We start from the raw sequence: 229,573 nt of genomic DNA, 5'->3' as shown, positions 1-229,573 counted from the left end.
GTTGATATTCCAAAACATATTTATGTTGAATGACACCATAAACGATATTAGTCATCAAACGTTTATCGGCATCAGACATGTCGGAATTCTTCAAAATGTTGTTGATTTCAATATTTGAATAAGCTTTATTTTTAAAAACTCTAGTTAGTGCTTCTACGGCGAGTTCGCGAGGATTATTTTTCATCAATTACTTGTTGTCCTTTTTCTAGATTTTTACCTAAACCATTCATATAGTTGGCAATATCCATGACTTTTTTACCAGCTGGTTGAATCTTTTTGATAGAAACGCCTTGGCCGTCACCTGCAACGATAACTAATCTCTTCTTACCAAGGTCAGCAACAGTTCCTACTGCTTGATGGGAATTCAATTCAACAACTTCAGTCTTATAAAGCTTTGTTCTTTGACCGTCTAACATCGTCCAAGCTCCTGGATCAGGACTTAAAGCACGAATTTGGTTAAAGACTGTTTCAGCAGGTTGCGTGAAGTCGATATGTTCTTGTTCTTTTGAAATGTTAGGTGAAAAGACAACCTTGTCAGGATCTTGTTTGATAGGATTGATATCGCCACTTAAAATCTTAGGGATTGTATCCAATAAAAGTTCACGACCAACGATTGCCATTTTTTCAAACAAACTACCATTGTCATCGTCTTTTTCAATTGGCAACTTCTCTTGACTAATAATGTCACCAGCATCCATCCCTTTGACCATGTACATGATAGTAATACCGGTCTCCTTGTCGCCGTTTAGGAGTGACCATTGAATTGGTGCACCGCCACGATATTTTGGCAAGAGTGAACCGTGAACGTTGATAGCAGCAACTTTAGCTGATTCCAAAAAACTAGTTGGCAAAAATTGACCATAAGCCGCTGTAATAATCAAATCAGCGTGTAATGCTTTTAATTCTTCAACTTCAGGACTTTTTGGCAATTTAGCAGGTTGGAAAAGTTTGATATTTTCACTTTCAGCTACTAACTTAACTGGACTCTTTTGAAGTTTTTGCTTTCTACCAACTGGTTTGTCAGGTTGAGTAACTGCGGCGATTACGTCGTACCCTTCTTTTAATAATCCCCTTAGAACTGTTGCAGAAAATTCTGGTGTTCCTAAAAATATAATCTTCGTCATTAAATCATCCTCATTAATCAATGTGTTGTGGTTCATTATCGATTGCAATCGTAAAACCTTTTTTAGCATCCGCTTGAGTTTCATTCAAGATTTCGAGCAATCGTTCGTGCAATTTTGGCTCATGTTTATATTTTACAATAATTTGATAATAATATTTGTTTTGTTTCCGAGAAATCATCGTTGGACTTGGTCCCAACAAAATTGCATCCTTTGATAAAGCCGTTTGAAGCTGTTTTTTCAACCAATAGGCTTGCTTTAAAGTTTGACCTTCATCTTGATTGGCAACGCTGATCAAGGTCGTAAAATAATATGGCGTGTAATTAGATTGATGCCGTAAGTACATTTCTTGTTTGAAGAACGTCTCATAGTCTTGTTTGGCAGCATCTTTTATCGCATAGTGATCGGGATTGAAGGTCTGAATTACTACATGACCAGTTTTTTGGGCCCGACCAGCTCGACCACTGACTTGAGTTAACAATTGAAAGGTCCTTTCACTAGCCCGATAATCAGACAAGCTCAACGTCGTATCGGCATTGATTACGCCAACCAAAGTAACGTCAGGGAAATCCAATCCTTTAGCAATCATCTGCGTTCCCAACAAAATATCAGCCTTATGCTGGCCAAACTGTTGCAAAATTTTTGCGTGAGCGTCCTTTCTTCTAGTCGTATCAACATCCATTCGCAAAACTCTAGCCTGTGGAAAAAGGTCATTTAACTGTTGTTCAATATTTTGCGTACCAGTACCGTAAAAGCCGATCTTTTTACTGTGGCAATTAGGACACATATTGGGAACAGATTCCTCATGTCCACAATAATGACATTTCATCCTTCTTAAATCTTTGTGATAAGTCAACGAGACATCGCAATTAGGACATTTCAAAACAAAACCACATTCACGACACATCATAAACGATGAATATCCACGTCGATTCAACAAGATAATTGCTTGATCATGATTGTCCAAAGTTTCTTGAATACTAGTTTGCAAGACCGGTGAAAAGTCGCCTTTGACTGCTGAATTCTCAGAATCACGCATGTCCACGATTTGAACGTGGGGCAAGGTTTGATTGTTGATTCTTTTTTTCATCCTTATCAAGTGATAAACGCCCTTCTCAGCTCGAGCTCTTGACTCTAGTGACGGAGTAGCGCTACCCAAGACAACCGGACATTTATTGACCTTAGCCCGCCATAACGCTACGTCACGAGCATGGTATCTTGGATTGTCGTCTTGCTTATAACTAGCTTCGTGTTCCTCATCGATAATTATTAAGCCAATTTTATCTAGCGGTGCAAAAACAGCACTTCTTGCTCCGACAACGACTTTTACTTCGTGATTTTCAATTCTCGTCCATTCATCGTATCGCTCGCCATTAGACAATCCAGAATGTAACACCGCTACTTGATCACCAAAACGACCCACGACTCGGTTGACCATTTGTGGCGTCAGAGAAATTTCTGGGACTAGCATCAAAGCCGTTTTGTCTTGTTGCAAAGCTTTTTCAATCGTCTGCAAATAGACTTCCGTCTTACCACTGCCAGTTACACCTTCAATCAAAAAGGTTTGAGCCGATTCTTCTGTAATAGCTTGAGAAATTTCATCCACGGCCACTTGTTGCTCCGAGGTCAAAGCCAATTTAGTCGTCTGTTCTGGTGTGATACCAACTGGTTTACGCAATTTCGTAACTTCAGTCGTTTTTAGCAAACCATTTTTTTCAGCTGTTTTGATAGCTGATCTGGAGATGCCGTAATCTTTTTCCAAAACATTGTATTCAATTGGCAATTCTTGTAAATGATCAGCCAAAAAAGCTAATAATTTAATTTGTGAAGAAGCATTTGCCCGCAATTTACTCTTAGCTTCATGTAATTGAATAACATTCAAATCCGTCGTAACAGCTTGTCGTTTTACTTGAACGGCTTTATTTTTAACAACATATTGAATATCGACTTTGTTGTTTTTACGTAATTTATTAATAAGACGAATCGTTTGATCATCAAGCGAACTAGTAATTTCTAAACTATCTTGATTGGATAATAATGCTTGAACTTCAGGGTCGTCTTTTACAATTGGAATTACGAATTGCTGATATTTAGCACGCATCACGCTAGGCAACATTGTTTGTAGACAAGAGATTTGGAAAGAATACGTTTGATCAGCTAACCAATACGATAATTTCAGCATTTCATCTGATAAAACGGGTTTCAAATCTATCACTCGAGTGATGGGTTTTAATTTGCCTTGGAAGTCGCTTTTATCCTTTACCTTCATGACAAAACCTTGGATTTTTCTCTTGCCACGTCCAAAAGGAACTTCAACGCGCATTCCGGCAACGACTACTTCAGCTAAACTATCAGGAATTTCATATTCAAATGGTCGATTCGTTTGCATTGTCGGTACATCAACGATTATCTCTGCTACTGACATAAAAACCACCTATTTTTCCTCAAGAATAAAAAAGCCCTCACTAATTCGCAAATCAGTGAAGGAATAATCTTATTAGTTTTCTTCTTTTTTCTCTTCTTCAACCTTTTCAGCTTCTTTTTCAAGAAGAATTGAATTAGGATCGATTTCGATTTTATCATCAGCAATTTCTTCAAATGCACGACCAACAGTTCTTGGTGATTCATAATGGCTCAATAGTTCAACGTCACCATTTTCCAATTCGTGAGCACGTTTGGCAGCTAGAACTGCTAGTGAATAACGAGAGTCAACTCGATCTAAAAGTTTATCAATTGATGGATAAATAATCATAAATTATCAATCTCCTATTATTTTTTTGTATTGGTCAATTACGCGTGGCACTCTTAAGTGTTCACTCTTAATTATACCTTCAATTTTTTCGACTGCATTAGGTATTTTATCATTTACGACGGCATAGTCATAGCTAGTCATCATTTGAATTTCTTTTTTGGCTTTTTCCATACGCTTGTCGATGGTCTTCTCATCATCAGTACCACGGTGAGTAATACGGTCTCTCAAGCTAGTCAAGTCGGGTGGTGTCAAGAAAATAAATACGCCATCAGGCATCTTTTCGCGAACTTGCATAGCACCATTGACTTCAATTTCTAGTAACACATCAATTCCGGCATCAAGCTTTTGATTGACATACTTTAAAGGAGTTCCGTAATAATGGTCAACGTACTTAGCGTATTCAAGCATGCCACCATTTTCTATTTCCTTTTCAAATTCTTCATTTGTTCGGAAATAATAATCGACTCCATCGACTTCTCCAGGACGCATTTGACGCGTTGTCATCGAAACTGAATAATCAAATTTAATTGATGAATTCTTCAACATGGCTTTTCTAACAGTTCCTTTACCAACTCCAGATGGACCTGATAAAACGATTAACATTCCCCTTGACATAATTAAACTATCCCTACTATCTATTTTAATATTGATATCTATAATGCAATAAATTTGCATGTTTTTCAAGACTTTGAGCCACGTCAAGATAAAAATTTCTTAAGAAATATAAAAATAAAGTTGCTCTTTCGAACGCTTGTTCGTATAATGAAAGTACAAACAAGCGTTCGGGGGTTTAAAAAATGCAAGCAAGACAATTACACAATCGTTTCACTACAAATCTAATCAACAACACCACTAGCTTTATTAATAATAATTTCGATTTTAATCTCAAATACGGAACAAAGAATCAACTAAAACAAATGCCTTTAATGCAATTACAGCTTTTTGCAGAACAAAGTTTCCAAAAAAATTATTCTGTCGTTATTACAATGTTAAACGACAATCAACTTCATGGCAAATTTATTTCACAAGTTAATCAAAATAAATACGTTTTCAAGGTCAACAACGACCTCTTTAGCATTGTCACTCTAAACAATCTGAAGTCTATTAATTTAATCTAAACGTTTTTGTTCACCTTGAGCTAATTCCAACAATTCTTTAGCATGCTCTCTAGTTAGATCAGTCACCTTAGTTCCAGCCAGCATCAAGGATATCGCTTCAATTCTTTGTAGATCGTCAAGCAACGAAACTTGAGTTTCAGTTTTGTCTTTGACGGTCTCTTTTTTTATCTCAAATTGAAGATCGCTCATGGCTGCTACTTGAGGTAAATGCGTGATACAAAGAACTTGTAGAAATTGTGAAACTTTATAAATTTTGTCACCAATTGCTTGAGCTACACGACCACTGACACCAGTATCAATTTCATCAAAGACAATTGTCTCTACATTCATCTTCTCGGCAATGATAGCTTCAAATGCCAAAATAACACGCGACAACTCACCACCAGATGCAACTTTGACTAATGGTTTAAAATCTTCACCTAGATTAGTCTTCAAATCAAATTGAATCTGGTCGATTCCTTTATTGGACAAATTATTGTCATCCAAAGAACTGAATGAAACACCGAATCTAGCATTTGGCATGTAAAGGTCTTTTAGTTGATGATTAATAGATTTTTCTAAAAATGTTGCCGTTTGATGACGTTTTTTAGACAAGTCCTTAGCTAAATCAAGTAATTTATTTTGTAATTGCTGAATTTCTTTTTCCAGATTGGCTTCAGTTTCATCATCAATATCAATCTCTGAAAGTTCTTGATGAGCTTTTTTGCCAAATTCAATCACTTCGTCCAAAGTTGGACCGTACTTCTTTTTTAAATTATCTAAAGTGATCAAGCGTTTTTGAATATTGTCCAAACGATTCTCATCAAAGTCCAAATTCTCTAATTGGTCAGCAATCGTCGCTGCATTGTCTTGCAACTGGTAATAAGCTCCATTGACAGAATCATATAACTCTTTATACGACTTGTCATAGTCCATGATATCTTCCAATTGGTCTCTAACATTTCCTAAAGCATCAACGACACCAACATTGTTCTCCGACAGACCTCGATAACTCTCTTGCAACGCTGAACTGATCTTCTCAAAATTAGACAACTGATTCTTTTCGTCTTCTAATTTATCATCTTCTCCAGCTTCAACTTTGGCACTATCGATATCTTCGATTTGAAATTTCAACATATCGATTCTTTGAACTAAGTTTTGAGAATTTTTTTGAATCGTTCGCAAGCGACTGCGTTTATCCTGATATTCATTAAAAAGCTGTTGATAAGCCAACAAATCTTTTTGAAAATCGTCATCGGAAAATCGATCCAAGATATTAATATGGTTATCTTCATCAAGCAATTCTTGTTGTTGGTTTTGACCATGGATTTCGACTAAGAATTTACCAACTTGTCGTAAAACATTTGTTTTTACCAATTCATTATTGATTCGACAAACATTACGTCCCTTACGATTGATTTCGCGCTTGATGATCAACTGGTTATCTTCATGATTGATGCCGTATTCGTCCAAAATAGCAAAAAGAGGACTACTTGATTTTACTTCAAATAGTCCTTGCACTTTCAGTTGTTCTTGACCAGTTCTAATAAAATCAATTGAAGACCTGCTTCCAACTAACAATCCCAAGGCATCGATAATAATTGACTTACCGGCACCAGTCTCACCAGTCAAGGCGGTCATACCATGATGAAAATCAATTTGTAATTTATTAATAATTGCAAAATTGTTGATTATAAGTTTTTTAAGCATAATTTCACCTATTTGTTTAGATTTGAGTATGCTGCTTCCATGGTTTTCTCTACTGAAACAGTGTCCAAAATTTCACCATCTTGTGCTTCTTTAGGCTTTTGAATGTGCATCAAAAATTCAATATTACCTTCGCCACCCTTGATTGGCGAAAAGTCCAATCCAGAAACGATAAAGCCAGTATTTTTAGCAAAATTAATAATCTTCTCTAGTACCATTTGATGAACCTTGTGATCCCTGACGATACCGTGCTTTCCTACATTTTCTGGACCAGCTTCAAACTGAGGTTTAATTAAGCAAACTGCATCGGCACCAGGCAAAATAATATTAAACATTGGTGGCAAAATTAATTCCAAAGAAATAAATGAGACATCAGTCATCGCAAATTGTGGCAAACCTTCGTGAAAGTCTTCTGGTTTGCTGTAACGGAAATTAACTCGTTCCATAACGACAACACGTTCGTCCTTACGCAATTTCCAGGCTAATTGATTGTAACCAACATCCAAGGCATAAACTTTAGTAGCACCATTTTGCAAAGCTACATCAGTAAAGCCACCAGTTGATGAACCAATATCCAAGCAGATACGATCAGACAAGTCGATATCAAATGACTTCAAAGCCTTCTCCAACTTGTAGCCACCACGGCTGACATACTTGGAGTGAGCATTTTTAGCCAAATGAAAAACTGTATCTGGATCGACTTTTTCACCTGGTTTATCAAAACGTAAATTATCTTGGTTGTAAACTTCTCCAGCCATGACTGAACGTTTCGCCTGTTCACGAGATTCGAATAAATTTTGTTCAACTAATAAAACATCAATTCTTTTTTTTGCCAATATTTGTCACCTATTCTTTAAAATAATCCAAAAAGCTTACTAGTAAGTTTTTATCGAATTTGTCTTCCTTTAAAACTGCATTGAAAGCTTCCTTAACCAACTCATTCAACTTAGTTTCGGTTGCCTTCTTACCAATCAAGTTAGGAAAAGTATTCTTGTCGGCATCTTCGTCATCGCCACAGTCATCTAAGTCGTCTTTCAACTGAAAAGCTAGACCAACATCTTGAGCATACAAAACTAAATTCTTAGACAACTCATGATCAGCACAAAAGGCTCCCATGGTAATAGCTGCCATCAATAAGTCGGCTGTCTTTTCCTTGTGCAAAGTTGTCAATTCACTTTCTGACAGAACTTTATCTTCCATAGTTATGTCAGTCATTTGACCGGCAACCATACCCATCGGACCAGCATTGTGCGAAAGGATTCTCACTGCAGCCATTCTTTTGTCAGTATTTAAACTAGATTTGGCAATCCAATAAAAGGCTTGCGTTAACAAACCATCCCCGGCTAAAACTGCTGGGCCAACACCGAATTTCTTATGGTTAGATAATTTGCCACGACGATAATCACTATCATCCATTTCTGGCAAATCATCGTGAATCAAGGAATAAGTATGTACTAATTCGATAGCACCAGCGATATCAAAATACTTTGGTAAGTCCTTTAATTTAACTCCAGATGAATAAGCGACTGCCAAAAATAGCATTGGACGAACCCGTTTGCCACCAGCATTGACAGAATAGAGCATGGCCTGTTTTAAAGTTTCTTGTTTGATTTCAGAGTTTAGTCGATCATTTAAAAATTGATTAAAATCTGGTAAAACTTGTTCACAAAAATCAGAAAACTTTTTAATTTCCATAACTACTCGTCCTTACTTTGATCATTTTTCATATTAACTTCTTGACCGTCTTTAGTCATGATCTTAGTAACTGTTTCTTCAGCATCACTGAGGGTCTTTTCGAGTTCTTTACTCAAAGTAACACCCTTTTTGAATTTTTCCATGGCTTCTTCCAATGGAACATTCCCAGTTTCAAGGTTTTTGACGATTTCTTCTAGATCCGCCAAATTTTCTTCAAATGTTTTCTTTTCTTCAGCCATTATTATCCTCGCTTATTTCTTTGGTTATTAATTTAACATTACCATCTCTAACTCTCAAATTCACCGTTTGATCAACTTGATAATCAGATGCTTTAGTCAATACCCTGCCTTTTTGATTCGTTGGAATAGCGAATCCACGACTCAAAGTCTTTAAAGGACTCAATGAATCTAAAGTAGCTACTTGACTATTAAATACATTACGATTTTTATTAATGATTTTATTGATATTGTTGATCAAAATTTGATACTGACGGTTGACTTGATTGTTATAACTATAAATTTGATCACGGGGCGAAACCCTAACTAATCGATTAGCATATTGGATCAATTCAGTCTTTGAACGATTTAACGAATTAGCCAAGTTTTGCGACAATCTATTTTCTAGACCATCGACCTTTTGGAGATATACCTCATAGATTCGTTCCGGATGCTGCAAAAATACGTTCTGAGACAAATTTTGGACCCGGTCTTGGTATTGAGCAATCAAGTTGTTTTGAGCGCTATAAAGTCTTGTATGCAAGTCTTGTAAATGTTGCAACGTTTCACTCAAAACAGGAGTCGCTAATTCAGCCGCTGCCGTTGGAGTCGCTGCTCGTAAATCGGCAACTAAATCAGCAATCGTCGTATCCGTTTCATGTCCCACTGAACTGATTACTGGTATTTGGCTTTGAACGATTGCTTGCGCCACGATTTCTTCATTAAAAGGCCACAAATCTTCAATTGAACCACCACCGCGACCAATAATGATCGTATCAAAGTTACCATCTTCATTGATGCGTCTCAATTGCTCAACAATCGTTTCTGCTGCTCCATCACCTTGAACTTGAGCTGGGTACAAAACTAGTTGAACGATTGGGAATCTTCTAGCAACGGTAGTCATAATATCATGGATAACCGCACCAGATTCACTAGTAACCACCGCAATTCGCTTAGGGAACTGAGGAATTGGCTTTTTGGGCAAATCAAAGACACCTTGTTGCGAAAGCTTTTTCTTCAATTGCTCAAAAGCTACGTACAAAGCTCCCAATCCGGCAGGCTCCATCGTATCGACATATATTTGATAAGAACCAGCTGGTTCATATAAAGAGATTCGACCTTGAACGAGAACCTTCATACCTTCTTCAGGTTTAAATTTAACTTTTTCAAAATTACTTTTAAACATTATCGCTGAAATCTTAGCTTTGTCATCTTTTAAAGAAAAATACTGATGAGCTGGTCTCAAACGAAAATTAGAAATTTCCCCCATCAAATAGACGTGTCCCAAATAAGGGTCCACGTCAAATTTTCTCTTCAAATATTGGCTTAAAGCGGTAACTGTTAAATATTGCTCATTATCCATTTGCCCTGCCTTCGGCTAATTCAATCACTTGGTCTACCAAGGCCGTGATTGTCATTGGACCAACACCACCGGGAACTGGAGTCATCATAGCAGCCTTTTGTTTGACGTCATCAAAATCGACATCCCCACAAAGCTTGCCATTTTCATCACGATCCATTCCAACATCAACGACGATTGCTTGGTCTTTGACATATTCTTTAGTGATAAATTTGGCTTTTCCAATGGCTACAACTAGCACATCAGCCTTACTTGTTATTTCTTTTAGGTTCTTAGTATGCGAATGAGTGATCGTTACAGTGGCATTACGATCCAACATCAAAGCAGCTGTTGGTTTTCCAACAATATTGCTACGACCAACGATAACGACGTTTTTACCGTCTAAGTCAACGTTGTAATGGTCAAGCATCATCAAAATTCCTGAAGCAGTTGCTGGTTTAGTTAAAGGTGTTCCGATCCAAAGATTTCCAACACTGATAGGAGTGAATCCATCAACATCTTTTCTTGGATCAATAGCTTCAATAACCTTATCCTCATCGATATGATCAGGAACCGGCAATTGAACGATAAATCCATCAACTTTTTCGTCATGATTCAATTCATCGATTTTTTGCAAAAGTTCATCTTCTGTTACAGTTGCATCGAAATGAATCAATTGAAAATCGATTCCAAGTTTTTCGGCACGGCGTTTCTTGTTGCGAACATAGACAGCACTAGCTGAATTGTCACCGACTAAAATAACGGCCAATCCAGGAGTTACGCCTTTCTTCTTTAATTCTTCAACTCGCTTAGTCATTGTTTCATCCAAAGCTTGTGCTACTTTTTTACCTTCTAATAATTTCATACTAATCACCATAAAAAGGCTGATAAATTTATCAGCCTTTACCCTTCTACAAAATTAGATAAAATTCCATTTATGAAGGACTTTGAGTCCTTATCGCCAAAGTCGCCAGCCATTTGAATTGCTTCATCAATAGCTACCTTCCTTGGTACTTCCAAACTGTTTTCCATTTCAAATAACCCAACGCGTAAAATTGCACGATCAATTCTGGACAAACGTTGAACTGTCCATTTATTCTTCAAATATTTAGCAATTTTTTCATCAAGTTCTTCTTGATGTTCATTTGTTCCTGAAACCAAGAATGTCAAATAATCTGGCACTGCTTCAGTCGTCAAATCACATAGTTGCATGGTAGATGCGATAGCGTCTTCTGGAGTGTCCTTAGTAGTTTCAATGGAAAATAGTGATTGAACTGCGAGTTCTCTGATCTTATGTCTACTTATCACTAGTTTTATTCCTTTTTATCCGTTGTTACACGTTCGATATCGCCTGTTTCTTTCTTAGCGATTAATCCGACAACATGTACGTTAATTTCACTTAAGTCTAAATCGGTCATGAATTCGAGTTGTTCAATGGCTGATTTTTGGATCTCTAAGGATACTTTAGGGATCGATACGCCATATTCTAAATAAACATAGACATCAGCAGACACTTGATTATCTGCAAACGACACATCAACTCCCTTACCATGGTTGATTCTACCAAAGAGTGAATCGATTCGGCTTGAAATAGTGCCACGCATTTCGTAAACACCCTCAACCTGGTTTGTAGCAATTCCTAAAAGGATCTCAATAACTTGATGTGATATTTCAACATTGCCGTTTATTTTTCCACTATCTTGTTGTAGAGAAACATATTTTTGTTCAGCCATAAACTTATCTCCATAATCAATTATTAATTAGGCACGTGAAATGTAAGTACCGTCTTGTGTGTTAATTGTTAGCATATCGCCTTCGTTAACGAAGAATGGTACTTGCACAACAACACCTGTTTCCATTGTAGCTGGTTTTGAACCACCTGATTGTGTATCACCCTTGATTGAAGCTTCTGTTTCAACAACCTTTAGGTCAACTGTATTAGGCAATTCAACTCCAAGTGTTTCGCCACCATACATTACAACGCTGACTTCCATGTTTTCTTTCAAATACTTCAATTCGTCTCTGATTTCATCGCCTGGAAGTGATAGTTGTTCATAAGTTGTTGTATCCATGAACACGTAGTTATCGCCTTCAGCGTAAAGATATTGCATCTTCTTGTTTTCGATGTTGGCTTTTTCAACTTTAGCAGTTGATCTGAAAGTCATTTCTTGAACAGCACCTGTTCTCAAGTTCTTTAACTTTGAACGTACGAAAGCACTACCCTTACCTGGCTTAACGTGTTGGAATTCGATAACACGCCAGATACCATCTTTTACTTCAATTGTTAAACCGTTTTTAAAATCATTTACTGAAATTGACATTTGTTTCTCCCTTGATTCGTAAAATTTTACCGATAAAGCACCATACAATATCTTACCAATATTTCGGTGTTAATGGCAATAACTCATACTTATTATATAAAAAAAAGAGGAACATTGTCCTCTTTTTTCATCAATATATTAATATACTGAAACTTTTCTTCTGTCTTTGCCAAGTCTTTCGTACTTAACAACGCCATCTGTAAGTGCGAACAATGTGTCATCGCCACTGCGACCAACATTAGCACCTGGGTGAATCTTTGTACCACGTTGTCTGTAAATAATTGAGCCAGCTGTGATAGCTTGGCCATCAGCACGCTTAGCACCTAGTCTACGACCAGCAGAGTCACGGCCGTTACTTGTTGATCCACCACCCTTGTGGTGAGAGAAAAATTGTAAATTCATCTTAAGCATGAAGTTTACCTCCTAATCAAGATCTATTTTATTTTTTTGTACTGAAACTTCAATGTTTTTGGCGTAACTTCCTTCGACGTCTTTAAGAGTCCAAAACAAGTTATCCAATAACAAGGCAGTATCGTGTGATATTGCTTCGTCAAATTGACAACCTAGATGGCCGCCATTTACCTCATCCATGACCACTTGAGGCTTAGCCCCAGTGAGTTTTTCCAGATTATTGATCGTACCGATCGTCACCGCTGAAACAGCAGCACAGACTAAATCTTGACCATAAGGTCCCGAATCAGCATGTCCTTTGATTAGAAAAGAATCGATCTGTTTATCTGAGTTCTGGTGAAAACTAGCTTTAATCATGATTAAGCCTTGATACTATCGATAAGTACCTTTGTATATGGTTGACGGTGACCTGTCTTTGTATGTGAATGCTTCTTAGGTTTGTACTTGTAAGTAACAACTTTCTTTTCCTTACCTTGCTTTTCAACCTTACCAGAAACACTAGCGCCTTCAACTACAGGGCTACCAACTTTAACAGTCTTGCCATCAGAAACTAAGATTACATCATCAAATGTAACTGCGTCTCCTTCTTTGACATCAAGCTTTTCAACATAAATTGAAGAGTTTTCTTCAACTTTATATTGCTTACCACCAGTTTTAATAATTGCGTACATAAACGTACACTCCCTTCTAAGACTCGCCAACTAGGTGCACTAAGCTTAAACCTAATTTTGAGCGGTTGTAGATGCAATAGTGATTGCAACTTATAAAATATAGCAAATTTCACTTGCTTTTTCAACTATTCTCAGGATTTTTTTTATTTTTCAGAGGAATGTTTTGCAAGCTGAAATAAATCATCAGTATAAATCCAAATAAATTGATCAATAGAAAACTAAGATTCAACCAACCATAATGAGAATGAATTTCAATAATACTCTTACCCGGATTAGTCTTGAGCTGAACCGTATTTTGAGCCGATTTCTTTGGCGTCACGGTTTCATTGTTGATTTGAATTTGATAATTAGACGAATATTGAATTGGTATGTCGATTTTTGTCGTTTGCGGATTGATGTACTGAACCCAGTAATCAGCCCCCTTAGTATAGTAAGAGATTCTTTCTGGTTTACCATCGATCAAAAATTTATTGTTCGAATTTTGGGCGGCATCGTGATAATTCAAGGCAAATTTTTCGTAGTCAATAGAATCGGCCATTTTAAGCGTCTGTTCAGACGTATTAGTTTTCACTTGACTGTAATTGACATAGCCTAGCCCACCAATTGAAACAAGCAAGATCAATAATCTTAATACCGCGGGACTTTCCTGAAAGACTAGTAAAATCATTCGACACAAAACCATAATTAAAAAGAAATCAAAAATACTTTGAAAGGCAAAAATCAAACGACTGATATCTATTTGGAAAAGTCTTGGTTGGAGTATCAATAAACACACGATTGGAATCATTTCTAAAATAATGACTTTGTATGCAAAAGAACTCTGCAAAAAAATCATCAAAATTAGTAACAATAATAACCCACTCATTGCTATTAACAAATACCACTGCATTTGTGGCAATTGTAATTTAGTAAACCAGCCTAGATAATCGAAGTTTTTCATCGGATCTTGTTGCCACTTTGAATTTAATCTCATAAAGATTGGACCAATAAAACCAATCGTCGTTAATATCCCTAGAATAATCACTTTAAGGGAATTAATCGATATACTTCGCAGATACTTCCACGAATGACTAACACGACAAAATGGCATTAAAATAAATGCCACAATCAAAGTCATTGCCACAGCCACAGCCAAATACGGCGACGTCCAAACTATTAACGCCTCGCCCCAGAGCAAATACTTCCAAGATCGATTAGTAAAGAACTGATGAGCTCCAAAATAAACCATTGGTATAAATATCAAAGCTAAGTAATTTTCTAGCCTCTGATTGAAAAAGACTAGAAAAAGTCGATTTAGCGAAAAAGTATAACTGATAGCAAACAAAAGTGCTTCAAACGTGTCCTTGTGAAATTTATTCATGAAAAAATACGCACTGACAAGAGTGAAAAAGGTGATTATTGTCAGATAGACACTAAACCCATAAGCTATGTTAAATTGTACGAACAACCACCCGGTCAATATCGTCAGCCATGGACTGAACAGATTAATTTGACTACCGGAATGATTCCAAAAGTCAAAATTGATTGGCGAAACAAACACATTAGAAAGGCTTTTTAAATGTGCAATATTAAACGTCATCGTTTCTCCAAAGCTAGCTTTATTAAAGAACAGTACAGTATAAAAAATGCTTAGAACTAAAAATATTAGACCTAAAATGATCTTTTTCCATGAACGATTGGACATCACGGAGAACCCCTTTATTAAATAATGACATTATTATACTAAAAAAGGACTGTGCTTAAACACAATCCCCAATCAATTTCTATTTTTCTAAGCAACTGTCATAAACAAGCGTCCTAAAACGATGAAGAAGAAAACAGCTACAAAAACTAACTTTCCCCGTTTGAAATCCATCTTCGTCAAGAGTCTTGTTATTAAAATGAGGGCAACGATTAGACCAATTCCGATCAGAATACCCATCATATTACTAATAATTGCTTGTTGAGTTAAAAATGCAGCTAAAACATCTATTAGAATGAAAGCAATCGTTACAAAAAATGCAAACTTTCTTTTCAAAATTCGTCCACCTCTAAAATCTTGGCATCACAAAAAATGCCTAATGTTTAAGCACAACGACTTTATTGTAAAGTTAAAGGTTATTGTTTGCAAGAATATTTTTTTATTCTTATCTACAAACGTTTATTTGTCAGCATTTATTTTTTTATAGTAAATATGATTGCCAAGGTAAATCTTTAGGAATTCTACGACTAATAACCGAAACACTCTTCAAGTCATCAGGGTCTAATTCTAACACCAAACGGTCATCATCAAATAAAGGCCATTCATACTTAATTGCTTCATCGTAAGGCTTACCCTCATTGATGAACTCAAACAAAAGATTCAAGAAATGCCGTTGATTTTTACGATAATCGATATTTAATTCTTCAACTGGCGTATTTAAATACTGCAATATGCCACCGTGTTGCCCATCTGCTACTTTGACATAGTTGCAGTAGACTTCAGCATCATTTTCTTGTGCTAGCAATTCAGCCAAACGTCTAGCTGGCAAAGTATACATAGCATCCCCAAGCATTTGAACGAAATCATTTTTCGAATACTGGTCATTTAATAGCGCAGTCCTCAACGCTTCAACATTCTTGTCGAACAAATCAGGAAAAACGTCATTTTCCAAATGATTGATATTCATGGACTTATAATTTTCTAACTCGTTACTTCCAGCCGAGATAATCGTCTTAAAATTGGTTCTCTTAACTCTGCGTAGCAACTGTTCTTGCCAGTTTGAAGAAATCAAATCATCATCGATCACAGGACCAAACCAGTTCGTTGCCACATGTTTATCTAATAAATGCTCTTGAACAATTTGCAAGCCATCATCGGTTAAATTAAATAGATCTTTTGTTGATTTGATTTCACTATCACGGCAGATCATTTCGGTTACTTTCTTAGCTGTTGCCATATCACGAATTGTTTGTACGCCACCAGAAAATAAAATAACCTTTTGAATTCGATCCAATACAGTCGCATTAGATGCCATCAAAGCTGAAATCGACTTAGCTCCAGCTGAAATGCCGACTAACGTAACATTTTTGACGTCGCCACCAAAACTTGCAGCATTGTCCAAGACCCATTGAATTGCCATCAACTGATCTGACAAGCCGACGTTAACATCTCCACCTTCAACTTTGCCCCAGCCAAACAAACCTAAACGATAATTTGGCACTACATGGACAACTGACTGGTGATCTAGCCACGACATCTGTTTAGTATAATTTCCTCCCTTTAAAAAGCCACCGCCATAAAACTCGATGACAATCGGGTACTTTCCTTCTACATCAGGGGTACAAATATCAAGATTCAAACAATTCTCGCCAAAATTAATTTTACTATTTTGGTTCAATGCATCTTTTTGCATCGGTTGCACACCATGATGCACTGCATAATGAACTTTATCAATTTCATTTGGTCCAAATTTTGACATAGAAAATTCTTCAGCGCGTTTAAATCGACGACCATATCCAAACGGAACTCCTAAGAAATCAAGATGTTCATGATCCATAATTCCGTGATATGTCCCTGTGGTAGTTTTCATAATCTTCTTCATAAAAAATAGACCCCCAATGAACAATATATCAATTTAATTATCATTCTAAACTAATATCAGTATTGTACAAGAATTTCATGTAACCATTTTTACAAGAAAGTTATATGAAATTATTCACGATTTTCCTTGTTTACTTAAATAACCTTGTATATAATTTCAAAGATATGTTTTTAAGGGAGAGATATAAATGGTATTAACAGATGCACAAAAACGTGCTAACGAAAAATGGCACAGAAATCATCGTGAACGCGCAAATTATATCGCCATGCGCTCATCAGCACGTAGTTTTATTAGAAAAAAGTCAACTCTTGAAGACCTCGAAGAACTGCAAAATATCATCGAAAACCGTCGTAAAGAATTAGTTGAACCCTAAATAATCATTTTTAAAAAATGTATACCTTTACATTTGAAAAATAAAATTATTTTTACTGAAATAAGACTTATTTTTATGTCAATTGTAATAATTCTGATATAATTCGTAATAGATAAGGGAGAAGGAAGCCTTATCTGTCGTGTTCTGTCCAGATGCTGATGACATTAAAAGCTGCATTATTTTCGGAGATGACAATCATGAAATTGATAGTATGGATCAAATCATTATTTAAAGCCGAAAGAACTGAGGTTTCTACACAAGATCGTGAGGTATTGTGTGAATTAGAGGCCGAAAACAAGCCTTTTATCTATGGAAAGTAATGTCAATCAGTAAATTATTTATAGGGATGGTTCACTTAAACGTTTAAGTGAACCTTTTATTTTGCCCAAATTAAGAATTTTTTTAATTTATATCAAAAATTAGATTGACATAAAGCAAGTGCTTTATCTATAATAATAAATGTGCTGTCACAGTGGCTCAGTTGGATAGAGCAACGGTCTTCTAAACCGTAGGTCGTGAGTTCGAATCTCACCTGTGACATACCGTTAAATCGCTAGAGTAATCTGGCGATTTTTTTGTTGTCTGCAAGTAAATTTTTAATTAAAAAATTTCACATTTAATATTGCATAATCAAATCCTTTTCTCTATAATAGTACGAGTGATGTCACAGTGGCTCAGTTGGATAGAGCAACGGTCTTCTAAACCGTAGGTCGTGAGTTCGAATCTCACCTGTGACATTTTTTCTATCTTAGAATTAAAATAACTCATGATCGTCTAATTTGACGGCATGAGTTATTTTTTTATCCCTTAAAAAGACAAAAAATAAGACCCTTTCCAAATTACAAGGAAAAGGTCTCTTTTAGTTATCGTTGAGGATAGATTGCAACTTTCGTTGCTAGTTAAATATAACATCTCTTCATACGCATATCTACGATTTAGAACAAGTGTAAACTAACTGTATTCTAAATCTAACATTTGTAAAATTTTATGCGCTCATTCTCAACAATTTATTCATAGCTTCTTCAATTGACTTACCGCATGCAGAAACCCGAGTGTTTTTCTTATCAAATACGGTAAACAATTGACGCTTAGTATCAAGTGTTACTTTATATCTCATATTGCTTACCTCCTATCATTTGATTACTCATCATACTCGCTTTTAAAAAAAAATCAATAGAAACAAACTATTTTATTTTTTATTTAGAGAATAGTTCGGTCAGATATTTTTTGTTTCTCATGATATTTAGACTAAATTTATCAATTCTAAATCTTAAGCAATATTTTAGTTAAACCTAATTAATTTTTTCTTTTAACTAGTCTATTAAGTATTTGTCATAAAAATGTAATATTAGCATCTCTTTCTGGCATAAAAAATCAACATTTCCTAATAATAAGAAAATGGTCTATCCTTTATCGTCAAATCTGATAATTCTTTAACAATGTTCGGAATTAAGCTCATTTTGGGATATTTTCTTCTAAATTGTTTCATAAAAACAAAAAAGCCCGACCAATCCGGTCAGACTTTAAATTTTAGAAGAATAATTCTTTACATGCATTACTGATGGCAATTTTGACGTGCTCATAAGTCAAACCACCTTGAATATAAATAATATATGGTGGTCTCATTGGTCCATCAGCTGAAAATTCAACACTAGCGCCAGAGACAAACGTTCCGGCAGCCATAACGACTTGATCCTCATAACCAGACATCGCACTAGGTTCTGGAGAAACATTTGAATCGATTGGTGAAAATTGTTGGACGAGTTTGGCAAAATGAACCATCTTATCAGGATCATTGAATTCGATTGTTTGAATCAAGTCAGTTCGATCATCATTCCATTTAGGAGAAACGTTCAGACCGAGTTTTTCAAAAATAGCTGCTTCAAAAATAGCACCTTTGATAGCATTGCCGGTTACTCTTGGAGCTAAGAAAAAGCCTTGGAACATCTCTGACTGACGATCGATCGTAGCACCTTCTGAGGCACCAATACCAGGAGCGGTTAAACGATAGCTGGCTAATTCTACTAAATCCTTTTTACCAACGATGTAGCCTCCGACCTTTGCTAGACCACCACCAGCATTTTTAATCAATGAACCGGCCATCAAATCGGCTCCAACTTCTGTTGGTTCGATAGTTTCTGAAAATTCACCATAACAGTTGTCGACAAAGATTATCGCATCACTGACAGTTTTTATCTGCTTGATGATTTCAGCAATTTCTTTAACCGTCAAGCTCTTACGAGTCGAATAGCCACGAGATCTTTGAATGGCAATGACCTTAGGATTTTGTTCCTCGATTTTTTGCTTCATCAAGTCAAAATCAACTTTATCTCCGTCCATTTTGACAGAATCAAAACCAATTTGATAGTCGATCAAAGAACCACGCTTGTTACCAGCAATTCCGATGACTTCTTGCATCGTATCATAAGGTTCCCCAGTCACGTATAAAAGGTTGTCTCCAGGACGTAGCATGCCAAACAAGGCCGTTGCTAAAGTATGCGTTCCAGAAACAAATTGCGGACGAACCAAAGCAGCTTCTGTTTTGAAGACATCCGCATAAACTGCTTCTAGTTGGTCTCGTCCACGATCATCATCCCCGTAACCTGTCGTTCCTAACAAACTACTCTCATCGATATTTTCTTCTCGAAAAGCAGCTAAAACTTTGTTTTGATTGTCCAAAACTTGTTCGTCTATTTCTGCTAATTTTGGTGCAATTTGTTGGTCAACTTCTTTGATGACCTCTTTTAATTTATCTGGAAATGCAGCATTCCATTTAGTCATTTTACCCCTCCATAAAATTAACGATATTTTTTTCAATTATTTCTTGATAATTGTTATCATCACTAATATTATACCAATCCACATCCATTTGATTACGGAAATACGTAAATTGACGCTTAGCAAAATGACGTGAGTTCTTTTTGATCTCTGATAGACAAGTTTCTAAATCAGCCGTACCGTCAAAATAGGGATATAACTCCTTGTAGCCAATTCCTTTGCTAGCTTGGGGGAATTCATCACGATGGTCATAAACGTACTTAGCTTCGTCAATTAAGCCATTCTGAGCCATCATATCGACACGCTGGTTGATTCGTCCATATAATTTCTGGCGTTCATCCGTTAATCCTACCAAATAAAAATCAGCCCACTTTTCACCATTGTTTTGTTCTGTGATTGATTTACCAGTCGTTTTCATGACTTCAATTGCCCTGATCAAGCGACGTGAATTATCGATGTCAATTTTTTCGAAAGCTTTTGGATCAATTGTTTGTAACATCTTTTGCAATTGATCAATGCCACCAGCTTGTTCGATCGTCATCAATTGTTTACGCAAACTTGGATCACTGTCAGATTTGCCACCCAAATTCAAGTTGTTGACCAAAGAACTCAAATAAAAACCTGTCCCACCAACGACTAAAGGTAATTTCTGTTCTTTAGATAAATCGGTGATAATTTGACGAGCTTTTTGTTGGAAATCTTTGACCGTATAACGTTCACTAGCATCACAAATATCTACTAAGTGATGTGGAACAGCCTGTAATTCTTCTGGAGTATCCTTGGCTGTTCCGATATCAAGCTTCTTATAGATTTGCATCGAATCACCCGAAATGATCTCACCATTGAATTTTTGGGCCAATTTTAACCCTAAGGCACTCTTGCCAACGGCGGTTGGTCCTACTATTGCAACTACTTTTATCAAAAAATTACCTCTCTTAGACAGTCTTTTATAGATATTTTAAAGGAAATACGCCATAATGAGAATTAAAGACAGGAGGAATGTATTATGGCAAAAAATCAAAAACACTTACGTTTTGTTAAAGGCTTCCTTGTTGGTTCACTAACAACAGCTACAGCAGTTTATGGAGCATTGCATGCTTTCAAGAAGAAGGTTATCGAACCAGAAAACCAAGAAAACGAACGTATTGAAGCTAACCGCAGACGTGCTAACCGTAAGAGCTTACAAGCACACCAAGGCTAAACTTAAAAACATTATACTAAAAAATGCTGTGTCAGATTTTTTCTGCACAGCATTTTTTTATATTTTTGTGGTCTTCTTTGTTTTTCCTTCCCAATCAGAAAAACGGTCTTCTAACCATTTAACATCGGTAAAGCCCCACTTCTTTTGCAGTTTAAGAGCTGCACGCACACACATATTCTTGTTATCTCCATAAAGATAAACAGGAAGATCAGGTCTTAGTTCGCCTTCATTGTACTTTAATTGCGTATATGGAAGACTTCTAGCACCCAAGATGTGTTTGGCATCAAAAGCATTTTTCTCTCTTAAATCAACAATTTGAGCTTTTCTCATCGTTTCCTCAAAGGTCTTTTGATCAATTGCACCGTGCATTTGTCTACCTTTGAACCAAAAGTAGAGCCATGAACCAACCCAATAAATCAAAAAGCCGATTACAATAACGTATAAAACGGCATTCAAAACTTGCATTAATACAAACTCCTAATCAACTTTAATCAATGAAGCAGCACCGATAACACCAGCACCATTACCAAGACTAGCTAGTCTTAGTTCAGTTGAATCCTTGATTGTAGCAAATTCGTTTTTACGCATAGCTTTATCAACTTTGTTGAGTAAGAAATCACCAGCAGCTGAAACGCCACCACCGATAACAACAAACTTAGGATTCAAGGTATTAGCAATGTTACCTAGAACAAATCCAAGTGAGTCACAAACATAATCGACAACCATCATAGCTAAGTCATCATCTTTCTTAGCTAGATCGAATACATCCTTAGCAGAGATATCTTGACCATCATCAAGCATAGCCTTCAATTCTGAACTTCCAGCATATTCTGATGCACGGTCTCTAGCAACACGTACGATACCAGTAGCTGAAGCGATTGTTTCTAGACAACCTTTCTTACCACAAGTACACATGAAGCCATTAGGATCAACTGTTACGTGACCAATTTCACCGGCAGCACCGTTTTGTCCTTGAATCAACTTACCGTTAGCAATGATACCACCACCAACACCTGTTCCAAGTGTTACAAAGACAACATCGTCAGCATTGTTACCAGCACCTTGCCATCTTTCACCAAGAGCAGCAACGTTAGCATCATTTTCAATGACAACTGGTAGGCCAGTTCCCTTTTCAATATCACGTACTGGATAAACTTCATTAGTCCAGTTAAGGTTAAAAGCACCTTTGATTGTGCCCTTTTCATGATTGATTGTACCAGGTGAACCTAATCCGATACCGTCGAATTGGTCAACACTCATATCATACATATCGATATGATGATTAATTGAATCAATAATGTCAGGAATAATCAATTGTCCATCAGATAGAATATTTGTTTCAATACTCCATTTTTGTTGAATCTCACCTTTATCAGTAAGAATAGCAAATTTAATTGTTGTACCACCAAGGTCAACACCGATTAACTTTTTGTCTGTCACTTTGATCTGTCCTTTTCTTCTTCTTTTCTATGCTCCCGTTTTAAGACCAATTGAGCACTAATAAAAGTCTTTTTGTCGATCAATCCATCTTTGTACAACCGTTTAACCTCAATAAACATCAATTCGATGTCCCACAATCTTTTGCCAAGGTGGACAAAGGTACCGAAGCGCTTGAGTAACTGCTGTACATCATAGAGGGTCGTAAAGCTCATCTTATTATCCATAAACGATCATACCCTTTGCATACATATAATAAGAAATTGCAACAACTACTACTATTGCTAAAATCCGAAAAATCATCTTTGGACGAGAAATGTTTGGCAATCCCAAAGCATATCCCAAAAGCAGTCCCCCAACGGCACCACCAATGTGTCCCCAGATATCAATTCCCGACATGGTTAGATCCATCAGTAAATTAATGACGATCAAACCTAGAAAACTCTTCCCTAATTCTGTCAAAAAACGATTTTCACGATAAATTATTGCTAATGACAAGAATGCGGCGAACATTCCGAATAATGAAGTACTAGCTCCTGCAGAAATGGCATTATTAGCGCCAAAAGCAAAACTAGCTAAATTACCCATAATTCCACTCAGCATGTAAACTATCAAAAACCGCCAATGGCCTATCATCGGTTCAAGTATTTGACCGACATATAATAGTGTAAACCCATTCATCAGAATATGGAAGATACCAATGTGTAAAAATATTGGTGTTATTAAGCGCCACCATTGACCTTCTTGTACTAAATAATTAGTTTTGGCTCCAAAATGAATCAAAGTTAATAAATTCTGTGAACCACCACTGATTGTTTCTAGCAAGAAAACTGCAACGGTTATTGCTAATAAAGACCAAGTTACGTAGGCGTTAGCGCGCCGATTGATTATCTGCATTTTGTTCATCCTTTGCAACGATGATCTTATCGATTTGCTTATCGAGCACATAAACTGGCCAAAGTGGTGCTTGATAATATTGGCTAGTCAATGCTAAGGAAATGGTCTTCGTTGGAAATTTGGCTAGATATCTGTCAAAAGAGCCCGATCCAAATCCCAAACGATTCTTATCTTGGGAGTAAGCTAATCCAGGAACAATCAAAAGATCAGGTGGATTCATCACGTTATTTTCATAATCTTTAGGTTCTCTGACGCCAAAAGCTGACTCAACTAATTCAGTATCTTGAGTGTACTTAACAAAAGACATTGAATAGTCAGAAAAAGTCTTTGGAATATACACTTCTTTTCCCATTTCAAAACATTGATTGATAATTGGAAAAGTTGGAATTTCATCGTTAGTACTCATAGTAATTCCAACTGAAGGTGCATTTTGAAAATCTAAATCATTAAATAATTGAAAATAAAGGTTGTTGATTTCTTTTTGAGCCTTATCAGACTTCATAAAATCGCTCACAAGATCAATTTGCTTTTTTCTGAAACTTACTTTATCCAATTAATGATCACTCCTTAGAAAAAAAAACAACAGGGATTTTAACCTGTTGTTTATTTTGTTTCACGATGCAATGTAACAGTACGTTCGCGTGGACAATATTTCTTAAGTTCAAGACGATCGGGATTGTTACGTTTGCTCTTGCTTGTTAGATATGTACGTTCATGGCATGAAGTACATTCCATTGTTATATTAACTCTCATCTTTGGAACATCCTTTCATAAATACTTAACTAAATTCAACTAATTAAATATATCATTTTTTCCGGTATTTTAAAAGGTTAAATTCAGATTATTTCTGACCCGTCATTTTATAATAGTCGGTATAAATTTGTTTTGCAAGTAATTGTGGATAACTTCCGCTTTCACTAGTTAAATTAGGGAAGACAATTGCCATTGCAATATTTGGATCTTCATAAGGTCCAAAACTGACCAAACTAGTAGTAATTGTTTCTGGAGGATCAGAAGAAGGATTATCAGGGTTGTAGTAGAATGACTGAGCTGTACCAGTCTTAGCGGCTACTGCCGGTGAAAGATCCTTTAGACGTGTAGCAGTTGTCCAATAACCACTACCGTGAACAGCTGCATACATACCTTTTTTAACGACATTTAATTCATCCTCTGTTACGCCGACCTTATTCAAAACTGAAGGCTTAGTAACTGAAGTCAAAGCACCCTTAGTTCCGTCGTCTTTAGTCTTTTGAATTGATTGAACAACGTAAGGTTTCAGACGATAACCACCGTTAGCAATGGTTGAAATATATTGAGCCATTTCAATCAATGTATAAGCATCGTAGTTTCCGTAGGACAAATCCAGTGCAGAACCAGTCTTCAACTTGCCATCACTATTGTGAGTAGCACCTTCGATACCAGTCGTTTCACCAGAAATATCGATCCCGGTCTTGACACCTAAACCAAATTGATTGAAGTAGCCACGTAACTTATCAAAAATATCATCATTCATCGAAATAGATTTATTTGGCACGTAGGAAGCATGAGCCTCTTTCAAAGCCAAATTCATCATGTAAATATTGGATGAAAATTGTAGAGCTTGAATAGCACTCAAACTACTGAAAGTTCCAGCTGGATAAACTGATTTCTTAACTGGCGTACCAGGTAAATAAATTGGATTATCAGCTTGAGTATTATTGCTTGGAGAGATGACGCCATCCATCATCGCACCTAAAACAGTAGCCCCTTTGACAGCAGACCCCATTACGAAAGTACGGTTGATTACACCCAAAGCATCTTCAGATGTTTTACCAGTTTGTGGATTGTTACGAATCCCAGCCATTGCCAAAATAGCACCAGTCTTAGGATTCATTGCTACTACATAAGCACCATCAGAATATTGCGTGATCCCAGCAGCTTGTGCAGCACTGTATTGTTCTTCAAGAGCAGCTTGAACCTTCTTTTGGAACTTGGAATCGATTGTCAAATTAAGATTGCCACCCTTTTGACCTTTGTACAAAGTTGTACTCTTCTTAATTTGATTGTTCGAACCAATTTGAACTTGTTTTTGACTCTTAGTACCAGAAAGGATCGATTCATAACTCTTTTCCAAATAACTAGTACCTACACGGTCATTTCGTGAATATCCACTAGCAAGCATCGTATTCAATTCATCGTCTGGAATACCTTGTTGTTCAGTCGATACGCCACCAATGATACTGGCAATTGATTTACCTTGTGGATAATCACGTTCCCAATTACTACCAATACTTACCCCTGGTAGTTCTGTTAAATGCTCACTAACTTGAGCGATTTCTTTAGCACTCAAATTCTTGTCTTTCAAAAAGACAGTCGAAAGCGAATATGCAGAACTCATTGTTTTGAATAAAGAAGCACGTTGCGTATCTTTATCATTCAAATGAATACCCTGTTTTTCAACATATTTAACTTCGTTAGCATAAACTTTATTGCTAGACAAAGCATCCCCATTACTATCGACACGATATGATTTTGGCATTTGTTTAATAACTTGCTTCGATTTATTTGGAGCTGCCAAAATATAATCAGCTTTATCACGACTAGTTAAATTGCTTGGTTCAACAGTAATATATTTAGTCAATCTGTTGACAATCGTGTAAATATCAGACGAACTAACACTACCACTCTTCGTATAAGTGATGGCATTGTGCGTTGAATTACCAACCAAAAGTCTACCTTTTGAATCATAGATCATTCCACGTGGTACACTGCCTGTCATTACTGTCTTATCTGTTCGATCAACTTCAGCTTCAAACTTGCCACCATAAACGATTTGCAAATAAGCAAGCTGTGCGACCAACATTGCGAATAGCACAAAGACAATAAAAAAAAGCAGGTTTAGACGAAATGGAATAGTAGACTTCGCTTGACTACCTGTTCTTTTCTTTATTATATCCAGTATTCTTCTCATATTCATCCTTCAAAAAACGAACAATTATTCATTCGATTTAAAAATATACTTAGGCCCATCGAGGTCTGGATCATACTCTACTAATAAGTCATATCTGGCAAAAAACCAAGTATCACTGTCAGTAATGTAGTAGATCACACCATCGACTACAGTACTGGCTACAGGATCAACTGGCTTTTCTTTGCGCATAGCAATTGAAAAACCATCATGAACCATAGTCTTTCCATAGACCTTACCATAAAAATGTACACCATCACCGGGTACTAAATCCAACTCTTCTTCAAACCATTTGACTGCTTCATCCGTTAGCTTAATTTCCATTACGTCCACCTCAATTTTTTTCTAAGATAAACATATCAGAAAACGTATTCATTAAGCAACTTCAACGGCTTTTACAGTAACTTCATAACTACCTACAGGTGTTTCAACAGTAACTACGTCACCTGTATGCTTACCTAACAAAGCCTTAGCAATTGGTGAATCATTTGAAATCTTGCCACTGTCAGGATCTGATTCGGCAGCACCAACGATTGTATAAACGTCAGGTTCTTCACCATCTTCTTGAACAGTAACTTTCTTACCGATTGAAACTTCATCATGAGCTACATCATCAGCATCGATAACGTTAGCATATTGAAGCATTTCAATAATTTGAGAAATTCTTGATTCGACTACACTTTGTTCATCTTTTGCAGATGTGTATTCTGAATTTTCTGAAAGGTCACCGAAACTTCTAGCAATCTTGATACGATTGATAACTTCTGGACGTTTAACCTTCTTTAAATTTTCTAATTCTTCTTCCAGCTTCTTCTTACCTTCAGCTGTCATAGGATAACTTCTGTCTGCCATTGTTATATCTTCCTTTTTAAAATCATTATTTGTGATAATTTCAAAATGTCATCTAACCTGTAATGATTAGATGACATTTATTATCTGTAATTATACATTATTGATTAAGAGCTGCACTCTTTTTCTCATGTTCTGCTAATGTATGTGAATAATATACCTTACCAGTCTTCAAGTCTGCAACAAAGTATAAGTAATTTTCATCCCTATCACTAGGATTCAAAGTAGCTTCGATTGCTTGCACACTAGGTGTATTGAATGGCCCTGGTCCATAACCTGAATTCTTATACAAGTTATATGGAGAGTCGACTTTGACATCTTTATTAGTCAAATGAGTCTTGTGAGTATTCAAAGCATACATGACTGAGATATCTGATTGGATCGGCATATCAATAGCGATACGGTTAAAGAATACGCCGGAAATCTTCTTACGATCCTTTTCAGTAACACCTTCACGTTCGATCAATGATGCTAAAGTAAGAACTTGTTGAACCGTTAAGCCCTTTTCTTTGATAGTTTCAAAGTAAGGCTTCATGATCTCATTATCTTTTTCAACCATTTGGTTAACTAATTCTTTTAAAGTTTCACCTTTGTAAAGACCATAAGTAGCTGGGAACAAATAACCTTCAAGATGATATCTAACGTTCTTCTTAGCCATTGATGAATCTAACAATTGAGGATACTTCTTTTGAAGTTCTTTCAAATAAGATTCATCTTTCATCAATTTCAAGAAGTCTTTCTTCTTAAACTTAGTTGATTTTTGAATCTGATCACCAATCTGGTCTATTGTAACACCTTCACGGACTAGCACAGTATTCGAAGCTGTTCCAGTTGGTTCGGCACTACCACCCTTTTGCAATTGTTTGACCACGTGATTCATGTCCATTGATTGCTTGAAAGTGTAATATCCCGCTTGAAAATCAGTATAGTTTTGAGCTTTAACGTAGAAATTAAAGACTGTCGCACTCTTGATAACCTTATCTTTTTCAAGAGTCTTAGCAATTTGTTTACTAGAAGAACCTATTGGGATTTTAACAACAATATCTTCTTTACTATTTGCATTATATGGTTGTAATGAACTATTCACATAATTGAAGCCAATGATAGCAACGACGACTGCCAAAACCGCAATCACACCGACAATCCAATACGCAATATGATTGGCAACGGAACGTTCTTCGGCGCGAGTTTTGATTTTGTCATCCGACTCATGCTTCAATGCTTCTTTTTTTTCATCCTTTTGGCTCAAGACACAGCCTCCCGAGTTAATTTATTAGAATTATACCATTAGTTCGGTAATAATTTTATCTAATTTCCACATTAAATTTTTGAACTAGACTGTCCTTGACTAACGTAAAGGCTTTCTCTACTTCTTCATCAGTCAAAGTATCATTAGGATTCAAGAATACTAAATGATAACCGAGTGATTTGTGGTTGGCCTTGATATTCTTACCTTCGTAAACATCAAAGATATTAACATCTTTTAGATACTTGCCACCATTACTAAAGATATCAGAGATGATTTGACCATTTTCAACATCTTTTTCTACTAGAATAGCTAAGTCACGACTGATTGCTGGGTACTTAGGTGCACTAGTTGCTTTAACATTTCTAGTATTCAAATCAAATAGAGCATCGATATTCAATTCAAAAACAAATGTGTCATTGACATTGTGTGCTTTTTGATAATTTGGATGCAATTTACCAATAACACCGACCATTTGACCATTAGCTAAAATCTTAGCTGTTTGTCCAGGATGAAGATTGCCATAATCAGCTGTTGCAACAAATGAAAATTGAGCATCAGCATTTACATATGACAGCAACTCTTCCACGATTCCCTTAACATAATAGAAATCTACTGGTTTAGCATTGGTATTCCATGCATCCTCAATGACATTACCACTGATAGCACCAGAAATAAATGGTAATTCTTTTGGACGATCATTTCCAGTCTCTCGGTCAAATACTCGTGCTTGTTCAAATAATTGAAGATCATCATTTTTTCTAGCTTGGTTATAAGCAATATCTCTAACTAAGCCTGGAATCAAGCTGTTACGTAAGTATTCGTGGTCTTCAGTCATTGGGTGTAGCAATTTAGTATATTCCGAATTCAAAATATTGAAATCGTCGACTTCTTGTTTGTTCAACAATGAATAGTTGATAACTTCATCCAACCCACTTGCCAACAATGCGTCACGTAATTTATTGCTCAATTCACGTTTGGCACTGTAGCCACCGCGAGTTTCCATTCCGGCAGGCAAAGTATTTGGTAAGTTTTCATAACCATAAATTCGGTTTACTTCTTCAACTAAGTCAGCTTCAATTTCCATATCCCAACGACGTGTAGGAATTGTAACAGTTACCTCATCGCCTGACAACTCACTGGTAAAGCCCAGACGGTCGAAGATTTGGATGATTTCATCACTCGAAAGTTCTAGTCCCATCAAGTGGTTAATGTGCTTGATACTACCTTTGATAACGGTAGGTTCAGCTTTGGTATAGTTACCGATAATTTCCTTAGAAATTTCTTTAGCATCACTAATTTGGTCGATCAATTGAGTGACACGAACTAGAGCTTCACTAACGATTCCATTGTCAACGCCTTTTTCAAAACGGTTTGAGGCATCGTCGCGCAGGTCATGTCTTTGAGCAGCTTTTCTAACAAAGGGTCCATCAAAGACACCAGCTTCTACCAAGACGTTTGTAGTATTTTCATCAACAGCAGCATTAGTACCATTAACAATACCAGCTAAGCCAAGTACTTTTTCGCCAGATGCAATTACTAAGTCATTATGATTTAGAGACTTTTCAGTGTCGGCCAAAATTAGTTTGTCACCATCTTTAGCAAGTTTAACGGTTAGATTCTTTTGTGGCAACTTATCCAAATCATAAACTTGAACTGGTTGACCATATTCGATCATCACATAGTTTGCAGCATCGACAACACTGTTGACTGGTCTGATATTTTGATTCCAAAGTCTTCTTTGCATCCAAAGTGGACTCTTGGAAACCTTGATATCTTTTAATTCACGAAGCAAATAATCTGGAACTAAGTCTTTTTCTTCAACTGTTGCAGTCACATCAGTCAAATCTTTAACTTTATCTTGATTTAATTCTGGCTTAGTAAATTTAGGCTTTTCATCGTAAGTTGCACCGATTTCCCAAGCAGCACCACGCATACCTAAAGTATCGGCACGGTTAGGAGTAATATCGATATCGACCATTTCGTCTTTAAGACCTAATAGATCATAAACGTCTTGACCTGGTGTTTGTGGTTCGTCAAAGACGTAAATGCCATTTTCAAATTCTTTTGGCATGTATTGAGCAGGAACACCAACTTCATCAAGTCCACAGATCATACCATTGGATTCTTGTCCACGAAGTTTACCACGCTTGATACGTACGCCATTTGGCAAATGAGCACCATGCAAAGCTACGATTACGTATTGATCAGCAGCTACATTTGGAGCACCACAGACGATTTGAATTTCTTCTTCTTCACCAACATCAACTTGGCAAAGCTTCAAATGATCTGAGTCTGGATGTGGCTTGACACTAGTAATGTGTCCGACAACCAAATTAGTCAATTCTTCACCGAGTTTGACTGGACCAGATTCGATACCAGTTAGAGAAACCTTGTTAGCAATTTCTTCAACTGTGTGGTCGACTGGAATGTATTCTTTTAGCCAATTAACAGAAATTTTCATTATCTTAATTTACTCCTTTGAATTGTTCTAGGAATCTAACGTCGTTGAGATAGAAATCACGAATGTCGTTAACTCCGTATTTAAGCATGGCAAAACGTTCTGGTCCAAGACCAAAAGCCATACCACTGTATTCGTTAGGGTCAATGCCTGACATCTTCAAAACGTTCGGATGAGTTAGACCAGCACCTAATACTTCGATCCAGCCAGTATACTTACAAATACGGCAGCCTGTACCACCACAATTGAAACAAGAAACGTCAACTTCAACTGATGGTTCGGTGAATGGGAAGTAACTTGGACGGAAACGGATCTCACGATCAGGACCGAAGACGTGACGACATAATGCATCAAGTGTTCCCTTCAAGTCAGCCATACTGATGTTTTTATCAACAACTAAACCTTCGATTTGGTGGAATTGATGTGAGTGAGTAGCATCATCATCATCACGACGGTAAACAACACCTGGTGAGATCATCTTTAAAGGACCCTTAGTAAAGTCATGAGCTTCCATGTCACGACCTTCTTGGGCTGAAGTTTGAGTTCTCATCAACAATTCATCTGACAAATAGAAAGTATCTTGCATATCACGAGCCGGGTGATCCTTAGGGATATTCAATCTTTCAAAGTTATAGTGGTCTTCTTCAACTTCATAGCCACCGGCAACTTCATAGCCTAAACCAATGAAGAATTGTTCGATGTCTTCAATCGTTTGGTTCAAAATATGTTTAGTTCCTTGAACCTTTTTTGTAGCTGGCAAAGTAACATCGATTGTTTCTTCTTCAAGTTTTTTGGCAACTAGTTTTTGATTAAGTTCAGCCATCTTTTCTTCGATAGCAGCTTGGATATCTTTTTTAACATTATTAGCTAAAGTTCCGATTTCTGGACGTTGTTCAGCTGGAACGTCTTTCATACCACGCAAGGCTTTAGTGATTGGACCTTTTTTACCTAACAAGTTAACTCGTAAATCATTTAATTCTTGAAGCTTTTGCGCACGTTTAGCTTCATCGATACCATTTTCTCTTAAATTCTTTAACGTATCATTTAATGACATTTTTTTCCTCCTTGGTGATAAAACTGATTCTGGAATTTTTAAATGTATCCACATAAAAAAGTCCCCATCCCAAATAAGGGACGAGGACTCGCGGTACCACCCTAGTTCATGTTAAACATGCACTCAAGTAGTTATATAGTAACTAACTAAAAACTCAGAAAGTGAATTCGCTGTTTTATTTATCAAGCCTATCTCAGTTAACGGCTCTTCCTGTTATAAACGCCACAGTTACTATTTTTCGTCAAAGTTCAAATATTATTTATACAAATGATTATACAAAAATTAAAAAGTTTCGCAAGTTTATAATGTTTGCAAACCGTACATCAAAACACCGGCTGCAACCGCTACGTTAAGGGATTCAGCTTTTCCGAGAATTGGGATATAAATATTTTCATCGGTAGCATTCAAGACGTTTTGGCTGACACCGTGAGCTTCATTACCCATAATCAAAGCAAATTGGTCTTGTTTTTCTAATTGTGTGTATGGTTTAGCTTGAGCATTTACTTCTGATCCATAAATCGTTAAACCAGATTCCTTAGCTAAATTGATAGCCTTGTCGATATCCATGCGATAGATTGGCAAATGGAATTGACTACCTTGCATTGAACGTTGAACCTTTGGTTGATAAAAGTCAGCAGTATCCATACTTGTGATCACACCATCATATCCAGCTGCGTCGGCTGTTCTAACAATTGTTCCCACGTTACCAGGATCTTGGACATCATCCATCATGACCCATTTACCAGAAAATTCAGTCAAATCGTCACTGTTTTGGACTTTGATGACTGCAAAGATTCCTTGAGGAGTTTTTGTTTCTGATAAGTCTTTAGCTACGTCTTCAGAAATAGTTACAGCAATTTCATGATACTTTTTAACGAGACGGTCTTCTTGATACTTTTCGGTTACCAATAATTTAACAAAGTCTTGTTCATATTGGTCAGCTTCTCTAACTAAGTGGAAGCCTTCAATCATGTATGTACCAGTCTTACGAATGTTTTTAGTTGCAGACAACTTCTTCAGTTGTTTAATTTCGTCATTTTTCTTCGATTCGATATACTTCATATAATCCATCCCTCTTGTTCTATAATATAGATATTAACACATTCAAAGATTTGAGGTGATACGTGTGAAACATCTTTCCATTAATGTCGACGGACTCGTTCAAGGCGTAGGCTTTCGTTATTCAACTTTTCAAGTAGCTCAAGAGCTTGGCGTCAACGGAACCGTACAAAACGAAATCGACGGATCTGTTTCGATTGAAGCCGAAGCAGATCAAAAAATCCTATATATTTTTTTAAATCGAGTTAAATCTTCGCCTTCACCCTTTGGAAAAGTTACCAAAATGGACTATACTTTTTCTGACGACTTACAACATTACACAAAATTCACTGTGATTGGTTGAAACGTCAAATGAGTTAACGTATATTACTTTGTATACGATTAAAAGGGTGGTTTATTTAAGTGAATAAAAAATACGTCAAATATTTATCAGTACTGTCTTTAGTTTTAGTACTGACGCTAGTTTTGACGGGGTGTGCACAAGGTACAACTAACCTTCACGCTCCAACTAGTGGGCCATATGGTTTCATTTACAAATGGCTAGGGATTCCGTTCCAAAATTTGATCTTGAAGACCGCACAAGCAGTTGGTGGTACGAACGCTTATGCTTGGGGTATCATGATCATTTCTTTCGTAGTTCGTTTGATTTTGGTTCCTTTATCATTGAACCAACAATATAAATCAACGACTCAACAAGAAAAAATGCGTGCTATTCAACCACAATTGAAGTTGATTCAAGAAGCACAAAAGAAAGCCAAAGGTCCTGATGCACAACAAAAGATCAGTAGCTTGATGATGCAAGTTTATAAAGCTAACAACTTGAGTTTAACTGGTGGTATGGGTTGTTTGCCATTACTTCTACAAATGCCTATCTTGATTGGTATTTATCAGGCCGTGCAATATTCTAAAAATATTGGTGCTGCTACCTTCCTTTCAATTCCACTTGGAAAGCCAAGTTTGATCATTGCTATCGTTGCTACTGTGTTCTACTTGGTTCAAGGTTGGATGTCACTTCAAATCGTTCCACAAGAACAAAGAAAACAAATGCAAACTATGTTGTTGATGAGTCCAATGATGACTTTCTTCATTTCAATGATCTCAACAGCAGCGCTTGCTCTTTACTTCTTAGTCGGTGGTGTCGTTGTCGTTATTCAACAAATCATTACTAACTATGTGGTTACGCCTAAGATCAGAAAGAAGACTGATGAAGAATTAGCCAAGAACCCAGTCAAAGTTGTTGTAACTAAAGAAATGCTTGACGAAATGCTACAAGCAGATGGCACAGGTACAACAAGTAGTACTACTACAGCCAATACTTCTGAACAAAAAGCTGAAGCTAATGAAATTCATAAAAATATTCGTGAATTGAATAAAGGCAAACAAAATCGCAACAAGAGATAAAAAATAAGGCTCTTTGTCAAATCGTATTGATGAATGATTTTGAGCTCATTGAGCATCCTCACCGAGGATGCTCTTTTTCTATGCACAAATCAGTTTTATTCTCTTAATAAAGTGTTCAAGATTTCTAAAGCCATAGGAATTTCTTTTTAGTTTCTTTATCTTTCCAATGGTGCCCTCTAGAGGGCCATTGGAGTATGGCAATAAGCAACTATTTTTTACATAATTTTTATTTTTTCGTAACGTTGTAATGGCTGTATCCATTGCGGTCCCATTTCTTTTATATCCAGAAATAGTTTCCTGAAGTAAGTCTATGTCGTGATACCTTATCGATCTTTGAATACTCTGGTAAGTATCATAGGCCTTCTTGAAAATTGGTATTTCATCAGTAGCTATATCGATGGCATTTTGGATAGTCATGAATTCATTTATACCGACAATAAATTTTATATGGGTATCGTCTACATCTTCCTCTGGAAGATGGTATAGACGCCAATCAGATTTCATTGCTTTGTATATACGAGATTTTTTATCAGGCAATTTTTTTAAAGAATTGATACGTACTTGATCTAGGGCTCTACTACAAAGTTGAACTATATGAAACCTATCTACGACAATGCGAGCGTTTGGGAATATACGATGAACGACTAATTGATAATTGGCATTTAAATCGATTGATACAGTTTTTACAGCTTGTCGTTCTGATAAGCTGTAACTGTTTATAAAATGTTCGGTTATTGTTTTAGACAGCCTGTTATGTATCAATTCGACCAATCTATGTGTATCCGCATCGATAGCGATAAATGTAAAAATATTTTTTACGGATCGAAACTCATCAAAACAAAGATTCTCTGGCAAATGCACACATCTAGTAGGAATTTTGGTATTACTATATAGAATTCTACTTACAGTATTGGCTGAAATGCCAATGATTTTAGCTATTGATGACAGAGTGAATGATTCTTTAGCCATGGAAAAGATTCTATTCTTGATCTGTTTGGTCATAGTATGATTTTTAATCAGTAGATCACTGTGAGCACCGCAGGTGCTTCCACAGTTCCTACACAAAAATCGTTGCTTTTTTAGTACTAGGTGGTACTCGATACCACTAAAGCTAGCTAATCTTGCATTAGTAGTTCTTTTACCGTTTTTAACTAGTGTATTCATTCCACATTGAGGACATCTATGTAGAGAATAGGAAAGTTCAGCATTCACTATTTTAATGTGTTTTATAACGCCACGTTTTTTTATCTTGGCATCCTTTACTGAAACATTTTTTATATTATTGTCTTTTATGTCTAGTGCACATAGTATAGAATTGTCTTGGGATATCATTGTTCACTCCTGTTTGATTTGGTTTGGTCGCTTAAATCTTAACACGAGAACAGTGATGTTCTTTTTTTATTTCAAAGAGTATAAAAAAACTGGTATTGATTGTTCATCAATACCAGAAAGTTTAGAACCAAAAATAAGTAAAACTCTTTAAATGAGTTTTACTTATTTTTTTATTCTAGATAACTTGTGCTAACCCATTCGTTTGTAGCAACACGACGATAGGTTGTTCCATTGACATCTTTAGTTTGATCAGTATACCAAGCGGTATGATTTGCTAACGCCCGATTTCTGATTTTGGTCATCTGATTGTTGTTAAAAGCAACTAGTGGAACGTAACTGCCATTTTTGTTGTTAACTTTGATTGTTGAATTTGGATTGATAGCTTCTTGGGTAGCGGCATTAATTCCATAAGCACTGCCAGTCGTCTTCAAATTGTTGTAATAATACCCAATCATATCGTAAAGCAAATTCATACTGTAACCCCAGTTACTAAAATATCCCGTTGGATCACTGTGATTCGTTTCATGATATGTCAGACTGACTTGATTGTGTGAAACAATAGTCTCCCAAGGCTTGTCGGGTATATTGTATTGCAATAACTTACTAGCTGTGTAATAAGCATCATTAGCAATCGAACGAGCAAATGAATCGTAATCATGAGTTCGACACAATTCTACTTGGATAAATTTACCATTTGCAGTAGGACCGGCACCCCAAACGCCATAGTCCGTATTATGAATATTGATAATTTCATTATTATCGACAAAGGCATGTACATAAGCTTCAATTCTAGGCCAATTATCATTAAAGAAATGCACTTCATCTTCAGCTGTTGCATTATTGTCAGCTGTCTCGTGAATTACGACCCCTTCTGGTTTGCCGACGCCATTTTCATAAGGGAACCATTCACTAAAAGTTCCCTCTCGATTTTGAATCGCAGCTGGTTTGATCTGGTTGCTAATAATATAGTCGTTGACTGTTTGTGCAAAAGCATCTTGAGTTGTCCCCATCAATAGAAAAGCCAAAAAGCTCACTGCTAAAACAGCTATCCCTAATTTTTTCTTCATTTTTCTATCCCCTTATAAGCTTTAAATTACTAGTAAAAGTGTTTCATTACAAGCACTGTAACAATAATTTAATATAGAGAATATTTTTGGTATTACGGAAAAAAAGACAGTATTAAATCAGCTCCAAAAAGCTGTTCTAATACTGTCTTTTATTTTTCAGTTTCATTTTCTTTTTCGGTCTGTTCTTCTTCAGGTTTAACTTGCACTAATGGCAATTCAATCTTAAAAACAGTTCCAGAACCAACGACACTTTCAACCTCTAAGCTACCATGATAGATTTCTATCAGACGTTTAGCGATAGAAAGCCCTAAACCGTTTCCTCCACGTTTTCTAGAGCGAGCCTTGTCAACTCTATAAAAACGATTGAAAATGCGTTTCAGGTCGTTTTTTGCGATTCCTAGCCCATAATCTTGGACTACTACCTCTAACAAAGCAGAGTTAGTTGAGGCAGCAAAATTAATTTCTTTGCGGTCAGCTGAATATTTGAAAGCATTATCCAGCAAAATTACCAATACTTGCTCCAAGTGATTACGATAGATCTTAACTTCACTACCCTCACGGATATCGTCATCAAAATTGATCACAAAATCTGGATGCAGCATTTTGAAGTCGTTTGCTACTTGAGTAAACAAAGGCTTAACTTTGGTCGTCTGCTCCAAATATGCACTGTCGATCTGTTCAACACGTGTAAGATCTAGCATCTCTTGAATCAAAGATTGCATACGTTTTAATTCTTGCAAAGAAGAATTGATTGAATCGTTCAATACTTCAGGGTCATCTTTACCCCAGCGTTGCAACATGCTCAAATGGCCTTCCAACACAGCAACGGGCGTTCTTAGTTCGTGTGAAACATCTTCCACGAATTCCTTTTGCTGATTAGTATAAGCCTGCATGCGGTCAAGCATCTTGTTGATATTAACAGTCAAATCATAAATTTCATCATTTCTCTTACGCAATTTAATACGAGAATCTGAATCTGGTTTCTTATTCAAATCATCGATTGTTTGATTGATTTTTTTCAAATCGTTCAAAACTAACGTAACAGCATAAAATGACAAAACGATTCCCAAAAGAAAGACTACTACTCCACCAATGAATAGTTTGAGAGTAAAATTATTGATTTCATTGACTGAATCAACAGTTTGAACAGTTCTCATCGCTAAGACACTGACAAAAATGTATGCTAACAAAATTACAATGGAAATCAATGCAGTCCATTTAAATCTAATCGAAATTCTCATCGACGCATCACGTACCCTTTACCACGGACAGTAGAGATGTAACTAGGTGCACCGAGGCGATCGATTTTATTACGAAGGTATTTGATATAAACATCCACAACGTTAGTTTCAGTTGATGAACCTGTTCCCCAAACACGTTCTAGTAAGTCATCACGACTCAAGACCGTGCCGACGTTTTCCATCAAAGCACTCAACAAATCGTATTCACGGCGAGTCAAATCGATTACTTCACCATTACGCTTCAATGTTTGAGTCGTCTTATCAATTACCAAATTCTTATATTTAAGCACTTGATCATTATTTCTCGTTACATCGATATCTAAATCAATTCGTCGTAACAATGCTCGAATGCGAGCTAGTAATTCTTCAATTGCAAATGGCTTAACGATATAATCATCAGCCCCGTGGTCTAATCCAGATACACGGTCAATTATCGAATCACGTGCTGTCATCATAATAATTGGTGTGTTCTTTTCTTGACGAATACGACGGCAAACTTCGATACCATTCAATTCAGGAAGCATCAAATCTAGAAGAATCAAATCCCAATCTTCAGATAAAGCTGCGTCCAGTCCGGTTCTACCATCACGTTCAACAGTCACTTCGTAATTCTCATGTTGAAGTTCGAGTTGAACGAATTTTGCCATATTCTCTTCGTCTTCAATAACAAGTATTTTAGCCATACGTATCTCCTATACATAAAATATTAAATTATCTTTAATTATAGCTTAATCATTAATTAAAATGTGTCACGCTTTTGGCAATGCATTAATGATTTTAACATATAGCAAAAATTAAAAGAAGACAAGCTTTTATTTTATTTTTTTTAAAACATAAAAAAAGAGGCGATTTCTCGCCCCGATTTTAATATCAACTTATAATTATTGCTCTTCGTACCAAGTATAGTGGAATGTACCTGGTTTGTCGTTTCTCTCATAAGTATGAGCACCGAAGTAATCTCTTTGAGCTTGTGTCAAGTTAGCTGGCAATGTTTCTGAACGATATTGATCGTAGTATGAAATAGCAGCCATGAAGCCTGAAACAGGAACTCCTGCTTGAACAGCGAAGCTAACAACATCACGAACATCTGATTGATATTCTTTAACGATACCCTTGAAGTAATCGTCTAATAGCAAGTTATCTAGTTTTGGTTCTTCATCGTAAGCATCAGTGATCTTTTGTAGGAATTGAGCACGAATGATACATCCAGCACGCCAGATTTGTGCAATCTTACCGTAGTTAAGATCCCAATCGTAGTGATCTGAAGCAGCCTTCATTTGAGCGAATCCTTGAGCATAACTGATAATCTTACTGAAGTACAAAGCCTTGCGGATCTTGGCTACTAAGTCGTCAACATCTTTAACAACTGGTTTTGTTTCAGGAGCAGGTAGGACTTTGCTTGCTTTAACACGTTCGTCTTTGTATGCAGAAACGTAACGTGAGTAAACTGACTCAGTGATCAATGATTGTGGAACACCTAATTCAAGAGCACTTTGTGAACTCCACTTACCAGTACCCTTGTTACCAGCTTTATCCATGATCTTATTAACGATATAGTCGTCTGTTCCTTCGTCATCTTTTCTAGTCAAGATTTGTGAAGTAATGTCGATCAAGTAACTTGAAAGTTCACCCTTATTCCAGTCTTGGAATACTTCAGCAATCTTTTCAACATCATTGTTGAATAAGTGCTTCAATAAGTTGTAACTTTCAGCGATAAGTTCCATGTCACCGTATTCGATACCATTGTGAACCATCTTTACATAGTGACCAGCACCATTTGGTCCAATATATGTAACACAAGGTGCGCCATCTTCATCAGCTTTAGCAGAAATTTGTTCCAAAATAGGAGCAACTAAGTCATAAGCTTCCTTTTGACCACCTGGCATCAATGAAGGACCATGCAAGGCACCAAGTTCACCACCGGAAACACCCATACCGATGAAGTTGATTCCAGATTTATCCAAACGTTCATTACGTTCCATAGTATCTTCGAAGAATGTGTTACCACCATCGATCAAGACATCACCCTTGTCCAACAAAGGCAATAGTTGTTTGATGACAGCATCAGTACCAGCACCAGCTTTAACCATCATCATAATACGACGTGGTTTTTCTAGTGAGTCAACGAAATCCTCAATTGTATAACTTGGTACCAATTTCTTTTCTGGATGTTCTTCAACAACCGCCTTAGTCTTTGAACCTGTACGATTGTAGATTGCTACTTCATATCCACGACTTTCAATGTTTAGGGCAAGATTCTTACCCATAACAGCCATACCGATAACACCAATTTGTGGTTTTGCCATTATAATAACTACCTCCGATTTTTGTTCTCATACTTATAGTAACAAAAAAATAAAAAAGGAGTATATAATTACTCCTTATCATCATTATTATTAAATAAATTTTTTAATTTGGCAAATTCTGGGTTAACGTGTTCTTCCTCTTTTTGACTCTTAAAGTCTTCTTCAGAAATAACTTCCCAGTTTTTACCTGAAGGCATAATATTTTCTTCTTCTTCCTTCTTAGTCAAAACTTTTGAAGGAATACTCAATAAAATATTATCGATCACTGATTCATAAACGTTAATAGTTGGATTTTCATCATCCACGGGTATAACAACATTGTATTGTTCCAATTCTTCCTCATCGGCTACACTGTCAACGTTGTAAGCCTCATTAACTCGAATATCAACTGGCAATTCTACTGGCAATAAACTACGAGTTGAAGGAACAGTCAATGTAGTCTTGATTTTTACATCAGAAATAACTAATCCGTTATCATTGAATAATTGACCTTTGACGAAAACCTTGTCAGCGTCTAAAACTTCTTTTGAACGTGTAGTTAATTCCTTAGTTAAATCGAGTTCTTCCTCAAATTCAAACGGTTTGTCTTTGTAACGACGAACGTCTTGAACATCCCAATTTAGCATTAATTTACCCCTTTCATATAAGGCATTTTTCCAAAATCTTGTGCTTGCTTACTCTGGAGCTGAAATATTTGGTCAGCTCTGACTTCTAATTCTAAAGTTTGTGCTTCTTTTTTGCCAACTTTAGTAATTAAATTTAAATCTTTCTTGTGTTGATTCAAAAATTTACGTCCATTTTCATTAAATCCTAATACTCGTAAGTACGGATTTTCATAAACACTCTCAACTTCTGTGGGTTTAATATTCATCAAAACATAAATCATCAGACGTCTTAACCGAGCTCTGGTATAACGCTTTGACTTTACTCGATTCAAGAAGTCTTCAAAGTTTTCACTGACCGTAATTTCTTTTTTCAACTTATATTCTAGTCCTTCGACCATCTGATAGATTGATTGAAGTTCTGAAATATCGGAGTTTATGACTTGATAACGCAAATATGGATAAAAGTCATCCCACGTGTAGGTTTGATTTTTATTTATCATTTGATCAGTTAATTTCGGCACCGCAATAGATACTGATGCGCCTAATTTCAAATCTTTTCTAACACTAGTAGCACTGAAGCCGCTTTTTCTCAAAATCGTTTGAAAACTGATTGGATAATGAAACTTTTCTATTTGCTGAACATAATTTAACCCCAGCATTTGATTAGGCAGATCAGTGATATCAATGCCTAAACTCTGGTAATACGAAGTTAAATTCGTGGCTGAACTTTGTCGATAATCTTGTTCAAACTTATCATTTGCAACTAAAATTTCATTAGCCATTTTAGCAAAATCGAGCTTTTTTTCAGTTCCAAACACTAACGTATCGATTTTTAATAAATTCAATAACTCCATAGCACCTTGAGCAAATAATTCTGCCGGTTGGACAGCAAAAGCCAGTGGCAATTCGATAACTAAATCGACGCCTAGATCAACCGCCAATTTAGCTCGGTCCCACTTATCTAAAACAGCAAAATCACCCCGCTGGACAAAATTGCCTGACATCACGGCAATCAAGACATCAGGGTGATATTTTTGTTTGATCGTATCGATGAAAATTTTATGACCATTGTGAAACGGATTGAATTCGGCCACTACACCATAAATTTTTGTCATAGAAACCTCTATTTTTCGGCAGCGAAGAACCAACGAGTTGAATCATCTTTAACTTCTGAAGTACCGAATTCGGCACTGACTGAAACGTTCTTGAAGCCTATGTCTTTTAAGATGGCCACGAATGTTTCGATTGGATAAGTTCTCTCTTTGTGCAATTCAGTATTAACCGAATAGCCTTTGATCTTCTCATCCCAATTAAAGAAAGTTAATTCATGTTCAATGCTGTGTGGATATTCACCTTCAAAACTGTTCCACATAAACGCAGAATCTTCAGTTCGATGATTGAACATATATCCAGGAAAGACTTCATCCATTTGATAAAGTGAATGTGCATCAAACAAATACTTGCCACCTTCATTTAAGTGCTGTAAAGCTTGATTGAAAGCAATTGCTAACTCATCTTCATCTTGTAGATAACAGATTGAATCATCAAAACAAGTAATCACGTCATACTTGTCAAAATCATACAGATCCATCATATTGCTAGGAACAAACGGAATTTTCTTGTTAGCCTTTTGAGCTTTTTGTTCGGCAATCTTTAACATTTGTTCTGAAATATCAGTTCCTGTAACTTGAAACTTATCAGCTAACAAAATCGTTAAATCACCAGTCCCACAAGCTACATCCAACAATTTTTTATTGTCGCCAGCAACTTGCTTTTCGACATACTGTGCCCACTTGCTGTACAACGAATCATCCATCAATTCACTGTAGACACTGGCAAAAGAATTGTAGATCATTATTCAGTTACCAAACCAGAAATATCAACTTCTGGAGCATCTGACCATAGTTTTTCTAAGTTATAGAAATCACGCTTTTCAGATGTGAAGACGTGAATAACGATGTCATGCAAGTCGATCAAAACCCATTCAGAATTACGGTTTCCTTCAACGTGACCAATTTCAATGTTATTTTCGCCTGCTTTGTCCAAAACAGATTGCACGATAGCATCAACTTGACGTTGTGAACCGGCATCCATGATTACAAAGTAGTCAGCCATAATACTTACTTCGCTGATATTTAGAACTTTGATATCATTAGCGTGCTTTTCATCGGCTGCTTTCACAGCGATTTCCATCATTTTTTTTGAGTCCAAATTATAATTCTCCTTTTTTGATCCAGTAATTGTAACTAACAAAAGTTGCTGGATAAATTTCTCTATTTGTATCAACTAAATGTTGAATTGAATGTTTTAATTCAAAAGTTACGGCACTATCGAGGGATTTTTCAGCATATTTTCTTGCTTCATCGATACCGGGAAAATCTCGACCTGGTTCAATAAAATCACCTACAAAGACAGCTTTGTCTACTTGAGTCATGTTCGTAGAACCCACGGTATGTCTTCTAATGGCGTTTAAAACATCCTCGTCATAAATACCCAATTCATCCTTAATAATTTCAGCACCGACGATTCCGTGCCAAATAGCATTATTAGCATGTAACAATTCTGGGTCTAAATGTTTTTTATTAATTTCAGTAATAAATTCTTCATCGCTTCGTTCTTTAGCGTAGTCATGCAATAATCCAGCTAAACCAGCTCGATCTACATCACCACCAAATTCAGCGGCTAGAGCACGTGAGGTTTTTTCAACTCGCAAACAATGATTATAACGAAAATCACTCAAGGTGTCTTCCATTCTGTTCAAAATGTCTGCTCGTTTCAAACCACTCTTAATGCCTTCGTAATTAAATTCACTCACGATAAAGCCCCCTATCTTTGATATACCAAGCTACATCATCAGGAACTAAGTATTTAATCGATTGTCCCTGTTTGACTTTTTCTCGAATCATACTCGAACTAATTTCCATTTCGGGAGTATTTACCCAAAGTATAGGATACTTTGATTTTTCCTCAAAGCCTTTTCGACAAACTCCTACAAAATGCACCATCTTGATCAGTTCATCGATGTGAGACCATTTCGGTAAATTCTCTACCATGTCTCCACCTATTATAAAGTAATACTCAGTATTCGGATTTAAGTCTTTGAGCAATTTGATTGTTTCAAAAGTATAACTAACTCCGCCACGACGAATATCGGTCAAGTCCAAATCAAAATGCATATTGTCACGAATGGCCAATTTGATCATTTCGATTCGATCATCGCTTTTAATATCAGGAATAGTCTTCTTGACGCCACGATGAGGTGGAATCTTATCAGGCAAGAACAAAACTTTGTCCAAGCACAATTGTTCATAAACTTGTTCCGCTATCACCAAATGTCCTAGATGAATCGGATTAAAAGTACCACCCAAAATTCCGACGTGTCGTTTTGGCAAATTACTATGAAATTCTAATTTTTCTTTAGTTAATAATTGTTTTTGAGTATTCATAATTAATCACTTAAATTACATTTTCTCTAATTCAATTGAATATTTACGATTCTTGATTTTTGAAGCTTTCTTATAGAAAACCATCTTGGAACCAATTGTTTGGATGTGAACGATATCTGCATCGAATTCGCTCAAGGCATCGATTAGATCCTGTGGCTCAACCATCGTATTTTGAAGCAAAGAAACTTTAATAAGTTCGTTCTTTTCGATCAAAATGTCCAATTGTTTAAGCAAGTTTTCAGTAATACCATCGCGACCTACTTGAATAACTGGTTTCATAGTTGCTGCTTGGCTTCTTAAATAGCGGTTCTTTTTTCCTTTAATTATCATTAAATTCTCCTTAAATTATCGCGTTACGGATTGATACGTGAACACCATCTGGGACATAGGCTTTGACCTTAGTTCCAGCCGGAATCGTGACCCAACCTAAACCATAAATCACGATATCTGATTTTTCATGTGCTGAAAAGATTTGACTCTTGAATTTAGGGAATTCTTTGATATCAGTTGGTGGCGTCAAAATATCACCGAGATGTTTTTCATAAAATTCATCGGCATTAACCGTCTTTGTTCTATGCAATGGCAATCCTTGGTTGACGTAGAAAGTCACGTTAGTTCTCTCATTCAAAAAGTCCAAACGAGCTAAGCCAGCCACAAAGATTGTTTGTCCATCACGTAATTGGAAAGTTGCAGGACGTAATGGCTTCTTAGGTGTCACTGTCTTCAAATCTTTGGCATTCAAGAAGTGAGCCAATTGATAACGATGGATAATTCCGGGTGTATCAATTAGTGAGTGACCATCATCCAAAGGAATATCAATTCGATCCAAAGTAGTTCCTGGGAAACGAGAAGTTGTGATCAAATCTTTGATATCAGAATTAGAGCTAATAATACGGTTGATCAAGGTTGACTTACCGGTATTAGTAGTTCCGACAACATAGACATCCTTACCATCACGATATTTTTCAATCATTTCCATCAACTTATCAATGTTGATTCCTTTGACAGCTGAAACCATAATTTGGTCAACTGATTTAATACCGTTTTCTTTACTCTTTTGTTGCAACCAGTTCAAAAGACGATTTTGATTAACTGAAGCTGGCAATAAGTCGACTTTATTACCAACCATCAAAATCTTTTTATCACCGACGAAACGTTGCAATCCGGGGATCACACTACCTTCATAATCGAAAATATCGACTACGTTAACTACTAAAGCGTCTTTTGAAGAAATTGAGTCCAACAACTTCAAAAAGTCGTCATCAGACACATCAACGTCAGTAATTTCATTGTAGTTACGAAGTCTGAAACATCTCTTGCAGAGTAATTCTTTTGAATCATCTTCGGTATATTTTTTCAAAGTAGAAGCTTGAACAAAACCTGGTTTGTCCTTGTCTTCTGTTTGAAGTTTTGCACCACAACCTATGCAGTACAATTCATTATCTTCTGTCATTTAATGAATCCTTCCAGTATAAATTCTTATCACGTTTTTGCATTGCTTTTAAGATAGGACGTTCAAAAAATCTATTAATGCGGGTTTTCTTGGCATCTGTCTCGACTAAGGGTTTGACTAGGACGGTCTTTAAGTTAGCCATGTTGCCTGCTAAAACATCGGTCATCACTTGATCACCAACGAATAAAACGTTTTTAGGATTGATGTTCTCTTCTTTGATGTGTTTCATAATTACGAATGGCAAAGGCTTTACTGCCCGAGCTACGATACTAACGGGTAGGTCTTTGACGGCTTTTTCCACACGTTCATAACTATTATTGGAAACAATCATCACTTCAATATTATTTTGGGCCATTTGATTCAGCCATTTGCGCAATGATAAATCATACTCGTTACTATTCCATGGCAAAAGAGTATTATCCAAATCTGTCATGATTTTAGTAATATGTAATTCTTGAAGATCTTCTACAGTCAGATCAGTGATTTTATCGAGCATAATATAGGGTTTAAACATAATTTAATCCTCGTCTTCGAATTAGTAAAAAAACGTAATTTGGGGTTATCCAAATTACGTTTTTAAAATTAAGCTAAAGCTTTCTTAGCTGTATCTACTAAACTTGTAAATGCTTTTGGATCTTCAATAGCAATTTGGGCCAACATCTTACGGTTAATGTCAACGTTAGCTAATTTCAAACCATGCATTAATTTGCTGTAACTGATTTCGTTCATTCTTGCAGCAGCATTGATTCTAGCAATCCATAACTTACGGAAATCGCGCTTAACTTGGCGACGATCACGGAATGCATAACGGTATGAAACCATGATTTGAGTATGAGCTGCTTTAAAGGTAATGTGTTTTGAACCACGATATCCCTTAGCTAATTTTAAAACTTTCTTACGACGTTTGCGAGTTACTGTTCCACCTTTTACACGTGGCATAATGACTCCTCCTTTTGATTATAAAAAATAATTAATTAGTATGTTGCGAGCATGCGTTTCATACGTTTCAAATCACTTGAGCTTACCATACCTGGTTTAGCTAATTGACGACGTTGCTTCTTAGTCTTACCGTGGAAACGGTGACTTGTATATGCATGGCTTCTCTTCCAACCACCATTAGCAGTGATCTTGAATCTTTTTGCTGATGCGCGGTGTGTCTTTTGTTTAGGCATTGAAAATCCCTCCACTATTTCTTCTTTTTGTTATCTTTTGAGTTAATTGGATCAAGCATTAAGAACATACTACGACCGTCCATTTTTGGCTTAGTTGTTACAGTAGCAACATCCTTAGTCTTATCAGCGACGCGGTCCAAGACTTCCTTACCTATCTCTTTATGAGTAATTGCTCTACCCTTAAAGCGAAGAGAAACTTTGACCTTATCACCCTTAGCCAAAAACTTACGAGCATTATTAAGCTTTGTATTAAAGTCGTTTTCTTCAATAGTAGGGCTTAAACGTACTTCCTTAAGACTAACAGTTTTTTGTTTTTTACGTGCTTCACGATCTTTCTTTTGTAGATCGAACTTATATTTACCATAATCCATAATTCTGGCAACAGGTGGTTTAGCACCTGGTGACATTAGAACTAGGTCCATATTAGCAGCTTCGGCTAAACGTTGTGCTTCAGCCTTTGGTTTAACACCAACTTGATCCCCATTTTCAGAAATCAATCGTACTTCTTTTGCACGTATTTGATCATTTATTAATAAATCTCTTGCTATGAGTAGTCACCTCCGGAGTAATTTGGCCCACAAAAAAAGCGGGCTGCACAAGCATGCCCACTATATTATTTACGCAATCGTATTAACCTAGAGGCGAATGCATAGGTGAGAAGCGGGCGCTTCTGCTTAATCTCAACAGTTATTAACTATACCATAATATCTGCAAGTGTCAATAAAACTTGTAAAAATAATATAATTAATCTGTTTTTCAACTTTTTAAATGTAACACAATTAATCTAGAACAGCAACGATTTTACCTTCGGTTTGATGATTCTTGATCAAGAACAAGCCATCGGGAATCTCTTCAAAACTGATTTCTTTAGTTATCAATGGATCAACAATTCCCTCAGCTACTAGTTTGACCAGCGATTCAGCCATAGTTGCTAAATCATCTAGCTGACTAATACTGCCGCCATTGTGTGCTCCACCTAAGTTAACACTTAATACGCTTTGACATTTGGCAGATAAATCATAATGGGACAAATCTGGTGTATTCAAGATATCCACCACTGCACCGTTATAGGCTAGTCTTGATAAATCCTTTTGCACTTCATCTCCACCAACTAAATTGATTATCAAATCTACTCCGACACCATTGGTTATCTTTTCTAACTCTTTAGTAGTGTCTTGTTTCTTATAGTCGATTACAAAATCTGCACCAATCTTTTTAGCAAAGGCAACCTTCTTAGTCGAAACGGTTGTAATCACTGTTAGATCTAAATATTTGGCCAGTTGAACGGCGATACTACCTACTCCGCCGGCTCCAGCATGAATCAAAACATTTTGTTTGCCAGTTAAATTCATTTTTCGAAATAATGCAGCATAAGCGGTTAATCCTGAACAAAGAATCGCTGCTGCCGATTGATAGGAAACCTTGTCGGGAATCCTAGCTACGACATTGTACTTAGCTTTAGCATATTCAGCATAAACGCCATCTTGATTTAAGTCGCTATGAAAGAATACTCTTTGACCGATTTCGAAATGTTTAGGATTATCGCTACCTACTTCGACAACTTCCCCAACTGCGTCCAATCCTAAAACATGTGGATCATTCCAACTAGCCGGATGATTTTCAATTAATTTGTAGTCGACTGGGTTTAAGCCAACAGATTTTACTTTGATCAAAACTTCATCACTATTAATAGTAGGTTTAGTTACTTGTGTGATTTTGGCATCGTTAATATTAGTCTTGTCATGGGCAATTGTTAAAGCTTTCATTTTTCCTCCAAAAAAAAATGTAAATCCACAATGTGAATTTACATTTTGCTTTATTAATTAGTCTTTGTCAGATTTGTCAGTAACATCTTTACGACTGTAGTTAGCAATATCAGCAACTACTGAACTGACGAACATCTTAGCATTTTCTGAAGCTGAATCATCTTCACCATATTTTCTTACTGAAACTGTGGCGTTCTTAGATTCTTCATCACCAATAACAACTGTATATGGAATCTTCATTGTTTGGGCATCACGGATCTTGTAACCCATCTTTTCATCACGATCATCAAGTTCAGCACGGATGTTCTTAGCACGTAATTCTGAAAGAACTTCGTTAGCATAGTCTGCGTGAAGTTTGTTGTTAACAGGAATGATACGTACTTGTGTTGGAGCTAACCATGTTGGGAAAGCACCCTTGTACATTTCAATTAGGTAAGCGATAAATCTTTCCATAGTTGAAACGATACCACGGTGAATCATAACTGGTCTGTGATCTTCACCATCTGAACCAACATATGTTAGTTGGAACTTCTCTGGTTGCATGAAGTCTAGTTGAATAGTTGATAGTGTTTCTTCGTTTCCAAGAGCTGTCTTTGTTTGAACATCAAGCTTTGGACCGTAGAAAGCAGCTTCACCTTCAGCTTCGTAGTACTTCAAGCCAAGGTCATCCATAGCAGCTTTAAGCATTGATTGTGATCTGTTCCACATTTCATCGTCATCGAAGTACTTTTCAGTATTAGCTGGATCACGATAACTTAGACGGAATGTGTAGTCTGTGATATCGAAGTCTTTATAAACTTCAACCATCAATTGTAGTGTACGTTTGAATTCTTCTTGGATTTGGTCAAGAGCAACGAATGTGTGACCATCATTTAGAGTCATTTCACGAACACGTTGTAGTCCTGACAAAGCACCTGATTTTTCATATCTATGCATCATACCAAGTTCAGCGATACGAAGTGGTAAATCTCTGTATGAACGGTTGTGGTGGTTGTAAATTTGGATATGTGAAGGACAGTTCATAGGACGTAATTCAAGCATTTCGCCATCACCCATGTCCATTGGTGGGAACATGTCTTCACGGTAGTGTTCCCAGTGACCTGAAGTCTTATAAGCATTCAAGTTCATAAGGATTGGTGTATAAACGTGTTGGTAACCCCAAGCAACTTCCTTGTCGATGATATATCTTTCTATAACACGACGAATTGTTGCACCATTTGGCATCCAGTATGGAAGACCAGCACCGACTTCTGGATCAACGAAGAACAAGTCAAGGTCACGGCCGATTGTTCTGTGGTCACGTTCTTTGATTTCAGCACGACGTTTGAGGTCAGCTTTTAGTCCATCTTCTTTATAGAAGGCTGTACCATAAATTCTTTGTAGCATTGGGTTACTTGACTTACCTTGCCAATAAGCACCGGCAACTGAAAGTAATTCGAAGTGTTTCAAAGCTTTAAGATTTGTAAGTACGGCATCATAACCAAAGTCAACGAAACCATCTAATGTGTATACAGGAATTTGAACTGATTCGATTGCATCAACCAATGATGACTTGTATGGATCGTCTTTGAACATTTCAACTAGTTCTTTCTTGTCCATCATTGATCTTTCAATCTTATCGTTGTTCTTGATGATTTTATTCATCAATGCTGCGATTTCTGGTAATTCATCAACACTGATTTGACCATCGGCACTATCAGTATCTACGAAGAAGCCATCATCATTTGAGTGTTTTTCACCGAAGTGAAGATCTTTCTTGAAACTCTTAGCAGCAGCACTGAATACCAATGCAGCAGTATTTCTCAATACCTTTTGAGCATCTGCTTTATCTTCTGCTGAGATAATTTCGATTTTACCATCTTGTTTCAATGGACGTTCTAGGTCTACTAGGACATCATTGATTTTACCGGCAACAGCTTTTTTGCCTAGAGATGTGCTGATTGATTTAGCAACGTCTAAGGTTGTTGTGCCTTCGTCAAACTCCTTAACTGAATCATCTGGGAATGTTAACTTGATTTTTGACATAGACTATTTCCTCCTAAGTATTAGATAACAAAAAAATACGTCCCTGAAGTACACTCATATCTTAAGATATGTGCATACTTCAGGGACGTATTCTCTACGCGGTTCCACCCACTTTAAAACTGTACAACAAATAACAGTTTTCTCTCATTTGGTTATAAAGTAACCGACCATTATACAATTTTATGTGAAAGTGGTAACTCCAGTAATGGGTAAGCTTCCAGTAATCGCACCCTCCCTGAATTAGAACCGAAGTGTTATCTTTCATGGCTTTATTGAAACATTTATTTTTCAGAAATGCAAGCTATTTTTCAAATCTTCTGTTAGGACCTGTCACGATTACTTCTCTAGAGAGGTATCTGACTCGCTCCATGATACGCTTTGCTTTGACTGGTTCTTCTTCGCCACGTTGGTTGATGGCAAGGTGTTTTTCCAATTCTTTCATTGAGAAATTAGATGAGAAAAAGGTTGGTAAGTTCTCTTGCATACGGTATTGCAAAATAACACCTAAAACTTCATCCCTGATCCAACTAGACATTGAGTCTGCCCCAATATCATCTAACATCAAGATCTCAGCACCTTTGATTTTATTCACTTTAGCCAAGACGCTATTAGTTCCAATTGAATTCTTCATTTCAACGGCAAAGGTCGGAAAATGCATCATCGTCGTATGAACATCATTTTTAAATAATTCATTGGCGATTGCACCTAACAAATAAGTTTTGCCAACACCAAAATCTCCTGCTAAGTACAACCCTGGCACAAATCCGTCATGATTCAAATAGTTGTCGATGAAGTCTAAAGCTTTGCCGAGCGCATCTTGGCGACCACTGCCACCATAATCGTCCAACTTAGCATTTCTAATATCAGATGGCATATCCATCAAAACAAATCCCGTTTCATATTGATTGCGTTTTTCTTTGTTCTTAGTTCTTTCATTGGGATAATAAGCTACTTCAATATTGTGATTATTGACGATCAATTTAGGATAATAGCCTTTAGACAATTCGCTGGCATGATTCTTATTATTATAAAATTCATAAATACTAGCAGCACTCGTGGAAAGAGCGTTGGGATTAATTGAATCGCTATTTTCCTTGAGAAACTTCTGTACGTCAGGATCTTTTAAGGCACCATTAAGTAAACGGCGGTAATCCTCCGTTAAATTTTTTGAATTTAAATATTCTGCCAGTCTGTTTCCTAAATTTTCCATGTTATTTATCCTTATTTCTTAATCGTTTTAATCTATCCTGCAACTGAACCCCATTATCTTGTTGTTTATTTGTAGGAATTTTAGCTTTAACTTTAGACCAATCGGTTGCTTGTTCGACTTTACGGTTTTTATTGTTATAACGCCGTTTGCCACGAGGACGATTTTGGAAATCAGTAATTCGTTGCAGTGCTTGCTCTGGCGTTTTAACACCGTTTTGTGTCCAGTCATTTGCCACAGTCTCTAAAAATGGTGTCGATAAAACTGATGAGCTTTGTAAAATATAATAAACCATAATATTTATAACAGAAGATGGCAAATATGCCTTCATTGCCATATCTCGCAAAGCATTTGCCTCAACTTTACCAACAAAGCCACCACTCTTTTGCTTTTGAGCAGCCAAAAAGTCCGCTGGAGTTAATTTCTTAGCTTGTTGCAAAATCAATTGATCTGAACGATTAAAGTTATGTGTCTCATCGTCTTTAGTTTCAACCATTTCTGGTTGTTGACGTGCAGATATATTAGCGTTCTTCTCGAATCGGTCCTGAATAGACTTTTTCAAGCGATCGGGATCAATTTTATTATTGACGATATCGCAAGTTTTACCGATAAATTCAATAATCGTCATTTCATCGATACCATAAAATGCATGTAAATTGATTATTAAATCTTGATTTTCCAATAAATTATCTGGACTGATCTTAAATGACTGCTCGATTCGATCAGAAATCAGTTCCCAATCAAGCGGTTGAATGTCATTCTCATTCAAAGCTGGCTTCTGCTTCTTAGTCTTCGAGAATTCACTTCGAATATTTTCAACATCAGTCGGCGTATTGATCAAATCATCATTGTTTAATTTGAAAACTTCCAAAAAGTCTTTGGTGATCTCATCGGAATTTTGCAAAATCATCTCCGAATGACTATATTTATCAGCCAATAAACGATATCTTTTATCACCAATTTGTTCATATAGAAAAATACTCAACAAATCATCTCTAAAAAAGTCATCTGGTGATAGAGGTTCAAACAATTGATAGACATAGTAAGGTCCTATATCATCTTTTTTTCTAAAAGTTCGGATCAATCCCAAAGCTTCACACTTGATTCGTGCTTCATAAAATCTCTTGATATCAATTCCCAATAAACTGAACAATTCAGCATGTGGCTTACGCTGCGTGATCAATTCTTTATTAGGTAATTTTTCCCACAACAAAAGATACAGACTGAAAGATTCTGTACCCAAAATTGGTAAATATAAATCTGTCAAAACGTGACGGTCTTCATCATTGAGATGACCGTTAGGCAGGCACCAATATCCCACTAAAGGCGTAAACTTATCGGATGCATTATTAGACACAAGCCCACCTCTTATTTCTTATCAATTTTTTTGCCGTTCGCCATCATTTCCTGAACTTCTTTCATGAAACTATTCATATCTTTAAATTCACGATAAACGCTGGCAAAACGAATATAAGTGACATCGTCAACTTTGGCTAAAATTTTCATGACGTGTTCACCAATCAATTGTGAGCGTACTTCACTCTCACCAGTTGATCTAATTTCATTTTCAACTTTATCAACGATTCCATTCATTTGATCCATCGTAACCGGACGTTTTTCGGCTGCACGTACGATTCCTCGCAATAACTTCTCACGACTGAATTCTTCACGATTACCATTTTTCTTAATTACTAATAATGGTGCCTTTTCTAGTCTTTCAAATGTTGTAAATCTAGTGCCGCAAAACTCGCATTCACGACGTCTTCTAATAGCACGACCTTCATCACTAGGACGACTGTCGATTACTTTTGATGAATCATGATGACAATGTGGACAAATCAAAATTCTAACCTCTTTTCCAAATCAAAGTTGCGATATCAACTTATCGAACTCATCTGCTAAATGCGTCAAATCGCCTGAATTATCAATCACAAAATCAGCTCGATCTCTTTTCTCTGACATCGACATTTGTGAATTGATACGATCTAGGGCAACTTCCTTGGTCAAATTATTTCTATTCATTAAACGTTTTAACTGTACTTTTTCATTAACATAAATAGTTATTATACCGTCAAAATACGGTTGATATCCACCTTCAAACAATAAAGGAATCTCAAAAATAGAAATAGTCTGCTCATCTGATGCTTTAGTATCGGCGATTATTTTTAAAATTCTTTTCTTGATCAAAGGTCGAGTGATATTATTCAAATTTTGTAGCTGCTCACTGTCTGAAAAAACAATTCCCGCTAATTTTTGGCGATTTAATGTCTGGTCAGAATTCAATACCTCTTGACCAAATTTTTCAACTATTTGTTTTAATCCGACACTGCCCACTTCAACGACTTGACGCGCAATTTGGTCAGCATCATAAACTTTGCAGCCATAAGTTTTAAAAAAATCTAGGATGGTTGACTTTCCAGCCGCAATTCCACCAGTTAATCCGTATATTTTACTCATTTGATTACTTGACACTTCGGACAAAAATGCGTACCACGACCACCAACTTTGATTTTTTCGATCTCAGTCTCGCATCTTGGACAAGGTGTCCCCTCTTTACCATAAACTTTCAAACTATTTTGCATATTACCTTTGTGACCGTTGGCGTCAATGTATGAACGAACCGTTGAACCACCAGCTTGAATGGCTTGTCTCATCTCTTCATTGGACGCTTCAATAATCTTTTGAATGTCTTTATCAGTCAGATGATTAGCCGACGTTTCTGGATGAATCTTCACCTTCCACAAAACCTCATCAACATAAATATTTCCCAAACCACTCATCACTGATTGATCCAACAGAACGGTCTTGATATCTTTACGATGACGTATAATTCTAGGCTTCAAATTTTCAAAAGTAAAGTCTTTTGATAAAGGCTCCGGTCCAAGCTTTTGAATCGACTTGTTATTGCTTAAATCATCAGTATTCCACAACTGCATTCGGCCAAATTTTCGAACATCATTATAAATCAATTTTTCGCCATTATCTAATGTAAAGATTGCATGAGAATGCTTATCAATGGCACTAGGATCGTTAGAGATCTTATAACGTCCTTCCATTCTTAAATGACTGATAATTGTATAGCCATTATCCAAATGTATCAATAAGAACTTAGCACGACGTCCAATATCAGTGACTGTTGCTCCGGTTACGAATTCGACGAACTGGTCGACATCCCCAGTAATCAAATTTTGATAACGGATTTCGACATGAGTTATTTTTCTACCTTTGACCTGATCAATCAAGCCACGTCTGACTGTTTCTACTTCTGGCATTTCTGGCATTTTATCACCTATTTCGCTTCATACCAAGTTTTGCCGTGAGCAGTTTCCACTTTCAAAGGAACATCGAGTTTGACTGCTGAATCCATCACACTTGGCACTAATTTTTCAAGGGTTGCAATTTCTGATTTCGGTGCTTCAAAAATCATTTCATCGTGTACTTGCAACAAAAGGTTAGCTTGCAATTTTTCTTTTTCTAGCATCTTTTGCATATTGATCATCGCTACTTTAATAATATCTGCCGCACTACCTTGAATTGGCGTATTCATCGCTGTTCTTTGAGCAAAGTTTCTAATATTAAAATTACGAGAATGAATATCTGGCAAATAACGACGACGATGCATGATTGTTTCAACATAACCATTTTCACGAGCATATTTGACAATATCGTCCATATACTTCTTTACTCCAGGATACTGTTCAAAATATGAGGCAATAAATTCAGCAGCTTTTTTACGACTGATACCGATGTTTTGCGATAAGCCGTAGTCACTGATTCCGTAAACGATACCGAAATTAGTAGCTTTAGCTTGGCGACGCATATTAGGTGTCACTTCATCAGTACTATCAAGTCCAAAGATTCTCATAGCTGTGTGAGCGTGGATATCATAATCTTCATTGAAGGCTTCTTGCATGTGCTCGTCACCAGAAATGTGTGCTAAAACACGCAACTCAACTTGTGAATAATCGGCTGAAAAGATTTCCCAGTCCGGATGTTTTGGTACAAAGGCCTTTCTAATTTGTTTTCCTTCATCGATTCGAATTGGAATATTTTGCAAATTAGGTTCAATTGATGATAAACGTCCTGTTTGTGTCAAAGTCTGCAAGTAAATCGTGTGAATCTTATTGTCCGGTTGAACAAATTTTTGTAAACCAACGACATAAGTTGATTGAATTTTTGAAATTTGACGATAATCGAGAACTTTTTGAACTACAGGTGATTTATCTTTTAATTTCTCCAAGACATCTACTGAAGTTGAATAGCCAGTCTTCGTCTTTTTAATAACTGGTAATTTCAAATCTTCAAACAAGACGACTCCTAATTGTTTAGGCGAATTGATGTTGAATTCCTTACCTGCTTCTTGATAAATTTCTTGTTCAATTTTAGCCAAACGTGTAGCAAAGGCATTTTCCATCTCTTTTAATTTAGAAACTTCGACCGTAATACCCTTGATTTCCATTTCCGCTAAAACATTCGACAGTGGTAATTCAATCTCATCGTACAAACTATCTTGATCGTTATCTTTTAGTTCAGCCATCATTTTGTCTTTTAGAGTATTGATGACTTGGGCTTTTTGAGCTAAGAAGTTCAATAAGACGTTATCATCTTCTGGAACTGCTTTTTTGACCCCTTTGCCATAAAATTCTTCTTCAGTTGGTAAATTAATATCATAATTTTTGGCAACTAAACCAATATCTTGCTTGTTATCGTTGGTATCCAACAAATAAGCTACTAACAACATATCGAACGTGACGCCACTTAATTGACAGCCGTAACGAGTCAATTGTGCAATCGTTGCTTTATTATCGAATAAATACTTCTCTTTGGAGCTGTCAGCCAACCAATCCTTCAATTGAGCATTTTCTAAGATTGAAAAGTCAGTCGTACCGTAATAGTTTTCGCCGTCAGAAATCAATAGACCAATAATCGGTGAAGTATGATAATTTTCGCCAAAACCTTCCACGACCAAGGTATGAACTTTGTCGTTATTAACGATTTTTTCAACTGCTTTATCATTTAATTCCAACACTTTTATATCGGCCAATTTTTCAGCGGCATCTTCTTGAGGGACATCCATTCTACTCAAGAAAGTCTTGAAATTCATCTTTTGATAAAATTGCATCAATTGTTCTTGATTGTCGCCACGATATTCAAGGTCTGTCAATTGCAATTCGACCGGTGCCTCTAGGTCAATCGTAGCTAACTTCTTGCTCAAGAAAGCTTTGTCCTTATCATTGATCAAATGTTCTTTTAACTTGCTCTTCTTCATTTCATCAACGTGTTCGTAAATACCTTCTACGCTGCCATATTGAGTGAGCAACTTGATAGCAGTCTTTTCACCGACTTTTTCTACCCCAGGATAGTGATCAGAATTATCCCCCATTAGACCCTTCATATCGATGATCTGCTTAGGTGTAATGCCCAATTTTTCTTGAACATGTTCTGGCGTATAGCTTTCTGTTTCGGTTACGCCTTTGACATTGACTTTAACAGTTACTTTGTCAGTAGCCAATTGCGTCAAATCACGGTCACCGGTAATAATCGTCACGTCCATACCATCCAATTCAGCTTTGTGCGACATAGTTCCGATAATATCGTCAGCTTCATAATCAGGCAATTCATAAGTTTTGATGCCACGATAGTTCAACATCTCTTGAATCAAAGGCAGCTGTTCCATTAACTCTTGAGGAGTCTTGGCCCGAGTTCCTTTGTACTCGTCAAACATCTTAGTTCTAAAAGTCGTTTTACCAGCATCAAAAGCCACCAAGGCATGAGTTGGTTTTTCATCCTTTAGAATTAGTTCCAACATGTTATTAAAGGCATACAAGGCATTTGTGTGGATACCCTCGCCATTGACAAATTTATCTAAGACATTGTGCATCGCAAAAAATGCCCGAAACGAAACACTGTTTCCATCTATTAAAAGTAATTTTTTATTTTTTGACATATATTCTCCAATAAAACCGAAATTAACTATCTCTATTTTAACAAATCACGAGTTGTTGTAACAGTTTACTCAAGACTTAAAAAGCCCCGATTATACATCAAGGCCTGTTAAATCAATTATTCTTCTTTTCATATTTAAAGTAAACATAAATGATTGTTAATAAAATCGACAATGATAAAGCCGTCAACACAGCAAAATCAATCTTAGTACCGATAACTGTACTCAAAACTTCTCCCTTAGTATTCAAAGCTACCGCTGAAATAACGACCGACAAAACATTAGTCCCCAGCGATCCTGCATACTGTTGCATCATACTAAACAGCGAATTTTGATCAGATTTCTTTGGTCCAGACACTTGCATACTACCGTCAGATAACGAAGTCCCAAAACCAAAGTTAAAGCCAATTCGGATAATTAAATAAATCCAAGTGATGCTCAACAAAGTTAAATCTGAACCTTTGACTAAGAACAATGTTGTTCCTAAAGTAATCAAAATCCCACTCAATATCAATGGCAAAGTAGCACCCTTTTTATCATAAAGATGTCCTGCAATTGGTCCCACTACTGCACCTAATAAAGACCCCGGCAACAGCATCAAACCGGCTTGAGCTGAGTCAGCTTTCAAAACCGTTTGTGCAAAGATTGGTAGCAAAAACGATAAACCAATATTCAAAAACTGCAAACCAAAATAGCCATATAATCTTAGACGTAATACAGGAATCTTTAAAATGGAAAAATCAATCAACTGACGCTGACTCTTGTTGTTATACCAAACAAAAACACCAAAAATTATTAAGGAGGTTAGTACTCCCATTAAAAATTGGCTAGAACTCCATCCGTGAGCACCTGCTTGATCGAAGGTAAACAAAATAGCCGAAAAAATAATTGCTAAACCAGCAACGCTCAAATAATCAAAGGAAATTCCTTTTGTTCCAATTGCTTTGCCACGAATGGTGAACCAACCCAGAACAAACAATAGAATTATTAATGGTAAAATCCCCACAAAAATTTCTCGCCATGTCCAAATCCGGTTAATAATTCCGCCATAAGTTGGACCCAAGGCAGGTGCTAGCGAAATAACTACCCCCGCTAAGCCCGTGTATAAGCCTAATTGTGAAGAAGGAATCTCCATAAAAATCAAGTTAAACATTAATGGTGTCGATAATCCGGTTGCGATTGCTTGTAATAATCTTCCACCCATTAAGACAGGAAAATTAGGCGCCATAAAACAGATAATTGAGCCTATTAGACACAATGAGGCCGCAAAGATAAAAATTTTCAAAGGATTGAATTTTTTCAAAACATAAGCGGTCGTACTCATTACTATTGTTGTTAACAGCAAATATCCAGTTGTTAACCACTGAACCGTACTTAATGAAACGTTTAAATCTTTAGTTAATGTGGGAAAAGTAACATTCATCGATGTTTCGATTAAGATTCCTGTGAATGTCAATAAACCGACTGCAAGAATGGATAGTTTTACCCGTGTAGATACAGAATCTTTCACATTAATACCCCTCAACTGTAAAAAAAGCCATGACAATATGCTCTGTCATAGCTTTTTTGCTTTTATTTTCTTATTTATTATAAACAAGAAATTAGATTTTTTCTAGTAATGAAAAATACTATCTTTTAAAAATCAATAAACCTTAACGCCCTTTTTATAAACACCTTTATCAACTTGTTGGACTGCTTTAACATCAGCTAGTGGATCGTGATCAAGTACTAGAAAGTCAGCAATCTTGCCTTCTTGAATGGAACCATACTTGTCATCGATTCTCAACAAATGAGCACTATTTTTAGTAGCGGCTAATAAGACTTCAACGTTGCTGGCTCCGACTTTAGTCAACAATTCCAATTCCTTTGGTGTATCGGCAAAACGATTAAATGGAGTCCCCGCATCGGTACCAAAAGCCAATTTGACGCCAGCCTTATTGACGACTTTCATGCGAGCATAAAATTTATCCAAAAATCCTCTGGCTTTATCAACCATGTATGATGGCAACTTGCCTTCACCATAAGTTGGGATAGTGTAACTAGCTATGACGGTTGGAGTTAGATAAATGCCTTTTTCTTTGATCAAGTCAATATCATCGTCTGAAATCAAACAACCGTGTTCTACTGAATCGACACCAGCGATAATGGCATTGTGAATCCCTTGAGTGCCTTCAGCGTGTGCAGCAACGGTCATATGCTTTGTATGAGCTTCAGCGACGGCGGTCTTTAATTCATCGACTGAAAATTCAGTGTCATCGATTTGATCAGTTGCGGACATGACACCACCAGTTGCCATAACTTTAATATTTTTGGCGCCTAATTTAAATTGACGACGAACCGCATGACGCATCTCATCTGATGAATCGACTAAATGACCCCAAGTAGTTTCTCCGTCAATGCCTTCGGTAAAGTCAGCGTGTCCACCAGTGATACACATTGGACGTCCTGAAGGAACGATCTCGGTGCCACCAAGTTGCCCTTCTTCTTGCAAACGACGCAATTTAATATCCACATCAAAAGCACAGCCACAGTCTCTAACGTAAGTTACGCCAGCTTTTAAGGCTTCTTTTAAATTATTCAAAGCAGTAAAGGTAACTTCAGCTTCGGACAAGTATTCCAATTTATTAGTAATTGGATTCATCATCAAATGAACGTGAGAATTGATCAACCCTGGCATGACGTACTTACCTTTTAAATCAACAACTTTTTCACAGTCTGGCGCATCTTTGAAACCTAATTTAACAATTTCTCCAGATTCGCTATCAACAATAAACCAAGCATCCTTTTGGATTTCTGGTTTCAAACCATCAAATAAATCAAAATTTTTATATAAAGTTTGCATAATCATATGCCTCCTGAACTTTATTGCCTTGAGTTTATGTTCTATGATTTTAATTGTCAAAATAATCAAATTATTTTATTCATAATTGTACTTTTTGTAACATGAGTAGTTTTTTAATTGATTTATTACTCAAATGAACATAAATTTTGCAGTAAGAATTTAAATAAAAATTCTTGCAGGAGGAAATAATATGACCTATTTACTTTCATTTACCATAATTATGGTTTTCTTGTTGATTGGTGAATGGGTATCAGCTGCCACAAAAGCTTTTGTTCCTTCGATTTTTATTACAGCCGTACTCTTTACCATCGGCTACTGGACGATTCTTCCTAAGAACGTCGTTCCACAAGCCTCGTATACCACCCAATTTGTCGGCGTCGCCATGTCATTGTTGCTAGTCCAAATGGGAACACTGATGAATTTAAAAGAATTATTCAAACAATGGAAAGCTGTCTGCATCGCTTTACTTGGTGTCGTTGGAACTTTGGCTTTGACCTTATCCATCGGCTCATTGTTTTTCAATTGGAAAACAGTTGTAGCTGCCGTCCCCCCATTGACAGGTGGTATCGTTGCCGCCTTATTGCTGACTAATGGTTTAAAAGCTGCTGGAATCACTACTTTAGTAGCTTTGCCAGTTTCAATGTTCATCATGCATTCAATGATTGGTTATCCATTGACTTCAGTCCTTTTACGAAAAGAAGGTCTTCGCTTAACCAAAATCTATCGAAAACAAAAGGATGATCCAAACTCTGAAGCTGTCAAAATTGTTCAGCAACACCAATCTTCAGAAAAGCAACAAAAATTATTGATCAATTTACCTACTAGATACCAAAGTCCAATTTTTATTATTGCTAGAGTCGCATTAATAGCACTTTTGGCAAATTGGGTTGGAATTTTAACTCACAATGTCATTAATGCCAACGTAATTTGTCTAGTCTTTGGTGTCATCGCCCATCAAGTAGGATTCTTGGAAACTGATGCCTTAAATAAAGCTAAAGTCTTCAACTGGTTGATGTATGGCTTACTAGCTTACATCTTCTCGCAACTAAGCCTAACTACTCCACAAATTATCGGAAAAATCATTTTACAAATTGTTGTTTTGATTCTATTAGGGATTTTGGGAATGTTCATTGCCTCATTTATTCTAGCTAAACCTTTTGGAATGAGTCGTGAAATGGCCTTTGCTTGTTCATTAACCGCACTCTTTGGCTTCCCAGCCGATTTTATTTTGACTACAGAAGTTTGCCACACGATTGCAAAAGATCCCGATGAAGAAGCATATTTAACTGAAAAGATTCTACCTAAAATGTTAGTTGGTGGCTTTGCGACCGTATCCGTTGCTTCAGTCATCATCGCCTCGGTCTTCTTAAAATTACTCTAAAAAAAATCCTCCAATTCGATTTTGAATTGAAGGATTTTTTTATTATTGTTGATTAGGATTTAAAGTACTTAGCAATTGTTCATAAGCTGTTTCATACTTTTGAACATCGCCGGCACCCATGAATATCATTACTGTATTGTGATATTCCAATAATGGTGACATGTCATCAAGTGTTAGAACATTACCACCCTTATGAATCTTGTTACCGAGATCTTTACTTGTAATATCACCGTGTGCTTCACGAATTGAACCGAAGATATTAGTCAAGTAAACTTCATCTGCCAAATCTAGTGACTTAGCAAAATCATCCATCAAGGCCAAAGTTCTTGTATAAGTATGTGGTTGGAAGACCGCAATGATCTTCTTATCTGGATATTTTTGTCTAGCAGCATCAATAGTTGCTTTGATTTCTTGTGGGTGGTGAGCATAGTCATCAATGATAACTTGATCAGCAACTTTCTTTTCGCTGAAACGTCTCTTAACTCCACTGAAAGTTTGTAGTTCACGGTTGATCAAAGCATGGTCAAGTTTTTCCATATGACCAACACCAATAACAGCCAATGAATTCAAGACATTGTGTTCACCGAATAGTGGAACTTGGAAGTTACCAATGTTTTCACCATCGATAGAAACATCAAATGATGAACCTTTAACGGTACGTTTGATGTTTGTGGCACGAATGTAATCTGATTCATCCAAACCGTAAGTATAAATTGGTGTATCGGCTTTGATTGATTTGGCATGCTTGTCTTCACCCCAAATGAAAATACCTTTCTTAGTCTTTCTAGCTTCAGACTCAAAAGCATCAACAACATCATTGATACCACCGAAGAAGTAATCTGGGTGGTCAAAGTCGATGTTAGTGATAATTAAGTAATCTGGTGAGTAAGCTAAGAAATGACGACGATATTCATCAGCTTCGAAAACAAAGAACTTAGCATCTTTGATTCCTTTACCAGTACCGTCACCGATTAAGTAAGAAGTTTTAGCAATACCACTCAAAGTATGTGCTAATAAACCAGTAGTACTTGTCTTACCGTGAGAACCGGCAATACCGATGGAAGTATATTCTGAAACTAATTTACCAACTAATTCTGGATATGTAATTACTGGTAAATGCATATCATTAGCTTTTTTAATTTCTACTTGATCATCGTTAAAAGCGTTTCCTTTAACTATTGTCAAACCTTCATGAATGTTTTCTTCATCAAAAGGCAAAATCTTGATTCCAGCTTGTTCAAGTCCACGTTGTGTGAATGTATATTTATCAATATCTGATCCTTGAACTTCATATCCGAGGTCTTTGAGAATAAGTGCTAGAGCACTCATCCCTGTTCCTTTAATTCCAACAAAATGATAGACTGTATTTTCCATAATAGCTCCTAATCTAATCGAACAAATTCTTTGCTGCTTCAAAATCAAATGCTTGTCCGGCTTTACCGTCATCAAGCACTAAAATTCCACGTTTTTGTGGTGCATTAGGAATGCCCAATTCTCGAGCAGAACAAATCATTCCAAAACTATCTACGCCACGTAATTCACCAGGCCAAATTTCGGCACCAGTAGGCATTACAGCACCAGGCAAAGCAACAACGACTAATTGTCCTTGATCGATGTTTGGTGCACCACAAACGATTTGAACTGGCTTATCGAAGCCAACATCAGTTTGAGTAATGTGTAAATGGTCTGAATCAGGATGTTCTTTGATTGCATCGACATGTCCGATCACAAATTTTGGACTATTGTCAGCTTCCAACTTATCAGAAAAACCTGCTTGTTCAAGGGCATCGTTTAAGACTGCCACTTGTTTTTCATCGAGAAAGACTTGACCGGATTCGTTTTGAATTCCGAGTTTTTCTCCAAGACCAAAGAAATTAAAACCAATTGCTTGGTCATTTTCTTCGTTAAAAATTCGTACTACGTTATCTTTTTGAGTAGTGTTTTGAGTTGCAACATCTTCTTGTGTTTCAACAATCAAAACATCCCCTAAAACATCTGGATTATAAAAGCTTAATAGCAAGTTTTTTCCCTCACTTGATTAATTATTTGTTAACTACACTGTTAATAAAGGTCTCAACTTCTTCTTTAGTTTTTCGATCTTTATTTACTAGTCTACCAATTTCTTTGCTATTTTCAATAATAACAAAGCTAGGAATGCCCATAATTCCTAATTCTTGAGCAATTTCCATGTTATTATCACGGTTGAAACTGATCCAATTAAAATCTGAGTATTCTTTTTCTAGTTCTGGAAGCTTTGGTTCGATAAATTTGCAATCTGGGCACCAGTCAGCGTGGAAAAATAAGATATGCTTACCTTCCTTAGTTACTTCGTGCCAATCTTTTACGCCATAGTCTTCAAATGTTTTCATATTATTCACCTCATAAATAAGATACTTTTTATTTGTTAAACGGTCAATTAAGTGCTCTTGAGTCCAAGAATGATATATAATAGTGGTAATATATCAGTAAATCGAAATCAAGGAGTGATTTTTATGAGTAAAAAAGGTATCGGTTCATTAATCGTTGCTGGTACTGTATTGGCCGCCGGAGCAGCTGCAACAGTCTTAGTAAAACACCATCTAGATAGCGAAAAAATTATTGACAAAGTTAAGTCCGTTTTGGGCGAAGATAGCAAAGTCATCGGTTCATGGGTCGAACCATTCTACCAAAGAGTAGATGTTAACGGTCGTGCCACTTGGGGGATCGTTGGTGGCGTAACAACAATGGATGACTTCGACGTCGCCCAATATCACTTCATCGCTGATGCTTTGACCGGCGAATTGCTTAACATCAAAAAGGTTCAATAAACAAAAAGTATAATAAATTAAATTTTAGAAATGGGCTTTCAGGTAATTGATCCTGAAGCCTTTTTTTGAGAACTTTTCTTCATATTCAGTTTCGATATTGTTTTGATTGAGTGCTTCATCGTTATGCAAGTCCAATGATATTTCATCAAACTTCATGCCATAATTATTCATACTGATCAAAGAATATTCGAACAAACCTTGATTATCAGTCTTGAAGCGCAAATTGCCATCATCTTTTAAAATGTATTGGTATTGCTTTAAAAACGACTTATAAGTTAAACGACGCTTTTCGTGACGAGTCTTTGGCCATGGATCAGAGAAATTCAAGTAAACTCCAGATACTTCATTTTCAGTAAAGTATTCTGATAAATCAGCACCATTAGCTAATAATAATTGCAAGTTGGGTAACTTTAACTCAACTTGCTTTTTTAGTAGCAAGGCAATGGCGCCTTCTTGAACTTCCATTCCAATATAGTTGTTTTGAGGATTTTGTTTGGCTAATTCGGTAATGAATCTGCCTTTACCAGAACCTACTTCGATAAACAAAGGCTGTTCTTTTTCAAAACGAGTTTGCCATTTACCAGGCATGTTTTCTGGTTGAATGGAAATTAGGTCTAAGTTGTCATTGATCATATCCTTAGCCCAAGGTTTGTTTCTTAAACGCATAAATAATTACTCCATTAATCTAAATATTTTTTTAATTGTCTTGGCATGTAGAAATAGTTGACGAAGAACAAGACCGCTAAACCAGCCACGATAATAATCAAACTATTGATACTGAACCCAAACTTATATAATACTGCTAATGCACTGATAATCCACTGAATCAATAAAATAAAGGTACTTAATTTAGTAAAATCATTGATTTTAGTCTTACCGTCAATAGGATAAAGTCGTTGCATTAAGTTTTGCATAACTTCTTTAAAGTAAGGTTTCAATTGGAACCCAACTAGATAAATAAATAACATCTCTACTACTAATGAGATATAGAAGCTATCGATCAAAGCCAACATGATAGCTTGAATGATCGTCAAACGCAAGAACAATCCGATATACTCATTATTTCTGACAAAACCTCTAGCAAACAAATACAAATAAGTATTGCCACTAACTGGTTTAATGGGTTTATATAAGCCATCTAACCACTTACGACGTTTGATTTTACTATTAACGCCAGGTACATCAGTAAACAAGTTATAGAAACGTTTGATACGAAACATTCTTTGATTCTCAGTTTCAATCGCATACTTCCATTGCAATTGTCCACTAGTTTCAAGCGTTTTTGTGCGAGCATTTAGATAGAAATAATAAACGACTCCCACAATTATCATCAACCAGCTGAAGAAATAAGTTGATACGATCAATGAGACTAATAACAACAAATTTGAAACTAAGCGCATACTAGTACTGCCGAATTTAGCTTGACCGTACAATTCCATCAAGTTGACATTTAAAAAGCCTAATTTATAAATTATTAAGCCAATTGCCACAACGACAATATCTAAAATCTTCATCCCACCTGCTCGAGAAGCAAAGGCCGACAATAAGAAATTGACTAATATTAAAGTCACAATTGGTACGAAGACACTGTAATTCTTCGCTGCTTTAAAATACTTATAAAATTCTTTTTCTTTAACTAACAAAAAAGTACTATCTGGATCTTCCAATAAAGTTGCGATTCCACCTACTTGAACTGCCAAAAATAATAATAAAATCACGATTGGCTTTCCCAAGATGATTGGTCCACTGATAGTTCCTAATAAATTAGAATACCAAAAACCTAAAGCTCCAATCAAAACGATGAACGCTAACACAAAATTATCGTTAAAAATCAATCTGAGATATTTGAATTGATTAAGTTGATGTCTTCTTAATCGTTCATTCCAAAGCTTTAACATTAGAGATCCTCGTTTGACATCTTGAGATAAATATCATCAAGGTTAGAATCTTTTTGCATGTTAAATTTAGCCTTCAATTGATCCAAAGTACCATCAGCACGTACTTGTCCGTGATTGATCAAAACGAATTTGTCCGCATAATTTTGCACAGTAGCTAATACGTGAGTTGACATCAAAACTGAGCACCCTGCTTTTTTCTTGGCTTCAACAATATTCAATAAGTCATTAACCGCCAATGGATCAAGTCCGGTAAATGGTTCGTCAATGATAAATAAACTAGCATCGGTCATAAAGGCACAGACGATCATAACCTTTTGTTTCATACCCTTAGAGAAATTCTGTGGGAACCAATCTAATTTGTTATCCAAACGAAAAGTCTTCAACAATTTATTCGCATTTTCCCAAGTTTTATCTCGATCAAGGTCATAGGCCATAATCGTCAAATCGATATGCTCTCTTAAAGTCAATTCAGGATAAAGAATTGGCATTTCTGGCACATAAGCAATTTTTTTACGATACTTTTCGACATCGTCATGCAAACTAATACCATCGATCAAAATTTGTCCACCACGTGGATTCAACAAGCCGATGATATGTTTGATAGTTGTTGATTTACCAGCACCATTCAAACCAATCAAGCCAACGACTTGCCCACTTTCAACGGTGAAAGTTTCTTTTTTCAATACTGATACTTGACCGTACCCTCCGGTCAGTTCTTTTACTTCTAAAGTCATGGATTAAACCACCTGTTATCTGTTTTTAGTAACGTTAATATGATAGCATTATAGTAAATCTAATGCTGTTTTTTGAAAGGAGATTTTTACATGGATGATTGCGTCTTTTGCAAAATAATTAACGGAGATATTCCCAGTACAACAATCTATGAGGATGATGATATCAAGGCTTTCTTTGATATTTCTCAAGTTACGCCTGGTCACACACTCGTAGTTCCTAAAAAACATGTCAAAGACATTTTTGCCTATGACGAAGATTTGGCAGAACGTGTTTTCAAGAAGATTCCTATGATTGCCCGTGCTATCAAAGCTTCTAATCCTAAGATCATTGGGATGAACATTTGCCAAAATAATGGTGAGATTGCTTACCAAAGCGTTATGCACTCACACATCCATTTGGTACCTCGTTACTCTAAAGACGATGACTTCTCAATGCATTGGGGAGACAACACTGGTCTAGCAAGCAACGAAGAACTCCAAAAACGTGCTGATAATATCAAACAACACTTGGAGGCTTAACAATGAAATTCTTTACTGGATTTATGATTGGAACTGTTTCAGGAATTGCCGTGGGACTATTTCAATCAAAAGATGCCACACCTAGTGTTAATGATACCAAGATATTTAAGAATATAAAAGATTTTAAAGATATATTAGCTGATTTACAGAAAAACGCTGCTGTGGTACCAGAAGTAATGTCTGGAATTCAAAAAGATATCACCGATTACTCAACTAGCATCAAGCCTGATGTAGACGAATTGCAAAGTTCAATCGCTGAAATGAAAGCAAACCTCGCTAACTTCAAGCAAAATTAGTTCAAATTATGAATTTTTTGTGATTTTTTCAATAAATGGCAAACTATTCTCGAAGTTTTATGGTAGTCTTTTCAATTGTAGACATATTAATTAAGGATGTGTAAAGATGAATAAACGTTTAACTAAATGGATCTTAGCTATTGCTGGTCTATTTATGATAACAGTTGTTGCTGGATGTTCTGGTAACAAGACTGTTGCTACTCTTAAGGGTGGAAGAATTACCCAAGAAGAATACTACAAGGAAATGAAGAGTTCTTCATCAGGTAAACAAACTCTCCAAACTATGATCATCACTAAAGCTCTTGAAGATCAATATGGTAAGGATGTTTCCACAAAACAAGTTAACAAAGAATACAACAAGTACAAGAGTCAATATGGTTCATCATTCAGCTCAATTCTTCAACAAAACGGTATGACAACTGCCCAATTCAAGAAGAATATCCGTACTAACCTTCTTACAAAAGTTGCTTTGAAGAAGAACAAGACTGTTACAAACAAAGATCTTAAGAAAGAATGGAAGAGCTACCAACCTAAGATTCAAGTTGCTCAAATCCTAGTAAGTAAAGAAGACACTGCTAAAGAAGTTATTACAAAACTTCAAAATGGCGAAGACTTCTCAAAACTTGCTAAAGAATACTCAACAGACTCAGCTACAAAGAACAAGGGTGGTAAGTTAGCTGCCTTCGATAATGATAGTACAAGTGTTGATACTGACTTTAAGACAGCTGCATACAAGCTAGACAAAGTTGGCGATTACACAGATACACCAGTTAAGACAAGTTACGGCTACAGTGTCATCAAGCTTCTTAAGAAACCTGCTAAGGGTAAGATGAGCGATCACACTGCTGAACTTAAATCTAAGCTATATGCTTCATGGCTACAAGATTCAACTGTTATGCAAAAGGTTGTTTCAAAGGTCTTGAAGAAGGCTGATGTTTCTATTAAAGATAGTGACTTGAAGGATGTTCTTTCAGGATATGTTTCATCATCATCTTCATCAAAGAAATAATTTAAAAAAATAAAAATAACGTTGGATGATTTCCGACGTTATTTTTTTATTTTCCAAACAAATTGGTTATTATTAAAAATGAAAGCAACCAATAAGGGAGGAGTTCATATGGACTATCAATCAATTAATGATCCTTTAGTATATCGACGAATTCTTTTGACGATTGACGAGGATGACAATGAATCGACTATTAAAGCTTTTAGATTTGCCGTTACCCTAGCACACGACTATGGTGCTTACTTAGGTATCGTTTCCGTGCTGGAAAATGAAGATATCAATATCTTTGATTCTTTAACACCAGCAAAATTAAAAGAAAAACGTGAAGAATTAGAAGCAGCCGTTAATCACTATGTGAAATTAGCAGAAAAAATTGGTCTCAAAAAAGTTGAGCCCTTAGTTTATGAAGACGGTGATATCGATGACGTTATTATTGACCGTGTTATCCCCGACTTCAATCCTGACTTAATCGTAACCGGTGCTGACATGATCGATCCTCGTTCTAAAATTACTGCCAGTGTTGGTTCTCGCCTCGCTAAAAAAGCTCCTGTATCCGTAATTGTTGTCCGCTAAAAAAATGCCCGCTTAGATATCAAATATCTAAACGAGCATTTTTTATTTAACTAACTATGTTTATAAAATGAACGATTATCGAGTCCAAAGACACGTTCAGAGAATTTACCATTCTCAGTCTTGTCCAAGGCTTTCGTGATCATATTGATTGAAGCATCCATCATATCAATATTGTGCAATACTTCAGCTTCCAACAATTTAGGACGTTCTGGCGAACCATATTCTAATAAGCCATGGTGTGACAGAATCATGTGTCTCAATAAAATCATGTCTTCACTATCTAGACTAATATCCAAATCGGTCGCCGCTTTAACGATTTCTTCGTCTACGATCGTGATATGTCCTAGCATGTTACCTTCAAAAGTATATTCAATATCTAAACTACCGGACAATTCGATGATCTTACCGAAATCATGGAGGCATGCTCCGGCAAGTAAAAGTGCTCGATTGATCTGTGGATATTGATCAGAGATACTCTCTGCCATTCTCACCATACTCAAAGTGTGATATGCCAACCCTCCTTGAAAATCATGGTGATTGCTCTTGGCAGCAGCACTAGTGAAGAATCGATCATGATATTTCTTGAATAAATATCTAACGATTCGATTCCAAGCTCCATTAGTAATTTGCAAAAAGACGTCGTCGAATTCATTTTCCATATCGCTTTGTTTCATAGGTGCTGTTTGAACGAATTGCGACATATCAACAGTATTTGGGTCCAATAACCCCAGACGTGTGATATTTACTTGTGGCTTGCCTTGATAGACATCACGACGGCCTTCTAGTTGTACAACTGCTCCAACGTGAAACCTCTTTGCATCTTCTTCACTAGCATCCCAATATTTACCAGGAATTTGTCCTGACTTATCTTCGAATACTAACGATAAAAAGTTCTTGCCATTCTTTGCTAAACGAAAATCCGAACGCTTGATAATTACCTCCAAGCTCATATTCTCGCCTTTATTAAAATCTATAATATGCTTAGGCACTAATATTCCCCCCCAAAGTCAAAATGTGTTCTTGTGGAATTGCTGTTGGTTCATTGGCAGTAACGTAAATTACTTGGTTGCTCTTGGAAATTTCTTGAATCAACTTAAAAACATTTTCTTTTCTAGAAACGTCAAAATCGACAAACGCGTCATCGATCAAAATCGGTAATTTGATCAAGTCTGAAATTTCAGTCACAAATGCCAATCTCAAAGCCAAATACAGCTGAATTGTTGTAGCTTTTGACAACTCGCGAACGTCAAAACTAATTTTATTCTTACTCAAAACTGTTAAATTCTTTTGATCAAAGTTGATTTTTGAATAATTGTCATTAGTCAACAAAGCAAAATATTCAGCTGCCCTTTCGAGCATTTTTGGATATCGATTTTCTGTCGCAACATTTAACATGTTTCTGATCCAATCGCTAGCAAGTTTCTTTGATAGCCATTCATCGTAATTTTCCAAAATATCCTGTTTATTTTGAGCCAACGCTAAGACGACTCGTTGATAATGACTGTTGTCGTAAATTTGTTGCATTTGTTCTTTTAAGGAACCAATTTGACGATTCAAATCATTGTTTTTGTCAGTCAAAGCAGCCGTTTCTTTGGTAACAGTAGCTAATTTCTCAATCAAGGACTGATGCGTTGGATAAGCTTGCAAGGCTTCTAAGTCTCGGCCCAAGAAGTCTTTGTCTTGTTTGATCTGATTAGTTATCTTTTGGTTTTGCACTTGTTGCGTATGCATTCTCATAAATTCATCCATGTTGACTGCTTGATACTTTTGCAAGACTGCAAAGATTTCATTATTCAATTCACGCAAGCGTTGATCTCTTTGTTCATCCATTTGCTTAGTTGCAGCTTGGCTCTTCTGTTCCAAATCAGCCTTAGCCTTGATGGCATCCAAATGTGCAAAATATTTTTCTATTTGTTCATTATAATTATCATCTTTATAAGAATTATCCAAAACGTCTAGTTCAATCAGAATCTTACGCCATTTATTTAAATCGATCTCAATACCTTTGATTCCATCGATCAAACCTTTTTGAGTACCGTGGAAATTATCCAAAGCAATTACTGTACCTTGTAAACCAATAATATTCTCACGTGATACATTAACGTAGCCCTTTTGCTTAATAAAAGGTAAATTGTTCAAATCTGGTTGGCTACTAGCTTGATTTTGATACCAGTACCAGACGCCACTAGCAATTGCCGCAATAATCAAAATTATCTTGAGCGGATTGCCGACTACCAAAGCCAAAATAACTGCAACGATACAGATCAATAAAAATATATTGTTGTTATTGTTTTCTGTTGGTGTCATCTGGTCAATCTCTTCACCTGTCAAAGGCAACATGTCCTCTGAAAGTTCAGGATGATTTTTGAATAATTGGTCCACTTGCGTATCCACACGCAACAATTTGGTATTCATATCATCCCTATGAAATTGTAGGTTTTGCAATTCAAATTTCTGATTACGAATATAATCTAAACGAGTTTGATTTTGGTGATAATTTTTTAAAATTTGCTTTTCAACATTGTCTAGATTAGAGACCTTACTCGTTGTGGCGGTATCTTTTAAGGTACTCAATTCCTGATTAGCCTTTAAAACTGTTTCCCAATCAGCATTACTAATGTTTGCTACTTCGTGTTTAGGATCATTTTGTTGCTGCAATTGGTCGAAACGATACCATTTCTTATCTAAATTACGTAAATCATTTTCAGATTCAGTAGCTTTTTTTAAAGAAATCGCATTGTCATCAAAATCTTTTTGCGTTTGTTCTAATTGTTGTTTTACTCGTTGATAAGCTACTTGTTGATTCTCAATCTCTGACTTCTCTTCTAAGAGTTCCTTATGCTTTTTTAAATTCACGACTAAAGGCTGCTTTTGCCCTCTAGGCTTATAAAGATCATCAGCAGCATGCGAAAGCTTATCGGCTACCTTCAACCATTCTTTACTACCAACAGCCCCAATCGACATGACTTCAGTTTCTAATTGCTGTTCATTCAAACTATAAATCGACAAGATATTTTTATCATCGAAGACGTGAGTATTTTCAAAATCCTCTTTAGTAAAATTACCAACGATTTGTTTGAGCGATTCATCAGGAAGTAATTGATCATCATGAAAAACTGTCAGTTCCCCATCACCTTTACCGTCAATTCGGCGAACTGTCCAGTGACTTTGATCTGGTGCTAAAAATAGCAATTCGCCACCATAGCGATTACCGTTCTTAGGCTTGTATTGTAAATATTTATTATCTCCTCGAGCCGTTGCAAATCCAAAGAGGATACTCTGGATAAAGTTCAGGAGAGTGGTTTTCCCGGCTTCGTTGAAACCAAAAATAACTTGATAATCTGAAACAAAGTTAAATTCTTGGTCGATCCACTTACCGAAACCGTATATGCTTGCTTTAACTAATTTCACGATTATTCTCCAGTATATTTTTGATTAATTGTGTTCTTTACTAATTCGGTAATATTTTGTAAAAATTCACGATCATTGATATGGTCTCGAATAATACTTTCAGCATACAGTTTACTATCTAAATCTTTAATTTTATCTAAATCTAACGTTTGATTTTGGGCTTGTTTCCAATATTTTTGATCAATTTGCGACAGTTGGGGATTGTCATTGAACTTCAAAACAATCTTATACAAAATACTTGGCGTCTCGACCTCAGCAAAATGATGTTGCAATTCATTGCGCTTGATAGTTCTAATGACGTCATCAGACAAATTTTGGGCATTATTGATCGTCAAAGTTAATAAGGTATCAGGTTGATTCAAACTGTCAGTAATTTTAGTTATTAAACTATCAACTGAGTCATTTTTAACGTTCAATGTTACTTTATCCCACGTATAAACGCTACTCTTAACGAATTTTAACTTAGTCAAGTGGTCTTCAACCGTTACGATATAAAAGCCCTTAGGAGTAGTCTCATTTTGATTGCGACCTTGAATGTCACCAGGATAGACGATAGCCGGACTATCGCATAAAACTTCTCGTTTATGGATATGACCTAAGGCCCAATAGTCATAGCCCTTTTGAATCAAATCATTGATTTGAAACGGTGCATAATTGTCATCGCCCACGCCAGCATGCAAGATACCAATTTGATAATCGAAATCGCCACGACTAGGGTAACTTTTGACGACCGCTTGGTTGATATGTTGTTGATAATAGCTAAAACCAGTGATGCCGACTTTTACCCCATCACTAGTAGTCAAAGTTTCGGTCGAGACATCTTGTTCAAAAATATGGACATTTTCAGGAAAGTTAACCACAGCAAAATTATTACGATAATAATCATGATTACCGTAAATCAAATAGACCGCGATATCAGCTTGATTCAGCTTTTCAAACTCATCGCGTAAAAACATTTGTGCTTTAAGGGAACTGTCGGTGTCGTCAAAAATATCACCCGCCAAAATCACAAAATCCACTTCTTCTGTCAAAGCTGTGTCAAAGAGATTTCTGGCAGCCTGATAAGTTGAATCTTGCAATTTCTTTTGCAATTCCTTAGAAAAATCGTTGATCCCCACAAATGGCGTATCTAAATGTAAATCTGCCGCATGTAAAAACTTCATTTTAACTCCCTCTGTAAAAGAAAAGGACTTGAGCAAAATACTTAAGCCCTAAGTCCTTGTTATTTATCTTGATAAATTTCTGCGATAGGCTTTGAAATAATCTTATTCAATTCATCCATCATAGAATTCATCTTTTGCTCTTTTTCCATTAAGTTTTGGATTTCACTGTAATTTGAAAGTTGGTCTGTAAGTTCACGCATTGCCTTAATGTCGTCGTCTGTAATTTCTTGACCTTGCATTTGTTTTTGTTGTAATTCAAATTGTTTGTTTTGAACTTTATCAAAAAGTTTGTATGCCAAGTCATTAGCCTTAACAGCTTCAAAAGCAAGCTTTAATTCAGCAACTTCTGTTGTCTTTCTTAAGTCTTGTTCAAGTTGATTGGCGCTATCGTAAATGTTCATATAGTCCTCCTATTGACCAAAAAAGTTCTTAATATCATTGTACCATTCTGTGGCTTTATTTTTAATGTTATTTACTCCATCTTGAATGGATTTTGAAATATCATTGTCATCGTCATCCGTATCAGTTGCATTAGCTAAAGTCGTTGCGTCCTTGACTCCAAAACTAGTTTGCTTAGTCTCTGGCAGGATACTTGACATCTCGTTCTTGAATAAGGTTGACATGCCATTTTCATTAGCTGAAGTTAGGAAATGATTTTGATCAGATTTATCAAATCCCATCCAACTAGCAACTACGACATCTGGTGTATAACCTATCATCCATTGATCCTTAGTCCCAGCATAACCCCAAGATTGTGGTACTTCGGTTGAACCAGTTTTACCAGCAATTTGATAGCCTGAAGGTTTAGCATACTTACCAGTACCCTCGTTATAAACTCCCAACATCATACTAGTCATCTCTTTAGCAGTACTCTTACTAATAATTTGTTTAGTAGAAGAATTACTATTATCGACCACTACAGTACCAGTTGAATCAACGATTTTAGTAATAAAGTGCGTGCTGGCAAGCTTTCCTTCATTGGCAAAAGCTGTATAGGCTCTAGCCATTTGCAATGGAGAAACACCATATTCCAGACCACCTAGTGCCAAAGCCAAGTTTTGATCAGACTTATGTACCTTGATACCAAAGTTTTCGACAGAATCGACACCTTTTTTGACACCAATTTTATCTAGCAACGCTACAGCAGGCACATTTTCACTCTGATAAAGTGCCTTGTACATTGGAATCGTGTCAGAATAAATTCCATCAGCATTAGTTGGAGAATATTTATTCTTACCAAAACTAGTGATTTGGTTAGGTAATTCTGAATCATAGCTATAGCCATTTTCAATTGCCGGTGTATAAACTGCTAATGGCTTAATCGTCGAACCTGGCTGACGTGCCAATTGAGTAGCTCGGTTCCACCCTCTAAAGGTATGTTCACCACGTCCACCAATAACTGCCAAGACGCCACCATTCTTAGGATCAACTGCGACTGAGGCTCCTTGAACCTTTGTCCCGTCAGCTGCATTAGCCGGGAACAAGTAATTATTATCAAACGTCTTTTGCATTGAAGACTGCATTTCTTGATCTAAAGTCGTATAGATTTTGTACCCCTTATTCAAAATATCGTCTTCTTTGAGACCATACTTATTAACCGCTTCAGCGATAACAGCATCAAAGAAGTAAGGATACTTGTAAGAACTGCTGACTTCGTAGTTATCATTCAGATTAATGGAAGTATTCTTATAATAACTAGCCTGTGAAGCAGACAATTTATTATTATCAACCATCAACCCTAAAACTAAATTACGTCGAGCCAGTGAGTTTTTCATACTATCAATTGGGTTATAATAATTAGGTGCTTTCAAAATAGCGGCCAGAACAGCCCCTTCAGCAGGATTTAGCTCTGATGCATTCTTACCGAAATACTTTTCAGAAGCATCTTGAACACCCCAAACACCATTACCAAAATAAGCATTATTCAAATACATCGTTAAAATTTGTTTCTTTGAATACACTCGATTTATTTCAATTGAAAGGAATAATTCCTCACCTTTTCTGGATAAAGTCTGCTTTTGGGTTAACAAAGAATTCTTTGCCAATTGCTGAGTTAAAGTACTACCACCACCAGTGATACCGTGATGAATGACGTAACCTATCGCAGCTCGAATATAACCCTTGATACTGAAACCTGGATTAGTCCAAAAAGTTCGATCCTCTGTCGAAATAACCGCATTTTGAATATTCTTAGAAATTTTATCGTAACTAACGTAAGTCCCTTTGCTAGCGTATAATTGACCCGCATCGTCACCATCTTTATCGATGATAGTTGTTTTTGTCTGCAAAGAAGACTGTAGATCTGATACATTGGAAGTTTTAGCTTTGTAAGTCCAGTATCCACTCAAAACCAAAATCATGATCATAACGACCAAGATTATCCAACGAGTAATTTGGAATCTCTTCCAATATTTCTTTATAAAAGACCACGCAACTAGTAATTTGGGTTTAAACCATTCCCAAAAACCATTGTTTTTATTCATTATCAAATACCTCTATATAAGAACAAATTTTATCACATATTGAGAGTGTTTTTTTAATTTGTCTTAAATCTTTAAGGAGCTAATCATCTTATGTATCAAAAAATCATAACTTATCATCAACAAAAATATGAGACTTTAACCATCCGTGAACTTCTAAAAAAGTGGCTGATTCCTAAGAAATGGCAACACTTTTTTCGTATTCAACAAGACGTTTTAATCAATGGAACTTACCATTCTTTTAATACGATTGTTCGAGATCTAGATGAAATAACTTTAAATTTTAATTTTTCACCCCGATCAGAACAACATTATTTGCCTGGCAATGACTCTGTCGACGTTGTTTATGAAGACGATGATATAATTGTCGTCAACAAAAAAGCTGGTAAAAAGACTCATCCAAACATCAAAACTGAAAATGACTCTTTGATGAATGATGTAGAAACTTATTTAACTAATGGTCATCCCTATATGGTCCATCGAATCGACATGGAAACTTCTGGCTTAGTATTAATCTCCAAAACGCCATACCTAGTCCCCATCTTTAATCGTCAACTTACCACTAAAACCTTGCATCGTGAGTACCTAGCCCTAGTCAAGTTAGACAAAGAAATCCCCGATTCTGGTACGATTGATCTGCCGATTGGTCAAGACCCTCAAGATGTCCGCAAAAAAATCATTAGTCCCACTGGTTTAGATTCAGTGACAAAGTTTAAAGTCATCCAAAAAAACGATAATTATGCTTTATTACAACTGAATTTATTGACTGGTCGCACTCATCAGTTAAGAATCCACTTGGCTAGTCAAGGTTGGCCCATTGTTAACGATCCACTCTATAATCCGCATAAAAAGACTGGGAATTTATTATTATTTGCTCATAAATTGGTTTTTCAACAACCTTTTAGTGAAAAATTCCAAATTATTTCAGCAAAATTATCAAAAAATATGTATAATCTAATATGTGCTTATTTAAAGCAACCAAAAAGCTCACCTAATCCCGACAATTAGGTGAGCTCTTCTTTTATGTTCAGAAAGAAGTTTTAGGAGTGATTTTTATGGACTCTTTCTGAGAAGGCTGCAACTATAACACTGACATAACTAATTTAATAATCGCCCCGACAGCAATCAATAAAATATACGTTACTGAGAATTTACTTACAGCTTTAATTACCAAAGGATAAGTTTTTGTTTTTACTTGTTCCTTTAGATAAGGACGAAAATCGTCCCAAATGTTTGGATAAAGTAGCACGATCAACAGTGTAATGTAAGGCACTACTTTCGTCAAAGCTAAGATGGGCACTAACAGAAAGGCTATTGCCCAACTAGCTTTAAACAAACTTAAGGCATTGGCTTTCCCTACTTTACTAACCAATGTATTACGACCATTTTTGAGATCCGCTTCTAAGTCACAAGTACCATTACTCAACTCTGCACATAGGAATGCAAAAGTGTTTGGCAGACAGGCCAAAACAATTGAGATGGCAGTGCTAGAATCAAATTTCCCTGACCCGAATAACCCAAGATAGGAGTAGGCTATTGGAATCAATTGGCTTATGGCAATAGCCACCACGATTTCTCCAATAAATGTAGAATTAAGTGGCTTGGGACCTGCTGAATATAACAAGCCGATGGCAACCCCGATGACCCCGATCATCAACGTTATCCAACTAGTTTGATATGTCAGAAAGGCTCCAATTATTAATGGAAAAATGGCCAAACCGAGCATCCATTTTTTGACTATTGCCAGTGATTCACGATTAATACCGATAGTACTGATTTTTTGTCGATATTCTTCACTCGTAGAATTCTTATAATCCATATAGTTATTATGGAAGTTAATGAACAGATGAATGAAGAATACGGCGATAAATCCTAAAATCCCATACCAGATATTAAACGTTTGATAATTCAAATATGTGAAACTTATTGCCAGTAACAACCATGCTAAATCTAGTGTGGTTGTTTTTATTTCTGATAATTCATCAAAGATTTTTCGATTCACAATTCAATTCATCCTACATTTCTTCTGGAGCTTTAACACCTAATAGTCCTAATGACATTTGTAGAACGATTGAAACTGATTTAACAAGTGCAAGTCTTGCTTTAAGACCTTCGTCGTCAGCCAAAATCTTACTGTGTGCGTAGTATTGGTTAAAGCTCTTAGCAAGCTTTAGAACGTACTTAGCAACAACTGATGGTTCATAATCCTTAGCAGCACGTTTAACAACGTCTGGGAAGTTTTGAAGCATCTTGATAGTATCCCAAGCTTCTGGATCTGTAACAGCCAAGTTTTCAGCATCCTTGTAGTCTACATCGCCGGCTTTTCTCAAAATACTTAATGCACGAGCATTTGTGTATTGAACGTAAGGACCAGTTTCACCTTCGAAACGAACAACTTCTTCAAGGTTAAAGTCAAAACTATCACGACGGTCATTCTTCAAATCGTGGAAGACTACCGCACCGACACCAACTGCTTCAGCAACGGCATCTTTGTTCTTCAAATCTGGGTTCTTTTCTTCGATTTGTTTCTTAGCTAAGTCAACGGCATCGTTTAGGACGTTTTCTAGCAAGATAACACGACCGGAACGAGTTGAAAGCTTCTTACCACCTGTTGTGATCAAACCAAATGGAATGTAGTCGATATCGTCTGACCAGTCGTAACCCATCTTCTTAAGAACAATCTTAAGTTTTGTAAAGTGCTCTGCTTGTTCACTACCAACAACGTAAAGTGATTTAACAAAGTCGAAAGTATCTTTACGGTACTTAGCAGCAGCCAAGTCACGTGTAATGTAAAGTGTGGCACCATCAGTCTTCTTGATCAAAGCTGGTGATAGGTCGTATTCTGACAAGTCAACGATTTCAGCACCGCGACTTTCTTTTAGAAGACCTTTTTCTTCAAGTGTGTCAACGATGGCATCCATCTTGTCATTGTAGAATGATTCACCAGTAAAGTGATCAAATTGAACGTCTAGACGATCGTAGATGATTTGGAATTCTTTTAGTGAAAGTTCCTTGAACCATGTCCAAAGTGCCAAAGCTTCTTTGTCGCCATCTTCCATCTTCTTGAACCAAGCACGAGCTTCGTCATCAAGTTCTGGCTTTTCTTCAGCTTCCTTGTGGAAACGTACGTAATACTTCAATAGGTTGTTGATAGGATCAGCTTCGACTTCTTCAACAGAACCCCACAATTTGTATCCAACAATCAACTTACCGAATTGAGTTCCCCAGTCACCCAAGTGATTGATTTTAACTGGATTGTAATTTAATTTTGAAATGATTTTAGCAATTGAGTTACCAATAACTGTTGAACGTAAGTGTCCCATTGACATTGGCTTAGCGATGTTAGGTGATGACATATCGATTGGAACGTTACGTCCTTTACCTTGATCAGCATTACCATAGTTTGTTTGTTCTGTTAAAACTTCATTGATAACATCCTTTGAAAAGGCTTCTTTATCTAGGAAGAAATTGATATAAGCACCAGTATTAACAACTTTTTCAAAACCAGTTGTATCGATCTTGCCAACTAATTCTTCAGCAATCATGTTAGGTGCTTTGTGCAATGTCTTAGCCAAGATAAATGTTGGGAAAGCATAGTCACCCAAATCTGAAGTCTTAGGCTTCTCGATCAAATTTGTAACTTGTTCCTCAGTAATTTCCTCTGGTAAAACTTTAACTAGTGCATCTACTACTTGTTTCTTAAAATCCATATTTTCCTCCTTTAGATAAAAAAAACGCCTCTTCCAATAAACTATATTGAAAGAGACGAGATTTCCCGCGGTACCACTCTAATTGATTAATATCCACTCATTAATTGATTATTCATTTTTGTAAGAAGGGTGCGACTTAATCTTTGATTTGGTCAACTCTCACCAAGACATGACCTCGCTTAAAATCTTATGATTAATTATTCCCTCTTTTGCACAAGTATGATAGCACATTAATTTGCTAATAACAATAATTATTTGTGAATAACTGTTCCCTTATTACCAGCAATGATTTCTTTAACATCATCCAAGGCACCAATTACAGCAGGTTTACCTGTGGCTTTAACGAAAGCTACGGCAGCTTGAACCTTAGGCATCATACTACCTTTAGCAAATTCGTCATTATCAATGTGCTTTTGAATTTCGTCAGCTGTAACGTCAAAAATCTCTTCTTGATTTGGCTTGCCGAAATTATAGAAGACTCCACCAACGGAAGTCAAAATGATTAATTTATCAGCATCAACTAATTGAGCAATCTTAGAAGCACCGAAATCTTTATCGATAACGGCTTCTTTACCAACTAGTCTGTCCCCATCTTTCACTACTGGAATACCGCCACCACCGGCAACGATTGGAATAACGCCAGCTTTAGAAATAGCTTCAATAGCTGGATATTCGTTGATTTCAACAGGTTTTGGTGATGGAACGACACGACGATAGCCACGACCAGCATCTTCGACAATCACCCAATCTGGATGTTCTTCTTGAAGACCTGGAACCTCATCTTCAGTATAGAAAGGTCCAATAGGTTTTGTAGGATCACTGAAAGCTGGGTCATTTTGGTCAACGATTGTTTGTGTGATCAAAGTAACAACTTGCTTGTTAATACCATTTTTGAGCATAACTTCTTTCATGGCATTTTGGAACCAGTAACCGATACTACCTTCTGTCATAGCACCACAAGTATCTAATGGCAAAGCTGGATTCTTTTCACTGTCAGCTGCAGCTTGTTGCAACAACAAATTACCAACTTGTGGACCATTACCGTGTGTAATGATCAAATCTTTATCACTCTTAACGAATTCTACTAGTGACTCACAAGTTTGCATAACAGCGTGTTGTTGAGCTTTTGCACTAGCATCCTTACTTAAAATAGCGTTACCACCTAAAGCAACCACGATACGTTCTTTTGTCATAATAACTCTCCTCAAAATGAGCGAAAAAATCGCCTAATTAGCTTGTAAATAATCTCCTAAAACTTCTAAACCTTTAGTCAAGGTCTCATGTGGTGCACAATATCCTAATCTGGCATATCCCGGTGTATCGAAAGCTTCTCCTGGGACTAGTAGGACCCCAGTATCTTTCAATAGATCTTTACAAAATTCCAAACTAGACTTCTTAGTTTCGAGTTTCACAAATGACGTCGACAACCCATTTGGAAAGACGCAACTGATTTTATCTGTTTTTTGAACCCAGTCTTTGAAATATGCTAAGTTATCGAGCACGATTTTTTTATTACGATCCAATACTTTATCTTTATTTTCCAAAACCAAACATGCCATCTGGTCGCTGAAAACTCCAGAACAGATCATCGTATAGTCACGATACTTTCTAAAGATATCAGCCAGTTGTGAATTAGTAGCTGTCCAACCTACTCGAATTCCTGGCATTGAATAAGTTTTAGATAATGAATTAGTGGAAATACCCTTGTCGTACAAATCAACGATTGGGGCAAAATCAACACTGTCATCAAATGGTAAATAAACTTCATCCACTAAAATATAAGCACCAACGCTTTTGGCAACTTCAACAACTTGCTCCAAGAACTTCCTATCTAAAATCGTTCCAGTTGGATTATTCGCGTTATTGATACAGATCATCTTAGTATTAGGACGAATCAATTTCTTTAATTCTTCGATGTCTGGATACCAGTTCTTATCTTCACGCAATTTCCAAAAGCTAACCTCAGCTCCCAATGATCTCGGGATGTCATAGAGCTGTTGATAACTAGGATAAACGCTGATAACGTGATCTCCTGGTTCAATCAAAGAATAAATCGCCAAGAGATTAGCACCAGTAGCACCATTGGTTTGCAGAATATTGTCGGGAGCAACATTCTGATACATCTTACTTACTTCTTTTTTAAAAGTTGGTGAACCTTCGATCCAACCATAATTCATTTTTTGTTCGTTAAGTTGATTATAAATATCAGCTTGGGTCAATTTCTTGATCTCATCCATTGAAAATGATGTGATCGTACTTTGAGCCAAATCATACTTGGCTTCTCGTTCGTGGACATTTAACCACTCTTCAACACCAAATCCAGCTATTTTCATATTCAACACTTCCTAGATTTTAATTGAGCCGGTAGCAGTCATAACGATACTGATGATTGCTAACATAACGATAATTATTGACCACATAATCTCTGATTTTGTTAGTTTTCCACCATCGAGATTGTATTCTTTTTTAGCACGATAGTAGAAATAGATTCCTGGCAAATAACCGATACAAACTAGCATTAAGTAATGTAAACCAGCTAAAGCAATGGCAATAATTTGAAAAGCTGCTGCAAAGATTCCTATCCACAATTGTTTCGTATCTTTATTTTGGAGTGAGAATTTGATTTGATACAAACCAACGAAGATATAGCAAACTACGATAGCAGCTGTACAAAGTGACAAGGCAAAATTGTAAGCTTCTTCAGAGAATAAGAGGATCACTAAGAAGACTTGAATCAAACTGGCCGTCAAAATCAATGAGAACGTTGGCGCACCGTTTTTATTCTTTTTACCAAATGAAGATGGCAACATTTTTTCTTCCGCCATCAACATTGTCGTGTCAGCTGGCAACATTGTCCAAGATAACCAAGAACCTAAAATAGCAATTATCAAGCCGATACCGATAAAGGCACCACCCCATTTTCCAACCATATCTTGGAAAATATAAAGCATAGCAGGTTGATTGATCTTAGCTAATTCATTTTGTGACAAGTAACCATATGGCAAAACTGAAGCTAAAACATAAATTACTAGTAAACTGATAATTCCAATGATAGTAGCTTTTCCGGCATCATTTTTACTTTGGGCACGAGATGACAACATACTGGCACCTTCAACACCAACGAAAACCCACATCATGATCATCAAACAAGATCTAAATTGTTCGACTAAATTGCTGCTTCCAGCGACACCACTAGCCACGTTGGACCAGAAGTGGGCTGTAAAGATTCCACCTTTAAATACGAAGATTCCGACAACGATAAAGGCAAATAATGGAATCAACTTACAAATAGTAATAATTGTGTTCATCGCAGCAGCTGATTCAACCCCACGATTAACGATAAAGGTCAACATCCAAGAAACGATACTTGCAAAAATTACCGAAGGAATGTTTTGTCCACCTTTAAAGATTGGAAAAAAGTAACCTAATGAACTCATTAAGACGGTCGCAAAGGCCACGTTTCCTAACCAAGCTGATAGCCAATAACCCCATCCACTAACGAATCCAGCAAAATTTCCGAAGCCGACTTGCGCATAAGCCTGAATACCCTCAGATTCTGGTTGTTTCAGTAACAAATTATTCAACGACATGGCTAACATCATAATTCCAAATCCAACGACGATCCATGCCAACAAAACTGGACCAGGAGCTGCTCCTGACGCTAGTGAGCTGGTTAAGGTAAAAACACCTGAGCCAATAGAACTTGTAACAACAGCCGCTGTTAAAGCTCCGAGTGATAGACCCTTCTTTTCTTCCATATTAATCATTCCTTATTTTTTCAAAAATTAAAAAATGAAAAAGGGCCAACCATTACGATTAGCCCTTCTTCAATAACTGATTAAACCTTAGGGATGAACAAGTTACCTAGAGTTGCTGCCATAATGGCTTTAATGGAGTGCATTCTGTTTTCAGCTTCTTCAAATTGACGTGCATATTTGCTTCTGAAGACTTCGTCTGTTACTTCCATTTCACTTAGACCATATTTGTCTTTGATGTCTTGTCCATATTGTGTATTTGTATCATGGAATGCTGGTAGGCAATGCATGAAGATGATTTGGTCATCAGGTTGACCAGTCTTCTTGATCATATCCATGTTTACTTGATATGGTTTGAGAAGTTTAATTCTTTCATCCCATTGACTTTCTTCACCCATTGATACCCATACATCCGTATAGATAACGTTTGTACCTTTAACACCTTCTTCGATGTTATCAGTAATTAAGAACTTGCTGCCTGATTCGTCAGCATACTTCTTAGCAGTGTCAACAACACTTTGATCTGGGAACAATTCCTTAGGTGCAACGATGTGGATATTAACTCCAAGCATTGAACCTGTAACTAAGAAACTGTTAGCCATGTTGTTTCTACCATCACCAACGAATGTCAAAGTCTTACCTTTTAGGCTGCCAAATGTTTCTTTCATTGTCATGAAATCAGCTAACATTTGTGTTGGATGCCATTCATCTGTCAAACCATTCCAAACTGGAACGCCTGAATATTTAGCAAGATCTTCAACAACTTGTTGTGAGAATCCACGGAATTCGATACCGTCAAACATGCTACCTAGAACACGTCCTGTATCTTCAACACTTTCTTTTTTACCTAGTTGAATATCGCCGGCACCCAAGAATTCGGGGTGAGCACCTAAGTCAATAGCAGCTGTAGTAAAGGCTGAACGTGTTCTTGTTGATGTTTTTTCAAATAGTAAGGCAATGTTCTTACCTTCTAGATAATGATGTGGTATGCCCTTTTTCTTAAGAGCTTTTAAATGAAGTCCAAAATCAATTAAGTATTCCAATTCTGCAGGTGTGTAGTCTTTTTCAGCTAAAAGGCTTCTGCCTTGAAATACTGATGTTTCTTTTCCTTTATAGTCCAAAATGATCCCTCCAAAAATGATGAGTTAAAGCTAGTCTAGCACATTTTTTCTAATTAAATTAAATTTACTTTAAGTCTTCACGTACTAATGGCATACTCATGCAACGAGGGCCCCCACGACCACGTGATAATTCACTTGAGATTGTCTCCAATACCTTCAAGCCGTGTTGTCTTAGCATTTCGTTTGAAACGTAGTTACGATCATAAGTAACAACGACACCAGGTGCGATTGCTAAAGTATTTGATCCATCATTCCATTGTTCTCTAGGAGCAACGATAGGATCACCATTACCAGTTGGAATCAAGTCTAGATCATCAAGACCAAGTTCCTTCTTTAGAACAGCCTTTAGATCTTGATTGTGTTCATAAGTCAAATCACCATCTTTAGTTGGGTGAATTGTCCAAGTATCGATCTTGCCACCTTCGCCAAGAATTCCTGGGTGAACTGTAAATTGATCATAGTTGATCATTGTAAATACAGTATCCAAGTGCATCATTGCGTGGTTGTGTGGAATCTTGATAGCAATTACTGTGTCGTACTTGCTGTCTTTGAACAAGTTTCTAGCGATGTCTTGAATAGCAGTTGCTGATGTTCTTTGTGAAACACCAATTGCTAATACGTGGTCGCTAAGTACTAATTCGTCTCCACCTTCGATACGGTGTGTATGGTTTCTATCACGCCATACGTGCAAGCCTTTGTTTGCAAAACGTGGATGGTATTTAATGATTGCTTCCATAAACATTGATTCACGTTGTCTTGCAGCGAAAGTCATGTGGTTAATGCTCAAACCATCACCGATTGAAGCTGCCGGGTCGCGAGTAAAGTAAAGGTTTGGCATTGGGTCCATGAAGAATGGATATTCTGAATCTTCAGCGGCACTAACTAAGTCAGTTGGCTTGAAGTCAATATCATTCTTACGAACACCGATCATTAATTGATTTACCATTGCGTGTGTATCAAGACTCATCAAGAATTCCTTCAATGCATCATGGTCAGCACCAACAGCGTAATCTGATTCGCGAAGCATCTTTTCTACAAATGCTTCTTTAACATTTCCAGCATCGATAGCTTCTGCAGCTAAATCTTCAAGATAAAGAACTTCTGTTCCGTTATCTCTTAAGATTTGAGCAAAATTGTCATGCTCCTTTTGGGCAATTGGCAAATATGGGATATCATCGAACAATAGTCGGGGCATTGTGTCGGGTGTAATGTTTTCAACTTCTTGTCCGGGACGTTTCAACATTACGACATCCAATTTTCCAATTTCTGAAGTAACATGGATTGGCATAGTCATAAAAAATCACTCCTTAATTTTGAATTCCGTTACCAACACCCACTATATCGGACAGGTATGGGTTTTGCAAGCGATTTCATGAAACTATTCCAGTATGAAATATTTTCTAATTTTTGAAGGAAAGCTAATTCGCGTCATACCTAGCAAGCGTTTACACTAATTAGAGAAATTTTAATCAAAAATTATTTTTCGAAATGTCGAAATAACAGGATATAATTTTATAAATACTTTTCTGAAACTAAACAATTTACAATATCTTGTTCATTTAAAAAACTCATTATCTATTAAAAAAAGACTACTTAAATAAAATATTTGGTAGTCTTAAGATTTATTTTCAATATGTATAAGATATATTTTTTGAAATATGATAATGAAATAATAAAAAATATCATGTAAAAAAAACTCCACTAGCACATTCTTCTATATAAAGAGATGTACTAGTGGAGTTTGAAATATTAATTATTTTCCGTTCTTTTGTACTGATTTAACAGCATCTTTGTGTGAACCTTCATAAAGTTTCCATTGTTTGCCATCAGAAGTCTTGATAGTAGTTTTGCCGACCTTAGTGAATTTCCAGTCGAAGTCAGGTTCTTTGATAATTCTAAAGCCATCGATCTTGAACTTCTTAGCGTTATCCTTGTTCATAACGATCTTAGCTTTCTTGAAATCAGTAATAACTTTCTTTGAACCGTTCTTGCTTACACGTACAAATTGAACAGTCTTCTTATCTTTACCAGTAAAGAAAGTGATGTACTCATCCTTGTTATCCTTGCTGACACCAACATAATCTTGGTTCTTGATCTCACTCTTTGTGATCTTCTTAGCAGAATGTTGTTCAGCTTGTTGCGCACTGTTATTTGAACAACCAGTTGCTACAGTAGCAAAACCACCCATTAATGAAACAGCGGCTAATAAAGTAACCAATGTTTTTTTCATTATTATCTTCTCCTTGATGCAATTTATTGATAAAAATTCATCGTCACCCTTGATTTTATGGTAATGAAAACTAAAAATCAATTTATATTGTAAATTCATCGGACTTTTTTAAATATTTCTTATCATTTTAGATCAAAATATTGTATAATTATAAAGTTATCAAATGCGAACTTAGTTTAATGGTAAAATACCAGCTTCCCAAGCTAGTGTCGCGAGTTCGATTCTCGTAGTTCGCTTATATCAGTTTCGATGAGTTTCGATAGCTTATGAAAAGTCTACAAATCAATGTTTCTATTTTCATGAGTTACGATAAGTCACATATATAATACATAAAAGTGTGTCACGTGTGTGTCACGAAAATATTTTGTGGGAGCAAAGTTTTATCGCCAGTCAAACGACTAGCGATTTTTTTATACAAAAATAATTGAATTAAATTTGCAATCTACCATGCAATGATTTTTTTTAATTATTTTTAGACAAACAAAAAAGCCCACCACCTAAATTAATAGATGTGAGTTGTTATAATTTTGCAAATAAAAAAAGCCCTACTTGACAAAGGCAAATGACAAGCTAGGCTTCTACTAGAACGGCAAGACTACTGAGCGTTGTAGTCAAGAGATACGAAACATTCAAAGCTTAATGCAATTTTTTGTTACACATTGATTCGAGTTGTTCACATTTGGCATAGCTATCATTGCCGAGTTATTAATCGCAATTTTTATTCATTAGTCAGCAGTGCGGCAGATGTGGGATTGAGCCCCCGCATCTGCTTTTTTTGTGTTTACACAATAACACATACTTTAATTTATATCCAATAAAAAAACCAAACCTAATTTAATAGGTATGGTTAATTCAATATTACTTTTCAGACTTCTTGTTAATTTTTTCAGCAACCTTATCAACAATATTGTCGGCTTTTTCTTTGGCTTGTCCAACCTTTTCTTGAATCTTACCTTTTAGCTCTTTCTTATCATCGTCAGTTGCTTTTCCAACTGTCTCATTAGTTTTTCCTTTAATCATATCTTTTTTGCTATCAGTACCCATATTAACATCTCCTTTTGAATATATTCTTAATGAACCTTTTTTTGCAATTCATCGCCAGCTTTATCAATACCTTTAGCAGCAACAATAGTTCCTCCTATAAGTACACCTCCAACGATCAATGTACTAACAGCCATAAAAGCAAAAACATTCTTTAATATACCCATGATGTGATCCTCCTCAAGCTTTTTTTCTTACTACGAAGGATACAATCAATACAAGAATGATTGCCCCAATCAACGATGGAACGATTGCCATTCCTGCAAGTTGCGGACCCCATGATCCTAATATTCCTTCACCAATGAAGGATCCCACAATACCAGCTATTATGTTAGCAATCCACCCCATAGATTCTCCTCTATTGGTAACTGCACCAGCGATTGCACCAATAACTGCACCTACTATTAGAACCCATAACCAATGCATAAAATCACTCCTTTTTATATTTATAATTAAATGCTAATATATTGAGACTATTTTTGCAAATTATACACAAAAAAGCCCACACCTAAATTAATAGATGATGGGCTCTTCTAACACTATCAAAGCTAGTTCAAAATCGAGGTAGTTTACAATATTGTCCACGTCAATGAACACCTTTAAATTAACGCATATTATTTAATTTGTCTAGCATTTACCATTTAAAATTTATCCTTTAAATCCAGAACCTTGTGCATATTTGAGTGGTAGATACATATCCGTGGCAATCTTGTAGCAGTAACCAACTTTAGGAACTTTAACAACTGCTGCATACTTCCAAGCTGAACCACCATCCAAGTTAGCACCTACTACTTCGCCTTTTAAGTTAACAGCATGTACAGGGATGTCGGAGTTAATCAATACTTTCCCCTTAAAGGTTGTGATCGATTGTGGAATGTAGATATCTCCACCAATACGATATTGAGGTTCACCATTAATCATCTCAATACCGGCAGAAACCCACCCCGTACCTGGTGCAATATTAGTAGTAGAGTTAGCTGAACCATCTAGTTTATAAGTAGCATAAGCCTTCACATTTCCCTCGAGTGTGGTTACAACGTTATTGATATTTGTAAATACCTTCTTGGGTTCTACTACATCTTCAATGCCAACTGCAATATCGTGTGCCAGCTGTTCTTGTGTAATCCCCCAGAATGGCTCTAAATAGCTTTGAACAGGGTCAGTATGTGAACCCCAAATATTATCTGAAACCCACTTATGAGTTTTAATTCCATTGCCATAAGCGTCCAGTGTGGTAGGGATGCTAAACTCCTGAGCTTTGGCTCGTGCGAAGTTAACGAATACTTCATAATCTTTCTTAAACGTGGCTTTATCTGTAGTTCTAGCTAGTTCAATTTGAACTGGTGAATTCGCATTTGCATAGCTACCTGTTCCCCATGCTTGATATCCATCAGCACCGACTTGATAAATCTTTCCACCGTCACCAATGACGTATTGGACATAAGTTTGAGTTGTTGCCCAATTATTTTTGAAGTAACTTGCATTGGCTTTTGCACCAATGTTTGTTGTTTCGTGCAAAACAATAAATTTGTTGGCTGTTCGTACTGATGAGCCTTCATAAGTTCCTAATGCAAAAGTATTATCGACATTAAATTTCATTTATTTATCCTCCTTATTTTCTTTCTCAGGTTCGCCATTTTCAGCGTAATCACTTAATTTATTAAGCCTATCCTTGATAAAGTGTGGAAGTGGTAATCCCATTTGTCCTACGTTCTCTGTAATTGACGTAGCATACATAAATATCCACAACCAGAGAACCGCATCGCCTACCCATTCATATCCAATGGCAATTGACCAAGGATAAAGTAGCCACACTAAAAGTATGATCGTGATATGAATAGCAAATCCTTTCTTACCGATTGAACTGTCGGTAGTAGATGTTACTAATGATTTTGAAATCCCAGTTATTACATCAGCCAAGATTAAAACTGCCAGTGTAAATAGTAGCGGATTTGTGTCTAAGTGTTCCATTGCGTCAATCCAGTTCATTGGACCGACGTTTGGTAATGGTGCATACATATATATTTCATCTCCCTAATTTTTTGCAAAAAAATAAGCCTATAAGGCTGTTATTTTGGTTATTTTTATATCTCATATACCAATTTTAAATAGCTTTAATTAAAGCTTTTAATTTTGGAAGTCCCGAAACATTTAGCCTATACTCTCCATCAACAATAGATCTTGATACAGTTATTGTATTACCATTTAAGGTATATTCTTTCTCTATATCTAAGTTTTTAAAATCATCACCAGAAATATCGGTGTCATCATATTTACTGGTAAAACTATCATTATAAGTCGCCAAATTAATGCCATTAATGTTTGACCAATTCTTTGTAGTATTTAGCAAGTGTGCGTTTTCAAAACTAGTTACATAGACATCGGGAATATACAAAATCGTACCCGGCTCTAATTTAGTTGCGCCACCAAATTCTTGGCCACCATACATAATTTTACCCACGTTGCTACCTCCAATTTTTAAATTCATTTAGATACCTCCTAAGCATCAGGAATCACATACATAATTTTCGGATCAACAGTTCCTGCATCTTCAAGTGCTTTGTAATCTTCTTGACTGATTGGAGTAATCATGGTCTGAACAGTGTTTTGAAGTGCTGTAACTTCCGTCTTGTCGGCTTTTTTGGTTATTCCATCATTGATAGCCTGAACACCGTCTTTATTTTCAGTCACGGCATCGGCTAATTCCGCAATAGTGTCCAGCGTTTCAGGAGCAGCACCAATAATGCCCTTAATAGTTTGTTCAGCGTATGTTTTCGCTTGTCCAACACCGGTAGAAATTTTCTTGTCGACCTCGGCGTTTGTGGAATAGTCGGCTTTGTCTAAGGCATTTATAATGGCTGTTTGGACACTTCCGTCAGTCGCAATGTCTTTAGGATTGAGCGAATAGTCGGTTGCTGTGGGTCCTAGTTCTATCTTAAAGTTATTTTTATATTCTCCCGATTTATCAGGTGTGTCTGGACTAAATCTGATGTACGAAATTTCAGGAGGAACTGCTATTACCTCTGAAGAACTTGTGCTGATTTTCCCATCATGTTCTTTTTTGATAAAACTCTTTGAACTATCATAATATGAAATTCTTGAAACGACTGAATTTGCGGTTCCATAAATTGAAATAGTATATTTTTTATTAGCCATAACTGGAATGTAGTCAGTTGTAAAAGCGATGGCATATCCAAAGGTAATTCCATTATCTAGCGTGGAATAATTTTTGATTGTTTTTGCAACGATTAAATTAGTCCTGACACCACTAATATTTTGAGCGGCCAAATCTAGTTGAGCTTTCAAAGCATCAAATTTATTTTTAACGTCTGTTGCTTGGCTGTCCAAACTATCTAAAGATGTATTGAAATCTTTAACGTCTTTATTGATTAACGCTTTGAAGTTGTCATAGTCGCCTTGTAACGTTGCCAACAGTGCTTTAAATCTGTTTTCGAAGTCTGTTTGTTGTTCATTAAAATCAGTTTCAAAGCCTGCTTTTTGGCTGTCAAAATCACTTGTTCGTTTATCTTGAGCGGTTGTGAATGATGTCTCTGAATTGCTTTGGAATGTGTTCCACACCGCTTTAGCAGCATTCAAATCTTTTTGAGCTTGATCCACGAAGCTCTGCATCTTACCAGTTAATTCTGCAACTTTATTATCAATTTTTGCATTTTCAGTATCTGCAAAGTCTTTTAAGGCTAAAACGTAAGATTCGGCTTCCTTGATCAGCGTTTCAAAATCATCAATATAGCTTCCTGCTTCTTTTATTGATCCAATTCCTTGCAGCACGACTAACTTCACACTTGATGTGGAATCGTCTCCGATTTTGAAATACATGTTTCTGAAGACACCAACATTTGTGTACATTTCATCTGGAAACTTAACCTTGAACGTGTTTTTTGACTTATCGGTCACAGGCTGCTTAATCAGTCGTTGGTCGGGTGTCTTGGCAATGAGTTCAACGTCAACTGTAGATAAATCAGTGTACTTTTCGAATGACTTTCCTAAAGTAACTTGTAGCTCGTCCCCTGTGTCGCCTTGACGAATCTTTAAAGGCAGCTCGTAAATTGGAGTTGTCTTGTTTGTATCTAGAATAATTGGTGGTAATGCCATCTAGTTTTCCTCCTTTTCCATCAATGTTTTAGCTTGCGTTCTAAATTCTTCAAAATCTTTTTCGATTGTGTCCATATCCGATCTGTCCATAATCGTTTCCGAGATATTAAAAGTGCCGGCGCCATTCAGATTCGCATTGAAGTTTGCCAGCACGTTATTATTTTCATCTGTGGATGTTCCATTAAGATACACAGTTCTACTTGTTTTTAGTGCCATTATTTTCCTCCTTCAAAATATAATTGTCAGGAAAAGCCTCAGGTGCCTTGTCAAACACCTCTTTAATTAATGCTTGTTGCTTTTGCAATTGAATAGTCATAATCATGTTTTCGGAATCCGATTGAGTTAATTTTTCTTTATATTTTTCAATCAATTCGTTAGCAGTCACTTCTGCTACCTTATTTGTATTTAATTTTTTCATTTAGACACCTATTCTCTTTCCATCTACATACACTGGTCCTTGTAAGTATAATCCACTTCCATTTCCTGAAATGTTCCCACTAACGTGTAGATATTGAATGTTAGCATGAATTGCCCTGTCGATATTGCCGTCAACAGTGAGGGCCGGTGTTGAAATGCCATAACTAGCGACTGAAGTAGAAACCTGTCCAGCCGAGTTAAGAAATTGAGCATGTGACTTGGTTTTAATTGATCCGGCTACGAATTGGGCTCCATTAATAATTCCACCATTAATGTTTCCACCATTGATGGTAGTACCTGTCAAAGTATTACCAGTAATTGAGTCAGCATAAATTCGACCATCAGCACTTAAACCGTTCATAACCGTGCCGTTATTTGAGTGAAAGCCAGCGCCGGCATCATCCAAAAGCCAGTATCCGTAGGAAGTATGAATTTTCATTTGAGTGGCATTCATTAAATTTGGTGACCACTCGATTTTGTTGTTCCCGCCGTTATTCATGACTTTGGTCATGTCTGATTGAGTGTTAGCAACGTCTTGTTTAACTTTGTCAATGCGTTCCTGAGCTTGTTTAGCTGTGCTTTCTAGATCACCAATATCATTTTGAATTTCAACTACATTTTTATTTGTCTCGGTTAAATTGACGTTCGTTTCATTCAGGTTTGTGTTGGTTTCATCGACTTTGGTTTCAACGTTAGTTACTTTGCTTTCGGTGCTAACGGTTTTATCAGAGATACCAGTTCTTGCAATCGTGCCTAGCTCTACTTCTATGTATTCTCTAGCTAAAGCATCGTACTTGTAACCGATAATGCTGTCTTTAATATCGAAATCACTCACTTTGATGTGGACAATATCAAGCGGTTTAACATCAACCAGTTTCTTGAACTGGCTGTATTCCTTGGTATCTCCCAAGTTCTTAAATTGAACTTTAATATTGATACTAGGCTTATCAGCTTCGTTCTTGCTGTATTCTTCTTTGGCCAAACTTCTTAATTTCTCATAAGCTTGATCAACAGGAATGGCACCCTCTTGATTAAATTGGGAGTTGGAATTTTTAGCCTTAACGTCTTGATAGTTAACCGTTTTGATTTTGATATTTTTGTATTTGTCGATTAATGGACTGTCCACATACTTTTCAGGTAGCATCAAGCCATCAAATCCAATCGGCATGATTCTTGTTGCCATCGGCTCCCAGTCAATTTGATACGTATATCCTGTTAGATTTTTGCCGTGAGTAATTTTAAAACCTCTATCCTCACCCATTGACTTGAGCATCTTCACGTCATAGCCATCACGTGAGATAACGCCACCCCAGCGATTTAGGAATGTATTATCTTTAGATGTATCAAGTAATGCCTGGACTGGATTCATTCTGACCATTCGGCAATTTGCAACTTTATCAATATCGGATGTAAACCTAAAACTAGTTGGATATTGAAAAGCCGCATTGAATCTATCCATCAATGCGGTTCCAGTTGAATTAACGAAGTTAGAATCTTCAATCAAATTAGATGCTAGATCATAAAATAAGTGATAACACTCGACTTTTAAGAACCCGATTTGTTTGGTAACTTTATGGATTCGAAAAGGTTGCTCACCTAGTGGTGTGGGAGCGACCACGATCATATCGCCTTTGATTATTCCGCTATACTTCTCTTCACTGAAATAATCAAAATCAAAACTGTACATACCATTTTTAGTCCACTCTACAGAATTGTCTTTAATGCCACTATCTAAGACAGCAATACCGTTGGTTTTGAATTGTTCTTCTGTGGCATCTTCGGGAAATAGTCTAATCATAGATATCTCTCCCTTACGTTAAATTTCACAGTATCGAAGTCGCCACTAATTTCGATGTCGTTTTGACCAGGTATTAAGCGAGGAAAATCGCCAACCATTGATAAACCTAGATTCGTATCATCCTTATAAATCTCTTGAATTTCAGAGTCTATATAGGCGTGTTCTACGGTCAAGTTCAGTTCAATAGCTTGGTCATTAATCGTAACGACTCCCTCACCGCTCCCCATAATTTCAAGTTTTGGGAGCGAGTAGATAGTTCCGCGATTGAAAATAATTCCATCTTTGGCGACGGTTACCTCATCATTACCGACATGATATTCGAATGGGTCGCACACGAATGAGACTTCGAACGATCCATACTCGGCGATCTCATTATCGATATCTCCAATCTCGACATACTTAACTTTGCGATAAACGATATTGTCATCGAATCTTATTTTTTTACAGTTAAAAAGCCACGATTTTATGTGTCGTAGCTTTTCTTTTACGTTGAAATCTTCCAACATATTGAATTTTACTTTTTGAGTTACATCCTTGATATATTTCAATCGGCTTAAACTTCCGTTCCTACCATCTACATAATCGGATTCAAACTCATAATTTGGATTTGATAGAGCTGGTCGGTCTTCGACAGCTAGCAGCATGTCCGAATCGTAGACTCCATCAATTACCATGTGTAGTGTCATCTAATACCCCCTAACTCCAAAACTAGATTTGTTACCTCTTTGACCAATCCAATCGTCAGCACGTTCGAAAATCTTATCAATATCGCTATCATTTCTAACAGTGTTATTGAAAGTCATTTGAATGTTTTGGACTACTGATTGTTTAGCCTTCTCATCAGTCGCTTGTGCAATTTGATTACCAATTACTGATAAGTTCTTAAAGTTCAATGGCAAAATTGCTTCCGGACCAGCTTCGCCACCGCCTTGTAAATTACCGCCGTTCATTCCAAAAATGGTTGGTGCCTTCATGATTCCACCAATAGCATTCCAAGTTACAGACAAGTGTGGTACTGATGGTGGTTTCAAGCTAAACTTTCCAGATAAATGAAAATGTGGCAATGGTGGCAAGCTAATATTAGGAATTCTAAGGTGCATTCCCGAGAAAAATCCTTTTATTGCGTTAACAATTCCAGAAATAGTCGATTTAGCGGCTTGGATTGGTGCTACCATTGCTGACTTAATTCCACTCCAAACGCTGGATGTTACAGATTTAACAGCGTTCCAACCACTTGAAACTACTGATTTTACCGAATTGACAACGTTTGAAATTGTTGATTTAATTCCATTCCAAATGTTAGATACAACAGATTTCACAGCGTTTAGAGCGCTTGATGTAGCAGACTTTACAGCATTCCACCCGTTAGTAACCGCTGATTTAACAGCATTTAGCGCCGAAGTTACAGCCGATTTAATTCCGTTCCATACATTCGTGATAACAGATTTAATAGCATTCCAAACTGAGCTTGTAACTGACTTAATGGCATTCCAAGTTGTGCTAAAGAAGTTAGATAAAGCGGTAAAAACTGATCTAGCAATTGAAGTTATATAATTCCATAAACTCGACAAGAATGAGCTTATAGATTGCCATACCGATTGTACAACTGTGGAGATTGTTTGCCATAAATTACTAAAGAATGCGGCTATAGGTTGCCAGATTGGAGCTGTTAGTGCAACTATGGCTTGCCATGTCCATTGGAGCCAAGAACTTATAAACGTCCACACGCCTTGGATAACTGACTGGATAGTCATAAAAATCACAGTAAATACGCTGGATAAAGTTCCCCAGATTGTTGATGCAACAGTAACCACGTTCGTCCACAACGTCGTTAAGAATGTGACTATTCCCGTCCACACGCTCGAAACGGTGGTAGAAATACTTTGCCAAATCGAACTAAAAAACGCACCTAAGCTGGAAAATATACTAGATGCACCTTGAACTATTGAGTTCCACACATTGGACAATGTTGTAACAATCGAATTCCAGACCGAAGCCGTCATTGTTTGAATTTCTTGCCAGTGCGTGACTACAAATGTGACTATCACTGTGACTGCTGCAACAATAGCGGCTACTAATGCGACAGGTGCAACTGCCGCCGTTCCAATAACAGTCGCTATTGATCCAAGCACTGATAGCAACGTACCAACCACTGATATGACTGGTCCAATTGCCGCCGCAATCGCAAGTAATGCAACTACGAACTTTTGAGTCTCTGGACTAGCATTACTAAATGCTTTAGCTGCATTTTCAAGAACTTTAAATACCGGTTGCAAGGCATCAAGCACATCACTTAGTGCGTCCATCAAAGGACCACCGAATTCAATACCTAAATCAGAAACCTTATTTTTAACAATCTTTAATTTTGAGTTGAAAGTTGAGTATCTCTTTTCAGCTTCTTGCGTTAAAGCTGAATTCTCTTTCCAGCCATCACCAGATATCTTAAGTGCTTTTGATAATGTATCTCCGGCACCTGAAAGACGTAGCATAGTATCAATTTCTTGCGTGGAATTGATACCCATATCCTTAAGCATAGAAGTGACATCTTTGCCACTTGCTTTTGCTTTTCCAAGTCCTTTAACGAACTTGACGATGGCACCCGATGCGTCATCTTTCCAATGTTTCTTGAATTCGGATGAGGACATGCCAGAAACTTTGGCGAACTTGTCTAGTGAATCGCCACCACTAGCAACAGACGTATTAATCTTTTGCATGACACGAGACATGGCACCACCACCAGCCTCTGCTTGAATACCTACAGATGACATAGCAGCGGCTAGTCCTGTGATTTGTGATTCAGTCAAACCAACTTGATGACCAGTACCAGCTAAACGAAGTGACATATCCACGATGTCTGACTCAGTAGTCGCCATATTATTACCAAGGTTAACGATTGCCGAACCTAAACGATCGAAGTTCTTTTGTGGCATACCGGTGATATTAGCCAACTTAGCTAGTGCGGTAGCAGCATCTTCTGATGACATGTTAGTTGCTTGTCCCATGTCAATCATGGTTCTAGTAAAGCTTAAGACGTTAGGTGTTTTAATTCCTAATTGCCCAGCAGCTTCCGCAACGTGAGAAATCTCGGTAGTAGTGGCCGGGATAGTCTTAGCCATGCTCCGAATGCCGTTTTCCAAATCCTTATATGAAACTTTGACTTTGCCGTTTGAATCTTTGACCTCATCAACAGTTTTCTTAACACCAGTAAATGCACTATCGAAGTCACTAGCTGCTTTAACTGATGCGGCAACACCAGCTACGATTGGAGCAGTGACACCAACAGTCATACCACGACCGACAGACTTCAATTTGTTACCTGCACTAGTCATAGCATTACCGAAGTTCTTCATTTTGTTAGTAGAGTCGGCATAAGAATTAGCAAATTCCTGATTAGCTTTCTTAGCATCAAGCAACTTCCCGTTTAACTCTTCAACTTCTTGAGAATTCTCGCCGTATTCCTTCTTAGCGAGAGAGAGTTGTTTCTCTAAGTTCTTGACCTGCTCAGCAGTTGCCTTTTCTTGTTTGGCATAATATTGCTTAGCCAGCCTTGCTTTATCACTAGCTTTGGCGTTATTGCCAAGCTGAGCAACTTCTAACTGGTATTCCTTAGTTAAATTCCTGGATGAGGATTCAAGCGTTTTCTGTTCGGATGCCAGGGACTTTAAAGCAGCTTGTCTTTTTTGAGATGCTTGAGCCGCTTCGCTTTCCGCTGTTTTAGCTTCTTTCAACTTGGCATTAGTTGATTGAATACGATTTTTTAGCGATTCTTCTTGTTTCTCAGCAGTTAAAAGTTTGTTAGTCCAAATACGAGTTTCTTCTGAATTCTCTCCGGTTACACGCTTAACGTTTTCTAACGCCTCAGCTGTAATCTGTGTCTTACTCTTTGCAAGTTCGTATTGACTATTTAACTTGGTCAAACTGGCATTTAACTTCTCAGATTCAGATGAGGTGTTTCTCATCTGTTCCTTTTGCAATGCAAATTCTTTATTTAAAGAAGTCATAGCATTGCTATTTTCTTTAATAGCCGATTTGAACTGCTGATTTATTACCTTATATTCAAGTTGAATCTCTTTGCTTGTCCTTAGATGACCTCCTTTCTATTTTATGAATTCAAATAATTTTCAATTGCGATCTTATTAATTGTTAGTTTTGTCAAACTATCGATATTCCAGTATTCCGCAACGACAGGATCTAACCCTATAAAAAAAACGTAGAAGCTATATAGGTCTTCTACGTTTTCTATTACTAGTTTTGGTGTCTTTTTCTCTTGTCCTTGCGACTTCCTTTTTTTGTTGAACGTTTAAAACTGCTTGCCAGTTTATTATCGCTTTCGGCAACATCACCAATCATGTCCACAAGAATCTTGCCAAACAATTCAAAGTTAAGGTCTAGCTTATCTTCAAATTGTTCTTGTGTCATTGTTGTCCCAGGGTTGCCATTCACATAAGCAAGCCAAGCAGCGTTGATAAGATAAGGTTCCATCTTGTCCGGTTCCTTATCAGCACCAACAAACGCTTGCAGTAATGATTTAGGAAGCAAACCTTTTGATTGGAATTCTCTCAATGCGTGGACTGAGATTTTTGGCTTAACTTTGACAGTTTCGCCATCGTTCAAAGTAATTTGTGTAATCATTTTAAGACTCCTCTACTATTCAACTGTATCTCCACTTGTGGAAGTTGCTTGTACTAATTCCGGTGTGAAATCTGTTAGCCACTTGTCAGCAACATCAGGTTCAACTTCGCTCTTAAGTGCTTCATAGAAGAACTTGTTATTGACATCTTTCATGGCAATGAATTCTTGTTCGATTTCGGCAATTTCTTCGCCACCATTTTCTAGTTCCCAAGTCATACCACCTGAAAATTGCATGTTTGGAAATGCTCTAAGCATTGTCATTTCCTCATCAAGATCTAATACATCGAATGACATAATTCCACGGCCTTGACGTGAATCAGTACCATAAGCAAATACGCCTTTCTTCAAGCCCTTTGTATTAAGTCCCCAAACTTTTCTAAGGTTTTCAACTGGTAAATGACCAGTAAATTTACATTTAAGTTGTGTAGGAATATCCACAGAACGAACTGTATCGCCTTCACATTTCTTAATTACTGTCTTTAATGTAGTTTCAATTTCAAGCTTTCCTGTACACCCTAACTTCACTGAGGGAGTGACATAAGCACCATTTTCAAACCATTTAATACCGGCATCTGTAACTTTGTATTCGTCAAACGTTGTAAATTCTTCAGCCATATATATTTCTCCTTTTATAATTTCATTGCGTCTTCTAACGCTTCCATAACTTTTCTAAAAATTGGATTTGAAGCAGCTTCCCCACCTTGTTCAAAGAACCTTTGATCAATAAGGTTATGTGGTCCAATACCATCATTTGGAAACACCAGGTAACCGAAACTACCCTTGTTCTTCGCTGCTCCACCGCGTGCATAAACTCTAAATCCCAAGTTCATCATATCTGATTTAAGTGGATTAGAATTTTTAGCGTGTTTTTTGTTTCTATTTGACATAGGCATAAACTTAACGATTTGTTGAATTGCTTGTTTAGCGCCATATGTATGTAAAACTTTATTAACAGCATCTTCGGCACGATCAGGAACCTTAGCCATTTCATTTTGAATGGCTTTTGAACTGTCATAGTTTAAAAAGAATTCAGCCATTACCAGTCACCTGCTTTAATCACATGAACGAAGTTCAAAGTGATCATCTTGGCATCTTCGTTTGTATCAGTGAATTTACCGTCGTCAATCTCTGAACCTGTAAATCTGAGACGTGCCTTAGTCAGCTTGTCTGCAAGCTTTAAAACATCGATTTGAGAGTTGTTGCGAGTAATAAAAGATAGAACGAACTTCTGCAAGAATTGATTATGATTCTCTTGCGCTGGTGTAATCTCACCGTCTTTTGAATAAATAAAAAACGATTTGTTAGCCGTAATTTCATCCTTTTCAATTGACGTATCAAACAGTGGATAATCTTCTCCGTCCATGATTTCGATGAACTTATCGAGTTTTAAAGAATCTTTAAACTTCATTCAATACACCTTCTTTAGTGAGATACCAAAACATATTTTTCCTATCGGTCGATAAGTCGATATATTCAATCTCGTAGTAATTGCCGTTAATAACAGCTTTGTGAATCTGCTTATCGATACCTGGGACGTAATAAGTTTCAACTTTTAAATTGGATGACTGATCTTTACCACTGCTAAAGATATCCTCATCCTGTTGTCGAATTTGTTTGTAATTAAAAAAGAGAAAGCCTGATTCGTTTAATTCAAACCCAATTTTCTCTTTAAATTCATTACGTTTAGTTTTAATAGTTCCATATCTTAAAACTCCGTCAGTATAGTTAGTCAGTCGTCTTTTCATCAATAGACCTCCTAGCTACCCCGTTAACGATTTGTAAATGTAGGATGTCACTTTGATAGTCCACAGGGAACATCTGCCTGTAGCCGTCCCAGTAATAGCGACAGTAGTTCATTAGTAAATCATTAGCGACTATCGATGCTTCTGATTCACCAGCAAAGTTGATTGGTCCTGCTCTACTGGTGATGAATGCCATGCCGCGTTTAATAGCTTTTTTCAAACTGTTGTCACGTTCGTTAAAAGAAATTTGAAGCTCACTTTTAACTTGCGTTAACAGCTCGTCACTAACCTCGTATTTCATTTATTAACCTCTATTCTGTAGGCACTAATGCTAGTAGGTCGTCTTTAGTAGTCTTGCCGGTATAGTCAATCTTTTGATTGTCTAACCAAGCTTTAATTTCGGCTACTGTCTGTTCAGCTGTAGGCTTAACCGTCCCAGCTGTATCAAAGGCGCCATCTTTTTCGGATGGCGTTTCTATTTTGACTCTTCACTCACATCGCCAATCTTGCCGGCTCTCTTAACGTCAGGAGCGCCTTCAAGTTCAGGAATAGTTGCACCTTCCATACCAGAGATGTCAGCCACGAAGAATGCGTTTTGATTCTTAGCAACACCCATACCGAAGAATTTAGCAATGTATAAGTCCATGTCTTCGATTGCTAGTGTTTGATCGTATTCCTTAAGTTCCACAGCACCAGAGACACCTAGAATGTAGTTTTTAGTGAAACCAAACACGATTTTGTCTTCTGGCACGGCATAAGATTGGATGATAGTATCGCCAGTTGGCAATGCAATTAAGTGCCAGTTGTTGTCAGCGTCGTTAACAGCTAGTTGTGGGAACAACTTAGCCCAGTAGGACATAGGGTTAACGATGGCACTGATTGGACCATTAGCAGTCTTAGCTTTAGTCAAAGCTGCGTGGATTCCAGCTAATGACAATGGTTTCAAATCATTCAATTTAATAGCTGGTTTGTCAGGATATACACCATCAGTAGAACCAGAAAGTTTCTTAGTCATACCGATTGGTTGCAAGTTACCATCACCAGAAACAACAGCAGTTTCAAGTGTTGCGCTCATTGTTTCTTCTAAGAATGTGATTACATATTGTGCCAAATATGATGGGCCTAATTTAAAGAAACCTTTTGGAACTGCCATGAATCCAGATAGTTTGCTTGATTCTAATGACAATGGCTTGAAACCATCTTCGACGATTTGTTTGATATCGTCTGGAACCTTACCCCAGAAGGCAGTCTTCTTAGTTGGATCAGCGTAGATAAGTTTCATCAAAGCTGTAACCGGTTGAGTATCAATAGCGGCAAGCAGTGGGTGTTCTTCTGTAATACGTGATAGAACATCTTCAATGACTGTTTCGGGTAGGACTTCATCTAAGTTTTCGAATGATTGTTTCTTAGCTGCGTCAGCAAAGAACTTTCTTTCGGATGACGTCATCGGTCTACGAATTCCACGAGCTTCAAGTACCTTTTCATCATTCATTTCAGTATTCATTTCTTTAACTTGCTTGAATGCGTCAGCACTGATTGTGTCTTGGAGTGATTGAGCAAAGTTACCAAATGCCTCTTCTTGAGCCTTTTCGTCTCCATCACGCAAGGCATTAAACATAGCCACTCGTGAGTCTTTTAGTTTTTCATTATCTAAATCTAAATTTTTCATTTATTAATTTCCTTCTTTCGCAATTAAATTAGCTAATCTATCAGCTAAGTTTGTTGATTTATTGATTGGTTCTTTAACCGGTTCGGGGTTGTTAGCATTAGCAACAATCTTGTTATCTCCGTATTTAGCGAATAATGAGGATTTGATATTATCTTGTTCCTTGTCCTCGTCTTTATCGTCAGAGTAATCAAGAATCTTGTCCGCAAACCCGAATGCTACTGCCTCGTCAGCATTTAAGAATGTTTCAGCGTCTAGCAAGTCAGTAAGCTCTTGGCTAGTTCCTTTAAATCGGCTTTCATAAGATGCAATCAAAGAATTATCCATCTTATTAAGCATTTTGATGACTTGTTCAAAGTCTTGAACGTTTCCGTACTCAAATGTTGCAGCATGATGAACCATCATTTGTGCATTTTTTGGCATAAAAATAGTGTCGCCTGCCATAGCAATGACAGATGCGGCACTTGCAGCTAACGCATCAATATAAACATTGATTGTTTTATCCGATTGTTTTAAAGCGTTGTAAATCCCAATACCTTCAAAGGCATCTCCACCAGTTGAATTGATGTGGACATCTAACGTGTCGCCTTCAATTTCGTCTAGCGATTTGGTAACACCTTTAGTAGTAATGTCTTGAGCATCATTATCCCAAAACGAAGCAGATGAACCAATAAATCCATATAAATTCATTCTGGCTGGCTTATCATCGGTAGCATCAACTACATTAAATACTGTTTTAATTTTCTTCATTTTCTCCATCTCCATTGTCATTCTCACCACCCTTCAAATTATCATCGTCCTGGTCTTCTACCAGACTATAATTCTTACTGATCACGTGTTTGTCTGCCCAGTCCTCATCGATTGGTTCATAATCCATAAAGTCCAAAATATCATTGATTGACCAGACACCAATACGACTGATTAACTCAGCTGAATTAGCAATCTTAGTTAGATCGTAGTTTCGAATCTTATCGGTTCTGATCTTGCAATATGTATGTTTAATAACATTGTTCTTACCAAACATTTTGCGATTAATTTCGTCTTCAATTTGTTCAGCAATTGGATTGATACAAAATGAAATAAAGTTATCGGTCATACCGTCAATATCGGCTGTATCGCCTTTTAATAATCCACGTGGAATCATGAAAGCATCTGCTGACATATCCACGATATCGCTGACCATTGCTGAAATATCTCTAGTAGTCTTATTAGCAGCACTCCCGGATGACTTACTATTACCGGTAGCGTTCAAATCATTCAAAGTTAATCCAGATTCGAGTGGAGTGACTGAATCTTTATCACTAAACACGCCCTTCAATCTTTCTCCGAATAAGTCATCAATGACTGTATCGTATTCAGTTAATGGGATACCGCTCTCATCAGTCACTTGATTACCATTTTCGTCAACAACTGGACGTGACTTTAATTGGTCGAATGTTGAATCGATATTCAGTGCGTATTTAATAGCATTGCTACGGTTGTAGTTTTTAATTGCACCGTTCAACAGCGATCCATACTGTTCGAATATTCCATCAAATAAAGACTTAACCTTTGAATTATTGAGTTTTAAATGAAGCACTTCGCTTTCAATAAAACTGGTATTCATTGAGTAATTACTAATCATAATGTTTGAATACACGTTCGGCTTAAAAGCAAATTCGTGAATAATAAAATCATCAGCAACTAGTAACTCGCCTGTAACTCTTGATTGAATTATTAAAGCTCCGTCTTCATTCATGACCATTTGATAGATAACCTTGTTCCAGAAATCAGCAGCGTTCTGATTTTGATTAGGTTCAACGTTTAATTGGTACCAAGTGTCACCCTGAAATCTCTCGCCCTTTTTTAATGTTTGAAAATCGCATTTAGTTAAGGCATTAGAAATTCGATTGATACATAACTGAATCGCATATAGTTTAAAAGCAGTATTAGTAGTTGAGGACTGGATGTAATTCTCAAACAACTGATACTGCTTTTTTCTTAATTCTTTAGCTTGTTCTGATTCTGTGACTCTTACCGGTTCGTTACTTTTAAAAATATCAAGAAATCCCAACCGCTCACCTCCTTTCTAATAAGTGTGTGTTCTCAAAGTTCTGTGATATGTCGCAACTGGAATATCTAGCAATTCTCTAAATTGGAAAGCATTCAGGAAAGCAAAAAAGCCATCAGTCTTTCGCAACTTAGGCTCAATTTTTTTGTATTCAATATTCCCACGCTCATCACGATCTTTATAAACGTTATTTGTGTACCAACGCATCATGAAATCATCGTCTGTATATACGAGCTTGTGATAGGCGAATAAATCATCGATGGTATTCTCTAGTTCTGTATGTGTCTTGATACCCGTTCTAGCTTGTAGCAAGTCATCAAAACCGTTATTTTTGAATTCCTGTTCCAGGTAATTACGTCTAAAAGTATCGGCTGCAACACCTTTAATGTCGTACTTTTTGGCTTGCTCTAAAATCCAGTCAACAACATATTTAGGTTGGTTGGTTTCATCGTCGATAATTTTAATTAATCCGCGTTCTTTCGCGACATCTAAAGGAACTTTGTACTTTCTATGTTGCAACGCTTTGTAATTGATGAGTGAATGATGTTTCCAATAATATTTATCATCGATTTTGAACAATAATCCAATTCCACAAAAGTCCATTGTGTCCGAGAAATCAATTCCGACTACGCAACTTCTACCAAGCAGTGAGGGAGTGGGTTGATTAGTAGCCTTGATATCTTCCCACTTAGCAACTGGGGATTGTGCTTTAGTTGCTGGGATATTCATCCGTTTAGTCATAAACTCGATACGAGCCTGGTCACGATCATGAGCTTTCTCGAATTCTGATTCCATTTCATGTTTTAGATTTGGAAAGTAAATCAACGATGGATTAGCCTTCTCCCACATTTGCTCGTCTTCCCATTCATCGGGACTATCTAGCTTACAAATAAACGGAAACATTCGACGTTTAGGTCTTTCACCAGCAAGTACCATCTTGCTTTCCTCTTTTAGATTATCCAAGAAGCCCTCACGATTATATCCGTCTGTGGTCATGTAGAAACGCCGTGGGAGTGGTTTCTTACCTAATCCAGATGTGAATACGTTAATAGTTTCTTCGTTCTTGTAGGCGTGAATTTCATCGAAAAATACCGCACCAGGTCTGCCACCATCTTTGGTATTAGCATTACTTGTACGGTATCTAATTTTAGAATTAGTTTTCTTGTATCGAATCAATTTCTTAGTCCATTGAAAGTATTTCTTATAATATTTCTCTTTACTATCAAGTAAATCGTGAATCTCATTGAATGAAGTAGTAGCTTGTTCCTCTGATGTAGCCACGATATCAATATCATAATCTCTGATACCTTGCTTACTAGCTAGTAGCCACTCTTCTACAGACATGAAACCAGTCTTACCACCTCCACGACCAAGAAGCACTAAGAACTCGTCAAACATCAAACTGCCATCGTCGTAGAAAGCACCGTGGATAAATGCCAGGATGAATTTCTCCCAAGGTAACAACTTCCACACGAAATGCTTTTGAATATTCTCCAAAGCCTCGTCTATTAAGTCAGTTCTTAAGACTGCGTGTGGATCATTTAACTTATCGATTAGAAAGTGCATCAATTGAACTTGTTCTTTACAAGCGATGATTTTTCCAGATAAAACACCATTCATATACTCGTCAATTGCTGGATGATATTTAACTTTAGAAATCGTCATCGTCTTCAACTTCGCCTTCAATCGTTTCAATATGCAACTGTTGCAGAATCTTAAGCATTTGAGCGTTAACTTTAACTAATTCAGCAATAGAATCATTCTTCTTGTAGCCATGAGACTTCTCGCCGTTTCGCCACTCAATACTTACGCCACGAGCCGCAATATCGAGAATTAGCTTGTTCTTGATCTCATAAAAACTCACATAATCGTTAACTAAATCTTCAAATTGCGGTGTATCGGCACCCATAGTTTTAAGTTGCTTTAATAGCGATTCCTTTAGGCTTTTGGCTGTTATCGTCTTCTTTCTTGCCATATTTTAATAAAACCCCCTCTCATGTAAGAATTGATATTTTTGTTGAGTCTTTATCCTTCCCCGTTGTTCGGTTCCCTAAGGGATTGCCCATTTGGTTTGACCGGGGGGATTGCTCACCAGCGTTCTTCATTTTCAAATTTATCTTTATGAAACTGTTCCAGTTTTTCTGGATGTTCTTGATTATGGTGTACCTTGCATATAGTCTCAGTATTATTTAAATTTAATGCTTGCATTGGATAGTCTCTAACGTGTTTGATGTGGTGCACAGTAGTGGCATGAGTATGCTTGCCTTGTGCCTTGCATACCTGGCACTCATAGTGGTCTAGCTTGAGTCGCTTGGCTCTAACCTTGCGCCATTCGTTTGTGTGATAGAACTTAATCACATCATCATTAGCTATCCAGTCTCTTAGCTTATGCAACATACTATCAGTCATTAAGTTCATAGCTACTCATCACTATCCTTAGGCATGTCCTTAACATACTGCTTTGCCCACACATTGATTAGCTCTGTAGCTGTATCAATGCTTAGCTTAGTAGGATCGATACCCAAGTCCTTTAACTGTTGTGCATTGTGTGGCATCACCATCATGTTGCGAATCAGTGATACGAACAGTGCAGCAGCCTCCTCATTAGATACCTGGTTCATCGTGAACGAATCTAAGAACGCTTGTTGTATTTCGTCCAGGCTCATCTTATTATCATCAAGGTATTCCTTGATATGTTTCTTTTGGAATCTATTCATATGACACACCTCCAATCTATTTCGGTTGCTGGAATCGAACCAACTTTCTTAGCTAAGGGAACTAATGAGATACCAACCTACCAACCGATGAATCTATAAGCTGATGATTACTAATACTGCTAGCCACCACGAGGATGAGAGTGAGTAGTTGAAGAAAGCGTGAGCTGTTATTATTCATATAACTTCCATCCTTTGTGCATTACCACATTTCTTTGTAATGAATAGTAATTCACATTCATCTCGTTCTTGCCTATGTCTTTTGAATCTCTTGTAACATAGCCATAATTAAAGCTAACTATCCCGTCAATCCGTTGACCGTCATCGTCATATATTTCGGGTACTTTACCAGGTTCGATAATTACTTTCATACTCTCTCCCCCAAAATAAAAAGCTGATAGATTAAATATCTATCAGCTAGTGGCGTACTAAGTACGCGTTCATTTTTTTTAATATAGCGTGTCCAGGGTTCGAACCTGAACGCAAGAGATATGATCTCTTAGCTTCCCAACCATTCACGCTACCAGAGTGAGGGAGACAACCTCACTTCGATTAGTATTAAACTTTTATTTCATACACTGTGGAAATACTTCCACAATAGCTAGGCATGGAGTCGAACCATGCAGCATCATTAATATTTAGCGTTACCCGTTGCGCCACTAGCTACCAGTATATGAATTAGCATCGCTACCTCATTCATACGCTTGTTGTTGTTTTTTAAAAGGGTATAGACACCCTTTAGTTTAGGCTGTTTTCCGCTAGCCACTTGGATGAGGTGGAATCGAACCACCGACGTAGAATCGCTACACTAATTTCTACTACTAATTACCGCTCTAGTCACCATCCAACCTTTTTTGTTTCAGAGGATTGTGTATCTCACGAGAGTGGTCTAACTCTCGTATACAGGCATCGAGATTTGAACTCGAAAACTATTGAATAGCTTGGCCAGATTGCCTGCACCATAAACATATTTTCCGGGTATGTTTATGTCGTCGTTAATTTATGAGGTAAGAAAGCTAACTTCCTGCTAACTTTCTATACTACTAATTTAACTCTTAAAGTACCGTCGAAAAGCTCACGTTTGGCTCAATTTAAAGCATTAAGGTTCAAACATACCTAGCTTTTCAGATAGTTCAATTAAAAATCTAGTTCTCAAACGTTTAGCGGTTGCTATCGACACGTTAACTTTTTGATTAATCGACAATCCACTGATCGTATACGTCGGATGTTTCTTGAAATACAATTCTCTAATAATAGTCCTCGTGTCCTCGTCAGTTTCTAAGTAGCAGTCAGTCACTACTTTCTTCTGATTCTCTAGCATTCTTAAACGCATATCCTGGTCTAGCGTAATAACGTACGTTTCTTGTGGGCGTGATATCTTAGAACTCTTCCCACCTCCAACGTTTTCATCGTCCTCATGAGGTTGGCAAGCAAGCTCACGTTTTCTATCTAAAATATAGCCATCAACGCTAGGATAATCTCTAAGAATACTTTCACATCTGCTTCGTATATCTGGTCTTAATTTAATAATGCTCACTCTCCCTCAAAATAGACATTACATTTATCTGGATCATAGTCGATTCTTTCAATATTAATCATGCTAAAAATAATACTTTCTTTATTAGTATTGACTTCAACAATTCCAGACTGCTTATAGATAGTAATCGACGGCGAATCTTCTTTACTAAATATAGCTTTGTCTGTCGTGGTTTGAATGAATAATGCTGGTTTAATTACAGCTACCGACGATAGCTTTGCCTCGTCTCGGCTAGGAATTCTACCGAGATTTTTTTCGGAGGTTTTTACATTATGCTTTTTATTATCAAAAGCATTTAATAAAAGAACCGTTGCAATTCCTCCAAGTGCTCCAATCAAAATTGATGATATTAAACTCATTCACTATCACCATCCTTATCAATTTTTCCGGCTACTAATTTAGATTTTGAATCATAATTGAAGTTCTTAGCAAAATCATCGAACACTTGTGGCATTATTGGTTTTGCATCCAATTCATTCTCAATATCCTCGAGTATGTAGTGCTTAGCGTAACCTGTGTCATTGTCTGGAACACTTGCTAGTTCTTGAGCCAGTTCCATAATTCTTTGCTTATCCAAATTTCTCAACTCCAAACGTGAATACATTAAATTCTGTTTCTTCTGGATATCTGTATTTAAGTTTTCTTATAGCTCTAACGGCACTGTCATAGTTATCATAGACACATAAATTTGTATGGTTTTTCTTACCTTTCTTTCTAATCGGTTGCCATCCACGACCGTCATTGAAAGCTGCTAAATGTAATTTCATAGTTAGTCCTCCTAGTAAAATTCCCAGTGCCATTTTTGATTAACAGATAATTTCAAAAATTCTAAAAACTCTTTGAAGCTACCTTGTTTAAGTTCAATTTGTTTGAACTCTTCATATAGTTTCTTTAAATCAGCTTGCATAATTTTTCCATCACAATCTGAGTGTGAAAAGAATCTCGTTAAAAAGTCTTTTTCTTTTGTGCAATATAGTTGTATAGAAAATGGATTGTCACCCTCTCTATACTCGTAGCCCACTAATGGGGCAATCTCTTCACGCATATCTTTAAAATCTAAATATCCAATTTTAAAGTGATCAAATTCTTTACCATATTTAACGGCTGCTATTGTTAATCCCATGTTCTAGTCCTCCAATTCTTCAACAGGAACTTTTTCAAGAAATAGTAGATAGTCAGGATTGATATTTTCTACTTCCTGTTTAGTGAATTGAGTTTGAAAATTATTCGTTTGCTTTTTGCTGCCAGGATATATATTTTTACTTTCAACACCACGATTCAAATAGCTTTCATCGTTTCCATTAATCAAATGTACATACCATTTTTCTTCTGGAAATTTAGCATCGTCATTGAAATAGTCAGCAATGTCTTTAAACATTTGATTGTCTTCTTTATCAGAATTGTTATTCCAATATTTTCTACTAAGCTGTCTACAATTTAAGCTAGTGTTTATGATTCCGTTAACTACGTCAAAAGAGTTTCCTAAACCACTTTTACATTCTTCTAATTCCCTACGTTCTTCATCAGTCCAACCTTTAATAATTCGTCTATCGTCTGCCATATCATCCAATTCCTTTGCTAGTCGTTTTATTTTTCGTTCTAAAATTGAAGAATTAATATCAATCTTCACCATCACATCTCTGATATCATCCATAATTAACTCCTCACTCTGATCAATTGATATTTTTCAGCGTGTGCATACTTTCTATAAGTCGATAGTTGACAATATCTAATTTGTCTTTCAGTTTTGCCGGTTTTATTAGCAATCTGCTTAATAGTGCCTTTAGCAATCAATTTATCTCCACGATAATAGCGATATTGGAACCTATGCTGTCTGTGTGCTAACCACAGTTCATCGTCTAGTAATCCACTCGAGCACAACTGTGAGAAAGTATTTGAATTCACATGTACCATTTTTGCAATTTTGTATTTAGGTTCGTTCAGCGTATCAAGCAAGTGTTGAGCCTGTTTCATTTTTGTTTTATTCCTGGCAACTTCTGGTTGTTTGGATTCGGACGGGTACATACTATGCATGTATTTAAGTCTGGAATCGTTAGCAGCTTCCTTACAGTTGACCGTTCCATAGTCTCGTTCGATTGACTGAACTAGCTTGATTAATTCGGGATTAGTCATCACTATCAACCCTTTCCTTTTCGAATTGGTCGGGACTCATTTCTTCGGGTAGATTTTCTAAGAAGTATTTTTCCGTCATAGACATTACACCTGGGCTGATGTATGAATATTTTGTCCAACAGCTACTGTATTTACTTCTTTTTAAGCCAACACCTAAATACAAACTATGAGAATTAGAATCTTTAGCGCCTTTTAGTCGAAAGCTATATAGTGGTTCATTAAGTTCATAATTGTCGTTGTAGATATCTACGATGATTTGAACTACCTCATCTAATTCATCTATATATGAAGAATTGTCTGTAATTAAATCATGTAGTATTTGATTAGGTAGAGTATCACCGTTTATAAAATCTCCGATTATAGTGCTTAAGTACAATCCTCCTTGACGATTTGTTACATAATCGACCAACTCTTTATATTTACTATCTAATTTACGTTTCATATTAATTTTCTCCTCTGAATAGTTTTACGAATCCTGCAATTTCTGGGTCTACTTTTTTGTTAAAATTGTGAACCAACAAGTTTTCGAGCGTGTCTGCTAAATCTTCTGGATCAACGTTGTAATATTCTTTAATTAGTAAAATAATTTCTTTGCGGTTCTTATCAGACAGTTTTATATCCGGGTCAATAAATCTCATCTTTGCAACTAAAATGTCTAGGATAGTATTGCTAACTTTATCTAGATCAATGTAAATATTCATAATTACTCCTCACTTGACTCGATTGCTGTTGTAATTTTTTCTGCTTCTAACAATTCATAAGCACCGTTTCTTGATTCCGCATAATATCCAAAGTGATATTTACTGTTTTCGTAATAAACTGCAAATTCGGTATTATCATAAATGTTACAAATCGTAAAAATTTCATCTAGTGGAACTTCTTTTATTCTCCACATTACTGGATTAAAGCCTTCTGCTTCTAATTCTCTCTTAGTAAATTCCCATAGTGTTTCTTCATTTTTCGATGTTTTATAATCCATAGTTTTTCTCCTCTATATGTCATGACGTATATTTGTGATGCGGTATGTTTTTAAAGCTATTCCTATACGAATTCTGATTCGCCTTCCAGGAATGCCATAATATCTTTAGTTAATTTTCTTGTGGTTTCATCGAAGTTGTTGTCTTTCGATTTAACATATTTATCGTGCAAAATATCGATTGAATCGTTAAATTGCTTAACTGTTGCCTGCTTTGCTTCGTTACTTTTTTTCTTCCTTTTAGTCTCGGTGTATTCAATGCCATATTTATCTCGATACAGCTTAAATGAATAATTGTATTGATTATCAATAGGCAATGATGAAATTGAAATAACATGCTTAGCGCTTGCTATGTCGTTGAATAGCTGAATCGGATCCCTATGATAATAAGTTTTAATTTTAACTAATTGTTTAATTGCCGTTTGTTGTTCCTCAGTCCAATTTATTAGATTTCGCATGATTTAACTTCCTTATTTAATAATTACTGGGTTTATTTTCTGCGTGTTCACTCGCAACTAATATAGCTGCTGCTACTAGTAAGTCCGCATTCTCATCTCTTGATATCCATACTTCCCCCGAATTGATTAAATCCTTAACGTAGCTTAGTTCTTCAACTAATTCCTTGTATTGTCCTTGCTTATTACTGTTCAAATCCATATCCCACCAACTCCTCATCAATTATTTTTAAAGCGTCCTCTGGACTTCGTGCTATGCCGTGGATAATATTGTGGTTCGATAGCATGTAATGAAATTGAATTTGATCTTCACGAGCACGTCCAGTTTTATTTTTAACTTCTATATAAAATACTTTTCCGTTACTATGTTTAAATCCATACAAATCCGGATGACCTTTGGGCAACCCTGTGTCAAACCATCTTCCATCTGACATTCTTACCATTCCCACATTCGTTCGGAAAATGGTGCAATTATGCTTACTTACCTCAATCATTATTCGTGATTGGATATCATGTTCTGATTGTTTTTCGATAAAATCACTCCTCAAGTGGACCACTAAGGACCACTAAGCTGGTCCAGGGTAATCCTATGTCGCTCTAAGATTTAACCCTCATGGACCACTGGACCACTAGGTTTCAAACTTTTGGCATGTGTCCCTCCGCCACCCTTAAATAATTAACACACTATAAAAGTTTTAGTAGAAAAACGTGGTCTAGTGGTCCTTTAGGGGTCAAATCACTGGTATGATAGGCTTTCAAGTGGACCACGTACGTGGTCCTTTAGTGGTCCTAGTGGTCCACTTTTACGTATCCACGTCGCTTTATTCCCTTAATTGTCTTTCTTTTGTACTCCCAACCTTCTTTGTTATCCATGACATATTTGATTTTTTTTGCCATCTTGGGATTAGTTGCTAAATTACTTATATCCAAAGCTTGGTCCGCAATATCAAAGCTGGTAATGAATTCCACATCTGAACTTTCCAAGAACTTATCAATTTGTTCTTCAAACGGTTCGATATAAACAAACTGTTCTCGATGCTCATCAAGCATTTTTTCTTCTGCTGCTGATAAATTAAAACTGAATCCATCACGGAATAAGTCCATTGCTTCACCCCAAACTTGATCAACCTCGTTCTGATCTAAATATTCTACTGGATGAAATGTTTGCTTTGACTTATCAACCAGGTTTGGCAAAAACCTACGTGAACCTGTTTTATCCTTTAGGTATTGAACTTGGTTAGTAGTCCGAGCTAAAACAAAGTTCTTATATTCATTAGTAGTATGTCGACCGTATGCTTTACGAAACTCAAGCTTCTCCGCACTGGCGAACTTCTTTAAATCCTCAAAACTACTCCTTGCTGTAGCAGTCATTTCATCATCATTAACAATCCACGCTCTCAGCATATTTACGTAAGAATCTTTATCTTTAAAATCTGAAAACTGATCTGTATACCAGCCGTTAGCTAACTTTTTAAGTAAGGTTGTTTTACCAGCACCTTGCCCACCAGCTAAATCTAAAACATAATCAAATTTAGCTTTAGGATTAAAAACCTTTGTCACGGCTCCAACTAAAAATAACTTAGTTTGGAGGGTGGTAACGTCCGACTTTTCAACTCCTAAAAACGTTGGTAAAAAATCTGCAATACGTGGTTTCTTATCCCAGTTTGAGTAGCAATCCTCTAAGTAATCTTTAACCGGATTGTAGCTATGACTTCTAGCTTCATTAATAACTGCCATTTCAGTTAAATTCTTAGGAAATAGAACCTCAAATTTACTTTCCATGTACCACATTAAAGCTGGTGTATAATCGTCCTTCATCTGACCCTTTTCAATATTTAATTGTTTAACGTCTTTTTGAATTTCGATTTCATGAGTAAATTCATTGAAGGCAAATGTGCCTTTAAGCATTGGATCACGTTCAAGAATTAAACCGACATTTTTCAAGCTGTTTGCTTTAGGCTTACTGTACTGATTAAGCAGGAATGGATAAGGGAATGATGTTACCTTTTCTTCTTCTTCTTGAACCTTTTGGAGTTTCTTAACCTTTTCTTCAACACTCAAACATTTGCCCCCCTTCTTCTGAGTTCCTTATTTAAAATCGACTCAAACGTTCTATTAAATTCTTTATCTGGTAAAGGCTCATCTGTATTCTCATTAGCTTGCATTGCCAATTGATAAGTAACACTAGCATCAACGTTTCTGAACAGCAAACCACCCACAAAACTAGTTAAATCGTTATTTCTGCTACCCTTTGATCCAAAACCATTTACGATAGTTTCAAACAAATCAGTAGTTAATGTCTTCTTGCCATTCAAATTTATTTTTGAGGGATCGTATTCAGAACTGCCATCCCTTTGGTTAATAAGTTGAATTAACTCTCTACTAGCTGTAACGATAGGATTATGATTCTCCCACTCATAGAACTTTGAATTTCGTTCTGATGGTGCTACTACTACATAATTGTTAGGGTGGGCTTTTACATCAACGCCTGGTAACCAGCCAATATTTTGCCTAACACCGATATCATCACGTTTTAAATAAAATAGTTGTCGTCCGCCTCCTGCTGTTTTTTGAGAGAGTGTCAGGATTAGCAAATTTTTATGACTAAATTCATTAATAGATTTGAATCCATCTGCCCCTCCTTCATGCTCATCAATATCAATAACGAAGAAATTAATTGTTCTTAAAGCCAACTGCGCATCGGGATATCTACTCCATATACGTTTGATTTCTTCTTGAGTCAATGGAGGTTTGTCAGCAAATTTTATAAGCGGTTGTTTGTTGTGCATTGGCAAAACGCTCATACCTTTTTTTGCATAAGCTAAGGCATAATTGACTAAATTAGTCATCTCAAATCACCTCACAAACAATTAAAATGGAAGGTCTGATTCTTTAACGTCAACTGGCTTAGATTGGTTAGGATCCATAGGATAGTCAGTTTTGTAGTAATCCCAAAATGCAATCTGATTTTGTTTTTTGCCATTATATTCATTGATTCCAATATTAATCTTTACTGCTTTGCCACCTACTAGCGTGTCTAGGCTTTGGGCGGTATTTTCAAATGGTGTTCCATCAGGATAACCAGCTGCTTTTAATAAATTTAAACAGTCTTCAGGTTGCAACATGTATCCATATTTATCTTTCTTGTCTTTAAACCAAATATCTCCCCAAATTTGACGTCTATGTTGCTTGCCATTCGTTTTAGGTAATGCGGTATCTAAGTCATCACGAATTTCCAAGTGTACTTGAATCTTTTCTTTACCGTTAGGAGTTGGTTGCCCATCAATAACATCCAATATTTTTGCTTCATAAGTTCCCTTTGGAATAGGATCATTATTTCCGTTTGATTCTGTCATTTTTGAATAGTCTGCTGTAAATTTCATGTTTATATAATTCCTTTCAATTTGGCTTGGTAATAAGTCCAGCCATTCTTATAATTCTTAGCTTTTTGATAGGCCTTAAGCTCGGCCATCGTGTTAAGCTCTGACACTTTTTTAGTTAAGATGTAATCGGTGTTATATTTCATTACTTTCTTTATTTCTTGTAGTTCAACATCTTTTTTTACTTCCACTTCTTGCTCTTTAACTTCATACTTTGCACCACAGTATGGGCAAATCTTTAAATTGGCTCTAAAAACCCCAAAGCATTTAGAACATTGCCGTATAGAAATGGAATCTGTGTTAGCTTTCTTTTTTGATTTCTTGCCGCCTTCCAAATTCCATTTATGCTCTGAATCAGGTAATCCAAATCTTGTGTAATTAGCGACGTGATCAATAATTGTTGCTGTCTTATTTGGCCGATATCTCATACAACGCATTGATTGCTGAATGAATAACGATAGTGACTCGGTAGGACGTAGCATTATTACTGTTTGACAATCTGGAACGTCCACACCTTCACCGTACAGCTCAGCATTGACCAGGATTGTTACTTTGCCATTTCTAAAATCATCCATGACTTGCTTGCGTTTATCTTTTGGTGTCTTACCATCAACTTGTAATGCTTTAAAACCAGCATCATTAAATTCCTTTGCGACCTTGATACTTGATTCAACGTTGTGTGTATAGATGATAGTTTTAGTATTACTAGCGACTCGCTTATATGTTTTAATGACATCCCCATAGATGATGTTCTTGGATGCACTATCCATAGATTTGGAACTAAAATCGCCAGTTGAATTTTTCTTCAATTTCTTATCATCAATCAGCTTGACCGAGTAATATTCATAAGGTGCCAAGAAATTATTATCAATTAACCAATCAATCTGTGGACCTAGTATTAGATCATCAAACACTTTTGATAATCCTTGTCCGGATAATCTAATAGGTGTAGCTGTGAATCCCACAACGTTAGCTTGCTTAAAATAATCAAATATTCGAGTGTATGATTTAGCTAGTGCATGGTGACATTCATCAACAAGAATTAACTGCGGTTTGTCTAATTTTTCCAGTCTTCTCGTTACCGTTTGGACCATACCCACATAGCAAAGAGTCATATCAACTCCGTATGCTTTAAAAGTCTGTTTAACTTGTTCAACAATTTCTCGCCTATGAACAATGAATAATACGTTGTTGTGCTTGTCAGTAGCACTCTTAGCAATAGCAGCCATTGTTACTGTCTTACCTGAGCCAGCTGGTGATTGAACGACAACGTTGTGATTTCCAGACACCATCGAATGTTTAAGATCACTAATCAGTTTATTCTGATAATCTCTAAGAACAAATGTCATTTCTTATCAGCTGGTTTAGTTTCCCAATTAAATAAATCCTCAACGGCACAAGCTTTACGTGAATCTAATCTGTTTTTAGCATATATACCGTCATTTCCTTCAAGAATCACACCACGCTTTCCTGTATCAGGATTGACCATCACACGACCAACTACATCAGTTAATCCCATGAATGTATCTCTAACTGAATCTCTTAGCTGTGGACTATATTGGTCGAATGTTTGCCCAGTCATGGAAGTGAAATCATTTTGAGTTTCCCAAGCGGTTACTAGGATATTAATAGGTAGCTTATAAAATGAATCAATCACACGAATGAAGAAATTTGTCCATCCCGAATAATCTTGTAACTCGTTTCTAATACCGCTTTTTGAGTTTCGACCTTGTTCAATGAACCAAGCTTTTTCCAAGGCTGATACATTATCTAAAATCAAGTTATTGAATCCCGTTAATTCCTTAGGTAGTTCTGTTGCTAGTCTCGCTAGTTCCTTAGTAGGAATCGATTTATCAAACGTTTCTGCTTCGATATTATCTAAACCACCCAGGACTTTTTCAGAATTATCAAACGGGACAATGATCGATTTACCTGTTAAATATTTAGCTGTCGATGTCTTACCCGTTCCAGGCTTGCCGTAAATTGCGACTCGAAATTTATCCGTTTTAGAAACATCTTTCATTGAATGTAATGCCATCTATCTATACCGTAAAGATGAACCTTGAATTAACTCCGCACCTGGAACATCTTTTCCTTCCTTTAGCATTTTTTTGATTCTCGACTTATCGGGCACTGTAGTAGTCTTTCCCAAATACGCCGGAATCTCACTCTCGTCGAAAATTCTTAATGCTGGTGTATTATTTTGGATGTAAATAGTAAACTCAGGAGTTTTAATTTTTGATTGTCCGGTTGATTCCATTGCTTCTTGCAGATTGCCTTTTAAATTCTTTCTGTTTCTAGCAATCGATGCAGCTCTATCAGTTAGGCGTTTAGCCTCTTCTTTAAGAGCTTTCTCATCTTTTGCTAACTCTTTATCGACTTTTGCATATCCGACTGCTTTGTCTTCGATTGCATCTGTGATACTGTCCATCGTGTCGCTGAATAGTTGTGGGTCTGTTTCTTCCGCAAGCTCAGCTAACTGTAGATACTTGCCTGTTAGATCATATAAAGTTGCCATTAAACTCATTCCCCTCTCGTGGTATACTTAAATTGTTAATTAATATATTGATTGTCCGTTCTGATTGCCGTCAGGATGGACTTTTTTTGTTTCTCCAAATCGTTAGCTGCTGAAATATATTTGTTGCGATTGTGTTCAGATGAAATGAATCTAAACCAGAGTTGTTTACTCCTATACTTCATAGCCAGCTCAATCAATCTGTTTAGCTGCTCACTGATTGTCACATCCTCATCTCCTCTCAAGCGTAGTAGTGTTCAAACGCATTTCTAACATCTGTTTCGGCTCTAGCCTTATCAATCATCAAGTCATCCCGATAATGCTTTAAACGCTCAATGTGATAGGTTAATGATTGATTATCAATCCCTTGCATACTTTCCACATACTTTCTAGCCTCGTATGCTTCGATTTGCTCAGACTTACGTCCAATCTCTTCACCAATTCGCACGAACTCATCTAAAGCATTCTCAATCGCTACCACGTCTTTATTGATTGCCATTTTTAGCCTCCTGGAACGCTTTAATTAGCTTACTTTCAATGTCATCATTCTCAGATTTATAACGGCTGTTCGTGACTTGCAGTCTTAAAATACAATTGCTGTATGCCTTCTCATCGTCTCGACTCTCAGCATTAGCCTGGAGCTGTCTTTGTTCATCGATTAAGGTTTCAGTGTATTTAATCGTTCTATTCATCTTTTTGTGTTCGGATAGTAATTCACTAAACTCTTTAGAATTCACGTGGCTCATCTCCTGTTAATTTATCGTCAATCATTGTGTCATAAGGCTCACAATCACCGTTTGGATCATAATCGGTGTCAGTTTTAATTTCTAAGTTGTCCATTTAAATTTCTCCTTCTTTGATATAATCTTCCTTGAGAAAGGAAGTGATAATAATGGAAAATATTCCTATTAATAACAATGTGAACGCTCAGAAAGCATTAGACACTGCAATGTCTAAAACATTAAGAGAATTTAAGTTCAATGAAACAGATCATCAATTAGTTAATCCGACTGCAACAGAACTAATTGATAAGTTTTTAAAAGTTAATTCCGATGCCCTAACTTCTTTACTTTTAGATAATTTCAAAGCTTCATTGCATGAAGAATTTTACTTAGATTCTTGTAAACAAGTTGCAGAACATTATGGTTTAAAGGAATCGATGTTTGACCAGAAATAATTGAACCTTTGAACCTTACGTTTTTTAAAGTTATCTCATCACCACATGAGATGGCTTTTTTTAATGCACTCATAACATCTCTCCTTTACATATAGAAATCTGTATACTTCTTTAACCAGTTTTTTAATCCACCAGTCTTAGTAAGCTGGTAAGTCACGAACCAGACTAAGATTGGTAACCATATAATCGTTGGTACTGGAATACTTCTCATAAAACTTTGCTCCCACGCTTGTTTTTATTTGTTTCTAATAAAATCGTCTATTTCCTGTGGATCATATAATTTCGTTCCACCAACTATGTGAAACGGTAAATCTGGTAGGTTCTCTCTAATTGTGCTATCAGCCATATTTAAATAGCCTGGTAGGTCTTTGGTTCTTAACCAACGTTTATTAGTAGCTGCTAGTAATACAGTTTTTAATTCATTGAACTGTTCATCGTTTAACATTGATTAATCCTCCAGTAATTTCTCAATCATCGGATAAATACTGTGCTGCTTAAGGATTTCATATAATCCTAAACGACCTTTTTGAGTCCACTTAGTGTTTAAAACAGCCTTTTCAGTTCCATCTTTTCGTCTAACCATCGTTGTATCTGAATGAGTCCAACCATTATGTTGATATTTAGAATAAAGCAACCATGTTTTACCTTGTTTATATTGAATTCCAAGTTCATGAAGTTTAGCGTTCATTTCTCTACCACTCATCCCGTAATCTTTAGCGATAATTGTGATCGTTACTAAAGACGGATTGGAAAGAACTTTGTCATAATAAGTAACTTTTGGTCTGTCCTCTGCCACTTGTTGTTCAGCAATCAACCTACCCTCACGTTCCGTTTTAAGCTGTGTAGCTAGCTTAATTAGATAATCTGGATCAGTTAACGTTTGCTCAATTGCTGAATCAGTTAAGTAAGCACCATGTTTTCGTATTGTTGGTAGAACTTCTGATGTTACCCAACGTTTGAATTCTTTTGCGGCTGGTAATTTACTAGAAAGAATTAAACTGTAAAGTCCTGATTCATTAATAATTGTTTGTTCACGTAATTGACCTGCGGTACTGATTTGGTACTTCAGCTTATCGTCATCATCTACATGTTTATTTATATCTCGGCTTCCATTTTTATAGCCAAGAATGTCAGCCACGTCTTTACCCACAAAATAAGGTTTGCTGTCAATTTGTACTGTTCGTACATTGTTTCCTTTAAAATTAAATTCTTGTAAATTGTTCATTACTTCTTACCTTCTTTCTTATAGATTTAAAACTCGTGCTACTTGTTCACGTAGTTTATGTGATTTAGGTGTCATGTCGCCTTTAATGGCTCTATTTAGTTGCTGTGGATTAGCATGAATCAATTCGGCTAACTCTTTTTGAGTCATATCTCGATTAAGCAATGCGATCTTAATTGAACGTTCAATGTCATATGCTACCTTTGCGAATTGTTGTTCTGGCATGTAATCAGCTCCTTTCTATTGTTATAATTTGATTAATTCATATATATTCGAGGTGATAATAATGGAACTAGACTACGATTTTGTTAGAAAAACTTTAATTGAATGTGCAGAAAGTGAACATTTACAGGGACCAACTAATAAGGAAATCCGTAATTTTGCTGATGAAAATCATGTTTCCTTAAATGAACTAGCATTTACAATTGACAAAATGGAGGAAGCTGGATTCATCACAGGTAAAGTGACCTATAGTGGTGAGGGTCCATATGTCATCCTTATAGGTAATTTAACCTGGGATTGTAATCAATATTTGAATTCCATAAGAAATCCATCCATTTGGAAAGAAACCAAACAAAAACTCATCGATAAAGGTGTCACTGCCTCATTCTCTGTAATAACTGCTTTGGCAACCGCAATTGCTAAACAAAAACTTGGACTATAGTATTTTAAATATATGTCCATCAACCATTACATAAAGATTCTTGTTCGAAGGTAACAGCTTCGACAAGGATTTTTTTTCTGCCTCATCAATGAAAAAAATCATACTAAACCTACTTGTTCCACCAGTAAGAATAGGTATTCTGTCATTACCATCCTTATAAAAGTAAACGTACTCATGATTTTCCAAGGCTATATCTCCTTTAAAAATTTATTAACAAAATATGTTTGACCTTTTCCAGTAACTTTAGGAGTTTTAGTCACTCTTACAGAACCATCCGGGTTGCTGTAGGTACGTTCTTTTATTTCAAATATCTTTAAGTTCATTGATCGTTGGGTTCCATCTTCGACCAATCCGATCGTCTTCATCAAATGGAACCAAAATGAAACATGATGAAGTATTAGTTGGAATTATCGTTGCTGCATAGGGCATCCACTTCATACGTGTGATACCTTTTTGTTTGCTCTGATATCCTTTAACCGCTTTTCTAATATCCATATTTCCTACCTCCCTTACTGTTATTTTTTCATCAAGTTATTGCACATTGTCTTTGATAAATTTCAGACCTTCATCAAAGTACAACCACTGCGGAACTTCCTTATCAGAATGTTGTGACTTACTGTTTGACCAACGACCATATTTGTTCTGACCAGGTTGTTTTGCTTTGATTCCAAATTTGTTGGCAATACGACCAACCTTATTAGCGGTAAGCCCAACTTGATTTCCAACATCGGTCGCTGAATACTCCTTTTTTTTCATGACTGGAATAGTCATTTCTCCAGTTAACTCTTTAGCTGCATTAGCTAGTAATGATTGCTTCGAAGAATTAGATTCAGTTGCCATAGCAATTCGGTACATTAAATTTGCTTTTCTAGTAGCTGCATTCTTCTCCATAATTTCCAAACGTTTGTCTTTTACAATAGCTGGATTATTTTCTTTAATTGCAACTCGCATATTGAAGTAGTTATCAACCAATTGGTCATACAGTTCCCAAGCTTTATCATCTTCAAGTAATTTAAGTAATTTGCTATAACCACGCTCAGATAATAGATAAATATTCTTTGTGGCATTAATTTGATTTTGACTAAATCCGCTCTCGTTTAAAACGATAGCGAAATTACCAGTTTTTAAATCGATAAGATCAATGCCTTTCTTAAACCTTTTAATGTTTCTATTTATTAATTCATTGATACGTCCAACAGTTGTACCATGAATCTTTGCAATATCTTTAACTAACATTGCTTTTTTATCTTTACCGAAGCCGCCTTCAATTCCTATAAATTCAATTGATCCAATTTTCTCTTTACCAATTACTTTTAAATTATTCATTACTTTCTTCCTTCTTCTACGTTCAATTTATCTCTAAAAGAGATAACACTTCCAAAAAAAATAGCATTCATCGGATATTTATATAATTCAGAGAATCGAGACATATATTTAATAGGCATATTACCAGCATCTTTTTCCCATTTAATTATTGTCATTCGATTGACTCCCATGATATTTGCAACATCATTCTGTGTTAATCCTTTTCTTACTCGTAAAGCTTTTAAAGTCATCATTTGTTCAAGTGGCATTATGTCACCTCCTTTCAACATAGATTAGTATATATCCCTAAAAGAGATAATGCAACATTTAATTCTCTTCTGGGGATATAAAGGTGGCTTTTTGTGTTGATTATATGACTTTAAGTGATATACTAAATTTATAAATATTAAGTAGAAAGAAAAAAATAAAAATCATGACTGAAGACTTAAAAAATATTATTGGAAAAAATATCAAAAAGTATCGTGAATTGCATAATGAAACAACATCTGAACTTGCTGAATCTATCGGAGTTGCTCAAAGTGCTGTTAGCAATTGGGAAAATGGAAATAAGATGCCTAGAGCTGGCTCGATTGAAAAGTTGGCCGAACACTGGAATATCTTAAAAAGCCAAATACTAACATCTAGTAATGAACCTCAAGACTCTACCCCCGAATTACGTGCAATTCAACGTGGAGCTCGTCAATTATCTAAATCCGATCAAGAAAAATTAATTAAGATGATGAAAATTACATTTGATAAATTAGACAATAATAATTTCGATGAGGATGACAGTGATGACGACTTATAGAGATGCAAACTATGCTCTTGCCCAAAAATCTGCATATGATCTCTTGGAAACTTTAGGAATAAGCAATTTACCTATTTCAGTTAAAAAAGTTATTAGAGTATTTCCCAATTTGCATTTACAAAGATATGACCAATATGCAAAAAGCTTGCAATGTTCTGAGCAAGAAGTTGCTAAATTATTACAAAGCGATGATGGAGCATTATGGTATAACGCTGATGACAATGATTATATTATTTTCTATAATGCAAAAATTGATTCCAAAGAAAGAATTCGATTTACACTAGCCCATGAATTAGGACACTATATTCTCAGACATAATGAAGAATCTAACGAAACAATCGTTTCTAGATATTTGCTTCCAGAAGGAAAATATCGAATCTATGAGCGAGAAGCAAATTACTTTGCAAAACGATTTTTGGCCCCAATCCCAGTAATAGATGGCTTTCTTTCGTATAATAATTATAGAATTGATCAGTTTGATATCGAGTCAATATTCAATGTCAGTTTTTCAGTAAGTGGTCATATCATTGACGATTTAAATAGACGTAAGCAATATGGCTTACATGGAGTCAAAACAAAATTAACAAATCAGTTTGATCTTTTAAATTTCGGATTAGCAAAAACGACTACGTGTAAAACATGCAATTATTTACTTCTTAAAGATACTGTCATTTGTCCAATATGTGGGACTAAACAAAATCCCCAATATATTAATTACTTATTTTTGAGCAAAAGTTGGAGGAATAACTTAATGAATTATAAAAAACCTTGCAGACTCGATAAAGGTGGAAAAGCAATTATTTGTCCCGTGTGTGGTAATGAAGAAATTACGAATGGTCCAATATGTCCAATATGTGGAACTTATTTGATTAATAAATGTTCTGGTTGCTCTGTAACTTCAGAATTTGATGATATCGACGATATTAAATATGCGTGTTTAGAGTCTCCAAATGGATGCAATATGCTTCTTCCAAGTAATGCTAGATACTGTACTCAATGTGGTTGTATGTCTACCTTTTACTTACAAGATGTTTTGTCAGATTATACTGAGGAGTTTAATTCGGAATCAGATTCAAAACTAAAGGCTATTTAGTATATCCTTTCTGATATACTTATACTGATTAAATATATATTTATGGGGGAAATTATGAAAAAACTAGCACTTGGAATGACACTATTAGCATCAGCTACACTCATGACAGCGTGTGGAGGAAATAGCACCAAAGATTCTACTAGTTCAAAAACTAAGACCGAGCAAACTAAGAAAGTTGCTACTTCTACTAATAAGAAAATTGCAAGTGAGCTATCCAAAGAAATTAATAAGGACGGCAAAGTTGCGACTGTAAAAGTAGAACCCGAAGTAGTTGATGACCAATCCAAGAAGGATAAAGATGGTAACATGATTGCTCATCAGGACATCATAGCTAAGATTACTGATAAAGATGTAATCGACAAATTGAAAGACGATGAACAATCTGATGATCAATTATTTACTGAGGGTATCAAGGAAATTGCTGACAAATTCCACAGTGAGTTAAAAGGCAATGATACAATTTCAATCGATTATGATATTGATACTGATCAAGCAAATACAGTTGCGCTTGTTAATAAGAACGGTCGTATTGTTAAGTAACTAAAAAAATAAACTAAGTCTCACCGTAGGCTTATTTATTTTTACCAAAATTAAAAAAGCCACGCAATTAAGCGTGACTAGAAGGACTCTATTATGAGCGATAATAATAAATTAAGAAAAGATATGAATACTCGCCACGACGATGTGGAGAAAAGAGCTAACTTTGGTATCAAAAGCAAGGTACCAGATAACGTAAAAAATAAACCAAGTATCAATGATCCAAAGAAAAAGGACTAATACAAATCTATTATTTTTAGTCCAAGGTCGGCATTAAATAGCTCTCTCGATTTATACTTTCTAGCATCCCTTTTTACTTCAGCATAATTCTTTTCATAATCTTCATTTTCAAAAGGAACCAATACCAAACTATTTTCTGAGAAATCTGTACTAGGAGAATACTCCAAGTATCCACATGTTACTAATTCATTTTTTAAATTAAATACATAAATTCTTTGAACCTCACTAGACTGGAAGAAATAATCATTAGCTGAAAGGGTGTCTATTTCACCGATACCCTTTCTATCTCTAATTTTATTTATAATATAATTAGCAAGCCGAACAATCCATGGGGCAATTGCAAAAGAAATTAAAAGACTTACTAAAGCCACATATAAGATATTCAGTGATATCGCTAAATAATCACCTTGTCTTACATTTGAATTAAAACTACCTATTAACAAATACAAAAAATAGTTCATTCCACCAAAGAAGACCAGTAGTATCTTCTTCTCGTCGTTATTATTTTTATAATAATTTATGGTTCCTTGTTTGAGTAGAATAACAAAATTTAAATACCCTAAACTACCAGAAACTATAAGTGATGATACTAGAGATGTTAAATTCATATAGCCCTCCTAATATATCCTATATAATATTATATCACGTATAGCATAGTGATTGTGTATACTTAATATCAAATTTAAGGAGGTGATGCCTGTTTAAACTCTAAAATTTATGCTCCCACGCTAAATTTGGAGGATTAAAAATGGCAACAATTACAAAATATAAAATCAAATCAGGTAAAGAATTGTGGAGATGTGTCTACCCTGGTAGCATTGACCCATTAACTAACAAAGTTAAGAGAACAACTAAACGTGGCTTTAAAACTAAAGCCGAATGTCAAAAATTTCTTAACGCTAAATTATCAGAAATTGATAATCACGGATATTCTAGTAATGAAAATCTAAGGTATAAAGATGTTTATGGCTACTTTTTTGATTCGTACAAGAACACGGTTAAGGAAAGCACGCTAAATCGTGTTGAGGGGCTTTTTAAGCACCATATCATCCCTTCTCTGGGAAAGTATGAGATAAAAAAAATAACCACTCCTATGTGTCAGGAAGCGGTTAACCAGTGGTCTTTAAAGTTCTCATCGTTTAAGATGATTAAATACTACGCAAGCATGGTATTTAAAGAAGCAGTTCGGTTAAGAATCATTTTCGAGAATCCAATGGATCTAATTGTTATGCCAAGGAAGAAAGCTAAGATTGATGATAAGCCCTTAAATTTTTGGACTAAAGAAGAAACGGCTAAATTCTTTGACCAACTCTATAAGACATATTCTGATCATAACCAGAAAGCTATTGCAGCATTTCGCGTACTTTTCTTTACCGGAATGCGTAAAGGTGAATTGTTAGCCTTGCAAGTTTCTGATATCGATTTTAAGAATAAGACTTTATCAATCAATAAGTCCGTTAGTCGTGGCATTGACAATGTACCAATCATTGACACGCCAAAAACTAAGACTTCAATTAGAACCATTGGACTTGATGAGCAAACTTTGAAGATTCTTAAATCTTGGATTTCATTTCTAAGAAAAGACATGCTTGCTCGTGGATATAATATCGATACTGAACCTAACCAGCTATTATTTCCCAACACAGAAAATAAATCACTTAGCTTAACTAAAATCAACAAATGGCTACAGTTCATTATCGATGAATACAATAAAACTCATAAAGATGAGTTGAAACGTATTAACGTCCACGGAATCAGACATACAGCATGCTCGCTTATGCTTGAATCTGGATCAAGTATCAAGGCTGTTCAACTTCAACTTGGACATTCTGATACATCTCAGATAATGAAAGTCTATTGGCACATCTCTACTAAAACACAATTAGATACGGTTAACAACCTAGCTAAATTCGTTAATTTTTAAAGTGTGTCACGAGTGTGTCACGGATATATTTTAACAGGCTGTAGCCCTTGTACCTATTGCTATTAAGGCATTTTGACCATTGAGGGTATAGTCCTCGTAGTTCGCTTTATATAAGTCTTTTAAGCCGTTAGTCCTTTGACTAGCGGTTTTTATTTTGCCGTCAAACTAGTAATGCCGTTTAAAAATAACTTTTCAAAAAAGCTATGCAGTTCCTCGACCGTCATTTCTGGATGCTTGACCCAATACGCTATCAATCCAACCAAGGCAGACGAAATGTATTGTATCAACAACTCCTTTTGGCGCTGATCTAAATCATTAAATTCACTAGAATTCTCAATTACCTTGAGACCCTTTTGTGCCAAATAAGTAATAAAACGCTCATGAAAACGTGGATCGCCGTAATCTCCCAACAAGAGACTTATCACTTTTTTATTTTCATACACCAATTTAAGAATCTTCAAGATTCTATCATCCCCATCAAATTCTTGTGTATCAACTCGATAGGTGTCCTTTTTAGTACTACTCAATTGTGAAAAGATATCATCTTCAATCGCCTGCAAAATTTGATATTTATCGCTATATTTTTCAAAAATAGTTCTGCGGGCAATTTGACACTTATCAGCTATCTCAAAAATAGTAATTTCTGCAATTGGTTCATGTTCCAGCAATTCTAAAAAGGCCGCTTGAATTTTTAAATTCTGATCCATAAAAACTCCCTCACACTCGGTCCTAATTTAATTTCTACATTGTCTGATATTTTTGGGAGCGATTCAACTTCAATTTTGAATTAAAAAATACCAAAGATTTTTATAAATCCCAATCAATTCCAATATAAAAAGTTAGGCCACCTATTCTAGTAAAAATAGATGACCTAACTTTTTTTGATTGATTTAAAAACCGTCCCCATATTAAGCGGTTTTAAGCTTACTTACAGCTTCTTCAATTGTTTTACCGTCTGCAGAAACATGTTTATCTTTATCTTCAACAGTAAACAATTGAGAGTCAATATTTAGCATTACACGATATTTCATTTGTCTACCTCCATCATTTATTCTTATATTGCTCAACGGATAATAAATGAAATTATATTCTTTATTTATTAAAATGCAAGCCCTTTCTTTTTAATAAAACTTGCAATTTCGTTTTTTGGTGGCATAATTTAAGCATTCTCGATATAATGGATTTAGATAATAAGGAGAAGATGCAAAATGAAGAATATGTCCAAAAAAGAATATCCGTCGTGGTACCCTCATAGAAGAGGGCATAACACAGTAGAGTTTAATAAGCCAGATAAATGGTACGAATGGTCGGCCATTCTGGATGTTATCTTTTTTGCGATTTTTTTAATTATCATAACTCGTTAAAAGTAAAGGACTTTGAATATTTTTATTCAAAGTCCTTTTTGTTTTAATATTTTGTCGCCAACAAAGCTAATAAATTATTGAACGAATAGGCCGAAGCTTGTTTTTCCAAACCGATACCACCGTAAATCGCTGAATCCTTATCATTCACTTGGCTTTGCCACATCGTATTCATTGCTAATCGATACATCTTTTTTTGTCCAGCTTCTGAAAAAATCATCGCACTGATTGCGTAATTAGCCGCTGATTGATTGTAATCAGTCACCTTCCCTGTCATCGAGTAACCATTATAAAGGGTCTTGGTCTCAACTCGCTTTTGTAACCAATCTAAAGACTCGTTTTTAATAGCCTTTACTTGCGATAAATGCAATAAAGTTATCAACGCTTCAGAAGTATTAAGATCCTTTTGTGAATACTCCTTATTTTGCCAGTTAAAACTACTAGCATATAGAGGCAACGCATCATTTAAATAGCCTTTTTCCACAAGCGATAATTGTTTTTGGTAAATTCCCTTATCTTCGAAGTATTTTAATGTCGGCAAATCATAATACGCTAAGGAACTATTTGAACTGGCTGTTTTAGATTCCACATCATAAAAATCAGCAACTTTGGCACCATCAATAGTATTTTTTTTCAATCTATCAAATCTAGCTTGAGCTTCTTTTCGATACTCCTGATTGCCAGTTTTTTCTGAAAAAATCTGCAAAGCTTTAATGATTCTCAAATCATCCAAAGTGGCGTTGACGTTATATTTTTTATCAGTCTCAGGAATATAACGATAGCTGAACTGGACTTTTTGGTCAAAAGTGTCCTTAGTGACCTGATAGAATCGTTTAAATTGGCCATATTGCTTCGTGTAAGCCAAATATTCCAACCATAAGCCCGATGACTCGGACAATAATTCGTGACCTGTTGCAGCCTTGTTTTGGAAGCCTTGTTTTTGATAATTGGTTAAAATACCTTGCGTAGTTACCATTTTTTGTGAAACAAATTTCTTTAGTTTTTTCTCTTTAGTCTCATAGTGACCATAATTATTTCTTGGCATTAAATCGCTTTGTTTATTCGAAACAGAATTGGCACATCCGACGATAGTCATTCCTATCAATAAAATAATTAATAATGAAAATTTTTTCACGGGTCATCTCCTTAAAAAATGATTTGTAAGGCCTTACTTTTGCTATAATAAAAGCTAAGGGAGGCGGTATCATGGCTATTAAGATAAATTTGGTAGACGGTACTAGCATTGAAATTACTGAAGATACGTATATTATTGCATGGAAATATCAATCATCATTAATGGCAAGTAACGATGACCATTATTACTTGGATTGCATCTTTAAGGGTAACTTCGAAGATGGCAAAGTTTCTGAACAGGATGAAGAAAACAAACTTGAAGGTTTGATCAGCGCTGCTGATTGGATCACGATTGGCAAAGATAACAAGAATTCTTTAAAGACAACCGCTATTTTAAGTATTACTAGAGATTAAATTTTAAAAAAAAGACCTCAGCCAAAGTTGGTTGAGGTCTTTATGCTCTCTGGGGGGAAAGCAGTAATCAGAATTTTGATTACGCCAAATCTTAACATTAAATTTTGGCAAATACCAGTGATTAGCCTATATAAAAATATTTAGTTAAACATTGAATCAATAGGCTTTTGAAGGCGATTTCACACGATTGCATCAAAAAAAGCTCGACCTTTCGATCAAGCTTCTAATTTTTAATATTGAGACATGTAAGTATCTCTTTCCCATTGGGAAACAGTTTGTTGATATCTTGCCCATTCAGCATTCTTAGCAGCGAAGAAACTATTACTTAGTCCCTTGCCTAGTGATTGTTGAACGTATTCATCTTTGCGAAGTGCTTTCAAGGAGTTGTGCAAAGTTGATGGCAAATCAACGATACCTTCCTCACGACGTTTTTCTTCTGACATTTCATAAATATTATCTTTTACTTCTGGCATTAGATCGTAGCCACTAGCAATACCGTCAAGACCTGCATCGAGGATACATGCAATAGCGAGGTATGGATTAGTTGTAGGATCCACACTTCTCATTTCGATACGTTTTGACTTACCTTTAGCTGCTGGTACTCGAATCAATGGTGAACGGTTCTTACTTGACCAAGCAATGTAAGTTGGTGCTTCATAGCCAGGAACCAAACGTTTGTATGAGTTAACAGTTGGATTATTGACAGCTGTTAATGCACGTGCATGTTTCAATAAACCACTCATAAATTTCTTAGCAGTTGGTGAAAGCATATCATTGGCATCGTCAAAGATATTATCATCACCATTAAATAGTGACATATTGATATGCATACCTGAACCATTGATACCTTGAACAGGTTTTGGCATGAAGGTTGCATACAAGCCGTGTTCTTTAGCGATTGTTTTAACTACCAATTTGAAAGTTTCGATACTGTCGGCGGCAGAAATAGCATCTTGATACTTGAAGTCGATTTCTTGTTGGCCCGGTGCAACTTCGTGGTGACTAGCTTCAACTTCAAAGCCCATCTTTTCTAATCCTAAAACAATATCCTTACGAACATTCACACCCAAATCAACTGGTGAGAAGTCGAAATAACTACCATCATCGTTTAGATGCAAAGTTGGATTGCCATGTTCATCTGTATTGAACAAGAAGAATTCTGGCTCTGGTCCAATATTGAAATGAGTGTAACCCATATCATGCATCTTTTTGATGATACGTTTTAAGTTAACACGTGGATCTCCTTCAAAAGGTGTTCCATCGGTCTTGTAAATATCACAGATCAAACGAGCTACCTTACCGTGTTCTTCTCCCCATGGGAAAATCAACCAAGTTGATAAATCGGGATGCAAAAGCATGTCACTTTCTTCAATACGAGTAAAACCATCGATTGATGAACCGTCGAAAGTAATCTTATTTGCTAAAACTTTATCCAATTGTGATACTGGAACTTCAACGTTCTTGATGATTCCGTTGATATCTGTAAACATCAGACAAATAAACTCAACGTTTTCATCTTTTACCATTTTTGTAATATCTTCTGCAGTATACTGTTGCACTTTTAACCACTCCTATTGTATATACCGATTTTTTGAAGGTCGCCAATAAACGCCATCATCATAGCGTTTCATTAACAATATGATGATACTACCAATTACGTTTATCAGTGTCAAATATTTTCATTTAAATTTTCAATAAATTCCAATATTAAATAACAAAATAATCATATACGAAAATTCTATCACAATAAATAACTTTATTAACAGATTTCGATTGACTTCTTTCGATTTTCCAGTTAAATTATAGATACGAACGAAATGGAATATAAAAATAATAATTGTTCGTTATTAATGGAGTGGATAATAAATGCAAGTTTTTGATTACGAAGATATTCAACTAATTCCGAATAAATGTATCGTCGACAGCCGTTCTGAATGCGATACCACTATCAAATTTGGTCCGAAAACATTTAAAATTCCGGTAGTCCCTGCTAACATGCAAACGATCATTGATGAAAATCTCGCCGAAAAGTTAGCTACCAATGGTTACTTCTACGTTATGCACCGTTTCGAACCTGAAACTAGAATAGACTTCATCAAAACGATGAACCAAAAAGACTTATTTACTTCTATCAGTGTTGGTATTAAAAAAGACGAATATACCTTCATTGACCAAGTAGTTTCCGAACACTTAAAGCCTGATTACATTACGATCGACGTTGCCCACGGACACAGTGACCGCGTCATCGATATGATCAAATACATCAAAAACAAATTACCAGACACTTTCCTTATCGCCGGTAACGTTGGTACTCCTGAAGCCGTCCGTGAATTGGAAAATGCTGGTGCCGATGCTACTAAAGTCGGAATTGGACCAGGCAAGGTCTGCATCACTAAATTAAAAACCGGTTTTGGTACTGGTGGTTGGCAATTAGCTGCTCTAAGACTTTGTGCCAAAGCTGCTAGCAAACCTATTATCGCTGACGGTGGCGTTAGAAACGACGGTGATATTGCCAAATCAGTTCGTTTCGGTGCCGATATGGTCATGATCGGTTCCTTACTTGCTGGGCACAAAGAATCCCCTGGTAAGATCATCGAAAAAGATGGTCAAAAATATAAAGCTTACTTTGGTTCCGCATCTCAATACCAAAAAGGCGAATACAAAAACGTTGAGGGTAAAAGAATGCTCGTACCTTACAAGGGCGAGATCATGGACACCTTAACTGAAATGAAACAAGACTTACAATCATCGATCTCTTATGCGGGAGGAAAAGACTTAAGTTCCCTACGCAAAGTTGATTATGTAATTGTTAAAAATTCAATTTACAATGGTGATGTATATTAATTTATTAATCCATAAAAAAAAGAAGCTGACGACTGGGTGTTCGTTAGCTTCTTTTTTATGAATGGGATAGTTCATGTTCAATTTGATAAGAATCGTTGTCCATCAAACAACTTAATAACTATCAAATTTAACATTACTGTAACACATAAATTGGGAATTAAAAAGCATGAAAGCTTTTAAGGTATAAAAGACTATTTCTATTTTTATTTAATTATTAATTTGTCGAGCCGAAAAATGATGAATTCCTTTATTTCTCTCTTCAAATCCTTCAGTCTTGCTAACAATAAATCGTGGACGATTATTTACTTGATCCAAGACTCTGCCTAAATAACTACCGAGTATACCAATTGATAGCATCAATAGACCCAAGGTGAATAATAACACTGTTATACCAATTGATGCAAAGCTGTAATTACTTGTCGCAATTAGATATCCCAATGAGAATACTCCACTGGTCAAGGGCACAACTGAAAATAAATTAACGAAGTGCAATGGTTTCATGGAAAACGATGTGATCCCATCAACTGCTAATTTAATCATTTTTGACAAAGGATATTTCGTTTCACCGGCAATTCGTTCTTGACGATGATACAAAACACTCGTTTGTTTGAAACCAATCCATGTCACTTGTCCACGAACAAAAGGATCTTTTTCATGCAATTTTAGTAACTGTTGGACGGCACGTCGATCCATTAAACGAAAATCACCTGTATCCAAAGGCATGTTGATTGTTGCTAATTTTTGGAAAGTTCGGTAAAACATTTTGGCGGTGAACTTTTTAAAAATCGTTTCGCCATCTCTTTGCATTCTTTTACCATAAACTATCTGATAACCTTCGCGCCATTTTTTTATCATCTGGGGAATCACTTCAGGTGGATCTTGCAAATCAGCATCCATAACCACGACTGCATCCCCTTTGGTGTATTCCAAACCGGCCGTAATAGCCAATTGGTGTCCAAAATTACGTGAGAACTCAACTAGTTTGATGTGATCATTTTGAGCCAAAGCTCGTTTGATAATTTCTACTGATTTATCTTTTGAACCATCATCAACAAAAATCAGTTCATAATTTTCTTCTTGCTGTTCAATATAATTTAATAACGTATCAATCGTAGCCTGAATACCAGCTTCTTCATTGAAAACCGGTAAAACGATTGAGATCAATTGATTTTTCATGAGAACATTCCTTTCATTGATTATTTATAAATACTTGATAAATCATAAAGCGTTCCTGATTGTCCGGGTCCACCTTGACCTGAGTTTTGTCCTTGTCCAGGTTGACCATTCTTCATAGATTTCTTCATTTTCTTCAATTGTTTCTTAGTCAATTTCTTCTTACCAGTTGGCTTTTGCAAATTGCCATTTGGTCCTCCACTTGGCGCATTGCCTCCTGGAGCACTGCCAGTGTTACTTGAAGAACTAGGATTTGATGGTGGATTTGTTGAACCACCTGACATTTGACCATTAGATTTAGTCTTTGAAACAACTGTCACCGAACTAGAATTATTAGTTTGGATATTACTACTGCTTAAAGTGACCTTTTTGGCGTGTTTCTTGATCCAATTTACAATTTGATTATTGGAACCGCCAGTCTTGCCACCAGAATAGTAATATTTGACCTTGCCTTCTTTGACTAATTTCTTAAATTGTTTCAAGGTGATAGCTTTATCAGTTCCGTTAAAGCCACCCATAGCCATGACTGCTTCACCAGTTTTAATAATGTATGGAGCAGCAGTACTTGAGTCATCAGTAGCAAATAAGTACTCAGCGTTACCTTGATGTTTTTGTAAATACTTCAAAAGCGTTGTATCGACTTGAGAATTACCCATGCCGCCACCACCGCCTACTGAAGAAAGCAATGATGGTCCAGCACTTGGAATTCCGTCACTAGAACCAGCTAAGGTTGGGGTCAATGACCACCAAGTTGGAGCTAACATAACAATTATTAAAGCTGTAATTGGCCAAACTCGTTTATTCTTCAACTTGATTGCAATCCAAGGTAAAACGAATAATGGAATTGAAATGATGATCCCAGCAATCAATAAGATCCAGCTCAAAGTTGGATAGTAGTCATTCAAGTACCAAGCTTGTAAAATACTTGTCGTTAGAATTGAAATCGGCAAAAGCATAGACCAGAGTGATTTTTCTCTCCATTGCTTGATCATTGTATAGATTCCAATCCCGGCTAAAGCAGCCATCGCTGGAGCCAACATAATCGTATAGTATGGATGGAAGAAACTAGCTACTGAGAAAAATCCTCCGACGGGAACTAGCCAGCCTAACCAAAGCCAAAGTTCTTTTCTTTGTGGCGTCAAAGCATACCATTTCTTCATCTTGGAATTTCTGAAATAGGCATAACTAGAAATGACACCAAAGACTGCTAACAACATTAACCAACTAATTTGTGGTCCTAATTCTTTTTGCAATAATCTGAATGGTCCAGCAGTACCAATATTGAAGGCACCGCCGCCACCACCGCCACCACCGGTCATTGTTCCTTGTTTCTTATTACCCGAAGGGATACTTGGAGCATTGCCCTTTTTAGAACTAGGCTTTGCAGGTGGGTTACCTTTTGAACTAGCTTTCTTAGTCCCACTAGGTGGCGTTGGAGCATTATTGCTTGATTTTTTACCACTAGTACTCTTGTTTGATGGTGGCGTCATCGACTCAGAACTCTTAGATGATTTATTACCCATTCCTGGGAAAGCTCCACCAGTACCGGTCGTTTGACCAAGGAGTCGTTGAGTTCCGTTATATCCAAAGGCTAGTTCCAAAGCTGAGTTAGTTTCAGAACCACCTTCATAAGGGCGATTTGAAGAATTAGTCATGTCAACTGACAATGGCCAAATCAAAGTGAAAACTGCTAAAAAGACCGTTGCAATCGACAAATGCATTATTTTCTTTTTCCAGTTAACTTGAGCGCTTAACCAATAGTAAAGATAAAGTGCTGGTAAAATCATGAAAGCTTGTAGCATTTTGATGTTAAACGAAAATCCAACTAAGGCAAAACCAATCCACAAAAAGCGTTGCTGTTGCTTCAAAACTGCCTTTTGAACGAACCAGACTGACAATAATAGGAAGAAAACTAAAGTTGCATCCATATTATTGGTCCGAGAATCTGCTACAACGATTGGCGTTAAAGTCATAATTAATGCTGCAATTCGTGCTGGAATTTTACCAAAACGTTTCGAAACCAAGTTGTAAATCAGGTAAACTGACCCGATTCCAAATAAAATTGATGGTAAAACAACGCTCCAGCCATGAACACCAAAAATTTTGGCACTGATCGTCATAAACCATAGAGCTACCGGTGGCTTATCAACGGTAATAAAACCGGCAGGATCAAAACTGGCATACCAGAAATTTTTGAAACTCTTGGTCATACTAACGATTGCCGCAGTATAGAAATTATTAGCCTCTCCTGCTTCCCAAATATTCCAGGCATACAGAAACGCCGCTAAAATCAAAATGGCAATCAGCCAATAGTCATACTTAATATTTCTTAATTTATCGAAAAATTTATTTTGACGTCTTGTTTCACGTCGTAAATCTTTTGATTCCATCATTTATCTTCTCCCATCTTAGAAAACAATATTTATAAAGAAACAAATGATTGAATAAACTAGTATCGAACATAAAATCGATTTTAATTGTGATTTATTTTTCATCTGCTCAAATTCCTTTCGTTATGACAAGGACAAGATTAGCCAAAATAGCTTAAATTAAGCTTAAATTAAAAAATATGCTTTATAATTATATTCAGAATCAATAAGAGGAGTACAAAATGTCAAATAGTATAAGAATTTTAGTAGTTGAAGACGATGGAAACTTAGCTAATAATATTGCTGCCTTTTTAAGTGACTTTTCACAAGTCGACATTGAAAGTGATGGCTTGAGTGGTAAATTTGCTGCAACCGAAGATGTCTACGATTTGATAATCTTAGATATTATGTTGCCCGAAATGAATGGCTACGATGTTTTAAAGAATATTCGTAAAGATAAAATCAACACGCCGGTTTTGATTTTGACTGCCAAGGCCGATATCGATGACAAGGTTCATGGGTTCAATCTCGGTGCTGATGACTATCTAACTAAACCTTTCCATCGTGAAGAGTTATTGGCTAGGGTCAAAGCACTTCTCAAACGAAGTGGTACTTTAGCGGATGATTCTATCTTACGAATCAGAAATCTTGAAGTTAATTTGAATACTCACGAAACTACTAGTGACGGCAAAACTATTGCTTTAAACGGCAAAGAATATGATTTATTAGTCTACTTATTGCAAAATAAGAATACTATTTTGACTAAAGATCAAATCTTTGAACGTATTTGGGGCTTTGACTCTGACACTTCCATCACAGTCGTTGAAGTTTATATGAGTAATTTGCGTAAAAAACTACGACCATCTCAAAACGATAATTTAATTAAAACTATCAGAAACGTTGGGTATATTTTCCAAGATGAAACTGAAGTCTAAACAATCAAAAATCACTCGCCGCCAACAGTTCAAATTATTCTTATCAATCATGGCCTCCTTTGCCGTTTTGTTCTTAACTTTAGGACTCATTATCTTTAATTTGTTTCAATCATCGACTTACAAAAGCATCGATAAAGATATGCGCGAACAAATTGCTTCCGTTAAAAAACAACCTAATATGCAAAAACAAGACGATTCCAATCCTGGACCCGACCATCCCGTCCAACAAAATAAACCCAATCCGAAGATGCCTTTTCAAGCTTCAATCTTAGTTTTTGATGATAACGGTAAATTGTTGAATAAAAGCAGTTTAGGTAATCGCTATTCGGCTTTGAAAAATATCAATTTAAATAAAAAAAATATTAACAAGAAACAAACCATCGTTGTTCATAATATGAATTTCCGTTCTGTTTTAATAAAAGTTTCCAAAAAAAATAATAATCCTATGTATGCTGGTCATTATGTTTTGATCATGCAAAATATTGATACTCAGATTCAGACAATGGAGAATTTCGAGAAAATCTTGATTCTTACTTTCTTCATCTTTTGGATCATAGCTTTGGTAATTTCCTATTTCTTAGCTCGAATCAATATGTTGCCAATCGTCAAATCCTGGAAGCAACAAACTGAATTCGTCAACGATGCAGCCCACGAATTGCGGACTCCTTTGACTATCATTCAAGGAAAACTCGAGTACATGTTGACCAAGCCAAATAAAAAAATCATCGATGAAGCAGAAGCAATTTCTGTCTCACTCGATGAAGTCAATCGTCTCAATTCTTTAACTAACAACCTTCTGGATCTAGCCCGTTTTGACCAGGCTACGACCAAATTGAATTTCGAATATACTGAGCCACAATTATTTTTGAAAGATCCAATTGAGCCATTCAAAGATATTATCAATTCTCAGTCAAAAGTCTTTCAAATCAACCTCAATCATCAACCTACTTTATATTTGGACCGCAATAAAATTAAACAATTACTGATAATTTTGTTAGACAACGCTACTAAATACACTCCGAAAAACGGCACTATTAAAATTTATGACCAAATCGAAGGTTCTAAATATCAATTCATCATTTCTGATACAGGTGTTGGTATTAAAGACAGTGACAAGAAGAAAATTTTTGGTAGATTTTATCGTGTCGACAAGTCCAGAAACCAAAGTAGCGGTGGCCACGGACTGGGTCTAGCAATCGCCAAACAAATCGTTGCTAATCACCAAGGACATATCTTTGTTCGTGACAATCTTCCTCATGGCAGCGAATTCGTCGTTGAGCTACCCATTAAGCATAAATAAAAACCTAAAAAAATATTAACCAATCTCAAATAGGATAATTGGTTAATATTTTTTATTTTCTTTTTCATAAATCATAGTTCATTTCTCAAAAACTCAATTTTAAATTTTTGAATTAGTCACTTCTTAATAAAATGATAAGATTTCAAAGTTGTATATGGGAGGAATCTTATGAAAAAGAAAAGTTTATTGTTATTAATTTTAATCAGTAGTCTTTTGTTATTATTCAGCACTACTTCTGTTAAAGCAGAAACAACTGATACTCCTCTGACTGACGCTGACATTGCTCAAGTTTTCCCGCACAAGGACAATACCGAAATAATCGTCAGCTACGTTTTAGAAGATCAAAAAGAATTAGTTTTAAAAACCACTGAAAAAAAAGTACTCGATATCGAGGCTCTAAAAAAAGAACTCGGTGAAGACAACGTTTTAGATGATTCAGAGAAAAATGAAACTATTGTCAAATTAGATCCAAACAAAATCTCTTTTAAACTACTCGTTGATAATCAAAAACCATTTACTTTATCCGTTCATAAAATAAATGGTGAAGAGATTTTTAATTACGATGTCAACGATACAAATCAAACTAGAGATGTTGTTACTTCGACTGATGACGAGGAAGATGCATCTGGCTGGGTCTTCTCAGAAATGCTAAAAGTCAGTGAAGGCCCTATTCTCGAACACAGTGACGGTTCCAGTACCCGCCCACTTTTATACTTTGGCGATTATAACTATGCTATTCAAAGAATGTCGATCAGTGATGCCTTTGGACCCCGCGGAAACTCTCGAATTGATAGTTTAACAACTCCGGGAACAGCTGTCTTGTATGCAAGCAAAGGTAGTCGAATCGAAGACGGTGCTAAGGCAAAAGGAAATCACATTTATACCGACCACTACGGTGATCATCAAGAAAATGACTACGATATGGTCTCAGTTATCAATATGGGATTAAAAGAGAAGCCCCGTGGAGTTGAAGATCGATCAATTGGTTCTCCACGTAGTTATACTTCAAATAGTCTTTATAACTACGTAATTGAAAGTGATGGTAAAGGCGTACCTGGTGTTAGTGGTCCCAATAAAATTGGTGAAAGTTATGCTATGTTAGATACGCCCAAATTTTATTATCGAACTAATCCCAAAACTGGCTTTGAAGAACAAAAAATGGTTTTTCATCAAAAGGCTTTTTATGCCTATAAAAAAGGTCGTAACAATCCAGAAATTACCACTACTATTAAATTGAGTTTCAACAAAGTTGGACGCGTACAAACAAAAATTGCTTTTAAAAATACCGGAAAATATGCTTTCGGCAACTTCGTAGGTCTTTCCAATCATGACCTTTCTTTAAATAAAGATAATCAAGAAATTAGAGATAACCGTGGTAAGGCCATTGGAAATTACGTGAAATTACGTGCTCTTGGAAATCAACGCGGAATGTACATGCAATCTGGAGACAACCAAGTCCGAACTACCTACTATCTAAACCGTGAAAATGGTCCCGCTGGCTGGGCCGGTCGTTCTTCAAGTAAATCCTACATTGCTACCAAAGGATTCATGCACAGTCCTGGATTAATTGAAATTATCCCTTCTAACGAAAGATACTACCCATGGAAAGTTGGAAAAGACGATCATACTTGGAGCTTAATAGGTGGTACTAAACCGACAAAATTTTTCAACGATGATATCCCTGGTTATCGCTCACCATACGTTGCAGAAAAACTCTATAATGCTTTTTCAGATCATTGGGACAAAGGTGATCTTGGAAGAAAAGACGTTGGCGGTCGTCTGGGAGTTAAAGAAAATGACCCGACTTGGGATGCTGGTTTAACGATGCGAACATCCCCTAGAGACTTATTGATTGGTCAAACCATTAAACTAGAATACGAATCACAAATCGACGTCAAAGGTACGACTTTTAACCCCGTCTTTGAATTAGATCTACACGGAACCTCTGACAACCCCCAAGTGATTTCCGACAAGGAGTTTCAAGACCGCAAAGGCAAGTTGCCAATTACCGGTACTTGGTATGACTTCGATAGTACTGACGTTACGATGTACTACTCAATTGACAGTGAAGATCCTGAAGATGATCAAATTCTCTTCAATCGCTCACAGTCCTCAAACGATGCCTTTAATGGTAAACTCAACGACATTACCAAGGTCAACTTACCTCTAAAAGGCTTAGATTCCGGTATGCACACGATTCGATTCTATATGGTCGATAAAGAAGGACACCGTTCACAAACACAAGAACACGTCCTAAAAATCAGTAAACCAGTTACTAATGAACCGCAAATTGACGTAACTTCTCCAGGAGCAACTTCTAAAAATCCTTATAAAGTCTATGGTGAATCGATTGATATTAAAGGAACCTGGTCCGATAAAGATAGCAAAAAAATCAAGTCCATTTCTTATCAAATCAACAATCATGATGAAAAAATCGTTCGTGAAAATATCGCCAATCCTACCCTAGGACAACTAAACATTGGCGATATTGATGGCTTAGATATTTCTTGTTGTAATAACTTCGACAAAAATAAAATCGTCTTTAAAATTGTCGATGAAGAAGGTCTCGTTGGTACTGATAGTTTCTACTTCCAGCACGTTCCCGGAGGTTTAACCTTATCAGCACCGGAAGAAATCGACTTTGGAACTTTGGCAGTCTCTCCTACAGGTGGTACTCCAGTCAAACCAACTATCAAAGAAGGAAATATTGTCTTAGGCGACTACCGTCAACAAGATGCTCCTCCTATCTCGGTTAGTTTAAAGATGGACAAATTCTATAAAGAAGAGAAACACAATGAAGGAAACGATGATGATAGTTTAGCCAATATTGACACACCTGATGAAGAAACTCGAACTGAATCTCCTAAAGAAGCTTTAGTTCACGATGTTTACTGGAAAGATAAACTCATCAATGGCGATGATTTAATTATCGGCCAGTCAGCACAAAAAACTGGTCCTCAATGGGAATACAAGACTAATTTAACTGAAGATGTTTTAAAGAACCTCAAAATCAGATTCAGATCTGGTGAAAATGGCGCTTCGAGTGGAAAATATGTCAGTCATTGGACTTGGCAAACTGTCGATTCCGTTCAATAATTTTTAACCACAAATTCAAATTGGATTTGTGGTTTTTTGTTAAATTATGTTTTAATAAAAATATACTGATATTATGAGGTGTCCAAGTATGGATAAAGAAAAAATCCAAGATTATTGGTTCAATTTTTTGCGTGATAAAAACTCGCTCTACTACCCATTAGGCGATATTACAACCTTTGGTGGCGAACCAGATAAATTAGCGCATTTAGTTTATGATGGCGTAAAAACGGCTACAACTTCTGCCTATGATTTGTACGAACCAAATGAATACATGCCCCAAGTCGGCGATTACAATATCATTTTAGATGGCGATGAAAACCCACTTTGCATCACTGAAACATTGGTAACCGAAGTTGTTCCATTTAAATATGTCAGTGCTGAACATGCTTATCATGAAGGTGAAGGCGACCAGACTTTAGACTACTGGCGTGAAGTACATACTGACTTTTTCAAAAAAGAATACCAAGCTGCTGGCAAAGAATTCAACGATGAAATTCCTTGTTTGTGCGAAGTCTTCAAACGTATCTACTAAAAAAAGCGAGACTAGATATCACTCTAGTTTCGCTTTTTAATTATCTTTCTTTTCATCTAAAGCTTCAGAAATCTTCTTTAGATACATGACCATTTCGTCTTCTTTAGTTTCTTCTGGTTCAGCTTCTTCTTCATCGCGACTCTTGATAATTTTGTTCATCACTTTAACTAACAAGAACACTACAAAGGCGATAATCAAGAAGTTAATGATAGATTCAATGAACGTCCCATATTTGAAGGTTGCGTCCCCTACTTTGAAAACTAAACTACTCAAGTCAATCTTACCTAAGAACAAACCAATCAACGGATTGATCAAGTTACTTACCAAAGATTGCACAATGGCTGTAAAAGCAGCACCCATAATTACACCAACGGCTAAGTCCATAACGTTGCCGCGGCTAATAAATTCTTTGAATTCCTTTATCATAATTCCAATCTCCTAAATTGATTTCTACCTTTAATTATGGCGTTTTTAGGGTCTTTTGTGCAAATTATTTAGCAATTTTTCCTGTACAAATCGTCAAAATCAACTGCTTTTAACTAACAATTTAATTTATAATGCTATTAGAAAGGTTGTGAACACATGAACGACTTTGAAATGTACAAAATGATTCTTGAAATCATCGCTGATAAAAATCCCAAAGACTTACAAGCTTTACTCGATGAATCACAGCACTATCAAATTGTTAAAGACTACATTGCTAGTGACGAACCTAATTCATTTTTAATTCAAAATATTCAAGAAATGGCTTTGAATATGATCAATGATGATTTGATTTCAGCAACGATTAGTCCTCTAAAATACGTTACTTTAATCAAATTCAATGGCCTAACAGTTTTAGGGTTTCAATATTTAAAAAAGCTCAAGGAACAAGATACCAAACAACAAATTGAATCGATTCTCAATCAAGAGGGTCACGTTATGTCAGCTAAAAACCTCACTGAGATTCTTTCAAAGCTCATTTTTAGTTAAGGCTAACTTATTTACAGTTGTCGATTAACTTAACTTTTGACACCTACCAAATTAAAGCTTACTCTGTATTTGTAACAAGTTTTCTAATAATACGGAGGTTTTTTTATGTCAAAGACTAATGTAATAATTGTTGGTGCCTCACATGGTGGCCATCAATCAATTTTGGAACTATTGAAGCGTTACGATGACGTGGATATCAAGTTATTCGAAGCTGGAGATTTTGTTTCATTCATGTCCTGTGGGATGGAACTCTATCTAGAAAACAGCGTTACCGACGTGAATGATGTTCGTAACTTTGCTCCTAGCGATTTCAAAGATAATGAAAATGTCGCAATCTTGAATAATCATCAAGTTACTAAGATAAACGCCGATAAAAAGACAGTCACAGTCATCAATACTAAGGACAACAAACAAGCTGAATATCCTTATGATAAATTGATTTTAAGTTCTGGCGTCACACCTAAATCAATTCCTGTACCCGGAAGCGACTTAGAAAATGTTTACTTAATGCGTGGCTATGACTGGGCTACTAAGATCAAAAACAAATTAGAAGATTCAAGTGTCAAAAATATCACCATCGTTGGTGCTGGCTACATCGGAATTGAAGCCGCTGAAGCTAGTGTCAAAGCTGGTAAAAACGTTACCTTAATGGATGTAATCGATCGTCCACTGGGAACTTATCTTGACCACGAAATGACAGATATTTTAACTAAACATCTTGAAGAAAAAGGTGTTAAAGTCATCACTAGTGCCAATATCAAAGAATACGTTGGTTCTGACAAAGTGACAGCTGTTAAGACTGAAAAAGAAGAAATTCCAAGCGATGTCGTTATCCAAGCTGCTGGTGTTAAACCAAATACCGACTGGCTTAAAGGCACTGTTGATCTTGATGCTCGTGGTTGGATCAAGACTAATGAATATTTACAAACAAACTTACCTGACGTCTACGCCATTGGAGATGCCACTTTAGCTTATTCAATCCCCGCTGACAATCACGTTCCAATCGCTTTGGCAACTGTAGCTCGTCGTGAAGCTAGATACGTCGTAAAACACTTATTCGAAAAACAACCTGCCCTACCATTTGGTGGTGTCGTTGGTTCTTCAGCTTTGAGCGTCTTTGACTATCACTTCACAGAAAGTGGTCTCAATAGCTTTACTGCTAAACGCTCTAACGTTGAAGTTGCTAAATCATTCTATACTGGCAGTTTAAGACCAGCCTACGTCCCTGCCGGAAAAGACAATCCAGAAGTTTGTGTTCAATTGTTCTTCAATCCAAGCTCTCACGTTCTATTAGGTGGTGCCGTTCTTTCGACTTATGACATTACCGCTCAAGGAAACGTTTTGGCTTTAGCTATTCAACACAAGTTAACGGTTGAGGATTTAGCCGATGCCGATTTCTTCTTCCAACCTGGATTTGACAGACAATGGAGTATCTTAAATATTGCTGCTCAACATGCTTTAGGCGAAAAGGATTTCTAGAAAATAATAGAGCTAGAACTGTTTAATTGCAGTCCTAGCTCTTTTTTTATACCGCTGGTGGGATTCGAACCCATACATGGAAAACCATACAACGACCTGAACGTTGCGCGTCTGCCAATTCCGCCACAGCGGCAAATAATACAAATAATCCTTCAATTAGATTACAATGAAAATGATACTACAAATGGAGGTTGTTGCAATGGAAAAAATCAGTAAAAATATTTTAAATCAAGTCATTACCCCACGCGAACCCGAATCCTATAAAGGAAATTATGGCAAAGTTCTCATCATTGCCGGATCCACTCAATTCGGTGGTGCAGCTATCATGTGTAGTAGTGCTGCTATTCACAGTGGTGCTGGTTTGGTAACCGTCGCTACAACGCCTGAAAAATTTACTGCTATCAATGTCAAAATTCCTGAAGCCATGACTATCGACTATCACGACAAAAAGGCCTTATTAACAGCCATTATCAACAATCAAGTCATCGCTATTGGACCAGGATTAGGAACTTCAAACATCGCTAAAGGTTTAGTCAAAGCCGTCTTGAACAATACTAAAACAGATCAAACCGTAATTCTCGATGCTTCTGCTTTAACGATTATTGCTGAAGAAAAAATTCCACTCCAAACAACAGCAAACATTATTTTGACACCACACCAAGGTGAATGGCAACGACTTTCTAACTTAGCAATCACTGAACAAATTGAACTAAACAATCAAACTAATTTGCATGAATTGAATCCTGATGCATTATTGGTTTTAAAAAAGCATCAATCAGAAATTTACTATCACGACCAAGCTTCAAAAATTACTGTAGGAAATCCTGGTATGGCAACTGGCGGCATGGGAGATACTTTAACTGGCATCATTGCTGGATTTGTTGGTCAATTTGGCTTCTCTTTAGAGACAGTTCAAGCAGCCTTATTTTTACACAGTGAAATCGGTGATAAATTAAACGAGAAAAATTATGTTGTCTTGCCTTCTTCAATTATTGAAAAAATCCCTAAGTATATGGCTAAATTCAGTTCTAGAGACAAATAAAAAGCGTGAATTCAATCACGCTTTTTTTATTTCATTCTTAAAATTTGTCTGATACGATCGACTCTTGAACCAACAATTTTATCAGCTAAAGATGTCTTCAAGACTAAGTATCCATAAATAACTCCACCTAATCCTGCTTCCAAAATCAACACTACCACACTGATAATTCGATCTGAATTGCCCACAAAGTGGAAGACAATCCAATTTACTAATAATACTGAAACAAACATTATCAAGGAGAACAGAATAATTCCACTGATTCTTCTCGAAATTCGACCAGTATTGAATGGATAAATTGCATGAAGTTTTGCCAACATAAGCCAGCAAACAACACCCATACCGATACTTGTAGCTACTAAAGGTCCAAATTCATGGAATAGCCAAATCATTGGCAACTGCACGACTACTTTAACAATAAATCCGTAAACGAAGTATCTGATAGCTAGTCGATTGCGATATAACGCTTGTAAAACGGCTGATAAAACGGTAAACAATCCCAATAATATTGAAATAACCGCCGAGAATTGCAACATCAAAACGCCCAGAGCGTCATAACGATAAAATGTTGTCCACAATGGCTGTGCTACTGCGTACATCCCTAATGAAGCAGGAATCATAATGAAGAAGAATAATTCCAAAGTATTGGAAATCTGATTTTCAATTTTTTCCTTATTCCCCTTCGAATACAATCCGGATAAGATTGGTACCGCCGTAACGGCCATAGCAGTCGATAATGAAACAATGATCATAATCAACTTGTTAGCTTGAAAACCAAATAATGAATAGTAATTATCCAGTTGTGCCCCACTTGCATTAACAAACAGTCTCATAAATTGATTAAAGGTCGACTGATCATACAAGTTGAAAAATGTTATTCCGGCATCCAAAATGATGAATGGTAAAGCTTGTTGGAAAATTTCACGAGTGAAGTTATTTTCATTAACATCTGCAGCCGGCTTGCCATTACGAGACAAACTCCTCAATCGTGGCAAACGTTTTATAATTGCTAAAATTAAAATTACAATCGCCACTGCTGCACCGATGAAAGCCGCAAAGGTCGATTGAACAACCGCATTGATATAACTACCCTTACTCATCACCATGATCATATAAGTTGCTATCAACATATAAATCACACGAGCAATTTGTTCAATAAACTGTGAAATTGCTGAGGGCGCCATATCAGAATATCCTTGCAAGTACCCTCTTAGAATACTCAAGATAGGAATGATCAAAACGGCTACCGCTAGCGATTTGATAACTGGAATACTTCTTGGATCACCATCAGTAAACATAACTGCCAAAAGTGGTGCTCCAAAGAACATGATAGCCCCAAAAATAACTCCCATAAAAGTCATAATTTTAAGACCATGCTTGAACAATTTATTCCCAGTTGAATATTGATCTAGCGCATTATAATGCGAAATCTGTTTCGAGATTGCTCCAGGAATTCCCGCTGTTGAGACAATCAAGAATAAACTATAGATATTGTATCCTTTGGCAAACAACGCATTAGCTGCCGGATAATCAGACCCCATCCAGGCCATCCATGGGATAATGTATATTGCTCCCAAAATACGAGAAAAAATACTACCAGCTGTCATCCAAGCTGACCCTTTCAACATCGTATCTTGCGAAGATTCAGGGTTTAAAACTGGCATTACTTCTTCTTGGCTTTTATTTACGCCCAAAACTTGCACCACCTTAAAAACTATCCATTTAATTATAGCAAAGTTCTTATCCTAAAAATTTTAAATTACTCTTAAATTACGTAAATTGCAAATTAATTTACAAAAGAACTGCTAATTTTACAGAACGAATAAATTGTAAAGCTTTTTTGAGATTAATTCATGTTAGAATGAATTTGTTGTTTCGGAAGTAAGCCGTTTTAATACAACTCACCCACAGTTCTGCATCATGCAATTATTCATAGCAATCAAACAAATTTTTCATTATTTTTTATCATCTCAGACAAGATAATAAAGAGCTTACTTCTTCGTTGCAACAAAAAAGGTTTCGGAAATATTTCCGGAACCTTTTTCTTTTGCTCTATTTAACTACGATATTAACAATCTTATTAGGAATGACGATTACTTTGACGATATTCTTACCATCAATGAATTTTTGAACTTTTTCATCATTTCTAGCTAATTCTTCCAATTTAGCTTTATCAGTGTCAGTAGCAACTTCAAGCTTATCACGAAGTTTACCGTTAACTTGAACGATAATTTCAACTGTATCAGAAACTAACTTGCTTTCGTCATAAGTTGGCCATTTAGCGTATGAAATTGATTCATTGTGACCAAACTTGCTCCATAGTTCTTCCATCATATGTGGTGCAATTGGAGCTAATAATTGAACAAGTCCTTCAGCATAAGCCTTTGGCATTGTATCAACCTTATGAGCTTCATTAACAAAGACCATCATTTGTGAAATAGCAGTATTGAAGTGCAAAGCATCGAAGTCTTCAGTTACTTTCTTAACTGTTTCATTGTAAACTTTGTCCAACTTACCATCATTTGTATCAGTCAAGAAGCCTTCACGAATCGTGCTGTAATCATCATCATTGATGAACAAGTTCCAAACACGATCCAAGAACTTAGCTGAACCGGACAAGCCATTTTCAGACCAAGCAATTGAAGCATCCAAAGGACCCATGAACATTTCGTAAGTTCTCAAAGTATCGGCACCATATGATTCAACAACATCATCAGGGTTAACAACATTCCCCTTTGATTTAGACATCTTTTCGTGACCTTTACCGAGGATCATACCTTGGTTGAATAATTTTTGGAATGGTTCCTTAGTTGGTACGACACCCAAGTCATACAATACCTTGTGCCAGAATCTTGCATACAACAAGTGAAGTACAGCGTGTTCAGCACCACCGATATATAGATCAACTGGCAACCATTGTTTCAACAAGTCATAGTCAGCTAATTTTTCATCATTATGTGGATCGATATATCTCAAGTAGTACCATGATGAACCGGCCCATTGTGGCATTGTGTTAGTTTCACGACGACCTTTACGACCGTTCTTATCAACAACATTGACCCAGTCTGTCAAGTTAGCTAATGGACTCTCACCTGTACCTGAAGGCTTAATATCTGAATCTTCAGGAAGTTTCAATGGTAATTCATTTTCTGGAACTAATGAAGTTGTACCGTCTTCCCAGTGAATGACGGGAATTGGTTCACCCCAGTATCTTTGACGAGAGAAGACCCAATCACGAAGACGATAGTTAACTTTCTTTTCTCCGTAACCTTTATCTTCAAGGTATTCAACAGCACGGTTGATAGCATCTTCTTTATTCAAGCCATCTAAGAAATCAGAATTGATATGCTTACCGTCACCAGTAATAGCGCCATCTTCAAGGTTTCCTTCAATAACTTGTGTCATTGGTAGGTCGAATTTCTTAGCAAAGGCAAAGTCACGATCATCATGAGCAGGAACAGCCATAACGGCACCAGTACCATAAGTTACTAAGACATAATCAGAAATCCAAATAGGAATTCTCTTGCCGTTTACAGGGTTGATAGCGTAAGCACCAGTGAAGACACCAGTCTTTTCATCATTCAAATCAGTTCTATCAAGATCTGACTTGTGAGAAACTTCTTCCTTATAAGCTTCAACAGCAGCTTTTTGTTCAGGAGTTGTAATCTTATCGACCAACTTGTGTTCTGGAGCTAAAGTCATGTACTCAACACCAAAAATTGTATCAGGACGAGTTGTAAAGACGTTAACTGAATCATCTGAGTCGGCTACTTTGAAAGTAATTTGTGCCCCTACTGAACGACCAATCCAGTTTCTTTGCATTTCCTTGATACTTTCTGGCCAATCGATATCATCAAGGTCATCCAACAATCTGTCAGCGTATGCTGTGATCTTCAACATCCATTGACGCATTGGCTTTCTAACAACTGGGAAACCACCACGTTCTGTTTTACCATCGATGATTTCTTCGTTAGCAACAACCGTACCTAAATCTGGTGACCAGTTAACCAAAGTCTCTGATTCGTAGGCCAAGCCTTTTTTATACATTTGTTCAAAGATCCATTGTGTCCACTTGTAAAACTTAGGATCAGTTGTTTGAACTTCACGATCCCAGTCATATGAAAAACCAAGAGAATTGATTTGACGTTTGAAGTTTTGAATGTTCTTTTCAGTAAAATCAGCAGGATTGTGACCAGTATTAATAGCATATTGTTCAGCTGGTAGACCAAAAGCATCAAAGCCCATTGGATGCAAAACGTTATATCCTTGAGCACGTTTCATTCTTGCAATGATATCAGTAGCTGTATATCCTTCAGGATGTCCAACGTGAAGACCTTGTCCTGATGGGTATGGGAACATGTCCAAAGCATAGAAGTTCTTCTTCTTTGGATCCTCAGTAGTTCTAAAAGTATCGTGTTCCTTCCAGTACTTTTGCCATTTCTTCTCGACGGTGTTGTGATTGTACATATTTTTCCTCCTATAAAAAAAGTCCTATGACTATATAAATATATAATCATAGGACGAATTATCGCGTTACCACCTAAGTTCCACACTTTCGTGTGACTCTCGAAATCCTTAACGAGGATTAACCGTAGTCACTTACTAAAAGTTCGGCAACTATTATCAGTGGATGAGTTCGAAAATAAAAACCTACGCATTCACATCCCCATGCGCTTTCTGAAAAGTATTTTTATAATCTACTACTTCCGTTGCTTTATATCTTATACCAATAATGTTTGTCCGACAACCAATAAATCTGAATTTAGATTATTTAATTGTTTAATGTTGTCGATTGAAGTACCAGCTTGTGTGGCAATGGAATCAATCGTATCACCATTTTGGACGGTTACTGATTTACTTTGACTACCACTATCAGAATCATTTGAACTGTAATCATTTTGAACATCGATCGTAGAAGAATCATCATCGTTAGATGGTACATACTTCTTAACCCCATCACGTTCATCTTGTACAAAGACTGGAGCTTGTTGGTCGCCGTATGCATCGCCAACACTACCAGTATCATCTGTAGTCTTATTAGACAAATTAGTCATTGCCACATTATTTTCATTGCCAATGATCTTTGTCACAGTCAAAGTCTTACCAGGATAAATATAATTATCAGTCTTCAAACCATTCAAGTTCATCAAAGTATCAGTCGACATATTAAATTTGTCAGCAATCGATTGCAAAGTATCGCCTTGAGCAACAGTATAAGTTTGGTCCTTATCCGAATTATTGACATCAAATTGAGTCAAATTATACTTTTCAATCATACTATTGAGCTTGTCAGCGTAAGTCGTATCGGTTGCATAACGCCCTGTTAAATACTTGGTTGCATCTTTATATGATGTAGTATTGCTCTTCCAAGCACCGGCATAAATTTGTGAATCGCCACTAGTTCCACCTCGAAGTAATGAAACGTAGTCTTCTAGAGATTCCTTGTAAGAAGGATACTTTCTGAAATTAGAACTGATTGAATACAAATTACCTGATCCATCATCTTCTTGAGTACCCATATTCACTGATTCACCGTTATAATCGCCCTTTATTCCAAAGAGATTATAATTAGGCGCACTAGCTAAGCCACTAGTTCCCCAGCCACTTTCGACCATAGCTTGGGCAATCATCACTGAAGCGTACAAATCATTATTAGAAGCTAATTTACGAGCTGAATTACCGATATAATCGATAAATTGTTCATCGCCAACTCCCTTTGAACTAACCGGTGTCAATGTTTGTGCAGCAATATTTTGATTTAACAAATTATTGACAGACAACGCTTCGGCCTTAACTGGTGTAGGTTTCGAAAAGCCCACTTCAGCTACTGCGGTACCAACGAACATACTTGACCCAAGAATCGTCAAATTTCTTCGTAAGTTTGCGTTCTTAGCTTTTTTATTATTTAATCTAGTCAAACGGCTATCTTCGAGTTTGCGTTCATAACGTGTAATAACCATAGATATGCTCTCCCTCAAAATCTTTATACTTTATTATATTTCTTAACAAAAACTTAAACAATAGAGAGATCAAAAAATATGAAAATATCTGCAAAAATATCTGTTTTAAATTTATTTCTTTTAGGTTTATTTATTTTCTGGACTATCAATGTTGCTACAAAAACCACTCTTATCAACAATTTTGATAATTTCTTTATCAATCAAATTTATCACCACAATGATTTGACGATTCGTCTTTTTTCTAATATTACGAATTTAGGCGACACTTTTCCAACAATTGCTGTAACCGCCGTCATCTTTCTGATTTTAATTCTCAAAAAGTATTATTATGCTGGAATTTATCTCGTTCTCAATAAAGTAGTCATTGCAGGTGTCAATAGCTTAATAAAAATTACCGTCAAACGCCCACGTCCTAGTCACCATCATTTTGTCGAAGCTGGTGGTTTCAGTTTCCCAAGTGGACATTCAGCCAGTTCATTTGCCCTATACATTTCGCTTTTGATCATTAGCCTGGTTATCTTTAAAAAAATCAGTACTAAAATCATCATTAGCACAATTTGTTTGTTAACAGTTATCTTGATTGGATATAGTCGAATCTTTTTAGGTGTCCATTACCCAAGTGACGTCTTTGGTGGATATCTCTTGGCAGCGACCATCCTAACCTTCAATACTCTCTTGTTCAGAACCAAGAATTTTTTTATTCTTAAGCTCAAAGGCATTAAAAATTAACCCTACTAATAATAGTACAAGACCCGCTACGTAAATATTGTGCAATCCTGAAAAAAGAATTTGTCGCATTTTGGGTAAAAGCTGATGTGGCAAGGAACTTGCAGTTTGCGGATCGATCAATTTATTCATCATATCAACCGAAATATTGCTATTTTCTGCCGCACCTTTAGCCAAAGCCGTATTCAAAACGATACCACAGACAGAAACCATCATCGATTGACCAATAGTTCTAACTAAAGTATTAAAACTAGTAGCAACCCCAACATTTTCCGGCTCAACAACTGTTTGTGAAGTTACCGTTGTAGTAGTGATTGTCAATCCAAAACCACAACCTAAGATCCCAGCTAGCATACAGAAGTACCAGAATGGTGTCGTTGGACTTGCCAATAACAATAATCCATTACCAACAAACAAGAAGAATAAACTAACATAAATGACACGATTAGGTGCCATTTTTTTGATTAACGTTCCAGCCCAAAATGATCCAAAAATCCAAACAATTGAACTAGGTGTCACAGCAAATCCACCCATGGATGGACTCAATCCTAAAATTCCTTGCATCCAAGTTGGAATATAAGCTTCAAAACTAATTAAGAAACCACTGACTAATAAAGCCATTAAATTTTGAATAACAAAGGTTTTATTCTTAAATAGGTCTAACGGCAAAATCGGATCACTGACATGTCTTTCAACTTTAATGAAAGCAAAAATAGAAATAACAGAAATGGCCACCAATCCAAGTGGCAAGAAAACATTATTACTGCCGATATTTTGTAGAGCTAACATCAAAGGCAACAAAATCAGTATCAATAAAACTGTCCCTACATAATCAATCTTAATTTTCTTATGCTCTCTTTTTTCTTCCTTAAAGAAGAACCAAATCAAAGCCATGGTTAACAATCCTACTGGCAAATTGATCAAGAAAATCCAATGCCAACTTAACTTTTCAACAATGAAGCCACCTAATAACGGTGCAATAACGGCGGCGATTCCCCAAGCTGATCCGTTTAACCCTAAGATACGAGCTCTTTTTTCAAGTGGATAAATATCAGCAATAATCGTAAAAGTTAAAGGCTGAATTGCTCCTGAGCCAATACCCTGAATCACACGAGCCAAGATCAAGGTCAACATCGAATTAGACATCGCACAAAGCGTTGATCCAATTACGAAGATAACTAATCCAATCAGAAGAATCGGCTTGCGACCGACAATATCTGATAATTTTCCATAAATTGGCGTTGCTACGGCAGTCATCAGTAAATAAATCGAGAAAACCCAATTCATCAAACTAACCCCATGCAAACTACCGATAATCGTTGGCATAGCTGTCGAAACGATTGTTCCCTCAATCGCTGTCATGAACGTTGCAATGAAAACCGCAATCGTGACAATTACGACATTTGATTGTTTATTCTGTGCCATTAAATAATTCCTCCCATAAAAAAAGAGACGCTTCCTAAAGTTTGCCTTTAAGAACGCCTCTGTAATCGCCGATTAAATATTCAAGAATTCCTTAATATCATTAACTTTATCAAGTTTTTCCCAAGGTAAATCGATATCTGTACGTCCGAAGTGACCGTATGCGGCCGTCTTCTTATAGATTGGTCTTTGTAGATCCAACATTTTAATAATTCCTAGTGGACGAAGGTCGAAGAATTTATTGATAACTTCTTCAATTTTTTCTTCGTCAAAATCACTAGTACCAAAAGTATCAACGTGAATTGACACTGGTTTTGCCACACCAATAGCGTAAGCAATTTGGATTTCAACTTTTTCAGCAACGCCAGCAGCTACAAGGTTTTTAGCGATGTATCTAGCAGCGTAACTTGCTGAACGGTCAACTTTAGTAGCATCTTTACCTGAAAAGGCACCACCACCGTGACGTGCAAAACCACCGTATGTATCAACGATGACTTTACGTCCTGTAAGACCGGAATCTCCTTCTGGTCCACCAATAACGAAACGACCTGTAGGATTGATCAAAATCTTAGTCTTGTCGTCCATCATGTTTGCAGGAACAACTTCGTCGATAACATACTTCTTGATATCTTTTTGAACTTGTTCCAAACTAGCCTCAGCTTTGTGTTGAGTACTTAAAACAATTGTATCCACGCGAACAGGATGATCATTTTCATCATATTCGATTGTTACTTGTGACTTAGCGTCAGGCATCAAGTAAGGGATAGTATGGTTCTTTCTAACTTCAGCAGTTTTTCTCATTAACTTGTGAGCTAGAGAGATTGGTAAAGGCATAAATTCTTTAGTTTCATTAGTTGCAAATCCGAATACGAAACCTTGATCTCCGGCACCGATTTGATCCAATGGGTCTTTATCGTTGTTGCCACGTTCTTCTAAGGCATCGTCAACACCTTGAGCAATATCAGGAGATTGTTCATCTAGTGCTACTAAAACGGCACAGCTATTACCATTGAAACCAGGGTTTGTTCCATCATAGCCGATATCTGTAATTGTCTTACGAACAACTGATTGAATATCAACGTATGCAGAAGTAGAAACTTCACCAACAACTAGAACTAAACCAGTTGTAACAGTAGTTTCAACGGCAACACGTGCATCTTTATCCTTTGTTAAAATTGCATCGAGAATTGAATCACTGATTTGATCAGCAACTTTGTCTGGATGTCCTTCTGAAACTGATTCAGAAGTAAATAAATAATTTTTTGACATATCTTTTCCACCTTTTCGGTTACAGGGCTTCTCCTTTAAAATAAAAAAGGATCCCATCAGGAACCTTTTAATAGGTTAACACAAAACTAATTGGTTTTCATGAAAAAAATCAATTTGACGATAAAGTTTTTCTACATTAATATGATTTTATAACTAAAAGGAGTCGCTATGGATAAGTTAAACTCTAGAAAATTACTTGCAACTTTTATTGAATTTATTAGCTATCATATCTTTCCATTTATCTTTATTTTTATGCATGATCTGCACAACTATTCACTGCATGGATTTTTGATTATTATGGTAGCCATGGTAGCTCTGTACAAGGAATTCATCTTAAAATTGAACCCTAATAGATATTTTCACATCCTATATAGTGCGATTTATCTACTGTTAGCAGTCTTATCATTGAGATCGTTAAATATTTTCGTTATCGTTTTGATTTTTGCCCAGCTAGCCTTTTTATACTTAATGAGATATTTGCCAGCCAACAGTCAAAACTTTACTTCCCTAGTAGAAAATTTTGTCGTACCTAGTTTTATGTCCATCGCTATTGCTTTTACTTATATGCACTTCATTTCAGTAACTTTCGTTGTTCCTTTACTGCTAGTCAACTTAGCAACCGTTCTTATCAATTATTTTGAAGGCAGTAAATTCGATTATGCTGAATTAGTGGCAATTTCAGGATTAAGTTTGGTCTTATTCCTATTAGGCTATATCAGTCTCTGGACAGCTTTGATCATTGTTATTTTCGTAGTTTCCATGTCACTATTGAAACTCTTCAAAAATTTCAATCAGCCTAATTTGGTTTATCGTGTGATTGGAAATTTGATTTTAATTATTTAAGGATTTTCTGAAAAATCCTTTTTTAATTGCACAAAAAAAACACCTAACCGAAGTTAGATGTTTTATCTTTTGGAATGGAGGATACAGGGATCGAACCTGTGACCTCCTGCTTGTAAGGCAGATGCTCTCCCAGCTGAGCTAATCCTCCAAAATGACCCGTACGAGATTTGAACTCATGTTACCGCCGTGAAAGGGCGGTGTCTTAACCACTTGACCAACGGGTCATAAATATTTATTTATGTATTGCTCTCTCAAGCACAAGAAATATAATACAATAATAATTGGGGTGTAGCAAGCTTTTTTTTAAACTTTTTTGAATTTTTTTCAAATTTAGGAGGATAATTGACTTTGAACGTGCAAAAATACTTTGAAACCGGCGATACAATCGATATTGCCAAAGATATGTTAGGACATACTTTTACTTATAAATCAGATCAAGGAACCTTTTCTGGCATCATTGTCGAAACGGAAGCCTACTTAGGACCTATCGACATGGCGGCTCACAGTTACAATGGACGCCATACTAAAGCAAATGACCCACTCTACCAAGCCGGTGGCACGATTTATATTTATTCGATCCACAGTTGGTTAGATATGGATATCAGCGTCCAAAAGGCTGGAACACCTAATGGAATTTTGATTCGTGCCCTGCAACCATTAGATGGCGTTGAGTTAATGGAAGAAAATCGTGGCAAAACTAATTTCGAAACCACTAATGGTCCAGCAAAATGGATGGCAGCGTTTGGAATCAAAGACAAAACTTTATCTGGTACTGCTTTAAATGCCGATAACTTTATTTTTTCAGACAAAAAAGTCCAGACTCCTAAGAATATTCTGGCAACACCTAGAATCGGCGTGAAGAATAAGGAACCCTGGACTTCAAAAGATATGCGATTTATTGTTGAAGGCAATCCTTACGTATCGAAATTGCCTAAACGAGATATGAATCTAGATACTTATGGTTGGCTATAAACGATCGCTTCTAGCACGAAGAGCATAAAGAATGGCTACGGTATCGACTACTTCTTGCAGCATGGCTCCAATAATAGTAGGAATCAAGCCAAATGCTGCGACTAGCATCAAAGCAATACAAATAAAGATACCGATCAAAACTGCTTCACGAGCGACTTTCATCGTATCATGGGCAATTTTAACTGCCGTACTTACCTTGCTCAAATCATCTTGCAAAATAACCGCGTCGGCTGATTCGCTAGCAGCATTGGCACCCTTGTAACCCATAGCAATACCGACATCAGCTAAAGCTAGTGCTGGAGCATCATTGACACCATCTCCAACCATAACAGTTGGGTGATACTCTTTATCTAGACCATCGATAATTTTTACTTTATCAGCTGGCAAACTAGTTGGATATGATTTTGTAATACCTACTTCTGAAGCAACCATCTCGGTTGCTTCTTTTTTGTCCCCAGAAATCATTAAGATATTTTTGATACCAAAATCTTTTAATTTGGCAATCGTTGATTTCGATTCTGGACGAATCTGGTCAAGCAAACTGTACACACCAGCATATTGATCATCAATAGATACGTAAACCCCTGAACCTTTGACTTCATCGACAGCTTCCTCGGTAACAAAACTAGCTTGACCGACTTTTACTACATGTCCTTCAACCTTACCAACAATTCCTTCAGCCGTGATCTCTTTCAAATCGTCGGTTTTTTTCAAAGCTACATTATTGCTTCTAGCATAATCTACAATTGCTTCGGCCATAACGTGACTTGAATTCTGTTCAATTGAAGCAGCATATGACATAACAGTTTTTTCATCAAAGTAATTCGTCGTTCTAAATTCGTCGACAACTAATTTTCCTTTGGTAATTGTCCCAGTTTTATCAAAAGCTACCGTTTTAGCTGAATTGAGTTTCTCTAAAGCCGTTCCAGATTTGATAATGATACCGTTACGACTCGTGCGACTCATTCCTGAAACAAAGGCAATTGGCGCTGCCAAAATCAACGGACAAGGTGAAGCTACAACTAGAACTTGAGCAATTCTAACTGGATCCTTTGATATGTACCAAGCTACACCGGCAATGATATAAGCAATTAAAGTAAACGGTACCGCATAACGGTCAGCCAAGCGAACAAATTTAGCCGGATGAGTTTCTGATTCCTTAACTAATTTAACGATTGCTTGATACTCTGAGTCGGCCGCAATCTTTTCCGCTTTAATTTGGAAAGGATTTTCACCGTTAATGGAACCAGACATGACGTGACTACCTTCTGAAACATTCACCGGAACCGATTCACCTGTCAATGAAGATTCATCAATTTCTGACTGTCCATCAATAACTAATCCGTCAACTGGCACTTGTTCTTTAGGACGGACCAAAATCTTGTAACCTACTTTGACGTCATCGATATCAACATCAGTAACGTTACCGTCTTTTAAAAGATGTGCCTTTGATGGCGTATTGTCCAAGAGTGATTTCAATTCACTTTTGGCCTTATTGGCAGCATATTCTTCTAAGGTATCGCCACCTGTTAGCATCAACAACACGATCCAACCGGCCCAGTATTGTCCTAAAACAATTGTAGCCACAATAGCCGTAATGGCTAACAAATCAATCCCAAAGTTACCAGATTTCAAAACTTTGATCATATCAATAAACATAATCAAAGCTAATAACAAACCTAAGATACTGATAATCAATTGGGCATAATTAGGCAAATGGAAGATAAATTCCAAAACCGCCGCAATGAAACCGATAGCCAAAGTTCCATATAGTTTTATTTTATCTGAGTTCATGACAACACATCCCTCCGATTATTATCTTTACCCAGATTATAACTGCTTTCAAAAGTTTTTTAAAGGCTTTTCTGGAATGATTCTCATTTAATTATCATTTTTAATAAAAAGTTGTAATAAGCTACATGAGTAGATTTCATGCCATGAAATTAATCTGGAAAGAAACTGATTTAGCTAATATTATGTCTTATTTAGGTCAAAAAAGGCAAAGAAAATAGCATCTATTTGCTTTTAAAATAGATGCTATTTATCAACTGATAATCTTATTTAACTAATTTATCCCAGATCACAACGCTGCCACTAGCCAAAGACTTTGGTACATCAATGATTCTTTGATTGGATGAGCCTCTGAATTGTAACGATAGATCTTTTTTTCTGAGTAAGAATCGTCCGTCAACTAAGATATCGATCAGCGATAATAATTCTAATTTATCAGAAGATTCTTGCATCATCTCATCCCAAGAGTAACCTGTCCAAGACCAAATATCTTTGTCATGTCCGAATTCTCTTCTGATTCGTTTGCATAACGATAGACACACTTCAGTATTCAAGAAAGGTTCTCCACCTAACAACGTTAGTCCTTGCACATAACTTTGACTCAAATCTTTGATAATTTGGTCTTCTAATTCTTTGGTATAAGGTTTACCGTAACGAAAATCTTGAGCGGCAACGTTATAACACCCTGGACATCGAAAAAGACATCCTGATACATAAAGACTGCATCTGACTCCTTCTCCATCGACGAAATTAAACGGTTTATAGTCTGCAATTCTTTTAAGACTGTGGTCCGCGCTTAACCATTCTTTGGGAGTCGGATTGTTTGGTTCTCTCATGCTTAGCCGCATTTTTAATCATCTCCGAAGTCATATTCTTTTTCCGTGAAGCAATTTCTATGTGTCGCCCGTGAATCATCGGTCTTTGTTGAGGATTACCCAAGTATCCACAAGTTCTCTTTACGACATCACAAAATTCCGGATTATTATTGCCACAATCTGGACAGGCAAAACCTCTGGCAGTCGCATTAAATTCTCCTTGAAAACCACACTTAAAACAGTGATCAATTGAAGTATTAGTTCCTAAATAACCTACATGATCATAAGCCCAATCCCACACAGCTTCCAAAGCCTTAGGATTTTGACGGAGATTAGGATATTCGCAATAATGAATAAATCCACCCGCAGCATATTTAGGAAAGACTTCTTCAAAAGTCAATTTCTCAAAAGGATTTGGATGTTTTCTGACGTCAAAGTGAAAACTATTTGTATAGTATTCTTTAGCTGTAATATCGGGAATGGAACCAAACTTCTCTAAATCATCTCGACAAAAAGTATCAGTCAATGACTCTGCTGGCGTCGAGTAAAGACTATAGTGGTAACCACTCTCTTTGGCCCATTTAGCGCATTTTTCATTCAAGGCTTTCGTGATGCTTTCGGCAAAATCATGCGCCTTGGAATCTTGTTCCCAATCATTGCCAAAGAATCGTGTACAAACTTCATACAAGCCAATGTATCCTAACGATACTGTTGCTCGACCATTCTTGAATAATTCGTCCACTGAATCATCTTTTTTTAGACGTTTGCCAAAGGCACCATACATATACAGTAACGGTGCATTCTCAGGTTTCGCCTCTTTAGTTCGCTTGATTCGATATTCTAAAGCAGTATGGCAAATTTGCATTTTTTCTTCGAATATTTCCCAAAATAGCTTGATATCACCTTTTGATTCCAAAGCAATTCGTGGTAAATTGACCGTTACAACGCCTAAATTCATCCGACCCGAATTAACTTCTCGACCATTTTCATCTTGCCATCCTTGTAAAAATGAACGACATCCCATCGGCGTCTTAAAACTGCCAGTGATTTCAACAATTTTGTCATACATCAAAAGATCTGGATACATTCTCTTAGTAGAACATTCCAAGGCCAATTGCTTTATATCGTAATTAGGATCTTCAGGACTCAAATTCAACCCTCGTTTGATCGTAAACGTCAGCTTAGGAAAAATTGCCGTACGATGTTCCTTACCTAAGCCCTTGATTCGAATTTCTAGAATCGATTTTTGAATAGTACGTTCGATCCAACTCGTTCCTAAACCGAAATTTATCGTCGTAAACGGCGTTTGGCCTTGCGATGAATAAAGAGTATTGATTTCGTATTCAAGTGCTTGCATAGCGTCGTAAATGTCTCTTTTCGTCTTTTCTTTAGCAAATTCAATCTGCTTATCTTCGACAATCCATTTTTGAGCATCCTTGAGGTGTTTTTGATAATTTAACTTCGCATAAGGCGCCAGTAATTGGTCGATTCGATTAGCTGAACAACCACCGTATTGCAACGAGGCAACGTTAGCGATGATCTGTGACATTTGCGCTGTAGCCGTTTGAATCGATTTGGGCGAAGACACCCAAGCATTACCGATTTTAAAGCCATTAGTTAACATCTCATCAAAGTCAATCAAACAACAATTAGTCTCTGGCGTCACTGGTGAATAGTCCAAATCATGCCAATGGATATCGCCACGCAAATGAGCCTTAGCTACGATGTCTGGCAACATTTTTAAGCCTAAAGCTTTACTTGCTACACCGGCCTCCAAATCACGCTGTGTGTTGAAGATATTGCTATCCTTATTGGCATTTTCATGCACCACTTGCTCATTGCGATTAAATAATTTCTCGATGTTTAATTTCACATTAGTTGCTTGAGCAAATCTTTCCTGTTCACTTATAAAATAGTCCTGATAAGATTTTGCAGCTTGATTCAAATTTTGAGCAATCAAACTATCCGTAATAACCTGGCGAATTTGTTTGGTTGTCATCAAATCAGCCGTTAAGAATTCAGATACAAAATTCTCAATCAAATTATCTTGTTGAACTCGAGACAAGTCCAACTTATCTAGCACAAATTCAATTTTATATGGATAAAACTTAGTCTTGAAGCCACTTCTTTTTTCAACTGGGATTTCTATCAATTGAGTTAATTGCGTGGTCATTTATATCTCCCCAATCTTTAATCTATACAACCATTTTATAAAATTTTAAATAATAAAAAAGACTACCAAATACCATATGTAGGTGTTATATAACACACGCATACAATATATAGTAGTCTTATTTTTGTTTTCTAAAAAATATCATTGAAACGACTTCACAAACAGCCGTTATAACTTTCAAATTTACTTAACAGTACTGAATTTCTCTATGCTCAACTATTTTCAATAAAATAAATCTCATAGCGTTGTAATGATTCAAATCATTCTTTTTCACGAGCAAAATAAAATGTGACTGCCGCATAAATAAAGACGATAGCAGTAATAAATAGATGTACTCCATAAAGCGTCGAATTAGTTGGGCCGTTGGAAATGTTATTGAAGAATCCTAAAGCATTAATATCAGTAAAGTAACTGATGAAATAAATTGTCGTCATGTAGATCAATTGTTGCGATACATTTCCAACACAAGACAACTGATACTTGATCAAGAAAGCTCGTTCGGAATCTAAATCAGGATCAGTATAAAGTGCGTCATTCAAAATTCGATTATCGGTTCCGACAAATACGGCTAATAAGAACAAGCCAACAAAGTATGTGTAATTAAACAATGCCAAAACTAAACCTAGCAACAATAAAGGATAACGCCAATTTTGACGTTTTTTCAACAAAGCTGGTCCTAATTCAAAACCGACCAGATAAAGCGTATAAACTAACATCAAAGTATTGAATTTGAAGCGAATCGTACTGTCGAAGATGGCATACAGCATTACGTAGTTCATGACCACCCCACGATTGATGGCAACCAAACTGACTGGGAACATCTTTTTATGAACCCCTAATTGATAGTATGCGAGGATCAAGAACAAGACGATAGCAGCAATGCTGATTGCTAAATCAATCGTATTGGAAACTTCTTTTAGACGCGTATAGCGAATGATGAATAACAACATGACCAAACTCGCTAACACGATCAAATTAAAAAACGAATTGATTCTAAACTTAGGTTTCTTCTCTAAGCCTTGATAAAAGGTCAAACGGTGCGTAACGTTCATGCCACCGACCATCGCAGTAAAGAATAAGAAAGCTAACAAAATAAATGACAAGTTCAACAACTTAGTCTTCGTAGCAATTAGTTCAACAATCAACAATAAGATAATCGTCAAAACCATCGACAAAGTGTGCATTCGATTGAATTTAAATTCTTTATCCATCTTGCCACGAGAACGAACCGTCAAATAATATGGCCAGATCCAACTAGAAGCTAGACCTAAGAACACCCCACCAATAATACCAAAAACTGGATTGCTAGCTCCTAGCATGCAAAGCGAGCCAATCACACCAAACAGATTCGACATCGATAGCATCGTCGAAGCTGGCAAGGTAATAAAAGTCGTCAATAGCATTCCCAAAGCTCTAAAAGTATAGAGCATTAAAAATGGCAACGCAAAGACAAAAATATTTTTGTTTTGGTTATATAACGTCAAACAGAAAAAATACGGAATCGCAACTCCAGCGTTAGCCAACAGGTCTAAAACGCCCTCATTAAATACATTCATTATTCGCTTCATTTTTTTCTCACCTGAAATTAAATGTCTCCTAACATTTTAACAGAAATAGCAAAAAAAATATGGAACGCAGGCTTATTTCTGCATCCCATATTGATTTTATTTACTTTACACGAACCAAATCGTCGGCAACTAGTCTTTCAGCAATTTGAACTGTATTCCAAGCGGCACCCTTCAATAAGTTGTCAGAAACGACCCACATATTGAAAGCTCCATCATTTTCCAAATCTGGACGAATACGACCAACAAAAGTATCACGACTATTTACAGCATTGATAGGCTGTGGATAAACTTGATGCTTTGGATCATCTTGCAAGACAGCTCCTGGGGCATCCTTGATCAATTGTTGAATTTGTTCAGTTGTAGCTGACTTATCCTCAACTTCAATATAAATTGATTCACCATGGCTAATTGGCACTGGCACTCTGACACAAGTTGCTGTGACTTTGATCTTAGGTGAATTCATATCGCCTAACATGATCTTCTTAGTTTCATGGATCATCTTCCATTCTTCATGAGAATAAAGATTATCTTCCAAAACATCGATTTGTGGTAAGAGGTTGAAAGCTAAAGGATAATGCTCCTTATCGCCCTTCGTTGGAAAAATGTCGGCTTTCATGTCTTTACCATCTAAGTAATCTTGTGCTTCAGAATACAACTCGTTTAGAGCACTTTGACCAGCACCACTGGCAGCTTGATAAGTTGAAACAATAATTTGCTTCAAACCAAAAGCTTTTCTGATTGGTTCTAGTGCAACCATCATTTGGATAGTTGAACAGTTAGGATTGGCGATAATGCCGTGATGATTATAAAGTGCAGCTTCGTTCACTTCTGGAACGACCAATGGAACATCTTCTTCCATTCTAAAAGCACTAGTATTATCAACACAAACAGCGCCACGTTTGACAGCTTCTGGTAAAAATTTCTTGGAAACTGCTCCACCAGCTGATGCCAAAACTAAATCGACACCATCGAATGATTCGGGTTTGGCTTCTTCAACGGTCACATCTTGGCCCTTAAATTGTAAAACCTTTCCTGCTGAACGACTTGATGCTAATAACTTTACTTTTGAAACAGGAATAGTTGATTGTTCTAATTGTTGAATTAAACGCGTTCCAACGGCACCTGTGGCACCCAAAATTGCTACTGTATATTCATCACTCATAAATCTTCATCCCTTAAATATTATTTATAAACTCTCTGTGAACTTTCTCAAGCGTTTCATAGCTTCTTGAATATCTTCCATTGAAGCGGCGTAAGAAATTCTAAAATGACCTTCGCCACCTTTACCAAAGGCAACACCTGGTGTTACACCAACGAGACCTTCAGTGGCCAATTTATCGGCAAATTCAATTGAACTCAAGCCGAATTTTTCAGGAATCTTGGAGAATGTGTAGAAAGCACCTTCTGGCAAGATTGTTTCATAACCCATATCGTTTAGTTGATCAACTAAGTAATCACGACGTTCTTGGTAAATCTTCTTCATTGCGATTGGATCATCGATACCATTCTTCAAAGCTTCTTCAGCAGCAAATTGAGCTGGGTTAGAAGGAGCTGTAACGGTAAAGGCATGCATCTTGTTAGCTTGTTCAACAAAATCTTTTGGTCCAGCAATGTAACCGATACGGTAACCGGTCATAGCATGTGACTTAGATAGACCGTTGATCAAAATTGTTTTACCTGGCAAAAGTTTTGCCATTGAGAAATGCTTGTGACTGTATGTCAATTCAGCATAAATTTCATCGGAAACAACGTACATGTTCTTGTCTTTTACCACATCAACGAGTTCTTGCAATTGATCTTTTGAGTAAACAAAGCCAGTTGGGTTACCTGGGAAGTTTAGCATCAAGGCTTTAACCTTATCTTCGCCTTCTTCTTCAATAACTTTAGCCAAATGTTTTCCAGTCAATTGGAAACCGTCAGCAGTTGTATCAACTTGAATTGGGATTCCACCAAGGATCTTAACAATCGGAATGTATAGAGCAAAAGTTGGTGTAGGAATAATCACCTTATCACCGGGGTTAATAATGGCGGCAAAAGTATCAAAGATTGCTTCTGTAGCACCAATAGTTACGACAACTTCTGTTTCAGGATCGTATTGAAGATCGAATTGTTTATCCAAGTAACCTGAAATAGCTTCTCTAAGACTCAAGAAACCTTTTTGGTCTGAATAATGAGATTCGTTTTCCTTGATACTCTCAATGGCAGCTGCTTTAACGTGTTCGGGTACATTAAAGTTTGGTTCGCCAAGAGTTAATTTAACTAGACCAGGAATCTTTGCAAATTTTTCAGCAAATTCTCTGATCATTGATCTACCCATTGGGGCAATCGTTTCGTTTACTACATTTTTTACTGATGAATCTAATTCTGGCATTCTTCAACACTCCTTAAAAATTAAATGTAGTTTAATTCTAATACAAAACTCACTAAATTATTAGAGTTTTTGTAATTTTTTGAAATAATTTCTAAATAATTTGTTCGAGACCGATTACTAAGTGATCCAATTTCACCACTTCATTGATAGCTAACTTTACACCAGTCATAAATGATTGACGGTCAGTCGTACTTTGCGAGATAGTCAAAGTTTCGCCAACCCCACCGAAGATAACTTCTTCATCGGCAACAAAGCCTGGCAAACGTAAGGCATGAATCTTAGTCCCGTGATAATCGCCACCACGGGTCTGCAATGGATCCTCACTACTGTGTTGAACTTGGTCATGACCTCTTGCTTCATAGATTAATCTAGCAGTATTTAAAGCGGTTCCTGAAGGTGCATCGATTTTATCTTCATGATGCTTTTCAACGATTTCTGACTCTTCAAAATACTTGGCTGCCACTTGAGCAAATTTCATCATCAAGACAGCTGATAATCCAAAGTTAGAAGCAATAATACCACCAAGATGCTTTTGATCAGCTAACTTCTTTAATTCAGCAGTTTGTTCTTCACTCATTCCACTAGTTCCAATGACTGGACGTATATTGTGTTCAATAGCAAATTTCGTGTTATCAAAAACGGCACTCGGAATGGAAAAGTCGATCCAAATATCGGCATCCGTTTCAATATCAGTCAGTTTATTAAAAATTTTCACATTTTTATCAAGGCCATAACTCTCAGGATTTAAATCGGTCTCAATGGGGTTGAACCCAGCAACTAATTGTAAATTATCAGAATCTTCGACCATTTTGACAGCCTTTTGACCCATCGAGCCAGAAAAGCCGGAAATAATAACTTTTATCATAAAAAACTCCTAAAGATCTAAAATTTTAAATAACTTAGTTTGTTCTGCTTCATTCAAAGCTAAGATTGGCAAACGACAGCCACCAACTTGATAACCAACGTGATTCAAAGCTGCCTTAACCGGTGAAGGTGAAGGATACATGAACAAGGCAGCCATCTTAGGTGTCAATTGACGTTGGATCTTGCCAGCAATTTGATAGTTGCCTTCTTCCAAAGCTTGATACATCTCGCTCATTTCTGTTCCATAAAGATGTGAAGCAACTGACACAACACCATTAGCACCGACAACTTTAGCAAAGAGTGCTTGAGCGTCCTCACCACTATAAACGTTAAAATCCTTTGGTGCATGTTCAACGATATATTCTAAGTCTTCCATCGTATTGCATTGCTTTACACCTTGAATGTTAGGATTCTTGGCCAATTCAACAACAGTTTCTTTTTCCATCAAAACACCGGTTCGACCAGGAATGTTATAGATCATAATTGGCAAAGGCGAATTCTTGGCAATCGTTTCAAAGTGAGCTTTCATCCCACGTTGATTAGGTTTGTTATAGTAAGGCACTACAACTAAGGCCATATCGATTCCCTTGATCTGACTGATTTTCTTAATAAAATCAATCGTCTGAGCAGTATTGTTACTACCGGCACCAGCAATGATAGGAACACGACCGTCAACAATTTCAACAAACTTTTGATAAAGCTCCAACTTTTCATCTTCAGTCAAAGTTGGCGTTTCACCAGTCGTGCCACCAACGACAAAGCCTTTACTGCCTGTAGCTAGTAGATGTTCAGTCAATTTTTTCAAGGCTGAAAAATCAATCTTTTCATTATCATCAAACGGCGTAATTATCGCTGTCATTAAATCAACATTTTCAAACATCTAATCTTCCTCCAAATCCATACGATAATTTAAGAAACCGACCATCGCATCAATCCCCTTTTTGATTGCAGCTTCATGTGGCAAGAAATCCGCTGAATGAAGTGCACCTTTACTATCGACACCGAGCCAAAACATTGTTCCAGGAATCTTGTTGATCAAGTAGCCAAAATCTTCACCAGTCATTTTGGGCTCAGTTTCTTCAAAATCAATTTGAGAATTATTCTTCATATAATTAATAAAACGTTTCGTCAAAGCAGGATTATTTTCGACTGGATAATATCCACCTTGATTGTATTCCACTGAAATTTCACAATTAAACGACTTCTCTAAACCTTCAGCAATTTCTCTGATACGTTGACGGATAAACTCAATCATGTCTTGAGTCAAACCTCTGATCGTACCTTCTAAACGAGCTGAACCGGCGATAACGTTACGAATCACGCCAGCTTCCATCTTGCCAAAAGTAATCACGCCACATTTTACTGGGTCGATACTCCGAGAAATCACTGTTTGCACTTGTTGGATAAAATTGGCTGCAATTACAACAGCATCATTAGCCAAGTGCGGATAAGCAGCATGACCACTCTTACCTTTGATAGTGACGTTTACTTCAGTCGTTCCAGCAAATAAAGTACCATTGCGACAACCTATCACACCAGTTTTTAGTTGGGCATTGTCATGAAGACCATAAAATTCATCAACGTGAAAATCTCCAGTAAATGCTCCTAAATCATAAGCAACCTTGCCGCCACTATCGGCTTCTTCAGCTGGTTGAAAAAAGAAAACCAAATTATCAAGTGGTTGATGCTCACTGAAATAATTTAAGATTCCTAATCCAACTGTCATATGAATGTCGTGACCACAAGCATGCATCACGCCTGGATTTTTTGAAGCATAGTCCAAACCATTTTCTTCAGTTACTGGCAAAGCGTCCATATCGCAACGATAACCAAGATTGCGCTTAGGATTTGATCCTTTGACTAACACCAACAGAGCAGTTGGTAGTTCTGGTAGCTCTTTAATTTCCAAATTAGTCTTGTCAAATTGCTTTATCACTTCGAGAAGATAGGCATGTGTTTTCACTTCTTGCATCGATAGCTCGGGAATAGTATGCAAATGTCTTCTTATTTGAATTAATTGCTCCTCTGTCAAAGCCATAATTATAACTTCCTTAAAGTACTCTCAATTTTAGTTTTATCAGTTGTTTTTTGATCTTTAACTTTGAGAACTTTAGCAGGAACTCCGGCTACAACTTCATTTTCAGCAACATCTTTAGTTACGATAGCACCAGCACCGACGACCGCATTGTCACCAACTTGAACACCTTCTAGAACGACTGCATTAGCGCCGACAATAACGTTATCACCAATTCTTACTGGTTGAGCAGAAGCAGGTTCAACGACACCAGCCAAAACAGCATTAGCACCGATGTGAGAATTCTTACCGACAATGGCACGACCGCCAAGGACAGCTCCCATATCGATCATGCTCTTGTCGCCAATTTCTGCACCGATATTAATAACTGCGCCCATCATGATCACGGCATTTTCACCGATTGAAACTTGATCACGAATGATAGCGCCGGGTTCGATTCGAGCATTGATGTGTTTGATATCTAGCATTGGTACGGCTGAATTTTGAGCGGCTGTTTCAACATAAATATCAGTAAAATCATTATCTTTTAAAATTGGTTCAATTGCTTTGTAGTCTCCGATTAAAATTGCTAAATCATTACTCTTAAAAACTTTGACATCTGAAGGAAAATTCACATTTGAAACATCCCCTTGAACATAAACTTTAACAGGGGTAATTTTCTTAGAGTTTCCTATATAATTAATAATTTCTTCTGCACTCATTTTTTTCATAAATCTTTCCTCCAATTAATAATCCAAATCTAAACTAGTTAAATCTTGATAAGTTTCTCTTTTAACGACTAACTTATCTTGACCATCTTCAACGAAAACTACTGCAGGTCTAGGATTGCGATTGTAATTCATTGCCATCGAATATCCGTAAGCACCTGTATCTAACATTGCCAAGATATCGCCCGGCTTTGTTTTTGGCAATTGTTGTTGATCAATCAAGATATCACCTGATTCACAATACTTTCCAGCTATGTGAACCGTTTGTTCATTTGGTTGATCCATCTTATTAGCGATAACAGCTTCATATTTAGCTTGATACAAGGCTGGTCTGATATTGTCGCCCATGCCACCGTCAACTGATAAATAAGAAGTTAGATTAGGAATATCTTTTCTTGAACCAACGGTATAAAGTGTATAACCTGCAGGTCCAACGATTGAACGACCAGGTTCGATCCAAATTTCTGGAACTTCGTTGTTTGTTTTCTTCAATTCATCAGCAATTTGTCCAATGAATTCGTCAGCAGTGATTGGATCATCATCTTCGTTATAGCTAATTCCAAAGCCACCGCCAAGATTGATAACTTTAGGCCAATAATTAAATTCAGCTTGGAATTTCTTGGCAATTTCCATCATCTTCTTAGCTAACATGACGAAACCTTGTGTTCCAAAGATTTGAGAACCAATGTGAGCGTGGATACCAGTAAGTTCCATATTCTCATCATCCAAAACTGATTTCATAGCCTTATCTGCTTGACCAGATTCAACATCGAAACCAAATTTGCTATCAGTTTGACCGGTTTGATCATATTTATGCGTGTGTGCGGAAATTCCTGGTGTCAAACGCAACATTACTTTAGTCGTAGCTTTTTCTTGTTTTAAAATCTGTGATAACAAGTCGATTTCGTGGAAATTATCCAACATGATCACACCGACATGTTCTTTGACTGCCATCAACAATTCATCGTAAGACTTGTTGTTGCCATGGAAACTAATTTTTTCACTTGGAAAGCCAGCACTTAATGCGGTATACAATTCACCACCAGAAACAACGTCGATATGAACATCTTCTTGTTTCATTACTTGGTAGATAGCTTTAACAGCAAAAGCCTTACTAGCATAACTAATTTGATATTTTAAATTATTCTTTTCAAACGCGGATTTAAATTTTCTTATTTGGCTACGGACTTGAGAAATATCAAAAACATAAAGCGGAGTTCCATATTTTTTTGCTAACTCGACACTATCAACGCCACCAATCATCAAATGGCCATTTTCACTCTTTAAATCATCTATTATCATAATCACTGCTCCTTTTACCAAATAAAAAAGATCTCCTTGCTTAATAACAAAGAGATCCATAAATAATCTGCATCAATTTTGTCATAAGCTCAACGTGACCGACTATTTGATCACGACAGTTCGTATCATCTTCTAATACGCCCCAGCTCGCTAAATCCTGTAAAATTTAGTGCTTCGGCAACTTCCCCTTTCAATAAGTTCATAGCTCTTACAGAAGCTCCCTCATTTACTCATGTCGATTGCGACCTCTTTTGTTGGTATAAGATTATAACAACACTCATAATACGTCAAGTGATATTAAAAATATTCTCATATTTCTAATAATTAATATTTTTTTCTTGTCATAATGGGGAAAAATGATACACTCATCATTAAAAACTATTTAATTTTAGAGGTGTAAGTTATGAAGGTCGTTAAGTTTGGGGGCAGTTCCCTCGCAACCGGAGAACAATTTGAAAAGGTCATTAATATTATTAAAGATGACTCAGAACGAAAGGTGATCGTAACTTCAGCTCCCGGAAAACGATACCACGGCGATACTAAAGTTACTGATTTGTTAATCGAGTACGCTAATGAAGTTATCGAAAATGAAGATCATACTAATATTATCAAGGAGATTATCTCAAGATATCACGAAATAAGCGACTATTTTAAACTTGATGATTCCGTCATAAAACTTCTAAAAGATAAATTAATCAATTTGGCTAAAGAAAATTATTCGGATAATGAACATTTAATGGCAGCATTCAAAGCTCACGGTGAATTTCTCAATGCTATTCTTTTGAATGAAGTTTTGAATTCCCAAGGCATTAAATCAGTTTTCGTTGATCCTAAAAAGGCTGGCATTATCGTTCATGGACAACCAAACGATGCCGATATTTCACCAGATACTTATCGCAACTTAGAGAATTTTGATGTACCAGAAGACAGTCGCATAGTCTTCCCAGGATTCTTTGGATACAGTCAAGATGGCAGTATTTTTACCTTCTCTCGTGGTGGTTCTGATATCACTGGAGCAATGTTGAGTCGTGGATTGCACGCAGACTTGTACGAAAACTTTACTGATGTTGATGCGATTTACGTTGCTAATAATCACGTTGTCAAACATCCACAAGCAATCAAGAAGATGTCCTATCGAGAAATGCGAGAACTATCTTATGCGGGATTTTCAGTCTTCCAAGATGAAGCCATCATTCCAGCGGTCAAAGGACAAGTTCCAGTCAATGTTAAAAATACCAACAACCCTAGTGCTGAAGGGACTTTGATCGTTCCTGAACAATTTTTATTCAATCCTTCAAACGAAATCACTGGGATTGCTTGTTCCAAACGTTTTTCAGCCCTTTATATTCATCGCTATTTGTTGAATAAAGAAGTCGGCTTTACTTTGAAACTCTTGCAACTCTTTTATAAATACAATATTTCTTACGAACACATGCCTTCTGGTATTGATGATTTAACAGTTATTTTCGACCGTACCAAACTGGACAAAACTACTATCAGCAACCTTTGTCACGATGTCAAAGAAGTCTTGCAACCTGATTACCTGGAATGGATTGACGACTATGCTATCATCATGGTCGTTGGCGAAAGCATTGCTCACAACGTCAATACGATTGGCAAAATTATCGACTCACTAACTAACAACAATATCGCCATCCATATGATCAACCAAGGTGCATCACGAATCTCCATTATGCTAGGCGTTCAAGAATCGGATGCCGACGAAGCCGTCAGACAGATTTACAAAAAATTCTTCAATTAATGAGGTGAACAAGTTGGTAAAATTACTCAAAGTTCATGGTTCAGAAAACAAATTTTTCATCCTTGATCAAACTTTATTAGAAACTCCCCTACCCGATGACCAATTAAAAGCTCTAGCCATCAATTTATGCAAAAATACACTCGGTGGTGCAGATGGACTCTTAGTCGTCGACACTAGTGAAAATTGTCTCGGAAAGATGCGTGTCATCAATGCTGACGGTAGCGAAGCCAAAATGTGTGGTAACGGTCTAAGAACAGTCAGCCGTTATTTATCCGAAAAATATCAACTAGATGAATTCAAAGTCGAAACACTTGAAGCTCCCTTGTCCGTTTCAAAAGCCGATGACTTTTATAAAGGCGTTCCTGCTTTTAGCGTCGAAATTGCTCCTATCTCCTTTAACAACACGGACTTACCTTTCAGCTATCAACAAATGACTGAAATGATCGACCAAAAGGTTCCTGAATTTTTACTCGATCAAACATTTTCTGCTGTGGCTGTTCCTAATCCTCATCTAATCAGTTTCGTACCTGAAATCAATGAAGATGACTTAGGAACCCTAGGAAAGACTCTAAACTCCACTAATCTTTACTTCCCCGAAGGCGTCAACGTCAGTTTTGCTAAGATACTAGATACCAATGAGCTATTCGTGCAGACCTATGAACGTGGCGTTGGCTTTACAAATGCCTGTGGAACTGGTATGTCAGCTACTAGTTTGATTTTTGCCTTGCTTCACGCCAATGAATTCGATCCAACACAGGATATTTCAGTTTATAATCCTGGTGGCATGGTTAAAACTCACGTCAACCTAAATTCTATTAAGGAACTCAGCGAATTGCATTTAATTGGCAATGCTACCTTCACTCACGAAATTCAACTCAGTGAACAGGATCTACACAATAATGATTTAAGCAATTTGAAAGTAACTGAAACTGGTGAACAAAAAAACTATCAAGCCTTTGTTGATAGTATTTCTAAGTAACTATTTGGTTAGTGGAAATATTTTTAATATCAACAAATCAAAAACCTCTATTTGGAGTGATCATTCTCCAAATAGAGGCCTTTTTTGATCTTGAATTACTAGATAACGATAAGAAACGTTATCTAGTCGGTAATAATTTTTTTGATGCAAAAAAAGACTTATGAGATTAATCTCATAAGTCTTAATAAGTAGTGCGCCTAGTAGGAGTCGAACCTACAACCTTCTGATTCGTAGTCAGACACTCTATCCAATTGCGCTATAGGCGCATATCAACAACTCAACGGTATTAATTATATCATATACATTGTAATAGTGTATACATTTTATAAAAAATAATCGATAAGTTTATAATCCCTGGAGCAAGCCGATAAAAAATGTCTCTGCAACGACTGCAAAGACATAAAGCTTACGGAGAGTAGGGGTCTCCACAAGAAATGCCCAACGGCTTACTGCAACAACTAGTATAGCGTACTTTTATTACCGTGACAACACCAATGACAACAAAAGGTTATTTTTTGTTTGTTTCTTCCTATTATATTGTGTTTTTCATTTTTCTAAGTGAAATGGCTCAATTTCATTTATTCTAACATTTAGACTTCAATCAATCCATTATCATCTTTAACAAATAGATAATAAGTAGTTCCAAAATAAAAAAGCTCTCACCCAATATTGAGTGAGAGCTAATTGTTCTGAATCTTGATTATTATTTACTTTATGCATTAGTGTATACATTAATTCTATCTAGCCTTTAAAACCAGATCCAGAAGTGTACTCGAACGGAATGTATTCATCCGTAGCTATTCTAGCCATCGGAATGCCGTTAATAATCTTGAATCCATCAATTTTAAAAGATTTGGTAGTGCTGACAGACGCATTCTGTACACGCTTTCCTTTCTTATTGAAGACCGGTGCCGGTGAATCATCAATATATTTAACGATAATAAAATCCTTAAAAGTCGTCTTTGAAAGAGGAACAAAAATATCAGTAGCAATTTGATAATGAGGTTCATTATTTATCAATCTAATATCTGAACTCTTCCAAGTTGATCCTGCCTCATACGTTTCAGGTCGTTCAATGCCTAATCTGTCCACTGGATGTGTTTGTTCAGTTAATTTGATAACATTTTCTACTTTAGGCTTTTGGGGTTCAACTTTAGGTTGTGTGGTTGCTTCAGTTTTGGCTGGTTGCTTATCAAAGACTCCCCAATCATAGCTCATGTCTTGAGAACCACCGCCCCAGCTTGATGTGTACTGCCAAGCGACAATGTTACCTCTTGCTCCACAATCGTTTGATCCATAGCTAGCTACCCAAGTCGGGTACTTATTAGCATCAAGAATACCTTGGTTGAACCAACTAGCCATACTATATTGGAATACATTTGTATAACCTTGTGTTTCAAGGTAATTAATGAAAGTATCAACATAGCTTGCTACTGCCGACGTATTTAATGATGGATCCTCAACATCAACGCAAAGCGGTGTATCTTTTCCATAACCTAAATTAGTAACCGATTGTTCAAAGAATTTTGCTTCATTGATTGCATCAGTAACACTAATCGCTAGAAAATAATGATAGAATCCGACGTTCATGCCAGCTTTAATTGCATTCCTAGTTTGAGTTAATGCTTTAGGACTTAAATAGTTAGATCCATTAGCGCTTCCTTGAGTAGTTTTGATCAAAACGCTTTGAACACCAGAATTTACAAAATTTTGGAAGAATGCTAAATCATCTCTTTGATAGCTCGAAATGTCTGCAAAATATTTAGTCATGCTAGTTCCTCCTTAAATTTGTTGAATTTGAATAAGTTGGTGTTTGTACTTCTGTGGGAGTATTACTATTCGTATTACCCTTTGATGTGTCAGTAATTAAACCAAGAGAACCACCAATTAATAAGATAGTATTTACTATTCCCATAATTTGATTGATTTGATCAGAAGTGATTTCCCAGCCAAACAAATGACCAATTTGCTGGCCAAATACTAATATTAAAGAAATTAACGATACCCACCACGCTTTTGAATGGACATCTAATGTTAATTTATTCTTCATCATTAACCTTCCTCTTTTCTATTAAATAAAGTTTTAATTTCCTCATTGTCTTTAGTCAATTTCAATTCGTGCTCCTCTAGCTTTTTATCAAGCTTTTCAAAATGCTCTTTAAATTCTCTATGTTCTTCTTTTGAAGAATTTTTAAAATCTTGAACCGTATTTGCCAAATTATTAATTGAATCTTGAAGGGGCCTAGTTATGAAATGATTGACTAGCCAAATAAACCACCCACCAAAGCCAGTTATCAAAAGGAAAATACTTCCAAGCTCCGAAAGTGAGTAGCCTAAGAATGCATGTGGTGGCATATTTTGCCTTCTTTCCTTGAATGCAAAAAAAGAGTAGCCGTTAGGCTACTCCTTCTTTATCACTCTTATAATCTTCGCCAGTAATTTCTTTATATTGTTTGTCATCGATATTACCGATAACTACGAAATCTCCGACATCTTTATTTTGATATCCACCAATTGAATACATAAATTTAATAAAATCAAACATTATTTAGTACCTCCGTCATCTGTATTTGAACTTGGCCGTGTAGTGTCTAACAAAGGGGCAACTAATTTACCAAATTGTGCTAATCCTGCCACTGCATTCTCTGCCTTTTTATTTGCATCTTGTGCTGCTGCCAAAGCGGTTCCTACATTCTTTCCCAATAATGCATTAGCCTGTGTTTTCTCTTCGTCTGGCGTCATACCAGTTGAAATATGGACTAATAATCCATCAGATTCTCTGACTGTCCATAAGTATTCAGTTTCAATAGAAAAGGCCGGATCACTTTCAACGAGTGTCCAACCTTCTTTTTTTGCCTGTTCTTTAGCAGCTTTTTCATTTGTATTGTTTGTATTAATAACAATTTTATCTTCGTTTAATCTAACAGCAATCTTCATTTATATACCTCCTTAATATGGCGTTACCCTAGAAATTTCTACTTTAAAATCCTCATCGCTCCAAGAATTCAACACGTTGTATCCTAAAGTAATAATCATATTGAATGTTATCGAATTGGTTCCAATCTCAAAATAGCCATTTTTAATTCCTCTAAAGTATCTTTGGTAATGATGGCTACCAACATTTTCAGCAACAGGAGTATAATGCTGACTCATCGCAGTTGGATCGTATAATGTTGATGCCACTTCAGCCATCCCTGTAGTAGGAATATAGTATTTATTTCCAATGACTAGTTTCTCCTTCGGAATTCTAATAACGGAAGGTAAATTTGTACAACTATAAGCAACATATCCGCCTGTTGTTTTTGGGTTAATAGTTATCTCTAAACCCTTCATGGTATTTGAATAATAGTGATCAACGCCTGATAAACTGATGACTCCATTAGCATTCCCAGAAAATAAAACTACTGATGGTGGTAATTGAGCAACAGGTTTTTGCGTATAAAAAGTATTAATCATTGATACACCCAAATCATACTTTTCACCCGTTTTGGTATCAGTTAAATTATCGTAGGCATACCCAGAAACTTGACTAATATCAACAGAATTATCTCCAGAGTTATATTTAATATGTAACTCTGGACTTTTTAATTCAGTAGCAGATTCATCATTTTCACCTATACCATCAAATATAACTACCAGATCATTGCCTGTGATCAAATCCTTTTTATTAATAGAAATTGGCAAATACTGAGTAGTGACAAAATTCCCGCTATTAGCCTTATTATCCTTATCATATTGAATTGGCACTAGTGAACTATTACCAGCCACTCCTCTAGTTATCAGTGTTTTATTCATATATGGTACAAACTGTAAGCCATCTCCTGCCAAATTTAATGTAGTTCCTAAATCATCAGAAAATTTAGCAGTAGTTACTGTTGACGCAGATGTAGTACCAGTCCATTCAACTTTCCGACCAGTCAACGTACCATCATCAAGCAATCCGGGAATATAATTTATACCATTAGTATTCGGGTTATCACCGCCGCCAGTACCAGACCCTCCACCAAATGCACCAATATCTGTTAAATCTAAAAGATTATCATCCCCAGTGGGTTTTACAGTTTTAGCATTACCATCTTTATCTTTAACTTTTGCACCCATAACGGCCTGTGCGACAAGTCCAGCTACTTCGGTTAATTTATTTGTTGCCATTTATTTTCCCTCCTCTTAATTAGTTGTTGCTGCAGCATCAGAATCAAGTGCAGCAGTCATAGTTTCGATTTTCTTTAAAATGTCTGGATCCTCAATCTTATCTGAAGTATCGATTTTATCGATTTGCTTTTGAATCACGCCTTGTGCAGCATCTGCTGGTAAAAAGGCATTGGTTCCATCGATTTTGCTATCTTTTGGATCTAGCGGTGCAGTTGAGTATTCGCCTTGAGCATTTTTATATTTGATACCAATCGGCATCTTAGTTACTAATACAGCAACTTTCTCTAAATCATTATTTGCCGCCATTTGAATCATCTCCATTATCAGAATCTAATGCTTTACTCATAGCATCAATTTTTTTCTCAATCTCTGGATCTAAAATAACATCATTCATATTCAAAACAATATCCCCCGTATTAATCCCAAATTGGACATCTGAATAGAGTCCATCATGGGTTACTAAATTTGAACCTTTGATTTGTTCAGTTAACCCATCCATTCGAGTCTGAGCATCATCAACGGATTTATTCAAAGTACCAATTTTCTCTTTGTTATCTGCCACATAGCCGTCAATTTTATCGTTGCCGGTTTTTAAATTTTCATCCAGCTCATCAGAAATTTCTTCCATTTTTTGACGAACTGAAGCCAAATTATCCGCAATGATTGCTGCATATGAATTAAGAAGATAATTTAATTGGTGATCGGCTGAAAGCTGCATTTCTTTGATATGAAACAAAGCTCGCTGATATTCAGACACATAAAAAGCCATTGCTCGTGGATAGGACACGTCATTAGCAATGACATTTAGTGAGAAGTCTAAAGTTGTATAAATTTTAGTTCTGTCTGGAGATTCAATTACAAAGTGACAATTCTTATAATATCCAGGTGTTTGAGCCACTTCAGCCGGTGGTGACCAAATGATTTGACCAAGTTTAGCTTGAACACGATTGAATCCCTCATCATCATATATTTCAGCTCCAGCATGGTCATTACCTTCAAATCGAATCAAACAATTTGTCATGTCCACAGGGCCGTTTTTAGTCAAAAATAGTATTGGTGATTTAAGCATCCCTGATTGGCCTTGACGGATACTGATTTCTTGAAAGATTCGTTTATTGGTTAGTGTATCAACCACACCTTGAGGCAGATTATGAATATGTTCATCGTCTGTATCTTCGTGTGGAAGATAGAATGTCTTAGAACCATCTAGGTAGAAAATCATTGGTTGTTCTAGTGGAATGTCGGTTTTTAGAGTACTGTATTGACTTCCAACAGGAATATGTAATTCAGGGATATTGGCTTCCTGATTAGTTGGATCCGTATTAACTGTATCTGCCATCTAATCTTTCTCCTTTTCTAAATTTTGTTTAAGTGAATCAATCTTATTCTCGATACTTGCATCTTGAATTTCATCGTTAATATCCACTTGTTTATCTCCTGTGTATGAAGGTGGAAATACACTATTAAGACTGCTGCTATCTGGCTTGTATTCAACAGCATTGTTCAGGTTGTTGATTTGTTGTTGAAGATACTTCAATTTCCCATCTACTTCAGACTTAGAATAATATCTTTCATCGATTAATTTAGAAATTGACTGAGTTAATTCAGATAATTGTTCATCAGTTAATTGTTTGAAAAATTTAATAATTGAATTTTCGTTATCGGATTGAATTGCCTGATTCTTTAGCAATAAATTAATTGCCTTTTCGACTGTCTCAATGTTGTAGCTGTTTGAATGAAACATCGAAGGCCCTACTAATTCTTGAGTTAGTCGGTCTAAATGAACTTGATTGCCGTCAAATCCGGTAATGTTTTGTAGATTTGGAAATTTCAATACTTGCTTCAAATCAATCAATTTGTAATGCTTTACTACTGTTCTACCAGCTTGATCATTACCAATAATTTCAACAATTTGATTATTAGCCTGGTCGATGTAAGTAGTACCAGTCTTAGATGTCGGTGTTATTTGATTGTTAGGCAGTCGCCCATATTCAATCAATTGAACATCTTGATACAAATCAGGTGAATAAAATTGACTTGTTCCATCATATCTTTGCATTAACTTCCCTCCTGACTTTCTAATTTTCTTATTTTTGCTGATAATTTTTGAACTTCTTTAGTAAGAAGTCTGTTATTCCGATTTGATAATCGTATCTTGTCCGACATGTCATAATTGATATTGGTTCTGGACACTGTTGAATTATCCAGAGTCAATGTCATAGGTGAATCGTTTGTTAAAGGATTACCGCTCACACCATTCAAAGTAATCATTGTTTGAATTCCTAAAGGCTCTGCATTCAAATAGCTTGTGTCACCTAATTTCAACGTATCATCTTGAAAACTCACGTTGATTGTTAGTTCAACAATTGGCTCCGTCTGCATAACTGAATCAGCATATTTTTTCATCGCAGCTGCATCTTTAATTTGGTCATTAGTAATATCTTCACCGATTATCAAACCGTGTTTAGCACTAGATTTAGCGTTGTAGTAAAAAAACGGCTCGAAGTAGTATTTAACTTCGTCTGTTTCTGTCTTAGCTGTGTCATCCGTTGCAGTTTCTACTGCAGTCGGTTCAACATCAGTATCACCATCGAAATTGATATCATCGGCACATACCCATTCATTTGTAGCAACCTGGTACCAAGTTTTCCCACCGTATCCATCTGATACAGTTCCATTGATTTTCCACTGTGTACCATTGTCCAAAACTCTACCAGTAATCTCATGTTGTCCGGAATATGGGGAATCATATATCTTAGCTGAGGTTGGTGCTGTGGTAGTTTCATCATCCCCACTGCCAGTTGTTATGTCAGCGGCTTTGATAGTACCTTGCCCCCAAGTTTGCTCAACAACATGGCTTTCTGGTTTGATATCGTCAGACTTATTAAAAGGCATATATTTCGAATTGATCCATGCATTAATTCCAACCCGATACCAAATTACGCCATCAATAGAAACCTGTTCATCAACTGCCCATTTAGAGCCGTTTGGCAGTTTTTGACCTGTTAAAGAGCTATTTCCAACTGGTGAACTATAAACGGGAGCACCGCCATCTTCCATCGTTGAGATAGTCCCTCTGGCGTTACCGGTTGAGGTAGCTGCTGAAGTACTTCCACCACCGCTAGTAGTACCCGTGGAATCAGATGAGACACCACCATCAGCGGTAGTGTTATGTTCATCATCAACCGTAGCACCGTAAAGCATGGCACCATTAACAATTGAAGTAGAATCAACAGATAATTCGATGTCATTCGTGTTATGCGACCAAATATATTGTTTATTATTAATATTCTTATAACTATTGCTATCAAAAATCATGACTGTTTTACCGTCCGGATACCACTTGGCACCATAAGAATCGACAGCCTTCTGAACTGCATCAAGTCCGGAACAATTACCCCAATCGGTGATATCAACATTGTTGAAGTTACCATTGATTTGATAGGTAAAACCGTTTGTATTGTACTGACTACCAAAGATAAAACTCAGCATTGAATCAATAGAATAGCTTTGACTTCCCTTATTGACCTTGAATTGTCTGAAATTCTGAATATTGAAGATCTCATGTGTGGCAGTGACATCTTTAGTAACAAGGTCATCAATGTATTTAGGTACACTCTGCTTGATTTGATAGCGTTGGCCATCAAATACGATATACGTATCATTTTCCAACATATCGAAAGACACGCCGTCATGATCATTAAGATAGGCAGTGAAAGACACTTGAAAACTAGAACTCACTTGCCAATCGACTTGAAAAGAATCTTCATTTAGACACGTCAACCATTCTTCTTTCTGGCCATCAAATGATTGAATGTAAATTTTGTGTCCGTTAAAAGCCATTAGAAATAAATGAAGTAAAACTCAAAAGAGATATCTGAATTTGATAGGCCAGAAATTTCAAACTCGTTATCGCCTTTTGCAAGTGAAATTGTTCCATGATTGCTGTTAATCCCATCGGGTTGGCCATTAATATATGGATTAACACCATTAAGAATCAATTCATCATTTGTACTTAAAACTCGATTATAGGTAAATACTTCTCCTGTAGTCTTATTGGTAAGGGTTGGCGAACCAACGCCTGTAATGTGAATTTTTAGTACGTGATCTTGCCCTAATGGGTCAATTCTCACAGAACTAGGATTATAAATAGAAAACTTCTTTTCTTTGGACTCGAAGGAAATATCTTTATTAGGTATTCCCATGCCAAATGAAAAGAAGTTTTTATTTTTAAATATTTCTAGTGACGTTCCAACACTCTCACGCATTCCAGTGTAATTATTAAATGTAATAATCAAGCTGGCTTGATGTTCATTGAAATACGTTGGAGCAAATACTTTAGTTTTAACCCGATATTTGAAAGTCGGTTCGTTTCCGAATACAATCCAAAAGCCACTGCGAGTCATAAAGAAATTATGCAATTCAGAATATAACATTCTGAATTCTGTTTCATTTTCTCCATCTACCATCCAGGTAGAATTGATATCTCTACTATCAAAATTAGATGATGTTAAATGTTGACCATCTCTAGTATTAATTTTCTGGAAGTTATCAATAGGATTTGCTTGAGCAACATCCCAATCATAGCAATGAACCCCAAACAAATCTTGAACGTCATAATATGATTTCCAATTGACACCGTCACTACTAATGGCCACTTCAATTGGATCTTCAGGTAAAGATGATAGACTATCTCGCCCATGGCTGAATCCGTATGCATGTGGCTTTGGATTAGTCAATTCATCCTTAAATACTTGATTTGTCATTATTGTCTCATCCCTCTCTGATAAGCATAAATATCAGTGTCACGTCTGTTTTGTTGATTTAAGTTGCTTGAAGTTCTTGCAATATTGACTTCTGGTTGGAAGTCCTTTCTATTGATTGAACCAAGCAAATTGATAACACTATCCAGCTTTCTACCAATGTCTGAAGAAATATTACTTGTTATGTTTGATGACATTCTAAATTCTGGATGGAAGTCTGCCATTCTACCAATCAAATCGCCAAGAAGTGGAATGGCGGAAGGTTTAGATGGATTAATAGCAAACTCATCACCATCTTCACCGATAATGGCACTTGTAGCATTAAATACATGACCACCGTTGGCCATTAATCTTGGACCACTAGGTCCTGAAGCTTGCCCACGCCACTCGCCATATTTTCCGTTATAGCCCATTCCCATATCAGTACGCCACGTAGCGTCATTGAATAAAGCTATCAACTGATCAAATGGACTATAAATATTTTGATGACCAGGCATCGCATAATGATTAAAAGTTGGATCAATATACTGCAAAATACCTTTTGACGGTGTACCTGCCATAGCATTTCTATCAGTTAAATTAATAGCTCTAGGGTTTCCACCCGATTCGTTGGCAATAATTCTTTCAATCATATCAACGTTAAAATCAGTAATTGATTGATGCATATAAGCAGCAGCAGCTTTAATCATTGGACCATATGCAGTGGCTGGCATTTTACCAGAAACTGTGACTGATTGAAGTTGTTTCTTAAAACTTTCAGCCAAGCTCTTAACCCTATCGGCGACAGCTTTAACAATTCCATGACCAGTAGCAGGTCCCATTTTGCTTGAAAATTCTTCTTTAGCAAATTTACCATTTGTGACTGATTCGAATGCCTTAGATAAATTCCCAACAGGGTCTTTAATAAAGTCCTTAGCAAATTTAATACCTTTTTCGATATCTCCACCAATTTCTTTCATCTTAGAAGATACCCAAGAGCCTACGCCACTAGCCGCATCAGATATTCCGCTTTTGGCCATATCAAAGAAGTTAGATAAACTATCTCCAATACCATTTTCGTAGTGAGGAATTAAACCAGTTTCGACATATGGTCTTGCTGCTTGAGCAGGTAAAACTGATGAACCTTGTGGCAATGGCAATACAACATTTCTTTGTTGAGGCGAGAACATATGTCCATTTGGTAATTTAACAATTTCACGATAAACACTTGAGTGAGCATCATTAATCTTTGCTAATCCACCTCTATGGTAATTAGATCCAGTTTCAAGAGTCTTGATTTTTCCTAAGCTCTTTCCACCGAACATCTTGATAACACCGTTGATAGCTCCAATACCTGAATTAACGATTCCAATGATTCCATTCCAGGCATTTTTAGCAATATCCTTTAATCCATCAAAAATATTTTTGAATGTGTCAGATATTCCTTTCCAGACTGAGTGCCAAGCTGATTTGAAGTTAGAACTAAAGTCAGACCACCATGATTTCATACCACTTGAAAAATTGCTATACCATTTAGATAATCCACTAAACTTTTTGCTAAAGTAAGAACCTACGCCAGACCAAATTGAGTTCCAAGATTTTGAAAATCCAGAGCTAAATCCTGACCACCAGTCGTTCATGCCAGAACTCCAAGAACCTGCATTCTTTTGAGCTTCATTGAATTTCTCTTTTAAATCCTTAGCCCATTTAGACTTTTTGACTGACTTAGACATGTTAGACATCTGTTTGCCAACATCATCTGATGATTTCTGAATAGACTTAGACATGTCTGACATAGTATTAGACATATCCTTGGAGAATTTCTTCATATCTATAGCTTTAGAAATTTTCTTCCAAGATTTTTGCCAGTTTTTAGCTATTGGATTAAAGATTTTACCGAGCCATTTTGTTAACCCATTCCAATCTTTCTTAATTGATTTAACCAATGAAGAAATCGATTTTTTAATTGGCTTAACAAGTGGTTTAGTTATCTTTACACCAATACCGACAGGAAAAGCTAACGCATAAAGCGCTAACTTGCCAAAGCCTTTCATTCCTTTAACGATGCCTTTAGAGATGCCACCGCCAATTTTTCCAGCTTTTTTATTAAAGGATTTGAAGCCCTTTTGAACATTTTTTATTGCATTAGATGCCCACTTTCGGAAATCTTTACCGACTTTGGTATCCTTTAAAATAAAGGCACCAATACCTAAAAACGGGTTGGCCAAAGTAAGAAGTATTTCTTTTTTATGCTTACCCATCCAAGTAGCGATACCCTTTGTCCAATTAACAACAGCATCGCCAGCTTTTCTTGAATAATAGCCAGCCTTCTGGATAATTCCCTTTGGTGGTTTTGCACCACGGCCTTTTTTATTCCATCCGTCAGTGAAGTTTTTAGCAGCTTTACCACCATACTTTCCAAGCATACGACCTAATGTAGCACCGATAGCTTCACCAGCTGGACCACCAAGCATGAAACCTATTCCACCACCGATTGCTCCACCGGCAGCTTTACCAAATCCTTCAAATTTTTTCTCTGGATTCTTGGCTTTTAATGCACCGACTACATCCATAGTAGCAACACCAGCAACAGCGGCAGTCGTTACCCCTGTACCAATCTTTGCGCCTTTTGTCATATTACCGGCACTAACTTTTGAGAATTTACCGCCTTGAGTCACTTTACCTAATAAATCTTTTAGTCCTAATAACTGTTTCTTTGTTGCTGCAATTCCTTCAGTACCGAATCTGAATACTTTCTTTTCATTTTTACCTGAACCAACAACTTTTGTAAGAAGTCCGCCACCTTTTGACTGCATACCTGCCAATTTTAGTAGTGGATCAAATGCACCCTTGGCCATCTTGAATGTTTTCATTGCTACCAGATAACCGGCAATAGCCTTGATGACCGTTTTGTGTTTTGCAATACCCTTCAAGGCATCAGCAACTGCATGTAATGGATCACTTGCATCTTTTGAGCTGTCTTTCATCAGTCCCAAACTACTACCGATTGTGGTAATGATAGAACCGACATCTTTCCAGATAGCATTGAGAAATACTTTTAGGATTTCATTTAGACTACCGCCAACTGTCTTCAAGTCTTTAGCATGGTCAGTTATGTATCCAAAGAATACTTTGAATCCTTTATTAACTGAATCAATACCCCTATTTAAATTGGCAGCAAAGTCCTTTTGTCCACCTGTACCACCTGAGAGAGCACTCATAGCATCAGACATCCCATTAGAGATAGTTTTACCTAAGTCGCTAAATTTGTCCTTAGTGCGTTTATCTGCTACCCAATCAGATACAGTCTTGTAAATTGGGTTTTGAGCATTGAGAAATGGTTCAGTGAACGCTGATAACAAAACAGGAACTTGACTTTGGATAGTACGTTTCATTCCGGCTATTGTGGCACCAAAATTCTTAGTAGCCTTGCCGTACTTGGTTGCAGTATCTTCCAATACCTTATCCATGGTATCTGATGAAACCTTACCGGCTGAGATCATGTCGTTCAGCTGTTTCATCGTTAGATTCTTGTTACCAGTCATCTTCTGCTCGGTCTTGAGCAGTTCAATTCTCAACTTAGGAAAGACATTGACGAACGACATCATATCTTGAGCGGATACTTTCCCATTGGCAACCATTTGTCCCCACTGAGTTCCGAAGTTCTCAACTTCATCATCAGTTTTACCGAATGCATCCTGTAGTGTTAATACTGAAGTTGTTAATTTCTTAGTAGTTTCAGCACTATCATTGACTGAATAGAACTTTTGATTTAACTGGTCAACCATATGAGTAGAGTTATTAGCAGCTATAGCCATCTTGTTGGTCATATCTACCATTTTTTGACCATCTTTGGCGCTACCAGTTAAAGTCTTCCAAGTAGCGTTCATAGTTTGCTGAGCATTGGCGTATTCCATAGCCGCTGAAGTTGCGGACTTCAAACCACCAACGATTGACATAAGTCCAGTAGTCATCATGCTACCAACGAAACTACCCGCCAGAATTGATTTAAATTGGCTTGTTTTCTCTTTTGCTTTATCGATATGACTACTGAAATTACTTAATGCACTATTACCGCCATTAACATCGGCATCAACCTTTGTATTAAGATGTTTAGGAATTTTCTCAGTCTCACGAATAAAGTCTTCAATATCGTGGGTGTCAGCTATCGCATCAAGTTTTGTTCTTGCTTCTTTTGGTACCTTTTGATAGTACTGCTCAAAGGTAGTAAATCCTTCACGTTCAGCGATTGCCTTTAACTTAGATTGTTGGGTACGTGGCAGACTATTCAAGTCGTTCTTAAATGCCTGGAATCCACCCTTTTCAACATTAGCTTTTAATTGAGTGTACTTATCACGAGGGACGGTCTTCATGTAACCTTCGAACGTATCAAAACCGTTCTTTTCAGCCATAGATTTTAGAGTTGTTCGAACATCTTTAGGCAATCCTTGAAGTTTTTGTCCAAACGAAGTAATACCCTGTTCTTCAGGAGTGGCACCAAGTTTTACTTTTTTATCTTTGATACCGTCAATAGCCTCTTTGACCTTATTAGCTATCGGGGTTAGTTGATCAGCACCTTTGAAATTAATAATTTTATTAACAACAATATCCGACATCTATTCTCGCCCCCTTTGCATAACCAATTTGTAGAATGCCTTTGCATCCATCTGCTTTCTTTCGGAATCGTCGGATTCTTTGCCAAACTTCTCCGCATAATCTTTAATTTGACTCAATACTGTATCTATTTGCTGGCTTTGACCTTGAATATCATCAATTAGACCAACTGGCCGAACCATTGAATTAGATACACGCTGATTAGTTAAATTGTCGTATTGAGCTAGTAAGGCACCTCTACACAGGTCATCAAATTCATTAGGAGTGAGCTTCCAAAAATCATCAATATTGGTAATTCCAATTATTCTTCTTGCTCTAGTAATCTGCTCATCTAAATCAAAGTTATTTACTTGATTAGATCCATTCGACTCTCGATACTCTTCTTGTTCTCTTCGAGTTGATTGATTTGAATTTGAGTCATTTCTTTGTCCTCTTGCTTGATAGACTTGAGCTTTAAACTGGCTTTCATACTCTCTAGTAAACGATCTCCGTATTTCTTCCAAGCTTTGATTTCCGATTTTAAAAAACCTGATGTAGCTAAGCCCGTAATAATTTCATCAGTAGTTTTATGGACATCATCAAATAGACCATTTTCGTCTAGTTGATCAACAACTTCATCTTCAGACAAGTCCTTTCCAGCCACTGCTTTAAAAAAATTAATAATTGTAATAGAGTCATCGCTAAAAAGACCATCTAAAAAGCTGTAAAAGTTTTCTTTTCGTTTATCTTTATCGTCACCGGCAATATTTTTATAAAGTCGATAATTATATGTTGGTTCAACTTCCGTATCTTTGATTTTTAGAGTTAGCATTTTAAATCTCCTAAAAATGAATTTGATTCCAACCGCCACCACTCAAGAAAGTGAGAATGCTTTTAAATTAGCTATTCAGCTGAGACATTTGCCCCGTCACTAGTTGCGTCTGCTTTCACATCTGCTGGCTTGTCTGGAGCTTTTTCAACTGTGAATCCTGGAACGTCTACTTTTTCTGATTCAAGTCCGGTTGTTGCATCTTTAAAAGAAATCTTGTAATCACCGTCAGCAACAGTAGTACCACCGGTTAGGCCAGCGATTGCTGTAGAAAGGTCGCCTTTAGTTCCTTCAACAACTTTTTTGCCAGTCTTGTCGTAAATAATTTCTGTTTGATTAGTTCTGTCTGCCATATTTGAATACTTCCTTTAATTATTTTTTAGCTAGATGAAACATCTGCACCTGTCCCGGTTGCCTTAGATTGAACATTTTGCGGTTCTTCTGGAGCTTTTTCACTGCCTGCATCATCGTCAACAGGCTTATAAGCTGGGCCCATTACGTCCTCACCAGTAGTTGTGTCTTGTACTTCAATGGTGTCATCGTCAACAGTGTTATCAACGAAGTCACCATTGTCATCAACACCCAAATCAGTACCATGTGAGAAGTTATAGAACTTGGCTAGGTCATCCAAAATACCATCATCAAGATCTTCTTCATCAAGCTCGAATGCATTTTCATCTGAATTGATTGCACGTTCCATACCATTGACTTCGAATTGGAGATTGGATGTCATTGTTCCACCCAATGCTTCTGTGTTAGGAAGGTTGGGAACAAAACTTTGTGAGAATTGTGCTTGAATCTTACGATGCGGCTTAGTACCGTGCATTGTGTTTAGATCCATTCTCCATAGACCAATTAATTCACCCTTTTCCCAGGCTGCATATAAGTCCCAATACAAATCTTTCTTGTTCTTTTCCGGAGCAGAAAAGATTACATCTACAGTACGTTGTTGGTTGATTGAGCCGACACCTTTAATATTGGCCCTCTTAGTTGCTGTAGATTGTAATGTACGTGTATTAGTTCCTGATGTGGCACCCTGGAGTCCTAAAATATGAATCTTATTTGTTAGTGGTTCGTGCTTGATACGTTTGTAAAGATAAATAATGTTATCGGCATCACGGCCACGAACTTCAGCTTTAAACTTGTTGGATACTGCTGTATCTACCATTTTAATTCCTCTTTTCTAATAATTTACATAAAAAAAGACACCCATTTTATAAATGAATGTCTAAATAATTAATTTTTCTGTAATGTGATAATCAAATGTAATTGTTACATGTCTCAGCGATTTAGAAGTTGAATTATCAATTGTTTCTGATGATTGATTAAACGCATAAGATTGGCAATTGTAATTGGACAATCTCAAATACTTGAGATACTCACGGATACTAAATAATGTATCCATCATCAAGCCATGATCGTTATCAACATCATCAAAGTAGTCAACATAAAGCGTATATGTAGAACGCTGTTCATTCTTAGCACGCTCTGCATCAATATTTTGACCACTTGAAACAATAATTTGAGGATATTCATTACTGTCAACTGCATTTAAGTCAAATACAGGGGCATCCGTGATAATCTCTAACGTTCTAATTGCTGATTGCAGCATGTCATGTTGTGGTGAAATCAATTAATCACCTACTTTATCGATTTTCTAATAATTTCATCTGAATACTTGTCTACATCAAGAGCCATCCCCGAATCGTGCATGACATGATGGGCCGGATAGTTCTTGTTCTTCAAGCCGTATTCAAATGCCTGAATGTACTCATATCCGTCTATAGATTCAGCGTTAGCATAGATATCTGACTTCATACCGTCTCTACTTGGATGCTTAGCTACTGACTTCCACAAGTTACCATGTCCTACGTAACCAGATTTCGAGTGATATTGGCGCTCTTTGATTAACTTCTGAGCCCCGTCAACTTCATCATTAGCAATCTTGTTGATTGCCTTAGGAATATTCTTCTTCAATCTTGCCTTATCCTGGAGGACTAACTTAGCTAAATCTTCATTGCCGGAATCTTTTAATAATTTAGCCATTGAAGTTAAATCATCACTGAAATTATCTTGGGCTTGAACTCTAACAACTGGCACATGTTCATTATCCCAAGCCATCAGCTTCTCACCTCGGTATCACCACAGTAAATATCAGTTTTAAAATGATGTCTTCTGAGCTGAGATATTTGTAAAACGTTGGACTTGTTTGCACGATAATCATCCAAAAAAGCTACCTTATCGGCATTGTGAATACCTTCCAATCTAATTACATATGAATGGTCATACTGCTTACCAACCGCATTATTTTGAGCTGTGGCTCCATTGAACTCGGTAACCCTTGCAGAATGCAGGACTTGCTCAGAATACTTTGCAACATGATTTAAAGGATCTTTATTCTTGCTATTATCTTTTGTTAGCAAAACAATATCTTTTAACATCAATCGAACGTCACTATCCTTCCACGGTCACCGCTACCTCTTAGATTATCAATATATCTATTAAGTACCGGGAAGAATGGCTTCAAATCATTCTCATTGAATGAATAAGATAATCCCTCTTCACTAGAAGATGCCGTACCTTCTGAACCAGCTTTAGTAAACTTGGCTTCAGCCATTTGAGTGATGATACCTTTTAAAACGTCAGGTAGGGTATCTTGTCCAATATACAATTCAACTTCTTGCATAGCTTGATTGATATATATTTTAAAGATATCGTCCATTTCATCATTCTTGATATGCTTTAAAGTTTTGAAATCTTTAAGGATTGAATCTTCAATTTTAACTTCATCAGCCATTAAATCACCCCCTACTCAGCTGAAATAATGGCACCATCTGTAGTAGCTACCGACTTCACGTTAGTTGGTTTATCCGGACTAGTTTTATCGCCATCCGAACTTGATGGCGGATCTATTTTGACTTTGTAGATCCAGATAATAGAACTTGTGCTTGGAACAATTCATCAGGACTAGCAAGAGTTGGCAATGATGTAGCAGCTGCCTTTGTCCATGTACCCACAGGATCATGTCCTTCTTCATACATTGTGGCAAAGATATTCCCAACCATCATGTCGTTACTGTTTCCTGACATAAGACGGCTTTCTTCAGGAGTTGGTCCATAAAGTGTTTCACCCAAAGTATTATCATCAAACATGACAAATTTGTCTTCTGGGAAGAATCGTTCTTTAGTATATGATCCTGTTGCGCTTTGTGCACGGTACTTTCTGTCATAAGTAACAATAACGGGTAATCCAAGGCTTTGCATAATTTGGTTTAATGATCCATCAGATGGAATTACACCCAAGCTCTTAAATAGTGCTTTGATTGAGCTATTTTCTTCCAAAGCTTGGAGCACTTTTCTTGATGTCAAAGCTCTAGTTGGCACGATATCCAAAGTATTAACCCAAGCTTTAATATCTGAAATTGGATCACTTGATGGGTCATCCCATGACTTAGTAACAGTTACTTGATGTTCCTTAGGTAAGCCGTAATCAATCTTCCAGCTAGAATCAGCATCATCAGGTAAAACAACACCGTTGGCAAGTAATTGCATACGCATTAATTCAACACGAGCTTGCACACCTTCTACCATATGGTCGGTGTCGTTGTAAACCAATTGAGTTAAGTATTGTTGTTCTTGTGGGTTTCTTGGATTTCTAAGTGCTACCAAATCTTTTTCTTTAAGTTGAATCTTACGTTTGATATAGCCTAGTTCTGCATAACGTCTATCAGCTTCACGGCTTCCAATTTGTGCTTCACTATCGAATGATGACATTGGAGCTATTACAGGTGTTGTATATCTATCTTCAAGAATTTCAACATCTAGACTTAATACTTTTCTTGATGGAAATAGTGAATCACCTAAATATGTAGGATATTGACGATTATTAACGTATGAAAGCACATCTCTTTGATTGAATAAATCTAAAATTTCTGGCATTAAATTAAGCCTCCTCTAAATTTGAAAATGTAATTCGTTTTAGCGCCGCCACTGCTTCGGCAGTTGGTGCAACTGGCAAACGTTTGGCATTAATGAAGCCATCAACGATCCCTGAAACTAATTCAGGTCCATGTGACACATCTACCTCGTTTAAAGTAACTGCGTGAGCTTTCGCATCGTTAGATGGAACAATTGAGCCAGCAGGTAGTACACCATTAACCACTCCTGGAGTAGTAGCATCTACCTTAGTGGAAAATGCTACATACTTCTCACTATCTAAAAAATTGAGTTCATCTACATGAACATTTTTTTCATAAAACATAGTTTATCCTCCTATTTTCTTAATTTTGACCAAGGATTATTGTTCAATCCTTGACCTTGCTTATTTGCCATTTCAGCAAATTTGGAGCCAATATCTTCAGTATGTTCACTACCACCAGTTTGAGGTGTCTTTCCACCCTTAGTAGCTTCGAGAACGCCCTTATGAACAGCTTCACTAAATGCCTTCTTAAATTCTTTGACATTTTTTGTACGCTTATCCTCATCAAGATCGCTCAACATACTGGCAAAACTTGTAGGCAATCCATTCTCGGATAATTTTGTTGACGTATCAGATAAGGCATCTCGCATATTTAAGGCTGCTTCTCGTTTATTAAGTTTGTCTTCACGTTCCTTTGTATCAGCTTCGATACGCTCATCTTTAGTCATATTGGCTCTATCAGCGCCCTTTTGTTCTGCTTCGCTTAACAAATTAGGTAGTTTGCTAGTCTTATATTCATTAACAGCACTACCGATCAATTTTCGCAATTCAGAGCGAGTGAACATCTTGCCGTCATCTTCACCATCAGAACTGTCTTTATCATTCTCTTTGCCTGATTCATCGGAACTGTTGTCAGAATTTTCATTTTCTGGGCCTTTGCTGCCCTCGTTATCTGATCCGTTTCCGCCTTCCTCAGAAAAGAATTGCAAATTTAGTTTGATTGGTTCTTGTAATAGTGATTTCATACTTAGATTCCTCCATACTTTTAAGTGGTATAACTTTTATTCATCAGTTGTTTTTTTACGCCAGCAACCGACAAAAATGGCAATAAAAAAAGCCATACATTAGCATGGCTTATAAGCTATCTAGTTCTTCACTAACATCATGATTAGAAGTATCCCAATCATCATCTTCATTGGCTTCAATCACAGTACATTGGCAGTTGTAATGCATGAGCGGAAAGTTAACACCTTCCTCTGCGTCTGCAACATCATAGACATTTCCGTCTAAATCGGCACAATCCTGACAGGTATTAGGAGCTTCAAGTGACACAAACTTATATTTCTTAACTTTGTCACTCTTTAGCTTTTCCAATCTTGTCCTGTTTAATGCCTGTGCAGTAGCGGTTCGAATCATGCCAGCAGCTCTACCCATTTGGCCATTAGTAGCTTTATTGCCACCGGTCAAAATGTCTGCTACTTCCCTTTGCCAATTAAGAGAATCCTTTGGCGATTTAGCGGCTCTTTCGGCGACATCCCGAACCTTACGAATAGTTTGAAGTGTCTGCTTATTAATTGAGCTAAACATATCAGAATCAACGTGACGATCTAACACAGCATTGCGTGCTGTCCGTTGCAATGTAGAATCAATATTCATTGATCGTTTTGATTGGCGATTATAAGTATTGATTTTTTTCTGTGCACTTTTATAGTTCTTTGAGTTAACTACATCAGGGATGTTCTTCGTGCTTACGCTCAACTGCAACTTTTGAGCAACCATCTGTTTAACAAATGCCTGTGTAATCTTAGCAATTAACACATCACCGTTGGTTTTCAGCTGATTGCCTTTGAACGCCGCCTTAATGGTAGCCTGGTCATCTTTACCGGCATTACTAAACGTGTCTTTCAAATTGGATAAGAAGTTGGCTATCTCATCAGGATTAGCTTTACCATTCCAATTTGAATTGTTAGCAATAAAGGCAGCAATCATATCAATAACATTTGATTGTGTATTTTTATAAAGCTGTTCAATCTGCTTCACACGCTCATCTTGCTTACCATAAATAGCTTGGGCAATCGCTATGGCTTGTTTTTCAGTAAGTTTCATTACTTACCACCGCCAAACAATCCTTTAATCTTATCTAAAATGGTTGAGCTTAAATTATCTTGGTCGGGCTTGCTTTGGTCAGGCTTGCTACTTTCAATCGTATTAATTGGATTTGGTGTTTGAACTCGATTAAATACTTTCTGCATTGGATCATTATCGACCTCTTGCTTGTTTTCATCTTCAACACGTTTCTGCTCTGTTTCTGGTGATACACCTGTATACTTTTCAACAATTTCACGGATAGTTTGATTTGACTCAGTACCCAGATTAGCAAGTATTTGAGCATTTTGAAGCGTTTCTTGGTCGTTCTTAGGTAAGTTAGGTGTATATATAATTTGATAGTTCTCTACGTCTTCTGCATGAGCTATTTGACCAGTAACCTCTAAATAATTACCTAAGATTCTAAGACGTCTCATAATACCACGTGTATATAAACTTTCTTGAATAGCACGCTCTTGATCACTACCCCAAAGCTTATAAAGTATTGCAACACCTGATGAATTAGAAGAAAAGTTTTCATCTGATGTATCGGGAGTATTTGTGTCCATATGAATTTGAGCACGAATTAGGTCAACGTATACTTTCCACTCGGCCACATTCAAATCCTTAGTAACGTAACCAACATCTGGCTGAATCACAGTGTTGCCATTATCACCAATATTTTGCTGTACATCAGGTTGCAACCACATGATTGCATTCTTACGGTCAATTTGTGGGTGCTTTGGTTCTTCTCCATCAGCATCACTAATATCAAAATTGCCAATAATTTTCAGAATGGCATTAGCAAAGTCTTCTTGTGAATTGGCCATTTCCGATACAGCTTTATCAATGGCATCAATTTTATCAAGTGAGGCTTCCCAGTCGCCCATACGTTCGTCATTATTGATATATTCAGTCAATGGAACGCCAAAGAAGTAGTGCTCATCAGCATGATCAAATACTAGATCAGTTCCAGGGGTTTCACCATCATTGAAATAATAAATGGCATCATCTGTATATACTTCTGCATAATATTTTGGCTTATTCATGTACTCAATGAGATAATATCTCACTCCAAATAATGAATGCTGTTCAATCGATGAATCATAAACAACAAATGCATTAGCTGGATCAATCGGTCTAATTGCTACATCATTTGTTCCTTCTTTGACGTACTCTAGCTCATAGGCTCGACCGGTAATACTCAGATTCTTCTTCATCACTTTTTCATGATAACTTTCATCATTTCGGCTATTAAAATTGTCTAAAGCGTTTTTTAAATCATCATCGCTAGCGTCATCTTCATTGTATTGAAACTTGATAGGATTACCGACAGAATAACCAACACGTGTATTAGTAATAAACTTAGGAAAACCGAAAGTAACACGGTTGTCAGCTCTGCTACTTGAGATATTTGTATTAGCAAAGTGAATATCATTCTCACCTTTGTAATAACGCTCAAGCTCTAATATTCTCGGCAATTGATATTGATAATGTTGAGTAATAAAATACTGCAATACTTCTTTAATTTTCTCGGGGTCACTCTTGATTTCATTCCAATCATCAGCTGGCATTGTGTATTGCTTGTTAGCTTTGAGTAAACCACCAACCCAGCGTCTGCCATTTAGCATGTTGATTGATTGTCCTAGTGCATATGGATCTGTATCTGTCGCCATAACATCAACTCCTTTTTAGTTAATTAGCCCTAGACTTCTTAAACTCTTAATTTGTTGCTTTCTGTTTTGACTGTGGTTATTAGTTTCCATTGACATAACTGATTCAGCAACACCGGTTAAAGCATCTGAAGCATCATCATGCAGATTCTTACCAGCACGTTGATACTTCTTGATTGCATCAAAAAAGACTGGAAAACGTGACTTCCAGTCCTCAGGATAATGCATATGTTCTTCTACCCAACTTGAATTAGATAGAATACGTGCATCCTTATTTTGACCATTGTGAAACCAATTAATAACAGTACGATTCGTTTTATACTCATTCTTTAATTTGGTATCAACCTGACGTGCAAATCCTTTACCACCATTGTTAGATTCAATTCTAGCAAGGTTAACCTTATTTCGGTAATAGCTTTCAGTCACCAAAGATTCAGTGACTTCCATTGGCTCTTGAGTCATGACAACATCAAGAATATAAGGCTCTTGTTGATATATTCCATATACGATTGATACAAGATAATCACTACCCTCATCGGCAGTATCACAATAAGCATAGATACCACTGAACTCAGGTTGTTTCGTGTATGTATTGAACTTCTGATATAAAGTACCCTTCAAGTCAATTGGCTCTTGCTGGTAGTTAGCAGCTGCAATTTCAGGACTCATTACCGATGTTTTCTGCTTATATTCAGCAAGTGACAAGACATCATCACACAACATCGTTCCATCATCTTGTAGAGCCTTCATGTTAATATGTTTGACCTTGTATCCAGCTTTTGGCATCTCAGTCAGCACACGTCCAGCCAGATCGCCACTGGCCCACCGTGTCATGATGATTAAAACTTTGCCACCTTTTTCAAGACGTGAAAGCATTGTATCAATGTACCAATGATAAATATCATCTAATCGATTAGCGTTATTAGCTTCTTGAGCTGACTTGATAACATCATCAATAATAATTAGATCAGCACCAAAACCAGTGGCCGTACCACTTGGTGATGTAGCAAGGTAGTTGTTAACCGGACTGCCTTCAAGACTCCACATATTCATAGCAGCATCACCATACTTGATATGGGTATCTGGAAAAATATCATTATAAACAAGAACACTGTCATCAGCTTTAACTTCTTGAATCGTATTACGAACTGATTTGGAAAACACAGTAGATAGTGTTTCATTATATGAGCCTGTCATGATTCTTTCAGTGCTATCCCTACCAAGTAACCATTCAACGTAATTAGTGGCTGTCAAAGACTTTCCATGACGTGGTGGCTCATTAACTACTAGCACTTGATCATCACTAGTTAAAAAGTTTTCCAAGTCATTACATAAATCAACTAGATACTTACGATTTGGCTTATAGAAGTCTGGCATTCGCAATTTACAGAAATCAAAGAAATGTCGTCGTGCCAGTTCAATCTCTGCACCACGTCTGATCCAATCACTTCTGTTCATGAGCAATCTTCTTCAATTCAGCATCAGTAAGATTGGCATATGGATTATGAACGTTTAAACCACCAGATAACTCAGTCTCATGCTTATCACGCCACTCATCAGGCTTACGATTCTTTAACCAGAATATAGCAGCAGTCGTATCAGGCGGAATATCTTTTTCAACCAAACCAAGTTTGATACGTCTGGTAGTTTTTACACCTTTAATAGCAGCATCTTGAATCTCCTGCTTAGATGCATCTGGGTGCTTCAACTTCCATTTGTTTTCATAGTCACGTCTTCTAACATCAATTAATTCATCGTCAAGCGGGACTACCTTATATTGTGTCTCGATGGCCGTGAAACCCTTGGCACGCTTGAACAGAGCATTTTCAATCTCACGATCAACAACGGATTTGCCCCTTTTTAGGGACTCCCAAATCTCCCGCTTCTTATTTTCCCAACGATACAAAGTTGTAGTTCCAATGCCAATATTATGTGCTATTTGCTCATCGGTTAAGCCATCCCTTGCCCAACCTTCAAGCTGTATCAACCCTTCTGGTGTAACCCATTTGTCAATTTCAGACTTAGCCAACGTCATCACCTGCTTTCTTAAAAAATGGAAAAATCTTTAGACTTCATTTTTGCTGTATCCTCTTTTTTAAAAGGAGATGAGTAAAATGAAATGGATATTTATTTTAATTATTATTTTGATTTTTTTGTGTATTTAGAAGCCATCAAATTAGGTTTTGAATGAATTTTATTGATTGGATTTCTTTTCAGTTCACGATCAACATCACCAATCATTTTGGCTTCCATGGGTGTCATCAATCCACAAGATGTGCGAATCATCTTAGCCATCATTAACTACTTCCCAATCGTTGCTAAATAGTTCAATATTTGTTTCTTTCCAAGGGACACGTCCAAATCTTGATTCAACGTATAAATACGGTGCTGTCATTTTACTGTGCTCATCCGGATACTGAGCCTTAATAGATACATCCTTATTCCATTGTGGTAATCGCATTGCCTTGCCATGTTTAACTTCTTCAAATGCTTTACTAAATGTCATATTCTTTTCCTCCAAAATAAAAAGATCAGCCATGATTGACTGATCTAAAATTAATAGTTTGATTAGGATTTGAACCTACGTTGATGGTTTTGGAGACCACTATTCTACCAATTGAAATATCCTTGTAATGGTTCAAGTAGGTGTCGAACCTACAACCGCACGGTTATGAGCCGTATGATCTACCATTGAGCTATTGAACCCTTTTATAAAATTTGCTTTTTGAAGGTATTCCTTGTTTCTTACAAATCCTTCTTATAGTAGTTGAAGATACATTATATAACTTAGAAACCTGTGTAAAATTTCCATTATAGTTATAAAGTAATTTTTTAAGTTCTTTATAAGAGTATTCTGAATTATTTTGAATGCTTTCTAAAAAGCATTTACGACAATAACTAGCTCCCTTACTAATATGCTTACCACAGGTTTTGCACTTATTAGCTATTACCTTTTTATTATAATGCTCTACCATATCAATTTGATTATATTCTCGTGAACACCACAAAAGATTGGTATATTCATTATTAAATTTATTATAATCAATATGATGTATTTCTTGATAATTATTGTCATTATTACAAAAAGCCGTTGCTACCAAGTGATGAATATACTCGTGCCTAACTTTATTATTTTCATATAAGTTTATTTCAAAGTAACCTAATTTTGTCTTATATGGTTTTAATAACCTACCTCTTCTAATTGTCTTAGTTCCATTATTATTAACATAATGGTCAATCGACCGAATATGACCTAAAGAAGAGATTTGAAACACCTTTGAATTTTCTATAAACTTCCATTTCTCCATACAAACCCTTTCGTTTTAAATAATTTATAATTAAAATACTCTAACCGATTGAGCTATCAAACTAGTGAAAATGTGGATATCCGGAATCGAACCGGATTGCTAAGTCTTAGAAACAAGTTGGTATTCAAAAAAAGGAATGTCTACAATTGTTGAGTGATTATCCAAAAATAAAGAGATGTTTTTTTGCTTAACAGTAGCCATGCATCCACATAGCATGACCAGCTTTATCATCACTGATCATATGAGGGTTAAAACAGCTGTTTAACGTCTGCCAAGACGATTGTTATCTGTCGTGGACCTTGGTTGAGTGGGTTGTCCTTCCCATGCTTGCTCCTTTTTTAAATTGGTAGAGTAACCAGATTTCTATATAGTCAGGCATGGAATCGAACCATACACCATCATTTGTATTTAGCGTTACCCTTTGCGCCACCGACTACCGTTGTTGTTTTACAAAAGAATCAATTAACGTTTTCTTTTATATTTTATGACCGTTTTCCGCCGGCCAATGTGAGAATGAGGATTCGAACCTCAAGCTAAATTGGAAGGAAAAACATTTAAATATTGTTGAGGGAAATACTAATTATTTTTTTAATTTAGCCCACCCATGTGTTCTCACGAAATGAAGAGCGTTATCATAACTCTTCTAACAAATGAGCTCCTTTTAAGTGGTAGAGTAACCGCATATCTCTTAATCTTTCGATAATACTAATATAACACGTAAAGTGGTCGCTCGTGTAACGCTCTTTCATCGCTAAAACATCGCTAAAACATCGCTAATACGTCGGCATTACATCGCTTTTTTTATTTTCTGGAATATAAACATGCAAATCGTAATAATCAATAAAAGCATCAGCAAAGTATAGCAAAGCCATATTCTTTAGCTCATTACATCGCGTTTGTCCATAGCCTAATAATTCTTGCAAATCAATGTTCGTCATATTATGGATATAATAATTTTTCAAAATAACCATATAATCATGCGGACAGTTGCTAATAAGTTTCATCGTTATTTGGATATATTCCTTTGCACCTAATTTACCCACAATTTTATCCTCTTGAGTATTTCTTGTATTAATTCCACTCCCAATACAATCAAAACTTGGAGACTGCACATACGTGAGACTCATGTGAGATTGAGCAATTAATCTTGGAAATTCATGCTCAAAATAATTTTTAACATTCTTAATTGTTTTTTCTTCATCAATATCTGGTAATAGTAATCCCACGATACATACAGCCTCCACTTATGATATAATTGATTTGCTGGAACCAATTAATTAGCTGCTCACTTTGTGGGTGGCTTTTTTATTTTGCCTTAATAATCCAAATAAGCATTGATATGAATGCTACTTGGTTTTAATCATTTTTCAGCCTCTGGGAATAACTTTCCAAAATCATAAGGGTCCATATTTACAACTGTTCCATCAGGACGTGTTACTAAAACTTGTCCTTTAAACAGATTAGCTGGATATGGAAAACTATCATATGGAATTGGAATATCTAGCACCCAGTGCTCACTTAACCAATCACTTTTAGGGAAATATCTAATCGGATAGCGTGACCTCATTTCTTCACTACCATCGAATACTTCTGCTTTAACAGTTGTTGTATACTTTTTAATCATCGTCCTCTTCCTTCCAAACTACTGGCGTAATGGTTCTATTAAAAACATCAACAGGAGCCTAAATATGAGCATATTTCAAAATTTCATCTACTATATCGTCAGGAATTTCGTACTGATCATAAAGCCATTGTCTATCATCATCACTTATAAAAATTTCCATTTCATCTCGAATATTGCACCGACTATTTAGTACTGACTCCATCGGAATTGGTGCTAATTTTTTTGCTTTCATTTCTCCACCTCATAGCCATTAACTAATGCATCAACACACTTTGAGTAAAACTCTTCATCTCCATGTGCTCTCATATATTCTTCTAAATCATCAAATTCACTTCGACCAAGCATGTACATCATATATACCTCTTCTAGTGCTCCATCTAGCCCTTGTTCATCTTGCTGTTTAGTTAAATTAAAATGAGTTGCAAACTCATCGAAAACTTTAGGCATAACAATTTTGGAATTGGCTTCTTCTAGCTCCTTGCGCTCTTGCTCGCTATATCCTTTTAAAATTCTCATATTATCCATGATTATTCCTCCTAATTAATATCACCAAACGTTAGAGTTCCATCAGACAAGCGTGAAAGAACATCTAAGTTAGCCTGATTAATATCATCAATATTTATAATATCCTCGTCGCTATAATTTAATGCGTCTGCTATTTCAACAAACGTGTAGCCATTTTTACGCATTTCATAAACTTGCAAGTTAATATCTTGAATCATATCTCTACCTCCTTTGCTTATTTCTTCTAGCATTCAATCGCTGCCACTCATCGTCTTCTCTATATAGCCTTTTACCGATCCTGTTATTTTGACGTATTATGTCTTCTATATAAAAAAGCTCTTTATGCATAGCAGCTGCTATTTCTTTATTCTTATATCTATTTTCACGCATTTGATAGACTGCTAAATTATCATCTGTCATTTTCATCATCTAATTAAAATCGCTAAGATTTAACCTTCCTAATCTAATCATTTCTAATTTTGCCAAATGTTCTTGATTGGCCTTGTCAATAAACTCAACATCTTCATCGCTAATATGTAAAGCATCAGCAATTTCAACACACGGATACTTATTGCAACGCATTTCATACACGGCACAATTTAAATCTGTTAGCAAGTTCGTCCTCCCACAGAATTGATTGAATTATTCTGTTCTTAGTCTGATCACTAAGCTCTCTGTCAGCATTTCGAAACTCTTTTGGCATGGCATAAAAATGCTTTTGAATATAAATAATTGCTCGAACAATGTTGTGACATTCATCGCTAAATGCTGACCTTATGTATAACTTATAGATTTTTTCGTAATTCATTTTTTTGTCTCCCTGCCTTTTTTCAATTCGTCCATAGTTAAATTCCTCCATGTATGATCAGTCTTAATTTCTTCCAAAATGAGAATGGTTCTTTGATTTCATATACAACTCGTGCAGTTACACGATTTAATAAATTTTCATCGGAATCAATCGAAATAATTTTTGCATCTGTCTTTGAAGCCCAATGCTTTATTTCGTTCATCAACATTGGATGATTTCTAGCTTCAAATATTTTTATATGTTTCACTTTTTCTCCTCATTAATTCCCGCTTTGCTTTTTTTCATTTGTTTCATTTCCTAAACTTCCTCTTACAAATTGGACAATGGTTCGAGTAAAGAAATTGTCCTTTATCGGCTAATATTTTTAAAAATCCTCTTTTAGTAATGGTTACAGTTCCATTTTAATTGCTTTTGGATTACAGTACCAGCATTCTTTCATCATTCACACCGCCTTATTTAAAATGGTAAATCGTCATCTGAAATATCTATTGGTTTGCTGTTGTTATAAAATGGATCACCGCTCTTTGAATTTGCTACATCACTTTTTGTGTTTACTGCATCGTTTCTACTTTTTTTCGGCGGTTGATGGCTGTAGTCGTTGGTATTACTGGAATTCTGTTGCTGATTTTCTGCACCTTTTCTACTTTCCAAAAGTGAGAAGTTCTCAACAACTACTTCAGTGACATATACACGCTGTCCTTGCTGATTCTCATAGTTACGCGTCTGAAGTCGTCCATCAATACCTACAAGTGAACCTTTGTGAGTGAAATTGGTGAAATTCTCGGCAGCTTTTCTCCAAATGACACAATTGATAAAATCGGTTTCACGTTCACCTTGAGAATTAGTAAATTGTCTGTTTACGGCAATCGTGAAACTGGCAACTGCTGCACCATTAGCTGTGTATCGAAGCTCCGGATCACGTGTCAGACGTCCTACTAGAACTACTCTATTTATCATTTGTATTATCACCTCTAAATTCATCTAAACTAATATTAAGTGCATCAGCAATCTTAATCATCAATCCAATAGTTGGATTCTTTATTTTACCGTTAATAATAGAAACTATATTTGTCCGTGGCACATTGGCAATTCTTGATAACTCACTTTGATTAATATTTTTAGATTTGAGTATTTTTTTTAAGTTATTTTTGTACATTTTACACTCCATTTTGTATAAGAACTTTCGTTCTGCACAATATTAATAATTTGGGCTAATTGTCTAATCCAACATCAATCTCATATTTATAACCACTTTTCAATATTATCTGATTGTCTGAAATTACGGCAATTGGCTCTGAATCATTATTTACAATCACTATATTATGCCAATTCTTAATTGAATTGGCCTTTTTTTTATCAATATTTATCATTGTTGCCCTCCAATAGTCACAGTAGTAATATCTAATTTTTCAATCATAGGAACAATGTCATGCTTCTTAAGTAGTCTGTATAGACCCACTCGGCCTTTTTGTGTCCATTTGGTTGTAATTCTAGGCGTACCGTCAACAATCCGAGTAGCTGAACTTGTCCAACCACGGTTATGATATTTTGAATATAAGAACCATTGGCCACCAAGCTTATATTGAACTTTCAACTTATGAAGCACCTTGTTAAATTCCTTGGCACTCATTCCGTAATCTTTAGCAATAGCGGTTGTGACCATCAATGACTTATTAGCAATTAACTGATCATAATAACTAGCCTTGGGCTTCATAGTATCAACTTGCTCTTGAAGATCAGCGGCTAAAAGTAGAGCTCCTCTGTAATCATCAGGAACTTGATAACCACCAACGTTCTTAGTTGAATATCCTAATTGCTTTTCATGCTTATAAGTCTCTTCGATTTTGATGAAATACTGGCGTGCTTGTTTGCCTTTTTCGTTACGTTGAATCATTGAAATTTCTTTGGCCATGTCTAAAGTCATTGCGTATTCGGTTCTAGGCCTGCCACCATGGCTTTTCGCCAAAAACGGCGTAAAGTCTTTTCCTTCCTCAAATCCATATTTGATCATATCCTTAAACCAATTTGAGAAATCTTTTCCAATTTCTAGAAATTTATGTAAATCTCGACCGCTCACTAAGATATTTCCCTGTTTATCTTTCTCGGTTGGAATTAATTCATTCATCATCTTCTGTGCCCTCCGTCAAAAAAGCTCCCTATAATTAATGCAAATAAGAAGGTTAATATTACTACACTCATCTTGATCTCTCCTCTTGTTCAAATTTCCATTCTTCAATTTCTACTTCAACTCTTGGATGCTCGTCATAATCTTTACTAATATCAAAATCAGTTATCTGGCCATCATCGAACCAAGCACGTTTTAAGCCATCTAGAACACCCTTGGTGTAATTGTCTAAGTCTGGCTTAATCGTTGGTCTAACTTCATGATTAGCTCTTCTAGCGTGTTCTTTTTTGCTCAGGCTCTTCTGAATTGGTCGATAAAAATGTATATGTGCTATTAGTGGTATTCCTCGTTCAAATAGCTGTTTGTTGTGGTACTTATCCCAATACAGAATCTCAATATTGTTTTTGTAAACTCGATATTTTCCTTTGGTGTACGCTTTTCTCTTAAAACTCTTTGAATTGAATCCTGGTCTGGATGCTGAAACGGGGTTACCTTCAATCACTAATTTCAATTTCATTGAGCAACACGCTCTTTATATCCAAATAGCTCATTTGGCGTGATGTCTAAGGCATCGCAAATCTTTTGAACATCCTGGAACTTGATTGACTTGTAAGTTAGTTGTGACATATGAACTAAGGTCCAATATCCAACACCTGAAGCATCTGCTAAATTTTGAATAGTCATTTTTCTAGGAATCAAAAGAGATCTTAAATTAAAGTTGATCATTGCTATTCACCTCGCTCAGTCTTCTAATTTCAGAATCGTAGCAATCTTGCAGAAGATACATCTTGCTAATTGTTTCTCTAAGATTTTTCATAAAGATTGGACCATAAGCCCTATTTTTGTGCTCTTTATTGAATTGGGTATCTTTCTCAAATTCATGTTCCATTTCACGAATCTTAGTGTTAAATTTGACGGAATCTATCGATACCTTCTTTATAATCGCTTGTCTTTCGTCTGAACTCAATGACTGAGAACGCCTATACGGCGCCTCTTTTCGATTAATTTGTAGCATTTTTTCTACCTCTCATTTTTGCTAATCTTTCCTGTAATTCTTGTGAATTCTCTGGAACTTCTTCAGCTTTAACCTCATCCCAATTAGTAGCCGTTTCAATACGGCTCTTTTGATATCCGTTTTTCTTCTTCCTGGGCTTACTGTTTAGATAGCTTTCAAACTTAGCACCGAAAAGGGTTGAGGGTCTCAGGTATTCATTCATTTTTGGATCAACTAGCCAATCAACACACTTTATATCAATGACCTTCTTAAAATCGTCCAATTGATAGCCTTCATTCCAGCGAGCACGTATGTGCTTCTTACTGGTCTCAGCGTATCTAAAGTGCTTGTTTGCTTTTTGATTCAAATAATCGATTACTTGTTTGTAAGGTGGGGTTGGTCGTGCTTGCTCGACAATATTTTTATTACTATGCTTTTTATTATCTAAAACTAGTACACTACCCTTATCATTTTCTAAGTACCCCCCTTTAGAAAACTTAGTAGGGTCCTTTAATTTATTAACTACCCCCCTATTTAATTTTCTAACTGGGTACATATATCTTTTTTCGACTTGCTTAGGATTTTTCTTTGAATATATTTTTTGCGTTTTAATATATCCTTTTTCTTCTAAACTGGAGATCAATTGAGAAACCCTGCCAGAAGAAAGATTCATGAATTCAGCAAGATAATTATTTGATGCGAAACATGCTTGCTCCTTCGTGGATAAACTGTCTATTTCGAGATAAAGAATTAATTCATTTTTATTTTTTAAATTCTTATCAAACCACAAATCAGCAGGTATCCAGATTCCTTTGAATCCACGTTGATATTTTTCAGCCAAAGTCTTATTCTCCTCTAACCGCCTATATGCAATTTCTTGCGGTCCTCTTTGTCTAATTTGATTGGTTTAATGTGATACTTTTGAAGGAATGTTTTAATTCCTATTTTGTGTTGCTCAGTGTGATGTATTCGGCATAGTGACATAAAATAGAATTTACTATGATCTATATGGTGTCTGTTTCTTCCCATCCCTACAGCTTGATAATGGGCTATGTCAGCGTGTTTACCACAAATACAGCACTTTCTATGTTCCAAACATCTTAATTGCATAGCGTAATCATTTGGCAACATATCCCAGGTCTTCGACCTAAATGGAACATCATTTTCAAAGCAGAAATCCAACAACCAACTAAGATACTTATTAGCCTGTGTCATTGAACAATTCGATAGGCTGAACATGTCAGCACCCGTATTGGTTAAATAGGTCCATTTCATGACTTGAGGTGTTTCTTTCTCAACAGAGTAACCACTCCATTTACTAATATCGCCAATAATCGCATAAATCTTTTTTCTTTGAGCAGGGCTAATTGAACGTCCATCGTCAATATTTAATTCAACTGTTGGTCTTTTATTAGCAGCTAGCTTAGTTACTTTTAAAATATTTAAATCATCATCAAGTTCCAAGCTAACCTTCTTACCTTGAATTCCTAGCAGCTTGGCAAAAGTCCTCATGCTTTTTGAGTGGCTCTTTCAAATTGTTCTGCCATGCCCATCTTTTCGGATTCTTTTTGCTTGCTAGGAACCTCTTCAAATGATTGTGTTGTCTGTTCTTTATTGGATGGTAATTTAACGACTGAATCAATTTTATGAAGATTTGAAATAGCATAGCGCAATTGGTTCTTATCCCAATGTTCAAATTTAATATTGGATTGATTCTCCCAACCTACTACAGTTCTCTTATTTTCATCATCTAAATTAAAAAGCTCTTGAACCTTAGCAATCAGTGCTTGACGTTCTTCTTCAGGATCAACGCCTTCTGATGACCATTCGTAAATTTTGTATCCTGTTTCTTTAGTAATAGGCTCAACACCATCAAACATATTTGTATTGTCTTTTACAGCCTCGGCCGTATGGTCCTGATTAATATTGAAATTAATAGCGAATTCATATTCCCATCCACTTCGTATTTCTGGCTGTAATCCAACCTTGACGGGAACAACTTTTCCTTTATCATTTTTTTCCATGTCATAGCCAGTTTTGCTACGTGCTGTGCTAATGATATAGATTGAATTAGCCGTTAACGTATGCAACATGTTGTTAATATTAGGTTTTACTTTATTCCAAGCTGTCATTTGAGCTTTTGAATTTTTACGTTGAATATCATCGACGATATCTTGAATGCCACCTTTACCACTCCAGAGATGTGATAGGGAATCCAAAATAATAACTTCAATACCCATTTTTTTAAGTTCATTAACACCCTGCATTAAGGCTTTGTCATTGTATGGTGGTTCAAAATTGGCGTGATAAAACTCACCAATATGGACTCCAGCTAATTCTGTATCAGCATAATATTTAGCCCTTTCATGCTCTGTATCAATGACAGCAATCTTTTTCCATTGATCTTCTTCGGACAACTTCGGAAACATCTTTTCAATGATTCCTTTGGCCATAATCAGTGAACTAGCCGTTTTGCCAGAACCTGATGCACCTGTAACCAAAATAGGAATTTTAATTTTTTCACGTTTAGCAATTGTTATTTCCATGATTAATCCTCCAATTCTTTTAATGGCTCAATCATTTCGTTACTAATGTTGTTTTTAATAATGAAATCATTAAGTAACTTGAGCTTGTCAAAATCACCTGTAACTCTAAAAGCCATTGTCCATTGACTTGGTGCATCATCATCAATAGCCTCTTCTTCATCAACAATTTCACCAGTCTCTTGATCAACAGTTTTATCTTCAACTTTGGTTTGTTGAGATTTGCGAATGGCATCTTCATACTCTTGCTCATTCTTCTTTTGCTGCTCTTTACGTGCTTTATCTTCAACAGCCCTATCAATAGATATAAGAAGTTGTTTGATGTCGGTATCCTGGTCAATTTGACTTAACCAGCCTGACGAATCAATACCTTTTGTTTTGCAATGTTCATCAACTAATTTTTTATTTAGTTCCAATGATTCTTGCTGATGTTTCAGAGCAGTAAAGCCATCTTTGAGCGTTCTAATGAGCTTTGTTTGGCTCATCGTCTTATTAGTCCACTCGTGCTCAATTTCAATAGTATCCGGATTAATTCCATATTCAGGAGCCATCTCATTGATTAATTCCCTGACTTTATTAGCTCGCTCATTACGCTGTTGGGTTTCGATATTGGCAATTTGTTCACTGATTGGATCAATGGTCTGTTTCAATATAGTTTGAAGGTCATCTATGTTTAATTTGAAATCGTTATAAGGCTCGTTGTATTCCTTCTTGATTCTCTTACGCTCGGTATCGATAGCCTTAACCAATTTATTAAGTTCTGCTTTAGCACTCTTAGCGCCAGCCAAACTTTCATCAGTGGCAACTAAGTCTTTATACTGATCAGAAAAGTTTTGAACTTTTGCCTTTAATTCAGCGAAGTTATTGATTTTTAATTCTGAAGGCTTGTATGTGACACTAAATTCATTTGAAACAGTTTCAACTTCGTTAGACATGTCTAAAACTCCTCTCCCTTATCTGCTAAGATGTCCCATTCTTCTTGCTTACGTTCATATAGTGACTTTTCAGCAACAACAGAATCTTCATCAGCTAATCGAGCATCATAATTTGAATCATGCATGTTTAAAGCCCCTTTTCGTGATATAATTTTTATATAAAATATTTGTAATACCTTCGACTCACTATTTTGCGGATAGTGAGTCTTTTTTTATGACTTCAGGTGTTCGTTTGGTATAAGTATCAGTAGTGACCTTATCTGATTTGCCAAATAATGAATCAAGATGCTTGTGCCAAAACTTTTGGGTCTAAACTTTCTGGTATTGGTGAAAGCCAATGCCAGTTTTTTATTGTCTTCTTTTGGGCATACAAAAAGGACCTCACAGTCCAATGTTATGATTTAAGCAACCAAACCAAATCGTACAAAGGAGATACTGTGATGCCCCAATTAAATTCTATCTTAAATCTTCTAAATATAACAGACACAAATATCGATATCTTAAATTCAAATGACAAAGTGATATTCCGTGGCAGTCAAAAGCTCCATATCAAGGTCATCGAAGGAAGATTATCGTATCGCTTGAAGAAATGTCCTAATTGCGGGTTCGATTGCTTGATCAAGAACGGAGCTAGAGAAACCAATGTCCGCTTAGGCAGCCTCAACGGTTCCGAATATCATTTGAAACTCTGGAAGCAGCGCTATTTGTGTAGATCATGTAAAACGACTTGTGGAGCACATACTAACCTGGTAGAAAAGAATCAATCAATGTCTCGTCAAATAGATCAACTGATCATACTTTTGGCAAAACAATCCTTTACCTTCAAATCCATCGCTATGATGCTGGGGATATCTGCTAGCACAGTCGCCAGAAAGATATATGGCAGACTTCAATTACCTAAAAGAGCACGTTTACTACCAAAGAATATCTGCATCGATGAGTTCAGGTCTGCCAATCATTTGTTTTCTTTTATAGCTTGCGATGCAGACTCTCACCAAATGATCACCCTTTTGCCCAATCGTCTTTCGATGAAGATAATCGAACACTTTAAAAGAGAGTATTCATTATCTGAGAGACAACAAGTCGAATCAGTCTCGATAGACCTGAATGCCAATTATCAAGGTGTCATAAGAAGATTATTCCCAAACGCAAAGATAATCGTTGATAGATTCCATATCGTTCAACTGGTCGGAAGAGCGCTGGATAAAGCACGTTTGTCTGTACTGAATAGTCTCAGTGACAAAAAGTCTCGTGAATACAAAGCTCTTAAAAGCCAATGGCGGATGTTCCACTTATTTGATGATGAATTGGATCAAGCCAACATTAGATATATCTTTGGTATCAACGAGTATATGACTCAACAGAATCTTGTAGACATTGGTCTTGATGCCGATCCAGTATTCAAAGATGTATACCAGACTTACCAGAACGTTCTACGTTCAATAAAATCTAAGGACCCTGAATTGCTTAAGCAAACATTGCAAGAATATAAAAACAATGGGAGCTCAATGGATACTGCTATAACCACTTTTAAGAACAACTACAAATATCTAGTCAACAGCTGCGAATTGCCATATTCCAATGGTCCTCTTGAAGGATTGATTGGAAAGATCAAAAAGCTTAAACATAACTGCTATGGGTTCCGGAATCTCCATAACTTCTTTGTGAGGATCAGACTTATCATCGCATAAAAAAACCACACCATAAATGGTGTGGTAAATGCTCTAAAAAGTCTCACCAATACGATTTGACTTAGAGCCAAACTTTTGAACTGATTTACGTTTCTTATCATCAATATCAAATAAATTAAGAAAACCGCCTTCTTCTTCGGCAACTGATCCAATACCTAAACCAACGATGGTAAACATCCCAAAGCCAAAAATAATATCTGATGTAATCATTCAAATCACCTCCTAAAATGTGAATCTGTACGTATATTTATCCTTTTCTGAACGAATCAAGCTTGCATTTAAATCAGCTTCAGACCATTCGTAAATGAGTTCTTCAGGTATTTGCGTATCAAATGATTCTTCCATATTTGAAAACCCTTGTTTGATTAGTAATAGTGTCTTTTCTGGAACCTGTTCAATTTTGAAAGAGCTCTTTGCTAGTTTTCTTTGTCTCTTGTATTCCTCTGGATCAAACATAATCAAAACTCCTTAAATTAAAATATTTTGTTTTTTCTTACTGATGAACTCATCTAAATCATCTGGATCAATACGACGTCTGCCTAACTTGTAACTTGGCAAGCCTTGATGTAACCAGTTGTAGATGGTTCTACGCTTAACCAATGCATATGCTGCAGCTTCATCGACGGTTAAGAATTCATTTGCTTTTGCCATTATTTTCGACCTTCAATCATTACTAGTTTTGGTGTCATGTGTCGTTCATATCCCAATTGAATCGAGATTATAAAGGATATTGCCGCTGACTCTGTTACTTCTTTAACATCCCTGGAATATCTAACAGTGTCATCATCTTCAACCTGACTAAGGATTTCTTCCAAATCGTTAAAAGCTAAATCACTTTCGTGAGCTTCTTTAACGCAAGCAAGAATCATTGATAATGAATCACTTCGGTATCTCTTTCTAAAATCAATAAACGGATAATTGTATTTGTAGCAAATTACAGCGTAAGTAAAGAATCCATCTTTAAAATATGAAGTGATTGAATCCAAATACTTGTCTGGAATATGCTTGTTATACATCCAATCGTATGTACTTCGTTCACTGACGCCTGCGGCATTTGCTAATTGCCCAGGACTTATATTTTTCTCATATTTCATTGTTAAAAACTCTGCGAAAATATCCACATCGTTCAAAACAATCACCTCCTTTAAGGCTCTTTCGTATTCAGACATAACGTCTATAATTTGAATAAGAAAGGTAGTGAATAACATGAATCTAACTAAGATAAAACAATTAAACCTTTTCCCATTTAACGATGTAAAAAATGATTGATTGGCTTATAAAACAAATATCTACTCAATGGATTGCGATTATTACTGCAATAGCTGGCTTTATAGCTTGGAAACAGGAACATTCAAAGCTAATTGTGCGAGCTGACGAAAAAACTCAACGAATCTCTGAAATTGGCCTAAATAATGGAACTTCCCTAGTTAATAAAAAATCAAGTACTCAGCGTTTATCTGTGTGGCTTATTAATCCTTCAGAAGATGATGTAAGTTTTTTTGATCTCAGAGTAACTTTAAATACTCATGAAGTTTTTTATTACACAAATCTCACATTTAACAGCATGAATAACTTAAACGGTATAAAGGCTGAATCAATTACTCCCGTTAATGCCGACGGAATATCCAATGAACCAATTGCAGTATGGCTGCCACAGGCCAACTATGGAACCGTACAATCACACGGTTTTGTTCAACTGGATTTAATTTTTCATTCCAAGGAACCATGCGAAAATGGGATAGTTTTGATGAAGCTTGCTCAACCTCATAATTTACTTGGTCGCCTTCGTCATTCACGTTTCGTTCCAAAGTGTTTACGTCCAAAGCGTGGTTTTGTTTTTTCCGAGACAAAAGAAGTTTCTCTGCCTTTTCACGTGAAAGAAGTGTCATAACTGGCTCTCCAGGAAAATATTTATCTCGGAAATCACTTGCGTCCTCATATGTTTTGAATCTTCTTGCTGATGAAAATATAAAGTATTCTTCACCTTGGTCTATCATCTCTACTACCTCCTTAGAGAATCTGAAGTAGCAACCCTTTTTGTTCATCTAAAGAATTTAAATGAACATCAATATTAATTTTCGGTTTACTTGTTTTCATTTTCTTGATTCCTTCTGATAGTTGTAAATATCTTTGTCGGTATCTAAATTGATACCGACTTTTTTTAATTCTTCAGGATCAACTTCATATAGTGCATCAGGATAAATACCATATTTATCGTAATAATTTTGACAATGTATAAAGAAAATCATTCTTCGAGTTTTAATTAATTCATTCTTTAATTCTTTTAATAACTCGATTTCTTCATTTTTCACCGTTATCATCCCCTTCTCGTTTTTTGTCTCCGTACCCTGTCTACAACTGAATACGTTTATTAGTAAACTTGAGTTAACGATTAGACATGGATGTGTTAATCGACTTTTTTGTACTCTTTATATGTAAAGCTTTATTACTTTTGTAAAACTTTTGTGGACGATGTAAGTACAAAAATATCCTTATACTTCACGTTCAACACTTCACAGATTCTCTTAGATGTCCGTGTACCCACTGGCTTATGTCCATTAGCAATCGAGGACATGTAACTTCTGCTGATTCCCACCTTAGAAGCCAAATCCTGTTGTGTTAATCCATTAATAATTAAGATCTCATTTAATTTATTTTTATCTTTTATATATGTTGCCAATTCTTGTACCTCCTTTCGAGTACAATTACATAATAATGTCTTGTACAACTTTTGTCAACGACTTTTGCACACAAATTTATATTTATTGTTTCACTTTTGTTATACTTTTGTTGTACTAATAATAAAAAAGAGGTGATATCATGCCCAATCAGGTAAGCAAGGAATTATTTGGAAAAAAGTTAAGAGAATTACGTGAGAAACATAGTTACTCCTTACGACAAGTTTCAAATCAGTCAAAGACTCAAGATGACCCACCAATATCACCATCTTATTGGTCACTGATAGAACGTGGTGAACGAAACATTCCAAAGCCAGACACTCTGAAAAGAATGGCTCATGGATTAAGAATACCTGCTACAGAAATATTAAAAATAGCTGGATATTCTGAAATTGATGATGTTATTTCAAATAGTAAACCAGTCGACTTGAAAAATGATAAAGATCCTTTAATAACATACGGTGGAAAGCCCATTTCTGATGATTACATGGAAATCTTCAGAAAAATACTAAAAGATTACGATGATGATAAGAGTGGAAAAAAGTAGAGAGTATATTTTTAAAGACTTGCTCAATAGAGCGATGAACTACGGCTTAGGTGTTGAATGTGTCCATATAGATTCACATCTAAAACCGTGTTTGAGTTATAAAAGAAAACTTATTATATTGAATATGAATTATCATAATCAGAGATTAGTTATATTCCAGCTTGCTCATGAGATTGGACACTTTTTAAATGGTGATTCATTTGGAAACGAAATATTTTTTAGTCCGGCGATGAATGGATTTGAAGGAAGGGCTAATAAAACGGCAGTAAAGCTTTTATTGCCATACTATTTAAACGATTTACCCGAAAGATATGCAAGCACTGCTGATTTTATGAACTATTTTTCTATTCCTCTATCTGTTGAAAAAGTTGTAACTGAGCAGATTCAGGACTTTTATAAATCTTCTGAAACTCAAATTTAATATGAATTAGGTTAAAATCAAGATAATAATGGTCCAATATCTGATGACGTTAAAAGCTGAAATTATATTTAGGGGGGATTTTTTTATTATGAAAAATCTAAAAATAAACATCTGGACTGGGATTCTAGATATTATTAACTGTGTTTTGTTTGCAGTTTCATGGCCTGTTATTTTTAGTACGGCTGCAAGTGATGCATTTGATGGTACAAGTATGACAAACGGCGCAGGAACATTCTTCTATGTTATGGCCGCAATCGGTTTAATTATTAATGTTATTGCTCTAATTCAAAGTAAACAACACAATATTTCAATTGTTGGACCTGTTCTAGGAATTATTGGTAATGCTCTATTCTTCTTGTCAGGTGCTATGGCATTCCCTGCTATGGTTGTATTAATCGTTGGAACTGTATTCGTATTCCTACATCACCCATCAAAAAATGCTAAGGGGGTGAACTAGGATGAAAAATAATAAACCGTTCTACAAAATTTGGTGGTTTTGGCTTATTGTTGTTGTCTTAATTGTTATTATTTTTGGAATGATTGGTGGCGGCGGAAGTTCATCTGATGACGATACTTCTAATAAGGCATCTGGACACACTACAACACAAACAGAAAAAGGTGCAAAATCATCTTCAAATAAAGATACCTTGGATATCAATTACGATAATCACAAGATTTTAGATCAAAAATCTTATGACGTTTCATTTAATGATAATTCTTGGCAACCAGCCAACATTAAAGTCTCAAAGGTATCTATCTTTAAATTGAATCCATACACTTCAGATGATGACTCAAATACTAAAGCTGAGGGCTATATTATCATTCATATGAGTGTCGCAGCTAACAGAGACATTACGACTTATCCTGATCAAGGTACTTTAGTAACCAGTGATGGACAACAAGTAGATGCTGTTCTTGACACTGTAAAAGGTTATAAAGAAAATTGGGCGGGAGAAATCTCCAAGGGTGTTACAAAACAAGGTGATATCCTCTTTCCTATTGAAAAGCTAAGTAAAATCAGTGATATGAAGACATTACGTCTTAAGTTTGATGCTTACTACGATACAGATGATTATGAAGATGAAAATGCTAACCACAGTTATGACATCACTTTAAATTTAAATTAATTAATGGCCGGAAACGGCTTTTTATTTTATACGATGCTAAGAAGAAGCAAATTTTGGGGATTTAAAAAAGCCGTGCCGTGGCATGACTAAAGGAGATGATTTTTTGAAAAATTATTATGCAACTAATGCTACAAGCATTGCTCAGTTTAATGATATTTATTTTGGAGTTCCACATAATAGCATGTTTAAGTTGCACTACATGCGTGAATGGATGGAATTTTATGGTTACTGGCTAGCAAGGGAAAAAGAACACAACGTGCCGAAATACTATACGACCTTTAAACATGGTTCGGTTGTTATGGTTAACTTTGGGCCAAATGTAGGTAGCGAGCTTAGTGGTAATCATTTTGCAATTGTTCTAAATAAAAATGACAAACGTGAAAATAAATCACTAACCGTAATTCCACTATCATCAAAAGATCATTCTAATTATCTCGACTTAGGTAGCGAATTGTTCAAATCAGTTTATCAACTAACTCAGCAAAGAATGTCTGACTTTGAACAAGAGAAAGATTCTGTTATAGAACCACTAAAAGCTCGAATGAAAGAACTTGCTCCTAAAATTCTTTCATACAAATTGATTGATGAATCCTCACAAAATGCATCTATATTCTTTGCCAAGGATTCATTAAATGGTTTTTTGCATATCATGCATGAATTTCAAATTAATTTTGCAGATTATATTGATTTTAAAGATCCTACTAAGCTAAAAGAACTTATAAATGAGATAGTCAATATCAGAGAAAAAGAAATAGTAGCCCACAGTAGTGAATCCTATATCGAAAGACTATCCTCAACCATTTCTGATTTAACAGAATTTTACAATGGCATTGAAAGTGGTGTGACATTGAATGAGCATATAGAAAATATGCAAGGATTAATAGATAAGGTTCAAAAATATTCAAAAAACACTTATGCAATTATTCCTAACATTACAACCGTGAGCAAACTAAGAGTTGTCAAAGTTAGCCATTATACTATATCTAAAAATGTCACCATTTCAGAAGAATCTTTGGCAAGGATTCACAAATCAGTAAAAAATTATCTAAACTTGAATGATTAAAAAGAATATGTAATAATGTGATTACAGCGCGGAGCGCCGATTCTATTTATAGAATCTTATATGACTGGCATTGATGCCCGAGGAGGTCACATTTTATTATGTGGTCTCCTCTTTTTTTGATTTCAAAATTTAATTTAATTCAAGATATGGGGGATATCAAGATGAAAAAATTAATTACTTCAGCAATTTTAATAGCTACTACCCTATCCTTGGCAGCATGTTCAATCAACAAATCAGCAAGCTCTTCTACTGACAAAAAGGATAAGACAACAGCAGTGGCCAAAAAGAAAACCACAAAAAAGAAGGCTCCTTCTAAAAAGAAAAAGTCTTCTAATAAGTCTGATCAAAAGAATAATGATAATGATAATCAACAAGAATCAAACCAAACTGATTCACAACAAACTAATAATGGCCAACAAGCTCAAAATCAGACTTCTCAGCAATCTCAACAAGCATCAGATGCAAATACCAATAATCAGCAAAGCCAGCAGCAACCTGCTCAAAATAATCAAAATACACAACAACAAGTAAGCAGTGGTATCTCGTATGATGAGAATACTTTAACAGGATTCGTTAATAAATATGGTGAGTCCCCTGCCGCTTATAAAGCTGACCACGGCATGTCTACTTTACAAGCATTGCAAAGTACGCCAGAGAACATGAAAACATTTGGTGAACAACAGCTACAAACAGGAATGGAACAAGGCTATATTGATGAGAATGGCAATAGCACTGGTTCCAATGGATACGGACAATAAATTTCATAAGGGGGATTATATTATGAGCGATAATAGTGAACATAAAGAGATTATCTATTTAGACAATGTAGAAATGTCATCCACATTAGCACAATTAGATCATGGCTTAATGGAATCAATTCAAAGAGGAAATTCATCATCAAATACTGATGAAAGTTCAAAAAGTAAAAATGGTGGTTTGGGTGCTAGTGCAGTACTAAAAGCTGAATTATCTGCAAGTCAGTCATCTTCAGAATCAAGAACTGAATCAGAACAAAAATTCGTTAACGTCGTTTTTAACGATTATCAACTTGATATGTTAATTGATGATTTAATTGAAAAGAAGATGATTGCCAGCGTAGAAAAAGCTGGTGCTGGTGAATTTGTTAAAATAAATTCTGGCTTTGATTTCTTTGACTTCAATATTCTTGCTGGATTAAATCCACAGCTTTATGTAATATTCATGAAATTAACACATCAATCCTCTGAGTCCATAAAAGATACAAAGATTGCTTTTAAAAACATTCAAACACTTGGTGAAATTTTTTCAAGCATAATGCCTAATACATACCTGATAAAAACAGATGGCTCTTTATCTATGCTAGAAAGAAATAATTTCAGAATGAATCAAGGCCAAATACAAATGTTATCTGGATCAAATAGAAAAATCACAATTATAGGTATAGTTGAAAATACTGCACTAACTAATGATCGTGGTATGGATAAATTTGCTAGTGGTGACTTAAGCAAAATCGGTGGTATAATGCCGAGTTTTGCTGATACTATGCTACAAAGTATAGGTATATTAAATAACGGCGATAAGCTAATTAAGCCCATCGCCGCATACTTATAACTTAGAAAACCACTTATCATTCTCCTTCTTCAATTTTTGATGGTTTTCATTCATTTCTTTTAATTCAGAATTTACTTTTTTATTAAACTTTTCTTCTTCACGAGATAAATTGTGATAATTATTAATTACTTCGTGTATCAACTTTTTCACTTTATTCATCTCCTAACGATATTTAATCTAAGTAAATAATACTTACCTTATTTCATTAAATCAAGATATTTGAAAAATATTTAAGCCTTTCTTGGCTTTTTATTTTTAGCGTCAAAAGAACATATGTGCCCCTATTTTTCAAAATATCCCCTGTTTTCTCGAAAATTAATTATTTAAGTGTACCAATTACATACATATAAAATTAAAAAAACGTGATTTCTTGCGTTTTTATGAAAGGTTGCATTTTATGCCTAAAAAGCGAGTTTCAAAAACAATAAAACCCTATGTTCTAAAGAATGGCCAAACTAGATATAAATTTGCTATAAGGGTCGACGACAAGCACACAACTACCAAACGTGGTTTCTATACACCTAATGAAGCGGAGATTGCCTACATCAATCTGAGGGAGGAAATACTTAATAATGACTTTGACCGCCATGGTGGCCATATTAAATTCCAAGAGATATATGAAGCTTGGCTTAGTAGTTACATGAATACAGTTAAGCCAACAACTTTTTATAAAACTAAAAAAGTATTTGAACTTCATATAATCCCCTTTTTTGGCGAAAAGTATATTAAAGATATTGATGTGAATGACTGTCAAAGAGCCCTGGATAATTGGGTAGCCAATCTGATTCATTACAAAATTGTATGCAACTATACTAATAGCGTGTTTAAAGAAGCTATTAGACGTGATTACATATCAAGAAATCCAATGGATCGTTTATCTATTCCAAAGCGTAGCAACAGAATGGATGAGGTTGAAAAGAAAAGAAATCGAAAAAATTTCTATACTATTGAAGAACAAGAACGATTTTTAAAAATGGCTAGAAAATCCGACTATGAAAAATATGCTTTCTTCAGACTCATAGCATTTACTGGTTTAAGACGTGAGGAAATCCTTCCTTTAAAGTGGAAAGACCTCAATGGTAATAAGATTATGATCAATAAAGCCCTGGTATTCATCGATAATCAAGGCTACAGCATTCAATCTACTAAGAATGAAGATATCAGGAACCTGATACTTGATTCTGAAACAGTATCAGTCCTAGAAAATTGGAAAAAGCTGCAACAAAAAAAGGTCTTCCTGAAGGACCAGGAAAACCAATATATTTTTTACAGCACTACGACTGATGATCACTATTCCATCAATACACCACGAAGATGGCAAAAAGTAATAAATAATGCAATCGATTTAAATCACAACGTAACACTTCACGGATTCAGACATACACATGGAACATTGCTACTTGATAACAATCCTAATCTAACTGTTAAGGATTTGCAAAAGCGATTAGGACATAAGGACTTATCGACAACAATGAATATCTACCTTCATGCTACTGATAAATCTGATAATAAAATTTTAGATGCTTTAAATAATTTAGATAAAAAATCTAAAAAAAGCAATGATGATAAAGACAAATAACGCTGCTGAATTTCGTGACAACATCGTGACAACAAAAGACTTCATTTAGGTGCATTTTAGTTCATACAGTTGCACAAGATAAAAATGAATATACAAAAAAAGAGCCGCTATATCATTGATATAACAGCTCTTTTTCATTTAGGTGCATTACTCTGCACAACGTTGCCTGACCTCTAACGGAGAGTAGGGGATTTGAACCCCTGATACAGGTCAATACCCGTATACATGATTTCCAATCATGCTCCTTCAGCCACTCGGACAACTCTCCAGGGTAAAAAAAAACTCCGGATGTCAGACTCGAACTGACGACACCCTGATTAACAGTCAGATGCTCTACCAACTGAGCTAATCCGGAATAATAAAACAGCGTGGCAGCTCCCTATCCTCGCGGGTAGTTTCCCACCAACTACTTTCGGCGCGGAGAAGCTTAACTTCTGTGTTCGGCATGGGAACAGGTGTATCCTTCTCACTATCGCCACCACACTATTTTGCCTCGTACCTTCAAAACTAGATATTAATATCAATGATTTAAAACACTTCGAACTGCTGTAAACTCTTACTCGATTAAGTCCTCGATCTATTAGTACTGCTCAGCTCCATGTATCGCTACACTTCCACCCGCAGCCTATCTACGTCATATTCTCTAACGGATCTTACTTCCATAAAGGAATGGGAAATCTCATCTCGAGGGGGGCTTCACACTTAGATGCTTTCAGCGTTTATCCCTTCCATACGTAGCTACCCAGCGATGCGCCTGGCGGCACAACTGGTACACCAGAGGTATGTCCATCCCGGTCCTCTCGTACTAAGGACAGCTCCTCTCAAATTTCCTACGCCCGCGACGGATAGGGACCGAACTGTCTCACGACGTTCTGAACCCAGCTCGCGTACCGCTTTAATGGGCGAACAGCCCAACCCTTGGGACCGACTACAGCCCCAGGATGCGATGAGCCGACATCGAGGTGCCAAACCTCCCCGTCGATGTGAACTCTTGGGGGAGATAAGCCTGTTATCCCCAGGGTAGCTTTTATCCGTTGAGCGATGGCCCTTCCATATGGTACCACCGGATCACTAACTCCGACTTTCGTCCCTGCTCGACTTGTCAGTCTCGCAGTCAAGCTCGCTTTTACGTTTACACTCTGCGAATGATTTCCAACCATTCTGAGCGAACCTTTGAGCGCCTCCGTTACATTTTAGGAGGCGACCGCCCCAGTCAAACTGCCCACCAGACACTGTCCCTCATCGCGCTGAGCGATGTAGGTTAGAGCTTTCATATAACAAGGGTAGTATCCCACCAACGCCTCCTTCGAAACTAGCGTTCCGAAATCAACGGCTCCTACCTATCCTGTACATGTCACACAAAAACTCAATATCAAGCTACAGTAAAGCTCCATGGGGTCTTTCCGTCCTGTCGCGGGTAACCCGCATCTTCACGGGTATTATAATTTCACCGAGTCTCTCGTTGAGACAGTGCCCAAATCATTACGCCTTTCGTGCGGGTCGGAACTTACCCGACAAGGAATTTCGCTACCTTAGGACCGTTATAGTTACGGCCGCCGTTTACTGGGGCTTCAATTCTCAGCTTCGCAAAAGCTAACTGATCCTCTTAACCTTCCAGCACCGGGCAGGCGTCAGCCCATATACGTCATCTTACGATTTAGCATAGACCTGTGTTTTTGATAAACAGTTGTTTGGGCCTATTCACTGCGGCTGGCTGTTACACCAGCACCCCTTCTCCCGAAGTTACGGGGTCATTTTGCCGAGTTCCTTAACGAGAGTTCACTCGCTGACCTTAGGATACTCTCCTCGACTACCTGTGTCGGTTTGCGGTACGGGTAGTTTATTTCTAACTAGGAACTTTTCTTGGCAGTGTGAGTTGTTGTGCTTCGTTACTAAAATTTCACTCCCCATCACAGCTTGTCCTTAGAGATATAAGCATTTGACTCATATCAAGACTTACTGCTTGGACGCGCATATCCATCAGCGCGCACACATCATCCTCCTGCGTCCTTCCATCGTTCAAACAAAATAAACTAGTACAGGAATATCAACCTGTTATCCATCGATTACACCTCTCGGTCTCATCTTAGGCCCCGACTAACCCTGGGAGGACGAGCCTTCCCCAGGAAACCTTAGTCTTGCGGCCGACCAGATTCTCACTGGTCTTTCGTTACTCATACCGGCATTCTCACTTCTAAGAACTCCACTGCTCCTCACGGTACAGCTTCAATGCTCTTACAACGCTCTCCTACCACACATCTTACGATGCATCCACAGTTTCGGTATCATGCTTAGCCCCGGTACATTTTCGGCGCAGAATCACTCGACTAGTGAGCTATTACGCACTCTTTGAATGAATGGCTGCTTCTAAGCCAACATCCTAGTTGTCTATGCGTTTCCACATCCTTTTCCACTTAGCATGAATTTTGGGACCTTAACTGGTGATCTGGGCTGTTTCCCTTTCGACGGTGGATCTTATCACTCATCGTCTGACTCCCGGGTATAGATCAATGGTATTCGGAGTTTATCTGAATTCAGTAACCCAAGACGGGCCCCTAGTCCAAACAGTGCTCTACCTCCACGATCCTAATCCCCGAGGCTAACCCTAAAGCTATTTCGGAGAGAACCAGCTATCTCCAAGTTCGTTTGGAATTTCACCGCTACCCACAACTCATCCCAGCATTTTTCAACATACACGGGTTCGGTCCTCCAATGCGTTTTACCGCATCTTCAACCTGGTCATGGGTAGGTCACTTGGTTTCGGGTCTACATCAACATACTTAGTCGCCCTATTCAGACTCGCTTTCGCTACGGCTCCAACTTTTCATTTTAACCTTGCATGTTAACGTAACTCGCCGGTTCATTCTACAAAAGGCACGCCATCATCCATAAACGGACTCTGACTACTTGTAGGCACACGGTTTCAGGATCTATTTCACTCCCCTTCCGGGGTACTTTTCACCTTTCCCTCACGGTACTGGTTCACTATCGGTCACTAGGGAGTATTTAGCCTTGGGAGATGGTCCTCCCGGATTCCGACGGAGTTTCTCGTGTTCCGCCGTACTCAGGATACTGAATGGAGTGGGTCAGATTTCGTTTACGAGGCTTTCACTCTCTTTGGCCAAGCTTTCCAACTTGTTCAACTATCGTTACCTTTTGTTCTCACAACATCAGTCCTACAACCCTATGAAGCAAGCTTCATAGTTTGGGCTATTCCCGTTTCGCTCGCCGCTACTCAGGGAATCGAATTTTCTTTCTCTTCCTGCAACTACTTAGATGTTTCAGTTCATTGCGTGTTCCTCTTGATTGCTATGTATTCACAAACAAGTAAATATCCATTACGATATTTGGGTTCCCCCATTCGGAAATCCCCGGATCAAAGCTTACTTACAGCTCCCCGAGGCGTATCGTCGTTAGTTACGTCCTTCATCGGCTCCTAGTGCCTAGGCATCCACCGTGCGCCCTTTATAACTTAATCTTGACAAAATATGGAAATACATCCACTTTTATCGCGCAGTTTTCGGTGTTTCTTTAAATCATTAATTCTTAATATCCAGTTTTCAAGGTACGAGTTTGAGAGTAGACCTCTCAAAACTAAACAAAGTTTTAACGTTGTGTATTTCCGTTGGTGCTAAAGCACCATATCCTTAGAAAGGAGGTGATCCAGCCGCAGGTTCTCCTACGGCTACCTTGTTACGACTTCACCCTAATCATTTGTCCCACCTTAGGCGGCTAGTTCCCCGAAGGGTTACCCCACCGACTTTGGGTGTTACAAACTCTCATGGTGTGACGGGCGGTGTGTACAAGGCCCGGGAACGTATTCACCGCGGCATGCTGATCCGCGATTACTAGCGATTCCAGCTTCATGCAGGCGAGTTGCAGCCTGCAATCCGAACTGAGATCGGTTTTAAGTGATTTGCTTGCCCTCGCGAGTTCGCAACACGTTGTACCGACCATTGTAGCACGTGTGTAGCCCAGGTCATAAGGGGCATGATGATTTGACGTCGTCCCCACCTTCCTCCGGTTTGTCACCGGCAGTCTCACCAGAGTGCCCAACTGAATGCTGGCAACTGATAATAAGGGTTGCGCTCGTTGCGGGACTTAACCCAACATCTCACGACACGAGCTGACGACAACCATGCACCACCTGTATCCATGTCCCCGAAGGGAAAGACTAATCTCTTAGTTTGTCATGGTATGTCAAGACCTGGTAAGGTTCTTCGCGTTGCTTCGAATTAAACCACATGCTCCACCGCTTGTGCGGGCCCCCGTCAATTCCTTTGAGTTTCAATCTTGCGATCGTACTCCCCAGGCGGAGTGCTTAATGCGTTAGCTGCAGCACTGAAGGGCGGAAACCCTCCAACACTTAGCACTCATCGTTTACGGCATGGACTACCAGGGTATCTAATCCTGTTTGCTACCCATGCTTTCGAATCTCAGCGTCAGTTACAGACCAGAAAGCCGCCTTCGCCACTGGTGTTCTTCCATATATCTACGCATTCCACCGCTACACATGGAGTTCCACTTTCCTCTTCTGCACTCAAGTTTACCAGTTTTCGAAGCACTTCCTCGGTTGAGCCGAGGGCTTTCACTTCAAACTTAATAAACCGCCTACATTCTCTTTACGCCCAATAAATCCGGACAACGCTTGCCACCTACGTATTACCGCGGCTGCTGGCACGTAGTTAGCCGTGGCTTTCTGGTTGAATACCGTCAGTACGTGAACAGTTACTCTCACGCATGTTCTTCTTCAACAACAGAGTTTTACGATCCGAAAACCTTCTTCACTCACGCGGCATTGCTCCATCAGGCTTTCGCCCATTGTGGAAGATTCCCTACTGCTGCCTCCCGTAGGAGTTTGGGCCGTGTCTCAGTCCCAATGTGGCCGATTACCCTCTCAGGTCGGCTACGTATCATTGCCTTGGTGAGCTATTACCTCACCAACTAGCTAATACGCCGCGGGTCCATCCAAAAGCGATAGCAGAGCCATCTTTCAAGCTACGATCATGTGAAAGTAGTTGTTATGCGGTATTAGCACTTGTTTCCAAATGTTATCCCCCACTTTTGGGCAGGTTACCCACGTGTTACTCACCCGTCCGCCACTCACCAAGGTCTGAATCATGAAGCAAGCTTCAATCTTCAGGATGGTTCGTTCGACTTGCATGTATTAGGCATGCCGCCAGCGTTCGTCCTGAGCCAGGATCAAACTCTCATATTAAAAGTTTGTGACTCATAAAAAATTATACTAGCGAATTGACTTCGTTGTAAATCCAACAAATAAATGTTGGCCTACACAATTTAGTGTTAAAACTTTGTTCAGTTTTCAAAGGTCTACCAGCTGATTAAGCGCTTACGCTCATCAGCGACTTAATTATTTTATCAAGCTGACAATTTAATGTCAAGAACTTTTTAAAATAATTTTTCTAACAAATCATCAAGTAAATGATAATTTGTTAGGTGATGTCTAACAGACAACTTAATTATCTTATCGAAGATGTAAGAGCAAGTCAAGCACTTTTTTAAAATAATTTTTGACGTCTTGGATAAGCTGTAAGGCTTGAATCCATTGACGCCGTTGCTCTGTCGCAACAACAAGATATATATTACCAATTAGAATAGAGGTGCGCAACCCTTTTTTACAAAAAAGTTGAATTTTTTTCAAAAAATAACTCATGTCCTAATTTATTGTCTAATTGTACCCCATTATTCCATCATTAGAGCAAACAAAAAAGCATCAGAGACAACATCTTGCGATAATCCTTTTATGGTTGTCAGATGAAATAATATAAATTCATCTGATATTCATGAAAGGATTTTTCTATGCCTAGAAGTAAACACTCACTTCAAGAAAAGCTAGATTTAGTGCTAGGATTCAAAGAGTCAACTTATCCACTCAGAACATTTGCCAGAAAAAATAATATTGTTCATAAAACTTTTCGTAGATGGGTCCATCTCTTCGATCAATATGGAATCGACGGCCTGAAGGAAATAACAAAGCGTACAAAATATTCATATAAATTTAAATTACAAGTCGTGACAGACTATCTTGAAGGTAAAGGTTCTTTAGAAACCATTGCCTATAAATATGGTTTAAGAAATACTTTTCAAGTATCGGACTGGGTGTTCAAGTATAATAATGGAAAACTGTTGAAGGATGGCTCACCAAGAAAGAAGAATTCCATTATGAAAAAAAAGATAACCTTTGAAGAACGTATCGAAATCGTAGAGTATGTCGTTAAGGGCAAACATACTTATAAGGAAGCTGCAGAAAAGTATTCCATATCTTATCAACAAGTTCGTTCTTGGGTTTTAAAATCCAAGGACGGCGGTTATAAAGCTTTGATCGATGGCCGGGGCCATCACAAAGCAAAAGATGACTTAACAGAATTAGATAAAGCGCATTTAAAAATCAGAGAATTGGAATCCCAATTAAAAGACCAAAAATTAATTGAGGAATTCGCAAAAAAATTGCAAGAAATTCAGCACAGGGGGTGAAACAACAACATAGATTGGCTTACCAGGCAATAAAGGAAGTCAGTCAAAATAATCATGGAGCCATAACCGTTTTACTGCGCGTTGTCGGTGTTAGCCGACAAGCATATAGCAAATACTGGACTCGTACAGAAACGGAAAAGGAACTTCAAGATAAGCTATTAAAAGAACGTATTATGTACTGGTACGAATTAAATACTAAGACTATTGGTGCAGGCAAGATATTGATTAACCTATTAGCGGATAATCAAATCACATTTAAGGTTTCACTTAAACAAGTGAAACGTTTAATGAGAGAATTAGACATTAAATGTCAGTCTAGAATCAAGAAACACAATCGTTCTAAACAAAAAGAGATTTATATACAAGATAATGTACTGAATCAAAATTTCGAGGTAACGGGACCTAATCAAGTCTGGTTATGTGACTCAACAGAAATTCCTTACGGCTTAAACGGCGAATATAAAGTCCGTTTGAGTGGAGTTTTAGACCTCTACGGTCGTTATTTAATTTCAAGTAATATCAGCCTTACAGAAACTTCAGCAGCTGAAATAATTGTATTTCAACGTGCATTTACAAAAGCTGGTAATGTGTGTCCGATGGTCCATACGGACCGCGGATCAGCGTTTACGTCATTATCATTTGGAAATTTTTTAGATGAACATGGCGTTATTAGAAGTATGTCAAGACCAGGTACACCGTACGATAATTCACCAATGGAACGTTGGTGGAGTGAATTCAAATTACGTTGGATGAATCGCCATCCAATGCCTAAGACTTACAAAGAACTAGTCAAACTTGTCAACGAAGGAATTCACTATTTCAATCATATAAACAGATCACAAACAATAAATGGCCATACCCCAGCAGAACACTGGGATATGGCCATCTAAAAAAATATTCAATTTTTATATTATTTCAAATATCAACTTGACAGGTGCCAACGCATCTCCAATGCTTTATATTATTTGTCTGAGCTCAATTCAGGGGCATCTGTTTGATACAAGTCTACCATCGACTTATTGTCGTTTTGTGCTAATAGACTAGTTCCATTCTTAGTCCGTGCTTTCTTGAGTTCTTTCAAAGCTTTACTCTTCTTATATGAGTAGTCCTTAGTATTAACTTTCTTGAATCCTGGCAATTTGTGGAATCTCAAGAGGTCTCCATTAATAACACGATCTGACAACGACAATTCAGTCGTTACCTTATTCGATAATTTAGCCTTTTCGGCCGCAGAGATCTTCTTATCCACTTTACCCGTCTTAGTATTGTAGTAAGTACTACCGACTTTAGTTACTTCCGGCGTGACAAAGTTACCATTTCTAAATGCCACTACTTGCGAATGCTCACCTGATAGTAAATCACTACCAAATTGAATCATGTTCTTATTGCTGATCCCTAATAAGTTCAACAAGGTTGGTAGAACGTCGATTTCACCACCGTAAGTATGGTTGATTCCACCCTTTAGTCCATCCATATGAATCATAAATGGTACACGTTGGTATTGGGCATCGTTAAACTCATTGAATCCTTTGATTCCAGTTAACTTAGCCATAGCTTTCTTGTGGTTATTAGAAATACCATAGTGGTCACCATATAAAACGACCATACTATTTTTATCCAAACCAGTCTCTTGTAGCCAGTTCATGAACTCACCAATTGATTGATCCAAATAGCGAGCCGTTTGAACATAGCCGTCAACGGTACTATCGCCAGTATCAGTCTTCGAAATAGTTTGATTCTTCTTATCCAATGTATATGGATAGTGGTTCGTAACAGTGATCAACTTAGCATAGAAAGGTTGTGGCAATTGCTCAATGTATTGGGCAGAGTCCTTCAAGAAAATCTTATCCTTCATACCATAACCGATGTTATAGCTCTTCTTCTCCTTGTAATACTCAGAACTGAAGAAGTAGTCATATCCCCATGACTTATAAGCATTATCACGATTCCAGAAACTAGGTACATCCCCGTGGAATGAAGCACTAGTATAGCCAGCTTCTTGATCCAAAATAGCTGGAGCTGCCTGGAAAGTATTCGTTGTACCATCTGTAACCATGGCTGAACCTTCTGGCAATCCGAAGAGTGAGTTTTCTAGCATTAACTCAGCATCAGCCGTTTTACCTTGTCCAACTTGGTTAAAGAAGTTATCAAAACTAAGTGTGTCGTCTTCATGATAGATCTTATTCAAGTTAGGAGTTACTTCTTCACCATCCCACTTAAAGTCGATCATGAACTGCTGCAAACTTTCCAAATGAATAATAAAGACATTTTTACCCTTAGCAACGCCGGTATATTCAACGTTAGGCTGAGCGTAATTATTCTTCATATACTTCTCAATCGAGTCGATATCCGAACTCTTAGCTTGGGATTTAACCGCATTCGTCTTAGTTGTCTTAATCATATCGTAGACATTAAAGACATTTAGTCCTAAATATTTAACGATATAGTTATTATCGAAAGTTCTTGTCAAAAGCTGTGAACGGTCGCTTTCAGCTAAAGTCAAGTTAGCTCCGAATAACAATACAGCTAAAGAACTGACTAATACGGGAATCCGCCAGTTAAGTCTTCTAATATCAACTTTGATGACATGAAAGGCCAACAATAATATCAGAATAATAACGTCAGTAAAGACTAAAAAGTCAGTTGGTTTCAAAATACCCATGATGCTTTTACCAAGGTTGTTGGAAACTGAGCCTGAACCTTTGATAAGTACCATAGTCAAAAAGTCAGAGAATTCTCGATAGTACAAAATATTCGAGAACAGCCAGACTGTATCCAAGAAATCAACAATCAGTAGAAAAATATAAGACTTTCTACCTTTCATGTACAGTGAGATACCAAACAATAACAGCATCACCGGAATTGGATTGATGATCATCAAGAATGTTTGAATCGATCCCTTAACACCTAAGTTAAACTTAGTTTCATAAGCATAAATGGTTTTAAGAGTATATAAAAATACAGCCAGGATCACAAAACCCAGCCTAGTATTTAAAAAATTAGAAATACCTTTAGTAATACGCTTCATTATTTTCGCTCCATAGATTTATTAGCAACTTGTTGTTCAATTTTCGGTTTCTTCGAAACAGCAATAATCCCTAAGAACATCCCCAAATAATACGTAATAAATCTCCATAAAAACATACCCAAAACAAGACCTGAAGGAGAAGGTATAAAT

Annotated in this window: 265 protein-coding genes, 11 tRNA genes, 3 rRNA genes, 1 pseudogene, 2 riboswitches and 2 other annotated features (2 of these 284 running past the window's edge); of the genes and pseudogenes, 49 read left to right on the top strand and 231 right to left on the bottom strand. The window is 36.6% G+C overall.

What is annotated here, in order from left to right; all coding sequences use genetic code 11:
• The 5 genes from rsmB to gmk form a co-directional block, all read right to left on the bottom strand.
• Positions 1 to 184 carry the beginning of a 16S rRNA (cytosine(967)-C(5))-methyltransferase RsmB gene (gene rsmB / locus LF20184_RS05410; RefSeq protein ID WP_010019425.1) on the bottom strand. 1,139 nt of this gene lie to the left of the window's left edge, so the window shows 184 of its 1,323 coding nt (coding positions 1-184); it begins with the start codon at positions 182 to 184; its stop codon lies beyond the left edge, outside the window.
• Entirely contained in the window at positions 174 to 1,124 is a 951-nt protein-coding gene (fmt, locus tag LF20184_RS05405) for a methionyl-tRNA formyltransferase (protein WP_010019423.1), read from the bottom strand. Before fmt ends, rsmB begins: the two co-directional genes overlap by 11 nt.
• Positions 1,125 to 1,137: 13 nt before the next feature.
• Positions 1,138 to 3,546, bottom strand: coding sequence for a primosomal protein N' (priA, locus tag LF20184_RS05400; protein WP_010019421.1), 2,409 nt, complete (start codon positions 3,544 to 3,546; stop codon positions 1,138 to 1,140).
• Between the two features lie 72 nt (positions 3,547 to 3,618).
• The gene (gene rpoZ / locus LF20184_RS05395; RefSeq protein WP_010019419.1) at positions 3,619 to 3,873 is read right to left on the bottom strand and encodes a DNA-directed RNA polymerase subunit omega; all 255 of its coding nucleotides are present in this window, start codon (positions 3,871 to 3,873) and stop codon (positions 3,619 to 3,621) included.
• 6 nt (positions 3,874 to 3,879) lie between these two features.
• Complete coding sequence (gene gmk / locus LF20184_RS05390) at positions 3,880 to 4,491, bottom strand: guanylate kinase (protein WP_082607430.1); 612 nt, start codon at positions 4,489 to 4,491, stop codon at positions 3,880 to 3,882.
• Positions 4,492 to 4,670: 179 nt separating this feature from the next.
• Here gmk and LF20184_RS05385 point away from each other — a divergent pair, with 179 nt between their 5' ends.
• The gene (locus tag LF20184_RS05385; protein ID WP_010019416.1) at positions 4,671 to 4,991 is read left to right on the top strand and encodes a hypothetical protein; all 321 of its coding nucleotides are present in this window, start codon (positions 4,671 to 4,673) and stop codon (positions 4,989 to 4,991) included.
• Here the strand turns inward: LF20184_RS05385 and recN are convergent.
• From recN to LF20184_RS05310, 15 genes are all read right to left on the bottom strand, one after another.
• Positions 4,983 to 6,680 (bottom strand): DNA repair protein RecN, encoded by a 1,698-nt coding sequence (gene recN, locus LF20184_RS05380; RefSeq protein ID WP_010019415.1) that lies wholly within the window; start codon positions 6,678 to 6,680, stop codon positions 4,983 to 4,985. The two genes, LF20184_RS05385 and recN, sit on opposite strands and share 9 nt — an antisense overlap.
• Positions 6,681 to 6,688: 8 nt before the next feature.
• Positions 6,689 to 7,513: a TlyA family RNA methyltransferase gene (locus LF20184_RS05375; RefSeq protein ID WP_010019414.1), complete on the bottom strand. Its 825-nt coding sequence runs from the start codon at positions 7,511 to 7,513 to the stop codon at positions 6,689 to 6,691.
• A gap of 10 nt (positions 7,514 to 7,523) precedes the next feature.
• Positions 7,524 to 8,372, bottom strand: a complete 849-nt coding sequence (locus LF20184_RS05370) for a polyprenyl synthetase family protein (RefSeq protein ID WP_010019413.1) — start codon at positions 8,370 to 8,372, stop codon at positions 7,524 to 7,526.
• Between the two features lie 2 nt (positions 8,373 to 8,374).
• Positions 8,375 to 8,611: an exodeoxyribonuclease VII small subunit gene (locus LF20184_RS05365; protein ID WP_010019411.1), complete on the bottom strand. Its 237-nt coding sequence runs from the start codon at positions 8,609 to 8,611 to the stop codon at positions 8,375 to 8,377.
• A complete protein-coding gene (gene xseA / locus LF20184_RS05360) occupies positions 8,604 to 9,950 on the bottom strand; it encodes an exodeoxyribonuclease VII large subunit (protein WP_010019410.1) in 1,347 nt (448 codons plus the stop codon). The genes LF20184_RS05365 and xseA overlap by 8 nt, the downstream gene beginning before the upstream one ends.
• Positions 9,943 to 10,791, bottom strand: coding sequence for a bifunctional 5,10-methylenetetrahydrofolate dehydrogenase/5,10-methenyltetrahydrofolate cyclohydrolase (locus LF20184_RS05355; RefSeq protein ID WP_010019409.1), 849 nt, complete (start codon positions 10,789 to 10,791; stop codon positions 9,943 to 9,945). Before LF20184_RS05355 ends, xseA begins: the two co-directional genes overlap by 8 nt.
• A 38-nt stretch (positions 10,792 to 10,829) precedes the next feature.
• Complete coding sequence (nusB, locus tag LF20184_RS05350) at positions 10,830 to 11,234, bottom strand: transcription antitermination factor NusB (RefSeq protein WP_010019408.1); 405 nt, start codon at positions 11,232 to 11,234, stop codon at positions 10,830 to 10,832.
• Between the two features lie 5 nt (positions 11,235 to 11,239).
• Entirely contained in the window at positions 11,240 to 11,659 is a 420-nt protein-coding gene (locus LF20184_RS05345) for an Asp23/Gls24 family envelope stress response protein (protein WP_010019407.1), read from the bottom strand.
• A 27-nt stretch (positions 11,660 to 11,686) separates the two neighbouring features.
• On the bottom strand, positions 11,687 to 12,247 hold the full coding sequence (gene efp / locus LF20184_RS05340) for an elongation factor P (RefSeq protein ID WP_010019406.1): 561 nt from the start codon (positions 12,245 to 12,247) through the stop codon (positions 11,687 to 11,689).
• Between the two features lie 138 nt (positions 12,248 to 12,385).
• Positions 12,386 to 12,658 (bottom strand): 50S ribosomal protein L27, encoded by a 273-nt coding sequence (rpmA, locus tag LF20184_RS05335; RefSeq protein WP_010019405.1) that lies wholly within the window; start codon positions 12,656 to 12,658, stop codon positions 12,386 to 12,388.
• A gap of 12 nt (positions 12,659 to 12,670) precedes the next feature.
• A complete protein-coding gene (locus LF20184_RS05330) occupies positions 12,671 to 13,015 on the bottom strand; it encodes a ribosomal-processing cysteine protease Prp (protein WP_056945147.1) in 345 nt (114 codons plus the stop codon).
• Positions 13,016 to 13,017: 2 nt separating this feature from the next.
• Entirely contained in the window at positions 13,018 to 13,329 is a 312-nt protein-coding gene (rplU, locus tag LF20184_RS05325; protein WP_010019400.1) for a 50S ribosomal protein L21, read from the bottom strand.
• Between the two features lie 9 nt (positions 13,330 to 13,338).
• Positions 13,339 to 13,406, bottom strand: a sequence feature (ribosomal protein L21 leader region).
• Positions 13,407 to 13,450: 44 nt separating this feature from the next.
• The gene (locus LF20184_RS05320) at positions 13,451 to 14,557 is read right to left on the bottom strand and encodes a hypothetical protein (RefSeq protein WP_133278265.1); all 1,107 of its coding nucleotides are present in this window, start codon (positions 14,555 to 14,557) and stop codon (positions 13,451 to 13,453) included.
• A gap of 543 nt (positions 14,558 to 15,100) precedes the next feature.
• Positions 15,101 to 15,346, bottom strand: coding sequence for a hypothetical protein (locus LF20184_RS05315; RefSeq protein ID WP_010019398.1), 246 nt, complete (start codon positions 15,344 to 15,346; stop codon positions 15,101 to 15,103).
• Between the two features lie 145 nt (positions 15,347 to 15,491).
• A complete protein-coding gene (locus LF20184_RS05310) occupies positions 15,492 to 16,892 on the bottom strand; it encodes a carboxylesterase family protein (RefSeq protein ID WP_010019397.1) in 1,401 nt (466 codons plus the stop codon).
• Between the two features lie 187 nt (positions 16,893 to 17,079).
• On the opposite strand from LF20184_RS05310, the gene LF20184_RS05305 reads away from it, so the two are divergent.
• From LF20184_RS05305 to LF20184_RS05295, 4 genes are all read left to right on the top strand, one after another.
• A complete protein-coding gene (locus LF20184_RS05305) occupies positions 17,080 to 17,265 on the top strand; it encodes a hypothetical protein (protein WP_010019396.1) in 186 nt (61 codons plus the stop codon).
• Between the two features lie 197 nt (positions 17,266 to 17,462).
• Positions 17,463 to 17,585, top strand: a complete 123-nt coding sequence (locus LF20184_RS13045; RefSeq protein WP_010019395.1) for a hypothetical protein — start codon at positions 17,463 to 17,465, stop codon at positions 17,583 to 17,585.
• Positions 17,586 to 17,731: 146 nt separating this feature from the next.
• Positions 17,732 to 17,805: transfer RNA gene (locus LF20184_RS05300), tRNA-Arg, on the top strand.
• A 123-nt stretch (positions 17,806 to 17,928) separates the two neighbouring features.
• Positions 17,929 to 18,002, top strand: a tRNA-Arg gene (locus LF20184_RS05295).
• A 248-nt stretch (positions 18,003 to 18,250) separates the two neighbouring features.
• Here LF20184_RS05295 and LF20184_RS13040 read toward each other — a convergent pair.
• From LF20184_RS13040 to miaA, 3 genes are all read right to left on the bottom strand, one after another.
• Positions 18,251 to 18,382, bottom strand: a complete 132-nt coding sequence (locus LF20184_RS13040; protein WP_010019394.1) for a hypothetical protein — start codon at positions 18,380 to 18,382, stop codon at positions 18,251 to 18,253.
• A 413-nt stretch (positions 18,383 to 18,795) separates the two neighbouring features.
• Positions 18,796 to 20,046 (bottom strand): methionine gamma-lyase family protein, encoded by a 1,251-nt coding sequence (locus tag LF20184_RS05290; protein WP_010019393.1) that lies wholly within the window; start codon positions 20,044 to 20,046, stop codon positions 18,796 to 18,798.
• Between the two features lies 1 nt (position 20,047).
• The gene (gene miaA / locus LF20184_RS05285) at positions 20,048 to 20,965 is read right to left on the bottom strand and encodes a tRNA (adenosine(37)-N6)-dimethylallyltransferase MiaA (protein WP_010019392.1); all 918 of its coding nucleotides are present in this window, start codon (positions 20,963 to 20,965) and stop codon (positions 20,048 to 20,050) included.
• 84 nt (positions 20,966 to 21,049) lie between these two features.
• On the opposite strand from miaA, the gene LF20184_RS05280 reads away from it, so the two are divergent.
• A complete protein-coding gene (locus LF20184_RS05280) occupies positions 21,050 to 21,244 on the top strand; it encodes a DUF3042 family protein (protein ID WP_010019390.1) in 195 nt (64 codons plus the stop codon).
• Positions 21,245 to 21,301: 57 nt separating this feature from the next.
• Here the strand turns inward: LF20184_RS05280 and LF20184_RS05275 are convergent, their stop codons facing one another.
• From LF20184_RS05275 to LF20184_RS05215, 13 genes are all read right to left on the bottom strand, one after another.
• The gene (locus LF20184_RS05275) at positions 21,302 to 21,700 is read right to left on the bottom strand and encodes a rhodanese-like domain-containing protein (protein WP_099240582.1); all 399 of its coding nucleotides are present in this window, start codon (positions 21,698 to 21,700) and stop codon (positions 21,302 to 21,304) included.
• Positions 21,701 to 21,721: 21 nt separating this feature from the next.
• Complete coding sequence (locus tag LF20184_RS05270) at positions 21,722 to 22,684, bottom strand: ROK family glucokinase (RefSeq protein WP_010019388.1); 963 nt, start codon at positions 22,682 to 22,684, stop codon at positions 21,722 to 21,724.
• Complete coding sequence (locus LF20184_RS05265) at positions 22,681 to 22,908, bottom strand: YqgQ family protein (protein WP_010019387.1); 228 nt, start codon at positions 22,906 to 22,908, stop codon at positions 22,681 to 22,683. Before LF20184_RS05265 ends, LF20184_RS05270 begins: the two co-directional genes overlap by 4 nt.
• Positions 22,901 to 23,578: a rhomboid family intramembrane serine protease gene (locus LF20184_RS05260; RefSeq protein ID WP_010019386.1), complete on the bottom strand. Its 678-nt coding sequence runs from the start codon at positions 23,576 to 23,578 to the stop codon at positions 22,901 to 22,903. Before LF20184_RS05260 ends, LF20184_RS05265 begins: the two co-directional genes overlap by 8 nt.
• Positions 23,553 to 24,131, bottom strand: coding sequence for a 5-formyltetrahydrofolate cyclo-ligase (locus LF20184_RS05255; RefSeq protein ID WP_010019385.1), 579 nt, complete (start codon positions 24,129 to 24,131; stop codon positions 23,553 to 23,555). Before LF20184_RS05255 ends, LF20184_RS05260 begins: the two co-directional genes overlap by 26 nt.
• 50 nt (positions 24,132 to 24,181) lie before the next feature.
• A complete protein-coding gene (gene rpmG / locus LF20184_RS05250) occupies positions 24,182 to 24,331 on the bottom strand; it encodes a 50S ribosomal protein L33 (protein WP_010019383.1) in 150 nt (49 codons plus the stop codon).
• Between the two features lie 88 nt (positions 24,332 to 24,419).
• The gene (locus LF20184_RS05245; protein WP_418236081.1) at positions 24,420 to 26,516 is read right to left on the bottom strand and encodes a peptidoglycan D,D-transpeptidase FtsI family protein; all 2,097 of its coding nucleotides are present in this window, start codon (positions 26,514 to 26,516) and stop codon (positions 24,420 to 24,422) included.
• Positions 26,517 to 26,552: 36 nt separating this feature from the next.
• Entirely contained in the window at positions 26,553 to 26,849 is a 297-nt protein-coding gene (locus tag LF20184_RS05240; protein ID WP_010019380.1) for a HesB/YadR/YfhF family protein, read from the bottom strand.
• 51 nt (positions 26,850 to 26,900) lie between these two features.
• Complete coding sequence (gene greA / locus LF20184_RS05235; RefSeq protein WP_010019379.1) at positions 26,901 to 27,377, bottom strand: transcription elongation factor GreA; 477 nt, start codon at positions 27,375 to 27,377, stop codon at positions 26,901 to 26,903.
• Between the two features lie 97 nt (positions 27,378 to 27,474).
• On the bottom strand, positions 27,475 to 28,623 hold the full coding sequence (gene mltG / locus LF20184_RS05230; protein WP_010019378.1) for an endolytic transglycosylase MltG: 1,149 nt from the start codon (positions 28,621 to 28,623) through the stop codon (positions 27,475 to 27,477).
• 55 nt (positions 28,624 to 28,678) lie between these two features.
• Positions 28,679 to 31,084: a phenylalanine--tRNA ligase subunit beta gene (gene pheT, locus LF20184_RS05225; protein WP_010019377.1), complete on the bottom strand. Its 2,406-nt coding sequence runs from the start codon at positions 31,082 to 31,084 to the stop codon at positions 28,679 to 28,681.
• Between the two features lie 4 nt (positions 31,085 to 31,088).
• Positions 31,089 to 32,135, bottom strand: a complete 1,047-nt coding sequence (pheS, locus tag LF20184_RS05220) for a phenylalanine--tRNA ligase subunit alpha (protein WP_010019376.1) — start codon at positions 32,133 to 32,135, stop codon at positions 31,089 to 31,091.
• 300 nt (positions 32,136 to 32,435) lie between these two features.
• Positions 32,436 to 33,197 carry a TrmH family RNA methyltransferase gene (locus LF20184_RS05215; protein WP_010019373.1) on the bottom strand — a complete coding sequence of 254 codons (762 nt, stop codon included), beginning with the start codon at positions 33,195 to 33,197 and terminating at the stop codon, positions 32,436 to 32,438.
• 64 nt (positions 33,198 to 33,261) lie between these two features.
• On the opposite strand from LF20184_RS05215, the gene LF20184_RS05210 reads away from it, so the two are divergent.
• Together LF20184_RS05210 and yidC are read left to right on the top strand one after the other, a co-directional pair.
• Positions 33,262 to 33,537: an acylphosphatase gene (locus LF20184_RS05210; protein WP_010019372.1), complete on the top strand. Its 276-nt coding sequence runs from the start codon at positions 33,262 to 33,264 to the stop codon at positions 33,535 to 33,537.
• Between the two features lie 59 nt (positions 33,538 to 33,596).
• Entirely contained in the window at positions 33,597 to 34,595 is a 999-nt protein-coding gene (gene yidC, locus LF20184_RS05205) for a membrane protein insertase YidC (protein ID WP_010019371.1), read from the top strand.
• A gap of 78 nt (positions 34,596 to 34,673) precedes the next feature.
• On the opposite strand, the gene LF20184_RS05200 is transcribed toward yidC, so the two are convergent.
• From LF20184_RS05200 to LF20184_RS05070, 27 genes are all read right to left on the bottom strand, one after another.
• A complete protein-coding gene (locus LF20184_RS05200; protein WP_099240459.1) occupies positions 34,674 to 35,927 on the bottom strand; it encodes an ISL3 family transposase in 1,254 nt (417 codons plus the stop codon).
• A 170-nt stretch (positions 35,928 to 36,097) separates the two neighbouring features.
• A complete protein-coding gene (locus LF20184_RS05195; RefSeq protein ID WP_010019370.1) occupies positions 36,098 to 36,994 on the bottom strand; it encodes a peptidoglycan recognition protein family protein in 897 nt (298 codons plus the stop codon).
• A 149-nt stretch (positions 36,995 to 37,143) separates the two neighbouring features.
• Positions 37,144 to 38,202 carry a sensor histidine kinase gene (locus LF20184_RS05190; protein ID WP_236906336.1) on the bottom strand — a complete coding sequence of 353 codons (1,059 nt, stop codon included), beginning with the start codon at positions 38,200 to 38,202 and terminating at the stop codon, positions 37,144 to 37,146.
• Between the two features lie 29 nt (positions 38,203 to 38,231).
• A complete protein-coding gene (locus LF20184_RS05185; protein WP_010019368.1) occupies positions 38,232 to 38,918 on the bottom strand; it encodes a response regulator transcription factor in 687 nt (228 codons plus the stop codon).
• A gap of 198 nt (positions 38,919 to 39,116) precedes the next feature.
• Complete coding sequence (gndA, locus tag LF20184_RS05180) at positions 39,117 to 40,541, bottom strand: NADP-dependent phosphogluconate dehydrogenase (protein WP_010019367.1); 1,425 nt, start codon at positions 40,539 to 40,541, stop codon at positions 39,117 to 39,119.
• A 68-nt stretch (positions 40,542 to 40,609) separates the two neighbouring features.
• Positions 40,610 to 41,167 (bottom strand): YceD family protein, encoded by a 558-nt coding sequence (locus LF20184_RS05175; RefSeq protein WP_010019366.1) that lies wholly within the window; start codon positions 41,165 to 41,167, stop codon positions 40,610 to 40,612.
• Complete coding sequence (locus tag LF20184_RS05170; RefSeq protein WP_010019365.1) at positions 41,167 to 42,261, bottom strand: nucleotidyltransferase family protein; 1,095 nt, start codon at positions 42,259 to 42,261, stop codon at positions 41,167 to 41,169. Before LF20184_RS05170 ends, LF20184_RS05175 begins: the two co-directional genes overlap by 1 nt.
• An 8-nt stretch (positions 42,262 to 42,269) precedes the next feature.
• Complete coding sequence (locus LF20184_RS05165; protein ID WP_010019363.1) at positions 42,270 to 43,001, bottom strand: class I SAM-dependent DNA methyltransferase; 732 nt, start codon at positions 42,999 to 43,001, stop codon at positions 42,270 to 42,272.
• Positions 43,001 to 43,357: a ribosome silencing factor gene (rsfS, locus tag LF20184_RS05160; protein ID WP_010019362.1), complete on the bottom strand. Its 357-nt coding sequence runs from the start codon at positions 43,355 to 43,357 to the stop codon at positions 43,001 to 43,003. The genes LF20184_RS05165 and rsfS overlap by 1 nt, the downstream gene beginning before the upstream one ends.
• A gap of 1 nt (position 43,358) precedes the next feature.
• On the bottom strand, positions 43,359 to 43,961 hold the full coding sequence (gene yqeK / locus LF20184_RS05155; protein ID WP_010019361.1) for a bis(5'-nucleosyl)-tetraphosphatase (symmetrical) YqeK: 603 nt from the start codon (positions 43,959 to 43,961) through the stop codon (positions 43,359 to 43,361).
• Positions 43,954 to 44,592, bottom strand: a complete 639-nt coding sequence (locus tag LF20184_RS05150; protein WP_010019360.1) for a nicotinate-nucleotide adenylyltransferase — start codon at positions 44,590 to 44,592, stop codon at positions 43,954 to 43,956. The genes yqeK and LF20184_RS05150 overlap by 8 nt, the downstream gene beginning before the upstream one ends.
• 15 nt (positions 44,593 to 44,607) lie before the next feature.
• Complete coding sequence (locus tag LF20184_RS05145) at positions 44,608 to 44,922, bottom strand: YhbY family RNA-binding protein (protein ID WP_010019359.1); 315 nt, start codon at positions 44,920 to 44,922, stop codon at positions 44,608 to 44,610.
• A gap of 10 nt (positions 44,923 to 44,932) precedes the next feature.
• A complete protein-coding gene (gene yqeH, locus LF20184_RS05140; RefSeq protein ID WP_010019358.1) occupies positions 44,933 to 46,045 on the bottom strand; it encodes a ribosome biogenesis GTPase YqeH in 1,113 nt (370 codons plus the stop codon).
• Positions 46,032 to 46,559, bottom strand: a complete 528-nt coding sequence (locus LF20184_RS05135) for a YqeG family HAD IIIA-type phosphatase (RefSeq protein ID WP_010019357.1) — start codon at positions 46,557 to 46,559, stop codon at positions 46,032 to 46,034. Before LF20184_RS05135 ends, yqeH begins: the two co-directional genes overlap by 14 nt.
• 68 nt (positions 46,560 to 46,627) lie before the next feature.
• Positions 46,628 to 46,984 carry a 50S ribosomal protein L20 gene (rplT, locus tag LF20184_RS05130; protein ID WP_010019355.1) on the bottom strand — a complete coding sequence of 119 codons (357 nt, stop codon included), beginning with the start codon at positions 46,982 to 46,984 and terminating at the stop codon, positions 46,628 to 46,630.
• Between the two features lie 35 nt (positions 46,985 to 47,019).
• The gene (rpmI, locus tag LF20184_RS05125) at positions 47,020 to 47,217 is read right to left on the bottom strand and encodes a 50S ribosomal protein L35 (protein ID WP_010019354.1); all 198 of its coding nucleotides are present in this window, start codon (positions 47,215 to 47,217) and stop codon (positions 47,020 to 47,022) included.
• 14 nt (positions 47,218 to 47,231) lie between these two features.
• Positions 47,232 to 47,765 (bottom strand): translation initiation factor IF-3, encoded by a 534-nt coding sequence (gene infC / locus LF20184_RS05120; protein ID WP_029606492.1) that lies wholly within the window; start codon positions 47,763 to 47,765, stop codon positions 47,232 to 47,234.
• Positions 47,766 to 47,996: 231 nt separating this feature from the next.
• Positions 47,997 to 48,983: a zinc-binding dehydrogenase gene (locus LF20184_RS05115; protein WP_010019352.1), complete on the bottom strand. Its 987-nt coding sequence runs from the start codon at positions 48,981 to 48,983 to the stop codon at positions 47,997 to 47,999.
• Positions 48,984 to 49,040: 57 nt separating this feature from the next.
• The gene (thrS, locus tag LF20184_RS05110; RefSeq protein WP_010019350.1) at positions 49,041 to 51,008 is read right to left on the bottom strand and encodes a threonine--tRNA ligase; all 1,968 of its coding nucleotides are present in this window, start codon (positions 51,006 to 51,008) and stop codon (positions 49,041 to 49,043) included.
• A 301-nt stretch (positions 51,009 to 51,309) separates the two neighbouring features.
• Positions 51,310 to 52,218, bottom strand: a complete 909-nt coding sequence (gene dnaI, locus LF20184_RS05105) for a primosomal protein DnaI (protein WP_010019349.1) — start codon at positions 52,216 to 52,218, stop codon at positions 51,310 to 51,312.
• A gap of 1 nt (position 52,219) precedes the next feature.
• A complete protein-coding gene (locus tag LF20184_RS05100; RefSeq protein WP_010019348.1) occupies positions 52,220 to 53,572 on the bottom strand; it encodes a DnaD domain protein in 1,353 nt (450 codons plus the stop codon).
• Between the two features lie 11 nt (positions 53,573 to 53,583).
• On the bottom strand, positions 53,584 to 54,057 hold the full coding sequence (gene nrdR, locus LF20184_RS05095; protein ID WP_010019347.1) for a transcriptional regulator NrdR: 474 nt from the start codon (positions 54,055 to 54,057) through the stop codon (positions 53,584 to 53,586).
• 21 nt (positions 54,058 to 54,078) lie between these two features.
• Positions 54,079 to 54,672, bottom strand: a complete 594-nt coding sequence (gene coaE / locus LF20184_RS05090) for a dephospho-CoA kinase (RefSeq protein ID WP_010019346.1) — start codon at positions 54,670 to 54,672, stop codon at positions 54,079 to 54,081.
• Complete coding sequence (gene mutM, locus LF20184_RS05085; RefSeq protein ID WP_010019345.1) at positions 54,669 to 55,496, bottom strand: bifunctional DNA-formamidopyrimidine glycosylase/DNA-(apurinic or apyrimidinic site) lyase; 828 nt, start codon at positions 55,494 to 55,496, stop codon at positions 54,669 to 54,671. The genes coaE and mutM overlap by 4 nt, the downstream gene beginning before the upstream one ends.
• 8 nt (positions 55,497 to 55,504) lie before the next feature.
• The gene (gene polA / locus LF20184_RS05080) at positions 55,505 to 58,162 is read right to left on the bottom strand and encodes a DNA polymerase I (protein WP_056945176.1); all 2,658 of its coding nucleotides are present in this window, start codon (positions 58,160 to 58,162) and stop codon (positions 55,505 to 55,507) included.
• A 112-nt stretch (positions 58,163 to 58,274) separates the two neighbouring features.
• Positions 58,275 to 59,675 (bottom strand): MFS transporter, encoded by a 1,401-nt coding sequence (locus LF20184_RS05075; protein WP_029606490.1) that lies wholly within the window; start codon positions 59,673 to 59,675, stop codon positions 58,275 to 58,277.
• Between the two features lie 126 nt (positions 59,676 to 59,801).
• A complete protein-coding gene (locus tag LF20184_RS05070) occupies positions 59,802 to 61,001 on the bottom strand; it encodes a metal-dependent hydrolase family protein (protein ID WP_010019341.1) in 1,200 nt (399 codons plus the stop codon).
• 190 nt (positions 61,002 to 61,191) lie between these two features.
• On the opposite strand from LF20184_RS05070, the gene LF20184_RS05065 reads away from it, so the two are divergent.
• Positions 61,192 to 62,382 (top strand): hypothetical protein, encoded by a 1,191-nt coding sequence (locus LF20184_RS05065; RefSeq protein ID WP_010019340.1) that lies wholly within the window; start codon positions 61,192 to 61,194, stop codon positions 62,380 to 62,382.
• 42 nt (positions 62,383 to 62,424) lie between these two features.
• On the opposite strand, the gene murC is transcribed toward LF20184_RS05065, so the two are convergent.
• From murC to LF20184_RS05050, 3 genes are read right to left on the bottom strand one after another with little or no spacing between them, the layout of a single operon-like run.
• Positions 62,425 to 63,756 (bottom strand): UDP-N-acetylmuramate--L-alanine ligase, encoded by a 1,332-nt coding sequence (murC, locus tag LF20184_RS05060; protein ID WP_010019338.1) that lies wholly within the window; start codon positions 63,754 to 63,756, stop codon positions 62,425 to 62,427.
• Positions 63,757 to 63,769: 13 nt separating this feature from the next.
• A complete protein-coding gene (ytpR, locus tag LF20184_RS05055) occupies positions 63,770 to 64,402 on the bottom strand; it encodes a YtpR family tRNA-binding protein (protein ID WP_010019337.1) in 633 nt (210 codons plus the stop codon).
• Between the two features lie 22 nt (positions 64,403 to 64,424).
• Positions 64,425 to 64,751: a thioredoxin family protein gene (locus LF20184_RS05050; RefSeq protein WP_010019336.1), complete on the bottom strand. Its 327-nt coding sequence runs from the start codon at positions 64,749 to 64,751 to the stop codon at positions 64,425 to 64,427.
• Between the two features lie 123 nt (positions 64,752 to 64,874).
• Between LF20184_RS05050 and LF20184_RS05045 the strand changes: the two genes are divergently transcribed.
• Positions 64,875 to 65,189, top strand: a complete 315-nt coding sequence (locus tag LF20184_RS05045; protein WP_010019335.1) for a hypothetical protein — start codon at positions 64,875 to 64,877, stop codon at positions 65,187 to 65,189.
• A gap of 24 nt (positions 65,190 to 65,213) precedes the next feature.
• Here the strand turns inward: LF20184_RS05045 and trmB are convergent, their stop codons facing one another.
• Genes trmB through LF20184_RS05030 form a run of 3 tightly spaced genes read right to left on the bottom strand, consistent with a single transcriptional unit; the run spans position 65,214 to position 67,821 of the window.
• On the bottom strand, positions 65,214 to 65,855 hold the full coding sequence (gene trmB, locus LF20184_RS05040) for a tRNA (guanosine(46)-N7)-methyltransferase TrmB (protein ID WP_010019334.1): 642 nt from the start codon (positions 65,853 to 65,855) through the stop codon (positions 65,214 to 65,216).
• Positions 65,856 to 65,869: 14 nt separating this feature from the next.
• The gene (locus LF20184_RS05035; protein WP_010019333.1) at positions 65,870 to 67,087 is read right to left on the bottom strand and encodes an ABC transporter permease; all 1,218 of its coding nucleotides are present in this window, start codon (positions 67,085 to 67,087) and stop codon (positions 65,870 to 65,872) included.
• Positions 67,087 to 67,821 (bottom strand): ABC transporter ATP-binding protein, encoded by a 735-nt coding sequence (locus LF20184_RS05030; protein ID WP_010019332.1) that lies wholly within the window; start codon positions 67,819 to 67,821, stop codon positions 67,087 to 67,089. The genes LF20184_RS05035 and LF20184_RS05030 overlap by 1 nt, the downstream gene beginning before the upstream one ends.
• Positions 67,822 to 67,911: 90 nt before the next feature.
• Between LF20184_RS05030 and LF20184_RS05025 the strand changes: the two genes are divergently transcribed.
• From LF20184_RS05025 to LF20184_RS05010, 4 genes are all read left to right on the top strand, one after another.
• Positions 67,912 to 68,340 (top strand): HIT family protein, encoded by a 429-nt coding sequence (locus LF20184_RS05025; RefSeq protein WP_010019331.1) that lies wholly within the window; start codon positions 67,912 to 67,914, stop codon positions 68,338 to 68,340.
• A 2-nt stretch (positions 68,341 to 68,342) separates the two neighbouring features.
• Entirely contained in the window at positions 68,343 to 68,636 is a 294-nt protein-coding gene (locus LF20184_RS05020) for a hypothetical protein (RefSeq protein WP_010019330.1), read from the top strand.
• A 106-nt stretch (positions 68,637 to 68,742) separates the two neighbouring features.
• Entirely contained in the window at positions 68,743 to 69,645 is a 903-nt protein-coding gene (locus LF20184_RS05015) for a peptidylprolyl isomerase PrsA (protein ID WP_010019328.1), read from the top strand.
• A 108-nt stretch (positions 69,646 to 69,753) separates the two neighbouring features.
• Entirely contained in the window at positions 69,754 to 70,215 is a 462-nt protein-coding gene (locus LF20184_RS05010) for a universal stress protein (protein ID WP_010019326.1), read from the top strand.
• A 50-nt stretch (positions 70,216 to 70,265) separates the two neighbouring features.
• Here the strand turns inward: LF20184_RS05010 and LF20184_RS05005 are convergent, their stop codons facing one another.
• From LF20184_RS05005 to LF20184_RS04985, 5 genes are read right to left on the bottom strand one after another with little or no spacing between them, the layout of a single operon-like run.
• Positions 70,266 to 71,204, bottom strand: a complete 939-nt coding sequence (locus LF20184_RS05005; protein ID WP_010019325.1) for a 3'-5' exoribonuclease YhaM family protein — start codon at positions 71,202 to 71,204, stop codon at positions 70,266 to 70,268.
• Positions 71,197 to 73,626 carry an AAA family ATPase gene (locus LF20184_RS05000; protein WP_010019324.1) on the bottom strand — a complete coding sequence of 810 codons (2,430 nt, stop codon included), beginning with the start codon at positions 73,624 to 73,626 and terminating at the stop codon, positions 71,197 to 71,199. Before LF20184_RS05000 ends, LF20184_RS05005 begins: the two co-directional genes overlap by 8 nt.
• Positions 73,627 to 73,628: 2 nt before the next feature.
• Entirely contained in the window at positions 73,629 to 74,789 is a 1,161-nt protein-coding gene (locus LF20184_RS04995) for a metallophosphoesterase family protein (RefSeq protein ID WP_010019323.1), read from the bottom strand.
• Positions 74,790 to 74,848: 59 nt separating this feature from the next.
• The gene (locus LF20184_RS04990) at positions 74,849 to 75,190 is read right to left on the bottom strand and encodes a YlbF family regulator (RefSeq protein WP_010019322.1); all 342 of its coding nucleotides are present in this window, start codon (positions 75,188 to 75,190) and stop codon (positions 74,849 to 74,851) included.
• Positions 75,191 to 75,199: 9 nt separating this feature from the next.
• On the bottom strand, positions 75,200 to 77,272 hold the full coding sequence (locus LF20184_RS04985; protein WP_010019321.1) for a PBP1A family penicillin-binding protein: 2,073 nt from the start codon (positions 77,270 to 77,272) through the stop codon (positions 75,200 to 75,202).
• Between the two features lie 90 nt (positions 77,273 to 77,362).
• Here LF20184_RS04985 and LF20184_RS04980 point away from each other — a divergent pair, with 90 nt between their 5' ends.
• Positions 77,363 to 78,277: an RluA family pseudouridine synthase gene (locus LF20184_RS04980; protein ID WP_010019320.1), complete on the top strand. Its 915-nt coding sequence runs from the start codon at positions 77,363 to 77,365 to the stop codon at positions 78,275 to 78,277.
• Positions 78,278 to 78,350: 73 nt separating this feature from the next.
• Here the strand turns inward: LF20184_RS04980 and LF20184_RS04975 are convergent, their stop codons facing one another.
• From LF20184_RS04975 to LF20184_RS04940, 8 genes are all read right to left on the bottom strand, one after another.
• Positions 78,351 to 79,271, bottom strand: a complete 921-nt coding sequence (locus tag LF20184_RS04975; RefSeq protein ID WP_056945175.1) for a prenyltransferase — start codon at positions 79,269 to 79,271, stop codon at positions 78,351 to 78,353.
• 13 nt (positions 79,272 to 79,284) lie between these two features.
• Complete coding sequence (gene argS, locus LF20184_RS04970; RefSeq protein WP_010019317.1) at positions 79,285 to 80,979, bottom strand: arginine--tRNA ligase; 1,695 nt, start codon at positions 80,977 to 80,979, stop codon at positions 79,285 to 79,287.
• Between the two features lie 251 nt (positions 80,980 to 81,230).
• Positions 81,231 to 82,172, bottom strand: a complete 942-nt coding sequence (gene arcC, locus LF20184_RS04965; RefSeq protein WP_010019316.1) for a carbamate kinase — start codon at positions 82,170 to 82,172, stop codon at positions 81,231 to 81,233.
• Positions 82,173 to 82,205: 33 nt separating this feature from the next.
• Positions 82,206 to 83,312 carry an aminotransferase gene (locus LF20184_RS04960; RefSeq protein WP_010019315.1) on the bottom strand — a complete coding sequence of 369 codons (1,107 nt, stop codon included), beginning with the start codon at positions 83,310 to 83,312 and terminating at the stop codon, positions 82,206 to 82,208.
• A gap of 12 nt (positions 83,313 to 83,324) precedes the next feature.
• The gene (gene arcD, locus LF20184_RS04955; protein ID WP_010019314.1) at positions 83,325 to 84,737 is read right to left on the bottom strand and encodes an arginine-ornithine antiporter; all 1,413 of its coding nucleotides are present in this window, start codon (positions 84,735 to 84,737) and stop codon (positions 83,325 to 83,327) included.
• 80 nt (positions 84,738 to 84,817) lie between these two features.
• Entirely contained in the window at positions 84,818 to 85,855 is a 1,038-nt protein-coding gene (gene argF / locus LF20184_RS04950) for an ornithine carbamoyltransferase (protein WP_010019313.1), read from the bottom strand.
• Positions 85,856 to 85,919: 64 nt separating this feature from the next.
• Positions 85,920 to 87,149 (bottom strand): arginine deiminase, encoded by a 1,230-nt coding sequence (gene arcA, locus LF20184_RS04945; RefSeq protein ID WP_010019312.1) that lies wholly within the window; start codon positions 87,147 to 87,149, stop codon positions 85,920 to 85,922.
• A gap of 459 nt (positions 87,150 to 87,608) precedes the next feature.
• Complete coding sequence (locus LF20184_RS04940; RefSeq protein WP_010019310.1) at positions 87,609 to 88,085, bottom strand: hypothetical protein; 477 nt, start codon at positions 88,083 to 88,085, stop codon at positions 87,609 to 87,611.
• A gap of 165 nt (positions 88,086 to 88,250) precedes the next feature.
• Between LF20184_RS04940 and LF20184_RS04935 the strand changes: the two genes are divergently transcribed.
• A tRNA-Gly gene (locus LF20184_RS04935) sits at positions 88,251 to 88,321 on the top strand.
• 622 nt (positions 88,322 to 88,943) lie between these two features.
• Here LF20184_RS04935 and LF20184_RS04930 read toward each other — a convergent pair.
• From LF20184_RS04930 to LF20184_RS04690, 47 genes are all read right to left on the bottom strand, one after another.
• Positions 88,944 to 89,129, bottom strand: coding sequence for a CsbD family protein (locus LF20184_RS04930; protein ID WP_010019308.1), 186 nt, complete (start codon positions 89,127 to 89,129; stop codon positions 88,944 to 88,946).
• A 26-nt stretch (positions 89,130 to 89,155) separates the two neighbouring features.
• Positions 89,156 to 89,293 (bottom strand): hypothetical protein, encoded by a 138-nt coding sequence (locus LF20184_RS04925; protein WP_010019306.1) that lies wholly within the window; start codon positions 89,291 to 89,293, stop codon positions 89,156 to 89,158.
• Positions 89,294 to 89,306: 13 nt separating this feature from the next.
• A complete protein-coding gene (locus LF20184_RS04920; protein ID WP_029606488.1) occupies positions 89,307 to 89,552 on the bottom strand; it encodes a GlsB/YeaQ/YmgE family stress response membrane protein in 246 nt (81 codons plus the stop codon).
• A 222-nt stretch (positions 89,553 to 89,774) separates the two neighbouring features.
• Positions 89,775 to 90,725: a peptidoglycan recognition protein family protein gene (locus tag LF20184_RS04915; protein WP_010019304.1), complete on the bottom strand. Its 951-nt coding sequence runs from the start codon at positions 90,723 to 90,725 to the stop codon at positions 89,775 to 89,777.
• Positions 90,726 to 91,145: a phage holin family protein, TcdE/UtxA-related gene (locus LF20184_RS04910; protein ID WP_010019303.1), complete on the bottom strand. Its 420-nt coding sequence runs from the start codon at positions 91,143 to 91,145 to the stop codon at positions 90,726 to 90,728.
• An 85-nt stretch (positions 91,146 to 91,230) separates the two neighbouring features.
• Positions 91,231 to 91,614 carry a hypothetical protein gene (locus LF20184_RS04905; RefSeq protein WP_010019302.1) on the bottom strand — a complete coding sequence of 128 codons (384 nt, stop codon included), beginning with the start codon at positions 91,612 to 91,614 and terminating at the stop codon, positions 91,231 to 91,233.
• A gap of 11 nt (positions 91,615 to 91,625) precedes the next feature.
• Entirely contained in the window at positions 91,626 to 93,239 is a 1,614-nt protein-coding gene (locus tag LF20184_RS04900; protein ID WP_010019301.1) for a hypothetical protein, read from the bottom strand.
• Entirely contained in the window at positions 93,240 to 93,455 is a 216-nt protein-coding gene (locus LF20184_RS04895) for a hypothetical protein (RefSeq protein WP_010019299.1), read from the bottom strand.
• The gene (locus LF20184_RS04890) at positions 93,436 to 93,657 is read right to left on the bottom strand and encodes a hypothetical protein (protein ID WP_010019297.1); all 222 of its coding nucleotides are present in this window, start codon (positions 93,655 to 93,657) and stop codon (positions 93,436 to 93,438) included. Before LF20184_RS04890 ends, LF20184_RS04895 begins: the two co-directional genes overlap by 20 nt.
• Positions 93,658 to 95,454 (bottom strand): phage tail spike protein, encoded by a 1,797-nt coding sequence (locus tag LF20184_RS04885; protein ID WP_010019296.1) that lies wholly within the window; start codon positions 95,452 to 95,454, stop codon positions 93,658 to 93,660.
• Positions 95,451 to 96,140 carry a phage tail domain-containing protein gene (locus LF20184_RS04880; RefSeq protein ID WP_010019294.1) on the bottom strand — a complete coding sequence of 230 codons (690 nt, stop codon included), beginning with the start codon at positions 96,138 to 96,140 and terminating at the stop codon, positions 95,451 to 95,453. The genes LF20184_RS04885 and LF20184_RS04880 overlap by 4 nt, the downstream gene beginning before the upstream one ends.
• A complete protein-coding gene (locus LF20184_RS04875; RefSeq protein ID WP_010019293.1) occupies positions 96,141 to 99,455 on the bottom strand; it encodes a phage tail tape measure protein in 3,315 nt (1,104 codons plus the stop codon).
• Between the two features lie 244 nt (positions 99,456 to 99,699).
• Complete coding sequence (locus tag LF20184_RS04870; RefSeq protein ID WP_010019292.1) at positions 99,700 to 100,086, bottom strand: hypothetical protein; 387 nt, start codon at positions 100,084 to 100,086, stop codon at positions 99,700 to 99,702.
• 15 nt (positions 100,087 to 100,101) lie between these two features.
• Positions 100,102 to 100,701, bottom strand: a complete 600-nt coding sequence (locus LF20184_RS04865; protein ID WP_010019291.1) for a hypothetical protein — start codon at positions 100,699 to 100,701, stop codon at positions 100,102 to 100,104.
• 14 nt (positions 100,702 to 100,715) lie between these two features.
• Positions 100,716 to 101,123: a hypothetical protein gene (locus tag LF20184_RS04860; RefSeq protein ID WP_010019290.1), complete on the bottom strand. Its 408-nt coding sequence runs from the start codon at positions 101,121 to 101,123 to the stop codon at positions 100,716 to 100,718.
• Positions 101,123 to 101,494, bottom strand: a complete 372-nt coding sequence (locus tag LF20184_RS04855) for a hypothetical protein (protein WP_010019288.1) — start codon at positions 101,492 to 101,494, stop codon at positions 101,123 to 101,125. The genes LF20184_RS04860 and LF20184_RS04855 overlap by 1 nt, the downstream gene beginning before the upstream one ends.
• Positions 101,484 to 101,831 carry a hypothetical protein gene (locus tag LF20184_RS04850; RefSeq protein WP_010019287.1) on the bottom strand — a complete coding sequence of 116 codons (348 nt, stop codon included), beginning with the start codon at positions 101,829 to 101,831 and terminating at the stop codon, positions 101,484 to 101,486. The genes LF20184_RS04855 and LF20184_RS04850 overlap by 11 nt, the downstream gene beginning before the upstream one ends.
• Entirely contained in the window at positions 101,812 to 102,129 is a 318-nt protein-coding gene (locus LF20184_RS04845; RefSeq protein WP_010019286.1) for a hypothetical protein, read from the bottom strand. The genes LF20184_RS04850 and LF20184_RS04845 overlap by 20 nt, the downstream gene beginning before the upstream one ends.
• A gap of 174 nt (positions 102,130 to 102,303) precedes the next feature.
• Positions 102,304 to 103,497, bottom strand: coding sequence for a phage major capsid protein (locus LF20184_RS04835; protein WP_010019285.1), 1,194 nt, complete (start codon positions 103,495 to 103,497; stop codon positions 102,304 to 102,306).
• Between the two features lie 3 nt (positions 103,498 to 103,500).
• Complete coding sequence (locus LF20184_RS04830) at positions 103,501 to 104,244, bottom strand: head maturation protease, ClpP-related (protein ID WP_010019283.1); 744 nt, start codon at positions 104,242 to 104,244, stop codon at positions 103,501 to 103,503.
• On the bottom strand, positions 104,231 to 105,547 hold the full coding sequence (locus LF20184_RS04825) for a phage portal protein (protein WP_010019282.1): 1,317 nt from the start codon (positions 105,545 to 105,547) through the stop codon (positions 104,231 to 104,233). Before LF20184_RS04825 ends, LF20184_RS04830 begins: the two co-directional genes overlap by 14 nt.
• A gap of 15 nt (positions 105,548 to 105,562) precedes the next feature.
• Entirely contained in the window at positions 105,563 to 107,230 is a 1,668-nt protein-coding gene (locus LF20184_RS04820) for a terminase TerL endonuclease subunit (RefSeq protein ID WP_156403035.1), read from the bottom strand.
• Positions 107,196 to 107,519, bottom strand: a complete 324-nt coding sequence (locus tag LF20184_RS04815) for a P27 family phage terminase small subunit (protein ID WP_010019280.1) — start codon at positions 107,517 to 107,519, stop codon at positions 107,196 to 107,198. Before LF20184_RS04815 ends, LF20184_RS04820 begins: the two co-directional genes overlap by 35 nt.
• Positions 107,520 to 107,632: 113 nt before the next feature.
• The gene (locus LF20184_RS04810) at positions 107,633 to 107,962 is read right to left on the bottom strand and encodes an HNH endonuclease (protein WP_010019279.1); all 330 of its coding nucleotides are present in this window, start codon (positions 107,960 to 107,962) and stop codon (positions 107,633 to 107,635) included.
• 2 nt (positions 107,963 to 107,964) lie between these two features.
• Positions 107,965 to 108,261 (bottom strand): hypothetical protein, encoded by a 297-nt coding sequence (locus LF20184_RS04805; protein WP_010019278.1) that lies wholly within the window; start codon positions 108,259 to 108,261, stop codon positions 107,965 to 107,967.
• 170 nt (positions 108,262 to 108,431) lie between these two features.
• The gene (locus LF20184_RS04800) at positions 108,432 to 108,629 is read right to left on the bottom strand and encodes a hypothetical protein (RefSeq protein WP_010019274.1); all 198 of its coding nucleotides are present in this window, start codon (positions 108,627 to 108,629) and stop codon (positions 108,432 to 108,434) included.
• Positions 108,630 to 109,357: 728 nt separating this feature from the next.
• Positions 109,358 to 109,795, bottom strand: coding sequence for a DUF722 domain-containing protein (locus LF20184_RS04795; protein WP_010019273.1), 438 nt, complete (start codon positions 109,793 to 109,795; stop codon positions 109,358 to 109,360).
• Positions 109,792 to 110,154: a hypothetical protein gene (locus LF20184_RS04790; RefSeq protein WP_010019272.1), complete on the bottom strand. Its 363-nt coding sequence runs from the start codon at positions 110,152 to 110,154 to the stop codon at positions 109,792 to 109,794. Before LF20184_RS04790 ends, LF20184_RS04795 begins: the two co-directional genes overlap by 4 nt.
• On the bottom strand, positions 110,151 to 110,372 hold the full coding sequence (locus tag LF20184_RS04785) for a hypothetical protein (protein ID WP_010019271.1): 222 nt from the start codon (positions 110,370 to 110,372) through the stop codon (positions 110,151 to 110,153). The genes LF20184_RS04790 and LF20184_RS04785 overlap by 4 nt, the downstream gene beginning before the upstream one ends.
• Positions 110,365 to 110,562 (bottom strand): hypothetical protein, encoded by a 198-nt coding sequence (locus tag LF20184_RS04780; RefSeq protein ID WP_010019270.1) that lies wholly within the window; start codon positions 110,560 to 110,562, stop codon positions 110,365 to 110,367. The genes LF20184_RS04785 and LF20184_RS04780 overlap by 8 nt, the downstream gene beginning before the upstream one ends.
• 11 nt (positions 110,563 to 110,573) lie before the next feature.
• Complete coding sequence (locus LF20184_RS04775; protein WP_010019269.1) at positions 110,574 to 110,918, bottom strand: hypothetical protein; 345 nt, start codon at positions 110,916 to 110,918, stop codon at positions 110,574 to 110,576.
• Between the two features lie 3 nt (positions 110,919 to 110,921).
• Positions 110,922 to 111,449 (bottom strand): hypothetical protein, encoded by a 528-nt coding sequence (locus tag LF20184_RS04770; RefSeq protein WP_010019266.1) that lies wholly within the window; start codon positions 111,447 to 111,449, stop codon positions 110,922 to 110,924.
• 2 nt (positions 111,450 to 111,451) lie between these two features.
• Entirely contained in the window at positions 111,452 to 111,928 is a 477-nt protein-coding gene (locus LF20184_RS04765) for a hypothetical protein (RefSeq protein ID WP_010019265.1), read from the bottom strand.
• A complete protein-coding gene (locus LF20184_RS04760) occupies positions 111,921 to 112,370 on the bottom strand; it encodes a hypothetical protein (RefSeq protein ID WP_010019264.1) in 450 nt (149 codons plus the stop codon). Before LF20184_RS04760 ends, LF20184_RS04765 begins: the two co-directional genes overlap by 8 nt.
• Before the next feature lies 1 nt (position 112,371).
• Positions 112,372 to 112,629 (bottom strand): hypothetical protein, encoded by a 258-nt coding sequence (locus LF20184_RS04755; RefSeq protein ID WP_010019263.1) that lies wholly within the window; start codon positions 112,627 to 112,629, stop codon positions 112,372 to 112,374.
• A 2-nt stretch (positions 112,630 to 112,631) separates the two neighbouring features.
• Positions 112,632 to 112,907 (bottom strand): hypothetical protein, encoded by a 276-nt coding sequence (locus LF20184_RS04750; RefSeq protein WP_010019261.1) that lies wholly within the window; start codon positions 112,905 to 112,907, stop codon positions 112,632 to 112,634.
• A gap of 62 nt (positions 112,908 to 112,969) precedes the next feature.
• A complete protein-coding gene (locus tag LF20184_RS04745) occupies positions 112,970 to 113,362 on the bottom strand; it encodes a hypothetical protein (protein WP_010019259.1) in 393 nt (130 codons plus the stop codon).
• A gap of 16 nt (positions 113,363 to 113,378) precedes the next feature.
• Entirely contained in the window at positions 113,379 to 113,561 is a 183-nt protein-coding gene (locus LF20184_RS04740) for a hypothetical protein (protein WP_010019258.1), read from the bottom strand.
• Entirely contained in the window at positions 113,545 to 113,916 is a 372-nt protein-coding gene (locus LF20184_RS04735; protein ID WP_010019257.1) for a VRR-NUC domain-containing protein, read from the bottom strand. Before LF20184_RS04735 ends, LF20184_RS04740 begins: the two co-directional genes overlap by 17 nt.
• A 232-nt stretch (positions 113,917 to 114,148) precedes the next feature.
• A complete protein-coding gene (locus LF20184_RS04730) occupies positions 114,149 to 115,420 on the bottom strand; it encodes a virulence-associated E family protein (protein WP_010019256.1) in 1,272 nt (423 codons plus the stop codon).
• Positions 115,417 to 116,208 (bottom strand): bifunctional DNA primase/polymerase, encoded by a 792-nt coding sequence (locus tag LF20184_RS04725; protein ID WP_056945174.1) that lies wholly within the window; start codon positions 116,206 to 116,208, stop codon positions 115,417 to 115,419. The genes LF20184_RS04730 and LF20184_RS04725 overlap by 4 nt, the downstream gene beginning before the upstream one ends.
• Before the next feature lie 21 nt (positions 116,209 to 116,229).
• Entirely contained in the window at positions 116,230 to 116,742 is a 513-nt protein-coding gene (locus tag LF20184_RS04720) for a DUF669 domain-containing protein (protein ID WP_010019250.1), read from the bottom strand.
• Between the two features lie 2 nt (positions 116,743 to 116,744).
• Positions 116,745 to 118,088 carry a DEAD/DEAH box helicase gene (locus LF20184_RS04715; protein ID WP_010019249.1) on the bottom strand — a complete coding sequence of 448 codons (1,344 nt, stop codon included), beginning with the start codon at positions 118,086 to 118,088 and terminating at the stop codon, positions 116,745 to 116,747.
• Entirely contained in the window at positions 118,085 to 118,777 is a 693-nt protein-coding gene (locus LF20184_RS04710) for an AAA family ATPase (RefSeq protein WP_029606481.1), read from the bottom strand. Before LF20184_RS04710 ends, LF20184_RS04715 begins: the two co-directional genes overlap by 4 nt.
• On the bottom strand, positions 118,778 to 119,257 hold the full coding sequence (locus tag LF20184_RS04705; protein ID WP_010019247.1) for a siphovirus Gp157 family protein: 480 nt from the start codon (positions 119,255 to 119,257) through the stop codon (positions 118,778 to 118,780).
• Between the two features lie 238 nt (positions 119,258 to 119,495).
• Positions 119,496 to 119,753, bottom strand: a complete 258-nt coding sequence (locus tag LF20184_RS04695) for a hypothetical protein (RefSeq protein WP_010019244.1) — start codon at positions 119,751 to 119,753, stop codon at positions 119,496 to 119,498.
• Positions 119,740 to 120,000 carry a hypothetical protein gene (locus LF20184_RS04690; protein ID WP_148223964.1) on the bottom strand — a complete coding sequence of 87 codons (261 nt, stop codon included), beginning with the start codon at positions 119,998 to 120,000 and terminating at the stop codon, positions 119,740 to 119,742. The genes LF20184_RS04695 and LF20184_RS04690 overlap by 14 nt, the downstream gene beginning before the upstream one ends.
• A gap of 146 nt (positions 120,001 to 120,146) precedes the next feature.
• Here LF20184_RS04690 and LF20184_RS04685 point away from each other — a divergent pair, with 146 nt between their 5' ends.
• Complete coding sequence (locus tag LF20184_RS04685) at positions 120,147 to 120,431, top strand: hypothetical protein (protein ID WP_010019239.1); 285 nt, start codon at positions 120,147 to 120,149, stop codon at positions 120,429 to 120,431.
• A gap of 85 nt (positions 120,432 to 120,516) precedes the next feature.
• Here the strand turns inward: LF20184_RS04685 and LF20184_RS13035 are convergent, their stop codons facing one another.
• The 4 genes from LF20184_RS13035 to LF20184_RS04670 are packed head-to-tail and all read right to left on the bottom strand — an operon-like array spanning position 120,517 to position 121,878.
• Complete coding sequence (locus LF20184_RS13035; RefSeq protein ID WP_010019238.1) at positions 120,517 to 120,642, bottom strand: hypothetical protein; 126 nt, start codon at positions 120,640 to 120,642, stop codon at positions 120,517 to 120,519.
• A 24-nt stretch (positions 120,643 to 120,666) separates the two neighbouring features.
• Positions 120,667 to 120,876: a hypothetical protein gene (locus LF20184_RS04680; protein ID WP_010019237.1), complete on the bottom strand. Its 210-nt coding sequence runs from the start codon at positions 120,874 to 120,876 to the stop codon at positions 120,667 to 120,669.
• Between the two features lie 3 nt (positions 120,877 to 120,879).
• Positions 120,880 to 121,656: a phage antirepressor gene (locus tag LF20184_RS04675; protein ID WP_010019236.1), complete on the bottom strand. Its 777-nt coding sequence runs from the start codon at positions 121,654 to 121,656 to the stop codon at positions 120,880 to 120,882.
• Between the two features lie 18 nt (positions 121,657 to 121,674).
• Positions 121,675 to 121,878: a helix-turn-helix domain-containing protein gene (locus LF20184_RS04670; protein WP_010019235.1), complete on the bottom strand. Its 204-nt coding sequence runs from the start codon at positions 121,876 to 121,878 to the stop codon at positions 121,675 to 121,677.
• 61 nt (positions 121,879 to 121,939) lie between these two features.
• On the opposite strand from LF20184_RS04670, the gene LF20184_RS04665 reads away from it, so the two are divergent.
• The gene (locus LF20184_RS04665) at positions 121,940 to 122,317 is read left to right on the top strand and encodes a DUF2513 domain-containing protein (RefSeq protein WP_010019234.1); all 378 of its coding nucleotides are present in this window, start codon (positions 121,940 to 121,942) and stop codon (positions 122,315 to 122,317) included.
• Between the two features lie 188 nt (positions 122,318 to 122,505).
• Here LF20184_RS04665 and LF20184_RS04655 read toward each other — a convergent pair.
• The 4 genes and pseudogenes from LF20184_RS04655 to LF20184_RS04645 all read right to left on the bottom strand — a co-directional run.
• Positions 122,506 to 122,652, bottom strand: a pseudogene (locus LF20184_RS04655) (phage antirepressor KilAC domain-containing protein); the annotation flags it as partial.
• Positions 122,621 to 122,812 (bottom strand): hypothetical protein, encoded by a 192-nt coding sequence (locus LF20184_RS12840; protein ID WP_010019231.1) that lies wholly within the window; start codon positions 122,810 to 122,812, stop codon positions 122,621 to 122,623. The pseudogene LF20184_RS04655 and the gene LF20184_RS12840, both read right to left, overlap by 32 nt.
• Before the next feature lie 36 nt (positions 122,813 to 122,848).
• Complete coding sequence (locus LF20184_RS04650) at positions 122,849 to 123,643, bottom strand: ORF6N domain-containing protein (RefSeq protein ID WP_010019228.1); 795 nt, start codon at positions 123,641 to 123,643, stop codon at positions 122,849 to 122,851.
• On the bottom strand, positions 123,643 to 123,891 hold the full coding sequence (locus tag LF20184_RS04645; protein ID WP_056945173.1) for a helix-turn-helix transcriptional regulator: 249 nt from the start codon (positions 123,889 to 123,891) through the stop codon (positions 123,643 to 123,645). The genes LF20184_RS04650 and LF20184_RS04645 overlap by 1 nt, the downstream gene beginning before the upstream one ends.
• 164 nt (positions 123,892 to 124,055) lie before the next feature.
• On the opposite strand from LF20184_RS04645, the gene LF20184_RS04640 reads away from it, so the two are divergent.
• The 4 genes from LF20184_RS04640 to LF20184_RS12735 all read left to right on the top strand — a co-directional run bounded on the left by LF20184_RS04640 (position 124,056) and on the right by LF20184_RS12735 (position 126,300).
• On the top strand, positions 124,056 to 124,430 hold the full coding sequence (locus LF20184_RS04640; protein WP_010019226.1) for a helix-turn-helix domain-containing protein: 375 nt from the start codon (positions 124,056 to 124,058) through the stop codon (positions 124,428 to 124,430).
• Complete coding sequence (locus LF20184_RS04635) at positions 124,417 to 125,523, top strand: ImmA/IrrE family metallo-endopeptidase (protein ID WP_010019225.1); 1,107 nt, start codon at positions 124,417 to 124,419, stop codon at positions 125,521 to 125,523. The genes LF20184_RS04640 and LF20184_RS04635 overlap by 14 nt, the downstream gene beginning before the upstream one ends.
• 54 nt (positions 125,524 to 125,577) lie before the next feature.
• Complete coding sequence (locus tag LF20184_RS04630) at positions 125,578 to 126,063, top strand: hypothetical protein (RefSeq protein WP_010019224.1); 486 nt, start codon at positions 125,578 to 125,580, stop codon at positions 126,061 to 126,063.
• Positions 126,064 to 126,156: 93 nt separating this feature from the next.
• Positions 126,157 to 126,300, top strand: a complete 144-nt coding sequence (locus LF20184_RS12735) for a hypothetical protein (RefSeq protein WP_010019222.1) — start codon at positions 126,157 to 126,159, stop codon at positions 126,298 to 126,300.
• On the opposite strand, the gene LF20184_RS04625 is transcribed toward LF20184_RS12735, so the two are convergent.
• Complete coding sequence (locus tag LF20184_RS04625; protein WP_010019221.1) at positions 126,297 to 126,908, bottom strand: hypothetical protein; 612 nt, start codon at positions 126,906 to 126,908, stop codon at positions 126,297 to 126,299. The genes LF20184_RS12735 and LF20184_RS04625 overlap by 4 nt on opposite strands.
• Positions 126,909 to 127,048: 140 nt before the next feature.
• Here LF20184_RS04625 and LF20184_RS04620 point away from each other — a divergent pair, with 140 nt between their 5' ends.
• Positions 127,049 to 128,224: a site-specific integrase gene (locus tag LF20184_RS04620; RefSeq protein WP_010019220.1), complete on the top strand. Its 1,176-nt coding sequence runs from the start codon at positions 127,049 to 127,051 to the stop codon at positions 128,222 to 128,224.
• Positions 128,225 to 128,373: 149 nt separating this feature from the next.
• On the opposite strand, the gene LF20184_RS04615 is transcribed toward LF20184_RS04620, so the two are convergent.
• The 3 genes from LF20184_RS04615 to LF20184_RS04610 form a co-directional block, all read right to left on the bottom strand.
• Entirely contained in the window at positions 128,374 to 128,931 is a 558-nt protein-coding gene (locus LF20184_RS04615) for a TetR/AcrR family transcriptional regulator (RefSeq protein ID WP_010019219.1), read from the bottom strand.
• 201 nt (positions 128,932 to 129,132) lie between these two features.
• Entirely contained in the window at positions 129,133 to 129,255 is a 123-nt protein-coding gene (locus tag LF20184_RS13030) for a hypothetical protein (RefSeq protein ID WP_010019218.1), read from the bottom strand.
• Positions 129,256 to 129,631: 376 nt separating this feature from the next.
• Positions 129,632 to 130,720, bottom strand: coding sequence for a hypothetical protein (locus tag LF20184_RS04610; RefSeq protein ID WP_010019217.1), 1,089 nt, complete (start codon positions 130,718 to 130,720; stop codon positions 129,632 to 129,634).
• Between the two features lie 71 nt (positions 130,721 to 130,791).
• Here LF20184_RS04610 and LF20184_RS04605 point away from each other — a divergent pair, with 71 nt between their 5' ends.
• The gene (locus LF20184_RS04605) at positions 130,792 to 131,073 is read left to right on the top strand and encodes a hypothetical protein (RefSeq protein ID WP_010019216.1); all 282 of its coding nucleotides are present in this window, start codon (positions 130,792 to 130,794) and stop codon (positions 131,071 to 131,073) included.
• 230 nt (positions 131,074 to 131,303) lie between these two features.
• Here LF20184_RS04605 and glnA read toward each other — a convergent pair whose 3' ends face one another.
• The gene (glnA, locus tag LF20184_RS04600; protein ID WP_010019214.1) at positions 131,304 to 132,632 is read right to left on the bottom strand and encodes a type I glutamate--ammonia ligase; all 1,329 of its coding nucleotides are present in this window, start codon (positions 132,630 to 132,632) and stop codon (positions 131,304 to 131,306) included.
• Between the two features lie 307 nt (positions 132,633 to 132,939).
• Between glnA and LF20184_RS04595 the strand changes: the two genes are divergently transcribed.
• A complete protein-coding gene (locus LF20184_RS04595) occupies positions 132,940 to 133,917 on the top strand; it encodes a GMP reductase (protein ID WP_010019213.1) in 978 nt (325 codons plus the stop codon).
• Positions 133,918 to 134,124: 207 nt separating this feature from the next.
• Here LF20184_RS04595 and LF20184_RS04590 read toward each other — a convergent pair whose 3' ends face one another.
• Together LF20184_RS04590 and LF20184_RS04585 are read right to left on the bottom strand one after the other, a co-directional pair.
• Entirely contained in the window at positions 134,125 to 135,093 is a 969-nt protein-coding gene (locus LF20184_RS04590) for a glycosyltransferase family 2 protein (RefSeq protein WP_010019212.1), read from the bottom strand.
• Positions 135,094 to 135,113: 20 nt separating this feature from the next.
• Positions 135,114 to 137,480: a glycosyltransferase family 39 protein gene (locus LF20184_RS04585; RefSeq protein ID WP_056945177.1), complete on the bottom strand. Its 2,367-nt coding sequence runs from the start codon at positions 137,478 to 137,480 to the stop codon at positions 135,114 to 135,116.
• A 221-nt stretch (positions 137,481 to 137,701) separates the two neighbouring features.
• Between LF20184_RS04585 and LF20184_RS04580 the strand changes: the two genes are divergently transcribed.
• From LF20184_RS04580 to LF20184_RS04565, 4 genes are all read left to right on the top strand, one after another.
• Positions 137,702 to 138,394: a response regulator transcription factor gene (locus LF20184_RS04580; RefSeq protein WP_010019210.1), complete on the top strand. Its 693-nt coding sequence runs from the start codon at positions 137,702 to 137,704 to the stop codon at positions 138,392 to 138,394.
• Positions 138,378 to 139,694 (top strand): sensor histidine kinase, encoded by a 1,317-nt coding sequence (locus LF20184_RS04575; RefSeq protein ID WP_056945172.1) that lies wholly within the window; start codon positions 138,378 to 138,380, stop codon positions 139,692 to 139,694. The genes LF20184_RS04580 and LF20184_RS04575 overlap by 17 nt, the downstream gene beginning before the upstream one ends.
• A 168-nt stretch (positions 139,695 to 139,862) precedes the next feature.
• A complete protein-coding gene (locus LF20184_RS04570; protein ID WP_010019209.1) occupies positions 139,863 to 142,790 on the top strand; it encodes a hypothetical protein in 2,928 nt (975 codons plus the stop codon).
• 88 nt (positions 142,791 to 142,878) lie between these two features.
• Positions 142,879 to 143,322: an ASCH domain-containing protein gene (locus tag LF20184_RS04565; RefSeq protein ID WP_010019208.1), complete on the top strand. Its 444-nt coding sequence runs from the start codon at positions 142,879 to 142,881 to the stop codon at positions 143,320 to 143,322.
• Positions 143,323 to 143,358: 36 nt separating this feature from the next.
• On the opposite strand, the gene mscL is transcribed toward LF20184_RS04565, so the two are convergent.
• Positions 143,359 to 143,748, bottom strand: a complete 390-nt coding sequence (gene mscL, locus LF20184_RS04560) for a large-conductance mechanosensitive channel protein MscL (protein ID WP_010019207.1) — start codon at positions 143,746 to 143,748, stop codon at positions 143,359 to 143,361.
• Between the two features lie 156 nt (positions 143,749 to 143,904).
• On the opposite strand from mscL, the gene LF20184_RS04555 reads away from it, so the two are divergent.
• Together LF20184_RS04555 and LF20184_RS04550 are read left to right on the top strand one after the other, a co-directional pair.
• A complete protein-coding gene (locus LF20184_RS04555) occupies positions 143,905 to 144,294 on the top strand; it encodes a hypothetical protein (RefSeq protein ID WP_056945171.1) in 390 nt (129 codons plus the stop codon).
• Positions 144,295 to 144,399: 105 nt separating this feature from the next.
• Positions 144,400 to 145,773 (top strand): NAD(P)/FAD-dependent oxidoreductase, encoded by a 1,374-nt coding sequence (locus LF20184_RS04550; protein ID WP_010019205.1) that lies wholly within the window; start codon positions 144,400 to 144,402, stop codon positions 145,771 to 145,773.
• A 49-nt stretch (positions 145,774 to 145,822) separates the two neighbouring features.
• On the opposite strand, the gene LF20184_RS04545 is transcribed toward LF20184_RS04550, so the two are convergent.
• Positions 145,823 to 145,906: transfer RNA gene (locus LF20184_RS04545), tRNA-Leu, on the bottom strand.
• A gap of 66 nt (positions 145,907 to 145,972) precedes the next feature.
• Here LF20184_RS04545 and LF20184_RS04540 point away from each other — a divergent pair.
• Positions 145,973 to 146,815, top strand: coding sequence for an NAD(P)H-hydrate dehydratase (locus tag LF20184_RS04540; protein WP_010019204.1), 843 nt, complete (start codon positions 145,973 to 145,975; stop codon positions 146,813 to 146,815).
• A gap of 26 nt (positions 146,816 to 146,841) precedes the next feature.
• Here the strand turns inward: LF20184_RS04540 and LF20184_RS04535 are convergent, their stop codons facing one another.
• From LF20184_RS04535 to LF20184_RS13090, 3 genes are all read right to left on the bottom strand, one after another.
• On the bottom strand, positions 146,842 to 148,476 hold the full coding sequence (locus tag LF20184_RS04535; protein WP_029606480.1) for a putative polysaccharide biosynthesis protein: 1,635 nt from the start codon (positions 148,474 to 148,476) through the stop codon (positions 146,842 to 146,844).
• Positions 148,477 to 148,864: 388 nt separating this feature from the next.
• Positions 148,865 to 151,279 carry a leucine--tRNA ligase gene (gene leuS / locus LF20184_RS04530; RefSeq protein ID WP_056945170.1) on the bottom strand — a complete coding sequence of 805 codons (2,415 nt, stop codon included), beginning with the start codon at positions 151,277 to 151,279 and terminating at the stop codon, positions 148,865 to 148,867.
• 46 nt (positions 151,280 to 151,325) lie between these two features.
• Positions 151,326 to 151,535 (bottom strand) — a binding site (T-box leader).
• Complete coding sequence (locus LF20184_RS13090; RefSeq protein WP_010019201.1) at positions 151,534 to 152,772, bottom strand: glucosaminidase domain-containing protein; 1,239 nt, start codon at positions 152,770 to 152,772, stop codon at positions 151,534 to 151,536. It overlaps the preceding feature by 2 nt.
• Positions 152,773 to 152,850: 78 nt before the next feature.
• On the opposite strand from LF20184_RS13090, the gene LF20184_RS04520 reads away from it, so the two are divergent.
• On the top strand, positions 152,851 to 153,501 hold the full coding sequence (locus tag LF20184_RS04520; protein ID WP_010019200.1) for a phosphatase PAP2 family protein: 651 nt from the start codon (positions 152,851 to 152,853) through the stop codon (positions 153,499 to 153,501).
• On the opposite strand, the gene LF20184_RS04515 is transcribed toward LF20184_RS04520, so the two are convergent.
• Entirely contained in the window at positions 153,430 to 154,923 is a 1,494-nt protein-coding gene (locus tag LF20184_RS04515; protein ID WP_010019198.1) for an MDR family MFS transporter, read from the bottom strand. The genes LF20184_RS04520 and LF20184_RS04515 overlap by 72 nt on opposite strands.
• 72 nt (positions 154,924 to 154,995) lie before the next feature.
• Complete coding sequence (gene metK / locus LF20184_RS04510) at positions 154,996 to 156,189, bottom strand: methionine adenosyltransferase (protein ID WP_010019196.1); 1,194 nt, start codon at positions 156,187 to 156,189, stop codon at positions 154,996 to 154,998.
• Positions 156,187 to 156,265: riboswitch (SMK box riboswitch) on the bottom strand. Its footprint overlaps the gene before it by 3 nt.
• Before the next feature lie 92 nt (positions 156,266 to 156,357).
• Here metK and LF20184_RS04505 point away from each other — a divergent pair.
• Complete coding sequence (locus tag LF20184_RS04505) at positions 156,358 to 157,032, top strand: hypothetical protein (protein ID WP_010019193.1); 675 nt, start codon at positions 156,358 to 156,360, stop codon at positions 157,030 to 157,032.
• 75 nt (positions 157,033 to 157,107) lie between these two features.
• Here LF20184_RS04505 and LF20184_RS04500 read toward each other — a convergent pair.
• Together LF20184_RS04500 and LF20184_RS04495 are read right to left on the bottom strand one after the other, a co-directional pair.
• Positions 157,108 to 157,180: transfer RNA gene (locus tag LF20184_RS04500), tRNA-Val, on the bottom strand.
• 4 nt (positions 157,181 to 157,184) lie between these two features.
• A tRNA-Glu gene (locus LF20184_RS04495) sits at positions 157,185 to 157,256 on the bottom strand.
• 130 nt (positions 157,257 to 157,386) lie between these two features.
• Here LF20184_RS04495 and LF20184_RS04490 point away from each other — a divergent pair.
• Positions 157,387 to 158,004, top strand: a complete 618-nt coding sequence (locus tag LF20184_RS04490) for a DNA-3-methyladenine glycosylase (protein ID WP_235699475.1) — start codon at positions 157,387 to 157,389, stop codon at positions 158,002 to 158,004.
• Here LF20184_RS04490 and LF20184_RS04485 read toward each other — a convergent pair.
• The 11 genes from LF20184_RS04485 to lysA form a co-directional block, all read right to left on the bottom strand.
• Entirely contained in the window at positions 157,999 to 159,798 is a 1,800-nt protein-coding gene (locus LF20184_RS04485; RefSeq protein ID WP_010019191.1) for a heavy metal translocating P-type ATPase, read from the bottom strand. The genes LF20184_RS04490 and LF20184_RS04485 overlap by 6 nt on opposite strands.
• Before the next feature lie 263 nt (positions 159,799 to 160,061).
• Positions 160,062 to 160,631 (bottom strand): anaerobic ribonucleoside-triphosphate reductase activating protein, encoded by a 570-nt coding sequence (gene nrdG / locus LF20184_RS04480; RefSeq protein WP_010019190.1) that lies wholly within the window; start codon positions 160,629 to 160,631, stop codon positions 160,062 to 160,064.
• Positions 160,573 to 162,783: an anaerobic ribonucleoside-triphosphate reductase gene (gene nrdD / locus LF20184_RS04475; protein WP_010019189.1), complete on the bottom strand. Its 2,211-nt coding sequence runs from the start codon at positions 162,781 to 162,783 to the stop codon at positions 160,573 to 160,575. The genes nrdG and nrdD overlap by 59 nt, the downstream gene beginning before the upstream one ends.
• Positions 162,784 to 163,043: 260 nt before the next feature.
• Entirely contained in the window at positions 163,044 to 164,351 is a 1,308-nt protein-coding gene (locus tag LF20184_RS04470) for a hypothetical protein (RefSeq protein ID WP_056945169.1), read from the bottom strand.
• A gap of 100 nt (positions 164,352 to 164,451) precedes the next feature.
• The gene (locus LF20184_RS04465; protein WP_010019188.1) at positions 164,452 to 165,513 is read right to left on the bottom strand and encodes an aspartate-semialdehyde dehydrogenase; all 1,062 of its coding nucleotides are present in this window, start codon (positions 165,511 to 165,513) and stop codon (positions 164,452 to 164,454) included.
• Between the two features lie 24 nt (positions 165,514 to 165,537).
• The gene (locus LF20184_RS04460) at positions 165,538 to 166,722 is read right to left on the bottom strand and encodes an aminotransferase class I/II-fold pyridoxal phosphate-dependent enzyme (protein WP_010019187.1); all 1,185 of its coding nucleotides are present in this window, start codon (positions 166,720 to 166,722) and stop codon (positions 165,538 to 165,540) included.
• 91 nt (positions 166,723 to 166,813) lie between these two features.
• Entirely contained in the window at positions 166,814 to 167,587 is a 774-nt protein-coding gene (gene dapB / locus LF20184_RS04455; protein WP_010019186.1) for a 4-hydroxy-tetrahydrodipicolinate reductase, read from the bottom strand.
• A 9-nt stretch (positions 167,588 to 167,596) separates the two neighbouring features.
• Positions 167,597 to 168,466, bottom strand: coding sequence for a 4-hydroxy-tetrahydrodipicolinate synthase (gene dapA / locus LF20184_RS04450; protein WP_010019185.1), 870 nt, complete (start codon positions 168,464 to 168,466; stop codon positions 167,597 to 167,599).
• A complete protein-coding gene (locus tag LF20184_RS04445) occupies positions 168,467 to 169,624 on the bottom strand; it encodes an N-acetyldiaminopimelate deacetylase (protein WP_010019184.1) in 1,158 nt (385 codons plus the stop codon).
• Between the two features lie 2 nt (positions 169,625 to 169,626).
• Complete coding sequence (gene dapD, locus LF20184_RS04440; RefSeq protein ID WP_010019183.1) at positions 169,627 to 170,331, bottom strand: 2,3,4,5-tetrahydropyridine-2,6-dicarboxylate N-acetyltransferase; 705 nt, start codon at positions 170,329 to 170,331, stop codon at positions 169,627 to 169,629.
• Positions 170,332 to 170,346: 15 nt separating this feature from the next.
• Positions 170,347 to 171,630 carry a diaminopimelate decarboxylase gene (gene lysA / locus LF20184_RS04435; protein WP_010019182.1) on the bottom strand — a complete coding sequence of 428 codons (1,284 nt, stop codon included), beginning with the start codon at positions 171,628 to 171,630 and terminating at the stop codon, positions 170,347 to 170,349.
• A 77-nt stretch (positions 171,631 to 171,707) separates the two neighbouring features.
• Positions 171,708 to 171,889, bottom strand: a riboswitch (Lysine riboswitch).
• 144 nt (positions 171,890 to 172,033) lie between these two features.
• On the opposite strand from lysA, the gene LF20184_RS04430 reads away from it, so the two are divergent.
• A complete protein-coding gene (locus LF20184_RS04430) occupies positions 172,034 to 173,392 on the top strand; it encodes an aspartate kinase (protein WP_010019181.1) in 1,359 nt (452 codons plus the stop codon).
• A 13-nt stretch (positions 173,393 to 173,405) separates the two neighbouring features.
• Positions 173,406 to 174,371 carry a diaminopimelate epimerase gene (dapF, locus tag LF20184_RS04425; RefSeq protein ID WP_010019180.1) on the top strand — a complete coding sequence of 322 codons (966 nt, stop codon included), beginning with the start codon at positions 173,406 to 173,408 and terminating at the stop codon, positions 174,369 to 174,371.
• A 192-nt stretch (positions 174,372 to 174,563) separates the two neighbouring features.
• Here dapF and LF20184_RS04420 read toward each other — a convergent pair.
• The 53 genes from LF20184_RS04420 to LF20184_RS13025 all read right to left on the bottom strand — a co-directional run bounded on the left by LF20184_RS04420 (position 174,564) and on the right by LF20184_RS13025 (position 209,329).
• Positions 174,564 to 174,637 (bottom strand) — tRNA-Arg (locus LF20184_RS04420).
• 475 nt (positions 174,638 to 175,112) lie between these two features.
• Positions 175,113 to 176,141, bottom strand: coding sequence for a GH25 family lysozyme (locus LF20184_RS04415; RefSeq protein ID WP_010019179.1), 1,029 nt, complete (start codon positions 176,139 to 176,141; stop codon positions 175,113 to 175,115).
• A gap of 1 nt (position 176,142) precedes the next feature.
• Positions 176,143 to 176,424 carry a phage holin gene (locus LF20184_RS04410; RefSeq protein ID WP_010019178.1) on the bottom strand — a complete coding sequence of 94 codons (282 nt, stop codon included), beginning with the start codon at positions 176,422 to 176,424 and terminating at the stop codon, positions 176,143 to 176,145.
• A complete protein-coding gene (locus LF20184_RS04405; RefSeq protein WP_010019176.1) occupies positions 176,424 to 176,726 on the bottom strand; it encodes a hypothetical protein in 303 nt (100 codons plus the stop codon). The genes LF20184_RS04410 and LF20184_RS04405 overlap by 1 nt, the downstream gene beginning before the upstream one ends.
• 40 nt (positions 176,727 to 176,766) lie before the next feature.
• Complete coding sequence (locus tag LF20184_RS04400; protein ID WP_010019175.1) at positions 176,767 to 176,916, bottom strand: XkdX family protein; 150 nt, start codon at positions 176,914 to 176,916, stop codon at positions 176,767 to 176,769.
• Positions 176,916 to 177,308, bottom strand: a complete 393-nt coding sequence (locus LF20184_RS04395) for a hypothetical protein (protein WP_010019174.1) — start codon at positions 177,306 to 177,308, stop codon at positions 176,916 to 176,918. The genes LF20184_RS04400 and LF20184_RS04395 overlap by 1 nt, the downstream gene beginning before the upstream one ends.
• 12 nt (positions 177,309 to 177,320) lie before the next feature.
• Positions 177,321 to 178,523: a hypothetical protein gene (locus LF20184_RS04390; protein WP_010019173.1), complete on the bottom strand. Its 1,203-nt coding sequence runs from the start codon at positions 178,521 to 178,523 to the stop codon at positions 177,321 to 177,323.
• A gap of 15 nt (positions 178,524 to 178,538) precedes the next feature.
• Positions 178,539 to 178,829 carry a hypothetical protein gene (locus LF20184_RS04385; RefSeq protein WP_010019172.1) on the bottom strand — a complete coding sequence of 97 codons (291 nt, stop codon included), beginning with the start codon at positions 178,827 to 178,829 and terminating at the stop codon, positions 178,539 to 178,541.
• On the bottom strand, positions 178,816 to 179,862 hold the full coding sequence (locus LF20184_RS04380) for a BppU family phage baseplate upper protein (RefSeq protein WP_010019171.1): 1,047 nt from the start codon (positions 179,860 to 179,862) through the stop codon (positions 178,816 to 178,818). The genes LF20184_RS04385 and LF20184_RS04380 overlap by 14 nt, the downstream gene beginning before the upstream one ends.
• Positions 179,863 to 180,582, bottom strand: a complete 720-nt coding sequence (locus LF20184_RS04375; protein ID WP_056945230.1) for a hypothetical protein — start codon at positions 180,580 to 180,582, stop codon at positions 179,863 to 179,865.
• Positions 180,582 to 182,366 carry a phage tail protein gene (locus LF20184_RS04370; protein WP_056945229.1) on the bottom strand — a complete coding sequence of 595 codons (1,785 nt, stop codon included), beginning with the start codon at positions 182,364 to 182,366 and terminating at the stop codon, positions 180,582 to 180,584. Before LF20184_RS04370 ends, LF20184_RS04375 begins: the two co-directional genes overlap by 1 nt.
• Positions 182,366 to 183,289 carry a phage tail domain-containing protein gene (locus tag LF20184_RS04365; protein ID WP_010019165.1) on the bottom strand — a complete coding sequence of 308 codons (924 nt, stop codon included), beginning with the start codon at positions 183,287 to 183,289 and terminating at the stop codon, positions 182,366 to 182,368. The genes LF20184_RS04370 and LF20184_RS04365 overlap by 1 nt, the downstream gene beginning before the upstream one ends.
• Positions 183,289 to 187,881: a tape measure protein gene (locus LF20184_RS04360; RefSeq protein WP_010019164.1), complete on the bottom strand. Its 4,593-nt coding sequence runs from the start codon at positions 187,879 to 187,881 to the stop codon at positions 183,289 to 183,291. Before LF20184_RS04360 ends, LF20184_RS04365 begins: the two co-directional genes overlap by 1 nt.
• Entirely contained in the window at positions 187,882 to 188,061 is a 180-nt protein-coding gene (locus LF20184_RS04355; protein WP_010019163.1) for a hypothetical protein, read from the bottom strand.
• A 164-nt stretch (positions 188,062 to 188,225) separates the two neighbouring features.
• A complete protein-coding gene (locus tag LF20184_RS04350) occupies positions 188,226 to 188,690 on the bottom strand; it encodes a hypothetical protein (RefSeq protein WP_010019161.1) in 465 nt (154 codons plus the stop codon).
• A gap of 71 nt (positions 188,691 to 188,761) precedes the next feature.
• Positions 188,762 to 189,040 carry a hypothetical protein gene (locus LF20184_RS04345; protein ID WP_010019159.1) on the bottom strand — a complete coding sequence of 93 codons (279 nt, stop codon included), beginning with the start codon at positions 189,038 to 189,040 and terminating at the stop codon, positions 188,762 to 188,764.
• A 26-nt stretch (positions 189,041 to 189,066) separates the two neighbouring features.
• A complete protein-coding gene (locus LF20184_RS04340) occupies positions 189,067 to 189,855 on the bottom strand; it encodes a hypothetical protein (RefSeq protein ID WP_010019157.1) in 789 nt (262 codons plus the stop codon).
• 60 nt (positions 189,856 to 189,915) lie between these two features.
• Positions 189,916 to 190,320 carry a hypothetical protein gene (locus tag LF20184_RS04335; protein ID WP_010019155.1) on the bottom strand — a complete coding sequence of 135 codons (405 nt, stop codon included), beginning with the start codon at positions 190,318 to 190,320 and terminating at the stop codon, positions 189,916 to 189,918.
• A gap of 8 nt (positions 190,321 to 190,328) precedes the next feature.
• A complete protein-coding gene (locus LF20184_RS04330) occupies positions 190,329 to 190,808 on the bottom strand; it encodes a hypothetical protein (protein ID WP_010019153.1) in 480 nt (159 codons plus the stop codon).
• On the bottom strand, positions 190,808 to 191,128 hold the full coding sequence (locus LF20184_RS04325; RefSeq protein ID WP_010019152.1) for a hypothetical protein: 321 nt from the start codon (positions 191,126 to 191,128) through the stop codon (positions 190,808 to 190,810). The genes LF20184_RS04330 and LF20184_RS04325 overlap by 1 nt, the downstream gene beginning before the upstream one ends.
• Positions 191,128 to 191,484 carry a phage head-tail connector protein gene (locus tag LF20184_RS04320; protein ID WP_010019151.1) on the bottom strand — a complete coding sequence of 119 codons (357 nt, stop codon included), beginning with the start codon at positions 191,482 to 191,484 and terminating at the stop codon, positions 191,128 to 191,130. Before LF20184_RS04320 ends, LF20184_RS04325 begins: the two co-directional genes overlap by 1 nt.
• A 112-nt stretch (positions 191,485 to 191,596) precedes the next feature.
• The gene (locus LF20184_RS04315; RefSeq protein ID WP_010019150.1) at positions 191,597 to 192,625 is read right to left on the bottom strand and encodes a major capsid protein; all 1,029 of its coding nucleotides are present in this window, start codon (positions 192,623 to 192,625) and stop codon (positions 191,597 to 191,599) included.
• Between the two features lie 4 nt (positions 192,626 to 192,629).
• On the bottom strand, positions 192,630 to 192,947 hold the full coding sequence (locus LF20184_RS04310; protein ID WP_010019148.1) for a hypothetical protein: 318 nt from the start codon (positions 192,945 to 192,947) through the stop codon (positions 192,630 to 192,632).
• Between the two features lie 11 nt (positions 192,948 to 192,958).
• The gene (locus tag LF20184_RS04305) at positions 192,959 to 193,630 is read right to left on the bottom strand and encodes a DUF4355 domain-containing protein (RefSeq protein ID WP_010019146.1); all 672 of its coding nucleotides are present in this window, start codon (positions 193,628 to 193,630) and stop codon (positions 192,959 to 192,961) included.
• 109 nt (positions 193,631 to 193,739) lie between these two features.
• Complete coding sequence (locus LF20184_RS04300; protein WP_010019145.1) at positions 193,740 to 194,711, bottom strand: minor capsid protein; 972 nt, start codon at positions 194,709 to 194,711, stop codon at positions 193,740 to 193,742.
• Positions 194,711 to 196,366 carry a phage portal protein gene (locus LF20184_RS04295; RefSeq protein WP_010019144.1) on the bottom strand — a complete coding sequence of 552 codons (1,656 nt, stop codon included), beginning with the start codon at positions 196,364 to 196,366 and terminating at the stop codon, positions 194,711 to 194,713. The genes LF20184_RS04300 and LF20184_RS04295 overlap by 1 nt, the downstream gene beginning before the upstream one ends.
• 15 nt (positions 196,367 to 196,381) lie before the next feature.
• Entirely contained in the window at positions 196,382 to 197,821 is a 1,440-nt protein-coding gene (gene terL / locus LF20184_RS04290) for a phage terminase large subunit (protein WP_056945228.1), read from the bottom strand.
• On the bottom strand, positions 197,808 to 198,398 hold the full coding sequence (locus tag LF20184_RS04285) for a hypothetical protein (RefSeq protein ID WP_029606476.1): 591 nt from the start codon (positions 198,396 to 198,398) through the stop codon (positions 197,808 to 197,810). Before LF20184_RS04285 ends, terL begins: the two co-directional genes overlap by 14 nt.
• A 104-nt stretch (positions 198,399 to 198,502) precedes the next feature.
• Positions 198,503 to 198,661, bottom strand: a complete 159-nt coding sequence (locus tag LF20184_RS12730; protein WP_156403041.1) for a hypothetical protein — start codon at positions 198,659 to 198,661, stop codon at positions 198,503 to 198,505.
• Positions 198,651 to 198,869, bottom strand: coding sequence for a Thoeris anti-defense Tad2 family protein (locus tag LF20184_RS04280; RefSeq protein WP_010019138.1), 219 nt, complete (start codon positions 198,867 to 198,869; stop codon positions 198,651 to 198,653). Before LF20184_RS04280 ends, LF20184_RS12730 begins: the two co-directional genes overlap by 11 nt.
• Positions 198,870 to 198,926: 57 nt before the next feature.
• Positions 198,927 to 198,989, bottom strand: a tRNA-Trp gene (locus LF20184_RS12725).
• Between the two features lie 8 nt (positions 198,990 to 198,997).
• Positions 198,998 to 199,069: transfer RNA gene (locus LF20184_RS04275), tRNA-Met, on the bottom strand.
• Positions 199,060 to 199,671: an NUMOD4 domain-containing protein gene (locus tag LF20184_RS04270; RefSeq protein WP_010019136.1), complete on the bottom strand. Its 612-nt coding sequence runs from the start codon at positions 199,669 to 199,671 to the stop codon at positions 199,060 to 199,062. The genes LF20184_RS04275 and LF20184_RS04270 overlap by 10 nt, the downstream gene beginning before the upstream one ends.
• A gap of 773 nt (positions 199,672 to 200,444) precedes the next feature.
• Positions 200,445 to 200,897, bottom strand: a complete 453-nt coding sequence (locus tag LF20184_RS04265) for an ArpU family phage packaging/lysis transcriptional regulator (protein WP_010019135.1) — start codon at positions 200,895 to 200,897, stop codon at positions 200,445 to 200,447.
• Positions 200,898 to 201,031: 134 nt separating this feature from the next.
• On the bottom strand, positions 201,032 to 201,295 hold the full coding sequence (locus tag LF20184_RS04260) for a hypothetical protein (RefSeq protein ID WP_010019134.1): 264 nt from the start codon (positions 201,293 to 201,295) through the stop codon (positions 201,032 to 201,034).
• Positions 201,296 to 201,353: 58 nt separating this feature from the next.
• On the bottom strand, positions 201,354 to 201,527 hold the full coding sequence (locus tag LF20184_RS12720; RefSeq protein ID WP_010019133.1) for a hypothetical protein: 174 nt from the start codon (positions 201,525 to 201,527) through the stop codon (positions 201,354 to 201,356).
• Positions 201,524 to 201,820 carry a hypothetical protein gene (locus LF20184_RS04255; protein ID WP_010019131.1) on the bottom strand — a complete coding sequence of 99 codons (297 nt, stop codon included), beginning with the start codon at positions 201,818 to 201,820 and terminating at the stop codon, positions 201,524 to 201,526. The genes LF20184_RS12720 and LF20184_RS04255 overlap by 4 nt, the downstream gene beginning before the upstream one ends.
• 11 nt (positions 201,821 to 201,831) lie before the next feature.
• Positions 201,832 to 202,017, bottom strand: coding sequence for a hypothetical protein (locus LF20184_RS04250; protein ID WP_010019130.1), 186 nt, complete (start codon positions 202,015 to 202,017; stop codon positions 201,832 to 201,834).
• A 4-nt stretch (positions 202,018 to 202,021) separates the two neighbouring features.
• The gene (locus LF20184_RS04245; RefSeq protein ID WP_010019129.1) at positions 202,022 to 202,228 is read right to left on the bottom strand and encodes a hypothetical protein; all 207 of its coding nucleotides are present in this window, start codon (positions 202,226 to 202,228) and stop codon (positions 202,022 to 202,024) included.
• A complete protein-coding gene (locus LF20184_RS12715; RefSeq protein WP_010019127.1) occupies positions 202,229 to 202,414 on the bottom strand; it encodes a hypothetical protein in 186 nt (61 codons plus the stop codon). It lies immediately after the preceding gene.
• A gap of 230 nt (positions 202,415 to 202,644) precedes the next feature.
• Entirely contained in the window at positions 202,645 to 202,854 is a 210-nt protein-coding gene (locus LF20184_RS04235; protein ID WP_010019123.1) for a hypothetical protein, read from the bottom strand.
• Positions 202,855 to 203,063: 209 nt separating this feature from the next.
• Positions 203,064 to 203,564 (bottom strand): single-stranded DNA-binding protein, encoded by a 501-nt coding sequence (gene ssb / locus LF20184_RS04230; protein WP_010019122.1) that lies wholly within the window; start codon positions 203,562 to 203,564, stop codon positions 203,064 to 203,066.
• On the bottom strand, positions 203,554 to 203,763 hold the full coding sequence (locus LF20184_RS04225; RefSeq protein ID WP_010019121.1) for a helix-turn-helix transcriptional regulator: 210 nt from the start codon (positions 203,761 to 203,763) through the stop codon (positions 203,554 to 203,556). The genes ssb and LF20184_RS04225 overlap by 11 nt, the downstream gene beginning before the upstream one ends.
• 55 nt (positions 203,764 to 203,818) lie before the next feature.
• Positions 203,819 to 203,977 (bottom strand): hypothetical protein, encoded by a 159-nt coding sequence (locus LF20184_RS12710; RefSeq protein ID WP_156403040.1) that lies wholly within the window; start codon positions 203,975 to 203,977, stop codon positions 203,819 to 203,821.
• On the bottom strand, positions 203,974 to 204,735 hold the full coding sequence (locus LF20184_RS04220; RefSeq protein ID WP_010019119.1) for an antA/AntB antirepressor family protein: 762 nt from the start codon (positions 204,733 to 204,735) through the stop codon (positions 203,974 to 203,976). Before LF20184_RS04220 ends, LF20184_RS12710 begins: the two co-directional genes overlap by 4 nt.
• A 67-nt stretch (positions 204,736 to 204,802) precedes the next feature.
• Complete coding sequence (locus LF20184_RS04215) at positions 204,803 to 205,249, bottom strand: RusA family crossover junction endodeoxyribonuclease (protein WP_010019117.1); 447 nt, start codon at positions 205,247 to 205,249, stop codon at positions 204,803 to 204,805.
• Positions 205,246 to 205,458: a helix-turn-helix domain-containing protein gene (locus LF20184_RS04210; RefSeq protein ID WP_010019115.1), complete on the bottom strand. Its 213-nt coding sequence runs from the start codon at positions 205,456 to 205,458 to the stop codon at positions 205,246 to 205,248. Before LF20184_RS04210 ends, LF20184_RS04215 begins: the two co-directional genes overlap by 4 nt.
• On the bottom strand, positions 205,445 to 205,747 hold the full coding sequence (locus tag LF20184_RS04205; RefSeq protein WP_010019114.1) for a hypothetical protein: 303 nt from the start codon (positions 205,745 to 205,747) through the stop codon (positions 205,445 to 205,447). Before LF20184_RS04205 ends, LF20184_RS04210 begins: the two co-directional genes overlap by 14 nt.
• Entirely contained in the window at positions 205,734 to 206,567 is an 834-nt protein-coding gene (locus LF20184_RS04200; protein ID WP_010019113.1) for a conserved phage C-terminal domain-containing protein, read from the bottom strand. Before LF20184_RS04200 ends, LF20184_RS04205 begins: the two co-directional genes overlap by 14 nt.
• A 14-nt stretch (positions 206,568 to 206,581) precedes the next feature.
• On the bottom strand, positions 206,582 to 207,238 hold the full coding sequence (locus tag LF20184_RS04195; RefSeq protein ID WP_010019112.1) for a putative HNHc nuclease: 657 nt from the start codon (positions 207,236 to 207,238) through the stop codon (positions 206,582 to 206,584).
• Positions 207,235 to 208,272 carry an AAA family ATPase gene (locus tag LF20184_RS04190; RefSeq protein ID WP_010019110.1) on the bottom strand — a complete coding sequence of 346 codons (1,038 nt, stop codon included), beginning with the start codon at positions 208,270 to 208,272 and terminating at the stop codon, positions 207,235 to 207,237. Before LF20184_RS04190 ends, LF20184_RS04195 begins: the two co-directional genes overlap by 4 nt.
• A gap of 2 nt (positions 208,273 to 208,274) precedes the next feature.
• Positions 208,275 to 209,204 carry a DUF1351 domain-containing protein gene (locus LF20184_RS04185; protein WP_010019108.1) on the bottom strand — a complete coding sequence of 310 codons (930 nt, stop codon included), beginning with the start codon at positions 209,202 to 209,204 and terminating at the stop codon, positions 208,275 to 208,277.
• Positions 209,205 to 209,206: 2 nt separating this feature from the next.
• On the bottom strand, positions 209,207 to 209,329 hold the full coding sequence (locus LF20184_RS13025; protein WP_010019106.1) for a hypothetical protein: 123 nt from the start codon (positions 209,327 to 209,329) through the stop codon (positions 209,207 to 209,209).
• Between the two features lie 315 nt (positions 209,330 to 209,644).
• On the opposite strand from LF20184_RS13025, the gene LF20184_RS04180 reads away from it, so the two are divergent.
• Entirely contained in the window at positions 209,645 to 210,895 is a 1,251-nt protein-coding gene (locus LF20184_RS04180) for an ISL3 family transposase (RefSeq protein WP_056945266.1), read from the top strand.
• Between the two features lie 33 nt (positions 210,896 to 210,928).
• Here LF20184_RS04180 and LF20184_RS12705 read toward each other — a convergent pair whose 3' ends face one another.
• From LF20184_RS12705 to LF20184_RS04165, 4 genes are read right to left on the bottom strand one after another with little or no spacing between them, the layout of a single operon-like run.
• Positions 210,929 to 211,105 carry a hypothetical protein gene (locus tag LF20184_RS12705; RefSeq protein WP_157769885.1) on the bottom strand — a complete coding sequence of 59 codons (177 nt, stop codon included), beginning with the start codon at positions 211,103 to 211,105 and terminating at the stop codon, positions 210,929 to 210,931.
• Between the two features lie 12 nt (positions 211,106 to 211,117).
• Positions 211,118 to 211,351, bottom strand: coding sequence for a hypothetical protein (locus LF20184_RS04175; RefSeq protein ID WP_010019102.1), 234 nt, complete (start codon positions 211,349 to 211,351; stop codon positions 211,118 to 211,120).
• A 12-nt stretch (positions 211,352 to 211,363) separates the two neighbouring features.
• Complete coding sequence (locus LF20184_RS04170) at positions 211,364 to 211,546, bottom strand: helix-turn-helix domain-containing protein (protein ID WP_010019101.1); 183 nt, start codon at positions 211,544 to 211,546, stop codon at positions 211,364 to 211,366.
• A complete protein-coding gene (locus LF20184_RS04165) occupies positions 211,546 to 212,064 on the bottom strand; it encodes a hypothetical protein (RefSeq protein WP_153188444.1) in 519 nt (172 codons plus the stop codon). Before LF20184_RS04165 ends, LF20184_RS04170 begins: the two co-directional genes overlap by 1 nt.
• Positions 212,065 to 212,156: 92 nt before the next feature.
• Here LF20184_RS04165 and LF20184_RS04160 point away from each other — a divergent pair, with 92 nt between their 5' ends.
• A complete protein-coding gene (locus tag LF20184_RS04160) occupies positions 212,157 to 212,786 on the top strand; it encodes a hypothetical protein (protein WP_010019099.1) in 630 nt (209 codons plus the stop codon).
• Positions 212,787 to 212,988: 202 nt separating this feature from the next.
• Here the strand turns inward: LF20184_RS04160 and LF20184_RS04155 are convergent, their stop codons facing one another.
• Both LF20184_RS04155 and LF20184_RS04150 read right to left on the bottom strand, forming a co-directional pair.
• Positions 212,989 to 213,207, bottom strand: coding sequence for a hypothetical protein (locus LF20184_RS04155; RefSeq protein WP_010019097.1), 219 nt, complete (start codon positions 213,205 to 213,207; stop codon positions 212,989 to 212,991).
• A gap of 134 nt (positions 213,208 to 213,341) precedes the next feature.
• Entirely contained in the window at positions 213,342 to 213,575 is a 234-nt protein-coding gene (locus tag LF20184_RS04150; protein ID WP_010019096.1) for a helix-turn-helix transcriptional regulator, read from the bottom strand.
• Positions 213,576 to 213,715: 140 nt separating this feature from the next.
• Between LF20184_RS04150 and LF20184_RS04145 the strand changes: the two genes are divergently transcribed.
• The 7 genes from LF20184_RS04145 (at position 213,716) to LF20184_RS04115 (ending at position 218,321) form a co-directional block, all read left to right on the top strand.
• Entirely contained in the window at positions 213,716 to 214,120 is a 405-nt protein-coding gene (locus tag LF20184_RS04145; RefSeq protein ID WP_056945232.1) for a helix-turn-helix domain-containing protein, read from the top strand.
• The gene (locus LF20184_RS04140) at positions 214,095 to 214,541 is read left to right on the top strand and encodes an ImmA/IrrE family metallo-endopeptidase (RefSeq protein WP_081454088.1); all 447 of its coding nucleotides are present in this window, start codon (positions 214,095 to 214,097) and stop codon (positions 214,539 to 214,541) included. Before LF20184_RS04145 ends, LF20184_RS04140 begins: the two co-directional genes overlap by 26 nt.
• Positions 214,542 to 214,629: 88 nt before the next feature.
• Positions 214,630 to 214,998: a hypothetical protein gene (locus LF20184_RS04135; RefSeq protein WP_010019093.1), complete on the top strand. Its 369-nt coding sequence runs from the start codon at positions 214,630 to 214,632 to the stop codon at positions 214,996 to 214,998.
• 1 nt (position 214,999) lies between these two features.
• Positions 215,000 to 215,668: a hypothetical protein gene (locus LF20184_RS04130; protein WP_010019092.1), complete on the top strand. Its 669-nt coding sequence runs from the start codon at positions 215,000 to 215,002 to the stop codon at positions 215,666 to 215,668.
• A 103-nt stretch (positions 215,669 to 215,771) separates the two neighbouring features.
• Entirely contained in the window at positions 215,772 to 216,731 is a 960-nt protein-coding gene (locus LF20184_RS04125; RefSeq protein ID WP_056945231.1) for a type II toxin-antitoxin system PemK/MazF family toxin, read from the top strand.
• Between the two features lie 161 nt (positions 216,732 to 216,892).
• Positions 216,893 to 217,489 (top strand): hypothetical protein, encoded by a 597-nt coding sequence (locus LF20184_RS04120; protein ID WP_133278244.1) that lies wholly within the window; start codon positions 216,893 to 216,895, stop codon positions 217,487 to 217,489.
• Between the two features lie 22 nt (positions 217,490 to 217,511).
• Positions 217,512 to 218,321 (top strand): DUF6414 family protein, encoded by an 810-nt coding sequence (locus LF20184_RS04115; RefSeq protein ID WP_010019088.1) that lies wholly within the window; start codon positions 217,512 to 217,514, stop codon positions 218,319 to 218,321.
• On the opposite strand, the gene LF20184_RS12700 is transcribed toward LF20184_RS04115, so the two are convergent.
• Positions 218,316 to 218,471 (bottom strand): hypothetical protein, encoded by a 156-nt coding sequence (locus tag LF20184_RS12700; protein ID WP_010019087.1) that lies wholly within the window; start codon positions 218,469 to 218,471, stop codon positions 218,316 to 218,318. The two genes, LF20184_RS04115 and LF20184_RS12700, sit on opposite strands and share 6 nt — an antisense overlap.
• A 247-nt stretch (positions 218,472 to 218,718) precedes the next feature.
• Here LF20184_RS12700 and LF20184_RS04110 point away from each other — a divergent pair, with 247 nt between their 5' ends.
• Positions 218,719 to 219,900: a tyrosine-type recombinase/integrase gene (locus tag LF20184_RS04110; protein WP_010019084.1), complete on the top strand. Its 1,182-nt coding sequence runs from the start codon at positions 218,719 to 218,721 to the stop codon at positions 219,898 to 219,900.
• Positions 219,901 to 220,077: 177 nt separating this feature from the next.
• On the opposite strand, the gene LF20184_RS04105 is transcribed toward LF20184_RS04110, so the two are convergent.
• The 5 genes from LF20184_RS04105 to LF20184_RS04085 form a co-directional block, all read right to left on the bottom strand.
• Positions 220,078 to 220,168, bottom strand: a tRNA-Ser gene (locus LF20184_RS04105).
• A gap of 14 nt (positions 220,169 to 220,182) precedes the next feature.
• Positions 220,183 to 220,255 (bottom strand) — tRNA-Asn (locus tag LF20184_RS04100).
• A gap of 11 nt (positions 220,256 to 220,266) precedes the next feature.
• Positions 220,267 to 220,383 (bottom strand): 5S ribosomal RNA (rrf, locus tag LF20184_RS04095).
• Positions 220,384 to 220,460: 77 nt separating this feature from the next.
• Positions 220,461 to 223,378 (bottom strand): 23S ribosomal RNA (locus tag LF20184_RS04090).
• A gap of 173 nt (positions 223,379 to 223,551) precedes the next feature.
• Positions 223,552 to 225,118 (bottom strand): 16S ribosomal RNA (locus tag LF20184_RS04085).
• Together the 16S, 23S and 5S rRNA genes with 2 tRNA genes alongside form the textbook arrangement of a ribosomal RNA operon.
• A 602-nt stretch (positions 225,119 to 225,720) precedes the next feature.
• Between LF20184_RS04085 and LF20184_RS04080 the strand changes: the two genes are divergently transcribed.
• Both LF20184_RS04080 and LF20184_RS04075 read left to right on the top strand, forming a co-directional pair.
• The gene (locus tag LF20184_RS04080) at positions 225,721 to 226,395 is read left to right on the top strand and encodes a helix-turn-helix domain-containing protein (protein ID WP_082607452.1); all 675 of its coding nucleotides are present in this window, start codon (positions 225,721 to 225,723) and stop codon (positions 226,393 to 226,395) included.
• Positions 226,392 to 227,285 (top strand): IS3 family transposase, encoded by an 894-nt coding sequence (locus LF20184_RS04075; protein ID WP_099240376.1) that lies wholly within the window; start codon positions 226,392 to 226,394, stop codon positions 227,283 to 227,285. The genes LF20184_RS04080 and LF20184_RS04075 overlap by 4 nt, the downstream gene beginning before the upstream one ends.
• Positions 227,286 to 227,356: 71 nt before the next feature.
• Here LF20184_RS04075 and LF20184_RS04070 read toward each other — a convergent pair whose 3' ends face one another.
• Both LF20184_RS04070 and LF20184_RS04065 read right to left on the bottom strand, forming a co-directional pair.
• The gene (locus LF20184_RS04070; protein WP_010020461.1) at positions 227,357 to 229,423 is read right to left on the bottom strand and encodes an LTA synthase family protein; all 2,067 of its coding nucleotides are present in this window, start codon (positions 229,421 to 229,423) and stop codon (positions 227,357 to 227,359) included.
• Positions 229,423 to 229,573: the 3' portion of a lysylphosphatidylglycerol synthase transmembrane domain-containing protein gene (locus LF20184_RS04065; protein ID WP_010020462.1), read on the bottom strand. It continues 893 nt past the right edge of the window; the window shows 151 of its 1,044 coding nt (coding positions 894-1,044); its start codon lies off the right edge, out of view; the stop codon is at positions 229,423 to 229,425. Before LF20184_RS04065 ends, LF20184_RS04070 begins: the two co-directional genes overlap by 1 nt.

The sequence above is a fragment of the Companilactobacillus farciminis KCTC 3681 = DSM 20184 genome (assembly GCF_002706745.1).
In the GTDB taxonomy this organism is placed as follows: domain Bacteria; phylum Bacillota; class Bacilli; order Lactobacillales; family Lactobacillaceae; genus Companilactobacillus; species Companilactobacillus farciminis.
This window is presented reverse-complemented; position numbering and strand designations above follow the sequence as displayed.

Bases quoted from the DNA above. Each gene is read 5' to 3' on its own strand.
- dapB (WP_010019186.1), bottom strand. From the start codon at position 167,587: ATGATAAAAGTTATTATTTCCGGCTTTTCTGGCTCGATGGGTCAAAAG.
- LF20184_RS05195 (WP_010019370.1), bottom strand. From the start codon at position 36,994: ATGAAGAAAAAATTAGGGATAGCTGTTTTAGCAGTGAGCTTTTTGGCT.
- priA (WP_010019421.1), bottom strand. From the start codon at position 3,546: ATGTCAGTAGCAGAGATAATCGTTGATGTACCGACAATGCAAACGAAT.
- LF20184_RS13025 (WP_010019106.1), bottom strand. From the start codon at position 209,329: ATGCATGATTCAAATTATGATGCTCGATTAGCTGATGAAGATTCTGTT.
- LF20184_RS04215 (WP_010019117.1), bottom strand. From the start codon at position 205,249: ATGAAATTGAAATTAGTGATTGAAGGTAACCCCGTTTCAGCATCCAGA.
- LF20184_RS05010 (WP_010019326.1), top strand. From the start codon at position 69,754: ATGGACTATCAATCAATTAATGATCCTTTAGTATATCGACGAATTCTT.
- LF20184_RS04580 (WP_010019210.1), top strand. From the start codon at position 137,702: ATGTCAAATAGTATAAGAATTTTAGTAGTTGAAGACGATGGAAACTTA.
- LF20184_RS05215 (WP_010019373.1), bottom strand. From the start codon at position 33,197: ATGAAGTATATCGAATCGAAGAAAAATGACGAAATTAAACAACTGAAG.
- LF20184_RS04270 (WP_010019136.1), bottom strand. From the start codon at position 199,671: ATGGAGAAATGGAAGTTTATAGAAAATTCAAAGGTGTTTCAAATCTCT.
- LF20184_RS04145 (WP_056945232.1), top strand. From the start codon at position 213,716: ATGCCCAATCAGGTAAGCAAGGAATTATTTGGAAAAAAGTTAAGAGAA.
- LF20184_RS04630 (WP_010019224.1), top strand. From the start codon at position 125,578: ATGAAAAAACTAGCACTTGGAATGACACTATTAGCATCAGCTACACTC.
- LF20184_RS04920 (WP_029606488.1), bottom strand. From the start codon at position 89,552: ATGCATTGGTTATGGGTTCTAATAGTAGGTGCAGTTATTGGTGCAATC.
- LF20184_RS04895 (WP_010019299.1), bottom strand. From the start codon at position 93,455: ATGGCACTAAAAACAAGTAGAACTGTGTATCTTAATGGAACATCCACA.
- murC (WP_010019338.1), bottom strand. From the start codon at position 63,756: ATGGAAAATACAGTCTATCATTTTGTTGGAATTAAAGGAACAGGGATG.
- LF20184_RS04190 (WP_010019110.1), bottom strand. From the start codon at position 208,272: ATGGAAATAACAATTGCTAAACGTGAAAAAATTAAAATTCCTATTTTG.
- LF20184_RS04430 (WP_010019181.1), top strand. From the start codon at position 172,034: ATGAAGGTCGTTAAGTTTGGGGGCAGTTCCCTCGCAACCGGAGAACAA.
- LF20184_RS04405 (WP_010019176.1), bottom strand. From the start codon at position 176,726: ATGCCACCACATGCATTCTTAGGCTACTCACTTTCGGAGCTTGGAAGT.
- LF20184_RS05260 (WP_010019386.1), bottom strand. From the start codon at position 23,578: ATGCAGATAATCAATCGGCGCGCTAACGCCTACGTAACTTGGTCTTTA.
- LF20184_RS04520 (WP_010019200.1), top strand. From the start codon at position 152,851: ATGAAAATATCTGCAAAAATATCTGTTTTAAATTTATTTCTTTTAGGT.
- LF20184_RS04720 (WP_010019250.1), bottom strand. From the start codon at position 116,742: ATGAAATTTACAGCAGACTATTCAAAAATGACAGAATCAAACGGAAAT.
- LF20184_RS04165 (WP_153188444.1), bottom strand. From the start codon at position 212,064: ATGTCTGAATACGAAAGAGCCTTAAAGGAGGTGATTGTTTTGAACGAT.
- LF20184_RS04770 (WP_010019266.1), bottom strand. From the start codon at position 111,449: ATGGATGATATCAGAGATGTGATGGTGAAGATTGATATTAATTCTTCA.
- LF20184_RS05050 (WP_010019336.1), bottom strand. From the start codon at position 64,751: ATGAAAACATTTGAAGACTATGGCGTAAAAGATTGGCACGAAGTAACT.
- LF20184_RS12720 (WP_010019133.1), bottom strand. From the start codon at position 201,527: ATGAAAGCAAAAAAATTAGCACCAATTCCGATGGAGTCAGTACTAAAT.
- LF20184_RS04685 (WP_010019239.1), top strand. From the start codon at position 120,147: ATGGAAAATATTCCTATTAATAACAATGTGAACGCTCAGAAAGCATTA.
- LF20184_RS13030 (WP_010019218.1), bottom strand. From the start codon at position 129,255: ATGAAATATCGTGTAATGCTAAATATTGACTCTCAATTGTTTACTGTT.
- LF20184_RS04815 (WP_010019280.1), bottom strand. From the start codon at position 107,519: ATGGCAAGAAAGAAGACGATAACAGCCAAAAGCCTAAAGGAATCGCTA.
- LF20184_RS04605 (WP_010019216.1), top strand. From the start codon at position 130,792: ATGGCTATTAAGATAAATTTGGTAGACGGTACTAGCATTGAAATTACT.
- arcD (WP_010019314.1), bottom strand. From the start codon at position 84,737: ATGGAAGAAAAGAAGGGTCTATCACTCGGAGCTTTAACAGCGGCTGTT.
- LF20184_RS04345 (WP_010019159.1), bottom strand. From the start codon at position 189,040: ATGGCAGACAGAACTAATCAAACAGAAATTATTTACGACAAGACTGGC.
- LF20184_RS05030 (WP_010019332.1), bottom strand. From the start codon at position 67,821: ATGACTTTAGAAGTAAAAGAACTGACCGGAGGGTACGGTCAAGTATCA.
- LF20184_RS04515 (WP_010019198.1), bottom strand. From the start codon at position 154,923: ATGGCACAGAATAAACAATCAAATGTCGTAATTGTCACGATTGCGGTT.
- LF20184_RS04295 (WP_010019144.1), bottom strand. From the start codon at position 196,366: ATGGCGACAGATACAGATCCATATGCACTAGGACAATCAATCAACATG.
- LF20184_RS04320 (WP_010019151.1), bottom strand. From the start codon at position 191,484: ATGGCTGATGAAGTTAAAATTGAAGATTCAATCCTTAAAGATTTCAAA.
- nrdG (WP_010019190.1), bottom strand. From the start codon at position 160,631: ATGAGAGAACCAAACAATCCGACTCCCAAAGAATGGTTAAGCGCGGAC.
- LF20184_RS04830 (WP_010019283.1), bottom strand. From the start codon at position 104,244: ATGAAGAAAATTAAAACAGTATTTAATGTAGTTGATGCTACCGATGAT.
- LF20184_RS05280 (WP_010019390.1), top strand. From the start codon at position 21,050: ATGGCAAAAAATCAAAAACACTTACGTTTTGTTAAAGGCTTCCTTGTT.
- LF20184_RS04205 (WP_010019114.1), bottom strand. From the start codon at position 205,747: ATGCTACAAATTAATCGAAAAGAGGCGCCGTATAGGCGTTCTCAGTCA.
- LF20184_RS04470 (WP_056945169.1), bottom strand. From the start codon at position 164,351: ATGAAGCGAATAATGAATGTATTTAATGAGGGCGTTTTAGACCTGTTG.
- LF20184_RS04855 (WP_010019288.1), bottom strand. From the start codon at position 101,494: ATGAAGTTTAAAGATTCTTTAAAACTCGATAAGTTCATCGAAATCATG.
- rpmA (WP_010019405.1), bottom strand. From the start codon at position 12,658: ATGCTTAAGATGAATTTACAATTTTTCTCTCACCACAAGGGTGGTGGA.
- LF20184_RS05240 (WP_010019380.1), bottom strand. From the start codon at position 26,849: ATGGAAATTAAGCTAACGGATGAAGCAGTCAAATGGTTTGAAGAAGAG.
- coaE (WP_010019346.1), bottom strand. From the start codon at position 54,672: ATGAGTAAAATATACGGATTAACTGGTGGAATTGCGGCTGGAAAGTCA.
- LF20184_RS04375 (WP_056945230.1), bottom strand. From the start codon at position 180,582: ATGCAAAGATATGATGGAACAAGTCAATTTTATTCACCTGATTTGTAT.
- LF20184_RS04705 (WP_010019247.1), bottom strand. From the start codon at position 119,257: ATGGCAACTTTATATGATCTAACAGGCAAGTATCTACAGTTAGCTGAG.
- greA (WP_010019379.1), bottom strand. From the start codon at position 27,377: ATGGCAGACAGAAGTTATCCTATGACAGCTGAAGGTAAGAAGAAGCTG.
- LF20184_RS04135 (WP_010019093.1), top strand. From the start codon at position 214,630: ATGAAAAATCTAAAAATAAACATCTGGACTGGGATTCTAGATATTATT.
- LF20184_RS04395 (WP_010019174.1), bottom strand. From the start codon at position 177,308: ATGAAGATTGCTGTTAGATTAAACGAAGATAAAATTGTTATTAATACA.
- LF20184_RS04460 (WP_010019187.1), bottom strand. From the start codon at position 166,722: ATGCCAGAATTAGATTCATCAGTAAAAAATGTAGTAAACGAAACGATT.
- LF20184_RS04170 (WP_010019101.1), bottom strand. From the start codon at position 211,546: ATGGCAAAAGCAAATGAATTCTTAACCGTCGATGAAGCTGCAGCATAT.
- LF20184_RS04715 (WP_010019249.1), bottom strand. From the start codon at position 118,088: ATGACATTTGTTCTTAGAGATTATCAGAATAAACTGATTAGTGATCTT.
- rpoZ (WP_010019419.1), bottom strand. From the start codon at position 3,873: ATGATTATTTATCCATCAATTGATAAACTTTTAGATCGAGTTGACTCT.
- LF20184_RS05175 (WP_010019366.1), bottom strand. From the start codon at position 41,167: ATGCTAAATTGGGATGTTCAAGACGTTCGTCGTTACAAAGACAAACCG.
- LF20184_RS04340 (WP_010019157.1), bottom strand. From the start codon at position 189,855: ATGGTAGATACAGCAGTATCCAACAAGTTTAAAGCTGAAGTTCGTGGC.
- LF20184_RS04080 (WP_082607452.1), top strand. From the start codon at position 225,721: ATGCCTAGAAGTAAACACTCACTTCAAGAAAAGCTAGATTTAGTGCTA.
- LF20184_RS04385 (WP_010019172.1), bottom strand. From the start codon at position 178,829: ATGGCGGCAAATAATGATTTAGAGAAAGTTGCTGTATTAGTAACTAAG.
- dapA (WP_010019185.1), bottom strand. From the start codon at position 168,466: ATGTTTGAAAATGTTGATTTAATGACAGCGATAATTACGCCGTTTGAT.
- LF20184_RS04130 (WP_010019092.1), top strand. From the start codon at position 215,000: ATGAAAAATAATAAACCGTTCTACAAAATTTGGTGGTTTTGGCTTATT.
- LF20184_RS04750 (WP_010019261.1), bottom strand. From the start codon at position 112,907: ATGGATTATAAAACATCGAAAAATGAAGAAACACTATGGGAATTTACT.
- LF20184_RS04615 (WP_010019219.1), bottom strand. From the start codon at position 128,931: ATGGATCAGAATTTAAAAATTCAAGCGGCCTTTTTAGAATTGCTGGAA.
- LF20184_RS04645 (WP_056945173.1), bottom strand. From the start codon at position 123,891: ATGCCACTTGAACAAATGATGACTTTAAAAGCTTTACGAGTAAGAAAA.
- LF20184_RS04930 (WP_010019308.1), bottom strand. From the start codon at position 89,129: ATGGGTACTGATAGCAAAAAAGATATGATTAAAGGAAAAACTAATGAG.
- mutM (WP_010019345.1), bottom strand. From the start codon at position 55,496: ATGCCAGAAATGCCAGAAGTAGAAACAGTCAGACGTGGCTTGATTGAT.
- recN (WP_010019415.1), bottom strand. From the start codon at position 6,680: ATGCTTAAAAAACTTATAATCAACAATTTTGCAATTATTAATAAATTA.
- terL (WP_056945228.1), bottom strand. From the start codon at position 197,821: ATGAACAGAAGTGATTGGATCAGACGTGGTGCAGAGATTGAACTGGCA.
- LF20184_RS04535 (WP_029606480.1), bottom strand. From the start codon at position 148,476: ATGCCAGTTTTAAACCCTGAATCTTCGCAAGATACGATGTTGAAAGGG.
- pheS (WP_010019376.1), bottom strand. From the start codon at position 32,135: ATGTCATTAAATGATACGTTAAAGAATTTAAGAGAAAATGGTATCGAT.
- LF20184_RS04620 (WP_010019220.1), top strand. From the start codon at position 127,049: ATGGCAACAATTACAAAATATAAAATCAAATCAGGTAAAGAATTGTGG.
- LF20184_RS04780 (WP_010019270.1), bottom strand. From the start codon at position 110,562: ATGAAATTACATTTAGCAGCTTTCAATGACGGTCGTGGATGGCAACCG.
- LF20184_RS04115 (WP_010019088.1), top strand. From the start codon at position 217,512: ATGAGCGATAATAGTGAACATAAAGAGATTATCTATTTAGACAATGTA.
- LF20184_RS05165 (WP_010019363.1), bottom strand. From the start codon at position 43,001: ATGATCTACAATTCTTTTGCCAGTGTCTACAGTGAATTGATGGATGAT.
- LF20184_RS05185 (WP_010019368.1), bottom strand. From the start codon at position 38,918: ATGGCTAAAATACTTGTTATTGAAGACGAAGAGAATATGGCAAAATTC.
- LF20184_RS04860 (WP_010019290.1), bottom strand. From the start codon at position 101,123: ATGGCTGAATTCTTTTTAAACTATGACAGTTCAAAAGCCATTCAAAAT.
- LF20184_RS04540 (WP_010019204.1), top strand. From the start codon at position 145,973: ATGGAAAAAATCAGTAAAAATATTTTAAATCAAGTCATTACCCCACGC.
- LF20184_RS04680 (WP_010019237.1), bottom strand. From the start codon at position 120,876: ATGTTAAACGATGAACAGTTCAATGAATTAAAAACTGTATTACTAGCA.
- LF20184_RS04280 (WP_010019138.1), bottom strand. From the start codon at position 198,869: ATGACATTTAGTAAAGCATTTGAAGAAGTTAAACATGGCAAGGCAATG.
- LF20184_RS12730 (WP_156403041.1), bottom strand. From the start codon at position 198,661: ATGATGGCTAAGATGATTCGCACATCTTGTGGATTGATGACACCCATG.
- LF20184_RS04585 (WP_056945177.1), bottom strand. From the start codon at position 137,480: ATGGAATCAAAAGATTTACGACGTGAAACAAGACGTCAAAATAAATTT.
- mscL (WP_010019207.1), bottom strand. From the start codon at position 143,748: ATGATAAAGGAATTCAAAGAATTTATTAGCCGCGGCAACGTTATGGAC.
- LF20184_RS04985 (WP_010019321.1), bottom strand. From the start codon at position 77,272: ATGAATAAAAACAATGGTTTTTGGGAATGGTTTAAACCCAAATTACTA.
- thrS (WP_010019350.1), bottom strand. From the start codon at position 51,008: ATGTCAAAAATCAAGTTAACATTCCCAGATGATTCAGTTAAGGAGTTT.
- LF20184_RS04640 (WP_010019226.1), top strand. From the start codon at position 124,056: ATGACTGAAGACTTAAAAAATATTATTGGAAAAAATATCAAAAAGTAT.
- LF20184_RS04245 (WP_010019129.1), bottom strand. From the start codon at position 202,228: ATGATGAAAATGACAGATGATAATTTAGCAGTCTATCAAATGCGTGAA.
- LF20184_RS13035 (WP_010019238.1), bottom strand. From the start codon at position 120,642: ATGAGAAGTATTCCAGTACCAACGATTATATGGTTACCAATCTTAGTC.
- ssb (WP_010019122.1), bottom strand. From the start codon at position 203,564: ATGATAAATAGAGTAGTTCTAGTAGGACGTCTGACACGTGATCCGGAG.
- LF20184_RS04625 (WP_010019221.1), bottom strand. From the start codon at position 126,908: ATGAATTTAACATCTCTAGTATCATCACTTATAGTTTCTGGTAGTTTA.
- LF20184_RS04690 (WP_148223964.1), bottom strand. From the start codon at position 120,000: ATGAGCCACGTGAATTCTAAAGAGTTTAGTGAATTACTATCCGAACAC.
- LF20184_RS04140 (WP_081454088.1), top strand. From the start codon at position 214,095: ATGATGATAAGAGTGGAAAAAAGTAGAGAGTATATTTTTAAAGACTTG.
- LF20184_RS04875 (WP_010019293.1), bottom strand. From the start codon at position 99,455: ATGACTTCTTTAAATAAAGAATTTGCATTGCAAAAGGAACAGATGAGA.
- LF20184_RS04725 (WP_056945174.1), bottom strand. From the start codon at position 116,208: ATGACTAATTTAGTCAATTATGCCTTAGCTTATGCAAAAAAAGGTATG.
- LF20184_RS05015 (WP_010019328.1), top strand. From the start codon at position 68,743: ATGAATAAACGTTTAACTAAATGGATCTTAGCTATTGCTGGTCTATTT.
- LF20184_RS04445 (WP_010019184.1), bottom strand. From the start codon at position 169,624: ATGGCTTTGACAGAGGAGCAATTAATTCAAATAAGAAGACATTTGCAT.
- LF20184_RS04220 (WP_010019119.1), bottom strand. From the start codon at position 204,735: ATGATGAATGAATTAATTCCAACCGAGAAAGATAAACAGGGAAATATC.
- LF20184_RS04110 (WP_010019084.1), top strand. From the start codon at position 218,719: ATGCCTAAAAAGCGAGTTTCAAAAACAATAAAACCCTATGTTCTAAAG.
- LF20184_RS04905 (WP_010019302.1), bottom strand. From the start codon at position 91,614: ATGAATTTAAAAATTGGAGGTAGCAACGTGGGTAAAATTATGTATGGT.
- LF20184_RS04225 (WP_010019121.1), bottom strand. From the start codon at position 203,763: ATGTACAAAAATAACTTAAAAAAAATACTCAAATCTAAAAATATTAAT.
- LF20184_RS13045 (WP_010019395.1), top strand. From the start codon at position 17,463: ATGAAATTGATAGTATGGATCAAATCATTATTTAAAGCCGAAAGAACT.
- LF20184_RS04180 (WP_056945266.1), top strand. From the start codon at position 209,645: ATGCCCCAATTAAATTCTATCTTAAATCTTCTAAATATAACAGACACA.
- LF20184_RS05330 (WP_056945147.1), bottom strand. From the start codon at position 13,015: ATGATTAAAGCTAGTTTTCACCAGAACTCAGATAAACAGATCGATTCT.
- LF20184_RS04360 (WP_010019164.1), bottom strand. From the start codon at position 187,881: ATGTCGGATATTGTTGTTAATAAAATTATTAATTTCAAAGGTGCTGAT.
- LF20184_RS04885 (WP_010019296.1), bottom strand. From the start codon at position 95,454: ATGATTAGACTATTTCCCGAAGATGCCACAGAAGAACAATTCAAAACC.
- LF20184_RS05290 (WP_010019393.1), bottom strand. From the start codon at position 20,046: ATGACTAAATGGAATGCTGCATTTCCAGATAAATTAAAAGAGGTCATC.
- LF20184_RS04980 (WP_010019320.1), top strand. From the start codon at position 77,363: ATGTATCAAAAAATCATAACTTATCATCAACAAAAATATGAGACTTTA.
- LF20184_RS04350 (WP_010019161.1), bottom strand. From the start codon at position 188,690: ATGCTAACTCTAAAAATCAAAGATACGGAAGTTGAACCAACATATAAT.
- LF20184_RS05265 (WP_010019387.1), bottom strand. From the start codon at position 22,908: ATGGATAATAAGATGAGCTTTACGACCCTCTATGATGTACAGCAGTTA.
- LF20184_RS04255 (WP_010019131.1), bottom strand. From the start codon at position 201,820: ATGGATAATATGAGAATTTTAAAAGGATATAGCGAGCAAGAGCGCAAG.
- LF20184_RS04570 (WP_010019209.1), top strand. From the start codon at position 139,863: ATGAAAAAGAAAAGTTTATTGTTATTAATTTTAATCAGTAGTCTTTTG.
- LF20184_RS04960 (WP_010019315.1), bottom strand. From the start codon at position 83,312: ATGAAAATAGCTGGATTTGGTGTTGAAGAGTGGTTAAATGTCCACGAA.
- LF20184_RS04390 (WP_010019173.1), bottom strand. From the start codon at position 178,523: ATGGCAACAAATAAATTAACCGAAGTAGCTGGACTTGTCGCACAGGCC.
- LF20184_RS05320 (WP_133278265.1), bottom strand. From the start codon at position 14,557: ATGGTTTATTTTGGAGCTCATCAGTTCTTTACTAATCGATCTTGGAAG.
- LF20184_RS04465 (WP_010019188.1), bottom strand. From the start codon at position 165,513: ATGAGTGATGAATATACAGTAGCAATTTTGGGTGCCACAGGTGCCGTT.
- LF20184_RS04650 (WP_010019228.1), bottom strand. From the start codon at position 123,643: ATGAATAATTTAAAAGTAATTGGTAAAGAGAAAATTGGATCAATTGAA.
- leuS (WP_056945170.1), bottom strand. From the start codon at position 151,279: ATGTACAATCACAACACCGTCGAGAAGAAATGGCAAAAGTACTGGAAG.
- argS (WP_010019317.1), bottom strand. From the start codon at position 80,979: ATGGATTTTAAGAAACAAGTAGTAGATGCACTAGTTAAAGTTTTACCA.
- LF20184_RS13090 (WP_010019201.1), bottom strand. From the start codon at position 152,772: ATGGTTATTACACGTTATGAACGCAAACTCGAAGATAGCCGTTTGACT.
- LF20184_RS12710 (WP_156403040.1), bottom strand. From the start codon at position 203,977: ATGATAAATATTGATAAAAAAAAGGCCAATTCAATTAAGAATTGGCAT.
- LF20184_RS12735 (WP_010019222.1), top strand. From the start codon at position 126,157: ATGAGCGATAATAATAAATTAAGAAAAGATATGAATACTCGCCACGAC.
- LF20184_RS04355 (WP_010019163.1), bottom strand. From the start codon at position 188,061: ATGGTTCGGCCAGTTGGTCTAATTGATGATATTCAAGGTCAAAGCCAG.
- LF20184_RS05135 (WP_010019357.1), bottom strand. From the start codon at position 46,559: ATGTTTAAACCCTATATTATGCTCGATAAAATCACTGATCTGACTGTA.
- LF20184_RS05345 (WP_010019407.1), bottom strand. From the start codon at position 11,659: ATGGCTGAACAAAAATATGTTTCTCTACAACAAGATAGTGGAAAAATA.
- metK (WP_010019196.1), bottom strand. From the start codon at position 156,189: ATGTCAAAAAATTATTTATTTACTTCTGAATCAGTTTCAGAAGGACAT.
- LF20184_RS04310 (WP_010019148.1), bottom strand. From the start codon at position 192,947: ATGTTTTATGAAAAAAATGTTCATGTAGATGAACTCAATTTTTTAGAT.
- LF20184_RS04555 (WP_056945171.1), top strand. From the start codon at position 143,905: ATGAACGACTTTGAAATGTACAAAATGATTCTTGAAATCATCGCTGAT.
- LF20184_RS04285 (WP_029606476.1), bottom strand. From the start codon at position 198,398: ATGACGTTGGCTAAGTCTGAAATTGACAAATGGGTTACACCAGAAGGG.
- arcA (WP_010019312.1), bottom strand. From the start codon at position 87,149: ATGACTATGCCAATCCATGTTACTTCAGAAATTGGAAAATTGGATGTC.
- LF20184_RS04070 (WP_010020461.1), bottom strand. From the start codon at position 229,423: ATGAAGCGTATTACTAAAGGTATTTCTAATTTTTTAAATACTAGGCTG.
- LF20184_RS05385 (WP_010019416.1), top strand. From the start codon at position 4,671: ATGCAAGCAAGACAATTACACAATCGTTTCACTACAAATCTAATCAAC.
- efp (WP_010019406.1), bottom strand. From the start codon at position 12,247: ATGTCAATTTCAGTAAATGATTTTAAAAACGGTTTAACAATTGAAGTA.
- nrdD (WP_010019189.1), bottom strand. From the start codon at position 162,783: ATGACCACGCAATTAACTCAATTGATAGAAATCCCAGTTGAAAAAAGA.
- LF20184_RS05115 (WP_010019352.1), bottom strand. From the start codon at position 48,983: ATGAAAGCTTTAACAATTGCCCATGACAAGACTAATATTAACGATGCC.
- LF20184_RS05370 (WP_010019413.1), bottom strand. From the start codon at position 8,372: ATGGAAATTAAAAAGTTTTCTGATTTTTGTGAACAAGTTTTACCAGAT.
- fmt (WP_010019423.1), bottom strand. From the start codon at position 1,124: ATGACGAAGATTATATTTTTAGGAACACCAGAATTTTCTGCAACAGTT.
- LF20184_RS04710 (WP_029606481.1), bottom strand. From the start codon at position 118,777: ATGGCATTACATTCAATGAAAGATGTTTCTAAAACGGATAAATTTCGA.
- LF20184_RS04120 (WP_133278244.1), top strand. From the start codon at position 216,893: ATGAAAAAATTAATTACTTCAGCAATTTTAATAGCTACTACCCTATCC.
- dnaI (WP_010019349.1), bottom strand. From the start codon at position 52,218: ATGGAAAATTTAGGAAACAGACTGGCAGAATATTTAAATTCAAAAAAT.
- LF20184_RS04880 (WP_010019294.1), bottom strand. From the start codon at position 96,140: ATGACACTACACATGGTAATTGATGGAGTCTACGATTCGGACATGCTG.
- LF20184_RS12705 (WP_157769885.1), bottom strand. From the start codon at position 211,105: ATGATTACATCAGATATTATTTTTGGCTTTGGGATGTTTACCATCGTT.
- LF20184_RS04415 (WP_010019179.1), bottom strand. From the start codon at position 176,141: ATGACTAAATATTTTGCAGACATTTCGAGCTATCAAAGAGATGATTTA.
- LF20184_RS04550 (WP_010019205.1), top strand. From the start codon at position 144,400: ATGTCAAAGACTAATGTAATAATTGTTGGTGCCTCACATGGTGGCCAT.
- LF20184_RS04870 (WP_010019292.1), bottom strand. From the start codon at position 100,086: ATGATTACACAAATTACTTTGAACGATGGCGAAACTGTCAAAGTTAAG.
- LF20184_RS04845 (WP_010019286.1), bottom strand. From the start codon at position 102,129: ATGAAATACGAGGTTAGTGACGAGCTGTTAACGCAAGTTAAAAGTGAG.
- LF20184_RS04900 (WP_010019301.1), bottom strand. From the start codon at position 93,239: ATGGCATTACCACCAATTATTCTAGATACAAACAAGACAACTCCAATT.
- LF20184_RS05310 (WP_010019397.1), bottom strand. From the start codon at position 16,892: ATGAAGAAGATTATGAAAACTACCACAGGGACATATCACGGAATTATG.
- LF20184_RS04380 (WP_010019171.1), bottom strand. From the start codon at position 179,862: ATGGCAGATACAGTTAATACGGATCCAACTAATCAGGAAGCCAATATC.
- LF20184_RS04665 (WP_010019234.1), top strand. From the start codon at position 121,940: ATGGAACTAGACTACGATTTTGTTAGAAAAACTTTAATTGAATGTGCA.
- LF20184_RS04995 (WP_010019323.1), bottom strand. From the start codon at position 74,789: ATGAAGTTTTTACATGCGGCAGATTTACATTTAGATACGCCATTTGTG.
- LF20184_RS04400 (WP_010019175.1), bottom strand. From the start codon at position 176,916: ATGTTTGATTTTATTAAATTTATGTATTCAATTGGTGGATATCAAAAT.
- LF20184_RS04305 (WP_010019146.1), bottom strand. From the start codon at position 193,630: ATGAAATCACTATTACAAGAACCAATCAAACTAAATTTGCAATTCTTT.
- LF20184_RS04745 (WP_010019259.1), bottom strand. From the start codon at position 113,362: ATGCGAAATCTAATAAATTGGACTGAGGAACAACAAACGGCAATTAAA.
- LF20184_RS04760 (WP_010019264.1), bottom strand. From the start codon at position 112,370: ATGAAACGTAAATTAGATAGTAAATATAAAGAGTTGGTCGATTATGTA.
- LF20184_RS05035 (WP_010019333.1), bottom strand. From the start codon at position 67,087: ATGTTAAAGCTTTGGAATGAACGATTAAGAAGACATCAACTTAATCAA.
- gndA (WP_010019367.1), bottom strand. From the start codon at position 40,541: ATGGCAAAACCACAAATTGGTGTTATCGGTATGGCTGTTATGGGTAAG.
- LF20184_RS04590 (WP_010019212.1), bottom strand. From the start codon at position 135,093: ATGAAAAATCAATTGATCTCAATCGTTTTACCGGTTTTCAATGAAGAA.
- polA (WP_056945176.1), bottom strand. From the start codon at position 58,162: ATGTCAAAAAATAAAAAATTACTTTTAATAGATGGAAACAGTGTTTCG.
- LF20184_RS05200 (WP_099240459.1), bottom strand. From the start codon at position 35,927: ATGATATCCCAAGACAATTCTATACTATGTGCACTAGACATAAAAGAC.
- LF20184_RS04910 (WP_010019303.1), bottom strand. From the start codon at position 91,145: ATGTATGCACCATTACCAAACGTCGGTCCAATGAACTGGATTGACGCA.
- trmB (WP_010019334.1), bottom strand. From the start codon at position 65,855: ATGCGTTTAAGAAACAAACCTTGGGCTAAGGATATGATCAATGACAAC.
- LF20184_RS04325 (WP_010019152.1), bottom strand. From the start codon at position 191,128: ATGTTAAAAGATATTGTTTTGCTAACAAAAGATAATAGCAAGAATAAA.
- LF20184_RS05305 (WP_010019396.1), top strand. From the start codon at position 17,080: ATGGTATTAACAGATGCACAAAAACGTGCTAACGAAAAATGGCACAGA.
- LF20184_RS04740 (WP_010019258.1), bottom strand. From the start codon at position 113,561: ATGGATTTGAACAGTAATAAGCAAGGACAATACAAGGAATTAGTTGAA.
- LF20184_RS04160 (WP_010019099.1), top strand. From the start codon at position 212,157: ATGATTGATTGGCTTATAAAACAAATATCTACTCAATGGATTGCGATT.
- LF20184_RS04670 (WP_010019235.1), bottom strand. From the start codon at position 121,878: ATGCCAGAACAACAATTCGCAAAGGTAGCATATGACATTGAACGTTCA.
- LF20184_RS05045 (WP_010019335.1), top strand. From the start codon at position 64,875: ATGAGTAAAAAAGGTATCGGTTCATTAATCGTTGCTGGTACTGTATTG.
- LF20184_RS05065 (WP_010019340.1), top strand. From the start codon at position 61,192: ATGACCTATTTACTTTCATTTACCATAATTATGGTTTTCTTGTTGATT.
- LF20184_RS05170 (WP_010019365.1), bottom strand. From the start codon at position 42,261: ATGACAAAAATTTATGGTGTAGTGGCCGAATTCAATCCGTTTCACAAT.
- dapD (WP_010019183.1), bottom strand. From the start codon at position 170,331: ATGAAAAAAATGAGTGCAGAAGAAATTATTAATTATATAGGAAACTCT.
- LF20184_RS04175 (WP_010019102.1), bottom strand. From the start codon at position 211,351: ATGTTTGATCCAGAGGAATACAAGAGACAAAGAAAACTAGCAAAGAGC.
- LF20184_RS04810 (WP_010019279.1), bottom strand. From the start codon at position 107,962: ATGAACTTAATGACTGATAGTATGTTGCATAAGCTAAGAGACTGGATA.
- yqeH (WP_010019358.1), bottom strand. From the start codon at position 46,045: ATGACAGAAGATAATGAATTGTACTGCATAGGTTGTGGTGCAAAACTT.
- LF20184_RS04330 (WP_010019153.1), bottom strand. From the start codon at position 190,808: ATGGCTTGGGATAATGAACATGTGCCAGTTGTTAGAGTTCAAGCCCAA.
- LF20184_RS04410 (WP_010019178.1), bottom strand. From the start codon at position 176,424: ATGATGAAGAATAAATTAACATTAGATGTCCATTCAAAAGCGTGGTGG.
- LF20184_RS04210 (WP_010019115.1), bottom strand. From the start codon at position 205,458: ATGATCAACTTTAATTTAAGATCTCTTTTGATTCCTAGAAAAATGACT.
- rplT (WP_010019355.1), bottom strand. From the start codon at position 46,984: ATGCCACGTGTAAAAGGTGGAACAGTAACTCGCAAACGTCGTAAGAAA.
- LF20184_RS04505 (WP_010019193.1), top strand. From the start codon at position 156,358: ATGGATAAGTTAAACTCTAGAAAATTACTTGCAACTTTTATTGAATTT.
- arcC (WP_010019316.1), bottom strand. From the start codon at position 82,172: ATGACAAAAGAACGTATCGTGGTTGCTTTAGGTGGTAACGCTATTTTA.
- LF20184_RS05020 (WP_010019330.1), top strand. From the start codon at position 68,343: ATGAAATTCTTTACTGGATTTATGATTGGAACTGTTTCAGGAATTGCC.
- LF20184_RS04835 (WP_010019285.1), bottom strand. From the start codon at position 103,497: ATGAAAAATTTAGATTTAGATAATGAAAAACTAAAAGACTCACGAGTG.
- LF20184_RS12840 (WP_010019231.1), bottom strand. From the start codon at position 122,812: ATGGATATTAGAAAAGCGGTTAAAGGATATCAGAGCAAACAAAAAGGT.
- LF20184_RS04315 (WP_010019150.1), bottom strand. From the start codon at position 192,625: ATGCCAGAAATTTTAGATTTATTCAATCAAAGAGATGTGCTTTCATAC.
- lysA (WP_010019182.1), bottom strand. From the start codon at position 171,630: ATGATAATAGATGATTTAAAGAGTGAAAATGGCCATTTGATGATTGGT.
- rplU (WP_010019400.1), bottom strand. From the start codon at position 13,329: ATGTACGCAATTATTAAAACTGGTGGTAAGCAATATAAAGTTGAAGAA.
- LF20184_RS13040 (WP_010019394.1), bottom strand. From the start codon at position 18,382: ATGAGATATAAAGTAACACTTGATACTAAGCGTCAATTGTTTACCGTA.
- LF20184_RS04575 (WP_056945172.1), top strand. From the start codon at position 138,378: ATGAAACTGAAGTCTAAACAATCAAAAATCACTCGCCGCCAACAGTTC.
- LF20184_RS04805 (WP_010019278.1), bottom strand. From the start codon at position 108,261: ATGAATAGATTCCAAAAGAAACATATCAAGGAATACCTTGATGATAAT.
- LF20184_RS04695 (WP_010019244.1), bottom strand. From the start codon at position 119,753: ATGGCAATCAATAAAGACGTGGTAGCGATTGAGAATGCTTTAGATGAG.
- LF20184_RS04635 (WP_010019225.1), top strand. From the start codon at position 124,417: ATGACGACTTATAGAGATGCAAACTATGCTCTTGCCCAAAAATCTGCA.
- LF20184_RS04675 (WP_010019236.1), bottom strand. From the start codon at position 121,656: ATGAACAATTTACAAGAATTTAATTTTAAAGGAAACAATGTACGAACA.
- LF20184_RS04940 (WP_010019310.1), bottom strand. From the start codon at position 88,085: ATGAAAAAAACATTGGTTACTTTATTAGCCGCTGTTTCATTAATGGGT.
- LF20184_RS04990 (WP_010019322.1), bottom strand. From the start codon at position 75,190: ATGAACATTTACGATAGCGCCAATCAACTTGAACAAGACTTAAGAAAG.
- LF20184_RS05145 (WP_010019359.1), bottom strand. From the start codon at position 44,922: ATGATAATTAAAGGAAAAAAGAACCGCTATTTAAGAAGCCAAGCAGCA.
- LF20184_RS04260 (WP_010019134.1), bottom strand. From the start codon at position 201,295: ATGATTAAAAAGTATACAACAACTGTTAAAGCAGAAGTATTCGATGGT.
- LF20184_RS04890 (WP_010019297.1), bottom strand. From the start codon at position 93,657: ATGAAAAAATTAAATACAAATAAGGTAGCAGAAGTGACTGCTAACGAA.
- xseA (WP_010019410.1), bottom strand. From the start codon at position 9,950: ATGGATAATGAGCAATATTTAACAGTTACCGCTTTAAGCCAATATTTG.
- LF20184_RS05025 (WP_010019331.1), top strand. From the start codon at position 67,912: ATGGATGATTGCGTCTTTTGCAAAATAATTAACGGAGATATTCCCAGT.
- pheT (WP_010019377.1), bottom strand. From the start codon at position 31,084: ATGAAAATTTCTGTTAATTGGCTAAAAGAATACATTCCAGTCGACCAC.
- LF20184_RS04765 (WP_010019265.1), bottom strand. From the start codon at position 111,928: ATGACTAATCCCGAATTAATCAAGCTAGTTCAGTCAATCGAACGAGAC.
- LF20184_RS04790 (WP_010019272.1), bottom strand. From the start codon at position 110,154: ATGAGTTTAATATCATCAATTTTGATTGGAGCACTTGGAGGAATTGCA.
- LF20184_RS04800 (WP_010019274.1), bottom strand. From the start codon at position 108,629: ATGAAAGTAATTATCGAACCTGGTAAAGTACCCGAAATATATGACGAT.
- LF20184_RS04485 (WP_010019191.1), bottom strand. From the start codon at position 159,798: ATGAACTCAGATAAAATAAAACTATATGGAACTTTGGCTATCGGTTTC.
- LF20184_RS04300 (WP_010019145.1), bottom strand. From the start codon at position 194,711: ATGAAACTTACTGAAAAACAAGCCATAGCGATTGCCCAAGCTATTTAT.
- LF20184_RS04775 (WP_010019269.1), bottom strand. From the start codon at position 110,918: ATGGGATTAACAATAGCAGCCGTTAAATATGGTAAAGAATTTGATCAC.
- rpmG (WP_010019383.1), bottom strand. From the start codon at position 24,331: ATGAGAGTTAATATAACAATGGAATGTACTTCATGCCATGAACGTACA.
- LF20184_RS05150 (WP_010019360.1), bottom strand. From the start codon at position 44,592: ATGAATACTCAAAAACAATTATTAACTAAAGAAAAATTAGAATTTCAT.
- LF20184_RS04185 (WP_010019108.1), bottom strand. From the start codon at position 209,204: ATGTCTAACGAAGTTGAAACTGTTTCAAATGAATTTAGTGTCACATAC.
- LF20184_RS04365 (WP_010019165.1), bottom strand. From the start codon at position 183,289: ATGACAAATCAAGTATTTAAGGATGAATTGACTAATCCAAAGCCACAT.
- LF20184_RS04925 (WP_010019306.1), bottom strand. From the start codon at position 89,293: ATGGGTATATTAAAGAATGTTTTTGCTTTTATGGCTGTTAGTACATTG.
- LF20184_RS05365 (WP_010019411.1), bottom strand. From the start codon at position 8,611: ATGGCTGAAGAAAAGAAAACATTTGAAGAAAATTTGGCGGATCTAGAA.
- LF20184_RS04195 (WP_010019112.1), bottom strand. From the start codon at position 207,238: ATGAGGACTTTTGCCAAGCTGCTAGGAATTCAAGGTAAGAAGGTTAGC.
- LF20184_RS05070 (WP_010019341.1), bottom strand. From the start codon at position 61,001: ATGCAAACTTTATATAAAAATTTTGATTTATTTGATGGTTTGAAACCA.
- LF20184_RS04370 (WP_056945229.1), bottom strand. From the start codon at position 182,366: ATGGCTTTTAACGGACACAAAATTTACATTCAATCATTTGATGGCCAG.
- LF20184_RS04865 (WP_010019291.1), bottom strand. From the start codon at position 100,701: ATGGCTGAAGAATTTACAACGTTTGACGAATACAAAGTTACAGATGCC.
- LF20184_RS04565 (WP_010019208.1), top strand. From the start codon at position 142,879: ATGGATAAAGAAAAAATCCAAGATTATTGGTTCAATTTTTTGCGTGAT.
- rpmI (WP_010019354.1), bottom strand. From the start codon at position 47,217: ATGCCTAAACAAAAGACACACCGCGCATCAGCAAAAAGATTCAAGATC.
- LF20184_RS04595 (WP_010019213.1), top strand. From the start codon at position 132,940: ATGCAAGTTTTTGATTACGAAGATATTCAACTAATTCCGAATAAATGT.
- LF20184_RS05355 (WP_010019409.1), bottom strand. From the start codon at position 10,791: ATGAAATTATTAGAAGGTAAAAAAGTAGCACAAGCTTTGGATGAAACA.
- LF20184_RS04850 (WP_010019287.1), bottom strand. From the start codon at position 101,831: ATGAAAAGACGACTGACTAACTATACTGACGGAGTTTTAAGATATGGA.
- LF20184_RS04915 (WP_010019304.1), bottom strand. From the start codon at position 90,725: ATGAAATTTAATGTCGATAATACTTTTGCATTAGGAACTTATGAAGGC.
- LF20184_RS04250 (WP_010019130.1), bottom strand. From the start codon at position 202,017: ATGATTCAAGATATTAACTTGCAAGTTTATGAAATGCGTAAAAATGGC.
- LF20184_RS04755 (WP_010019263.1), bottom strand. From the start codon at position 112,629: ATGAATATTTACATTGATCTAGATAAAGTTAGCAATACTATCCTAGAC.